192 protein-coding genes, 1 tRNA gene and 2 pseudogenes (1 of these 195 running past the window's edge) are annotated in these 229,488 nt (G+C 72.7%); 102 read left to right on the top strand and 93 right to left on the bottom strand.

The window, feature by feature from the left end; translation table 11 throughout:
* Together mycP and K7472_RS05960 are read right to left on the bottom strand one after the other, a co-directional pair.
* A protein-coding gene (gene mycP / locus K7472_RS05955; protein WP_222974742.1) for a type VII secretion-associated serine protease mycosin crosses the window boundary here: on the bottom strand, positions 1-1,007 show its 5' portion. 184 nt of this gene lie to the left of the window's left edge; only the first 1,007 of its 1,191 coding nucleotides appear in the window; it begins with the start codon at positions 1,005-1,007; its stop codon lies off the left edge, out of view.
* Positions 1,004-1,966 carry a hypothetical protein gene (locus K7472_RS05960; protein WP_222974744.1) on the bottom strand — a complete coding sequence of 321 codons (963 nt, stop codon included), beginning with the start codon at positions 1,964-1,966 and terminating at the stop codon, positions 1,004-1,006. The genes mycP and K7472_RS05960 overlap by 4 nt, the downstream gene beginning before the upstream one ends.
* Positions 1,967-2,227: 261 nt before the next feature.
* Here K7472_RS05960 and K7472_RS05965 point away from each other — a divergent pair, with 261 nt between their 5' ends.
* Complete coding sequence (locus K7472_RS05965) at positions 2,228-3,430, top strand: amino acid deaminase/aldolase (protein WP_222974746.1); 1,203 nt, start codon at positions 2,228-2,230, stop codon at positions 3,428-3,430.
* 68 nt (positions 3,431-3,498) lie between these two features.
* On the opposite strand, the gene K7472_RS05970 is transcribed toward K7472_RS05965, so the two are convergent.
* The 3 genes from K7472_RS05970 to K7472_RS05980 form a co-directional block, all read right to left on the bottom strand.
* Complete coding sequence (locus K7472_RS05970; RefSeq protein WP_222974747.1) at positions 3,499-4,290, bottom strand: 3-oxoacyl-ACP reductase; 792 nt, start codon at positions 4,288-4,290, stop codon at positions 3,499-3,501.
* Complete coding sequence (locus K7472_RS05975; RefSeq protein ID WP_222974749.1) at positions 4,287-5,675, bottom strand: aldehyde dehydrogenase family protein; 1,389 nt, start codon at positions 5,673-5,675, stop codon at positions 4,287-4,289. Before K7472_RS05975 ends, K7472_RS05970 begins: the two co-directional genes overlap by 4 nt.
* Positions 5,676-5,770: 95 nt before the next feature.
* Positions 5,771-7,138, bottom strand: a complete 1,368-nt coding sequence (locus tag K7472_RS05980) for a glutamine synthetase family protein (RefSeq protein WP_222974751.1) — start codon at positions 7,136-7,138, stop codon at positions 5,771-5,773.
* A gap of 85 nt (positions 7,139-7,223) precedes the next feature.
* Between K7472_RS05980 and K7472_RS05985 the strand changes: the two genes are divergently transcribed.
* The 4 genes from K7472_RS05985 (at position 7,224) to K7472_RS06000 (ending at position 12,047) form a co-directional block, all read left to right on the top strand.
* Positions 7,224-8,000 (top strand): FadR/GntR family transcriptional regulator, encoded by a 777-nt coding sequence (locus K7472_RS05985; RefSeq protein WP_222974753.1) that lies wholly within the window; start codon positions 7,224-7,226, stop codon positions 7,998-8,000.
* Positions 8,001-8,182: 182 nt separating this feature from the next.
* Complete coding sequence (locus K7472_RS05990) at positions 8,183-8,926, top strand: gamma-glutamyl-gamma-aminobutyrate hydrolase family protein (protein WP_222974754.1); 744 nt, start codon at positions 8,183-8,185, stop codon at positions 8,924-8,926.
* A gap of 60 nt (positions 8,927-8,986) precedes the next feature.
* On the top strand, positions 8,987-9,778 hold the full coding sequence (locus K7472_RS05995) for an HNH endonuclease family protein (protein WP_222974756.1): 792 nt from the start codon (positions 8,987-8,989) through the stop codon (positions 9,776-9,778).
* Between the two features lie 61 nt (positions 9,779-9,839).
* The gene (locus tag K7472_RS06000) at positions 9,840-12,047 is read left to right on the top strand and encodes an FUSC family protein (protein ID WP_222974758.1); all 2,208 of its coding nucleotides are present in this window, start codon (positions 9,840-9,842) and stop codon (positions 12,045-12,047) included.
* Positions 12,048-12,088: 41 nt separating this feature from the next.
* Here K7472_RS06000 and K7472_RS06005 read toward each other — a convergent pair whose 3' ends face one another.
* The 3 genes from K7472_RS06005 to K7472_RS06015 form a co-directional block, all read right to left on the bottom strand.
* Complete coding sequence (locus tag K7472_RS06005; RefSeq protein WP_222974760.1) at positions 12,089-12,799, bottom strand: helical backbone metal receptor; 711 nt, start codon at positions 12,797-12,799, stop codon at positions 12,089-12,091.
* A gap of 182 nt (positions 12,800-12,981) precedes the next feature.
* Positions 12,982-14,817, bottom strand: a complete 1,836-nt coding sequence (locus K7472_RS06010; protein ID WP_222974761.1) for an ABC transporter permease/substrate binding protein — start codon at positions 14,815-14,817, stop codon at positions 12,982-12,984.
* Positions 14,810-15,886, bottom strand: coding sequence for a quaternary amine ABC transporter ATP-binding protein (locus K7472_RS06015; RefSeq protein WP_222974764.1), 1,077 nt, complete (start codon positions 15,884-15,886; stop codon positions 14,810-14,812). Before K7472_RS06015 ends, K7472_RS06010 begins: the two co-directional genes overlap by 8 nt.
* 268 nt (positions 15,887-16,154) lie before the next feature.
* Here K7472_RS06015 and K7472_RS06020 point away from each other — a divergent pair, with 268 nt between their 5' ends.
* The 3 genes from K7472_RS06020 to K7472_RS06030 all read left to right on the top strand — a co-directional run bounded on the left by K7472_RS06020 (position 16,155) and on the right by K7472_RS06030 (position 19,163).
* The gene (locus K7472_RS06020; RefSeq protein ID WP_252395147.1) at positions 16,155-17,084 is read left to right on the top strand and encodes a 5'-3' exonuclease; all 930 of its coding nucleotides are present in this window, start codon (positions 16,155-16,157) and stop codon (positions 17,082-17,084) included.
* A gap of 114 nt (positions 17,085-17,198) precedes the next feature.
* Positions 17,199-18,044, top strand: coding sequence for a siderophore-interacting protein (locus K7472_RS06025; RefSeq protein WP_222974766.1), 846 nt, complete (start codon positions 17,199-17,201; stop codon positions 18,042-18,044).
* 171 nt (positions 18,045-18,215) lie between these two features.
* Positions 18,216-19,163 carry an ADP-ribosylglycohydrolase family protein gene (locus K7472_RS06030; RefSeq protein WP_222974769.1) on the top strand — a complete coding sequence of 316 codons (948 nt, stop codon included), beginning with the start codon at positions 18,216-18,218 and terminating at the stop codon, positions 19,161-19,163.
* A 24-nt stretch (positions 19,164-19,187) separates the two neighbouring features.
* Here K7472_RS06030 and K7472_RS06035 read toward each other — a convergent pair whose 3' ends face one another.
* The 10 genes from K7472_RS06035 to K7472_RS06080 form a co-directional block, all read right to left on the bottom strand.
* Positions 19,188-22,022, bottom strand: coding sequence for a DEAD/DEAH box helicase (locus tag K7472_RS06035; protein WP_222974771.1), 2,835 nt, complete (start codon positions 22,020-22,022; stop codon positions 19,188-19,190).
* Between the two features lie 143 nt (positions 22,023-22,165).
* A complete protein-coding gene (gene tatC / locus K7472_RS06040; protein WP_222974773.1) occupies positions 22,166-23,095 on the bottom strand; it encodes a twin-arginine translocase subunit TatC in 930 nt (309 codons plus the stop codon).
* Positions 23,096-23,286: 191 nt separating this feature from the next.
* A complete protein-coding gene (locus tag K7472_RS06045) occupies positions 23,287-23,490 on the bottom strand; it encodes a hypothetical protein (protein WP_109454055.1) in 204 nt (67 codons plus the stop codon).
* A gap of 91 nt (positions 23,491-23,581) precedes the next feature.
* Positions 23,582-23,815 carry a hypothetical protein gene (locus K7472_RS06050; RefSeq protein ID WP_252395148.1) on the bottom strand — a complete coding sequence of 78 codons (234 nt, stop codon included), beginning with the start codon at positions 23,813-23,815 and terminating at the stop codon, positions 23,582-23,584.
* A 13-nt stretch (positions 23,816-23,828) separates the two neighbouring features.
* Positions 23,829-24,788: a helix-turn-helix transcriptional regulator gene (locus K7472_RS06055; protein WP_222974775.1), complete on the bottom strand. Its 960-nt coding sequence runs from the start codon at positions 24,786-24,788 to the stop codon at positions 23,829-23,831.
* A 12-nt stretch (positions 24,789-24,800) separates the two neighbouring features.
* Entirely contained in the window at positions 24,801-25,769 is a 969-nt protein-coding gene (locus K7472_RS06060; protein WP_222974777.1) for a helix-turn-helix transcriptional regulator, read from the bottom strand.
* 128 nt (positions 25,770-25,897) lie between these two features.
* Positions 25,898-26,269: an FKBP-type peptidyl-prolyl cis-trans isomerase gene (locus K7472_RS06065; RefSeq protein ID WP_222974779.1), complete on the bottom strand. Its 372-nt coding sequence runs from the start codon at positions 26,267-26,269 to the stop codon at positions 25,898-25,900.
* 66 nt (positions 26,270-26,335) lie between these two features.
* Positions 26,336-27,322, bottom strand: coding sequence for an FKBP-type peptidyl-prolyl cis-trans isomerase (locus K7472_RS06070; protein WP_222974781.1), 987 nt, complete (start codon positions 27,320-27,322; stop codon positions 26,336-26,338).
* 163 nt (positions 27,323-27,485) lie between these two features.
* The gene (gene pafA / locus K7472_RS06075) at positions 27,486-28,847 is read right to left on the bottom strand and encodes a Pup--protein ligase (protein WP_222974783.1); all 1,362 of its coding nucleotides are present in this window, start codon (positions 28,845-28,847) and stop codon (positions 27,486-27,488) included.
* Positions 28,848-28,856: 9 nt separating this feature from the next.
* Entirely contained in the window at positions 28,857-30,107 is a 1,251-nt protein-coding gene (locus K7472_RS06080; RefSeq protein WP_222974786.1) for an MFS transporter, read from the bottom strand.
* Between the two features lie 154 nt (positions 30,108-30,261).
* On the opposite strand from K7472_RS06080, the gene K7472_RS06085 reads away from it, so the two are divergent.
* Positions 30,262-31,317 (top strand): LacI family DNA-binding transcriptional regulator, encoded by a 1,056-nt coding sequence (locus tag K7472_RS06085; protein ID WP_308013787.1) that lies wholly within the window; start codon positions 30,262-30,264, stop codon positions 31,315-31,317.
* 17 nt (positions 31,318-31,334) lie between these two features.
* On the opposite strand, the gene prcA is transcribed toward K7472_RS06085, so the two are convergent.
* The 5 genes from prcA to arc all read right to left on the bottom strand — a co-directional run bounded on the left by prcA (position 31,335) and on the right by arc (position 37,112).
* Positions 31,335-32,096 carry a proteasome subunit alpha gene (gene prcA, locus K7472_RS06090; protein WP_222974791.1) on the bottom strand — a complete coding sequence of 254 codons (762 nt, stop codon included), beginning with the start codon at positions 32,094-32,096 and terminating at the stop codon, positions 31,335-31,337.
* Positions 32,097-32,155: 59 nt separating this feature from the next.
* Positions 32,156-33,001: a proteasome subunit beta gene (gene prcB, locus K7472_RS06095; RefSeq protein WP_222974793.1), complete on the bottom strand. Its 846-nt coding sequence runs from the start codon at positions 32,999-33,001 to the stop codon at positions 32,156-32,158.
* 279 nt (positions 33,002-33,280) lie between these two features.
* The gene (locus K7472_RS06100; protein ID WP_222974795.1) at positions 33,281-33,496 is read right to left on the bottom strand and encodes a ubiquitin-like protein Pup; all 216 of its coding nucleotides are present in this window, start codon (positions 33,494-33,496) and stop codon (positions 33,281-33,283) included.
* Positions 33,497-33,672: 176 nt separating this feature from the next.
* A complete protein-coding gene (dop, locus tag K7472_RS06105) occupies positions 33,673-35,184 on the bottom strand; it encodes a depupylase/deamidase Dop (protein WP_372457925.1) in 1,512 nt (503 codons plus the stop codon).
* A 161-nt stretch (positions 35,185-35,345) separates the two neighbouring features.
* Entirely contained in the window at positions 35,346-37,112 is a 1,767-nt protein-coding gene (gene arc, locus K7472_RS06110) for a proteasome ATPase (RefSeq protein WP_222974797.1), read from the bottom strand.
* A gap of 310 nt (positions 37,113-37,422) precedes the next feature.
* On the opposite strand from arc, the gene K7472_RS06115 reads away from it, so the two are divergent.
* Positions 37,423-37,722 carry a ferredoxin gene (locus tag K7472_RS06115; protein WP_372457926.1) on the top strand — a complete coding sequence of 100 codons (300 nt, stop codon included), beginning with the start codon at positions 37,423-37,425 and terminating at the stop codon, positions 37,720-37,722.
* A gap of 149 nt (positions 37,723-37,871) precedes the next feature.
* Here K7472_RS06115 and K7472_RS06120 read toward each other — a convergent pair whose 3' ends face one another.
* The 3 genes from K7472_RS06120 to K7472_RS06130 all read right to left on the bottom strand — a co-directional run bounded on the left by K7472_RS06120 (position 37,872) and on the right by K7472_RS06130 (position 41,035).
* Positions 37,872-38,432, bottom strand: coding sequence for a hypothetical protein (locus tag K7472_RS06120; protein WP_222974799.1), 561 nt, complete (start codon positions 38,430-38,432; stop codon positions 37,872-37,874).
* A 317-nt stretch (positions 38,433-38,749) separates the two neighbouring features.
* Entirely contained in the window at positions 38,750-39,697 is a 948-nt protein-coding gene (locus K7472_RS06125) for a tRNA (adenine-N1)-methyltransferase (protein WP_222974804.1), read from the bottom strand.
* A gap of 93 nt (positions 39,698-39,790) precedes the next feature.
* Positions 39,791-41,035, bottom strand: coding sequence for a site-2 protease family protein (locus tag K7472_RS06130; RefSeq protein WP_222974806.1), 1,245 nt, complete (start codon positions 41,033-41,035; stop codon positions 39,791-39,793).
* A 115-nt stretch (positions 41,036-41,150) separates the two neighbouring features.
* Between K7472_RS06130 and K7472_RS06135 the strand changes: the two genes are divergently transcribed.
* The gene (locus K7472_RS06135) at positions 41,151-42,110 is read left to right on the top strand and encodes a RecB family exonuclease (protein ID WP_252395149.1); all 960 of its coding nucleotides are present in this window, start codon (positions 41,151-41,153) and stop codon (positions 42,108-42,110) included.
* Between the two features lie 41 nt (positions 42,111-42,151).
* Positions 42,152-42,823, top strand: coding sequence for a response regulator (locus K7472_RS06140; RefSeq protein ID WP_109454040.1), 672 nt, complete (start codon positions 42,152-42,154; stop codon positions 42,821-42,823).
* 126 nt (positions 42,824-42,949) lie between these two features.
* Here K7472_RS06140 and K7472_RS06145 read toward each other — a convergent pair whose 3' ends face one another.
* The 3 genes from K7472_RS06145 to metH all read right to left on the bottom strand — a co-directional run bounded on the left by K7472_RS06145 (position 42,950) and on the right by metH (position 49,829).
* Positions 42,950-44,548, bottom strand: coding sequence for an ABC transporter substrate-binding protein (locus tag K7472_RS06145; protein ID WP_222974810.1), 1,599 nt, complete (start codon positions 44,546-44,548; stop codon positions 42,950-42,952).
* Positions 44,549-45,400: 852 nt separating this feature from the next.
* The gene (locus K7472_RS06150) at positions 45,401-46,102 is read right to left on the bottom strand and encodes an HAD family hydrolase (protein ID WP_222974812.1); all 702 of its coding nucleotides are present in this window, start codon (positions 46,100-46,102) and stop codon (positions 45,401-45,403) included.
* Positions 46,103-46,325: 223 nt separating this feature from the next.
* Positions 46,326-49,829 carry a methionine synthase gene (metH, locus tag K7472_RS06155; protein ID WP_222974815.1) on the bottom strand — a complete coding sequence of 1,168 codons (3,504 nt, stop codon included), beginning with the start codon at positions 49,827-49,829 and terminating at the stop codon, positions 46,326-46,328.
* A 309-nt stretch (positions 49,830-50,138) separates the two neighbouring features.
* Here metH and K7472_RS06160 point away from each other — a divergent pair, with 309 nt between their 5' ends.
* From K7472_RS06160 to K7472_RS06180, 5 genes are all read left to right on the top strand, one after another.
* Positions 50,139-50,906, top strand: a complete 768-nt coding sequence (locus K7472_RS06160; RefSeq protein WP_222974817.1) for an IclR family transcriptional regulator — start codon at positions 50,139-50,141, stop codon at positions 50,904-50,906.
* Positions 50,907-51,115: 209 nt separating this feature from the next.
* Positions 51,116-51,913: an MIP/aquaporin family protein gene (locus K7472_RS06165; RefSeq protein WP_222974819.1), complete on the top strand. Its 798-nt coding sequence runs from the start codon at positions 51,116-51,118 to the stop codon at positions 51,911-51,913.
* Between the two features lie 55 nt (positions 51,914-51,968).
* Positions 51,969-53,513 (top strand): glycerol kinase GlpK, encoded by a 1,545-nt coding sequence (glpK, locus tag K7472_RS06170; protein ID WP_222974821.1) that lies wholly within the window; start codon positions 51,969-51,971, stop codon positions 53,511-53,513.
* 8 nt (positions 53,514-53,521) lie between these two features.
* On the top strand, positions 53,522-55,129 hold the full coding sequence (locus K7472_RS06175) for a glycerol-3-phosphate dehydrogenase/oxidase (RefSeq protein WP_222974823.1): 1,608 nt from the start codon (positions 53,522-53,524) through the stop codon (positions 55,127-55,129).
* Positions 55,130-55,345: 216 nt separating this feature from the next.
* Positions 55,346-56,497, top strand: coding sequence for a PAC2 family protein (locus K7472_RS06180; RefSeq protein ID WP_222974825.1), 1,152 nt, complete (start codon positions 55,346-55,348; stop codon positions 56,495-56,497).
* An 80-nt stretch (positions 56,498-56,577) separates the two neighbouring features.
* Here the strand turns inward: K7472_RS06180 and mshC are convergent, their stop codons facing one another.
* From mshC to K7472_RS06200, 4 genes are all read right to left on the bottom strand, one after another.
* Positions 56,578-57,807 carry a cysteine--1-D-myo-inosityl 2-amino-2-deoxy-alpha-D-glucopyranoside ligase gene (gene mshC / locus K7472_RS06185; protein WP_222974827.1) on the bottom strand — a complete coding sequence of 410 codons (1,230 nt, stop codon included), beginning with the start codon at positions 57,805-57,807 and terminating at the stop codon, positions 56,578-56,580.
* Positions 57,808-57,926: 119 nt separating this feature from the next.
* Positions 57,927-58,793, bottom strand: coding sequence for an SCO1664 family protein (locus K7472_RS06190; RefSeq protein WP_222974829.1), 867 nt, complete (start codon positions 58,791-58,793; stop codon positions 57,927-57,929).
* Entirely contained in the window at positions 58,757-59,353 is a 597-nt protein-coding gene (locus K7472_RS06195) for a DUF3090 domain-containing protein (RefSeq protein ID WP_222974831.1), read from the bottom strand. The genes K7472_RS06190 and K7472_RS06195 overlap by 37 nt, the downstream gene beginning before the upstream one ends.
* A gap of 99 nt (positions 59,354-59,452) precedes the next feature.
* Positions 59,453-60,148 carry a histidine phosphatase family protein gene (locus tag K7472_RS06200; RefSeq protein WP_222974833.1) on the bottom strand — a complete coding sequence of 232 codons (696 nt, stop codon included), beginning with the start codon at positions 60,146-60,148 and terminating at the stop codon, positions 59,453-59,455.
* Between the two features lie 50 nt (positions 60,149-60,198).
* Here K7472_RS06200 and corA point away from each other — a divergent pair, with 50 nt between their 5' ends.
* Positions 60,199-61,191: a magnesium/cobalt transporter CorA gene (gene corA, locus K7472_RS06205; protein ID WP_222974835.1), complete on the top strand. Its 993-nt coding sequence runs from the start codon at positions 60,199-60,201 to the stop codon at positions 61,189-61,191.
* 335 nt (positions 61,192-61,526) lie between these two features.
* Positions 61,527-62,132, top strand: a complete 606-nt coding sequence (locus K7472_RS33165) for a hypothetical protein (protein WP_222974837.1) — start codon at positions 61,527-61,529, stop codon at positions 62,130-62,132.
* A 166-nt stretch (positions 62,133-62,298) separates the two neighbouring features.
* Here the strand turns inward: K7472_RS33165 and K7472_RS06215 are convergent, their stop codons facing one another.
* Positions 62,299-63,348 (bottom strand): LLM class F420-dependent oxidoreductase, encoded by a 1,050-nt coding sequence (locus tag K7472_RS06215; protein WP_222974839.1) that lies wholly within the window; start codon positions 63,346-63,348, stop codon positions 62,299-62,301.
* Positions 63,349-63,475: 127 nt separating this feature from the next.
* Here K7472_RS06215 and K7472_RS06220 point away from each other — a divergent pair, with 127 nt between their 5' ends.
* Together K7472_RS06220 and K7472_RS06225 are read left to right on the top strand one after the other, a co-directional pair.
* A complete protein-coding gene (locus tag K7472_RS06220; protein WP_222974840.1) occupies positions 63,476-64,456 on the top strand; it encodes an aldo/keto reductase in 981 nt (326 codons plus the stop codon).
* 22 nt (positions 64,457-64,478) lie between these two features.
* Positions 64,479-66,617: an ATP-binding domain-containing protein gene (locus K7472_RS06225; RefSeq protein ID WP_222974842.1), complete on the top strand. Its 2,139-nt coding sequence runs from the start codon at positions 64,479-64,481 to the stop codon at positions 66,615-66,617.
* A gap of 55 nt (positions 66,618-66,672) precedes the next feature.
* On the opposite strand, the gene K7472_RS06230 is transcribed toward K7472_RS06225, so the two are convergent.
* Positions 66,673-67,332, bottom strand: coding sequence for a hypothetical protein (locus K7472_RS06230; protein WP_252395150.1), 660 nt, complete (start codon positions 67,330-67,332; stop codon positions 66,673-66,675).
* Between the two features lie 47 nt (positions 67,333-67,379).
* On the opposite strand from K7472_RS06230, the gene K7472_RS06235 reads away from it, so the two are divergent.
* Complete coding sequence (locus tag K7472_RS06235; protein WP_109454407.1) at positions 67,380-67,568, top strand: DUF5703 family protein; 189 nt, start codon at positions 67,380-67,382, stop codon at positions 67,566-67,568.
* A gap of 125 nt (positions 67,569-67,693) precedes the next feature.
* On the opposite strand, the gene K7472_RS06240 is transcribed toward K7472_RS06235, so the two are convergent.
* The 3 genes from K7472_RS06240 to K7472_RS06250 all read right to left on the bottom strand — a co-directional run bounded on the left by K7472_RS06240 (position 67,694) and on the right by K7472_RS06250 (position 70,454).
* Complete coding sequence (locus tag K7472_RS06240; protein ID WP_222974844.1) at positions 67,694-68,494, bottom strand: chaplin; 801 nt, start codon at positions 68,492-68,494, stop codon at positions 67,694-67,696.
* A 186-nt stretch (positions 68,495-68,680) separates the two neighbouring features.
* Positions 68,681-68,914: a chaplin gene (locus tag K7472_RS06245; protein ID WP_222974847.1), complete on the bottom strand. Its 234-nt coding sequence runs from the start codon at positions 68,912-68,914 to the stop codon at positions 68,681-68,683.
* A 214-nt stretch (positions 68,915-69,128) separates the two neighbouring features.
* Positions 69,129-70,454, bottom strand: coding sequence for a M20/M25/M40 family metallo-hydrolase (locus K7472_RS06250; protein WP_222974849.1), 1,326 nt, complete (start codon positions 70,452-70,454; stop codon positions 69,129-69,131).
* Positions 70,455-70,665: 211 nt separating this feature from the next.
* Here K7472_RS06250 and K7472_RS06255 point away from each other — a divergent pair.
* From K7472_RS06255 to K7472_RS06265, 3 genes are all read left to right on the top strand, one after another.
* Positions 70,666-70,753: transfer RNA gene (locus tag K7472_RS06255), tRNA-Leu, on the top strand.
* Positions 70,754-71,316: 563 nt separating this feature from the next.
* Positions 71,317-72,573, top strand: a complete 1,257-nt coding sequence (locus tag K7472_RS06260) for an MFS transporter (RefSeq protein ID WP_222974851.1) — start codon at positions 71,317-71,319, stop codon at positions 72,571-72,573.
* 157 nt (positions 72,574-72,730) lie between these two features.
* Positions 72,731-73,519: an alpha/beta fold hydrolase gene (locus tag K7472_RS06265; protein ID WP_222974853.1), complete on the top strand. Its 789-nt coding sequence runs from the start codon at positions 72,731-72,733 to the stop codon at positions 73,517-73,519.
* 19 nt (positions 73,520-73,538) lie between these two features.
* Here the strand turns inward: K7472_RS06265 and K7472_RS06270 are convergent, their stop codons facing one another.
* The gene (locus K7472_RS06270; RefSeq protein WP_289678941.1) at positions 73,539-74,732 is read right to left on the bottom strand and encodes a thiolase family protein; all 1,194 of its coding nucleotides are present in this window, start codon (positions 74,730-74,732) and stop codon (positions 73,539-73,541) included.
* A 320-nt stretch (positions 74,733-75,052) separates the two neighbouring features.
* On the opposite strand from K7472_RS06270, the gene K7472_RS06275 reads away from it, so the two are divergent.
* From K7472_RS06275 to K7472_RS06285, 3 genes are all read left to right on the top strand, one after another.
* Positions 75,053-76,495: a family 2B encapsulin nanocompartment shell protein gene (locus K7472_RS06275; RefSeq protein WP_222974856.1), complete on the top strand. Its 1,443-nt coding sequence runs from the start codon at positions 75,053-75,055 to the stop codon at positions 76,493-76,495.
* Between the two features lie 212 nt (positions 76,496-76,707).
* Entirely contained in the window at positions 76,708-77,769 is a 1,062-nt protein-coding gene (locus tag K7472_RS06280; RefSeq protein ID WP_222974858.1) for a family 2 encapsulin nanocompartment cargo protein polyprenyl transferase, read from the top strand.
* A gap of 300 nt (positions 77,770-78,069) precedes the next feature.
* Positions 78,070-79,242 (top strand): phosphodiester glycosidase family protein, encoded by a 1,173-nt coding sequence (locus K7472_RS06285; RefSeq protein WP_252395223.1) that lies wholly within the window; start codon positions 78,070-78,072, stop codon positions 79,240-79,242.
* A gap of 81 nt (positions 79,243-79,323) precedes the next feature.
* On the opposite strand, the gene K7472_RS06290 is transcribed toward K7472_RS06285, so the two are convergent.
* Positions 79,324-79,794, bottom strand: coding sequence for a MarR family winged helix-turn-helix transcriptional regulator (locus tag K7472_RS06290; RefSeq protein WP_222974862.1), 471 nt, complete (start codon positions 79,792-79,794; stop codon positions 79,324-79,326).
* Between the two features lie 114 nt (positions 79,795-79,908).
* Here K7472_RS06290 and K7472_RS06295 point away from each other — a divergent pair, with 114 nt between their 5' ends.
* Positions 79,909-80,304, top strand: a complete 396-nt coding sequence (locus K7472_RS06295; protein ID WP_222974864.1) for a nuclear transport factor 2 family protein — start codon at positions 79,909-79,911, stop codon at positions 80,302-80,304.
* 157 nt (positions 80,305-80,461) lie between these two features.
* On the opposite strand, the gene K7472_RS06300 is transcribed toward K7472_RS06295, so the two are convergent.
* On the bottom strand, positions 80,462-82,072 hold the full coding sequence (locus tag K7472_RS06300) for an ABC-F family ATP-binding cassette domain-containing protein (RefSeq protein ID WP_222974866.1): 1,611 nt from the start codon (positions 82,070-82,072) through the stop codon (positions 80,462-80,464).
* A gap of 427 nt (positions 82,073-82,499) precedes the next feature.
* On the opposite strand from K7472_RS06300, the gene K7472_RS06305 reads away from it, so the two are divergent.
* The 6 genes from K7472_RS06305 to K7472_RS06330 all read left to right on the top strand — a co-directional run bounded on the left by K7472_RS06305 (position 82,500) and on the right by K7472_RS06330 (position 88,234).
* Positions 82,500-83,186 carry a nitroreductase family protein gene (locus tag K7472_RS06305; RefSeq protein ID WP_252395152.1) on the top strand — a complete coding sequence of 229 codons (687 nt, stop codon included), beginning with the start codon at positions 82,500-82,502 and terminating at the stop codon, positions 83,184-83,186.
* 97 nt (positions 83,187-83,283) lie between these two features.
* A complete protein-coding gene (locus K7472_RS06310) occupies positions 83,284-84,012 on the top strand; it encodes a class I SAM-dependent methyltransferase (RefSeq protein ID WP_372457934.1) in 729 nt (242 codons plus the stop codon).
* A 160-nt stretch (positions 84,013-84,172) separates the two neighbouring features.
* Positions 84,173-84,364, top strand: a complete 192-nt coding sequence (locus K7472_RS06315; protein ID WP_222974870.1) for an antitoxin — start codon at positions 84,173-84,175, stop codon at positions 84,362-84,364.
* Positions 84,365-84,694: 330 nt separating this feature from the next.
* Positions 84,695-85,732 carry a fatty acid desaturase family protein gene (locus K7472_RS06320; protein ID WP_222974872.1) on the top strand — a complete coding sequence of 346 codons (1,038 nt, stop codon included), beginning with the start codon at positions 84,695-84,697 and terminating at the stop codon, positions 85,730-85,732.
* A 43-nt stretch (positions 85,733-85,775) separates the two neighbouring features.
* Positions 85,776-87,344: an acetolactate synthase large subunit gene (locus K7472_RS06325; RefSeq protein ID WP_222974874.1), complete on the top strand. Its 1,569-nt coding sequence runs from the start codon at positions 85,776-85,778 to the stop codon at positions 87,342-87,344.
* Between the two features lie 131 nt (positions 87,345-87,475).
* Positions 87,476-88,234, top strand: a complete 759-nt coding sequence (locus K7472_RS06330) for a MerR family transcriptional regulator (protein ID WP_222974876.1) — start codon at positions 87,476-87,478, stop codon at positions 88,232-88,234.
* A gap of 67 nt (positions 88,235-88,301) precedes the next feature.
* On the opposite strand, the gene K7472_RS06335 is transcribed toward K7472_RS06330, so the two are convergent.
* The 6 genes from K7472_RS06335 to K7472_RS06360 all read right to left on the bottom strand — a co-directional run bounded on the left by K7472_RS06335 (position 88,302) and on the right by K7472_RS06360 (position 98,237).
* Entirely contained in the window at positions 88,302-89,327 is a 1,026-nt protein-coding gene (locus K7472_RS06335; protein WP_222974878.1) for a serine hydrolase domain-containing protein, read from the bottom strand.
* A gap of 231 nt (positions 89,328-89,558) precedes the next feature.
* Entirely contained in the window at positions 89,559-91,739 is a 2,181-nt protein-coding gene (locus K7472_RS06340) for a 3-hydroxyacyl-CoA dehydrogenase NAD-binding domain-containing protein (RefSeq protein ID WP_222974880.1), read from the bottom strand.
* 102 nt (positions 91,740-91,841) lie between these two features.
* On the bottom strand, positions 91,842-93,056 hold the full coding sequence (locus K7472_RS06345) for an acetyl-CoA C-acetyltransferase (RefSeq protein WP_222974882.1): 1,215 nt from the start codon (positions 93,054-93,056) through the stop codon (positions 91,842-91,844).
* A 96-nt stretch (positions 93,057-93,152) separates the two neighbouring features.
* Positions 93,153-94,295, bottom strand: a complete 1,143-nt coding sequence (locus K7472_RS06350; protein WP_222974883.1) for an acyl-CoA dehydrogenase family protein — start codon at positions 94,293-94,295, stop codon at positions 93,153-93,155.
* Between the two features lie 10 nt (positions 94,296-94,305).
* Entirely contained in the window at positions 94,306-95,544 is a 1,239-nt protein-coding gene (locus tag K7472_RS06355) for a CaiB/BaiF CoA transferase family protein (RefSeq protein WP_222974885.1), read from the bottom strand.
* 242 nt (positions 95,545-95,786) lie between these two features.
* Positions 95,787-98,237, bottom strand: coding sequence for a Tex family protein (locus tag K7472_RS06360; RefSeq protein WP_222974887.1), 2,451 nt, complete (start codon positions 98,235-98,237; stop codon positions 95,787-95,789).
* Between the two features lie 251 nt (positions 98,238-98,488).
* Here K7472_RS06360 and K7472_RS06365 point away from each other — a divergent pair, with 251 nt between their 5' ends.
* The gene (locus tag K7472_RS06365) at positions 98,489-98,986 is read left to right on the top strand and encodes a VOC family protein (RefSeq protein WP_222974889.1); all 498 of its coding nucleotides are present in this window, start codon (positions 98,489-98,491) and stop codon (positions 98,984-98,986) included.
* A gap of 104 nt (positions 98,987-99,090) precedes the next feature.
* Here the strand turns inward: K7472_RS06365 and K7472_RS06370 are convergent, their stop codons facing one another.
* The 3 genes from K7472_RS06370 to K7472_RS06380 form a co-directional block, all read right to left on the bottom strand.
* The gene (locus K7472_RS06370) at positions 99,091-100,332 is read right to left on the bottom strand and encodes an amidohydrolase (protein WP_222974891.1); all 1,242 of its coding nucleotides are present in this window, start codon (positions 100,330-100,332) and stop codon (positions 99,091-99,093) included.
* A 132-nt stretch (positions 100,333-100,464) separates the two neighbouring features.
* On the bottom strand, positions 100,465-101,481 hold the full coding sequence (locus K7472_RS06375) for an isopenicillin N synthase family dioxygenase (protein ID WP_222974893.1): 1,017 nt from the start codon (positions 101,479-101,481) through the stop codon (positions 100,465-100,467).
* 379 nt (positions 101,482-101,860) lie between these two features.
* The gene (locus tag K7472_RS06380; RefSeq protein WP_252395225.1) at positions 101,861-103,756 is read right to left on the bottom strand and encodes a Xaa-Pro dipeptidyl-peptidase; all 1,896 of its coding nucleotides are present in this window, start codon (positions 103,754-103,756) and stop codon (positions 101,861-101,863) included.
* Between the two features lie 343 nt (positions 103,757-104,099).
* Between K7472_RS06380 and K7472_RS06385 the strand changes: the two genes are divergently transcribed.
* Complete coding sequence (locus K7472_RS06385) at positions 104,100-104,918, top strand: polysaccharide deacetylase family protein (RefSeq protein ID WP_222974895.1); 819 nt, start codon at positions 104,100-104,102, stop codon at positions 104,916-104,918.
* Positions 104,919-105,029: 111 nt separating this feature from the next.
* On the opposite strand, the gene K7472_RS06390 is transcribed toward K7472_RS06385, so the two are convergent.
* Complete coding sequence (locus K7472_RS06390) at positions 105,030-105,281, bottom strand: hypothetical protein (RefSeq protein ID WP_222974897.1); 252 nt, start codon at positions 105,279-105,281, stop codon at positions 105,030-105,032.
* Between the two features lie 353 nt (positions 105,282-105,634).
* Between K7472_RS06390 and K7472_RS06395 the strand changes: the two genes are divergently transcribed.
* Together K7472_RS06395 and K7472_RS06400 are read left to right on the top strand one after the other, a co-directional pair.
* On the top strand, positions 105,635-106,987 hold the full coding sequence (locus K7472_RS06395) for an ABC transporter substrate-binding protein (protein WP_222974899.1): 1,353 nt from the start codon (positions 105,635-105,637) through the stop codon (positions 106,985-106,987).
* 136 nt (positions 106,988-107,123) lie between these two features.
* Positions 107,124-108,164: an enoyl-CoA hydratase/isomerase family protein gene (locus K7472_RS06400; RefSeq protein WP_222974901.1), complete on the top strand. Its 1,041-nt coding sequence runs from the start codon at positions 107,124-107,126 to the stop codon at positions 108,162-108,164.
* Between the two features lie 30 nt (positions 108,165-108,194).
* Here the strand turns inward: K7472_RS06400 and K7472_RS06405 are convergent, their stop codons facing one another.
* The gene (locus tag K7472_RS06405) at positions 108,195-109,076 is read right to left on the bottom strand and encodes a trypsin-like serine peptidase (RefSeq protein WP_252395153.1); all 882 of its coding nucleotides are present in this window, start codon (positions 109,074-109,076) and stop codon (positions 108,195-108,197) included.
* 177 nt (positions 109,077-109,253) lie between these two features.
* Here K7472_RS06405 and K7472_RS06410 point away from each other — a divergent pair, with 177 nt between their 5' ends.
* The 4 genes from K7472_RS06410 (at position 109,254) to K7472_RS06425 (ending at position 112,285) form a co-directional block, all read left to right on the top strand.
* Positions 109,254-109,946, top strand: a complete 693-nt coding sequence (locus tag K7472_RS06410; RefSeq protein ID WP_222974903.1) for a response regulator transcription factor — start codon at positions 109,254-109,256, stop codon at positions 109,944-109,946.
* Complete coding sequence (locus K7472_RS06415) at positions 109,943-111,424, top strand: sensor histidine kinase (RefSeq protein WP_222974905.1); 1,482 nt, start codon at positions 109,943-109,945, stop codon at positions 111,422-111,424. Before K7472_RS06410 ends, K7472_RS06415 begins: the two co-directional genes overlap by 4 nt.
* Positions 111,425-111,605: 181 nt before the next feature.
* A complete protein-coding gene (locus K7472_RS06420) occupies positions 111,606-112,040 on the top strand; it encodes a hypothetical protein (RefSeq protein WP_252395154.1) in 435 nt (144 codons plus the stop codon).
* Positions 112,037-112,285 carry a hypothetical protein gene (locus K7472_RS06425; protein ID WP_222974907.1) on the top strand — a complete coding sequence of 83 codons (249 nt, stop codon included), beginning with the start codon at positions 112,037-112,039 and terminating at the stop codon, positions 112,283-112,285. The genes K7472_RS06420 and K7472_RS06425 overlap by 4 nt, the downstream gene beginning before the upstream one ends.
* A 577-nt stretch (positions 112,286-112,862) precedes the next feature.
* Here the strand turns inward: K7472_RS06425 and K7472_RS06430 are convergent.
* Positions 112,863-113,630 carry a putative protein N(5)-glutamine methyltransferase gene (locus K7472_RS06430; protein WP_222974909.1) on the bottom strand — a complete coding sequence of 256 codons (768 nt, stop codon included), beginning with the start codon at positions 113,628-113,630 and terminating at the stop codon, positions 112,863-112,865.
* 306 nt (positions 113,631-113,936) lie between these two features.
* On the bottom strand, positions 113,937-114,866 hold the full coding sequence (locus K7472_RS06435; protein WP_222974911.1) for a LysR family transcriptional regulator: 930 nt from the start codon (positions 114,864-114,866) through the stop codon (positions 113,937-113,939).
* A 94-nt stretch (positions 114,867-114,960) separates the two neighbouring features.
* Between K7472_RS06435 and K7472_RS06440 the strand changes: the two genes are divergently transcribed.
* The 5 genes from K7472_RS06440 to K7472_RS06460 all read left to right on the top strand — a co-directional run bounded on the left by K7472_RS06440 (position 114,961) and on the right by K7472_RS06460 (position 122,142).
* Positions 114,961-115,665, top strand: a complete 705-nt coding sequence (locus K7472_RS06440; protein ID WP_222974913.1) for a succinate dehydrogenase cytochrome b subunit — start codon at positions 114,961-114,963, stop codon at positions 115,663-115,665.
* A 1-nt stretch (position 115,666) separates the two neighbouring features.
* Positions 115,667-117,613, top strand: coding sequence for a fumarate reductase/succinate dehydrogenase flavoprotein subunit (locus K7472_RS06445; RefSeq protein ID WP_222974915.1), 1,947 nt, complete (start codon positions 115,667-115,669; stop codon positions 117,611-117,613).
* The gene (locus K7472_RS06450) at positions 117,610-118,356 is read left to right on the top strand and encodes a succinate dehydrogenase/fumarate reductase iron-sulfur subunit (protein WP_222974917.1); all 747 of its coding nucleotides are present in this window, start codon (positions 117,610-117,612) and stop codon (positions 118,354-118,356) included. The genes K7472_RS06445 and K7472_RS06450 overlap by 4 nt, the downstream gene beginning before the upstream one ends.
* Before the next feature lie 88 nt (positions 118,357-118,444).
* The gene (locus K7472_RS06455; RefSeq protein WP_222974919.1) at positions 118,445-120,298 is read left to right on the top strand and encodes an ATP-binding cassette domain-containing protein; all 1,854 of its coding nucleotides are present in this window, start codon (positions 118,445-118,447) and stop codon (positions 120,296-120,298) included.
* Positions 120,298-122,142 (top strand): ABC transporter ATP-binding protein, encoded by a 1,845-nt coding sequence (locus tag K7472_RS06460; RefSeq protein WP_222974921.1) that lies wholly within the window; start codon positions 120,298-120,300, stop codon positions 122,140-122,142. The genes K7472_RS06455 and K7472_RS06460 overlap by 1 nt, the downstream gene beginning before the upstream one ends.
* A 52-nt stretch (positions 122,143-122,194) precedes the next feature.
* Here K7472_RS06460 and K7472_RS06465 read toward each other — a convergent pair whose 3' ends face one another.
* Entirely contained in the window at positions 122,195-123,364 is a 1,170-nt protein-coding gene (locus K7472_RS06465) for an ROK family transcriptional regulator (protein ID WP_252395228.1), read from the bottom strand.
* Between the two features lie 345 nt (positions 123,365-123,709).
* On the opposite strand from K7472_RS06465, the gene K7472_RS06470 reads away from it, so the two are divergent.
* From K7472_RS06470 to K7472_RS06485, 4 genes are all read left to right on the top strand, one after another.
* The gene (locus K7472_RS06470) at positions 123,710-125,254 is read left to right on the top strand and encodes an APC family permease (protein ID WP_222974923.1); all 1,545 of its coding nucleotides are present in this window, start codon (positions 123,710-123,712) and stop codon (positions 125,252-125,254) included.
* Positions 125,251-126,213, top strand: coding sequence for an ROK family protein (locus tag K7472_RS06475; protein ID WP_222974925.1), 963 nt, complete (start codon positions 125,251-125,253; stop codon positions 126,211-126,213). Before K7472_RS06470 ends, K7472_RS06475 begins: the two co-directional genes overlap by 4 nt.
* Before the next feature lie 312 nt (positions 126,214-126,525).
* Positions 126,526-128,475, top strand: a complete 1,950-nt coding sequence (locus K7472_RS06480) for a ricin-type beta-trefoil lectin domain protein (RefSeq protein WP_222974927.1) — start codon at positions 126,526-126,528, stop codon at positions 128,473-128,475.
* 117 nt (positions 128,476-128,592) lie between these two features.
* Positions 128,593-129,672: a chitinase gene (locus tag K7472_RS06485; protein WP_252395156.1), complete on the top strand. Its 1,080-nt coding sequence runs from the start codon at positions 128,593-128,595 to the stop codon at positions 129,670-129,672.
* A 21-nt stretch (positions 129,673-129,693) separates the two neighbouring features.
* Here the strand turns inward: K7472_RS06485 and K7472_RS06490 are convergent, their stop codons facing one another.
* Both K7472_RS06490 and K7472_RS06495 read right to left on the bottom strand, forming a co-directional pair.
* Entirely contained in the window at positions 129,694-131,238 is a 1,545-nt protein-coding gene (locus tag K7472_RS06490) for an MFS transporter (RefSeq protein ID WP_222974929.1), read from the bottom strand.
* Positions 131,239-131,436: 198 nt separating this feature from the next.
* Positions 131,437-132,096, bottom strand: coding sequence for a TetR family transcriptional regulator (locus tag K7472_RS06495; protein ID WP_222974931.1), 660 nt, complete (start codon positions 132,094-132,096; stop codon positions 131,437-131,439).
* Positions 132,097-132,246: 150 nt separating this feature from the next.
* Between K7472_RS06495 and K7472_RS06500 the strand changes: the two genes are divergently transcribed.
* From K7472_RS06500 to K7472_RS06510, 3 genes and pseudogenes are all read left to right on the top strand, one after another.
* Entirely contained in the window at positions 132,247-132,408 is a 162-nt protein-coding gene (locus K7472_RS06500; protein WP_199239493.1) for a hypothetical protein, read from the top strand.
* Between the two features lie 44 nt (positions 132,409-132,452).
* Complete coding sequence (locus K7472_RS06505) at positions 132,453-132,728, top strand: DUF4190 domain-containing protein (protein ID WP_222974934.1); 276 nt, start codon at positions 132,453-132,455, stop codon at positions 132,726-132,728.
* Between the two features lie 100 nt (positions 132,729-132,828).
* Positions 132,829-134,546 (top strand): annotated as a pseudogene (locus tag K7472_RS06510) (bifunctional 3'-5' exonuclease/DNA polymerase).
* Positions 134,547-134,659: 113 nt separating this feature from the next.
* Here K7472_RS06510 and K7472_RS06515 read toward each other — a convergent pair.
* The 4 genes from K7472_RS06515 to K7472_RS06530 form a co-directional block, all read right to left on the bottom strand.
* Positions 134,660-135,049, bottom strand: a complete 390-nt coding sequence (locus K7472_RS06515; protein WP_222974936.1) for a DUF427 domain-containing protein — start codon at positions 135,047-135,049, stop codon at positions 134,660-134,662.
* Positions 135,050-135,185: 136 nt separating this feature from the next.
* Positions 135,186-136,214, bottom strand: a complete 1,029-nt coding sequence (locus K7472_RS06520) for an NADPH:quinone reductase (RefSeq protein ID WP_222974938.1) — start codon at positions 136,212-136,214, stop codon at positions 135,186-135,188.
* A gap of 116 nt (positions 136,215-136,330) precedes the next feature.
* Positions 136,331-138,946: an excinuclease ABC subunit UvrA gene (locus K7472_RS06525; protein ID WP_252395157.1), complete on the bottom strand. Its 2,616-nt coding sequence runs from the start codon at positions 138,944-138,946 to the stop codon at positions 136,331-136,333.
* Between the two features lie 70 nt (positions 138,947-139,016).
* Positions 139,017-139,928: a glutaminase gene (locus K7472_RS06530; protein ID WP_222974940.1), complete on the bottom strand. Its 912-nt coding sequence runs from the start codon at positions 139,926-139,928 to the stop codon at positions 139,017-139,019.
* A 99-nt stretch (positions 139,929-140,027) separates the two neighbouring features.
* Here K7472_RS06530 and K7472_RS06535 point away from each other — a divergent pair, with 99 nt between their 5' ends.
* Complete coding sequence (locus K7472_RS06535) at positions 140,028-140,612, top strand: TetR/AcrR family transcriptional regulator (protein ID WP_222974943.1); 585 nt, start codon at positions 140,028-140,030, stop codon at positions 140,610-140,612.
* Between the two features lie 99 nt (positions 140,613-140,711).
* On the opposite strand, the gene K7472_RS06540 is transcribed toward K7472_RS06535, so the two are convergent.
* Together K7472_RS06540 and K7472_RS06545 are read right to left on the bottom strand one after the other, a co-directional pair.
* Complete coding sequence (locus tag K7472_RS06540; protein WP_222974945.1) at positions 140,712-143,354, bottom strand: MFS transporter; 2,643 nt, start codon at positions 143,352-143,354, stop codon at positions 140,712-140,714.
* Positions 143,351-143,929 (bottom strand): MarR family winged helix-turn-helix transcriptional regulator, encoded by a 579-nt coding sequence (locus K7472_RS06545; RefSeq protein WP_222974947.1) that lies wholly within the window; start codon positions 143,927-143,929, stop codon positions 143,351-143,353. Before K7472_RS06545 ends, K7472_RS06540 begins: the two co-directional genes overlap by 4 nt.
* Positions 143,930-144,383: 454 nt before the next feature.
* On the opposite strand from K7472_RS06545, the gene K7472_RS06550 reads away from it, so the two are divergent.
* Entirely contained in the window at positions 144,384-145,010 is a 627-nt protein-coding gene (locus K7472_RS06550) for an LAETG motif-containing sortase-dependent surface protein (RefSeq protein ID WP_222974949.1), read from the top strand.
* A gap of 60 nt (positions 145,011-145,070) precedes the next feature.
* Here the strand turns inward: K7472_RS06550 and K7472_RS06555 are convergent, their stop codons facing one another.
* Positions 145,071-145,559, bottom strand: coding sequence for a GNAT family N-acetyltransferase (locus K7472_RS06555; RefSeq protein WP_222975259.1), 489 nt, complete (start codon positions 145,557-145,559; stop codon positions 145,071-145,073).
* Positions 145,560-145,789: 230 nt separating this feature from the next.
* Between K7472_RS06555 and K7472_RS06560 the strand changes: the two genes are divergently transcribed.
* The 11 genes from K7472_RS06560 (at position 145,790) to K7472_RS06610 (ending at position 158,135) form a co-directional block, all read left to right on the top strand.
* Positions 145,790-146,809: a heavy metal-binding domain-containing protein gene (locus tag K7472_RS06560; RefSeq protein WP_222974951.1), complete on the top strand. Its 1,020-nt coding sequence runs from the start codon at positions 145,790-145,792 to the stop codon at positions 146,807-146,809.
* A 124-nt stretch (positions 146,810-146,933) separates the two neighbouring features.
* Entirely contained in the window at positions 146,934-147,767 is an 834-nt protein-coding gene (locus K7472_RS06565) for a heavy metal-binding domain-containing protein (RefSeq protein ID WP_222974953.1), read from the top strand.
* Between the two features lie 106 nt (positions 147,768-147,873).
* A complete protein-coding gene (locus tag K7472_RS06570) occupies positions 147,874-148,314 on the top strand; it encodes a hypothetical protein (RefSeq protein WP_222974955.1) in 441 nt (146 codons plus the stop codon).
* A 134-nt stretch (positions 148,315-148,448) separates the two neighbouring features.
* On the top strand, positions 148,449-150,236 hold the full coding sequence (locus K7472_RS06575; RefSeq protein WP_222974958.1) for a phosphatidylglycerol lysyltransferase domain-containing protein: 1,788 nt from the start codon (positions 148,449-148,451) through the stop codon (positions 150,234-150,236).
* A gap of 427 nt (positions 150,237-150,663) precedes the next feature.
* A complete protein-coding gene (locus K7472_RS06580) occupies positions 150,664-151,098 on the top strand; it encodes a subtilase-type protease inhibitor (RefSeq protein ID WP_222974960.1) in 435 nt (144 codons plus the stop codon).
* Between the two features lie 259 nt (positions 151,099-151,357).
* Positions 151,358-152,602, top strand: coding sequence for a precorrin-6y C5,15-methyltransferase (decarboxylating) subunit CbiE (gene cbiE / locus K7472_RS06585; protein WP_222974962.1), 1,245 nt, complete (start codon positions 151,358-151,360; stop codon positions 152,600-152,602).
* 207 nt (positions 152,603-152,809) lie between these two features.
* Positions 152,810-153,907 (top strand): cation diffusion facilitator family transporter, encoded by a 1,098-nt coding sequence (locus tag K7472_RS06590; protein ID WP_222974964.1) that lies wholly within the window; start codon positions 152,810-152,812, stop codon positions 153,905-153,907.
* Between the two features lie 263 nt (positions 153,908-154,170).
* Entirely contained in the window at positions 154,171-154,683 is a 513-nt protein-coding gene (locus K7472_RS06595; protein WP_222974966.1) for a helix-turn-helix domain-containing protein, read from the top strand.
* On the top strand, positions 154,680-155,348 hold the full coding sequence (locus K7472_RS06600) for a hypothetical protein (protein ID WP_222974969.1): 669 nt from the start codon (positions 154,680-154,682) through the stop codon (positions 155,346-155,348). Before K7472_RS06595 ends, K7472_RS06600 begins: the two co-directional genes overlap by 4 nt.
* A complete protein-coding gene (locus K7472_RS06605; protein ID WP_222975261.1) occupies positions 155,341-156,552 on the top strand; it encodes an MAB_1171c family putative transporter in 1,212 nt (403 codons plus the stop codon). Before K7472_RS06600 ends, K7472_RS06605 begins: the two co-directional genes overlap by 8 nt.
* Before the next feature lie 347 nt (positions 156,553-156,899).
* Entirely contained in the window at positions 156,900-158,135 is a 1,236-nt protein-coding gene (locus tag K7472_RS06610) for a cytochrome P450 family protein (RefSeq protein ID WP_222974971.1), read from the top strand.
* A 127-nt stretch (positions 158,136-158,262) separates the two neighbouring features.
* On the opposite strand, the gene K7472_RS32480 is transcribed toward K7472_RS06610, so the two are convergent.
* From K7472_RS32480 to K7472_RS06625, 3 genes are all read right to left on the bottom strand, one after another.
* Positions 158,263-160,158, bottom strand: a complete 1,896-nt coding sequence (locus K7472_RS32480; RefSeq protein WP_308013789.1) for a DUF6114 domain-containing protein — start codon at positions 160,156-160,158, stop codon at positions 158,263-158,265.
* Positions 160,149-160,826, bottom strand: coding sequence for a DUF6230 family protein (locus K7472_RS06620; protein WP_308013790.1), 678 nt, complete (start codon positions 160,824-160,826; stop codon positions 160,149-160,151). The genes K7472_RS32480 and K7472_RS06620 overlap by 10 nt, the downstream gene beginning before the upstream one ends.
* A 106-nt stretch (positions 160,827-160,932) precedes the next feature.
* Positions 160,933-161,550 carry a DUF6230 family protein gene (locus K7472_RS06625; protein WP_222974973.1) on the bottom strand — a complete coding sequence of 206 codons (618 nt, stop codon included), beginning with the start codon at positions 161,548-161,550 and terminating at the stop codon, positions 160,933-160,935.
* 204 nt (positions 161,551-161,754) lie between these two features.
* Between K7472_RS06625 and K7472_RS06630 the strand changes: the two genes are divergently transcribed.
* From K7472_RS06630 to K7472_RS06645, 4 genes are all read left to right on the top strand, one after another.
* Positions 161,755-162,891: a CaiB/BaiF CoA transferase family protein gene (locus K7472_RS06630; protein ID WP_372457935.1), complete on the top strand. Its 1,137-nt coding sequence runs from the start codon at positions 161,755-161,757 to the stop codon at positions 162,889-162,891.
* A 110-nt stretch (positions 162,892-163,001) separates the two neighbouring features.
* Positions 163,002-163,853, top strand: coding sequence for a peptidoglycan recognition protein family protein (locus tag K7472_RS06635; RefSeq protein ID WP_252395158.1), 852 nt, complete (start codon positions 163,002-163,004; stop codon positions 163,851-163,853).
* A gap of 37 nt (positions 163,854-163,890) precedes the next feature.
* A complete protein-coding gene (locus tag K7472_RS06640; RefSeq protein WP_222974977.1) occupies positions 163,891-164,643 on the top strand; it encodes a DUF72 domain-containing protein in 753 nt (250 codons plus the stop codon).
* Between the two features lie 123 nt (positions 164,644-164,766).
* Positions 164,767-165,000 carry a DUF6296 family protein gene (locus tag K7472_RS06645; RefSeq protein ID WP_222974979.1) on the top strand — a complete coding sequence of 78 codons (234 nt, stop codon included), beginning with the start codon at positions 164,767-164,769 and terminating at the stop codon, positions 164,998-165,000.
* A 147-nt stretch (positions 165,001-165,147) separates the two neighbouring features.
* Here K7472_RS06645 and K7472_RS06650 read toward each other — a convergent pair whose 3' ends face one another.
* A complete protein-coding gene (locus tag K7472_RS06650; RefSeq protein WP_222974980.1) occupies positions 165,148-165,447 on the bottom strand; it encodes an antibiotic biosynthesis monooxygenase family protein in 300 nt (99 codons plus the stop codon).
* Between the two features lie 661 nt (positions 165,448-166,108).
* Between K7472_RS06650 and K7472_RS06655 the strand changes: the two genes are divergently transcribed.
* The 3 genes from K7472_RS06655 (at position 166,109) to K7472_RS06665 (ending at position 169,214) form a co-directional block, all read left to right on the top strand.
* The gene (locus K7472_RS06655) at positions 166,109-167,056 is read left to right on the top strand and encodes a quinone oxidoreductase family protein (protein ID WP_222974982.1); all 948 of its coding nucleotides are present in this window, start codon (positions 166,109-166,111) and stop codon (positions 167,054-167,056) included.
* Positions 167,057-167,256: 200 nt separating this feature from the next.
* Complete coding sequence (locus tag K7472_RS06660) at positions 167,257-168,120, top strand: IclR family transcriptional regulator (RefSeq protein ID WP_222974984.1); 864 nt, start codon at positions 167,257-167,259, stop codon at positions 168,118-168,120.
* A gap of 368 nt (positions 168,121-168,488) precedes the next feature.
* A complete protein-coding gene (locus K7472_RS06665) occupies positions 168,489-169,214 on the top strand; it encodes a hypothetical protein (RefSeq protein ID WP_222974986.1) in 726 nt (241 codons plus the stop codon).
* A 39-nt stretch (positions 169,215-169,253) separates the two neighbouring features.
* Here the strand turns inward: K7472_RS06665 and K7472_RS06670 are convergent, their stop codons facing one another.
* Complete coding sequence (locus tag K7472_RS06670) at positions 169,254-169,469, bottom strand: dodecin (RefSeq protein ID WP_222974988.1); 216 nt, start codon at positions 169,467-169,469, stop codon at positions 169,254-169,256.
* A 360-nt stretch (positions 169,470-169,829) separates the two neighbouring features.
* Between K7472_RS06670 and K7472_RS06675 the strand changes: the two genes are divergently transcribed.
* The gene (locus K7472_RS06675; protein ID WP_222974990.1) at positions 169,830-171,998 is read left to right on the top strand and encodes a tetratricopeptide repeat protein; all 2,169 of its coding nucleotides are present in this window, start codon (positions 169,830-169,832) and stop codon (positions 171,996-171,998) included.
* Positions 171,999-172,524: 526 nt separating this feature from the next.
* On the opposite strand, the gene K7472_RS06680 is transcribed toward K7472_RS06675, so the two are convergent.
* The gene (locus tag K7472_RS06680) at positions 172,525-173,781 is read right to left on the bottom strand and encodes a hypothetical protein (protein ID WP_222974992.1); all 1,257 of its coding nucleotides are present in this window, start codon (positions 173,779-173,781) and stop codon (positions 172,525-172,527) included.
* A gap of 288 nt (positions 173,782-174,069) precedes the next feature.
* Between K7472_RS06680 and K7472_RS06685 the strand changes: the two genes are divergently transcribed.
* From K7472_RS06685 to K7472_RS06700, 4 genes are all read left to right on the top strand, one after another.
* On the top strand, positions 174,070-177,168 hold the full coding sequence (locus tag K7472_RS06685; protein ID WP_308013800.1) for an AfsR/SARP family transcriptional regulator: 3,099 nt from the start codon (positions 174,070-174,072) through the stop codon (positions 177,166-177,168).
* Between the two features lie 902 nt (positions 177,169-178,070).
* On the top strand, positions 178,071-178,889 hold the full coding sequence (locus K7472_RS06690) for a helix-turn-helix domain-containing protein (RefSeq protein ID WP_222974996.1): 819 nt from the start codon (positions 178,071-178,073) through the stop codon (positions 178,887-178,889).
* 175 nt (positions 178,890-179,064) lie between these two features.
* Positions 179,065-179,589, top strand: a complete 525-nt coding sequence (locus K7472_RS06695) for a hypothetical protein (RefSeq protein WP_222974998.1) — start codon at positions 179,065-179,067, stop codon at positions 179,587-179,589.
* A complete protein-coding gene (locus K7472_RS06700) occupies positions 179,582-180,781 on the top strand; it encodes an MAB_1171c family putative transporter (protein WP_222975000.1) in 1,200 nt (399 codons plus the stop codon). Before K7472_RS06695 ends, K7472_RS06700 begins: the two co-directional genes overlap by 8 nt.
* A gap of 13 nt (positions 180,782-180,794) precedes the next feature.
* On the opposite strand, the gene K7472_RS06705 is transcribed toward K7472_RS06700, so the two are convergent.
* A complete protein-coding gene (locus K7472_RS06705; RefSeq protein WP_222975002.1) occupies positions 180,795-182,228 on the bottom strand; it encodes a hypothetical protein in 1,434 nt (477 codons plus the stop codon).
* A 177-nt stretch (positions 182,229-182,405) separates the two neighbouring features.
* Here K7472_RS06705 and K7472_RS06710 point away from each other — a divergent pair, with 177 nt between their 5' ends.
* Positions 182,406-183,317 (top strand): phytoene/squalene synthase family protein, encoded by a 912-nt coding sequence (locus tag K7472_RS06710; RefSeq protein ID WP_222975004.1) that lies wholly within the window; start codon positions 182,406-182,408, stop codon positions 183,315-183,317.
* Here the strand turns inward: K7472_RS06710 and K7472_RS06715 are convergent.
* Entirely contained in the window at positions 183,295-184,461 is a 1,167-nt protein-coding gene (locus K7472_RS06715) for a hypothetical protein (protein WP_222975007.1), read from the bottom strand. The genes K7472_RS06710 and K7472_RS06715 overlap by 23 nt on opposite strands.
* A gap of 292 nt (positions 184,462-184,753) precedes the next feature.
* On the opposite strand from K7472_RS06715, the gene K7472_RS06720 reads away from it, so the two are divergent.
* The 6 genes from K7472_RS06720 (at position 184,754) to K7472_RS06745 (ending at position 190,666) form a co-directional block, all read left to right on the top strand.
* The gene (locus tag K7472_RS06720; protein WP_222975009.1) at positions 184,754-185,566 is read left to right on the top strand and encodes a G1 family glutamic endopeptidase; all 813 of its coding nucleotides are present in this window, start codon (positions 184,754-184,756) and stop codon (positions 185,564-185,566) included.
* Positions 185,567-185,938: 372 nt separating this feature from the next.
* Positions 185,939-187,573, top strand: coding sequence for an ATP-binding protein (locus K7472_RS06725; RefSeq protein ID WP_372457936.1), 1,635 nt, complete (start codon positions 185,939-185,941; stop codon positions 187,571-187,573).
* A gap of 2 nt (positions 187,574-187,575) precedes the next feature.
* Positions 187,576-187,983 carry a roadblock/LC7 domain-containing protein gene (locus tag K7472_RS06730; RefSeq protein WP_109453942.1) on the top strand — a complete coding sequence of 136 codons (408 nt, stop codon included), beginning with the start codon at positions 187,576-187,578 and terminating at the stop codon, positions 187,981-187,983.
* Complete coding sequence (locus K7472_RS06735; RefSeq protein WP_222975013.1) at positions 187,980-188,339, top strand: DUF742 domain-containing protein; 360 nt, start codon at positions 187,980-187,982, stop codon at positions 188,337-188,339. The genes K7472_RS06730 and K7472_RS06735 overlap by 4 nt, the downstream gene beginning before the upstream one ends.
* Positions 188,320-188,958, top strand: coding sequence for a GTP-binding protein (locus K7472_RS06740; RefSeq protein WP_109453940.1), 639 nt, complete (start codon positions 188,320-188,322; stop codon positions 188,956-188,958). Before K7472_RS06735 ends, K7472_RS06740 begins: the two co-directional genes overlap by 20 nt.
* Positions 188,959-189,058: 100 nt before the next feature.
* On the top strand, positions 189,059-190,666 hold the full coding sequence (locus K7472_RS06745; RefSeq protein WP_308013792.1) for a cytochrome P450: 1,608 nt from the start codon (positions 189,059-189,061) through the stop codon (positions 190,664-190,666).
* 137 nt (positions 190,667-190,803) lie between these two features.
* Here the strand turns inward: K7472_RS06745 and K7472_RS06750 are convergent, their stop codons facing one another.
* Positions 190,804-191,913: a terpene synthase family protein gene (locus K7472_RS06750; protein WP_222975015.1), complete on the bottom strand. Its 1,110-nt coding sequence runs from the start codon at positions 191,911-191,913 to the stop codon at positions 190,804-190,806.
* Between the two features lie 320 nt (positions 191,914-192,233).
* Here K7472_RS06750 and K7472_RS06755 point away from each other — a divergent pair, with 320 nt between their 5' ends.
* Positions 192,234-192,599, top strand: a complete 366-nt coding sequence (locus tag K7472_RS06755; protein WP_222975017.1) for a nuclear transport factor 2 family protein — start codon at positions 192,234-192,236, stop codon at positions 192,597-192,599.
* A 73-nt stretch (positions 192,600-192,672) separates the two neighbouring features.
* On the opposite strand, the gene K7472_RS06760 is transcribed toward K7472_RS06755, so the two are convergent.
* The gene (locus K7472_RS06760) at positions 192,673-194,526 is read right to left on the bottom strand and encodes an ABC transporter ATP-binding protein (RefSeq protein WP_222975019.1); all 1,854 of its coding nucleotides are present in this window, start codon (positions 194,524-194,526) and stop codon (positions 192,673-192,675) included.
* A gap of 122 nt (positions 194,527-194,648) precedes the next feature.
* On the opposite strand from K7472_RS06760, the gene K7472_RS06765 reads away from it, so the two are divergent.
* Entirely contained in the window at positions 194,649-195,125 is a 477-nt protein-coding gene (locus K7472_RS06765) for a MarR family winged helix-turn-helix transcriptional regulator (RefSeq protein WP_222975022.1), read from the top strand.
* Positions 195,126-195,237: 112 nt separating this feature from the next.
* Here the strand turns inward: K7472_RS06765 and K7472_RS06770 are convergent, their stop codons facing one another.
* Positions 195,238-196,038, bottom strand: coding sequence for a metal-dependent hydrolase (locus K7472_RS06770; protein WP_222975024.1), 801 nt, complete (start codon positions 196,036-196,038; stop codon positions 195,238-195,240).
* A gap of 135 nt (positions 196,039-196,173) precedes the next feature.
* Between K7472_RS06770 and K7472_RS06775 the strand changes: the two genes are divergently transcribed.
* The 3 genes from K7472_RS06775 to K7472_RS06785 all read left to right on the top strand — a co-directional run bounded on the left by K7472_RS06775 (position 196,174) and on the right by K7472_RS06785 (position 200,141).
* Positions 196,174-198,690, top strand: a complete 2,517-nt coding sequence (locus K7472_RS06775) for a DEAD/DEAH box helicase (protein WP_222975026.1) — start codon at positions 196,174-196,176, stop codon at positions 198,688-198,690.
* 55 nt (positions 198,691-198,745) lie between these two features.
* Positions 198,746-199,627: an acyl-CoA thioesterase gene (locus K7472_RS06780; protein WP_222975028.1), complete on the top strand. Its 882-nt coding sequence runs from the start codon at positions 198,746-198,748 to the stop codon at positions 199,625-199,627.
* 91 nt (positions 199,628-199,718) lie between these two features.
* Entirely contained in the window at positions 199,719-200,141 is a 423-nt protein-coding gene (locus tag K7472_RS06785; RefSeq protein ID WP_222975030.1) for an HIT family protein, read from the top strand.
* A gap of 19 nt (positions 200,142-200,160) precedes the next feature.
* Here K7472_RS06785 and K7472_RS06790 read toward each other — a convergent pair whose 3' ends face one another.
* From K7472_RS06790 to K7472_RS06805, 4 genes are all read right to left on the bottom strand, one after another.
* On the bottom strand, positions 200,161-200,571 hold the full coding sequence (locus tag K7472_RS06790; RefSeq protein WP_222975032.1) for a hypothetical protein: 411 nt from the start codon (positions 200,569-200,571) through the stop codon (positions 200,161-200,163).
* Positions 200,568-201,848: a DUF6397 family protein gene (locus tag K7472_RS06795; RefSeq protein WP_222975034.1), complete on the bottom strand. Its 1,281-nt coding sequence runs from the start codon at positions 201,846-201,848 to the stop codon at positions 200,568-200,570. Before K7472_RS06795 ends, K7472_RS06790 begins: the two co-directional genes overlap by 4 nt.
* A 311-nt stretch (positions 201,849-202,159) precedes the next feature.
* Positions 202,160-202,672: a roadblock/LC7 domain-containing protein gene (locus tag K7472_RS06800; RefSeq protein ID WP_222975269.1), complete on the bottom strand. Its 513-nt coding sequence runs from the start codon at positions 202,670-202,672 to the stop codon at positions 202,160-202,162.
* 32 nt (positions 202,673-202,704) lie between these two features.
* Positions 202,705-205,524 carry a sensor histidine kinase gene (locus tag K7472_RS06805; protein WP_222975036.1) on the bottom strand — a complete coding sequence of 940 codons (2,820 nt, stop codon included), beginning with the start codon at positions 205,522-205,524 and terminating at the stop codon, positions 202,705-202,707.
* A gap of 588 nt (positions 205,525-206,112) precedes the next feature.
* Here K7472_RS06805 and K7472_RS06810 point away from each other — a divergent pair.
* Complete coding sequence (locus K7472_RS06810; protein WP_222975038.1) at positions 206,113-206,541, top strand: PPOX class F420-dependent oxidoreductase; 429 nt, start codon at positions 206,113-206,115, stop codon at positions 206,539-206,541.
* Positions 206,542-206,581: 40 nt separating this feature from the next.
* Here the strand turns inward: K7472_RS06810 and K7472_RS06815 are convergent, their stop codons facing one another.
* Positions 206,582-206,920 carry a YnfA family protein gene (locus K7472_RS06815; RefSeq protein ID WP_222975040.1) on the bottom strand — a complete coding sequence of 113 codons (339 nt, stop codon included), beginning with the start codon at positions 206,918-206,920 and terminating at the stop codon, positions 206,582-206,584.
* Positions 206,921-206,935: 15 nt separating this feature from the next.
* On the opposite strand from K7472_RS06815, the gene K7472_RS06820 reads away from it, so the two are divergent.
* Both K7472_RS06820 and K7472_RS06825 read left to right on the top strand, forming a co-directional pair.
* Positions 206,936-207,601: a class I SAM-dependent methyltransferase gene (locus K7472_RS06820; protein WP_252395160.1), complete on the top strand. Its 666-nt coding sequence runs from the start codon at positions 206,936-206,938 to the stop codon at positions 207,599-207,601.
* 330 nt (positions 207,602-207,931) lie between these two features.
* Positions 207,932-208,717 carry a hypothetical protein gene (locus K7472_RS06825; RefSeq protein ID WP_222975271.1) on the top strand — a complete coding sequence of 262 codons (786 nt, stop codon included), beginning with the start codon at positions 207,932-207,934 and terminating at the stop codon, positions 208,715-208,717.
* Between the two features lie 33 nt (positions 208,718-208,750).
* Here K7472_RS06825 and K7472_RS06830 read toward each other — a convergent pair whose 3' ends face one another.
* Positions 208,751-210,121, bottom strand: a complete 1,371-nt coding sequence (locus K7472_RS06830; RefSeq protein ID WP_222975044.1) for an FAD-dependent oxidoreductase — start codon at positions 210,119-210,121, stop codon at positions 208,751-208,753.
* Between the two features lie 214 nt (positions 210,122-210,335).
* On the opposite strand from K7472_RS06830, the gene K7472_RS06835 reads away from it, so the two are divergent.
* The gene (locus K7472_RS06835) at positions 210,336-210,779 is read left to right on the top strand and encodes a guanyl-specific ribonuclease (protein ID WP_222975046.1); all 444 of its coding nucleotides are present in this window, start codon (positions 210,336-210,338) and stop codon (positions 210,777-210,779) included.
* A gap of 136 nt (positions 210,780-210,915) precedes the next feature.
* Here K7472_RS06835 and dmpI read toward each other — a convergent pair.
* Positions 210,916-211,101: pseudogene (dmpI, locus tag K7472_RS06840) on the bottom strand (4-oxalocrotonate tautomerase DmpI); the annotation flags it as partial.
* A gap of 113 nt (positions 211,102-211,214) precedes the next feature.
* Positions 211,215-212,129 (bottom strand): LysR family transcriptional regulator, encoded by a 915-nt coding sequence (locus K7472_RS06845; protein ID WP_222975048.1) that lies wholly within the window; start codon positions 212,127-212,129, stop codon positions 211,215-211,217.
* Between the two features lie 51 nt (positions 212,130-212,180).
* Between K7472_RS06845 and K7472_RS06850 the strand changes: the two genes are divergently transcribed.
* Complete coding sequence (locus K7472_RS06850) at positions 212,181-212,726, top strand: NUDIX domain-containing protein (protein ID WP_222975050.1); 546 nt, start codon at positions 212,181-212,183, stop codon at positions 212,724-212,726.
* 109 nt (positions 212,727-212,835) lie between these two features.
* Here K7472_RS06850 and nicT read toward each other — a convergent pair whose 3' ends face one another.
* Positions 212,836-213,960 carry a Nickel transporter NicT gene (nicT, locus tag K7472_RS06855; protein WP_308013793.1) on the bottom strand — a complete coding sequence of 375 codons (1,125 nt, stop codon included), beginning with the start codon at positions 213,958-213,960 and terminating at the stop codon, positions 212,836-212,838.
* A gap of 106 nt (positions 213,961-214,066) precedes the next feature.
* On the bottom strand, positions 214,067-214,792 hold the full coding sequence (locus tag K7472_RS06860; protein WP_222975054.1) for a FadR/GntR family transcriptional regulator: 726 nt from the start codon (positions 214,790-214,792) through the stop codon (positions 214,067-214,069).
* Between the two features lie 168 nt (positions 214,793-214,960).
* Between K7472_RS06860 and K7472_RS06865 the strand changes: the two genes are divergently transcribed.
* Together K7472_RS06865 and K7472_RS06870 are read left to right on the top strand one after the other, a co-directional pair.
* A complete protein-coding gene (locus K7472_RS06865) occupies positions 214,961-215,437 on the top strand; it encodes a gluconokinase (protein WP_222975273.1) in 477 nt (158 codons plus the stop codon).
* Positions 215,438-215,579: 142 nt separating this feature from the next.
* Positions 215,580-216,980: a GntP family permease gene (locus K7472_RS06870; protein WP_222975056.1), complete on the top strand. Its 1,401-nt coding sequence runs from the start codon at positions 215,580-215,582 to the stop codon at positions 216,978-216,980.
* 49 nt (positions 216,981-217,029) lie between these two features.
* Here the strand turns inward: K7472_RS06870 and K7472_RS06875 are convergent, their stop codons facing one another.
* On the bottom strand, positions 217,030-218,310 hold the full coding sequence (locus tag K7472_RS06875) for a glucarate dehydratase family protein (RefSeq protein WP_252395245.1): 1,281 nt from the start codon (positions 218,308-218,310) through the stop codon (positions 217,030-217,032).
* Positions 218,311-218,524: 214 nt separating this feature from the next.
* Positions 218,525-219,280 carry an SDR family NAD(P)-dependent oxidoreductase gene (locus tag K7472_RS06880; protein ID WP_222975061.1) on the bottom strand — a complete coding sequence of 252 codons (756 nt, stop codon included), beginning with the start codon at positions 219,278-219,280 and terminating at the stop codon, positions 218,525-218,527.
* A gap of 302 nt (positions 219,281-219,582) precedes the next feature.
* Between K7472_RS06880 and K7472_RS06885 the strand changes: the two genes are divergently transcribed.
* Together K7472_RS06885 and K7472_RS06890 are read left to right on the top strand one after the other, a co-directional pair.
* Positions 219,583-220,563, top strand: coding sequence for a phosphotransferase family protein (locus K7472_RS06885; RefSeq protein ID WP_252395246.1), 981 nt, complete (start codon positions 219,583-219,585; stop codon positions 220,561-220,563).
* A 6-nt stretch (positions 220,564-220,569) separates the two neighbouring features.
* Positions 220,570-221,778: an acyl-CoA dehydrogenase family protein gene (locus K7472_RS06890; protein WP_222975065.1), complete on the top strand. Its 1,209-nt coding sequence runs from the start codon at positions 220,570-220,572 to the stop codon at positions 221,776-221,778.
* A gap of 70 nt (positions 221,779-221,848) precedes the next feature.
* On the opposite strand, the gene K7472_RS06895 is transcribed toward K7472_RS06890, so the two are convergent.
* From K7472_RS06895 to K7472_RS06920, 6 genes are all read right to left on the bottom strand, one after another.
* Entirely contained in the window at positions 221,849-223,165 is a 1,317-nt protein-coding gene (locus K7472_RS06895) for an MFS transporter (RefSeq protein ID WP_222975067.1), read from the bottom strand.
* Complete coding sequence (locus tag K7472_RS06900; protein ID WP_222975069.1) at positions 223,162-223,782, bottom strand: ArsR/SmtB family transcription factor; 621 nt, start codon at positions 223,780-223,782, stop codon at positions 223,162-223,164. The genes K7472_RS06895 and K7472_RS06900 overlap by 4 nt, the downstream gene beginning before the upstream one ends.
* Positions 223,783-223,904: 122 nt before the next feature.
* Complete coding sequence (locus K7472_RS06905) at positions 223,905-224,888, bottom strand: NADPH:quinone oxidoreductase family protein (protein ID WP_222975071.1); 984 nt, start codon at positions 224,886-224,888, stop codon at positions 223,905-223,907.
* An 18-nt stretch (positions 224,889-224,906) separates the two neighbouring features.
* Positions 224,907-225,506, bottom strand: a complete 600-nt coding sequence (locus K7472_RS06910) for a TetR/AcrR family transcriptional regulator (protein ID WP_222975073.1) — start codon at positions 225,504-225,506, stop codon at positions 224,907-224,909.
* A gap of 72 nt (positions 225,507-225,578) precedes the next feature.
* Complete coding sequence (locus K7472_RS06915; protein ID WP_222975075.1) at positions 225,579-227,324, bottom strand: AMP-binding protein; 1,746 nt, start codon at positions 227,322-227,324, stop codon at positions 225,579-225,581.
* Positions 227,321-228,100 carry an SDR family oxidoreductase gene (locus K7472_RS06920; protein ID WP_308013794.1) on the bottom strand — a complete coding sequence of 260 codons (780 nt, stop codon included), beginning with the start codon at positions 228,098-228,100 and terminating at the stop codon, positions 227,321-227,323. Before K7472_RS06920 ends, K7472_RS06915 begins: the two co-directional genes overlap by 4 nt.
* 142 nt (positions 228,101-228,242) lie before the next feature.
* Between K7472_RS06920 and K7472_RS06925 the strand changes: the two genes are divergently transcribed.
* Positions 228,243-229,427 carry a hypothetical protein gene (locus K7472_RS06925; RefSeq protein ID WP_222975079.1) on the top strand — a complete coding sequence of 395 codons (1,185 nt, stop codon included), beginning with the start codon at positions 228,243-228,245 and terminating at the stop codon, positions 229,425-229,427.
* Positions 229,428-229,488 lie beyond the last annotated feature (61 nt).

The following is a 229,488-nucleotide window of genomic DNA, read 5'->3' on the forward strand; positions in this document are numbered from 1 at the left end:
GTGGGCCGCAGCCGGGCCGCGGCGGCCAGTGCGGCCACCGGGTCGACCACCCCCGCGCCGACCGCGTCGTCGCGCCCGCCGGAGGGAGCGTCGGTGGCCGTCGTCTCCAGCAGGGTGCGGATCTGGCCGGGGCTCAGCCGGGGGTACGCGGAGCGGATCAGCGCGACCACGCCGGAGACGTAGGCCGACGCCGCCGAGGTGCCCCAGCCCTCGTAGTAGTCGCGGTCCGGGTCGGCGATCACCACGTCGACGCCGGGCGCCCCCACGGTCGCGTACCAGCGTTCGGTGGAGAAGGCGGCGCGGTGCCCGTAGCGGTCGACGGCGGTCGCCGCGATCACGCCGGGGTAGGCCGCCGGGTACGAGGCGGGGTCGCCGCTCTGGCCGCTGTTGCCCGCGGAGGCGACGACCACGATGCCCTTGTCCAGCGCGTACTGGATGGCGTCGTCCTCCGCCGCGTCGGGGTGGGCGGTCTTGCTGTCGTCGCCGAGCGAGAGGTTGATGACGTCGGCGCCGTGGTCGGCGGCCCAGCGGATGCCCTGGGCCAGGGCGCCGCCGCGCGTCTCGCGGGCCTGCTGCCGCTTGGGGTCGGTGTCCTCCAGGATCACCCGCACCGGGAGGATCTTCGCCCGCGGCGCGATCCCCATCACGCCCTCGCTGTCGCCGGGCCCGTGTCCGTGGCCCGCGATGATCCCGGCCATCGCGGTGCCGTGCCGGGCCCAGGAGGAGTCGCCGCGCTTCGCGCCGAAGCCGACCAGGTCGGTGCCGGGCAGCACCTGGCCGGTGAGGTCGGGGTGGGTGCCGTCCACGCCGGTGTCGAGCACCGCGACGGTGACACCCTCGCCCTCGCTGGTGCGCCACGCCTGCGCCGCGCGCAGCGTGGTCAGCGGCCACTGCTGGTCGCGTATCGAGTCGGCCCGGGCGGCGGGCGCGCCGGGCAGCAGGGCCGTCGCCAGGCACGCCAGCAGCACGGCGACGACCGCGTGGGCCCGTCGCGTTCCGCGCCTCACGGTGCCCCCTGTCCGGCCGGGGTCGGGCCCGGGTCGAGCGCGTCGGGGACGGCGGCGGCGTAGCGGCCCGCGATCGCCTGCGCGAGGCCGGCCGCGTCGTCGCCCAGGCCGGACTGCGCGGGGACGGTGGTGGCGCCGCGCACGGTGGCCGCGGCGGCGGGCTGGGGCGCGTCGACGCTGCGGCCGTCGGCGAAGCCGCTGACCGCGTAGACGACGAGCGGGAGCGTGGCGGAGACGTTGACCGTCCAGCTGGCGCGCTGGGCGGCGCCGAAGCCCGCCGCGTCCGTGCCGGGGAAGGCGACCGGCCTGGGCAGGGCGTCGGTGCGGTCGCCGAGGTGCGAGGCGGTCCAGTGGGTGCTGAACGCGGCGGTGGCGGCGGGGTCCGCGGTGGTGACCAGGATGCCGACGGTGGTGACGTCGCTGGAGGTCGCGTCGGTGTACGTGGCCCGCAGCAGCCGCGCGCAGCCCAGCGGCGCGAGCGCAGTGGCGAGCGGCGGGTCGAAGGCACCAGCGCAGCCGCCGTCGGGGGCAACGCCGACCCGGGTCCAGGTGCGGTCGGCGCCGCCCGGACCCGCGTCGGTGCCCTTCACGGTGGGCGGGAAGAGAGAGTCGACCGGGGCGCTGTGCCAGGCGGAGCGTGCCTCGGTGAAGGCTCGGGCGGCGACGTCGGATCCGGTCTGCGCCTCGGCCGGGTTGTCGACCCAGTGGCCGATGAGGGCTCCGGTCAGCAGGCCCACGCCCAGGACCAGGCAGATCCCGGCGGCGACGGCGGCCCTGGCCGCCTTCCCGGCGTTCGCGGCCCGGCGGGCGATGCCCTGAGCCGAGGGCGCGGGCGGCGCGAACGGCTGCCCGGGGTGGGGGCCGTAGGCGGGTGGCGCGCCGTGCGGGATGCCGGGCGGGTGGGGCGGGCGTGGTGGCGGAGCGGGGCGCGGCGCGCCATTGTCGACTCCGGCTCCCACCCGGTGCCCCCTCCTGGCCGGTGCGTGCAGGCCACGCGTACGTGACGCCGGACCTGCGGCGGGACCGGCTGGCGGTAACTCTACGGGTTGCGCCTGTGGGTCGGCGCCCGGTCCGGCCGCCTCGCGCCGCCCGTGACACCGGTTCGGCCGTCCTCCCGCGCCGCGCGGGACGCCGGTCCGGCCGCCCCCGCGCCGCCGTGACCCGTGTGCCGGGTCGCCGTGGGGCTTGTCCGGCGGGCGGGCACGGTGCAAGCTGCCCGCATGTCTGATCGCGCCGCCGACCGGGCCCGCTACGACCGGGCCACCGCCCATCTGGACGCGCCGCTCGCGGTCGTGGACCTGGACGCCTTCGACGCCAACGCGGCGGATCTGGTGCGCCGGGCGCACGGCAAGCCGATCCGGGTGGCGAGCAAGTCCGTGCGCTGCCGTGCCCTGCTGGAACGGGTGCTGGCGCACGACGGGTTCGCCGGGATCATGTCGTTCACCTTGGCCGAATCCCTGTGGCTCGCGCGGGCCGGGTTCGAGGACGTGCTGTTGGCGTACCCCTCGGTGGACCGCGCGGCCTACACGGAGTTGACAGGCGATCAGAAGCTCGCGGACGTGGTGACCGTGATGGTCGACGACGTCGCGCAGCTGGACCTGATCGACGCCGCGCGCGACGGGGTCGGCCAACAGGTGCGTGTCTGCCTGGAGTTGGACACCTCGTTGCGGCTGCTGGGCGGGCGGGTACGCATCGGGGCGCGCCGCTCCCCGTTGCGCGAACCGGCCCAACTCGCGGCGCTGGCACGGGAGGTGACACGCCGTCCGGGGTTCCGGCTGGTGGGGCTGATGGCGTACGAGGGCCACGTCGCCGGGGTGGGGGACGACGTCGTCGGGCAGCCGCTGCGGTCCCGGGCGGTGCGCCTGATGCAGTCGGTCTCCCGCCGGGAGCTGGCCGCCCGGCGGGCCGAGGTGGTGCGGGCGGTGCGCGCGGTGGCGCCGGAGCTGGAGTTCGTCAACGGCGGCGGCACCGGCAGTGTGCAGCACACGGCGGCGGAGGACGCGGTCACCGAGATCGCGGCCGGGTCCGGGCTGTACGTGCCGAGGCTGTTCGACAACTACACCTCGTTCCGCGGGCGTCCGGCGGCGTTGTTCGCCCAGCCGGTGGTGCGGCGGCCCGGGGTGGGCGTGGTGACCGTGCTGGGCGGCGGCTACCCGGCCTCCGGTGCGGCGGGCCCCGACCGGCTGCCGGAGCCGTACCTGCCGCGGGGGCTGGCCTACGACCCGCAGGAGGGCGCGGGCGAGGTGCAGACGCCGCTGCTGGGGTCGGCCGCCGACGACCTGCTGATCGGCGACAAGGTGTGGTTCCGGCACGCCAAGGCGGGCGAACTGTGCGAGAGGTTCGCGCAGTTGCACCTGATCGAGGGCGACCGGGTGACCGCGACGGTGCCCACGTACCGGGGCGAGGGCCTGACGTTCCTGTGATGTGACGTGACGTCAGGTCATCGGCCCCGGCTCGCGGGCGGCCGGCGCGGATCACACCGGGGTGCGGATCACACCGGGGTGACGTAGGCGCCCGCGATGCCGCCGTCGACCAGGAACTCCGAGCCGGTGATGAACGACGAGTCGTCGCTGGCCAGGAAGGCGACCGCGGCGGCGATCTCCTCGGCCTCGGCGAACCGGCCCAGCGGGATGTGCACCAGGCGGCGCGCCGCGCGCTCCGGGTCCTTGGCGAACAGCTCCCGCAGCAACGGGGTGTTGACCGGCCCCGGGCACAGCGCGTTGACCCGGATGCCCTCGCGGGCGAACTGCACGCCCAGCTCCCGCGACATCGCCAGCACGCCGCCCTTGGACGCGGTGTAGGAGATCTGCGAGGTGGCGGCGCCCATCACCGCGACGAACGAGGCGGTGTTGATGATGGAACCCTTGCCCTGCCGTTGCATGTAGGGCAGCGCGGCCTTGCAGCACAGGTAGACGGAGGTGAGGTTGACCTCCTGGACGCGGCGCCAGGCGTCGAGGCCGGTGGTGAGGATGGAGTCGTCGTCGGGCGGCGAGATGCCCGCGTTGTTGAAGGCGACGTCCACCGAGCCGTAGGTGTCGTACGCGGTCTTGAACAGCGCCTCGACCTGTTCGGCGTCGGTGACGTCGACCCGGACGAACAGGCCGCCGACCTCGTCGGCCACCGCCTTGCCCGCGGTCTCGTCGATGTCCGCGCACACCACGTGGGCGCCCTCGGAGGCGAGGCGGCGCGCGGTGGCCAGCCCGATGCCGCTGCCCGCGCCGGTGACGACGGCGGTACGGCCGGGCAGGCGGCGGCAGACGGGGGTGGGGTGCTGGTCGGTCACGGTCGGCTCTCCTCGGTGCTGATGAAGACGTTCTTGGTCTCGGTGAAGGCGGTCAGCGCGTCGGGGCCCAGTTCGCGGCCGAGGCCCGATCCCTTGAAGCCGCCGAAGGGGGTCCAGTAGCGCACGCTGCTGTGCGAGTTGACCGACAGGTTGCCCGCGGCGACGGCGCGGGAGACCCGGATCGCGCGGCCGACGTCGCGGGTCCACAGCGATCCGGCGAGCCCGTAGGAGGTGGCGTTGGCCAGCCGTACGGCGTCCGCCTCGTCCTCGAAGGGCAGCACCACGGCCACCGGCCCGAAGATCTCCTCGGTGACCGCGGGCGCGTCCGGCGCGAGGCCGGTGAGCACGGTCGCCGGGTACCAGAAGCCCTTGCCGGACGGGACCTCGCCGCGGATGGCGGCCGGGGCGTCCTCGGGGACGTGGGAGCGCACGCGTTCGCGCTGGGCGGCGGAGATCAGCGGGCCCACCGCGGTCGCCGGGTCGGCCGGGTCCCCCACGGTCACGCCCAGCACGGCGGGCACCAGCAGCTCCATGAACCGCTCGTACACGGAGCGCTGCACCAGGATGCGGGTGCGGGCGCAGCAGTCCTGGCCGGTGTTGTCGAGGAACGCCATCGGCGCGGCCAGCGCGGCGGCCTCGATGTCGGCGTCGGCGAAGACGATGTTGGGGCTCTTGCCGCCGAGTTCCAGCGTGACCCGCTTGACCTGCGCGGCGCAGCGGGCCATGACCTGCTTGCCGACGGTCGTGGACCCGGTGAAGACGATCTTGGCGACGTCCGGGTGGTCGACCAGCGCCGCACCCGCGACCGGGCCCGCGCCGGGCAGCACCTGGAAGAGGTGCTCGGGCAGGCCGGATTCCAGGGCGAGTTCGGCCAGCCGCAGGGCGGTGAGCGGGGTGGTCTCGGCGGGCTTGAGCACGACGGCGTTGCCTGCGGCGAGCGCGGGGGCGGTGGCCCAGCCCGCGATGGGCAGGGGGAAGTTCCACGGCACGATGACGCCGACGACGCCCAGCGGTTCGTGGAAGGTGACGTTCAGGCCGCCGGGCACCGGGATCTGCGCGCCGTTGAGGCGCTCCACTCCCCCGGCCGCGTACTCCAGCAGGTCGCGGACGTTGCCCGCCTCCCAGCGCGCGTTGCCGATCGGGTGGCCCGCCTCGCGGACCTCCAACGCGGCCAGTTCCTCGCGGTGTTGGTCCACGACCGCGGCGAACCGGCGCAGCAGCCGGGCCCGGTCGGCGGGGGCGGTGGCGGCCCAGGCGGCTTGCGCGCGGACGGCGCGGGCGACGGCGGCGTCCACCTCCTGCGGCGAGGTGGCGGGGACGGTGGCGATCAACTCCTCGGTCGCCGGGTTGAGTACGAGGTGTTCCGTGGGGTGCTGGTCGGGCACGGGGGTTTCCTTTGGCTGCGGGGCTCCGGGGACGGCGGGCGGCGGACTGCCCGGCTCCGGGGGCGGGCTCGTCGCGTCGCCTGCGGTCGGTCGCGTCACATGCGTTCGAAGGAGCGGAAGCGTTCCCAGTCGGTGACGGCGCTGTCGTACGCGTCCTGCTCGACGCGGGCCATGTTGGCGTAGTGGTCGACCACCTCGTCGCCGAAGGCGGCCCGGGCGAGCGGTCCGCCGCTCCACAGCTCGGCGGCCTCGCGCAGGGTGGCGGGCACGTGGGCGGCGTCGGCGCGGTAGGCGTTGCCGGTGCAGGCCGCCTCCAGGTCCAGCCGCTCGTCGACGCCGTGCAGCCCTGCCGCGATCAGTCCGGCGACGGCGAGGTAGGGGTTGACGTCGCCGCCGGGGACGCGGTTCTCGAAGCGCAGCGAGTGGCCGTGGCCGACGACGCGCAGGGCGCAGGTGCGGTTGTCGGGCCCCCAGGCGACGGCGGTGGGCGCGAAGGAGCCGGGGCGGTAGCGCTTGTAGGAGTTGATGTTCGGCGCGTACAGCAGGGTGAACTCGCGCAGCGCGGCGAGCTGTCCGGCGAGGAAGTGCCGCATGGTCTTCGACATGCCCGCCTCGCCGCTGGGGTCGGCGAAGACCGGGTGTCCGGCCTCGTCGCGCAACGACAGGTGGATGTGGCAGGAGTTGCCCTCGCGCTCGTCGTACTTGGCCATGAAGGTGAGCGACTTGCCGGACTGGGCGGCGATCTCCTTGGCCCCGGTCTTGTAGATGACGTGCTGGTCGCAGGTGGTGAGCGCCTCGTCGTAGCGGAAGGCGATCTCGTGCTGGCCGAGGTTGCACTCGCCCTTGGCGGACTCCACCGTCATGCCCGCCGCGGCCATCTCGTTGCGGATGCGGCGCAGCAGCGGCTCGACGCGGCCGGTGCCGAGGACGGAGTAGTCGACGTTGTACTGGTTGGCGGGGTTCATGGCCCGGTAGCCGCGGCTCCAGGCGTCCTCGTAGGAGTCGTTGAAGACCATGAACTCCAGCTCGGTGCCGACGTGCGCGCTCCAGCCGCGTTCGGCGAGCCGGTCGAGCTGGCGGCGCAGGATCTGCCGCGGGGAGGCGACGACCGGGGTGCCGTCGTGCCAGGCGAGGTCGGCGGTGACCAGGGCGGTGCCGGGGTTCCACGGGGTGCGGCGCAGGGTGGAGAGGTCCGGGTGCATGGCGAAGTCGCCGTAGCCGCGTTCCCAGGAGGACATCGCGTAGCCGTCGACGGTGTTCATCTCGGCGTCGACGGCGAGCAGGTAGTTGCAGCCCTCGGTGCCGTGGTCGAGGACGTCGTCGAGGAAGAAGCGCGCGGCGAAGCGCTTGCCCTGGAGGCGGCCCTGCATGTCGGTGAAGGCCAGCACGACGGTGTCGATCTCGCCGGAGTCGACCAGGCGGCGCAGTTCATCTGCGGACAGCGGCGGCGTACGGTCTGCCACGGGGTGAGCCTCCTGTCGGTGGACCGGGAGCTATAAGGTATGCACAGAGACCTTTGGTTGGGAAGAGGGCGCGGGAGGAAGATCGATGAGCGAGCCGCGGGACGCCGGGGGCGACCGCCTCCCGGGCGGCGACGAGGGGCTGTCCACCGTGCTGCGGCCGGTGCGCGCGGGCAGCGGTTTCGAGGAGGCGCTGGAGCAGATCCTCCAGGTGCTGCGGCTCGGCCTGGTCTCCTACGGCGAACGCCTGCCGTCCGAGCGGGAGTTGGCGGAACGGCTGCGGATCAGCCGGGTCACGCTGCGGGACGTGCTGAAGGTGCTCCAGGACCAGGGCCTGGTGGAGAGCAGGCGCGGACGGTACGGCGGCACCTTCGTGCGCTACCGGGCCGGCGCGCTGGCCGACGCGGACCCGGGCGCGGCGGGCCGCGACGAGCTGCGCCGGGCGGTCGCCCGGATCGACGTGGCCGACGTGCTGCGGTTCCGCGAGGTGCTGGAGGTGGGCGCCGCGGAGCTGTGCGCGTCACGGGAGCTGACCGCCGAGGAGGAGGACCGCCTCCAGATATGCCTGGCGGCGACCAACGACGCGCCGCTGGGCGAGTACCGCAGGCTGGACACCCGGTTGCACCTGACGCTGGCCGAGCTGTCCGGGTCGCCGTCGCTGGCCGCCGCGTACGCGGGCGTGCGGGCGACCGTCAACGACCTGCTGGACCGCATCCCGCTGCTGGTGCGCAACCTGGAGCACTCGCAGAACCAGCACGCGGCGCTGCTCGACGCGATCCTGGAGGGCGACACCGACGGGGCCCGCGAGATGATGCGCGAGCACTGCGCGGGCACGGCGTCACTGCTGCGCGGCTTCCTCACCTGACCGGCGGCTCCCGGCCCGCGCGCCCGCGCCGCGCACCCGCGCCGCGCACCCGCGCCGCGCACCCGCGCCGCGCAGACGCCCCGCCCGGCCGCCGCGCCCGCGAACGGGCCAAAGGTATGGTTGCGTACCATTGACCTGCGGCAGGGCCGGATGCCGTGGCAGGGAAGCCGTGGTGGGGCCGGATGTCGCGTGGCACCGCCGGATGGGGAGGCGACGCGTTGGACAGCAAGCCGCTGATCGGGATCAGCACCTACTTCACCGAGGCGCACTGGGGCGCGTGGTCGATGCGCGCCGCGCTGCTGCCGGCCTTCTACCCCTCGTACGTGCGCGCCGCCGGAGGGCTCGCGGTGATGCTGCCGCCGGACGAGACGCCGGAGGCGGCCGCCCTGCTGGTGGAACGGCTGGACGGCCTGGTGCTGGCGGGCGGCGAGGACCTCGACCCCGAGCTGTACGGCGCCGCGCCGCATCCGCGCACCGGCACGCCCTGCCCGGAACGCGACGCGTGGGAACTCGCCCTGCTGCGGGCGGCGTTGGAGCGCGGACTGCCGGTGCTCGGCATCTGCCGGGGCATGCAGCTGATGAACGTCGCCGCGGGCGGCACGCTCGCCCAGCACCTGCCCGAGACGGTCGGCCACGACGGCCACAACCCCCGCCCCGGCGTCTTCACCGACCACGCGGTCGAGACCGTCCCCGGCACCCGGATCGGTGAACTGCTGCCCCATGCGCTGGACGTGGCGAGCCATCACCACCAGGCCGTGGACCGGCTGGGCGCGGGCCTGGTGGCGTCGGCGACGGCCAAGGACGGCACCGTGGAGGCGCTGGAGTCGACCGGGCCGGGCTTCGCGCTGGGCGTGCAGTGGCATCCGGAGGTGGGCGACGACACCCGGGTGGTGCGGGCGTTGGTGGAAGCGGCGGCGCGCGGGTAGGAGTCCGTCACGGGGACGGAGGGGCCGCGGTCACGACCGCGGCGGGGAGGGGAAACGATCATGCGCGGGCGGTCGTCGTCAGGCGGTGTGCGTCGGTGGGCCGGAATACCGGTGGCGGTGGTGGCGGCGCTGGCCCTGGTCCCGGGGTGCCGGGCGGTCGGCGGTGACGCGGCGGACGGCCCGGCGGGGTCCGGGCCCGCGACGTCGGCCGCCACCGGTCACGCCACCAGCCCGCTGGCCGACCCGGACGGCACCGAGCCGGGGCTCGCGCCCCTCACGTCGAGCGCCGACCGGGCGGCCGCGCGGGCGCTGATCGCGAAGGTGACGACGAAGGGCCGCGGCCCGAAGACCGGCTACTCGCGCGAGCAGTTCGGCTACGCCTGGATGGACTCCGCCAATGGTGTCCCCTATGCCCACAACGGCTGCGACACCCGCGACGACGTGCTGAAGCGGGACGGCCAGGACGTGGCGTTCCGGGCCGGGTCGAACTGCGTGGTGACGTCGATGACGCTGGACGACCCGTACACGGGAAAGGTCATCGACTGGACCAAACAACACGCCACCACCGTCCAGATCGACCACGTGATGCCGCTGTCCTACGACTGGCAGATGGGCGCCGCCCATTGGACCAAGGCGAAGCGGGAGCAGATCGCCAACGACCCCCTCAACCTCCTGCCGGTCGACGGCCCCGCCAACTCCGCCAAGGGCGACTCGGGTCCCGCGTCCTGGCTGCCGCCGAGCAAGGCGATCCGCTGCGCGTACGTGGTGCGGTTCGCCCAGGTGGCGCTCAAGTACCAGTTGCCGGTGACCGCCCCGGACAAGAGCGTCATGCTCGGCCTCTGCGGCGGCTGACCGGACCGGCCGCGCGGACCGCGCGGTCGCGGCGCCCACCGGGGCGGCCTACGCTCGGGGCGTGCGCGGGCTGCCTCATGGTGTCGTCGCGCGGCTGCGCGAACGGGACCCAGGACTGGTCACCGTGCGGCACGCGGTCCGCACCACCACGGCCGCGGTCGGCGGCTTCTACGCCTGCCGTTACGGGCTGTCCGACCCGGTCATGGCCGTCTACGCGCTCTTCGGCGCGGTCGCCTTCGGCGCGCTGTCGCAGCTCGGCGGAGGCCCGGGACGCCGGGCGGCGACCCTGGTGTGCGTGCTGCCCGTCGCCTACGCCCTCATCGCGGCGGGGACGGCGCTCGCGGTGCGCACCTGGGCGGCGGCCTGCGGGATGCTGCTGGTGGGGTTCGTGGTCTCGTACGCGGGCGTGGGCGGCCCGCGCGTGGTGGGGCTGAGCAGCGGGCTCCAGCTCTTCTACATCCTGCCGTGCTTCCCGCCGTACGATCCCGGCTCGCTGTCCTCGCGGCTGGCCGGCGTCACCATCGGCGTCGGCCTGCTGGCCGTGGGCGAACTCCTCCTGTGGCCCGATCCACCGCCCTCCCCCTACACCGACCGCCTCGCCCGGGCGGCGGGTGACCTGGCGGACGCGGTGGACGCGGTGGCGGCGGGTTCCCCGGCGGCGGGCCCCGGCAGCGGCGAGCGGGCACTGCGCCGCACCCGGGAGGCGATGGAACGGCTGCGGTTCAGCACCGTGCCGCCCATGCTGCGTCCCGCGTCGCCCGGGGTGCGCGACCGGGCGCGCAGCCAGGCGGCCGCCGCCCTGCGGTACGCCGCCGTGCGCTGCGAGCGGCTGCCGGGGCTGGTGGAGTGCGCGAACGGGGCCGATCCGCGCGTCACCGGGCTCCAGGACGCGACGGCCCGCGCGCTGCGGCAGGCGGCCCACGCCTTCGCCGGTTCGGGGCCCGCGCCCCCGGCCGAGCCGCTGGACGAGGCGATCGCCGCGTTCACCGCGGAACGCGAACGTGCCGCCGCCCGCCGCACCGGGCTGCCGGACACCACACGGCTGCGGATCAACTGCGTCGCGCTGGACATGGCGATCGTCGTGCGTTTCGTGGTGCTGACCACCCGGGTGTGCCGGGGCGCGCCGGTGCCGCCGGACGACACGCCGCCCGCCGAGCGGCCGGGCCCGCTGTGGTACGCCGACCGGGGTCCGGTGGAGCTGTGGTGGCACCGGGCACGGCTGCACCTGACGCCGCGCTCGGTGCCGTTCCAGAGCGCGGTGCGTACCGCGCTCGCGCTGGCGGCGGCGCGCGTGGTGGCCGGGACGCTGGACCTGTCGCACGGCTTCTGGGTGATGCTGGCGACGCTCACGCTGATGCGCGGATCGGCGTCCGACACCCGTACCGCGCTGCGTCCGGCGCTGACCGGCACGCTGGTGGGCGCCGCGGTCGCCGCCGCGCTGCTGCTGGGCTTCGGCCACCGTCCGGTCTTCTACGTGGCCGCGCTGCCGGTGGTGATGCTGATCGCGTTCGTGCTGGGTCCGCTGCTGGGGGTGGGCTGGGGGCAGGGGCTGTTCACCGTGGTGGTGGCGATGGCGTTCGGTCAACTGGCGCCTGCGAACTGGCGGTTGGCGGAGGCGCGGGCGGAGGACGTGCTGGCCGGGGCGCTGGTGGGCGCGATGGCCGGGCTGTGCGCGTGGCCGCGCGGCGGCAGTGGCGAACTGTGCCGTACGGCGGCCGGGTTGCTGACCGCGACGGCCCGGGTGGTCGAGGACACCGCAGCGCTGCTGACCGGGCGCCCGCTGCCCCGGCCGGGTCCCGGTGAGGGCGACCGCGCGGCGCTGCCCGGGGCGCGGCACCGGATGCTGCTGGCGGAGGCGGCGTTCGCCCAGTACCAGAGCGAGCGCCGCGATCCGCGGATGACCCGCGTGGACTGGCAGGCGACGCTGCTGGCGGGCCAGTTCCTGGTGCGCGGCACGGAGGCGCTGCTGCGCCGCTGCCCGCCGGACGCCCTGGCGGCGTCACCGCGCGCGGCGGACCATCTGCTGCGGTCGGCCGCGGCGACCGCCGACGCCTACCGCGAGGAGGCGGCACACGTGCGGGCCGCCCGGGCGGAGCGGCGGTCCGGGCCGTCCGCCGAGGCGCTGCCGGTCGCGCTGCACGCGGCGGCGGCCGACCACGCGGACGGCCCGACGATGCTGCACGTGGGCGACGCCGAGGTCTGGCTGAGCGCGGCGATCGAGAACCTGGCCCGGATCTCCCCCGGGGAGCGTCCCCCGGCGAGTCCATGACCCCTCGCGCACAAGGCGGTTGAGGGGTGGCGCAAGGCCGTTCAGCCCCGCAGCGCCTCCCCCAGCACGGCGGGCGCCCGCGTCAACGACGGCCCGTACCAGGTGAGATGACGGCCACTCACCAGCGCGGCGGGTATCCCGGGGAACGCCTCGGGCCCGTCGTCGGCCGCGAAGCGGTACGGCTCGTCCGGCAGGACCACCAACTGCGCCCCGCAGTCGTTCAGTTCATCGATGGGGATGCGCGGATACCTTTCGGGGTGCGCGGCGTACACGGTGTCCACGCCGAGCCGCGCCAGCAGGTCGCCCGCGAAGGTGTCGCGGCCCAGCACCATCCACGGGCGCCGCCACACGGGAACGACCGCGCGCAGCCGGCGGGTCGGCGGCTCCACCGCACGCCAAGCGCGTTCGGCGTCGTCGAGCCAGCCCGGTCGGGGCAGGCGGCAGCCGTCGACCAGGACCCGGTGCAGTTCGCTGAACGCCTGGTCGAGATCGCGGACCTCGGTGACCATCACCCGCAGGCCCGCGTCCCGCAGCGCCGCGAGGTCGGGGGCGCGGTTCTCCTCCTCGTTGGCGATCACGAGATCGGGTCCGAGGCCGGCGATGCGGGCGGTGTCGGGGTTCTTGGTGCCACCGACGCGTACGACGTCGAGGTCTGCCGGGTGGGTGCACCAGTCGGTGGCGCCGACCAGCAGTCCCGGCGCGGTGACGGCGACCGCCTCGGTGAGCGACGGGACCAGCGAGACCACGCGCACGTCGGGCTCCTTCGGCTCGGCGGACCGCGATGCGGCTGCCCGGTCCACGATGCGGTTGCCGCCTCGATCGTACGGCGCCGGTCGTCGCCGACGGGAACGCCGAGGGGCGCGGCGCGGGTCGTCCCGCGCCGCGCCCCTCGCGGCGGGACCGGTGTCCACAGGACAGCCGGCCGTTCACACCGTCAGGCCGAAGCGGCCTTCGCCGCCGCGCCCTTGACCGGGGCGAGCTGGTCGACCAGGCCGGGGTGCTTCTTCAGCCAATCGCGCACGCCCTGCTGCTCGTTGCCCTGGCCCGCGTCCTGGATGGACGCCTCCAGGCTGGTCAGGTCCTTCTCGCTCATGTGGAAGTTCTTCAGCCATCCGGCGACCGCGGGGAACTTCGACGGGAAGTCCTTGGCCCCCAGCGTGTGGATGTGGTCGCCGGTGCCGAACGCGCCCATCGGGTCCTTCAGCTTGGTCAGGCTGTACTTGTCGTACGCCCAGTGCGGCGACCACAGCACGACGGCCACCGGCTTCTTCTGCGCGTAGTCCCGCTGGAGTTCGGCCAGCATGCCCGGCGTGGAGCCGGTGGTGAGGGTGTACTCCTTGTCGAGGCCGTAGGCGGGCAGCACCTTGTTCTTGATGATGCTCATCTCGCCCGCGCCCGGCTCGATGCCGATGATCTGGCCGTTGAACTCCGACGCCTTGCCCTTGAGGTCGGCCAGCGAGTGGACGTCCTTGACGTAGGACGGCACCGAGATCTCCTCGGAGGTCGGGCCGTACCAGGAGCCGAGGTCGGTGAGGTCCTTGCCGTACTTCTTCCAGTACTGGGCGTGCGTGGTGGGCAGCCAGGAGTCGGTCTGGAAGTCGACGTTGCCGTCGGCCATGCCGGTGTACAGGGCGCCGACGTCGTAGGTCTTGGCGTTCACCTTGTAGCCGCGTTCCTCCAGGATCTCCTTCCACAGGAAGCTGGAGGCGATGCCCTCGTCCCAGGAGATGTAGCCCAGGTTGATCGTCTTGCCCTTGCCGATGTTGTCGGCTGCGGAGACCTTGGGGGCGCCGTCGCCGTTGCCGCCCCAGATCCCGACGCCGCCGGCGACCAGCGCGAGGACGACGACGCCCACGGTGGCGACGGCGGTGCTGGGCCGGTAGCGCAGCACCTGCGAGGTGCGCGGCGACGCGGAGGCGGCCTTGGCCAGGGCGCGGCGGCCGACCGGCGAGACCCGGCTGCCGAGGGCGCCGGTCATCCGGTCCAGGTACATCGCCAGGATGACGACGCAGATGCCGCCTTCGAAGCCCAGGCCGACGTTGACCTGGCTGATGGCGGTGAAGACCTGGGCGCCGAGGCCCCCGGCGCCGACCATGCCCGCGATGACGACCATGGACAGGGCAAGCATGATGACCTGGTTGACGCCCGCCATGATGGTCGGCAGGGCCAGCGGGAGCTGGACGCGCAGCAGGGTGTCGCGCGGGGTGGTGCCGAACGCCTCGGCGGCTTCGACGAGTTCGCCGTCGACCTGGCGGATGCCCAGCTCGGTCATGCGCACGCCGGGCGGCATGGCGAAGACGATGGTGGCGATGACGCCGGGGACGGTGCCCAGGCCGAAGAAGATGATGCCGGGGATGAGGTAGACGAACGCGGGCATCGTCTGCATGAAGTCCAGCACCGGGCGCACCGCGGCGGAAACGCCCTTGCGGCGGGCGGCGGCGATGCCCACGGGGACGGCGATCACGATGGTGATCACGGTCGCGACCAGCACCAGGGACAGCGACTGCATCGCCGCACCCCACTGCTGCACGGAGTCCACCAGCGCGAACCCGAGGAACGCCAGCACCGCGGCGGTCAGTCCGCGCAGCCAGAACGCCAGCACGGCCAGGATCCCGGCCATCAGCAGCGGCGAGGGCGCCGACAGCACCGCGTTGACGCCGTCGTACATGCCGGACACGACGCTGCTGATGGCGTCGAAGAGCCAGGCGAAGTGGTGGGTGAGGAAGATGACGGCGTTGTTCACCCAGTCACCGAGACGCAGCCTAGGCACCGGCCACCTCCTTGTCCGTGGAAGCGGCGTCGCAGGGCAGCGGACCGCCCTCGTGGTCGCCGAGCAGGGTCAGCAGCCGCTGCCGGGGCACGACGCCGAGCAGCGCCCCGGCCTCGTCGCGTACGGCGACCGGGTGCGGCACCCGGGCGCTCACCGCGAGCAGGTCGGCCAGCGGGGTGCCCGCGGTGACGGCCTCGCAGCCGCACGCGCCCGCGTCCGGGCGCTCCGGCTCCACCATGGCGGAGGCGGCGGTCAGCACGCGGGAGCGGTCGACGTCCTTGACGAACGAGGCCACGTAGTCGTTGGCGGGCTCGGTGACGATCTGCTCGGCGGTGCCGATCTGGGTGATCCGGCCGTCGCGCATCACGGCGATGCGGTCGCCGAGCCGCATGGCCTCGTTGAGGTCGTGGGTGATGAAGACGATGGTCTTGCGCAGGGTCCGCTGGAGTTCCAGCAGCTGGTCCTGCATGTCGCGGCGGATCAGCGGGTCCAGCGCGCTGAACGACTCGTCCATCAGCAGCAGCTTGGCGTCGGTGGCCAGCGCCCTGGCCAGGCCGACGCGCTGCTGCATGCCGCCGGACAGCTCGTCGGGCCAGGACTTCTCCCAGCCGTCGAGCCCGACCAGCCGCAGCGCCTCGGTGGCGCGGCGCAGCCGCTCGGCGCGCTCGACGCCCTGGACCTGGAGCCCGTACGCGGCGTTCTCCAGCACGCTGCGGTGCGGGAAGAGGGCGAAGTGCTGGAAGACCATGCTGATCTCGCGGGAGCGGACCCGGCGCAGTTCGCGCGGGTCGAGCGCGGTCAGGTCCTGGCCGTCGAAGAGCACACGCCCGGTGGTCGGCTCCAGCAGTCCGTTGAGCATGCGCAGCAACGTGGACTTGCCGGAACCGGAGAGACCCATGACCACGAAGATCTCGCCGGGCTCGACGGTGAACGACGCGTCGATCACGGCGGCGGTCGTCCCGCCGTCGCGCAGCGCGTCACGCTCCGCTCCGCTCTGGAGCTCGCGTACCGCGTCCTCGGGATGTCTCCCGAAGACCTTGAACAAGTGGTCGGCTTGAAGGGTGGACACACGTACCTCTCGGATCGAACGAAGGCGGCCCGACAGATCCGGGCCGCTCCAGCACGAGCCGCTGCCCGGGGTTGTACGGGACAAACAAAGAGTGGGCCGGGTCACAGCGATCGAGGGCAGTACAGGGTGATTTGATCGTTTTTATGAACGGAGGGCTGCGGGACGAACGGCAGGGGCCCGCGGGACGGCTCCACACCCGGCGAGCCGCCCGCGCGGCGCACCCTGCGGCACCTCCGGGTCACGCCCCCGGTAGGGCATCATCGCCCGCATGACCTCACGTCTGATGCTGCTCGACACCGCCAGCCTCTACTTCCGGGCCTACTTCGGGGTCCCCGAGTCCGTGAAGGCGCCGGACGGGACGCCGGTGAACGCCGTGCGCGGGCTGCTGGACTTCATCACCCGGCTCGTCGACGACCACGCTCCCGGCGAGCTGGTGGCATGCATGGACGCGGACTGGCGGCCGCAGTGGCGGGTCGACCTGATCCCCTCGTACAAGGCGCACCGGGTGGCCGAGGAGGTCCCGGCGGGGTCCGACGTGGAGGAGGTGCCGGACACGTTGTCACCGCAGGTGCCGGTGATCGAGGCGGTGCTCGACGCGCTGGGCGTCGCCCGCGTCGGCGTCGCGGGCTACGAGGCGGACGACGTCATCGGCACCCTCACCGAGCGCGCCCAGGGGCCGGTGGACATCGTCACCGGCGATCGCGACCTCTACCAGCTGGTGGACGACGCGCGCGGGGTGCGGGTGCTGTACCCGGTCAAGGGCGTCGGCACGCTGAACGTCACCGACGAGGCGGCGCTGCGCGAGAAGTACGGCGTGGACGGCGCGGGCTACGCCGACCTGGCGCTACTGCGCGGCGACCCCAGCGACGGGCTGCCCGGGGTCCCGGGGATCGGCGAGAAGACGGCGTCGAAGCTGCTGGCGCAGTACGGCGACCTGGCCGGGATCCAGGCCGCGGCAGCCGATCCGGCCTCCGGGCTGACCCCGGCGCAGCGCAAGCGCCTGCTGGAGGCGACCGCCTATCTGGCCGTGGCGCCGAAGGTGGTCAGGGTGGCCCGGGACGTGCCGCTGCCGCGGTTCGACCCGGCGCTGCCGGGTGAGCCGGCCGACCCGGCGGCGTTGGAGGAGCTGTCGAGCCGGTGGGGTCTGGGCAGTTCGCTTCGCCGGACCGTCGAAGCTTTGGCCAACGCACACGTATGATAGACATCTGATACGTCGCCGATATATCGATGACGACCGGAAAACCCTTCCACAGAGCGGGATATGAGGTTAGGCTTACCTAACTCATAGACTTCGTGTGATCAGGGAGCGTGTATGGCTGAGGCCCCGCAGCGCAGGTCGCGTCCGGTCTTCCGGGCGAGCGTCCTGCGCACCGAGCGGTTGACCCCGCACATGATCAGGGTGGTGCTCGGAGGCGGCCTCGACGGCTTCACCGCGGGCACGTACACCGACCACTACGTGAAGCTGATCTTCCCGCAGGACGGCACCACCCTCCCGGAGCCGTTCGACCTGCGGCGCGTCCGCGAGGAACTGCCGCGCGAGCAGTGGCCCCGCACCCGCACCTACACCGTGCGGCACTGGGACCCGGACGCCGGCGAGCTGACCGTCGACTTCGTGCACCACGGCGACGAGGGCATCGCGGGCCCGTGGGCGGCGAACGCGCGGCCCGGCGACGAGCTGCTGTTCAGCGGCCCGGGAGGCGCCTACGCCCCGGACCCGACGGCCGCCTGGCACCTGCTCGCGGGCGACGAGAGCGCGCTGCCCGCGATCGCCGCGGCGGTCGAGCGGCTGCCCGAGGACGCGGTGGCGCACGTGTTCGTCGAGGTCGCCGACGAGCGGGAGGAACAGAAGCTCCAGGCCCCGTCCGGCGTCCGCATCACCTGGCTGCACCGCGACGCCCGTCCCATCGGCGAGGCGCTGGTGGGGGCCGTGCGGGCGCTGCCGTTCCCGGCCGGGACCCCGCAGGTCTTCGTGCACGGCGAGGCGAACTTCGTCAAGGAGCTGCGCCGCTACCTGCGCGTGGAGCGGCAGATCGAGCGCGAACTGCTGTCGGTCTCGGGCTACTGGCGCACCGGCGCCGACGAGGACGGCTGGCAGGCGTCGAAGTCCGACTGGAACCGCCAGGTGGAGTCCGAGCAGGAGAGCGGCACCGCTTCCTGACCCGGCCGCACGAGACGCCATCCGACGCCGCCCCCTGACACTCCGTCATACCGGCTGCCCACGGCCGGGGTTCACCGTGAACCCCGGCCGTTCGTGGTTTTGCCAGACGCTCACTCACGGATGCGGCGCGTGGCGGCGGCGCCGGACGGAGGGACCGATAGCGTCGCCGGCATGCGACGTGAGGATCGGGTGGCCGGGGCGGTCGTGGGATCCGCGACCGGCGACGCGCTGGGCGCACCGTTCGAGTTCGGCCCGCCGGGGGCGTACCGGGCACGGTTTCCCGACGGCGTGGGGATGATGTGCGCGGGCGGCGGCTGGGAGGCGGGCGAGGCGACGGACGACACGCAGATGGCCGTGCTGGTCGCCGAATCCCTGCTGGAGCGCGGCGGCTTCGACCCGGCCGACGTCTTCGCCCGCTTCCAGCGCTGGGCCGCGGCCGAGCCCAAGGACGTCGGGCTCCAGACGGAGGCCGTGCTGACCTCCGGCGAGCCGTGGGACCTGGCGGCGGCCCGGTACTACGGCACCCACCGCCGCGCCGCGGGCAACGGCGCCCTGATGCGGGCCACCACCTCGGCGGTCTACTACGCGGCGCTGGGCCGGCAGGACACCATGGAGGCGGCCCGCGCGCTCGCCGCCCTCACCCACGGCGACCCGTCCGCGTGGGAAGGCTCGGCGCTCTACCACGAGTTGCTGCGGATCGCGCTGGACGGCGGGGACCCGTGCGCCGCGCTGCCCGACGCGCTCGACGCCGTCGATCCGGCGCACCGCGACCGCTGGGCCGGGGTGCTCGGCCCCGACTGGCATCCGTCGCGGGCCACCGAGTTCAACGGCGCCGTGTGGCCCTGCCTGGGCTCGGCCGTCTGGGCGCTGCGCAGCACCGCCTCCTTTGAGGCGGCGCTCGGCGCGGCGGTCGACCTGGGCGGCGACACCGACACCGTGGCGGCGGTCACCGGCGGGCTGGCCGGCGCGGTGTACGGCCTCGCCGCGATCCCGGCACGCTGGACGCACCACCTGCACGTACTGCTGCCCGGCAGCCCTGGGCGCGTCCTGCGCACCCCCGAGCTGACCGCGCTGGCCCTGCGGCTGGACGGCGCGGCCGTCCCGGCGGACCGGGGCTGAGGCGCCCGCCCGCGCCCGCTCCCCTCAGCCCAGCGAGGAGTACGCGACCACCCCGCGCAGCAGCCCGTCCACCGCCTTGCGGGCCGTGCGCCGCACGGTGCTGTCCTGCGGCGGCGCCTCGGCGATCTGGCCCAGCACGTCGATCAGTTGCTTGGTCCAGCGCACGAAGTCACCGGCCGGCATGTCCGCCTCGCGCAGCACCGCGTCCAGCCCCTTGCCGGAGGCCCACTGATGGGCGATCCAGGCGAAGCCGAGGTCGGGCTCGCGCTGGCCGACGCCCTCGGTCTGGTTGATCTTGTGCCGTTCCTCCAGGTCGTCCAGGCGCGACCAGATGCGGACCATCTCGGCCAGCGCCTCCCGCGCCGCGCCGCCGGGCACCTTCGGCGGCAGCGCGTCGTCGGCCGCGCGGGCCTCGTAGACCAACGCCGAGGCGCAGGCGGCCAGTTCGGCCGGGCCCAGGTCCTCCCAGACACGATCGCGCAGGCACTCGCTGGCCAGCAGGTCCAGCTCGCCGTACAGCCGTGACAGCCGTCGCCCGTCGCCGGTGACGGTGTCGCCCTCCAGATAGCCGAGTTCGGTCAGCAGCGCGCAGATGCGGTCGAAGGTGCGGGCGATGGTGTTGGTGCGTCCCTCGATGCGGTGCTCCAACTGCCGGGTGTCGCGCTGGAGTCGGTGGTAGCGCTCGGCCCAGCGGGCGTGGTCCTCGCGCTCGTCGCAGCCGTGGCACGGGTGCGCCCGGATCTCGGTGCGCAGCCGTGCGATCTCGGTGTCGTCGGCCGCCGCGGAGCGGTCCTTGCGGCGCCGGGGCGCGTGGATGCCCGCCGAACCGGCCTTGGAGCGCATCGCGGACGCCAGGTCGCGCCGGGACTGCGGGCTGCGCGCGTTGAACGACTTGGGGATGCGCATCCGGTCCAGCGCCTCCACCGGCACCGGGAAGTCCGTCGACGCCAGCCGCTTGACCTGGCGTTCGGCGGTGAGCACCAGCGGGCGGGGACTGTCGTCGAAGTCGTGGTAGCCGGGGCGCTGCCGGGAGCGGCCCGGGCTGCGTCCGGCGGGCACGCCCGGATCCAGCACCAGCGCCAGCCCCGCGAAGCGTCCGGCGGGCACGTGGATGATGTCGCCGGGACGCAGCTTCTCCAGCGCCTCGGCGGCGGCCGCCCTGCGGTGCGCGGCGCCCTGCCGCGACAGCTCCGCCTCGCGGTCCTTCAGCTCCCTGCGCAGCCGGGCGTACTCATCGAAGTCGCCCAGGTGGCAGGTCATGCCCTCGCGGTAGCCCGCCAGGCCCTCCTCGTTGCGCTGCACCTGGCGGGAGATGCCCACCACCGAGCGGTCCGCCTGGAACTGCGCGAAGGAGGTCTCCAGCAGCTCCCGCGAGCGGTGCCGACCGAACTGGCCGACGAGGTTGACCGCCATGTTGTACGAGGGCCTGAAGGAGGAGCGCAGCGGATAGGTGCGCGTCCCGGCGAGGCCCGCCAAAGCCCCCGGGTCCATGCCGCGCTGCCACAGCACGACGGCGTGGCCCTCGACGTCGATGCCGCGGCGACCCGCCCGGCCGGTCAACTGGGTGTACTCGCCGGGGGTGATGTCGGCGTGCGTCTCGCCGTTCCACTTGACGAGCTTCTCCAGCACCACCGAACGCGCGGGCATGTTGATGCCCAGCGCCAGGGTCTCGGTGGCGAACACCGCCTTGACCAGGCCCCGCACGAAGAGTTCCTCCACGACCTCCTTGAAGGTCGGCAGCATGCCCGCGTGGTGGGCGGCGATGCCGCGCTCCAGGCCCTCCAGCCACTCGAAGTAGCCCAGGACGTTGAGGTCCTCGTCGGGGATGGCGGCGGTGCGCTCCTCCACGATGGCGCGGACCTTCGCCCGCGCCTCCTCGTCGTTGAGGCGCAGTCCCGCGTACAGGCACTGCTGGACCGCCGCCTCGCAGGCCGCGCGGCTGAAGATGAACGTGATGGCGGGCAACAGGCCCTCGGCGTCCAGCCGTTCGATGACCTCGGGGCGGCCGGGCGTCCAGATGCGGCTGCGCTGGCGGCGGTCGCGCTCGCGGTCCGCCTCGTAGCCCCGGCGGCGGCGGTCGCGCGGGTTGAAGGTGCGGGTGTTCTCCATCCGCGCGAGCCGCACCAGGTCGGGGTTGACCTCCAGGCGTCCGCCGGGGCCCGCGCCGTCCTTCTCCTCGAACAGGTCGTACATCCGCCGTCCCGCCAGCACGTGCTGCCACAGCGGGACCGGGCGGTGCTCGGAGACGATCACGGCGGTGTCGCCGCGCACGGTGTCCAGCCAGTCGCCGAACTCCTCGGCGTTGGAGACCGTGGCCGACAGCGACACCAGGGTGACGGACTCCGGCAGGTGGATGATGACCTCCTCCCAGACCGCGCCGCGGAAGCGGTCGGAGAGGTAGTGCACCTCGTCCATGACGACGTAGCCGAGGCCGTCGAGGGTCTGCGAGCCCGCGTAGAGCATGTTGCGCAGCACCTCGGTGGTCATCACCACCACGGGCGCCTCGGAGTTGACGCTGTTGTCGCCGGTGAGCAGGCCGACCCGCTCGGGGCCGTAGCGGCGGGCCAGGTCCGCGTACTTCTGGTTGGACAGGGCCTTGATGGGCGTGGTGTAGAAGCACTTGCGGCCCTCGCGCAGCGCGAGGTGGACCGCGAACTCGCCCACGATGGTCTTGCCGGAGCCGGTGGGCGCCGCGACCAGCACGCCCTTGCCCGCCTCCATCTCCTGGCAGGCCTCGATCTGGAACGGGTCCAGGCCGAAGTCGTACATCTCGCGGAAGGAGCCGAAGGCGGTGGCCTGCTCGGCCGCGCGGCGCCGGGCGGCGGCGTAGCGCTCGGCTGGTGAGATCTCGTCGGTCATCGTGTCTACGAGCCTACCGGCCGGGTCCGACAGCCCGCGTGATCTTTTCCGGGCCCCGGCTCCGCGCTGTCCCCACGACCGGGTGACGCTGTTCCCGCGACCGGGGTGGCGCTGTTCCCGCGATCGGGTGGCGGTTCCCGCGATCAGGTGGCGTCGTCGAAGCCGTCCGTGCGGTCGGCCTCCGGCAGCGCGGAGGGCGTCGCGACCGGCTCGACGGCGGGCAGGCCCTCGGGGGTGAGGTCCAGGTCGGAGGCCTCGTCCGGCGACAGCCCGTCGTCGGCCCGCTTCTCCTTGCGGCGGTCGTGGACGAGCGAGATCGCGACGGCGACGAAGTAGAGCACGACGATCGGCACGGCCAGCGCGAGCATGCCGACCGGGTCGGTGGTGGGCGTGGCGATGGCGGTGAAGATGGTGATGCCCATGACCATCCAGCGCCACCAGCGCAGCATCCTGCGCCCGCTGAGGATGCCGCCGAAGTTCAGCAGGACCAGCAGCAGCGGCAGCTCGAAGGCGAGCCCGAAGACGACCACCATCCGGGTCACCAGGTCGATGTAGTCGTCGACCGGGACGAGGTTGGTCACGTGGGCCGGGGTCAGGTGCAGCAGCACCGAGGCCGAGGTCGGCAGGATCGTGTACGCGAAGTAGCCGCCGAGGGCGAACAACGGCACGCCCGCGCCGACGAACGAGACCGCGTACCGCTTCTCGTGGGCGTGCAGGCCGGGGGCGATGAAGGCCCACAACTGGTAGAGCCAGACCGGCGCCGCGCAGACCACACCGGCCATCAGCGCCACCTTGAAGGCGATGCTGAACGGGCCGAGGATGCCGCTCACCGTCAGGTTGGCGCACGGGTGGGCGCCGCTGAGGAGTTCGGAGGCGGGGCCGTGACAGCCCACCGCCTTCAGCAGCGGGTGGGCGAGGAACTCGATCAGCCGCTTCTGGAAGTAGGCCGCTACCGCGGTGACCACGCCCACCGCCAGCAACGACTTCACGAGGCGATTGCGCAGCTCACGCAGGTGGTCCACGAGCGGCATCCGCCCCTCGGGGTCCTTCGTCTTGCGGGCGGACTTGAGCAACCCACGTCCTCATCTCGTGCGGCAGCCGTCGTCGTCGGCTTGGGTCTCGGTGGAGCGATGGTAACGCGCTGTGGTGAACCCCTGGCAATCCCCGGGGAACCGTCACGTCACCGCCCCCGGACGGCCGGGACGACCCGCGGCCGAGGCGGCGCCGTCAGCCTACCCCTCCGGCCGGTACCGTCCGTAGGCGGTCACCGGCGCGCGATCTCGCCCGCCCGGACCGCCAGCGGCTCCGCGGTGCGCTGGAACTCCTCCGCCGCGCCCGCGATCGCCCGCGAACCGGCGGCGATGCTCGCGGAGAGCCTGCGGACCTCCAGGTGGACCCGGATCGCGAGGACACCGAGGACCGCGATCCCGCAGAACGCCAGACCGGTCCAGACGAAGAGCCAGAGCATGCGGCGAGCCTAGTGCCTCTCCCTGGGCGACCGGTGACGCGGGCCACCGGGACGCGAGCCGGCTGATCCCGGGCGGGCGGGCCGCCCGGGATCAGCCGATGTGCAGCCGCATCGTGCGGACCCCGCCGCCGGTGAGCAGTTCCACGATGCGCTCCCCGGCCGGCTTGCGGACCGCGGCACCGCAGTCGGGGCAGGTGAAGGAGTAGAACGTGGTCCTGGCGGTGCGCCCGATGGCCAGGCGCAGGGCGGCGGCGCCGAGTTCGAAGCAGCCCCGGCAGTCGGGGCAGGCCGCGCGGAAGACCACGTCGTGCACGGTGGGCGTCATGGCGCGCCGCCCCTCACCGCTCGCCGTAGGCCGCGAGCGCCCGCTGCGCGGCGTCCCGGGCGCTGTCAGCCAGCGCCGACGGCGAGACGATGCGGCCGTCGCGGCCCAGGCGCAGCGCCAGCCTGCGCAGCGAGCCGGGGTCGGGGGTGCGCAGGGTGACGCGCAGCCCGCCGTCCGGCAGTTCCTCGGCGCTGTCGTACGGGTAGTACTCGGCGACCCAGCGCCCGCCGGGGCCCACCTCCACGACCACCTCGGGGTCGTCGCCCGCGGGCTGCACCAGTCCGGCCGACAGGTCGCGCGGCTCGATGGGCGGCGGGTCGGACGGCTCGTCCAGCAGCTTGATCTCCGCGACCCGGTCCAGCCGGAAGGTGCGGCGGTCCTCCGAGAGCCTGCACCAGCCCTCGAAGTAGGTGTGGCCGACCGCGAACAGCCGGATCGGGTCCACCTCGCGCTCGGTCAGCTCGTCGCGGGCGGGCGAGTAGTAGCGGATCCACAGCCTGCGCCGCTCGGCGATGGCCCGGTCCACGTCGGCGAAGACACCGCCCTCGGACTCGAAGGTCACCGACAGCCGCGAGCTCGCCCCGGCCGCCTCGCCGGCCGCCGTCTCCAGCTTGGCGCAGGCCCGCAGCAGAGCCTGCCGGTCGCTCTCGCGCAGCCCCGGCAGGGTGGCGACGGCGCGGGCGGCCACCAGCAGGGCGGTCGCCTCGTCGGCGGCGAGCCGCAGCGGCTGGGCGACCTCGTCGGCGGTGGCGGCGTTGTGCCACCAGATGTGCTCGCCGTCGGTGTCGATGTCCAGCAGGTCGCCGCCGCGGAAGCTGGTGCCGCACATCGGCAGCACGTTGAGGTCGCCGATGAGTTCGGCCTCGCTGACCCCGAAGGCGCGGGCCACCTCGCCGACCCGGGCGCCCGGCCGCTCGCGCAGGTAGGTCACCAGGGACAGCATGCGGCGGGTCTGGTCGATCGCGTTGGACATCTCGTGGCCCCCTCAGCCCTTCGCCACGGCACGCAGCCGGTCGATGACGTCCGCCCGCAGCTCCTCGGGGGCGAGCACCACCGCGTCCGCCCCGAACTCCACCAGCCAGGCGTCGAGCCCGTGCCCGTACGGGATCTCCAGCTCGTCCCAGTCCGCCGCCCACTCACCGCTCGCGGGGACGGTCTCGACCGCCTTCGCGCGCAGCGGGTACCCGGCGCCGCGGCGCAGCCGGATGCGCGCGGTGGAGGTGGCGCCCTCCCCGGCCCAGCTGGCCACCGTCTGCCGCACGTCGACGTGGTCGGGCACCTCGGCGGTGAACCGGCCGCCGCGCGGGCGGACCCGGCCGGTGATGCGGCTGAGCCGGAAGACCCGGCGGGCGGACCGCTCGCGGTCCCATCCGGCCAGGTACCAGTGGCCGCGCCAGCACTCCAGGGCCCACGGCTCGACCTCACGGGTCTCCGGGCGCACCGCGCTGGCCTTGCGGTACTCGAAGACGACGGGGCGGCGGTCGCGGGCGGCGAGCATCAGCGGCTCGAACGCGGGCTCGTGGGCCGGGATGTGCGGCTCGATGACGCTGTGCCCCTCGCCGTACCCCTCCTCGGTGAACGGCACCCCGGCGGCCCGCAGCTTCTGGAGGGCGCCGCTGGCGGCACCGGCGAGGCGGGCCTGCTGCCACACCCGGGCGGCCAGGCTCAGCGCGGCGGCCTCCTCGGCGTCCAGGGCGATCTCGGGGAGGCGGTTGCGGTCGCGGCGGGCCACGTAGCCGGTCTCGCCGTCGAGCGCCTCGACGGTCTCGATGACCATGCCCAGCTCCCGCAGGTCGTCCTTGTCGCGCTCGAACATCCGGTTGAACGCGTCCTCGGTGCCGATCTCGCGGTAGGCCTCGATGGACAGGCGCAACTCGCGCTTGGCGAGCGGGCGACGGGTGTTCATCAGGCACAGTGCCAGGTTCATCAGTCGCTCGGCCTTGGCGATGGCCACGACGCACCCCTCCTGTTCAGCTGTTCCGCCGTCGAACCTACCGCTCCGCGCGCCCGCCGCAAAAGCCGACGGCCCCCGCCCGGAGGGGCGGGGGCCGTCGTCGGAACGGATGTCCGAACCGGGCTCGCTCAGACCTTGAGCAGGTCGACGACGAAGATCAGCGTCTCGCCGGGCTGGATCGCCGGGGTCGGGCTCTGGTTGCCGTAGGCGAGGTGCGCCGGGATGGTCAGCCGGCGGCGCCCGCCGACCTTCATGCCCTGCACGCCCTGGTCCCAGCCCTTGATGACCCGGCCGCCGCCGAGCGGGAAGGTGAACGCCTGGCCGCGGTTCCAGCTCGCGTCGAACTCCTCACCGGTGCTGAAGGCGACGCCCACGTAGTGGACGGTGACGTTCTGGCCGGCCTTGGCCTCCGCGCCCTCGCCCACCCAGATGTCCTCGATCTCCAGGTCCGCGGGCGCCTGGCCCTCCGGGAAGTCGATCTCGGGCTTTTCGATGTTCACGTCGGTGCTCCTCAGTGCGATGTCCTGCGACCGGGACAGTCTCCCATCCCGGCCCACGGGAGATGATCAGACCGTGCCCAGGATGTCGACCGAGAAGACCAGCGTCTCGGTGCCGGAGATGCCCGCCTGGGGGTTGCCCTGGGAGCCGTAGCCGTCCGCGGGCGGGATCACGACCAGCACCCGGTCACCGACGTGCTTGCCGACCAGGGCCTTGTCCCAGCCGGGGACGACCGAGCCGGTGCCGATCTGGAAGCCGGTGGCGCCACCGTGGTCCCAGGACGAGTCGAACTTCTTGCCGTTGGACCACATGACGCCGGTGTACTGGGCGATCAGGCCCTGGCCCTTCTTGACGACCGGGCCGGTGCCCTGGATCAGCACCTGCTGCTTGAGCTGCGACGGGGCCTTCTCACCCTTGGGGATGGTGATGACGGCCGGCTTCTGCGACGGCGACTGCACCGTCGGCAGGCCCGACTGGCTCGGCGCCTGGGTGCCCTTGGCCTCGGCCTTGGCGTCGAAGGAGCCCGCGGCGGCGACGTCGACCACCCACACCAGGGTGTCGGAGGCGGAGATGCCGGACTGCGGGTTGAGGCCGGAGCCGACGAGGTCGCCCGCGGTGCCCTGCACCAGGACCCGGCTGCCGGTCTTCTGGCCGACGACCGCGTCGAGGACCTTCTCGGGCAGCTGCTGGCTGGCCTGCCCGGTCTGGAGCACCAGCTGCTGGTGCGGGCTGTTCGCCGAGGAGGTGGTGGTCCAGGAGCTGACGATGGGCTGGCCGTTCTTCCAGTTCTCCGCCTGGACGTCGGCCCGGACCCAGTCGCCCTTCTTGATGGTCGTGCCGGAGCCCGCGTCGAGCGTCTTGACGACGGTGCTCTTCGACGGGTCCCCCTTCTTGGGGATGGTGATGGCGGGCTTGCTGCCCTCCTTGCCGGTGACCTGGGCCACCGCGCCGGAGGAACCGCTCGATGAGTTGGATCCACAGGCCGCCGCGGTGAGCAGGAGGGCCGGTGCCACCAGCATCGCGGCGGCGCGTCGTACGAACGTAGTGCGAGTCATCAGTCCAACCGGGGTCGCGAGCGGGCAATGCGTGCCACTGTACGACGAAGGAAGGGCCCCGTACGAGAAACGTACGGGGCCCCGGCACTCGCTTGACGCCTCATGTGACTCATGTGATGAACCTATGGAGATCGCGAGGGGCGCCGATCACCTCACGACCGGGTCACATTCCGGCGATCAGCTTCTCCACCCGGTCGTCCACCGAACGGAACGGGTCCTTGCACAGCACCGTGCGCTGCGCCTGGTCGTTCAGCTTCAGGTGCACCCAGTCGACGGTGAAGTCGCGGCGCTGCTCCTGGGCGCGCCGGATGAAGTCCCCGCGCAGCCGCGCCCGGGTGGTCTGCGGGGGCACCGACTTGGCCTCGAAGATCCGCAGGTCGTCGCAGATCCGCTTGGCCTGGCCCTTGCGCTCCAGCAGGTAGTACAGCCCGCGGCGGCGGTGGATGTCGTGGTACGCGAGGTCTATCTGCGCGATCCTCGGGTGCGACATGGTGATGTTGTCGCGCTTGCGGTACCGCTCGATGAGCTGGTACTTCATCACCCAGTCGATCTCGGTGCCGATCGACGACAGGTCGCCGGAGCCGATCGCCTCCAGCGCGCGGCCCCACAGGTCGAGGACCTGCGCGGTGACCCCGTTGCGGATGCCGCGGCGCTCGCAGAAGTCGACCGCCTTGGAGTAGTACTCCTCCTGGATGTCCAGCGCGGAGGCCTCTCGGCCGCTGGCCAGCCGCACCTTGCGGCGTCCCGTTATGTCGTGGCTGACCTCGCGGATCGCCCGGATCGGGTTCTCCAGGGTCAGGTCGCGCATCACGGTACCGGCCTCGATCATGCGCAGCACCAGATCGGTGGCGCCGACCTTGAGCAGCATGGTCGTCTCGGACATGTTGGAGTCGCCGACGATGACGTGCAGCCTGCGGTAGCGCTCGGCGTCGGCGTGCGGCTCGTCCCGGGTGTTGATGATGGGGCGCGAGCGCGTGGTGGCCGAGCTGACGCCCTCCCAGATGTGCTCGGCGCGCTGGCTGACGCAGTAGACCGCGCCGCGTGGCGTCTGGAGCACCTTGCCCGCACCGCACAGCAGCTGACGCGTGACCAGGAACGGAATCAGGATGTCGGCGAGGCGGGAGAATTCACCGTGCCGGGCGACCAGATAGTTCTCGTGGCAGCCGTACGAATTGCCCGCGGAATCGGTGTTGTTCTTGAACAGATAGACGTCGCCGGCGATCCCCTCCTCGTGGAGCCTGCGCTCGGCGTCCACCAGCAGGCCTTCCAGGATGCGCTCTCCGGCCTTGTCGTGGGTGACCAGTTCGGTCACGTTGTCGCACTCGGGAGTGGCGTACTCCGGGTGCGAGCCCACGTCGAGGTAGAGGCGGGCGCCGTTCTTCAGGAAGACGTTGCTGCTGCGACCCCATGACACGACACGGCGGAAGAGGTACCGCGCCACTTCGTCCGGCGACAGGCGTCGCTGTCCCCGGAACGTGCACGTGACGCCGTACTCGTTCTCCAGCCCGAAAATGCGGCGGTCCATGACTGAACATTACGCCTGATGACTACTGCTGAAACCGGGTTCGGCGGGCACGATTCGATCATTTTCCTTCCGCTGCCGCAGGTTTGGCGTGGCGAGAAAGCGGCTACCGGCCAACAGGACCAGCAACGCGACCGTGCCGCCCGCCCCCGCGACGGCGAACGCCGCCCGCGCGGCGCCGTACTGGGCGGCGGGACCGGCCACCGCCGTGCCCAGCGACGCACCGACGCCGAACGCGGTCACCACCCAGGAGAACGCCTCCGTGACGGTGCCCGCCGGGGCGTGCCGGTCGACCACGACGAACGCGCAGGCGAGCACCGGCGCGAGGAACAGTCCGGCGAGCGCGGACAGCGCCGTCATCACGGCGACCGGCGCGTCGGCCACCAACGGCAGGTAGGAGACGGCGAGGGCGAGCATCAGCAGCCGCAGCCGCCGCTCCGGCACGCCGGCCCAGGTGCGCGCCCCGTACGTCACCCCGCCGACGAGCGCGCCGAAGCCCAGCGCGGACAGCAGCCAGCTGGAGACCATGCCGCCGCCGTGCGCGTCGGCGTACGCCACGGCCGCCACCGCGATCGAGCCCAGCGCCAGTCCGACGAAGAACAGCGAGCCCAGCAGCGTCAGCAGACCGCGCGAGCGCAGCGGCCCGAGCCAGTGCGTGTCGCGCTCCCCCGCCCGCCAGCGGCGCGAGGGCCCGGAGGTGACCACGCACAGCGTCCCGGCGACCCCGACCAGGGCCAGTGTCACCAGCGCGGCGGCGGTGGACGCGGCGGCCACGATCAGGGTGACCAGCAGCGGGCCGACCGCGAACATCACCTCCTGGGCGGCGGCGTCCAGCGCGTAGGCGGCGTGCACCTGCTCCTGGCGTCCGCCCAGCACGCTCGGCCACAGCGCCCGCAACGCGCCCTCCAGCGGCGGCGTGGCCAGGCCCGCGACCGCCATCGCCGCGCAGGACAGCGGCAGCGGGCGGGGGCCGGTCAGGGCGAACAGCGTGGTCGCGGCGGCGGCCACCACGGCGCCGCCGAGCAGCACGCCCGGCTGGCCGCGCTTGTCGACCAGCCGTCCCAGCACCGGCTGGCCGATGGCGTTGCCGAGGCCGTAGACCGCGGAGAGCGCCCCGGCGAGGGTGAAGTCGCCGCCGTGGGCCCGGGTGAACAGCACGATCGCCAGCGCGGCGGTCGCGTTGGGCAGCCGCCCGACCAGAGTGCCGGTCAGCAGCCGCAGCGCGTGCCGGGTACGCAGCAGCGGCAGATAGCCGGTCGCCATGTCCTCCCCGTTCCCGCGGGCGGTGCCCACGGTGTCGTGCGCGGCTCACCCGCGCGAGGTTTTACGTATAACGTCGATCGCGTCATACGTAGCATGGGCGCACCCCGCGCGTCCAACCACGGACCGCGGGGACCGACCGGAAGGAGCGCGGCAGGTGCCGCCCACCACCCGTCCCACCTCACGGGACGTCGCCCGCGAAGCGGGCGTCTCGCAGGCCACGGTCTCGCTCGTGCTGGGCGGCAAGTGGCGCGGGCGGGTCTCCCCCGCGACGGCGGACGCGGTACGCGAGACCGCCCTGCGGCTGGGCTACCGGCCCAACCTCGCGGCCCGCAGCCTGCGGCTCGGCCGCACCAGGACCGCGCTGCTGGTGGTGCCCGCGCTCACCAACGAGTACTTCGCCCGGGTCCACACCGGCGCCGCCCGGGTCGCCGCCGCACACGACTTCGGGGTGGTGCTCTACCCCTCGCCGGAGGGCGTGGGTCCGGCCCGCGACCCGTTCGGCTCGGCGCGGGCGGCGCTGGACGGGGTGATCGCCTCCTCGATGGCGGCCGACGCGCTGGCCGCGATCAGCGGGGAGACGGCCGCGGCTCCGCGGACGGCGGGCGGACCGGGCGGGCTGCCGCTGGTCATGCTGGACAGCGACCCGGCGCAGAGCGGGGCGGCGGCCACCGTCAACCTGGACCTCGCCTCCGGCATGCGGCAGGTGACGGGCCATCTGGCGGCGCTGGGCCACCGCAGGATCGCGCACATCGCCTCGGCGGTCGACTCCTGGACCTTCCGGGTGCGCCGCGCCGCGTTCGACGCCGCGACGCGGGACCTGCCCGGCGCGGTCGTCACCCGGCGGACGGCGGCGCTCAGCGTCGAGGGCGGTCTGCGGGCCACGCACGACGCGCTGACCGCGCCGGGAGCCCGGCCGACCGCGCTGGTCTGCGACGACGACGTGCTCGCCGCGGGCGCCTGCAAGGCGGCACGGCGGCTGGGGCTGCGGGTGCCGCTGGACGTGTCGGTCACCGGGTTCGACGACCTGGCGCTGGCGACCGCGGTGGAACCCGAACTGACCACCGTGCGGCTCCCGGCCGACGAGGCCGGGGCCCGGGGCATGGCCGCGCTGCTCGCGGTGATCGACGGGCTGAGCCCGCAACAGGCCGACCTGCCGGTCGAGTTGATGATCCGTGGCTCCACCGGGCCGTGCCCGGTGGAGCCACGGTGAACGCCGCTCCGGAGCGGCTACTCCTGCTCGGTGGAGTCCTCGTCCGCCCCGGCGTCCTGCGACGCCGGGGCCTCGGCGGCCCCGGACTCCAGCAGCCGGGTGAGCGCACCGCCCAGCACCCGGCGGAACTTGCGCTGCTGCGGCCGGGTGCGGTCCAGCACCGCGACCTCCAACTGCTCGGCGGTCAGCCGCCGTTCGCCGCCGTTGTTGTCCCTGCCGAGGGAGTCCACGGCGAGCTTGAGCGCCTGGGCGAGCGTCATGTCGTCGCGGTGGCGCTGGTCGAGGTAGGTGCCGATCTGGTCGGAGTTGCCGCCGACCGCCACCGCGCCGTGCTCGTCGACGATGGAACCGTCGTGCGGCAGCCGGTAGATCTGGTCGTCCTCGGGGGCCGCGCCGACCTCCGCCACGATCAGCTCCACCTCGTACGGCTTCTCGCCGACGCTGGAGAAGATGGTGCCCAGCGTCTGCGCGTAGACGTTCGCCAGGCCCCTGGCCGTGACGTCGTCCCGGTCGTAGGTGTAACCGCGCAGGTCGGCGTAGCGCACGCCGCCGATCCGCAGGTTCTCGAACTCGTTGTACTTGCCGACCGCGGCGAACGCGATGCGGTCGTAGATCTCACTGACCTTGTGGAGCGCCCGGGACGGGTTCTCGGCGACGAAGAGGATGCCGTCGGTGTACTGGAGCACGACGACGCTGCGTCCGCGCGCGATGCCCTTGCGGGCGTACTCGGCGCGATCCGCCATGGCCTGCTGTGGTGAGACATAGAACGGCGTCGACACCGGCTATCCGTCCCTTTCTGTCAGTGCGGAGTGCTGTCCGGTCACGTGGGTCGCGCCGCCTACAGGACGGAGGCCCGCGGGCCGTCCGGTTCCTGGAGCCGCCGCTCGTGGATGGCGCGCACGATGTCCGCCCCTTCCTCGTCACCGAGCCTGCGGAAGCCGTCCTCGGTGATGACGGTGACGATCGGATAGATCCGCCGGGCGAGGTCGGGGCCGCCGGTCGCCGAGTCGTCGTCGGCGGCGTCGTAGAGCGCCTGGACGACGGCGGTGACCGCCTGCTGCTCCGTCAGGTCCTTGCGGTAGAGCTTCTTCAGGGCGCCGCGCGCGAAGACCGAGCCGGAGCCGGTGGCCGCGAAGCCGTGCTCCTCGGAGCGGCCGCCGGTCACGTCGTACGAGAAGATCCGGCCTCGCTCGCGGTCGGTGTCGTACCCCGCGAAGAGCGGGACCACCGCCAGGCCCTGCAGGGCCATGCCGAGGTTGCCGCGGATCATCGTGGACAGCCGGTTGGCCTTGCCCTCCAGGGAGAGCGTGGCCCCCTCGATCTTCTCGTAGTGCTCCAGCTCCAGCTGGAAGAGCTTGACCATCTCCACCGCGAGGCCCGCCGTGCCGGCGATGCCGACCGCGGAGAACTCGTCGGCGGGGAAGACCTTCTCGATGTCGCGCTGCGCGATGACGTTGCCCATCGTCGCGCGGCGGTCACCGGCGAGCACGACGCCGCCGGGGAAGGTGGCGGCGACGATGGTGGTGCCGTGCGGGATCTCCACGGCGCCCTGCACCGGGGGCAACGAGCGCCCGCCCGGCAGGAGTTCGGGCGCGTGCGACCCCAGGAAGTCGAGGAACGACGACGATCCGGGCGTCAGGAAGGCAGCTGGTAGACGCCCGGTGCTACGAGTGTTGGCTTCCACACGTTTCCTTCCGGGTATGCGGCGGCCCGACGTGGGGACGTCCGGGTCGTCCTTGAGCTCTGTGATGCGTCAGTTGCGGTTGATGCACGGTACGCCAGGACCCTACCCGCCGGGCGGCGGTGATCCACATCCGGAACCGAAGCCGAACGGCCCCCGCGACGGCGTGCCACCGGACGCCTCCGGCCACGGGTCGGGCAGGGGACGACGAGGCCCGCCGACGACGGGGGCGCTCCGCAGCGGAAGCGCTCCCTCCCGTCGCGCGGGCCGGGTCCTCGCCGCCTACTGTCCGCCCTTTTGGACAAAGCTCCGGACGAAGTCCTCCGCGTTCTCCTCCAGGACGTCGTCGATCTCGTCCAGGACGGAGTCGACGTCGTCCGAGAGCTTCTCCTGGCGCTCCTTGAGGTCCGTGGTGGACTGCTCGTCCTCGGTGGTCTCCTCGACCTCCTCGGTGGAACGCGTCGCTCGCTGCTGCCCGCCGGTGTCCTTGGTAGCCATGTGCCCCTCACCCCGCTCGGTTGCATGTCCTGCAAGATCAGACCCTACAAGCCGGGTCCGACATCGGCTCTGTTCTCCGGTGACCAGGTGCTGCGGCGGTCCGGGCCGGCCGGTGAGCCGGTTCACCCCCTTCAACGCTCGGGGGTCACCTGGATGATTCCCTCCCGGACCGCCTTTCAGCCGCCCGAGAGGATCCGGACCAGGTCCTCCGCCGTGTGGCAGCGGTCCAGCAGCTCCTTGACGTGGTTGCGGGTGCCGCGCAGTGGCTCCAGCGTGGGCACCCGTTGCAGGGAGTCACGGCCGGGCAGGTCGAAGATGACCGAATCCCACGAGGCCGCCGCCACGTCGTCCGCGTACTGCTCCAGACAGCGGCCCCGGAAGTAGGCCCTGGTGTCCTCAGGAGGCTTGATACGGGCCTGGGAGACCGCGTCCTCGTCCAGGAGCCGTTTCATCCGGCCCCGGGCCACCAGACGGTTGTACAGGCCCTTGTCGGGGCGTACGTCCGCGTACTGCAGGTCGACGAGGTGCAGCCGGGCGGCGTCCCAGTCGATGCCGTCCCGCCTGCGGTAGCCCTCCAGCAGCTCCCGCTTGGCCACCCAGTCCAGCTCGCCCGCCAGGCTCATGGGATCGCTCTCCAGGCGCCCCAGGACGTCCTCCCAGCGGGTCAGCACGTCCCTGGTCTGCTCGTCGGCGTCGGTGCCGTAGCGGTCCTCGACGTACTTGCGGGCCAGCTCGTAGTACTCCATCTGGAGCTGCACCGCGGTGAGGGTGCGGCCGCTGCGCAGCGTGATCAGGTGTCGCAGACCGGGGTCGTGGGAGACCTGGTGCAGGGTGCGCACCGGCTGGTCCACGGCCAGGTCGACGGCGATGAACCCGTCCTCGATCATGGACAGGACCAGGGAGGTGGTGCCCAGTTTGAGGTAGGTGGAGATCTCCGAGAGGTTGGCGTCGCCGATGATGACGTGCAGCCTGCGGTACTTCTCGGCGTCCGCGTGCGGTTCGTCGCGGGTGTTGATGATGGGCCGCTTGAGGGTGGTCTCCAGACCCACCTCGACCTCGAAGTAGTCCGCCCGCTGGCTGATCTGGAAGCCGTGCTCCCCGCCGTCCTGCCCGATGCCGACCCGGCCGGCGCCGGTGAAGACCTGACGGGAAACGAAGAACGGGGTCAGATGGCGGACGATGTCCGAGAAGGCGGTCTCCCGCTTCATCAGGTAGTTCTCGTGGGTGCCGTAGGAGGCGCCCTTGTTGTCGGTGTTGTTCTTGTACAGGTGGATGGGCTGCGCGCCGGGCAGCTGGGCGGCCCGTTCGGCCGCCTCGGCCATGATGCGTTCGCCCGCCTTGTCCCACAGCACCGCGTCCCGGGGGTTGGTGACCTCGGGGGCGCTGTACTCCGGGTGGGCGTGGTCGACGTAGAGCCGGGCACCGTTGGTGAGGATCACGTTGGCCAGCCCGATGTCCTCGTCGGTGAGCTGGCTGGAGTCCGCGGAGTCCCGGGCGAGGTCGAAGCCGCGGGCGTCCCGCAGCGGGTTCTCCTCCTCGAAGTCCCAGCGGGCCCGGCGCGCCCGGTGCATCGCCGCCGCGTAGGCGTTGACGATCTGGGACGAGGTGAGCATGGCATTGGCGTTCGGGTGGCCCGGGACGGAGATCCCGTACTCCGTCTCGATCCCCATTACTCGCCGTACGGTCATGCGGCCCTCCTTGCGCGTGGCGCGGTACCGAAGAGCGTAGAGCGCGAGGAGGGCGGCGGGGAGATCATTTGGCGCTTTCCTCGGCTTCGGCCCCGGACCAGGAAAAACGTGTCCGGCCGCGGGTACCGGTGGGGACCGGTACCCGGCAGCCGGACGGCGTCCTACAGGTACTGCCCGGTGTTGGCCACGGTGTCGATCGAGCGACCGGTGTCGGCGCCCTGCTTGCCGGTGACGAGGGTGCGGATGAAGACGATCCGCTCGCCCTTCTTTCCGGAGATGCGGGCCCAGTCGTCCGGGTTGGTGGTGTTCGGCAGGTCCTCGTTCTCCTTGAACTCGTCCACGCAGGCGGAGAGCAGGTGGGAGACGCGCAGGCCCTTCTGGTTGTGGTCGAGGAAGTCCTTGATCGCCATCTTCTTGGCCCGGTCCACGATGTTCTGGATCATGGCGCCGGAGTTGAAGTCCTTGAAGTACAGGACCTCCTTGTCACCGTTGGCGTAGGTGACCTCCAGGAAGCGGTTCTCCTCGGTCTCCGCGTACATCCGCTCGACCACCGACTGGATCATGGCGCCGACGGTGGCGTCGGGCGACGCGCCGTGCTCCGACAGGTCGTCGGTGTGCAGCGGGAGCTTCGCGGTGAGGTACTTCGAGAAGATGTCCTTGGCGGCCTCGGCGTCCGGACGCTCGATCTTGATCTTCACGTCCAGCCGGCCGGGGCGCAGGATGGCCGGGTCGATCATGTCCTCGCGGTTGGAGGCGCCGATGACGATGACGTTCTCCAGGCCCTCGACGCCGTCGATCTCGGCGAGCAGCTGCGGGACGATGGTGTTCTCCACGTCCGAGCTGACGCCGGAGCCGCGGGTGCGGAAGAGCGACTCCATCTCGTCGAAGAAGACGATGACGGGGGTGCCCTCGCTCGCCTTCTCCCGGGCCCGCTGGAAGACCAGGCGGATGTGCCGCTCGGTCTCGCCGACGTACTTGTTGAGCAGCTCGGGGCCCTTGATGTTCAGGAAGTAGCTCTTGCCCTGGGGCTGCCCGGTGACCTCGGCGACCTTCTTGGCAAGGGAGTTGGCGACCGCCTTGGCGATGAGCGTCTTGCCGCATCCGGGCGGGCCGTAGAGCAGAACGCCCTTGGGCGGGCGCAGTTCGTGCTCCCGGAACAGGTCCGGGTAGAGGTAGGGGAGTTCGACCGCGTCGCGGATCAGCTCGATCTGGTTGCCCAGGCCGCCGATCTTGTCGTAGTCGATGTCCGGGACTTCCTCCAGGACGAGTTCCTCGACCTCGCTCTTGGGGACGACCTCGTAGACGTAGCCGGAGCGCGGCTCCAGCAGCAGGGCGTCGCCGGCGCGGATGGTGACGTCCAGCAGCGGTTCGGCGAGCCGGACCACCCGCTCCTCGTCGGTGTGCCCTATCACCAGCGCCCGTTCGCCGTCCTCGAGGATCTCCTTGAGGGTGACGATGTCGCCGACGCTCTCGAACTCCATCGCGTCGACCACGTTGAGCGCTTCGTTGAGCATGACCTCCTGGCCACGCCGGAGTTCGTCCACCTCGACGGACGGGCTGACGTTCACCCGCAGCTTCCGGCCGCCGGTGAAGATGTCGGCCGTACCGTCGTCGTTCGCTTGCAGGAAGACGCCGAATCCGGCAGGCGGCTGGGCGAGCCGGTCCACTTCCTCCTTGAGGGCCACGATCTGGTCGCGCGCCTCACGCAGGGTGTTGGCCAGTCGTTCGTTCTGCGCGGAAACGCCTGCCAGGTTGGTCTGGAGCTCGACGATCCGCTCTTCGAGAATCCTCGTGTGCCGCGGAGAGTCGGCGAGCTTACGTCGCAGGACGGCGATTTCCTGCTCGAGAAAGGCCACCTGGCTCGCGGGGTCCTCCGAACCCCGTGCGGGCCGGTTGCCACGGTTCATGTCGTCGTCGTGGGCTGCCACGGTCCTCACCTCCTCCAGGGGGAGCTGGACGCTTTCAGACCCTACCTGGGCCGGTGCGGGTTGAAACCCCTAGATCACAAACCCGGTCGGGGTGTGTCCGATCTTCACCCTTGCGCGCGCCCCCACGTCAGGGAGATACCCACCCAACAACATCGGAAAGCGACCGGTTGTATCGTCAGTTTGGTCAACACCCGCCAGGATCCGTTATTCCCGGCGGTTCCGGGACCGTCCCGGGCGGGTACGCACGGCCTGCGCAACGGCGCGGACCGGACGACCGGGCGAGACGACGAACGGCAGGCGAGGGATTTTCGTGAGCGAGGCTGTGGACGCGACGGGTGAGGCGCTGGAGGTCTGGATCGACCAGGACCTGTGCACCGGCGACGGGATCTGCGCCCAGTACGCGCCGGAGGTCTTCGAGCTGGACATCGACGGGCTGGCCTACGTCAAGGGTGAGGACGAGGAGTTGCGCGCGGAGCCGGGGGCGACCGTTCCCGTGCCGCTGCCGCTGCTGACCGACGTGGTGGACTCCGCGAAGGAGTGCCCCGGCGATTGCATCCATGTGCGCAGGGTGTCCGACCGCGTAGAGGTGTACGGGCCGGACGCGGAGTGACGCGTCGCCCCGGCGGTTCCTGGAAGCGCCGGGGCGTTCACCCGCGATGACCGGGCGGGCACGGGTCGCGTACGGGCGGCGCGGCAGGTCTTCGCACGGCTTCGGGCCGCGGTCCGCCCTGGCCGGATCCCGTCGGGTACGGGGTCGGCTCAGACGCTGTTGGCGTGCGGGCCGGGGATCGCGACGTAGCGGCCGTCGTTCCAGACCCAGCTGAACTTCCGCGCCAGGTCCGGGCAGCAGCGCGGCACCTGGTTCGAGGAGTAGCCGAGCAGGGTGGCCGAGACGGTGCGTCCGGTGACGGTGAAGTCCCGCAGGCTCAGCTTGTTCGCGGGGTCGACGAGGGTGCCGACGACGCGCGGCGTCCCGCCCGGTGCGGCGGGCTGGTCGAGCACGTAGACGCCGCTGGGCGGGGTGCCGGTCGGGGCGTCGCAGCGGACCACGGCGACCGTCTCCGGGCGCCCGTCGCCGTCGAGGTCGGCGGCGGCCTTCGTGACCACGTCGACCGGCAGGCCGTGGCAGGCGATCGGGTAGTGGGCGGCCGAGGCGTTCGGGGCGCCGGGCGCGGTGGCGGGGGCGAGGGTGGGGGCGGCGCCCGCGGGCTGCGCGAGCACGCAGATCGCGACGGCGGCGGCGAGGCCCAGGCCGGTCGCGAGCCAGTGCGCCGCGGTGGCGCGGGTGTGGGGAAGGTCCGGTCCGGCGGAAGGCTGCACGCGCGAACGTCTCCTGGAACTCGGGCCGTAAGGCGTGTCCGAAGGGGTGGCCAGCATGGTGCCACAGGTCACACGGCGTGGGACCACCGGGGCGGCCGTCGGCACGGTGTGCGCACGCGGGCTCGGGGCGGCGCGCAAGCGCCCCCTGGTCATCCAACGACTCGGCGCCGCCGCCGGGTTCCCGGAACGGGGAACTCGGCGACGGCGCCGGGAGGTTGAGGCGCGCGGGCGCTTCGTCGAGGCACGCGGGCGCTTCGGGACGGGCGGGCGCTTCGAGGGCGGGCGGCGGGTGTGGACCCGCCCCCTTGGGGTGACGGCTACGCGGTCGGGGGCTCGTCCTGCGGGGCGGCGGCGCCTTCGCGGGCGGCCGGGGTCGCGTCCTTCCCTCCCCAGCCCGCGTAGTCCTCGCCGTAGGCGCCCTTGGCGGGCCTGCGGCGGCGCAGCGGGGGCTCGACACCGTCCGCGAGGCGGCGGGCGGTCAGCAGGAAGCCGGTGTGGCCGATCATGCGGTGGTCGGGCCGCACCGCGAGACCCTCGACGTGCCAGGTGCGCACCATGGTCTCCCACGCGGTCGGCTCGTTGAACGTGCCGTGTTCGCGGATCGCCTCGACGGTGCGGGCCAGCTGCGTGGTGGTGGCAACGTAGGCGCACAGCATGCCGCCGGGCACCAGGGCCTTGGAGACCGGCTCCAGGCACTCCCAGGGGGCGAGCATGTCGAGGATGACGCGGTCGACGTCGGTGTCGGACAGGTTGTCCTGGAGGTCGCCGACGGTCAGCTGCCAGGCCGGGTGCTCGCCGCCGAAGTAGCGGCGCACGTTGTCCGCGGCGATCTCGGCGAAGTCGGGGCGGCGCTCGTAGCTGTGCAGCATGCCCTGGTCGCCGACCGCGCGCAGCAGGAAGCAGCTGAGCGAGCCGGAGCCGACTCCCGCCTCGACCACCCGCGCGCCGGGGAAGATGTCGGCCATCGACAGGATCTGCCCCGCGTCCTTGGGGTAGACCACGGCGGCACCGCGGGGCATGGACAGGACGTAGTCGGGGAGCAGGGGCCGCAACGCGAGGTACGCGATGTTCCCCGTGGTACGCACGACACTGCCTTCGGGGGCGCCGATCAGCTCGTCGTGCGGGAAAGAGCCCTTGTGGGTGTGGAAGCTCTTGCCCGCTTCGAGCGTGAAGGTGTGGTGGCGTCCCTTGGGGTCGGTGAGCTGGACCTGGTCCCCGACCTGGAAGGGCCCGCGACGGCGGGCGGCACCGGTCGGTTCGGACATGTGAACAGCCTATCCGAGGTCAGCGGGTGCCCCGGCCGCCGCGGGCCCGTCCTCCCCGACCAACCCGCCCTTCGCGACCAGGTCGGCGCGGGGCTACGGGCGGGCCGGCTGGGCCATCGCCTGGACGAAGGCCCGCTCGACGTCCGCGGTGGACAGGACGCCGTAGATCTCGCCGGTGGGCTCCAGGACCAGGTACTCGCTGGCCGGGGTCTCGCGCAGGGTGTCGAGCAGCTCCTCGCCCGACAGCTCGGCCGACACCCGCATCCCGGGCCGCAGGTCCTGGGTGAGGCCGCTGACGGCGACCCAGGGGCGGCGGTGCTCGGGGATGCTCATGATCGCGCTCTCCCGGACCAGGCCGGTGGCGTCGCCGTGCGGGTCGACGACGACCAGGGCGCGGGCACCGGCCTCGTTGGCCCGGCGCAGCGCCTCGGACAGCGGGGTGCCCGGTTCGACCGGGACCGCCCGGCGGGTCAGGGTGCGGGCGCGCAGGCCGGGGAGCCGCTCGCGCAGCCGGGCCATGCGCAGGCTGTTGCCCGCGCCGGTCCAGATGATGGCGGCCAGGATGGCGGCGAGCAGCGCGTCGGTGAGCGAGTCGGCGCCGGTGACGGTCGTCTGGTCGCCGCGCCCGCCCGCGTAGCTGAGCAGGGGCAGCCCGATCAGCACGGCGACGGCGAGCGCGCGGCCGGTCCAGGCGGCGGCGACGGTGCCGGTCATCGGCCTGCCGCTGAGCTTCCAGACCACGGCGCGCAGCATCCGGCCGCCGTCCAGCGGCAGCCCGGGCAGCAGGTTGAAGGCGGCAACGATGAGGTTGGAGACCATCAGTCCGGCGAGCAGCACGCCGGGCACCGTGCCGGGGGTGACGCCGCGCATGCCGAGGTAGAAGACCCCGGCCAGCACCAGGGACAGCAGCGGCCCGACGAAGGCCAGCACGAACTCCCGGCCGGGACTGTCGGACTCCTTCTCGATCTCCGAGACACCGCCGAAGAACTGGAGCTGGATGCGGCGCACCGGCAGGTCGAAGCGGAGCGCGGCGACGGTGTGGGCGAGCTCGTGGACCAGCACGGAGGCGTAGAAGGCGACCGCGAAGAACAGCGACACCAGGTAGCGGGCGGCGCCCAGCTCCGGCAGGACCCGGTCGAGCTGGCCGCCGAAGACCCAGGTGATGAGCGCGGCGACCAGGAACCAGCTGGGCGCCACGTAGACCGGCACGCCGAAGGGGCGGCCCATGAGGATGCCGCCTCCCGCCTCGCGCGGGCGCTTGCCTCCTCCGCCGCCCTTGGGCCCCGGCCCGGGGGCCGCTCCCCCGCTGCCGGACTGCGGATGCCCGCTGTTGTCCACTGTGTCCCCTCGTCAAGGTGAACCCCGTACTCGATCATGCGGTACGGGGCGTCTGCCGTCGATGGTAACGACGCGGTGCGCGGGGATGTCAGTGGCGCCCCTTAGGGTCGGTGCCATGAACGCCAGGCCCGAACTCGCCGCTCCCAGGCCCCCGTCGTCGCTGTCGCCGTCCCGGGCCGGGGACTTCATACGGTGCCCGCTGCTGTACCGCTTCCGGGTCATCGACCGGCTCCCGGAGAAGCCCAGCGAGGCGGCGACCCGCGGGACCGTGGTCCACGCGGTGCTTGAGCGCCTGTTCGACGTCCCCGCGATCGAGCGTACGCCGCTGCTGGCCCGTTCGATGGTGGCGCCGCAGTGGCAGCGGCTGCTGGCCGAGCGCCCCGAGCTGGCCGAGCTGTTCGCGCCGGAGTCGCCCGGCGGGGCGACGGACCCGGCGGACGACGCAGGGGTGGCCGACGTGGGACCGGAGGCCGCGGAGAGTGCGGCCGGGCCGTCCGCGGCGGAGCGGCTGGCGCGGTGGCTGGAGAGCGCCGAGCGGCTGGTGGAGCGCTGGTTCTCGCTGGAGGACCCGACGCGCCTGGAGCCGGCCGAGCGCGAGCTGTACGTCGAGACGGCGCTGGAGTCGGGCCTCGTGCTGCGCGGCTACGTGGACCGGCTGGACGTGGCGCCCACCGGCGACCTGCGGGTCGTCGACTACAAGACGGGCAAGGCACCGCGCCCGGAGTACGCGGCCGAGGCGCTGTTCCAGATGAAGTTCTACGCGCTGGTGCTGTGGCGGCTGCGCGGGGTGGTGCCGCGCCGCCTCCAGCTGGTCTACCTCGGCAGCGGCGACGTGCTGACGTACGACCCGACCGAGCAGGACCTGCGCGGGGTGGAGCGCAAGCTGCTGGCGCTGTGGGAGGCCATCCGGCGGGCCACCGAGACCGGCGACTGGCGCCCGCGGCCCGGCAGGCTGTGCGACTGGTGCGACCACCGTGCGCTGTGCCCTTCGTTCGGCGGCACGCCCCCGGTCTATCCACTGCCCACGACGCGGACGGCTCCGGACGATCTGGTGCCGTCCGATCCGGCCGGTTAGGCCAGAATGGGGCCGACCGCCCCCTGCCCGAAGGAGATCCCGTGGCGATCCGCGTCCTGCTCGTGGACGACCAGCCGCTGTTGCGCACCGGTTTCCGGATGATCCTGGAGGCGGAGGCGGACCTCGCGGTGGTCGGCGAGGCCGGGGACGGCCTGCAGGCGCTGGAGCAGGTGCGCGCGCTACAGCCCGACGTGGTGCTGATGGACATCCGGATGCCCCGGATGGACGGTGTCGAGGCGACCCGGCAGATCACCGGCCCGGGGCGGGACGGCCCGGCGAAGGTCCTGGTGCTCACCACGTTCGACCTGGACGAGTACGTGGTGGAGGCGCTGCGCGCGGGCGCCAGCGGCTTCCTGCTCAAGGACGCGCCGGCGGTCGAGCTGGTGCAGGCGATCCGGGTGGTGGCCGCGGGCGAGGCGATGCTCGCGCCGAGCATCACGCGAAGGCTGCTGGACAAGTACGCGGGACGGCTGCCGTCCGGCGAGGAGCCGCTGCCGCAGGCGCTGGGCACGCTGACCGAGCGCGAGGTGGAGGTGCTCAAGCTGGTGGCCAGGGGGCTGTCCAACGCCGAGATCGCCGCCGAGCTGTTCGTCAGCGAGACCACCGTCAAGACGCACGTCGGCCATGTGCTGACCAAGCTGGGCCTGCGGGACCGGGTGCAGGCCGCGGTGTACGCGTACGAGAGCGGCCTGGTGCGGCCCGGGGCGTCCTGATCCGCTCCCGGTGAGGACGGTCCGGAGACTCCCGTTGCGGAAGATCCGGAAAGGGGTGGGCCCCGGTGCTTCGTACGCACCGGGGCCCACCCCTTCGTCACCGGCCCTGACGGGCCGCCGTCCGGATCACTCCGAGACGCCGCGGCCCAGCTCCCAGAACTGGAGCTCCGAGGAGGAGTTGAGCGCCCACTCGGTGCCCGTGATGTCGTTCTTGGCGGCCAGGTACTGCTTGCCCTGCCACAGCGGGATGAACGGCACGTCCTGCGCGAGGTCCTGCTGCGCGGTCTCGAAGCTGTTCACGGTCGCGCTGCGCTCGGTCTGCTTGCGCTCGGCCGGGATGATCTGGTCCTCGATCTGGCTGTTGCGGTACGGCGTCCCGAGGATGTTGTCCTTGCCCATGAACGGCGCCAGGTAGTTGTCCGGGTCCGGGAAGTCGGGGAACCAGCCCATGCCCCAGACCTGGTACTTGTCGTTGAGCGAGGCGTTGCGGAAGGTGTCCCACGGCACGCCCTGGAGCGTGATCTTGAACAGACCGCTGGCTTCCAGCTGCTTCTTCAGCTCGGCGAACTCGTTGGCCGTCACCGAGCCGTAGTGGTCGGTGGTGTAGGTCAGCGTCAGCGGGACCGGCGTGGTGATCCCGGCCTTCTGCAGTGTCTGCTTGGCCTTGGAGACGCTGGGCTCACCGTAGGTGTTGAAGAACGAGTTGCTGTGGCCGGTGATGCCCTGCGGGATCATCGAGTACAGCGCCTCGGAGGTGCGCGCGTAGACGTCGCGGACCAGCGCCTCGCGGTCGACGACCTCGGCGACGGCCTTGCGGACGGCGACGCTCTTGACGGTCGGGTCGTTGGTGTTGAAGACCAGGTAGCGGATCTCCGAGCCGGGCGCCTCGACCAGGTTGATCTTGCTGGACGTGGTGTCCTGGAACTTGGCTATCTCGTCCGGCGTCATGGTGCGGTTGACGACGTCGACCTGGCCGTTCTGCAGCGCCTGGACCATCGCGGCCGAGGTCTTGTAGAACTTCAGGGTGATCTTGTCGTTGTTGAGCTTGAAGGCACCCTTGTAGTTGGGGTTCTTGTCGAAGACCGCCTCGTCGCCCTGCTTGAAGGAGTCCAGCTTGTACGGGCCGGAGCCGACGAGCTTCGTACCGGCGAGGATCTTGTTCGCCGGGTAGACCTTGCTGTCGACGATCGCCGCCGCCGGGGTCGCCAGCTTGTAGGGGAAGGTGGCGTCCGGGGTCTTGAGGTGGAAGACGATGGTGTCGTCCGTCGGGGCCTCGACCTTGTCGACGTTGTCGAGCAGCGAGGACGGACCGTTGGGGTCGTGGATGCCCAGCTGACGGTCGATGGAGAACTTGACGTCCTTCGAGGTCAGCGGGTCACCATTGGAGAACTTCAGGCCGCCGTGCAGGGTGCAGCGGTAGGTCTCGCCCAGCTGGTCGGTGAAGCCGCACTTGCTCGCGGCGTCCGGGATCGGGTCGGTGCCGGTGGGCGGGAAGCTCAGCAGGGTCTGCAGGGTGTTGCCGAGGATGTTCCACTCGCCGATGTCGTAGGAGTCGGCCGGATCCAGCGGTGCCGGGCTGTCCTTGGTCACCTCGATCTGGTCGGTGGTGCCCACGACGATGGCGTCGCCGCCGCCCCCACTGCCGCCGCTCGAACCACCGCACGCGGCAAGGGCGGGCGCGATCAGGCCCACCACGGCCGGCAGCACCAGTAGCTTGCGATTCATCCTCGTTGGTCTCCCTTGTCGGCGTTGGCTGTTCGCACTGCGGAGGGCGCTACGCCGGCGCCGCCCGCTCCCCCGTACATCATCGGTGTCGTACCTGTGTCCCTGCCGGGACGGCGGAGTGGAGCGGCTCCTTGGCGGGCGGGTGCGGCGGGCCGGCCAACACCGTGTGCGGGACGCCCCGTTCGGCGAGGGGTCCGTGCACACCACCGCGGTCCGTGTCGCACGCTGCCGCGACGATACCGAGGTTGCGGTGGTTCCGTACCAAGGAGACGCCAAAGTTCTCGCTCCGTGCGGCAGGGCCGCCACCGCACCGGCCGGGGACGGCCACGCGGGAGCGGTGCGCGGCGGGGTGCGTCCCGCGCCGCGTGCCCGGGTAGGCGGTCATCGGCCCTCCTTCATGGTCTCGGTGCGGCGGCAGCGGTCACGGCGGCTTGGTGAGCGGCATCTCGTGAATCCGTTGCCCAATGCCGATCTGGTGTTTCGGCATTGACCAGCGAAGACCCTAGTAGGAGCACCTGACTGCACCAGAACACGGACCAGTTGAGGCGGAATCACACCGAGATAACGACGCGTCGCACTCCGATATCCGGACACCGGCGCGTTCTTCCCTTGCGGCCACCAAACGGGACACAAGGGCGCCCGGAAGGCCTTCAGGGGCCGCCGTCTATCACATGCCACGACGCACGTCAACGGACGCGCCAGTGACAAGAATCACGGAACCCGCCGTGCGGGGCCCTCCGGGAATTCGATCAGCGTATTCGTCACGGAAAATGAGCAGGCGGGAGCCGAGAGTTCTCGCGGGGAATTGCGCGGCACGCTCAGTGCACGGGTTGTTCCTTCACCGTCATCGTTTCAGGTGGCGGGTGCCATCACCGAGCGGAGAAAAGTCAGATCGACCTGTTCCAGGGACGTCACGACGGTGCGTCCGGGAGCCGCCGAGATGGGCACCAGCGAGGGCACCGCGACCACCCGGCAGCCGGCCGCCTCGGCGGAGGCGACCCCCGTCAGGGTGTCCTCCACGACCACGCAGTCGGCCGGATCGGCGCCGAGCCCGGCGGCGGCCGTCAGGTACGGCTCGGGGTGCGGTTTGGTGTGGGTGACCTCGTCGCCGGCGACCGACAGCGCGAAGTTCTCCGGGCCGAGGGAGCGCAGCACGATGTCGATGATGTGCCGGTGGGAGGCGGAGACCAGTGCGGTGGGCACCTGGTGGGCGGCGAGTTCGGTCAGCAGGCGCCGGGCGCCCGGCATCAACGGGACACCGCGGCCGATGAGTTCCGTGAACCGGCCGTTGATCAGGACGGACAGCTCGTCGAAGGTCTGCCGGACGCCGGTGACGGCGATCAGGTGCGCCACGCTGCGCGTCATCGGGCCGCCGATGACGACCTGGCGGTGCTCCTCGCCCAGGACGTGGCCCAGCTCGGCGAAGACCTCGCTCTCGGCGGACCACCAGAACCCCTCGGTGTCCACCAGGGTGCCGTCCATGTCGAGCAGCACGGCCCGCGGGGACGGGCCGTCGGTGCGCTGGACCTGGACGGCGGGGACGCTGCTGGTCATCCGGATACCTCCGTAGGGGACGAAGAGGCCGGCCGTCCACCACTGACGCGGTGAGCGACCGGCCTCCACCGGACCGTCCAGTGTACGTCCGGGGTGGATCATCCGCCCGGCGAGCGCGTGGCCGTACGGGCTCGCCGGGGGAAACACCGGGTGACGCGCCCGTCCGTGCCACCGGAGTGCGGCGCCGCGCGGCACGCCCGCCTTGGCGCAGGCCCGCGGGGCGTCACCTGGCGTTGAAGTACTTCGCCTCCGGGTGGTGGATCACGATGGCGTCCGTGGACTGCTCGGGGTGGAGCTGGAACTCCTCCGACAGCTCGACGCCGATCCGGCCCGGCTCCAGCAGTTCGGCGATCTTCGCCCGGTCCTCCAGGTCGGGGCAGGCGCCGTAGCCCAGCGAGAAGCGGGCACCGCGGTACTTCAGGGCGAACATGTCCTCGACGTCCGCCGGGTCCTCCCCGCCGAAGCCCAGCTCGGCGCGGACCCGGGCGTGCCAGTACTCGGCGAGCGCCTCGGCGAGCTGGACGGACAGGCCGTGCAGCTCCAGGTAGTCGCGGTAGGAGTCGGCGGCGAACAGTTCGTTGGCCGCCTCGGAGACCTTGCTGCCCACGGTGACGACCTGGAAGCCGACCACGTCGGTCTCGCCGGTCTCCTGCGGCCGGAAGAAGTCGGCCAGGCAGAGCCTGCGGCCGCGGCGCTGGCGGGGGAAGGTGAAGCGGACCCGCTCCGAGCCGTCCTCGTGCAGCACGATCAGGTCGTCGCCCTTGGAGACGCAGGGGAAGTAGCCGTAGGTGACGGCGGCCTCCAGCAGGCCTTCCGTCTGGAGCTTGTCGAGCAGTCCGCGCAGCCGGGGGCGGCCCTCGTCCTCCACCAGCTCCTCGTAGGTGGGCCCGCCCGCGCGGGCCTGCTTCAGGCCCCACTGCCCCTTGAACAGGGCGCCCTCGTCCAGCCAGGAGGCGTAGTCCTTGAGCGGGATGCCCTTGACGACCCGGCTGCCCCAGAACGGCGGGGCGGGCACCGGGTTGTCGACGGAGACGTCGGAGCGGACCTGGCCGAGGTTCTCCTGCGGCTCGGTCTCGGGCAGGTCGCGCTTGGGCACCCGGCGGGCCTTGAGCTCGGGCAGGGTGGCGCCGGGCACGCCGCGCTTGACGGCGATGAGCGCGTCCATCAGGCGCAGGCCCTCGAAGGCGTCGCGGGCGTAGCGGACCTCGCCCTCGTAGATCTCGTGCAGGTCCTGCTCGACGTAGGCGCGGGTGAGGGCGGCGCCGCCGAGGATCACGGGGAAGTCGGCGGACAGCCCGCGCTGGTTGAGCTCCTCCAGGTTCTCCTTCATGATCACCGTGGACTTCACCAGCAGCCCGGACATGCCGATCACGTCGGCCCGGTGCTCCTGGGCGGCGTCCAGGATCGCCGAGACGGGCTGCTTGATGCCGAGGTTGACCACGTTGTAGCCGTTGTTGGACAGGATGATGTCGACGAGGTTCTTGCCGATGTCGTGGACGTCGCCGCGGACGGTGGCGAGCACGATGGTGCCCTTGCCGGCCTCGTCGCTCTTCTCCATGTGCGGTTCGAGGTGGGCCACCGCGCTCTTCATCACCTCGGCGGACTGCAGGACGAACGGCAGCTGCATCTGGCCGGAGCCGAACAGCTCGCCGACCACCTTCATGCCTTCCAGCAGCGTGTCGTTGACGATCTCCAGGGCGGGCCGCCCGGCCAGCGCCTCGTCGAGGTCGGCCTCCAGGCCGTTGCGTTCGCCGTCGATGATGCGGCGCTGGAGCCGTTCGTCCAGCGGCAGGGCGGCGAGTTCCTCGGCGCGGCCGGCCTTGACGGACTTGGTGTCGACGCCTTCGAACAGCTCCAGGAACCGCTGCAACGGGTCGTAGCCCTCGCGCCTGCGGTCGTGGATCAGGTCGAGGGCGACCTCGCGCTGCTCCTCGGGGATGCGGGCGACGGGAAGGATCTTGGCGGCGTGCACGATCGCCGAGTCGAGGCCCGCCTCGACGCACTCGTTGAGGAAGACGGAGTTGAGGACCATCCGGGCGGGCGGGTTGAGCCCGAAGGAGACGTTGGACAGGCCCAGGGTGGTCTGCACGTCGGGGTGGCGGCGCTTGAGTTCGCGGATCGCCTCGATGGTGGCGACGGCGTCCTTGCGGGACTCCTCCTGGCCGGTGGCGATGGTGAAGGTCAGGCAGTCGACGATGATGTCGCTCTCGTGCACGCCCCAGTTGCCGGTCAGGTCGGCGATCAGCCGCTCGGCGACGGCGACCTTGTGCTCGGGGGTGCGGGCCTGGCCCTCCTCGTCGATGGTGAGGGCGATCAGGGCGGCGCCGTGCTCGACGGCGAGCGCGGTGACCTTCTGGAAGCGGGATTCGGGGCCGTCGCCGTCCTCGTAGTTGACGGAGTTGATGACGGCGCGCCCGCCCAGCAGCTCCAGCCCGGCCTGCAGGACGGCCGGTTCGGTGGAGTCCAGCACGATCGGCAGGGTGGAGGCGGTCGCCAGGCGCCCGGCGATCTCGCGCATGTCCACGGCGCCGTCGCGGCCCACGTAGTCGACGCACAGGTCGAGCAGGTGGGCGCCTTCGCGGATCTGTTCGCGGGCCATCTCCACGCAGTCGTCCCAGCGGCCCTCCAGCATGGCTTCGCGGAACTTCTTGGAGCCGTTGGCGTTGGTGCGCTCACCGATGGCCAGGTACGAGGTGTCCTGGCGGAACGGCACGGCCTGGTAGAGGGAGGCGGCGCCGGGCTCCGGGCGCGGGGTGCGGGGGGCGACCTCGTGGCCGCGGACCCGCTCGACGACCTGGCGCAGGTGCTCCGGCGTGGTGCCGCAACAGCCGCCGACCAGCGACAGGCCGTACTCGCGCACGAACACCTCCTGGGCGTCGGCGAGTTCGGACGGGGTGAGCGGGTAGTGGGCGCCGTCCTTGCCGAGGACCGGCAGGCCCGCGTTGGGCATGGCGGAGACGCCGATGCGGGCGTGCCGGGCGAGGTGGCGCAGGTGCTCGCTCATCTCGGCGGGGCCGGTGGCGCAGTTGAGGCCGATCAGGTCGATGCCGAGCGGTTCCAGCGCGGTCAGGGCGGCGCCGATCTCGGAGCCGAGCAGCATGGTGCCGGTGGTCTCCACCGTGACCTGGCACAGCAGCGGCAGGTCGACCCCGGCGGCCTTCAGGGCGCGGCGGGCGCCGATGAGGGACGCCTTGGTCTGGAGCAGGTCCTGGGTGGTCTCCACCAGGACGGCGTCCGCGCCGCCGGCGACCAGGCCCTCGACCTCGGTCTGGTAGGCGTCGCGCAGCGCGGTGTACGGGGCGTGGCCGAGGGTGGGCAGCTTGGTGCCGGGGCCGACCGAGCCGAGCACCCAGCGCGGGCGGTCGGGGGTGGCGTGGCGGTCGGCGACCTCGCGGGCGATGCGGGCACCGGCCTCGGACAGCTCGAAGACGCGGTCCGCGATGTCGTACTCGCCGAGGGCGGCGAGGTTGGCGCCGAAGGTGTTGGTCTCGACGCAGTCCACTCCGACGGCGAAGTACTCCTCGTGCACGGCGGCGACGATGTCGGGCCGGGTGATGTTGAGGACCTCGTTGCAGCCTTCGAGGCCCTGGAAGTCGTCGAGGGACGGGTCCTGGGCCTGGAGCATGGTCCCCATCGCGCCGTCGGCCACCACCACGCGGGTGGCGAGCGCCTCACGGAGGGCGGCTGCGCGGGACTGCTGGGCGGTCTGCTGGGACGGCGAGGCCATAGGAACTGCTCCCTGGGATGCGACGGCTGTCGGCTTTGCGCACCCCGCTCGCGGGGTGCGCACCCGGCCAGCCTAGCGGCGTCGGCCCGGGACCACGCAGCGCGTTCCGAGGGATGGGACGCGCCGAGTGGCTGACGCGGTGGCCGGATCCGGAGGGTGGCGGGTGCGGTCCGGGACACGGTTGGCAGACTTTTGCCTACGATGGTGTTCGGCATCGCCCGATGCTGTTCAGCATTGCCGACCGCAAGTGGCTCTGCCCGGACACTGCGGGCGGGTCGAGGACGACGGCGGCACACGGAGGTTGGCCCCATGGCAGGAAGCATCCAGTCGGTCGAGCGCGCGGCCGCGATCCTGCGGCTGCTCGCCGGGGGCGAACGACGGCTGGGGCTGACCGACATCGCGTCCACGCTCGGCCTGGCCAAGGGGACCGCCCACGGCATCCTGCGCACCCTCCAGCAGGAGGGCTTCGTGGAGCAGGACACCGCCTCCGGCCGCTACCAGCTGGGCGCCGAACTGCTGCGCCTGGGCAACAGCTACCTGGACGTCCACGAGCTGCGCGCCCGCGCCCTGGTGTGGACCGACGACCTGGCCCGCTCCAGCGGGGAGAGCGTCTACCTGGGGGTGCTGCACCAGCAGGGGGTGCTGATCGTGCACCACGTCTTCCGGCCCGACGACAGCCGCCAGGTGCTGGAGATCGGCGCGATGCAGCCGCTGCACTGCACGGCGCTGGGCAAGGTGCTGGCCGCGTACGACCCGGTCGCGCACTCCGAGGCGCTGGAGGGCGCGCGGGAGGAGTTCACCCCGCGCACGCTGACGGCCGTGCCGGACTTCGAAGCAGTGCTCGACCTGACCCGCGCCCGGGGCTGGGCGGTGGACCTGGAGGAGACCTGGGACGGGGTGGCCTCGGTCGCGGCGCCCATCCACGACCGGCGGCGGATGCCGGTGGGCGCGGTGGGGATCACCGGCGCGGTGGAGCGGATGTGCGAGAACGGCGAGGTGCGGGCGCGGCTGGTGGCCGCGGTGCGCGACTGCGCCCGGTCGGTCTCCCGCGACCTGGGCGGGGGGCGCTTCCAGTGAGGCACGGTCTGCGCAGGTCGTACGGGATGTCCGTGAGGACCGTTGATAACTGTTTGGGCTCTTCGCCGGGAGCGGTCTCCGCGCCCCTTGACGCCATCCATACCGAGAGTAAAACTTCCGTTCGGCGGTCGACATTGTCGAACACCGGACGGGACCCGGGGTCCGCCACCTTGCTCATCGGATGGGCATGAGAACGTAAGGAGCCCGCTTTGTCCAACGGTCACGTCTTCGTCGGCGAACTCATCGGTACCGCCGTTCTGATTCTTCTCGGTGGTGGCGTGTGCGCCGCCGTCACGCTCAAGCATTCCAAGGCCAAGGACGCCGGATGGGTGGCGATCACCTTCGGGTGGGGCTTCGCCGTCCTGGCCGGCGCCTACATCTCCAACGGCCTGTCCGGCGGACAGCTGAACCCGGCGGTGACCATCGGCGTGGCCATCAAGACCGGCCAGTGGAACCAGGTGCCGGTCTACCTCGGCGGGCAGATCCTGGGCGCGATCATCGGCGCCACCCTGGTGTGGCTCGCCTACTACGGGCAGTTCGCCGCGCACATGACCGACCCGGAGATCGTCGGCGGCACCCAGGCCGACCCGGCGGGCCCGGTCACCCAGGAGGAGGACCGCTCCGGCCAGCCCGGCGGCCCGGTGCTGGGGATCTTCTCCACCGGTCCGGAGATCCGCAACGTCGTCCAGAACCTGGCCACCGAGATCATCGGGACCACCGTGCTGGTGCTCTTCATCCTGACGATGGGCATGACGAAGGGCCTGGCCCTCAACGGCCTCGGCATCCTGCTGGTGGCACTGCTGGTGGTCGGCATCGGCCTGTCGCTGGGCGGCCCGACCGGCTACGCCATCAACCCCGCGCGCGACCTCGGCCCGCGCATCGTCCACGCCCTGCTGCCGCTGCCCAACAAGGGCGGCTCCGACTGGGGCTACGCGTGGATACCGGTGGTGGGTCCGCTGATCGGCGGCGCCGTCGCGGGCGGTATCTACCAGCTCGCGTTCGCCTGATGCCGCATCCGTACGAGACCGACCGCCGCACCCTCACCAGACTTCAGGAGCACCAGTGACCGACACCACCGAAGCCGCCGCCTCCTCGCACGGCACGGGTCCGTTCATCGCGGCCATCGACCAGGGCACCACGTCCTCGCGCTGCATCGTCTTCGACCGCGACGGCCGCATCGTCGCCGTCGACCAGAAGGAGCACGAGCAGATCTTCCCCAAGCCCGGCTGGGTCGAGCACGACGCCGCCGAGATCTGGACCAACGTCCAGGAGGTCGTGGCCGGCGCGCTGGACAAGGCCGGGATCACCACCGCCGACGTCAAGGCACTGGGCATCACCAACCAGCGCGAGACCACCGTGCTGTGGGACAAGGCGACCGGTGAGCCGGTGCACAACGCCATCGTCTGGCAGGACACCCGCACCGACGGCCTGTGCAAGGAGCTGGGCCGCAACGTCGGCCAGGACCGCTTCCGCCGTGAGACCGGCCTGCCGCTGGCGTCGTACTTCGCGGGCCCGAAGATCCGCTGGATGCTCGACAACGTCGAGGGCCTGCGCGAACGCGCCGAGGCCGGCGAGATCCTCTTCGGCACCATGGACAGCTGGGTCATCTGGAACCTGACCGGCGGCGCCCAGGGCGGTGTGCACGTCACCGACGTCACCAACGCCTCGCGCACCCTGCTGATGAACCTGCGCACCCTGGACTGGGACGACAAGATCCTGTCCTCCATGGAGATCCCGGCGGCCGTGCTGCCCGAGATCCGCTCGTCCGCCGAGGTGTACGGCACCGCCAAGGGCGCGCTGGAGGGCGTGCCGGTGGCGTCCGCGCTGGGCGACCAGCAGGCCGCGCTGTTCGGGCAGACCTGCTTCAGCAAGGGCGAGGCCAAGTCGACGTACGGCACCGGCACGTTCCTGCTGCTCAACACCGGTGACGAGCCGGTCAACAGCTACAACGGCCTGCTGACCACGGTCGGTTACCGCATCGGCGACCAGAAGCCGGTCTACGCGCTGGAGGGCTCCATCGCGGTCACCGGTTCGCTGGTGCAGTGGATGCGCGACCAGATGGGCCTGATCAAGTCGGCCGCCGAGATCGAGACGCTGGCGATGTCGGTCGAGGACAACGGCGGCGCCTACTTCGTGCCGGCCTTCTCCGGGCTGTTCGCGCCCTACTGGCGTTCCGACGCGCGCGGTGTCATCGCGGGCCTGACCCGTTACGTCACCAAGGCGCACATCGCCCGCGCCGTGCTGGAGGCGACCGCCTGGCAGACCCGGGAGATCGTCGACGCGATGAACAAGGACTCCGGTGTGGAGCTGACCTCCCTCAAGGTCGACGGCGGCATGACCAGCAACAACCTGCTGATGCAGACCATCGCCGACGCGCTGGACGCGCCGGTGGTGCGGCCGATGGTGGCCGAGACGACCTGTCTGGGCGCCGCCTACGCGGCCGGGCTCGCGGTCGGCTTCTGGCAGGACACCGACGAGCTGCGCGCCAACTGGCGCCGCGCGGCCGAATGGACCCCCCGTATGGACGCGGCCGACCGTGACCGCGAGTACAAGAACTGGCTCAAGGCCGTCGAGCGGACCATGGGCTGGATCGAAGAGGAGCACTGAGTAGAGATATGACCACCCTGCAGAGCGTCCCGGCCCTCGGGACGCATCCGGCCGCCGGTCGCAACGCAAGCCGCAGCGAGACCCGGGATCTCCTGAGCCACGCCACGTACGACCTGCTCGTGATCGGCGGAGGCATCCTGGGCACCTCGGTGGCCTGGCACGCGGCCCAGGCCGGGCTGCGGGTCGCGATGGTGGACGCCGGCGACTTCGCCGGCGCCACCTCGTCCGCGTCCTCCAAGCTGGTCCACGGCGGTCTGCGCTACCTGCAGACCGGCGCGGTCAAGCTGGTCGCGGAGAACCACCACGAGCGGCGGGTGCTGGCCAAGGACGTGGCCCCGCACCTGGTCAACCCGCTCACGTTCTACCTGCCGGTCTACAAGGGCGGCCCGGTCGGCGCCGCCAAGCTGGGCGCCGGTGTCTTCGCCTACTCGGCGCTGTCCGCCTTCGGCGACGGCGTCGGCAAGGTGATATCCCCGGCGAAGGCGCAGGCCGCCAACCCTGGTCTGCGCACCGACAACCTCAAGGCCGTCGCGGTCTACTACGACCACCAGATGAACGACTCGCGGGTGGCCGTCATGACGGTCCGCGCGGCCGTGGAGTCCGGTGCCGTGGTGCTCAACCACGCCGAGGTGACCGGGCTGCGCTTCACCCGCGGCCGGGTCAGCGGCGCGGAGCTGAAGGACCGCGTCGACGGCACCGAGTTCGGCGTCAACGCGCGCGTGGTGCTCAACGCCACCGGCCCCTGGGTCGACCACCTGCGCAAGCTGGAGGACAGCGGCGCCGACCCGTCGATCCGCCTGTCCAAGGGCGCGCACATCGTGATGAAGCGCAAGTCGCCATGGAAGGCCGCCATGGCCACCCCGATCGACAAGTACCGCATCACCTTCGCCCTGCCGTGGGAGGACCAGCTGCTGCTGGGCACCACCGACGAGATGTACGAGGGCGACCCGGCGGACGTGCGGGCCACCGAGTCCGACATCCAGCAGATCCTGGACGAGGCGGCGTTCTCCATCCGGGACGCCGACCTGGACCGGTCCTTGATGACCTACGCCTTCGCGGGCCTGCGGGTGTTGCCCGGCGGCCCCGGTGACGTGGCGCAGGCCAAGCGCGAGACGGTGGTGACCGAGGGCCGCGGCGGGATGCTGTCGGTGGCCGGCGGCAAGTGGACCACCTACCGGCACATCGGCCGCACGGTGATGCGCAAGCTCGCCGAGCTGCCCGGTCATCCGCTGGGCGAGGACATGCAGCCGATCGGCGACCTGGTGCGCCGGGTGCCGCTGCCGGGCGTCGCCAACCCCAACGCGGTCGCCCACCGGCTGCTGGTGGACCGCGACCCGGGCACCCGCATCGACCCGCTGACGGCCCGTCATCTCGCCACGCACTACGGCGCGTTGTCGTTCGACATCGCCCGGCTGGTGAACGAGGACCCGGCCCTGGGCGAGCGCGTCCACCCGGACGGCCCGGAGATCTGGGCGCAGGTCGTCTACGCCCGCGACCACGAGTGGGCCGAGACGGTCGACGACGTGCTGCGCCGCCGCACCACGCTGACCGTCCGCGGTCTGGACACCGACGAGGTGCGCGACCGGGTGGGCAAGCTGCTGGCCGAGCGCGACTGACGGACAGGCCGCGTTCCGCGCGGGACGGCCGGGCACGGGGACCTCCCGCCGCCCGGTCGTTCGCGTCCGCGGGGACGACCGGGTCCCGCCCCGGGTCTGCGGACTCGCGCGGCGAAAGCCGTAGGCTGGTGGCGCACTGAAGTCGTCGCCGCCCGTGCCGTGGGCGGCGCAGCGGTTCGCGGCGGACGCTCCGCCGAGGACGGAAGGAGGCACTGGGTGATCGAGCTCTCGGGGGTACCCGAGCTGATCGACCCGGTCATGGTGGCCGCGTTCGAAGGCTGGAACGACGCCGGGGACGCCGCGTCCAGCGCGGTCGCCCACCTGGACCGGGAGTGGAAGGGAGAGGTCTTCGCGGCGCTCGACGCCGAGGACTACTACGACTTCCAGGTCAACCGGCCCACGGTATGGCTGGACAACGGGACCCGGAAGATCACCTGGCCCACCACCCGGCTGTCCGTGGTCCGTGTCCCCGGCCCCTCCCCGCGCGACCTGGTCCTGGTCCGGGGCATAGAGCCCAGCATGCGCTGGCGGTCGTTCTGCAACGAACTGCTGGGCTTCGCCCACGAGTTGGGCGTCGAGATGGTGGTGGTCCTGGGCGCGCTGCTCGGCGACACCCCGCACACCCGGCCGGTCCCGGTCACCGGCGTCACCTCCGACCCGGACCTCGCCCGCACCCTCAGCCTGGAGGAGTCGCGCTACGAGGGCCCCACCGGCATCGTCGGCATCCTCCAGGAGGCCTGCACGCACGCGGGCATCCCCACCGTCAGCCTGTGGGCCGCGGTGCCGCACTACGTGTCGCAGCCGCCCAACCCCAAGGCGACGCTGGCACTGCTCAACCGGCTGGAGGACCTGATCGACCTGCGGGTGCCCACCGGTGAACTCCCCGAGGACGCCCGCGCCTGGCAGCTGGGCGTGGACCAACTCGCCGCCGAGGACAGCGAGGTGGCGGAGTACGTGCAGACGCTGGAGGAGGCACGGGACACCGCGGAGCTCCCGGAGGCGTCGGGCGAGGCCATCGCCCGGGAGTTCGAGCGCTATCTGCGCCGCCGCGACGGCCAGCCCGGCGGCCAGGGCACCTCGCACGCCACCGAGACCGGCGACCTGGGCGGCCCCGGCCCGTTCCGGCGCGGCACCACCGGCCAGGGCGGCCCGCTCCCCCGGGACCGGGAGGACCGCGAGGACCGCGACGAGGGCGAGCGCGACGACCGGGCCGAGGGCGACCGCGAAGGGGACGGGCGCGAGGGAGGCGGGCGTGAGGGCGGCGGCCAGGACGAATCCGCCCCCGGCGGCTCCTCCGGCTCTGGCTCCGACGCCGACGACTCCGGCTCCGGCTCCGGTGACGCGGCGGACGGTCCCGGCGAGGACTGACGCACCGACGCATGAACGAGGGCGGTCCCGGCCATCACCGGCCGGGACCGCCCTCGTGCGTGTACGCGGAGCGCGTAGTGCTACAGCGCGACGCCCAGCAGCGCGTCCACCGCCCGCGAGACCAGACCGGGCGCGCCCGTGTCCGTGCCGCCCTCGGCGTCCTGCCGCGCCACCCACGCGTCGACAGCGGCGAGCGCGGCCGGCGCGTTCAGGTCGTCGGCGAGCGCCGCGCGGACCTGCTCCACCAGCGCCTCGGCCGCCGGGCCGTCCGGCCGGGAGACGGCGGCGCGCCAGCGGCCGAGCCGGGCGACCGCCTCGTCCAGCACCGCGTCGGTCCAGTCCCAGTCGGTGCGGTAGTGACGGGACAGCAGGGCGAGGCGTATGGCTGCCGGGTCGACGCCGTCCTGCCGCAGGCGTGAGACGAAGACCAGGTTGCCCTTGGACTTCGACATCTTCTCGCCGTCGAGACCGACCATGCCGGCGTGCACGTACGCCTTGGCCATCGGGAACTCGCCGGTGAGCACCTGCGCGTGCGAGGCGCCCATCTCGTGGTGCGGGAAGGCCAGGTCGGAGCCGCCGCCCTGGACGTCGAAGCCCATCCCGAGGTGGTCCAGCGCGATGGCGACGCACTCGATGTGCCAGCCGGGCCTGCCGGGGCCCAGCGAGCCGCCGTCCCAGCTGGGCTCGCCGTCGCGGGCGGCCATCCACAGCATGGGGTCCAGCGGGTTCTTCTTGCCCGGGCGGTCCGGGTCGCCGCCGCGCTCGGCGGACAGGTGGCGCATGGTCGCGGCGTCGAGCCCCGAGACACCGCCGAAATGCGGGTCGGAATCGACGGAGAAGTAGATGTCGCCGTCGAGTTCGTAGGCGGCGCCCTGCTCGCGCAGCCGCTCCACCAGGGGGACGATCCCGGGTATCGCCTCGACCGCGCCGATGTAGTGACGCGGCGGCAGCAACCGCAGGGCCGTCATGTCCTCGCGGAACAGGGCGGTTTCACGTTCCGCCAGCTCGGTCCAGTCGACACCGGTGGCGACGGCGCGCTCCAGCAGCGGGTCGTCCACGTCGGTGACGTTCTGTACGTAGTGGACCTGCCGCTTCGTGTCGAGCCACACGCGCTGCACCAGGTCGAACGCGGTGTAGGTGGCCGCGTGCCCCATGTGGGTGGCGTCGTAGGGGGTGATGCCGCATACGTAGATGCGGGCGACGGGACCGGGGTCCAGGGTGACCGTACCGCCGGTCGCGGTGTCGTGGAGGCGGAGTTCGTGTCCCCTGCCCGGCAGGGCGGGGACCTCCGAAGCGGGCCAGGCATGCATGCCCCGAGCCTAACCGGACGAACGTTCCCGCTACGACCCGGGACGGCTCGGGTTGGCCGGTTGGGCGCTCTTGCCGGAACCCGTCCCGACGTGCATACGGGCGCGGGGCACGGCCCGGGTCACACCGGGGGCCACGGGATGGCGGGCCAGCCGCCACCGGGCTCGGGATGGCGTCCGGAGGCCAGCAGGGCGGCCATCCTGGCCCGCAGGGCGTCGGTCTCGGCGGGGGTGAGCAGTCCGGCCAGCCGGGCGCCCAGATCGCCGTCCAGCGCGGCGCTCAGGTCCCGCAGCGCGGTCCGCGCCTCCTCGGTCAGCGGATCGCCCGCCCAGCCCCACAGCAGCGTGCGCAGCTTGTCCTCGGTGTGGAAGGTCACCCCGTGGTCGATGCCGTAGAGCCTGCCGTCGGCGGTCGGCAGCAGGTGGCCGCCCTTGCGGTCGGCGTTGTTGATCACGGCGTCCAGCACCGCCAGCCGCCGCAGCCGCTCGTCGTCGGCGTGCACCAGCAGCGCGGTGTGGCCCTCGGCGACCTCCGCCTCGACCACGGCCTTCCAGCCCGCGCCCGGCTCGTCGTCCTCCACGAGGGCCAGCAGGGCGGTGTCGGGGTCGGCCTCGATCCACAGCTGGCACATGCCCTCGCCGTACGGCCCGTCGCGCAGCACGGTCGGCGGCACCAGGTCCCATCCGGTGGCCTCGGAGACCAGGTAGGCGGCGACCTCGCGGGCGGCCAGGGTGCCGTCGGGGAAGTCCCACAGCGGCCGCTCGCCGGCGACCGGCTTGTAGACGCAGGTGGCCTCACGGCCGTCGAGGGCGACCACGCAGTACAGGACGGCGTTGGACGCCTCGCGCAGCCTGCCGCGCACCGTCAGCTCGCCGCGGGTGAGCAGATCGACGTCGGCGGCGCCGTCCGGGGACGCCACGGGGGCCGCGTGCGACGGCGTCGCGGTGGGCGTCAGCCCGCCCTGCGGTACCCGTTCTGACGCGGGCATACGTGTCCTTCCGGGTCCAGGGGCAGGCTGCACAGCGGGCAGGGCGGACGGCCTGCCGAGACCACCTCCAGCGCCCGCTTGGCGAACGACCTGGCCTGCGGGCCGGTGAGCCGCACGCGCAGCATCGGGGGGCCGTTCTCCTCGTCCTGGAGCAGCATCTCCTCGGCCGCCTCCAGATCGTCGGACGACATCTCGTCGGTGTCCAGTTCGACCAGGGCCTGTGCCTCGAGGATCATCCGCTCGGCCGTGGTGTCCCAGGCCAGCGCCATGGTGCCGACCCGGAACTCCTCCTCGACGGGGGTGTCGAGCGGCGCGGCGTCGGCGAGCTCCGAGGGGGCCACCGCGGGCACCGAGGTGCTGCCGCCGCTGCGGCGCACCACCTCGTCGAGGAGTTCGTCGACCCGTTCGGCGAGCGCCTCCACCTGGCTCTTCTCCAGCGCCACGCTGGTGGTGCGACCGGCGGCGGTGGCCTGCAGGAAGAAGGTGCGCTGACCGGGCTGCCCGACCGTGCCGGCCACGAACCGGTCCGGCTGCTCGTAGAAGAACACCTGACGGGGCACGTTCGCTCCGTTTGCTCGACTGGACGGTTTGTACTCAGTGCGTACGGCCGCGCATGGGGTCGCGTGGAATCCGTTGCACCACCCTACTGCGCTCGGGGATCACGGTGCGCCCGTGGCTCCGCCGACCACCGCGTCGTGGTCCGCGCCCTGCGCCGGGCGGGGCACCAGGCCGCCGAACTCGCCGGTGTCGCCCAGCCGCACCAGGTACGGGCGCATCGGGGTGTAGCGGATGGCGGTCACCGAGCAGGGCTCGACGGACAGCCGCTGGAAGAGGTCCAGGTGCATCCCGAGCGCGTCGGCGGCGACCGACTTGATGATGTCGCCGTGCGAGCAGGCCAGGTAGACCGCGTCGGGCCCGTGCTCACGCTCGATCCGCTCGTTCCAGTCGCGTATCGCCTCCACCGCGCGGTGCTGCATGGCGCGCACCGACTCGCCGTCCTCGCCGGGGAAGACGGCCGCGGAGGGGTGGCGCTGGACGGTCTGCCACAGCGGCTCGTCCGCCAGCTCGGCGAGCTTGCGGCCGGTCCAGTCGCCGTAGCGGCACTCCCCCAGCCGGTCGTCGGTGTACGAGGGCAGCTCGGGGCGGGCGGCCAGCAGCGGGGCCAGGGTCTCCCGGCAGCGCTGCAGCGGGCTGCTGACGACGGCGGAGACCGGCAGCCCGGCGAGGCGTCCGGCCAGGGCGGCGGCCTGGGCGGCGCCGTGCTCGTCCAGGGCGACACCCGGGCTCCAGCCGGCGAGCACCCCGTCCGCGTTGGCGGTGGACCGGCCGTGCCGGACCAGGATGACAGTGGGCATGGTCACGAGCGTACGGCGCGGCTAGGACTTCCCCGAAGGCGGCGGGCACAATGTCCGGCGTGATCGTGGACTGCGCCATCTACAAGGGCGGGCACCGTACCCCGGGTCCCGCCGACTTCTCCGACGCCCTCGCCGAGGCCCGCAGGGACGGCGACGCGTTCCTGTGGATCGGACTGCACGAGCCCACACCGGAGGAGTTCTCCCTGGTGTCCGGGGAGTTCGGGCTGCACCCGCTGGCGGTGGAGGACGCCCTCAGCGCGCACCAGCGGCCCAAGCTGGAGGTCTACGACGACTCGCTGTTCCTGGTGCTCAAGCCGTGCACGTACGACGACGCGACCTCCAGCGTCTCCACGGAGGAGCTGATGGTCTTCGTCGGCGACTCGTTCGTGGTGACGGTGCGGCACGGCGAGGGGCAGGCGCTGGCGGAGGTGCGCAGGCGCCTGGAGGAGGCCCCGAAGGTGCTGGCGCACGGCCCCTGCGCGGTGCTGTACGCGGTCAGCGACGCCACCGTGGACCACTACATCGACGTGGCCGCCGAGTTGCAGGTGGACCTCGACCAGCTGGAGGAGGAGGTCTTCGCGCCGGACGGCGCCGACGCGAAGAACACCGCGGGCCGGGTCTACGGCTTCAAGCGGCAGGTGCTGGAGTTCCGCCGGGCGACGCAGCCGCTGGTCGAGCCCATGCGGCGGCTCGCGGAGGCGGGCGTGCCGTACGTCAGCCCGCGCAGCAGGCCGTTCTTCCGCGACGTCAGCGACCACCTCACCCGCGTCACCGAGCAGGTGGAGGGCCTCGACCGGCTGCTGACCGACATACTCGGCGCCCATCTGACGCAGGTGGGCGTGCGGCAGAACGACGACATGCGCAAGATCTCCGCGTGGGCGGCGATCGCGGCGGTGCCGACGCTCATCGCCGGCGTGTACGGCATGAACTTCGACCACATGCCGGAGCTGCACACCCGCTACGGCTATCCGGCGGTGCTGGTCGCCATGCTCGCGGTGTGCGCGGTGCTCTACCGGTTCTTCCGCAAGCGCGACTGGCTGTAGCGGCCGTCCGCCGCCGTTCGCGGCCCGTCGCCCACGAGCCCGTATCGAACGCGTAACCCTTCGGCCGCCGCGGCGTTGAAGGGGTGTCGGCCGTGGCGGGGAAGACCCCCCGAGCCCCCACCACGGCCGCAGAAACGTCACGACGTGGTGCGACGCGCGCCCGCCCCGGTGCCGCCCGCCGTCGTGTCCGGGCCGTCCCGATGTGCCCGTCGCTGCCGTCCGTCGCCGGTTCCCGCCCTTTCACCGCAGTTCTCCCCCCGTGCCGGTCGGTATGGCTGGGTAAGGTGCCAAAGGGCAGTGGGACACCAGGGGACGGGATCGCGAAGCAGGTGGACATGTTCAGCAAGGCGGCCAGGAGTCGTCCGGGGACGGGACGTCTGGGACCTGCCGGGTCCGACTGGTCGTCGTACCCCCGTCTCGAGGACGCCGCCCGGGCCTACTTCCTGCACGCGGACGTCGCGTTGGAGGCGGTCGGCGGGGTGCTGGGCCGCCGCAAGGTGCGCGGCTTCACCCTGGAGCGGGTGGTGGACCTGACGGAGGCGGGCGCGTCGGTGTGGCAGGAGGCGGCGGTGTGCGACGGCCGCCGGCTCATCCTGTGGCACAGCGAGGAGCTGGCCGACGAGGCGGCACCCGGGGGCACGGTGCTGGACTCCTCGATCCAGGTGCTGCCGCTGGGCGCGATCGGCCACGTGGGGATGCGCACGCTGGTGGGGCGCGACGAGCGCGGCGCCCGGGTGGACCGCGGGGTCTACCTGGTCCTCGCGACCGCCACGCCGCACGAGTTGAGCGCCGTGCAGACCGATCCGGACTCCCCGGTCGCCTCGGCCCGGCTGCGCCCCGAGGCGTTCCGCTTCAGCAAGTCGCTGGAGGACGGCGGCCCGGGGCAGATAGCCCGTCTGATCGACTTCGGCCGCCTGCTGGGACGGCTCGTACCGCACTGACAGCTGTGACGCCCGGGCCGCACTGACGGGCGTACGCCCCGGGCCGCACTGACAGGCGTGACGCCGGGCCCGCACTGACGTGCCGTCAATCGCGGGCCCGGCGGCGGACGTCGGACGTCGGCCGCCGGGCGGGGCGTTCAGCGGGGGCCGGCCCCCGGCGCGCGGGTCACGCCAGGCCGGCGTGCTCCGCGGCCTCGACGCCGGCGCGCAGGGCGGCCAGCCGCTCGTCCAGGGTGAAGCCCGCCGGGGTCAGGGTCAGCGTGGTGACGCCCGCCTCGGCGTAGGCGCGCATGCGGTCGGCGATGCGCTCCACGCCGCCGAGCAGGCAGGTGGAGTCGATCAGGTCGCGCGGCACGGCCGCGGCGGCGCCGTCCTTGTCGCCCGCCAGGTACTTGTCCTGGATCTCGGCGGCCTCCTTCTCGTATCCCATGCGCTGGGCGAGCCGGTTGTAGAAGTTCTGCTTGCGGCTGCCCATGCCGCCGACGTACAGCGCGGTGTACGGGCGGAAGAGGTCGGCCAGCGCGTCCACGTCGTCGCCGAGCGCGATCGGCAGCGTCGGGCAGACGTCGAAGCCGTCCATGGTCTTGCCCGCCTTCTCGCGGCCCGCGCGGACCGGGGCGATGGCGGTCTCCTCCAGGTGCTCGGCGGAGGGGAAGATCAGCAGCGCGCCGTCGGCGATCTCGCCGGTCTGCTCCAGGTTCTTCGGACCGATGGCGGCGATGTACAGCGGGATGTACTCGCGCACCGGGTGCACCGTCAGCTTCAGCGGCTTGCCAGGGCCGCCGGGCAGCGGCAGCGTCCAGTGCTCGCCCTCGTGCGACAGGCGCTCGCGGGACATCGCCTTGCGGACGATCTCCACGTACTCGCGGGTGCGCGCCAGCGGCTTGTCGAACTTCACGCCGTACCAGCCCTCGGACACCTGCGGGCCGGAGACGCCGAGGCCCAGCCGGAACCGGCCGCCGGAGAGGGTGTCCAGCGTGGCCGCGGTCATCGCGGTCATCGCCGGGGTGCGCGCCGGGATCTGGAAGATCGCCGAGCCGACGTCGATGCGCTCGGTCTGGGCCGCGACCCACGACAGCACGGTCGCCGCGTCGGAGCCGTAGGCCTCGGCGGCCCAGCAGACCGCGTAGCCGAGCCGGTCCGCCTCGCGCGCGACCGCGAGGTTGTCCGCGTCCATTCCGGCACCCCAGTAGCCGAGGTTGATGCCGAGCCGCATAACGGTCTCCCTACTGAACAGTAACGTCGTCGTCCTTCCGGACTGTAGCGCGGTCCGGCGTCTTCCACGCCTGTCAGGTGTGCCACACCGCGCCACGGCGGGCCGTTGGCCAGTAATGTCACCGGGCATGGAGCAAAGGCATCTCGGCCGTACGGGGTTGCGCGTCTCGCGACTGGGGTTGGGCACTTTGACGTGGGGCCGGGACACCGGCGAACGCGACGCCGCGGACCAGCTGAAGACCTTCTGGGAAGCGGGCGGCAGCCTGGTCGACACCGCTGATGTGTACGCGGACGGCGGCGCCGAGTACCTGCTGGGGCGGCTCCTGGAGAACCTCGTGCCGCGCTCCGACCTGGTGATCGCCACCAAGGCGGGCAGCGTCCCGCACCCCGACCGGCGCTTCGACTGCTCGCGCGGCCATCTGCTGTCCGCGCTGGACGCCTCGTTGCGGCGGCTGGGCACCGACCACGTGGACCTGTGGCAGGTGCACGCCTTCGACGCCGGGACGCCGCTGGACGAGACGCTCCAGGCGCTGGACATCGCGGTCTCCACCGGACGCGCCCGCTACGCCGGGGTGTCGAACTTCTCCGGCTGGCAGCTGGCCAAGGCCGCCACCTGGCAGCTCGCCGGGATCGGCCGGACCCCGCTGGCCTCGATACAGATGGAGTACTCCCTGCTGCAACGCGGCGTGGAACGCGAGGTGCTGCCCGCCGCGCGCGACCTGGGGGTGGGCCTGCTGCCCTCCTCGCCGCTGGGGCGCGGGGTGCTGACGGCCAAGTACCGCGACGGCATCCCGCAGGACTCCCGGGGCGCCTCGGAACACCTCGCGCCGTTCGTCGCGCCCTACCTGGACGACGCCGCCGGGCACATCGTCGACGCGGTGGTGACGGCCGCCGACGGGCTCGCGGTCTCCCCGCTCCAGGTGGCGCTGGCGTGGGTGCGCGACCGGCCCGGCGTGACCGCGCCGGTGCTCGGCGCGCGCGACGCGCGGCAGCTCGGCGAGGCGTTGTCAGTGGAGGCCCTTACGCTTCCGGAAGAGATCAACCAGGCGCTGGACGACGTGTCGGCGCCCGTGCACCGGTATCCGGACGACGGCTGGAGCACGCTGTGAGTGAGGCAGGCGAGGAAGCGCGATGAGCACGGACGGGACGGACGGGACACCGGCGGAGCGGCCGCCCGAGCGGGCGGAGCCGACCGGGCGGGAGTCCGCCGGGGCCGGCGCGGGGGCGTCGGGCGCCTCGCCCGAGCTCGCGCGGCTCGCGGCGGCCGTGAAGGCCATCGAGCGACGCGAACCGGCCGACGGGCCCCCCGCCGCGTCGGCGCCGCCCCGGCCGCGTGCCGAGGCACCCGCGCCCGCCCCGGCGACGCCGCCGCCCGCCGCGGCCCCCGCCGCCGTGCCCGCGCCCTCCACTCCGCTGCCGCAGGAGCCGTCGGCCGCCGCGCGGGCGGTGCTGGCGCGGGGCGGTGCGCCGGAGACACTGGCCGAACCCGCCGTGGAGGCCCTCGGCGAGCGCGCCGGGGAGCTGCTCGCCGAGGACCCCTGGCTGGTGCTCTCCCTCGCGGGGGTGCGCCCCGACCAGGCGGACGGCTTCGCCCGCGCGCTGCTCGGCGACGCCTGCGGCCCCGGCGACGAGCGGCGCGGCCGGGCCGTCACCGGCTGGCTGATGCACCGCGCCGCGGACGCCGGGCACACCGCGCTGGAGTGGTCCGTGCTGCTGGAGGCGCTGCGCGGGCAGTCGGTGCCGGACGCGGAGGACGCGTTGCGCAGGGCGGTCGAGGAGGGCCAGGTGATGGTCTTCCAGGACGAGCCGGAGGGCGAGGGACGTGGCCCCGCGTCCGACGACGAGGACGCACCGGTCACCGTGCTGCTGGCGCTCGACCGGTACGCGCTGGCCGAGGAGAGCCTCGCGGACGGCCTCGTACGACTGCTGAACACGTTCGAGACCGAATCGGACGAACAGGCCGACGCGGAAAGGCCGTTGGGCACCGAGGACGGGACGGACGCGGCCGAGGATGACGCCGCGGCGGACGACGACGGCGCCGAAGCAGACCCCGTCGCCGTGCGCGTACGGGCGGACTGGGCCGCGATCGAGGCCGCCGCGCCCTCGCCGTCGGCCGCCGCGCTGGTCCGGGCCGTCGCCGGGAGCGGCCTGGTGACCCACAGCGGGGGCGAAGCGGCCCGCGCCGAGCCTGCCGCCCTCGTCGCGGCGGCCCGGGCGGCCGGGCTGCGGGCCTTCGCGGCGGCGCACACCGAGGACGGCAGGCGGCGACTGGCCGAACTGCTCGGCGCCGGGGCCGAGGGCGCCGCGGTCACCGTCGACGGCCTGCTCTCCGGCGCCGAGGGCCCCGGACGCGGCCACGACGGCGCGCTCGAACTCGACCTGCTCGCCGTGCTCGACGCCCCGCAGCTGGACGTCGAACGCGCGGCGACGCTGGTCGAGGCGGTGCCGGACGGCGCGCGGCTGGTCCTCGGCGGCGATCCCGCGGTGCTGTGGTCGGCGGGCCCAGGACGCGCGTTCGCCGACCTGCTGGCGGCGAAGGTGTGCCCGCAGGTCGTCTCCCGCACCCCGGACCCGGGCCCGGTCGGTGATCTGGTGTCCGGCATCGCGATCGGCGAGCTGGAACCGGTGGAGGCGCCTGGCAAGGAGGTCGTGATCGTACCGGTGCGCGAACCGGCCGAGGCGGTGCACCGCACCGTGCAGTTGATGGCCGATTCCGTGCCCCGGGCCATCGGCGTCCCGGTGGAGCGGACCCAGGTCGTCACCCCCGGCCACGGCGGTCCCGCGGGCACGCGGGCACTCAACGCGGCGCTCAAGGAACGGCTGAATCCCGGCCCCGGCCGGTTCGCCGGGTTCGACCCCGGGGACCGGGTGGTGTACGCGCCGGGGCCCGGCCGGGCGGTGTCGGGCACCGTGGTCTCCGGTGACGCCGAGGGCCTGCGCCTGGACTGCGGGGGCACGGCGGTCGTGGTGCCGCCGGAGCGGGTGCGCGCCGCGCTGCGGCACGGCTGGGCGATCACCGCCCATCAGGCGGTCGGTACGTGCTGGCCCGCGGTGGTCGTGGTGCTGCCGGGCGACGCCGCGTCGTCGCTGACCCGGGGCTGGGTCTACACGGCGTTCAGCCGCGCCCAGCGTCATCTGTCCGTCGTCCAGGGCGTCGACCAGGCCCTGGCGCGGGCGGTACGGGAGGTTCCGGCGAAGGAGCGCACGACCCGGCTGCGGGCCGTCCTGCGCGAGCAGACGGCGGACGCCGAGCCGGTCCCGCAGGCCTGACGCTCCGCGCCGCGGGGGCCCGCCGGTGTGGCGGGCCTCCGCGGGCGGTCCGGTCTCAGCCGTCCGTCGTGGCGCCGGCGGTCCCGCCGCCGCTTCCGGCTCCGGTGGCGCCGTCCGCTGCGTAGTCCTCCTCGCCCTCGTCGTCGAAGACCGCGCTGACGTCGAAGCGGCAGATGACCATGGCCGGGTCGGCCTGGTCGAAGGGCGCGGACAGCCACTCCCCCGGCTCCGCGGGTTCCACGGCCGACACCCACAGCGTGGAGTCGCCCTCCTCCAGACCGAACTCCTTGTGGCGCGCGGCGATCTCGTCCGGCTCGTACTCGCCGAACAGCACGCCGATCCCGGCGCCCACCCCGCCGCCACCCGCGCCGGCCGGACCGCTGACGCGTTCCGCCTGGGCGAGCAGCCGCTGCGGGTCGGTCACGGCGTAGTCGCGCCGGATCAGCAGACTGATCGCGTTCGGCTCCCTGGGCCCGGAGTAGGCGGGCAGCGTGTCCGTCGGGATCTCGAAGGGGGTGACCTCGTCGTAGGTGTCGTAGAGCAGCTCGTCGTAGGCCTCGGCCGCGGTGGCGAGGTCGTCGAACGCGGCGAAGACGGCCGGGTCGTCGTCGCCGGTGCGGTTCTCGATGGCGGCCAGATGACGGTCGATGGCTGCTTTGACCGCCTCGGCGGCGGCACGTACCTCGGCAACGGTTGGCTGCGCGGCATCAGACATGAGGCAGACGCTATCCGCACAGGGCGGTTGGCCGCACAATGGATCCGATGCCGGAATACGAGTTTCAAGACGTGTACGTCCCAAGGGGCGTCTCCCGTAACGCCACGCGGCGCCTGCTGACCGACCACGCCGAGTACGGGCACTGGGAGCTGGAGCGCCTGCGGCTCTACCCGGACGGGAGCCGCAAGGTGCGGCTGCGGCGCCGGATCATCCGTCAGGTCCGCGCCACCTGGTGACCGTGGCGCACAGGGTCAGGGCCGGGGCCGCCGCGCTCGTCGCGACTGCCCCGGCCCTGCTCCTGAACGCCACGGCCTCCGAATTCCGCCCGCCCACGGGCGGGGTACGGCCGGCTACGCGCGGCTCAGCGACCGGCGACGCTGCGGCCCTTGCGGTACAGCGCGGCACCGGCGAGCAGGAACGCGGCACCGGCGACGCCAGCGGTCCCGGCCTGGTCGGCACCCGTGTGCGCGAGCACCGGCGGGGTCGTCACGTGCTGCGGCGGGGTGTAGTGCACCGGCTGCGACGGGACGGGCGCGTGGTGCGCCGGCGGGGTGTGGTGCTGGGGTGCCGGCGGCGTGTGGTGCTGCGGCGGCGTCACGTGGTGCGGCGGCGGGCAGTGGTGGGCCGGCGGCTGGTGGCCGTGGTGGTGCTGCGGCGGCGTGACGTGACGCGGCGGCGGGCAGTGGTGCGGCGGAGTGGGCTTGTGCTCGTGGGTGACCGAGACGTTGCCGCAACTGTTGCCGAACGTGGGGTTCAGCGCGCCGACCACGTCGACGGAGTTGCCGCACGCGTTCACCGGCACGTGGACCGGCACCTGCGCGGTGTTGCCCGAGCCGACGCCCGGGGAGCCGACGCTGTGGCCGACCGCACCGGAGCCCGCCGTGGCGTGTCCGGCACCGTGGCCGTGGCCGTGGTGGACCGAGACGTTGGCGCACTTGTTGCCGAACGCCGGGTTGAGCGCGCCGACCACGTTGACGGTGTTGCCGCAGACGTTGACCGGCACGTGGACCGGCACCTGGACGGTGTTGCCGGACAGGACCCCGGGGGATCCGACCGCGGCTCCGGTCGCGCCCGCGTCCGCGTAGGCGCAGCCGCCGGTGACGGCGAGCACGCCTCCCGTGGCGACAGCGGTGATCAGGCCCTTCTTCGCGACCTGCCTCATGTGTTCCCTGCCTTCTGGTGTATCCGGGTACACGCGGGCGACCGCCCGCGCTGAGGGAGTCCGATCGTGGACTCGTCGTGACCTGGCCCCCGAAGACCACTCATGTCCCTGGAGACCACTGACGGCCCCGGAGCGCGGCAGCGCTCCAGGGCCGGACAGGTCAGACCACTGGGGTCCGACGCGACGTCACTTGTTGACGCAGGTGTTGCCGAAGGCGGGGTTGAGCAGCCCGATGATGTCCACGGTGTTGCCGCAGATGTTGACCGGAATGTGAACCGGGACCTGGATCACGTTGCCGGAGATGACACCGGGCGACTGCACAGCGGCACCCTGGGCACCGGAGTCGGCGACGGCCATGCCCGCACCCGCGAGCACCAGACCGGTGGTGGCAGCCGCAGCGGCGACGACCTTCTTGATCATTGTTCCTCCTCGTTGGCAGTGCGGTCCCAGCCGCGGACCGCACTGACCTAACGAAGTCGCCGGGGGCGGGCAACGAGCGATCGAATCCATTCACCCGTTCCGGCTAAGGCCGTACACGTAACCGAATGATCGGACGCGGTCGGAACCCGGCGCGCGAGCTGTCGACCTGAGCTGACGTTGCGTCAACTTCGGTCGGCACCAGTGCGGCAGGGGTTCAGCACTGGTCCAGGAACCGGTCGAGCACGCGCACGCCGAACTTGAGTCCGTCGACCGGCACCCGCTCGTCCACGCCGTGGAACATCCCGGCGAAGTCCAGCTCCGGGGGCAGCCGCAGCGGCGCGAAGCCGAAGCAGCGGATGCCCAGGTCGTCGAAGGACTTGGCGTCGGTGCCGCCGGACAGGCAGTACGGCACGGCCCGCGCGATCGGGTCCTCGGCCCGCAGCGCCGACTGCATGGCGTCCACCAGGGAGCCGTCGAAGCTGGTCTCCAGCGCCTTGTCGGCGTGCACGTCCTCCCGCTTGACCCGCGGCCCGAGCACCCGGTCGAGGTCGGCGAGGAACTCGTCCTCGAAGCCGGGCAGGAACCGCCCGTCCACGTGGGCGACGGCCTGCCCGGGGATGACGTTGACCTTGTACCCGGCGCCCAGCATGGTCGGCTGCGCGGTGTTGCGCAGCGTGGCGCCGATCAGCTTGGCGATGCCACCGAGCTTGGCGAGCGTGGCGTCCATGTCCTCCGGGTCGAGCGGGGTGCCCAGCGCGTCGGACAGCTCGTCCAGGAACGACCGCACGGTCTTGGTGACGCGCACCGGGAACTTGTGGCGGCCCAGCCGGGCGACCGCCTCGCACAGCTCGGTGATGGCGTTGTCGTCGTTGGTCATCGAGCCGTGGCCCGCGGTGCCGTCCACGGTGAGCCGCATCCAGTGCATGCCCTTCTCCGCGGTCTCCACCAGGTAGAGCCGCAGCTGCTCGTTGACCGTGAAGGAGAAGCCGCCGACCTCGCCGATCGCCTCGGTGACGCCCTCGAACAGGTCGGGGTGCTCGCGCACCAGGTGCTTGGCGCCCCAGACGCCGCCCGCCTCCTCGTCGGCGAGGAACGCCAGCACGATGTCGCGCGGCGGCCTGCGACCGCTGCGCAGCCGGTCACGGACGACGGCCAGCGTCATCGCGTCCATGTCCTTCATGTCGACCGCGCCGCGCCCCCACACGCAGTCGTCCGCGATCTCGCCGGCGAAGGGGTGGTGGGTCCAGTCGTCCGCGTTGGCGGGGACCACGTCCAGGTGACCGTGGATCAGCAGGGCGGGGCGCGAGGAGTCCTCGCCCGCGATGCGCGCGACGGTGGAGGCGCGGCCCTTGTGCGATTCGAAGACCTGCGGTTCGAGCCCGACCTCGGCGAGCTTCTCGGCGACGTACTCGGCCGCCACCCGCTCCCCGGGCCCCGAGTGGTCGCCGTAGTTGCTGGTGTCGATGCGGATCAGGTCGCGGCACAGGTCCACCACCTCGTCCTGTCCGCTGACCGTCGGTACCGGCTTCGACTCGCTCACGTTGCCTCCTCATGACGATCGCCGCGCCCGCGCGGCTCCCCCGCCATCCTCTCGCGCGGCCCGCGCCGCGCCCAAGGCGGACGCGGGTCGTCACACGCTCGTCACAACCCCGCGGGCCGTGGGCGGACCTGGGGCTTCGTGGTGATCGGGGCCCCGCAATCTTTGCTATGGTTTACCGCGTCGCGCCGGGAGACCCGGTGGCGGCGACCCGGTCCGGGTGGCGGAATGGCAGACGCGCTAGCTTGAGGTGCTAGTGCCCTTTATCGGGCGTGGGGGTTCAAGTCCCCCCTCGGACACCATGACAGAAGGACCCCTGCTGAGCAGGGGTCCTTCTCGTTTCCCGGACCGCCGCTCCCGCCGGCCCCACCCACTGACCGCGCGGGGCCGACGCGGCACCGACCGAGGGCGGCCCCACGCTCCCGGCCCCGTCGCCGGGACCCGTCCACAGAGGCGCCCCAATCCGTGACCGGGGGCCCATGGCGACCCCCGCATCCGGCAGACCAGCCGCCCGCGCCGGGAGAGTATCGAACACTCCCGCATTCCCCGGTCCACGAGAATGCGTCACACATCCTTCGCCCGCCTAACTACCTTATTCTGGGGCCGAGTTGAGGATTTCCTGGCGCGCCGCACAGCGGCAAATCCGCCCGATCACCAAGATCCCCACGAGTCGGCGACGGCGAACGAGCGACCATTCAAACAGGGATGATTCGGACAGCCCACTCGACCTGACGTTCGGCGATTCCATACCGAACGCCACAATAAGGGGCAATTCAGGCACAGTAAATATGGCAATTGTAGCTGGAAAGTGTCGCAATTCCAGCTCGACGGAAATTCGGCGCGTTTCCGGATCTACTCTGCCGATATGGGAACACTGAAATCTCTGCGTAGCTTTCCCATGTCCGTACGACTGCTGCTGATCAACCAGTTCACCGTTGATTTCGGCTTCTACCTGTTGATCCCCTACCTCGCGACGCACCTCGGCAGAGACCTCGGGATGTCCACCGCTCTGGTCGGGGTGGTGCTGGGAGTGCGCAACCTGTGCTCGCAGTCCCTGTTCGTGCTCGGCGGCAGCGCCGCGGACCGGCTGGGGGCACACCGCGTGATCCCGTGCGGCTGCGTGCTGCGCACCGTGGGCTTCGGGCTCTTCGCCTTCGGCGAGGGAACGTGGGTGGTGCTCGTCGCCTCCGCGCTGAGCGGCCTGTCCGCCGCGCTGTTCTACCCGTCGGCGCGTGCCTACCTGGCCGTCGAGGCACGGGAGCGCAGCGCGGAGGCGTTCGGGCTGCTGAACATCTTCGAGACCGCGGGCGGCCTGCTCGGACTGGTCCTGGGCAGCCTGCTGTTCCTGGTGAACTTCAAGGTCTGCGCGCTCGCCGCCACCTCGCTGTTCGCGGTGCTGACGGTGGCCCAGATGTTCGCGCTGCCCGCCCACAAGGTGTCCCCGTCACGCGCCGGGGTGCTGGCCGACTGGCGCGAGGCGTTCGGCAACCGGAGCTTCATGGCCTTCGCGGCCACCATGGTGGGCATGGCGACCCTCCAGAACCAGATGTACCTGCTGATGCCGGAGGGGGCCCGCCGGGCGTCCGGCTGGGACGGGGCGAGCGGGCTGCCGCCCACCCTCGGCACCGTCGCCAACCTGGTCTTCCAACTGCGCATCACCCGTTTCGTCCAGACCCGCGGCGGCCCCTCGCGCTGGGTCGGCCCCGGACTCGCCCTGATGGGGCTCGGGTTCGTGCCGCCCGCGCTGGTGGCGGACCTCAGGGATCCGCCGGACGCGTCCGCCGCCGTGCTGCGCACGCTGCCGCTGGCCGCCGGGGTCTGCCTGATGTACCTGGGCCTGATGGTGGCGCAGCCGGCCGTGATGGAGCTGATCCCCCGGTTCGGCCGCGAGGAGCTGACGGGGACGTACTTCGGCCTCTTCTACGTCTTCTCCGGCGCCGCGTGCGCGGGCGGGAACTTCGTGATCGGCTGGGCGATGGACATAGGCCGGCACAGCGGGCACGAGTGGTTGCCCTGGGCGTGCTGCGTGGCGTTCGGGCTGATGTCGGCCGTGGGCACCCTCTGCCTGCGGTCGCTACGGGCCCTCCCGAGCGAACCGGAGGGCGCGCTGTCGGCGGCGTGACAGCTTCGGTCCCCACGGGTCAACCCGCTTGCCCGCGGCCGGGGTCGACCGGCGGTAGGTGACGAGCGGGCGTCTGCCCGGGGATGGCTGAACGGCTTCCGGCATACTGCGCTCGACGCGGGAGCGGCCCGCGCGAGGCGACGAGGTGGGGTCCGGGATGCGTCAGGTGGCCGAGTCGGCGGGCGGCGTGCGTATCGCGTACGAGAGGGACGGGCGCGGCGACCCCGCGCTGGTCCTCGTGCACGGCTGGTGCTGCGACCGGTCGTACTTCGCCCCGCAGCACGCGCACTTCACCGGGGAGCGCGCCGTCGTCTCGCTCGACCTGCGCGGGCACGGCGACAGCGACCGGCCCGACCCCGGCGACCCGGGGTGCTACACCGTTGCCGCCTTCGCCGACGACGTGCGCGCGGTGATCCGGCACGCGGGACTGCGTCGCCCGGTCGTCGTCGGCCACAGCCTGGGCGGACTGGTCGCGCTGGCCTGCGCGGCGTTCCCCGACGAGGTGGGGGCCGCGGTCCTGGTCGATCCGGCGCCGCTGGCGAAGGAGGCGGCCAAGGCCCGGTTCGCGCGGTCGGTGGCCGAGGTCGCCGCCGACCACGACGGCTCCTGGCGCCGGGGGTTCGCCGCCCGGCGGATGCTGGCCACCGACACCGCGCGCCGCGAGGAGACGATCGCGGGCGCGGCCGTGGTGCCGGCGGCGGTCGCGGCGGAGGGGATGCGGGCGATGGCGGAGTTCGACGGCGCGGGAGCACTGGCCCGTGCGGCGGTGCCGCTGCTGGCGATCACCGCGGACGAGCCGGAGCCGGCGCTCCGCGAGCACCCGGGTGTCGCGCTGGGCCGCACGGTCGGGGCCGGTCACTTCGTGCAGTTGGAGGTGCCCGACCAGGTCGACGCGATGCTGGAACGATTCCTGCGGGTCGTGCTGCCGGGCGCGGCGACGGCTTGACCGCGGCGCGTGTCCCGAGTCACCGCTCCAGGACCAGCGCCAGCCCCTGCCCCACGCCGATGCACAGCGCGGCCAGCCCGGTGCCCGAGCCTCCCGCCGCCGCGAGCTGGTGGGCGACCGCGCCCGCGAGCCGGGCACCGGAGGCGCCCAGCGGATGGCCGATGGCGATGGCTCCGCCGCGCGGGTTGACGACCGCGGGGTCGAGGTCGGGCCACTCGGCGAGGCACCCCAACGCCTGGGCGGCGAAAGCCTCGTTGAGCTCGAACGTGCGCAGGTCGCCGAAGCCCCGGCCCGCCTTGGCCAGTGCCTTGCGCACCGCCTCGGCCGGGCCCAGGCCGAAGAACTGCGGCTCGATGCCGGTCACCGCGCACGCGCCGATCCGGGCCAGCGGTTCGCGACCGGTCGCGCGCAGCCCTTCCTCGTCGCAGAGCAGCAGCGCGGCGGCGCCGTCGTTGAGCGGGGAGGAGTTGCCCGCGGTGACCGTGCCGCCGTCGCGGAACGCGGGCTTGAGACGCCCGAGCGCCTCCATCGAGGTGTTGTCCCGCACGGTCTCGTCACGGGTCAGGTCCACGCCCTCGTACGGCACCACCTCGGCGTCGTACGCGCCGTCCTTCCAGGCCCGGGCGGCCTTCTCGTGGCTGGCGAGGGCGAAGGCGTCCTGCGCCTCGCGGGTGATGCCGTGCCGGTCGGCGACGAGCTCCGCGCCCTCGCCGAGAGCGACCGTCCACTCCGTCGGCATCAGCGGGTTGGTCATGCGCCAGCCGAGCGTGGTGGAGAACATCTGCTGGTGGCCCGCGGGGAAGGCGCGCTCGGGCTTCGGCAGCACCCAGGGGGCGCGCGACATCGACTCGACACCGCCCGCCACCACGACCGAGGCGTCGCCGACCGCCACCGCGCGGGCGGCCTGGATGACCGCTTCGAGACCGGATCCGCACAGCCGGTTGACGGTCACGCCGGGCACGGTGACCGGCAGTCCCGCGAGCAGGGCGGCCATCCGGGCCACGTCGCGGTTCTCCTCGCCCGCGCCGTTGGCGTTGCCCATGACCACGTCGTCGACGCGCGCCGGGTCCAGGTCGGGCGAGCGGCCGACGAGGGCCCTCACGACGTGCGCGGCGAGGTCGTCCGGCCGCACCGACGACAGCGCGCCGCCGTACTTCCCCACGGGGGTCCGGACGGCGTCCACGACGTAGACGTCACGCATCGGGTCGTTCATCAGCGTCCTCGGTGATGGATTCCTCGGTGGCCCGACCGGACGTTCGTGCGGTGAACCAGCGTTCACCCTCCCGGTCGCCCCGAGTCTCCTGCCGCCTCGCTCCGCCTGTCAACGCCCGCCCGGCGCACGCCACCCGGCACTTCGCGAATCGCGCGCCGTCGCGCACGCTCTCCGTACGCGCCGTTCGCGCGTACGAGACCCAGTAATTCGTTCCATCCCGCTGTCCGATGCGTCGATTCACCTGTCCGTGTGATGACAGTGCCCGGTGATCAACGCCACCATTGATCCGCAGGCCACACGAATTAGGGGAGGGACCTTCGATGTCGGTCGATGCAGGCCTTGGCGTGGAATCAAACGGGGATTCCGGGGATTCGCGTGCGCAGAACGGCCAGGCGCAATTGAGCCTGAGCACCGCCGCCGCGCGGAACCTGGCGACCACGACCAAGTCCGCACCGCAGATGCAGGGCATTACCTCGCGCTGGTTGCTGCGCATTCTGCCATGGGTCCAAGTAGCGGGTGGCACGTACCGGGTCAACCGGCGGCTGACCTACACGGTCGGCGACGGCCGGGTCGACTTCGTCCAGACCGGGTCCGAGGTCCGGGTCATTCCCGAAGAGCTGGGCGAGCTGGCGCTGTTGCGCGACTTCGGCGACGTCGAGGTGCTGCGCGCGCTGGCCGGCCGTTTCACCCAGCGGGAGTTCGAGCCGGGCCAGGTCATCGTGGAGGCGGGCGCCCCCGCCAACCACGTCTTCCTGATCGTCCACGGCAAGATCGACAAACTCGGCGAGGGCAAGTACGGCGAGCCGGCCGTGCTCGGCGTGCTGGCGGACGGCGACCACTTCGGCGACCGTTCCCTGGGCGACGAGGACGGCGCCTGGGAGTTCACCGCCAAGGCGAAGACGGCGGTGACGGTGATGTCGCTGTCCAGGGAGGAGTTCGCCGCGGTCGCCGCGCAGTCCGAGTCGCTGCGCGAGCGGGTCGCCGAGTACCTGGCGGGCTCGGGCCCGGCGCGCAACAAGCACGGTGAGGCGGAGATCGCCCTGTCCTCGGGCCACGAGGGCGAGGCCCTGCTGCCCGGTACGTTCGTGGACTACGAACTCTCGCCGCGCGAGTACGAGTTGAGCGTCGCCCAGACCGTCCTGCGGGTACACAGCAGGGTCGCCGACCTCTACAACCAGCCGATGAACCAGGTCGAGCACCAGTTGCGGCTCACCGTCGAGGCGCTGCGCGAGCGCCAGGAACACGACCTGATCAACCACCGCGAGTTCGGGCTGCTGCACAACGCGGAGTACAGCCAGCGCCTTCACGCCCGGTCCGGCCCGCCGACCCCGGACGACCTGGACGAGTTGATCAGCCGCCGCCGCAACACCCAGTACCTGCTGGCCCACCCGCGCACCATCGCCGCCTTCGGCCGGGAATGCAACAAGCGCGGGCTCTACCCGGGCAATGTGGAGTTCCACGGAAACGCCGTGCCGTCCTGGCGAGGAGTTCCCCTCCTCCCCTGCAACAAGATCCCGGTCAACGGCGGCAACACCAGTTCCATCATCGCGCTGCGAGTCGGCGAGGACAACCAGGGCGTCATCGGGCTCCACCAGGCCGGAATCCCGGACGAGTTCGAGCCCAGTCTCTCGGTGCGATTCATGGGAATCAACGAGAAGGCGATCATCTCCTATCTGGTGACCGCCTACTACTCGGCGGCCATTCTGGTTCCCGACGCGATCGGCGTCCTGGAGAATGTCGAAGTCTCCCTCTCCCATGACTGACATTCCCTGAAAGGGCGTTGGGCGTAAGGCAGGGCGCGCGTCACAGGATGGACGCGACAAGCGGCATCCCGATGACCGCGCGCCCTGCCGAACGCTTGTCCTCGCACGCCGGTTGCCGTCACCGTAAGTGGTGGTGATCTCACCCGTTTCCCCCCTCGTTCAGTTCGCGCAGCCCTGACCCAAGTCCTCACTGAAGCCGAGGTGCGTCAACCATGGGAATCTCCACGCTCGACCGCGAAGGCATCGATCGCGACGGCCACGAGGCGGCGGCCGTGCTCGCCCGTGCCAGGCAGTCGGTGAACCCGGTGCTGAGGTCGGCGGTGGCTTCACTGCCCGGCTCCATGCGGCGGATCGCCGGCTACCACTTCGGCTGGCTCGACAGCGACGGCGCACCGGCGAGCGGCGATTCCGGCAAGGCGATACGTCCCGCGCTGGTGCTCGCCTCCGCTCAGGCCCTCGGGGGCCCGCACGCAGCGCAGGGTGCCGTACGGGCGGCGGCGGCCGTGGAGTTGGTGCACAACTTCACCCTGCTCCACGACGACGTCATCGACCGCGACCCGACCCGTCGGCACCGTCCCACCGCGTGGTCGGTCTTCGGCAGTGCCGACGCCATCCTCGCCGGTGACGCCATGCAGGCCCTCGCGCTGCGCGTGCTGGCGGAGGACGACCACCCGGCGTCGGCGCGGGCGGCGGCCCGGCTGGCGTCCTGCGTCATCGAACTGTGCGACGGGCAGCACGCGGACTGCGACTTCGAGCACCGCGACGACGTCTCGCTGCGCGAGTGCCTGGCGATGGCGGAGGCGAAGACGGGCGCGCTGCTGGGGTGCGCGTGCGCCCTGGGCGCCCTCTACGCGCAGGCGCCGCCGGAGGCGGTGGAGGCGATGGACGCCTTCGGCCGCCAGGTCGGGCTGGCGTTCCAGCTCATCGACGACCTGATCGGCATCTGGGGCGACCCGCAGGTGACGGGCAAGCCGGTGGGCGCGGACCTGGCGGCCCGCAAGAAGTCCCTGCCGGTGGTCGCCGCCCTGCGTTCCGGCACCCCCGCCGGGGCGGAGCTCGCCCGGATCTACGGAACTGACGAGCCCCTGACCGCCGCCGAGCTGCACGGCGCGGCGGAGTCGATCGATCGCGCGGGCGGCCGGGACTGGGCCCAGATGCAGGCCTGCGACCGCATGGCGGGCGCGATCGGCCACCTGTCCGGCGCGATCCCGGACGGCGCACAGGCCGGTGAGCTGCTGGCCCTGGCGGAACTGGTGACCCGCCGCAGCCACTGACCGCGATCCGGCCGGGCCCAGGCGCCGACCTGGGCCCGGCCATCGCGCTGCCCGCCACCGGCTGCCCGCCACCGTGGGGAATTCCCCTGATCGACCGCGTCGGTCCCCCCTTCGTTTGCCACTGCCGTGATGGCATGCACATGCGCACCGGGTGAACGGGGGCATGGCGGAGCGGGGTGCCATCACACAGCGGGACGACATCAACTGGAGACCCCAGGAGGGCTCGTGACGAAACGTTCGTTCCTCGGCCGCCGGTCGCGGTCACGCATCGCGGTGACCGTACTGGGCGCCTGCGCCGTGCTGCTGGCAGGGAGTGCGGCCGGGGGCGCGTCCGCCGCCGACCGGGTCCGGGTGACCCGGCACACCACCCTCGCCCCGGGGGTCACGTACGAGGAGTTCTCGGTCCAGGAGACCGGTGGCACGGCCCACGGGTACGTCCTCGTGGCCGATCTGACCAACCGCCACGTCTCCGCCGATCTGCTGACGCCCGGCACGGTGGCGAGACCCGGGACCGTCTCCGACCTGGCCGACTCACAGGGCGCGGTCGGCGGGGTCAACGCGGACTTCTTCGACAACAGCGAGACCCAGCACCCCGGCGTCGAGCCCACCAGCGCGGCCGTGGGTCCGGCCGTCGGGCGCGGGATCACGTACAAGGCGGCGGTGCCGGACGGTCAGCGCTTCGGTCCGGCGATGCCGCCGGGCGACTCGACCCGCGATGTGATCGGGGTCGGCGCGGACCGGGTGGCCCGGCTGGACCGGCTCACCCTCTCCGGTGCGGTGTCCGCCGCCGGCCGCACGATCGCGTTGCGCGGCCTCAACCAGTACGCGCTGCCGGTCGGCGGGGTCGGCGCGTACACCTCGCTGTGGGGGTCGGCCTCCCGCGAGCGGGCGGTCTGCGGCACCGACACCGACCGCGCCGCGGGGTGCACGACCGAGACCTACGAGGTGACGGTACGTCAGGGCAAGGTGGTGTCGGTCTCCGACTCCCCCGGTTCCGGGACCATCGCGCGGGGCACGGTGGTGCTGGTGGGGCGCGAGGGCGGTGCGACGGCGCTGCGTGCGCTGCGGGTCGGGGAGCGGGTGACGGTCAGCGACCGTCTGACCGGGTCCGGTGGGTCGCCGCTGCGGTTCGCGGTCGGCGGGTTCCCGTTGCTGCGTGGCGGCGCGCCGCTGTCCGGTCTGGACGACACGACGACCGCGATCCGCACCAGCGCGGGATTCGCCACGGGCGGCCACCGCTTCTACCTGATGGCCCTGGACGGCGGTTCGGGGCACGGTGTGGGGCTGACGGTCGCCGAACTCGCCTCGCTCATGCGGGACTTGGGGGCGTCGTCGGCGGTGGACCTGGACGGCGGCGGCTCGTCGACACTGGTGGCCAGGCAGCCGCACGCGGCGGAGGTCACCGTGGTCAACCATCCGTCGGACGGGGCGGAGCGCCCGGTGCCCGAGGGGATCGGGATCTTCTCCCGCTAGCGGAGACGTGGGCGTCCGGCCTTCCGCCGGACGCCCAACTCATCTGTTACAGGCCGCCGTTACCGCTGCCACGGGCCGCCGTCATCGCGTTCCGTCGTCCTCGTCCGCCGCGCGGAACGGTCCGCGCATCACGAACTCGCGCAACTGCCGGGCGAAGACCGCCACCTCCTGCGGTTCCCAGTCGCTGAGGGCCGCGTTGATGTGGCCGGCCAGGCGTTCCCGTAGTACGTCCACTGTCTCCTCCCCGCGCGAGGTGAGCACCAGCAGTGACGCGCGCGCGTCATCGGGGTCGGGCTCCCGGCGCACCAGGCCGGCTTCCTCCAGCCGGGTCGCGCGCCGGGTCACGCCCGAGCGGTCGAGGCCGATCTCCGGTGCCAGTTCCGCCGCGCTGCGCGGGCCGGACCTGGCCAGGCCGCTGAGCACCGGATACGTCAGTTCATCCACTCCCTCCCCCAGTCCGTCGGTCAGGCCCTGATAGAGGCGTGCCCGGGTGGTGCGCTTGAGCAGTACGCCCAGCGCTTCGGCGATCTCGTGTCCCGCGTCGTTCTCCACCCCTCCAGATTAGCGTGCGCGACGCACGCAGCATGGTGTACGGTGTGACCACAGCGTGCGCCGCGCACGCAAATCTGAAAGTGCGGCGCCTTGAAGAACACGAGAGGTTTCGCCATGTCCCGTCACACCGCCATCGTTCCCGCCCTCACCGACCTGCTCTTCAACCGGGAGCTGACCCTCGACGAGGCCGTCGACCGCCACTTCTCCCCCGAGTACCGCCAGCGCACCGACGGCGCCTGGGCGAACCGCGCCGAGTTCACCGCGCACATCGCCCACCTGCGGGAGCTGGTCGCCGAGGGCGAGGTCGTGGTGCACGACGAGCTCGCCGACGGCGACCGTTACGCCGACCGCCACACGGTCCGGGTGGTCAAGAAGGACGGTTCCGTCGTCCGCACCGAGGTGTACGTCTTCGCCCGCTTCGCCGAGGACGGCCGCTTCCTCACCATCGAGGAGACCACCCTGATGCTGGAGGGCTCGGAGGCCGACCGCGACCTGGGCAGCGCCCGCTGAGTGCTGCGCGCGCCGCGCGTCCCCGCCCGGGCGGGCGGTCACGCGCAGGACGGACGGCCGGGGCCCGGCGCTCCCTCGACGGAGCACCGGGCCGGGCGCCGGGCCAGGGAGCGGGGCCAGGGGTCGGGGCCAGGGGTCGGGGCCGGCACGCGGGGGCTCACATGGGGTCCCCCTCGGTCAGTTCGCCGTCCATCCGCACCCAGCGGGTGATGCCCAGGCCCCGCAGGAACGGCAGGTCGTGGCTGGCCACGATCAGCGCGCCGGGGTACGACGCCAGCGCCTCGGTGAGCTTGCGGACGCCGGCGAGGTCGAGGTTGTTCGTCGGCTCGTCCAGCAGCAGCAGTTGAGGCGCGGGGTCGGCGAGCATCAGCGCGGCGAGCGTGGCCCGGAAGCGTTCGCCACCGGAGAGGGTGCCGACCAGCTGGTTGGCCCGGGCGCCCCGGAACAGGAATCGCGCCAGCCGGGCCCGGATCTCGTTGTCACCGGCGTCCGGGGCGAACCGCGCCACGTTCTCCGCGATGGTCAGCGCGTCGTCGAGCACGTCCAGCCGTTGCGGCAGGTAGCGCACGGGGACGTGGACGACCGCCTCGCCCGCCGACGGCGCCAGTTCGCCGACGAGGGTACGCAGCAGTGTGGTCTTGCCCGCGCCGTTGCGGCCGGTCAGCGCGATCTGCTCGGGGCCGTGGACCTGGAACCGCTCGGCCCGGCCGCCGTGGGCGAGGCGCAGCTCGCGCAGGGTGAGCACGGTGCGGCCCTGCGGCACTTCGGCCTGGGGCAGGTCCACGCGGATCTCGGCGTCGTCGCGTACCGCGGCGGCTGCCTCGTCGACGCGTTCCCTGGCCTCCTGCACCTTCTCCTGGTGCAGGAGGCGGTGCTTGCCCGCGGAGACCTGAGCCTGGCGCTTGCGTTCCCCCATCACCACCTTGGGTTCGCGTTTGGTGTCGTACATCTTCTGTCCGTAGCGCACGCGCCTGGCCAACTTCACGTGTGCGTCGGCCAGTTCGCGCCGCTGGCGTTGCAGATCGCTCTCGGCGGACCGCAGCGTGCGTTCCGCCGCCTCCTGTTCGACGGCGAGGGCGTGTTCGTACGCGGTGAAGTTGCCCCCGTACCAGTGGACGCGTCCCTCCCTCAAGTCGGCGATCTGGTCGACGTGTTCGAGCAGTTCGCGGTCGTGGCTGACCACCACCAGCACCCCGCGCCAGGAGGCGACCGCGTCGTGCAGGCGGGCGCGGGCGCGCAGGTCGAGGTTGTTGGTGGGCTCGTCCAGCAGCAGCACGTCCGGGCGGGCCAGCAGCAGCGCGGCGAGCCGCAGCAGCACCGACTCGCCGCCGGAGACCTCGCCGACCGTGCGGTCGAGGTCGAGGTGGCCGAGGCCCAGCTGGTCGAGGGTGGCGCGGGCGCGCTCCTCGACGTCCCAGTCGTCGCCGACGACCGCGAAGTGCCCTTCGTCCGGGTCTCCGTTCTCGATGGCGTGCAGGGCGGCGCGGACGCGGTCGATGCCGAGGGCTTCGTCGACGCGTGCGGTGGTCTCCAGGGTGAGGTCCTGCGGCAGGTAGCCCACCTCGCCGCGTACGCGCACGGTGCCGCGGGACGGCGTGAGCTCACCGGCGATGAGCCTCAACAGGGTTGACTTTCCGGATCCGTTGAGGCCGACCAGGCCGGTGCGGCCCGGGCCGACGGCGAGTTGGAAGCCGTCGAACACGGTGGTGCCGTCGGGCCAGGCGAACGACAGGTCGGCGGTGGCGATGGACGCGGAGGGTTGTGACATGCGGGGCTCCCGGTCGGTTGACGTCGATGGGTGACGCGTGCCGACACCGTGGGAGGCGGGTACGAGCGGCGGGGACGGAGCGTCCCGGACCGGAGTCTCAGCAGGCCCGTGAGGGGCGTCCCGGGCGGGCCGGGAGGGCTGAGCGCGCCGAGCGGGCCGGGAACGCGGTCGCGGAAGGGCGGTTCGTCGCCGAGGTCGTACACGCGGCGGATCGCGTGGCAGGGCACGCGTTCACTGCACGGTGTCGTGGGGCCTCAGACGAGCAACGGCCTTCTCCGATCGGGCGACATCAGGACCACGTACGACGGTACGGGTGGCGGTGCGCCGCCGCAACGGGATATCGCCGTGCGCCACCCGACGGGATCGTCGCGCACCTGGCCGGTCGCGCGGTCTTTTGGGGGCGGGCGGGGTGTGCTGTCCTGACGGCATGGCCGATGACACGATGCCCGCGGTCCCGAGCGGGCGCCCGTACCCGACCGTGCCGCTCCGCCCGATGGTGGTGACCGCGGACGAGGCCGTCGCCCGGGGCAGGGCCTTCCACGAGGTGATGGAGCGGCGCCGTACCGTGCGGGACTTCTCCCCGGAACCGGTGCCGGACGGCGTGGTGGAGTGGGCGGTGCGCACCGCGGCGACCGCGCCGAGCGGCGCCAACGTCCAGCCGTGGCGTTTCGTCGCGGTCACCGATCCGGAGCGCAAACGGCGGCTGCGGGAGGCGGCCGAGACGGAGGAGCGCGAGTTCTACGGCCGCCGGGCGTCCGCGGAGTGGCTCCGGGCGCTGGAGCCGCTGGGGACGGACTGGCACAAGCCGTTCCTGGAACGGGCGCCGGTGGTGATCGTGGTCTTCGAGGTCCACAAGGGCCCTGATTCGCCGCGCCCGTACTACACGAAGGAGTCGGTGGGCATCGCGGTCGGCCTGCTGCTGGCGTCACTGCACCAGGCGGGCCTGGCGACCCTCACCCACACCCCCAGCCCCATGCGCTTCCTCAACGACATCTGCGAACGCCCGCCCGAGGAGCGCGCGTCGTACGTGATCCCGGTGGGCTACCCGGCGCCGGACGCCCGGGTGCCGGACATCCGGCGCAAGGAACTCACCGAGATCCTGGTCAGGTTGTGAGCCGCCGCACCGGCGGCGGCCAGGAACCGGAGGTGACACGGCGTACGTCTCCCGCACCATGACGTCAGACGAGCAGCAAGTGAACGCGCCCTCCGTCATGACCACCGGTTCGCCGAGGGGCAACCCCTACGACGTCTTCGCCGAGGGGTACACGACCGAGAACGAAGCCAACCTCGTCAACGGCTACTACCAGCGGCCCGCGATGCTGGCCCTCGCCGGGGACGTGTCCGGGCGGCGGATCCTCGATGCGGGCTGTGGCTCAGGGCCGCTGTTCGCCGCGTTGCGCGACCGCGGTGCCGTCATGAGCGGGTTCGACGCGAGCGCCGGGATGGTTCAGCTGGCCCGGCGGCGCCTCGGCGACGACGCGGACCTGCGGCTGGCCGAGCTGGGCGGCCCGCTTCCGTACGCGGACGACACGTTCGACGACGTCGTGGCGGCCCTGGTGCTGCACTACCTGGAGGACTGGGGTCCGGCGCTGGCCGAACTGCGGCGCGTACTCAAGCCCGGCGGTCGGCTGATCGTGGCCGTGGAGCACCCGTTCGCGGTCCACCTGATGCACCGCGAGGCCGGGCGTGAGGCCGAGTACGGCTATTTCGCCACCACGAACTGGGTCGAGGAGTGGGCCTTCGGCGACCAGCGGGCCCCGGTGAGCATGTGGCACCGGCCGCTGCACGCGATGTCGGACGCGTTCACGGCGGCGGGCTTCCGCATCACGACCATCAGCGAGCCGGAGCCGGACCCAGCGGCACGGGAGGCGTTCCCCGATGACATCGCCGCCAGGTCGCGCTTCTTGTGCTTCTTGTTCTTCGTCCTGCAGGCCGACTAGCGCGCTGCGCGACGTGGCGGCCCGGGGCGGCGTCGGACACCGCCCCGGCGAGGGACAGCAGTTCGACCCCTCACTCTCTCGGGCGGTCCGGGTTTCAGGCGTGGCGCATCGGCAAGGCGCACCAGCGCAAGACCGAACGCACCACCGCGAGGAGGCTGCAATGGGCAAGCTCGGAGATCTGGCGAACAAGGCCAAGGAGATGGCCTCGAGCCACCCCGACCAGGCGGACAAGGGCGTGGAGCGAGCTGAGCAGTTCGCCGACGAGCGCACCGACGACCGCTTCGACTCCCAGACCGACAAGGCCGCTGACGCGATCCGCCACACCTACGGCGGCGGCGGTGACGAGAAGTAGCGCCCCGTCCGCGTGACCCCTCCCCGGGTCGGGCCGCCGACGCACCGCGTCGGCGGCCTTCGCACGTCCGCCTCGCATGTGGATGCTCTCCGGGGCGCCGGACGACCGGTTCCGAGAACGGCCGGATGCGGCGCAGGCCGCCCGGGCCGCGAGAGTCTCCCGGTCCGGCACAGACGCACCCGCCCACGGGGGTTGTCCCCACTCGTGGTCGGGTGGCCGCCCCCGTCGTGGTCGGGGGCGGCCCGCATGGCCTGGAGCCTCGGCCGTCCATAGGTTCGATGAGCCGGCTCCCGCCACTAGATGGGAGCGTCCTCATCGCCTGGAGCTCTCATGCCTGTGGCCAGTCCGTCCGTCCTGGAAGCCGAAGCGGCTACGGGGAGCGAGTTCGCGCCACTGCTGCGGCAGGTCAGGGAACGCGGTCTGCTGCGGCGGCGGCACGGGTACTACGCCTGGACGATCGGCGCCAACTTCCTTGCTCTCGCCGCCCTATGGACCGGCGTGCTGATATCCCGAGGGACGTGGTGGGTGCTGCTGCTCGCCGTGCCGATGGCGGTCATCAGCGGGCGGACCGCGTTCGTCGGGCACGATGCGGGCCACCAGCAGATCAGCGGCAACCGCAAGGTCAACCGCGCCCTCGGGCTGATCCACGGCGATCTACTGCTCGGCATGGGATACGGGTGGTGGAACGACAAGCACAACCGGCACCACGCCCACCCCAACCACGTGGGCAAGGACCCCGACGTCGAGGTGGGCGCGCTGGTGTGGACGCGGGCCCAGGCGGTCGAACGGGAGGGATTCGCACGCTTCCTGACGAAGTATCAGGCCTGGCTGTTCTTTCCCATGCTGCTGCTCGAAGGCGTCGCGCTCAAGGTCGCGAGCGTGCGGGACCTGCGCCGGCTGCCGCTGCCGGAACGCCGTGTGGAAGGCGCGTTGATGGCGGCGCACCTGGTGCTGTACGTGTCGCTGCTGCTGTCGGCGATGCCGGTCGGAACGGCGGTGGCGTTCGCGGCGCTGCACCACGCGTTGTTCGGGCTCCACCTGGGCTGCGCGTTCGCACCCAACCACAAGGGCATGGAGATGCCACGGGACGACGAGCGGTGGGGGCACCTGCGGCGCCAGGTGCTCACCTCACGGGACGTGCGCGGCGGACGGGTCACCGACTGGCTGCTGGGCGGCCTCAACTACCAGGTGGAACACCACCTGTTCCCCAGCATGCCGCGCCCCCACCTGCGGATCGTCCAGCCGCTGGTACGGGAGCACTGCGCGCGCCTCGGGGTGCCCTACACCGAGGCCGGGCCGCTGGAGTCGTACGCGCAGGCGCTCGGTCACATGCACGCCGTCGGTGCCCCGCTGCGCCGCGCCAGGTAGCGTCGGGCGCGGCAGCCGGCCGACCGCAGCAGTAGGAGCCCACATGAACGGTGCGCAGACCCTGATCCGCAGCCTCGCCCACGCCGGTGTGGAGGTGTGCTTCGGCAATCCGGGGACCTCGGAGATGCACTTCGTGGCCGCGCTGGACGAGGTGCCGGGGATGCGGGCGGCGTTGTGCCTGTTCGAGGGTGTGGCGACGGGTGCGGCCGACGGCTACGGGCGGATGGCGGGCCGTCCGGCGGCGACCCTGCTGCACCTCGGCCCCGGCCTCGGCAACGGCCTGGCCAACCTGCACAACGCGCGCCGCGCCCACACTCCGCTGGTGAACGTGGTCGGCGACCACGCCACGTACCACAAGCGGCTGGACGCTCCGCTGGAGTCCGACATCGACGCGGTCGCCGGATCGGTCTCCGGCTGGCTGCGGCGTGCGACCGACCCGGGCACACTCGCGCGGGACGCCGTGGAGGCGGTCCGGGCCGCGACGCGCGCGCCGGGGCAGGTCGCCACCCTCGTCCTGCCCGCGGACGTCTCGTGGTCCGAGGCGCCCACCGGGCCGCCGCCCGCGCTGCCGCCGGTCGAGGTCACGACGGCGCCGGATGCCACGGTGGAACGCGCGGCGGCGGCGCTCACCGGCGGCGAACCGGCCGCTCTGCTGGTCGGCGGCGCCGCGACGCGCGGTGAAGGCCTGCGCGCGGCGGGGCGGATCGCGGCGGCGAGCGGGGCGCGGCTGCTGTGCGAGACGTTCCCCGCACGGCTGGAGCGGGGCGCGGGCGTGCCGGTGGTGGAACGGCTGGCGTATCTCGCGGAGATGGCGACCGGCCAGTTGGAGGGCCTGCGTCATCTGGTGCTCGCGGGCGCCGCGTCCCCCGTGTCGTTCTTCGCCTACCCGGGGCTGCCCGGGGACCTGGTGCCGGACGGGTGCGAGGTGCACGTACTGACGCGGGGCGACGAGGACGTGATCTCCGCGCTGGGCCACCTGTCCGAACGCGTGGCCGACACAAGGGAGTTGAAGGCGGCCACGCCGACTGCCGCACGGCCCGCGGCCCCGGAGGGCGACGCGCCGCTGACCTCCGAGGCGGTGGCGTACGCGGTGGGCGCGCTGCTGCCGGCGGACACGGTGGTGGTGGACGAGGCGAACACCTCCGGCCTGTGGCTGCCCGGCGCCACCGAGGGCGCGCCGCCGCACGACTGGCTGACGCTGACCGGCGGTGCGATCGGCCAGGGGCTGCCGGTGGCGACCGGCGCGGCCGTGGCCTGCCCGGGGCGGCGGGTGCTCTGTCTGGAGGCGGACGGCAGCGCGATGTACACGCTCCAAGCGTTGTGGACGCAGGCACGCGAGGGGCTGGACGTGACGACGGTGGTGTTCTCCAACCGTTCGTACGCGATCCTGGAGATGGAACTGCGCCGGGTGGGAGCCGCGGCGGCCGGACCGCGCGCCCGCGATCTGCTGGACCTGTCCCGGCCCGACCTGGACTTCGTCTCGCTCGCCCGTGGCATGGGCGTACCGGCGGAACGTGCCCGTACGGCGGGCGAGTTCACCGCGGCGGGGCGGCGCGCGCTGGCCGAGCCCGGGCCCGGTCTGATCGAGGCGGTCGTGCCACCGATCGGGTAGGGGGTCGGGGGCACCGGCCACGGATTCCCCGTGGTCGTCGAGGTTTCGCATGGCCGCTGAGACAGCAATACTGTTGCACCACAGGGGCCGTATCCGCCCGGACCGCGACAGCAGGGAGCGAGGGCCGATCCATGACTCCGCCGCCGGGGCTCACCGTGGACGAGCTGGCAGCGCGCGCCGGGGTGACCGTGCGCACGGTGCGCTTCTACGGCACCAAGGGACTGCTTCCGCCGCCGGTGCTGGGCCCGCGCCGGGTCGGGTGGTACGGGCCGGAGCACCTGGCGCGGCTGGCGCTGATCGAGGAGTTGCAGCACCAGGGGCTCACCCTGGCCGCGATCGAACGCTACCTGGAGCAGCTCCCCGATGGCATCACGGCGCACGACCTGGCGATCCACCGCGCGCTCGTCGCCTCCTGGCTGCCGGAGGACGTACGGGAGACGACTCGCGAGGAGTTGGAGCATCGGGCCGGGCGGCCCCTCACGGAGCAGGACGTGGAGCGGCTCGCCGCGATGACGGTGCTGCGCCGGACCGGCGATCCCGACCTCTTCGAGGTCGATCCGGCGATCCTGCACCTGGGGGTGCGGCTGCTGGACGTGCCGATCGCGCTGGAGACCATCCTGGCCGCGCGGGAGGTCATGTTGGAACATTCCCGGGCAGCGGCACGGGAGTTGAGCAGGATGTTCCGCGACGAGGTGTGGGAGCCGGGGCGTGAGGCGGCGATGAAGTCGCTGTCGGCACACATGCAGCCGCTCGTGGTGCAGGCGCTGGTGACGGCGTTCCAGCGGTCGCTGCGCGAGGAGGTCCAGGCGTGTTACGGGCCCCTGCGGGAAGCTGACGACGGCACGTCGGATCCCGGGGCGACGGCCTCCGATTCCGGGGCGACGACCTAGCGGAGCCAAGAGAATGCTCTCGTGCCGCCGTCGCTGTCTGCGCCCGCTGATCGACTCGATACTCGCATCAGGGCTCGCTCAGACGGTCCCCCCCGAACGGCCATGGCGAACTACGGCAGGGCTGCTTTGCCATGGCGACCCTTGGGTGAGAGAGCACGTGTCGCAGGACGTCAGCGATGTCCGTGGTCTCCTGGTTGGAGAGGATCGCGATGGTCAGGTCGGACTGCGGGAGCCATCCGAGGAAGGCTTGATATCCGGGATTGTCGCCAGGATGAAAGCGCATCGGCTGACCGGCCAGAGTGCCCAGGAGATATCCGTAGCCACAACCCTCCGCGGCGACGAGGCTGTCCGTGCCCCATCCTCCGAGGGCGGACGCGTGGATGGTGGTCATCATGTCTCGGGAGGAGGCGGCGACGACTCTGCCGGCGTTGAAGGCAGTGGTGTATCGGACCAGGTCTGCGGCTGTGGCCCAGATGTCGCCCGCCCCGGGCAGGGCGGCGAACGACGGGACATCCACCCGGCGACGGCCGCGGTAACCACGCGCCACTGGATCCCGAGGGATGGTCGAGCCATGGGTGGCATCCATACCCAGAGGGCGCAGCAGACGCGAGGTGAGGAAGTCCGCGTAGCGCAGACCACTTGCCTGCTCGAGGATCCATGCCGTCAGCAGGTAGCCTGGCGAGCTGTATTCCCATTGCGTGCCGGGGGTACTGCGCAGAGGCAGTATCGAGAATCGCTCGAGTAGGTCCTGTGCTCCGTCCGGGTCGCTGATGTCATAGTCCGGCAGAACCCACCAGTGGCCCAGGCCCGAGGTGTGCGACAGAAGCTGATGCAGTGTCAGTTCACTCCAGCGTGGCCAGCGGCCGTCCAGCCATGACGCGATCGGCGCGTGAAGGTCGAGCTTCTCCTCCTCGACAAGGAGCATCGCCGCTGCGGCCGTGAACTGCTTGCTGACAGAGGCGATTTGAAACCGTGTTCCTGAGGAGCACGCAGCGCCCGTCCCCAAATCCGCCGTACCCGCGGCCGTTTCCATGACGATCTCCGTGCCGTGCGCCACGCAAATGGAGCCGCTGAACTCGACGAAGCTCTGCATGCCGCCACGCTAATGCCTCGACCCTGCTCTTCCTGCCCGGAGGGGCGTCGAGGCGTCTCCGCCGTTCGGCGGCATGCCTGCACGCGTTCGCCGACCGCGCCGAGTCAGGGTTTCCAGGTTCGCTCAGGCTGAAGCGCAAGGGCCGCGCCGTGGCTCGGGGCTGTCGCGGAGTGTGCTCCCCGAGCCGCCAGGGGCGGGGCCCCCGGCCCCGCCCCTTCATCCCCGGCCGCCTCACGCACCGTCGCGGAAGGGCTCCCCCCGTTCCGCCTTCTCCAGCAACAACCCCGGCGGGGTGAAGCGGTCGCCGTACGTTGCCTGCAACTCTCGGGCCCGGGCCACGAAGCCCTGCGGGCCGCCCTCGTAGCCGTTGATGTACTGGAGGACGCCGCCGGTCCACGCGGGGAAGCCGATGCCCAGGATGGAGCCGATGTTGGCGTCGGCCACCGAGGTCAGGACCCCTTCCTCCAGGCAGCGGACGCTGTCCAGCGCCTCCGCGAAGAGCATGCGTTCCTGCATGTCCTCGAACGGGATGCTCACCTCGCCGTCCGGCTTGGCGAAGTGCTCGCGCAGGCCCGGCCACAGCCGCGTACGCCTGCCGTCCTCGTAGTCGTAGAAGCCCGCGCCGCCGCTGCGCCCGGGGCGGTCGAACTCGTCGACCATGCGGTCGATGACCGCCTCCGCCGGGTGGGAGGTCCACGTGCCGCCCGCCTCCTCGACGGCGCGCCGCGTCTCGTTGCGGATCTTGCGCGGCAGCGTCAGCGTCAGCTCGTCCATCAGGGAGAGGACCTTGGCCGGGTATCCGGCCTGCGCCGCGGCCTGTTCGACGGAGACGGGGTCGGCGCCCTCGCCGACCATCGCGACGCCCTCGTTGATGAACTGGCCGATGACGCGGGAGGTGAAGAAGCCGCGGTTGTCGTTGACGACGACGGGCGTCTTGCGGATCTGGCGGACCAGGTCGAAGGCGCGGGCCAGCGCCACGTCGCCGGTGCGCTCGCCCTTGATGATCTCGACCAGCGGCATCTTGTCCACCGGCGAGAAGAAGTGCAGGCCGATGAAGTCCTCGGGGCGTGCGACGCCTTCGGCGAGCAGGGTGATGGGGAGGGTGGAGGTGTTGGAGCACAGCAGGGCGTCGGGGCCGACGACGTCCTGGATCTCCTGGAAGACCTTGTGCTTGAGTTCCGGGTTCTCGAAGACCGCCTCGATCACCGCGTCACAGCCCGCGAGGTCGCCCGCCTCCGCGGTCGGGGTGATGCGGGCCAGTGTCTCGTCGCGCTGGGCGGGCGTGGTGCGGCCCTTGGCGACCGCCTTGTCCAGCAGCCCCGCCGAGTACGCCTTGCCGCGCTCGGCCGCCTCCGCGGTGACGTCCTTGAGCACGACCTCGATGCCCGCGCGGGCGCAGGAGTACGCGATGCCCGCGCCCATCATCCCCGCACCGAGGACGGCCACCTTGCGCACGGTGTGCGGTTCGACGCCATTGGGGCGGCTGGCGCCGGAGTTGACGGCCTGGAGGTCGAAGAAGAACGCCTGGATCATGTTCTTCGAGGTGCGTCCGCAGGCCAGTTCGGTGAAGTAACGGGCCTCGATCACCTGGGCGTTGTCGAAGTCGACCTGCGAGCCCTCGACGGCGGCGGCCAGGATGTTGCGCGGCGCCGGGTAGGGGGCGCCGTTCAGCTGCTTCTTGAGGTTGGCGGGGAACGCGGGCAGGTTCGCGGCGAACTTGGGGTGGGCCGGGGTGCCGCCGGGGATGCGGTAGCCGTCCTCGTCCCAGGGCTGGCGGGCCTCGGGGTGGGCGTCGACGAAGGCACGGGCGGCGGCGAGCATCTCCTCGCGGGTGGCGGCGACCTCGTGGACGAGACCGGCTTCCAAGGCGCGCTTCGGGTTGTACTGGGTGCCCTGGAGCAGCACCTTCAGCAGGGCGTCGGTGATGCCGAGCAGCCGCACGGTGCGCACCACGCCTCCGCCGCCGGGCAGCAGGCCGAGGGTGACCTCGGGCAGGCCGATCCTGGAGCCGGGGGCGTCGAGGGCCACGCGGTGGTGGCAGGCGAGGGCGATCTCGTAACCGCCGCCCAGCGCCGCGCCGTTGATGGCCGCGACGACCGGCTTGCCCAGGGTCTCCAGGCGCCGCAGCGAGCGCTTCATGCGCAGGCTGCCCGCGTACACGTCACCGGCGGTCTCGGGGGTGGCGCGGATGAGGTCGCGCAGGTCGCCGCCGGCGAAGAACGTCTTCTTGGCGGAGGTGACGATGACACCGCGCACGCTGTCGCGTTCGGCCTCCAGCCGGTCCACGATCGCGTCGAGCGAGTCGCGGAAGGCGGCGTTCATGGTGTTGGCGGACTGGCCGGGGTCGTCGAGGGTGAGGGTGACGACGCCGTCGGCGTCCTGTTCCCAGCGGATGGTGGTGGACTCGGTCATGGTGTTCGCGGCTCCGTGAGGACTGGGCGGTCGGGGCGGGTTCGTGCGGTCGCGTCCGGGCGACCGGCGGTGACGGGCGTACTCGCTCGGAGGCGTGGTCGCTCAGAGGCGTTCGACGACCGTGGCGATGCCCATGCCGCCGCCGACGCAGAGCGTGGCGAGGCCGTAGCGCTTCTCGCGCCGCTCCAGTTCGTCGATGAGGGTGCCGAGGATCATCGCGCCGGTGGCGCCCAGCGGGTGGCCCAGCGCGATGGCGCCGCCGTTGACGTTGACCTTGTCCAGGCTCAGGCCGAGGTCGCGGGCGAAGCGCAGGACGACCGCGGCGAACGCCTCGTTGATCTCGACCAGGTCGATGTCGTCGGGGGTCAGTCCGGCCTTGGCGAGCGCCTTGCGGGAGGCGGGGGCCGGGCCGGTGAGCATGATGGTGGGCTCGGAGCCGGAGACGGCGGCGGAGACGACGCGGGCGCGGGGGGTGAGGCCGTAGCGCTCGCCGACCTCGCGGGAGCCGATGGCGACCAGCGCGGCGCCGTCCACGATGCCGGAGGAGTTGCCCGCGTGGTGGACGTGGTCGATCCGCTCCACCCAGTGGTACCTCTGGAGTGCCACGGCGTCGAAGCCGCCGAGGTCGCCGATGCCCGCGAAGGACGGCTTGAGTGCGGCGAGCGAGTCGGCGGTGGTGCCGGGGCGCAGGTGCTCGTCGTGGTCGAGGACGACGAGGCCGTTGCGGTCGGTGACGGGGACCACGGAGCGCTCGAACCGGCCGTCCTTCCAGGCCGCGGCGGCCCGTTCCTGGGACAGCGCGGCGTACTCGTCGACGTCGCGGCGGGTGAAGCCCTCGATGGTGGCGATCAGGTCGGCGCCGATGCCCTGGGGCACGAAGCCCACGTCGAAGTTGGTCATGGGATCGGCGAACCAGGCGCCGCCGTCGGAGGCCATCGGCACCCGCGACATCGACTCCACGCCACCGGCGAGCACCAGGTCCTCCCAGCCCGAACGCACCTTGGCGGCGGCCAGGTTGACCGCTTCGAGGCCGGAGGCGCAGAAGCGGTTCTCCTGTACACCCGCGACGCTGTCGGGCAGGCCGGCGGCGATCGCGGCGATGCGGGCGATGTCGGAGCCCTGGTCGCCGACCGGGCCGACGACACCCAGCACGATGTCGTCGATGGCGGCCGGGTCCAGGTCGGGGAAGCGGCGGCGCACCTCGTGGATGAGGCCGACGACCAGGTCGATGGGCTTGGTGGCGTGCAGCGCACCGTTCGCCTTGCCGCGCCCGCGCGGGGTGCGGACCGCGTCGTACACATACGCTTCGGTGGTCACTTCGGTTGCCTTTCAAGGAAGGTGACGGCACGTCAGGTGACATGCGGGTGACGTACCGTCAGCACTGCTCTGTGGTGGTGTTGTGTCGACGGCCCGTCAGTTCAGCAGCGAACGGCCGATGATCTCCTTCATGATCTCGGTGGTGCCTCCGTAGATCGTCTGGATGCGGCCGTCGAGGAACGCCTTGGCGACCGGGAACTCGGCCATGTAGCCGTATCCACCGTGCAGTTGCAGGCAGCGGTCCGCCACCCGCTTCTGCAGTTCCGTCGCCCACCACTTGGCCATCGACGCGTCGACCGGGGTGAGCGCCCAGCGGTTGTGCTCGGTGACGCAGCGGTCGACGAACGTGCGGGTGACCGCGCACTCGGTGGCCATCTCGGCGATCTCGAACCGCACGTGCTGGAGCCTGCCGAGCGGCTTGCCGAACGCCTCGCGCTCCCTGACGTACGCGGTGGTCAGCTCCAGCAGGTGTTCGGCGGCGGCGATGGCGGAGACGGCGATGGTCAGCCGTTCCTGCGCGAGGTTGGTCATCAGGTGGACGAACGCGCCGTCGAGCTCGCCCAGCAGGTTCTCCTTGGGGACCACCACCTCGTCGAAGAACAACTCGGCGGTGTCCTGCGCCTTCTGGCCGATCTTGTCGAGGTTGCGGCCCCGCTCGAATCCGGGCGTGCCGCGTTCGACGACCAGCAGGCTCAGGCCCTTGGCGCCGCCCTCGGGGGTCGTCCTGGCGACCACGACCACGAGGTCGGCGAGGATGCCGTTGGAGATGAAGGTCTTGGAACCGTTGAGCACCCAGTGGTCGCCGCGGTCGGTGGCGGTGGTGCGGATGCCCTGGAGGTCGGAGCCCGCGCCGGGTTCGGTCATGGCGATGGCGGTGACGGTCTCGCCGGAGCAGAAGCCGGGCAGCCAGCGGCGCGTCTGCTCCTCGGTGGCGAGGTTGGCCAGGTACGGGCCGACGATGTCGTTGTGCAGGCCGATCGCGAGTCCCGAGGCGCCCGCCTTCGTGAACTCCTCGGCCAGCACGACCGGATAGCGGAAGTCGGCGGTGCCCCCGCCGCCGTACTCCTCGGGCACCGCGAGGCCCAGCAGCCCCTGGCGTCCGGCGGCGAGCCACGCGGAGCGGTCCACCACGCCCGCCCTCTCCCAGCGTTCGTGGTGCGGGACGACCTCCTTGGCCAGGAAGGTCCGCACGGTCTCGCGGAACGCCTCGTGCTCGTCGGTGAACAGGTCTCGCTGCATACCGGTGTCCTCAGGTGTCGGAGTCGGCGGGGCGCGGGGCGCCGGGGTCGGCGGGGCCGTTCGGGCTCGCCGGAGCCAGTCCCGGCAGGTCCCAGTCGCGGGCGACCTCGGCGGTGTGAAGGCCGGGCGACGCGGGCGGCCTGCGCAGGGTTCCGGGGGTGGCGCTCAGCCGGGGCGCGGGCGCGGGCTGGGTCTCCCCCGCGACCTCGGTGAACGTCCCGCGGGCGGCCAGATGCGGGTGGCGGGCGGCCTCGCGCAGCGACAGCACCGGCGCCACGCACGCGTCACCGCCCTCGAAGACGGCCGTCCACGCGTCACGGGTGCGGGTCCTGAAGCGGGCGGCGACGCGGTCGCGCAACTCCCCCCAGCGCGTGATGTCGTCGCGGTCGGGCACGTCGGCGCCGGAGTCGGTCCCGGCCCCGGAGTCGGAACCCGCACCGGAGTCCGCGTCAGATCCCGCGTCCAGCCCCAGCAGGCGGGTGAACTCCTCGTAGAAGCGCGGCTCCAGCGCGCCGACCGCCATGTACCCGCCGTCCGCCGTCTCGTAGACGCCGTAGAAGGGCGCGCCGCCGTCCAGCAGGTTGACGCCGCGCCGGTCCTGCCAGACGCCCGCGCCGAGCATGCCCCAGATCATGGCGCCGAGGTGGGCCACGCCGTCCACGATCGCGGCGTCCACGACCTGGCCCTGGCCGCTGCTGCGGGCGTGGTGCAGCGCGGCCAGCACGCCCACGACGAGATAGAGCGCTCCGCCCGCGTAGTCGCCGAGCAGGTTGGCGGGGATCGCGGGCGGGCCGTCGGGCGGGCCGATCATGCCGAGGGTGCCGGCGGTGGCGAGGTAGCCGATGTCGTGCCCGGCGGCGGAGGCGAGCGGGCCGTCCTGGCCCCAGCCGGTCATCCGGCCGTAGACCAGCGCGGGGTTGCGCGCCAGGCAGGCGTCGGGGCCGACGCCGAGGCGTTCGGCGACGCCGGGGCGCCAGCCTTCCAGCAGCACGTCGGCGCGGGCGGCGAGGTCCAGCACGAGCGCGGGGCCGTCCGCGGCCTTGAGGTCCACCACGACGGAGCGCTTGTTGCGGTTGGTCACGTCGTGCGCGGGATCGATGCCGAGCGCGGGACCGCCGGGCCGGTCCACCCGCACCACGTCCGCGCCGAGGTCGCCGAGGAGCATGGCGGCGAACGGGCCGGGGCCGATCCCGGCCAGTTCCACGACGCGCACTCCCGCGAGCGGACCGGGCGGACGCTGCTGCTCCATGGGCGGACTCCCTCGTCGCCTCGCGGTCCACGGGCCGAAGTCACTGTGACAGTAACGATGTAACAGCGACGATGCTAGGAAGTGCCGGGGCCGCGCGCAAGGCTTTCGTACTCACCAGTACACCGCGGAACGGGCGGTGGCGCCGCGATCCGGACACCGGAGGAACGAGACGGCGAACGCACACGTGGGGGCCGGAGCGTTCGCTCCGGCCCCCACGTGCGGTTCGACGCCGCGCGCGTGTCTCAGCGGCGGCCGCGTCCCGGGCCTCCGTCGCCGCCGGCCAGGCCCGCGCGGCGCAGGGCGTCGGCCAGCGCGCCGTTGCCGCCGCCGTCACTACCGCCCGGCCGGGCCGGGCGCCCGCCGCGGTTCTGGCGCGGCGGGGTGTCGCGACGACGGCCGCCGCCACCCTGTCCGCCGCCCTGGCGGTCGTCAGCCCCGCCCTTGCCACCGCCCTGACGGTCGCCCCGACCACCCCGGCGATCCTGCGCCTCGTCCTCCAGCCGCAGGGTGAGGGCGATGCGCTTGCGCGGGATGTCGACGTCCAGCACCTTCACGCGCACCACGTCACCGGGCTTGACGACGTCGCGCGGGTCCTTCACGAAGGTCTTCGACATCGCGGAGACGTGCACCAGGCCGTCCTGGTGGACGCCGATGTCCACGAACGCGCCGAACGCGGCGACGTTGGTGACGGTGCCCTCCAGCAGCATGCCGGGCGCGAGGTCCTTGAGCTCCTCGACGCCCTCCTTGAACGTGGCCGTCCTGAACGCGGGGCGCGGGTCGCGTCCCGGCTTCTCCAGCTCGCCCAGGATGTCGGTGACGGTCGGCACGCCGAAGGTGTCGTCGGCGAACTCCTGCGGCTTCAGGCCGCGCAACGTCGCGCTGTCGCCGATCAGTTGCCTGATGTCGCCGCCGGTCGCCTTCACGATACGGCGCACCACCGGGTACGCCTCGGGGTGCACGCTGGAGGCGTCGAGCGGGTCGTCGCCGCCGGTGATGCGCAGGAAGCCCGCACACTGCTCGAACGCCTTGGGCCCGAGCCGCGCGACGTCCTTGAGCCCCTTGCGGCTGTGGAACGGGCCGTTGTCGTCGCGGTGGCGGACGATGTTGTCGGCCAGGGTGGCGGTGATCCCCGAGACCCTGCGCAGCAGCGGCGCGGACGCGGTGTTGAGGTCCACGCCGACGCCGTTGACGCAGTCCTCGACGACCGCGTCCAGCGAGCGCGACAGCTTGGACTCGGACAGGTCGTGCTGGTACTGGCCGACGCCGATGGACTTCGGGTCGATCTTGACGAGTTCGGCCAGCGGGTCCTGGAGGCGGCGGGCGATGGAGACCGCACCGCGCAACGACACGTCCAGCTCGGGGAGTTCCTGCGAGGCGAAGGCGGAGGCCGAGTAGACGGAGGCGCCGGCCTCGGAGACCACGACCTTGGTGAGGTTCAGCTCCGGGTGCGCCTTGATCAGGTCGGCGGCGAGCTTGTCGGTCTCGCGGGAGGCGGTGCCGTTGCCGATGGCCACGAGTTCGACGGCGTGCTCGCGGCACAGCCCGGCGAGCGTGGCCAGCGACTCGTCCCAGCGCCGTTGCGGCACGTGCGGGTAGATGGTCGAGGTGGCGACGACCTTGCCGGTGCGGTCGGTCACGGCGACCTTGACGCCGGTGCGGAAGCCCGGGTCGAGGCCGAGGGTGGCGCGGGCGCCCGCGGGGGCGGCGAGCAGCAGGTCGCGCAGGTTGGCGGCGAAGACGCGCACCGCCTCGTCCTCCGCGGTGGTGCGCAGCCGGGTGCGCAGGTCGATGCCGAGGTGGACGAGGATGCGGGTGCGCCAGGCCCAGCGCACGGTCTCGCGCAGCCAGCCGTCGGCGGGCCTGCCCCGGTCGGCGATGCCGAAGCGGGCGGTGATCGCCCGTTCGTAGCGCGTGGGGCCCTCCTGCGTGGGCTCGGCCTCCGGCTCCAGGGTGAGGTCGAGGACCTCCTCCTTCTCGCCGCGGAACATCGCCAGGATGCGGTGCGAGGGCAGCTTGGTGAACGGCTCGGCGAAGTCGAAGTAGTCGGAGAACTTCGCGCCCGCCTCCTCCTTGCCGTCGCGGACCCTGGCGGCCAGGCGGCCGTCGGACCACATGCGCTCGCGCAGTTCGCCGATGAGGTCGGCGTCCTCGCCGAAGCGCTCGACCAGGATCGCCCGGGCGCCCTCCAGCGCGGCGGCGGCGTCGGCGACCTCACCGGTGACGAACCCGGCCGCGGTCGCCGCCGGGTCGAGGCCCGGGTCGGCCAGCAGCCGGTCGGCGAGCGGTTCGAGCCCGGCCTCGCGGGCGATCTGCGCCTTGGTGCGCCGCTTGGGCTTGTAGGGCAGGTAGATGTCCTCCAGGCGGGCCTTGGAGTCGGCGGCGAGGATACGGACGCGCAACTCGTCGTCCAGCTTGCCCTGCGCCTCGACGGACTCCAGCACGGCCGCCCGGCGCTCCTCCAGCTCCCGCAGGTAGCGCAGCCGCTCCTCCAGGGCGCGCAGCTGCGCGTCGTCCAGGGTGCCGGTGGCCTCCTTGCGGTAGCGGGCGATGAACGGGACGGTCGCACCGCCGTCCAGCAGGTCGACGGCCGCCTTCACCTGCCCTTCGCGTACGCCGAGTTCGTCGGCGATCCGCCGCCCGATCGCCTCGTTGGATCCGGCGGCCCCGGTGGCGCTGTTCACAGCTGTCGTCACTGTCTCGATCCGCTTCGTCGCTGAGCTGGTCCTGGCATTCTGCCGCTGCGGCCCGGCGCTTGTCGCGCAGGCCCCCCGGGGGTGGCGCGCGGCGGGCCGGGAGCGGCACGGGCCGGATGGCGTGGAACCGCCCCCTCATAGATCTTGAACTTTCAAGCTTCAGGTGTACGGTGGAGTGGCGGGACCACCGCACACGGGGGACGGAGGGGATCAGGCCGGACCGGCCCGCCCCCAGCCAGGAGGAGGACGCCATGCCCGTACGCAGGCTCAACCACGCGGTGCTCTACATCCGCGACGTCCGGCGCGCCGTCGGGTTCTACACCGAGGTGCTCGGCTTCGAGGTCGCCCAGGAGATGCCGGGCCGCGCCGCCTTCCTCAGGGCGCCCGGGACCCTCAACGACCACGACCTCGGCCTCTTCGCGGTGGGGGACGACGCACCCGGCCCGCGGCAGGGCGCGGTCGGCCTGTACCACCTCGCCTGGGAGGTCGGCACTCTCGGCGAACTCACCGCGATCGGGCGGGAGTTGAGCGAGCGCGGGGCGCTGGTCGGCGCCACCGACCACGCGGTCTCCAAGTCGTTCTACGCCAAGGACCCCGACGGCAACGAGTTCGAGGTGATGTGGCGGGTGCCGCGCGAGGACTGGCCGACGTCCGAGGGCGGCGGGATGCGGCAGCTCGACCTGGCGGAGTCCGTGGAGCGCTGGGGCGCCGACCTGGTGACGGGAGCGGCGGCGGGTTCCGCGACCTGATCCGGCCCGGTCCGGCGGGTACGTGAACGGGCCGGCGGGAGCTCCCCGGAGACGGAGGCTCCCGCCGGCCCGTGATCGCTGTCGTTGCCGCTGTCGCCGGCGGCTCAGGCCAGCCAGGTGCGGGCCGCGGTGACCAGCGCTCGTACGCCCGTCGTCAGCGTCGGCTCGATGACGGGGGCGAACTTCGGGGAGTGGTTGGAGGGCACCTCGCTGTCGGCGGTGCCACCGTTCGCCGCGGCGGCGAAGGCGGCCGGGTCGGCGCCGCCCAGCAGCCAGTAGCACAGCGGTGCGCCCGCCGCCGTGGCCAGCACGCCGACGTCCTCGCTGCCGCTGACCGGGCCGGGGGCTACCACCTGCGCGTCGCCGAACTCCGTGCGGAAGGCGTTCATCGTGCGATCGGTCGTCTCCGGGTCGTTGACCAGTACGGGGAAGGAGTCGACGACGGTGATCTCCGGGTCCTTCACCGCGCCGGACGCGGCGGCCTCGGCGTGCACGATCCGGCGGACGCCCTCCAGCACCCGCTCGCGCACCGGCTCCGTGTAGGAGCGGATGCTCAGGCCGAGTTCGGCGTCGTCCGGGATGACGTTCTCCTTGGTCCCGGCGCGCAGCGAACCGACCGTGAGCACCGCGGTGTCGGCCCCGGCGACCTCGCGGGCGACCACGGTCTGCAACCGCAGCACGGTCGCCGCGGCCATCACCACCGGGTCGATGGTGGTCTCCGGACGCGAGCCGTGCCCGCCGCGGCCGAACAACCGCACCCGCAGCGCGTCCGCCGCCGCGAACGCCGGGCCCGGGTGGGCGCCGACCCAGCCCGCGGGCATCGGCGCGACGTGCTGGCCGAGGACCACGTCCGGCTTGCCGACCCGCTCGAACAGGCCGTCGTCCACCATCGCCCGCGCGCCGCCGCCGATCTCCTCGGCGGGCTGGAAGAGCGCGATCAGCGTGCCGGACCACTCGGCGCGGTCCGCCGCGAGCCGCTCCAGGGCGCCGACGAGACAGGTGACGTGCACGTCGTGGCCGCAGGCGTGCATCACCGGGACCTCGTGGCCGTCCTCGTCGGTGTCGGTGACCTGGCTGGCGTACGGCAGGCCGGTGTCCTCGCGCACCGGCAGCGCGTCCATGTCGGCGCGCAGCAGCACCGTCGGGCCTTCGCCGTTGCGCAGGACGGCGACGACGCCGGTGCGGCCGACGCCCCGGATCACCTCGAACCCCGCGGCCTCGGCCCGGTCGGCGGCGATGCCGGCCGTGCGGTTCTCGCGGAAGGACAGCTCCGGGTGGGCGTGCAGATCCCGGTACAGCTCCTCAAGGGTCGTCGCGCCCGCCGTGGCGTCCTGCTCGCTGCTCATCGCTACCTCACCTGTGCTCGGCCTGTTCGCTCCGGCGGCCCGAGGGTCCGCCCGGGATGGTGATCTCCAACATCCCCCATTCCGCGCTCCGGCGCGAGTGCCGGTCGGCGGGCGCCGGGTGGAGCGCGGCGACTACGCGGCGGCGGGTTCCAGCAGGGCCGCGTGGTGGCGGCGGGCGACCTGCGGGTGGGCGCGCAGCCAGCCCTTCAGCTCGTTGCGGCCGTACTCGGCGAACAACGGGTTGGCCGGGTCCCGCGTCGCGCCGGGCGCGCGATCCGCGTACGGGAACGGCACCCGCTCGATGCGGGCGTCGAGGCGGGGGTTGTAGAAGAACGGCACGGAGAAGCGCTCCCGGGCGCCGGGCGGGCTGACGACGCGGTGGTTGGTCGCCTTCAGGTAGCCGTCCGTGGCGACTTCGAGGAGTTCGCCGAGGTTGACCACGAACGCGCCCGGCAGCGGCGGCACGTCGTGGAACCGCCCGTCGCCGCGCTCCACTTGGAGGCCGCCGACCTCGTCCTGGAGCAGCAGGGTCAGGAATCCGTAGTCCTTGTGGGCGCCGACTCCCTGGTCGGCGCCGTCCGGTGCGCTGCCGGGGTAGCGCACCAGCTTCAGGTGCAGATGGGGATCGGCGGCGAAGGCGTCCGCGTAGAAGTCGGCGGGCGCGCCGATGGCGGTGAGCAGTTCGCGCAGCAGCCGGTCGGCGACCGCGCTCAGCTCGTCGATCCAGCCGAGCGCGGCGGTGCGCAGCTCCGGCAGGGCGGCGGGCCACTGGTTGGGCCCCTCCAGCCACCAGTACGCGGGCTCGTCCGGACCGGGGACGCGGGCGGGGCGTTCGGCGCCTATGTCGATCTGGTCGCGCCAGTCGCGGCTGCCGCCGGTGCGCTCGTCACCGATCCGGGTGTAGCCGCGGAAGTGCGGTGAGTCGAGGGTGGAGATGGCCAGGCGGTCGGCTTCCGGCAGGGCGAAGAACGCGCGCATGGTCCGGGTCAGGGCGGCGGTGCGCTCCGCGCTCACGCCGTGGCCGGTGAGCTGGAAGAAGCCCACTTCGTGGGCGGCGGTGTGCAGTTGGGCGTGGAGCCGTGCCCGGTCCTCGGGTCCGCGGTCGGCGGCGGACAGGTCGATGACGGGGAGCTGGTGGTCGTGCGTCATGGGTGGTGTCCCGCAGGGTGAGGTCCCGGCCGGGCCCGGCGGTGACCGGGCACGCCACGCGCGGGCGCCGGGTGGGGCGCGGACGCGGTGCCGGAGGGTGAGTGGGAGGTCTCGGGGTCAGCCGCTGCGGCGACAGGACATGCTCGTGACGCGGACGAAGTCCACGTGTCGACGGCGCACGAGCAGGAGCATGCGTGAAGGGTACTCGCGCCCCCGGACGGCCGCGACGGTGACGAACGTCACGGCGGCGGGAGACGGCCCGCGGGAACACGGCGGGCCCTCACGGCGGCACGGAAGCGGGCCTCGCGCGGACGGCCCGCGCCCCGCCCGGCGTCTGCCGTGGCGTGCGGCGCGGGCCGTCGGGCCGTGCCGGGGACGGTCAGCGCAGGCGCGCCGCCTGGCCGGCCGGGAGCGTGCCCGGGACCGAGCCGTTCAGGCCGGTGAGCGGGACGCCCGCCGGGGGCTTGGCGTGGCCGGTGCCCAGGGCGCGGCGCAGCTGGGAGACGCCGCCGACCAGCGGCAGGTTCGCGTGCGATCCCGACAGGTCGAGCTTGATGGTCGGGGTCGACGGCGGGGCGACGATCAGCCCGTTGTCGGTGCCCGCGACGATCAGGGCGAGCCGGTGCCCGGCCGGGACGACGTGGTCGCTGGCGGCCAGCTGGAGGGTGATGGTGTAGGGCTTGCCCGGGGTGAGCGACACGCCCTTGTCCAGCGAGGCGTAGTGCCCGAGGTCGGCCCAGCCGCGGCTGAACACGGTGTAGCCGACGTTCTCGGTGTCGGCCGCGGTGTCCAGGAAGCAGGCGCTGTCGCCCGGTGTGCTGTCACCCCAGCAGGAGCGGGTGGTCAGCGTGGTGATGCCCTCGCCGTCGTCCTCGTAGTTGCGGATGGTGGCCGGGCCGAGGTCCACCAGGACGGCCGACAGGTGGGCGCTGGTGGTGGAGGAGGTCGCGGTGAGCGTCACCGTCCCGCTGCCGGACAGCCGCAGGTCCTGCTTGAGCGGCCCGGTGGTGAAGGCGACCTTGTCCGAGGTGGCCTGGTCGACCTGCGCCGACCAGTCGTCCTCGCTCTGCTTGGGGTTGTCGGTGTAGGTCTCGGCGCTGCCGGAGGCGGGCGGCGTGGTGCTCAGCGCGCCCAGCCCGTTGGTCGTCCCCGGGTCGAGGCTGAGCGGGGTCGTCGTGGTGCCGGACGGGGGCCACACCGCGTCGGTGGTCCAGTGGTCGGGGGTGCGCTCGATGTCGGCCATCGGCTGGTTCTGGATGCCGTTGTCGACGCCCATCAGGTAGTGGTCGAACCACTGGTGCAGGGTGTCGACCCAGGCGCTGCGGCGGTAGTCGAACGGGTCGACGTGGCCGGTCTGCGACAGCCAGATCTTGCGCTGCACGCCGTGCGCCGCGAGCGCGTCCCACCACTGGCCGAAGTTCTTGGTGCGGACGTTGAGGTCTTCGAGGCCCTGTGCGACGAAGACGCTGGCCTTGACCTTGGCGGCGTCGGCCACGTAGTCGCGCTGCTGCCAGGCCGACGTCCAGTCGCCGTCGCGTGGCGCCCCGTCGCGCAACGCCTGTTCCTCGGCGGAGCACTTGGACTGCGCCGCGGAGCTCTCCACCTCGGAGGCGAGTTCGTCGGGGCCGCCGTCGTAGAGGGCGGCGCCCTGCGCGAAGTAGTAGTCGTACCAGGAGCTGATGCCGCTGATGTCGACGATGGTCTTCAGGCCGTCGACGCCGGTGGCCGCGACCCCGTTGGCGATCGTGCCGTCCCAGCTCTTGCCGATCATGCCGACCGACCCGTTGGACCAACTCGCTTGCGCGGCGGTCGTTCCGGTTCTCGTCGTGTAGCCCTTGGCTCTGCCGTTGAGCCAGTCGATGACCGCCTTGGCGGAGGTGACGTCGGAGGGGCCGCCGACGTCGACGCAGCCGTCCGAACGGTTGGTTCCGGCCAGGTCGACCAGGACGACGGCGTAGCCGCGCGGGACGAAGTAGTTGTCGTAGTAGAGCGGGAACTGCACCGGGTTCCCGTTCTTGTCGTACGTCTTGAGCTGGTTCTCGTTGCCCCGGCCGCAGCACGAGTAGTACGGGCTGGCGTCCATGATGACCGGGACCTTCTGGCCCTTGGCCGCCGGTTCGCTGGGCCGGATGATGTCGGCGGCCACCCGGTCGGTCTTGCCGTCGTGGTCACCGTCGATGCCGGTGTCGACCCAGACGGACTGCCGGATGGCGTTGGAGTAGGAGTAGACGGGCTGCGTGCCCGTGTCCTTCGGTGCGGGGCGGCCGTGGGCCATGGCCGGAGCGGTGAAGACGGCCAGGAGGGCGGCTACGACGACCGCCACGACCGACAGGGAGTGTAGGGGGATGCGGGCTCTCCGCGCGTGTGACAGCACGGGCGGACGGTACCGCCTGACACTGCCATGACAGAAGCGTTCTTCCGGACAATGATCGCGACGGCGTGCCCCGGAAAGCGGACGAGGGCTCGCGTCGGATGGCGGGCGACCCGCCCGGGAGCGCGGACGGCGGTCCGACGACCGCAGGCGAGGCAGCCGTCCGCGCCGCGGACCCGGCCCACCCGGCTCGCCCGCAACACCCCAAATACCACTGATAATCACATTCGCCCTCTACGGTGGCCCGGTGACGTCCATCGATCGCCGAAGTGTTCTGCGGGCCGCGGCAGGGACCGCCGCGGGTGGTGCGCTGGCCGCCGGTTGCGGTGACGGCCACACCGTGCGGGCCGCCGCGCACCCGACCTCCCCGACCGACCCGACGGCCTCACCCGCGTCGCGCACCCCCGCGGGCTCCCGCACGGGACCCGGCGCGCTGCCCGCGCTCCCGCCGGACCTGCCGGACCAGATCGCCCACGGGCCGTCCGGACACCCGATGGTGGCGCTGACCTTCCACGGGCAGGGCGACCCGAAGGAGGCCGAGGCGCTGCTCTCCGAGGCGGAGCGGGCGGGCGCCGGGCTGACCGTGCTCGCCGTGGGCAGCTGGCTGGAGGCGTATCCGGCGATGGCCCGGCGCGTCCTGGACGGCGGTCACGAGCTGGGCAACCACACCGAGAACCACCGCGACATCAACGCCATGCCGGCCTCGCAGGCGGCCGCGGAGATCGGTCAGTGCGCGGACCGGCTGCGGCGGCTGACCGGCGGCGTGGGCCGCTGGTTCCGGCCTTCGCAGGCCCAGTACGCGTCGCCGTCGGTGCTGCGGCTGGCCCACCGGGCGGGCTACCCGCACGTGTTGTCGTACGACCTGGACTCGCTCGACTACACCGACCCCGGGGCGGACGCCGTGCGCGAGACCGTGCTCGGCCACGTGCACGGCGGTTCCGTCGTCAGTCTGCACTTCGGCCACCCCGGCACGGTCACCGCGATGCCCGCGATCCTCGACGGGCTGCGGCAACGGGGACTGCGCGCGGTGACCGTCTCGCACCTGCTGGCCGGCAAGGGCGATTGACGTCACGTCAGTCCGATGGCCGCCGGGAAGCGGTCCCCCCGAACAGCGGCGAGGCCGCGCGGCGCCCGAAGGCGACCGCGCGGCCTCGCCCGGCCCTGCGCCGACGGATCGTCAGCGCACGTGGTGCCAGAAGCCGATGTGGTGGGTGTGGTGGTGACGGTGGTGGTGGAAGCGGTGCGGGTAGCCGTGGTGCAGGCGGCCGTGGCCCCAGTCGCTGCGGCCGTGACCCCAGTCGCCACGACCGTGGAAGGGCGCGTGGTGGTCGGTCGCGGCCTGGGCACCGCCGGCCGCGAGGACGACGGCGGCGGCGCCACCGGCCAGCACGCCCAGGGCGCGGCTCAGTGACGAGGTGAGGGACTTCATTGCTGATGCCTCCAAGGTCATTCGATGGGGACTTGGGTTCTGCCCAACGAACCAGGCAGCATCAGGTATTTGACCAAGGCGGGATCTTTACCGACAACAGCGACACACCACTTTTTCATGACGCAACCCATACAGACCTCACTCCTGGGCGGGAAATCCCGCACTGCTGTCCCGACTCCAGGACACTCGCGACGTCGATGATCGGACTAATGCGCTTGAGCGGTAAAACTACTAAAGCGCATTAGTTGTCCGCGATCCATTGACGCCCCATGGGCCCGGGGTGCATTTTCTTGACCGTCCGCCGACGCGCGTCGGCCGCTCGTCCGCCGACCCGAACCGAGGAGCCCGCGGTCATGCGCCTTCCCCTGCCCCTGTGCCACGAGAACCCCCGTGGGCCAAGTGGAACGTTCCGCCGAACGACCCGTGGAAAAGCCGTCGCCGTCGTACCGCTGCTCGCCACCGCACTCGTGCTGACCGGGTGCGGATCGGGCGGGAACGGCTCCGGTTCGAGCGCGAACGGAAAGCCCGAAGGCACCATCACGTTCCAGACCTGGAATCTGCGCACGAACTACAAGGACTACTTCGACGGGCTGATCGCCGACTTCGAGAAGCAGTACCCGGACGTCCACGTCAAGTGGGTCGACCAGCCCGCCGACAACTACGCGGAGAAGCTCAGCGCCGACGCCGCCGCCGGAACGCTTCCGGACGTCGTCAACGTCTCCCCCGACCTGTCCTACCCGCTGGCCAAGGCCGGCCTGCTGCTCAACCTGGACAAGGAGCCGGCCGCCGCGAAGTACAAGGCCGAGTACACGCCGCAGGCGTGGCAGGGCGACCAACTGCCCGGGCTGGGCGGCAGTTACTCCTTCCCCTGGTACCTCAACACCGGTCCGCTCTTCTACAACAAGGCGCTCTTCCGGCAGGCGGGGCTGAACCCGGACGACCCGCCGAAGACCTACGACCAGTTGTTCGCCGACGCCGACGCGATGGCGAGGCACTCGCACGGCACGATCGCCGCCTTCGCCCAGTCACCGTCCATCGAGGACTTCGGGCGCTACGGCGTGCAGTTGATGAACTCCGACGAGACGGCGTTCACCTACAACAGCGCCAAGGGCGTCCAACTCCTCACCGCCTACAAGACGTTGTACGACGAGGGCGGCCTCGGCTCGCAGGCGCTGTCCACCACACCGGACGCGGCGGGGCAGGCGTTCCTCCAGCAGAAGGTCGCGATGAACCCGGGCAGCGCCCACGACCTGGACAACTTCAAGGTCAACGCGCCCGACCTGTACAAGAACATCGGCATCACCGACGCGCCCGACAACACCGGGCACCCGAACATGTACCTGATGGGCCTCGCCGTCAACAACACCAGCGAGCACAAGGCCGCCGCCATCGCCTTCGCCCACTTCGTCACCGACAAGCCGAACCAGGAGTCGTTCGCCCACAAGGTGGCGATCTTCCCCTCGACCGTGGGATCGCTCGACGAGCCGTACTGGACCAAGGACGACGGCACCAGCGAGGGCGCGGTGCGGGTCGCCTCCGCCGAAGCGCTCAAGGGCGCGGTCAACTACACGCCGGTGGTGATGACCGACCAGATGAAGATCGTGCTCCAGAACGAGGTGGCGAAGGCGCTCCAGGGCAAGGAGAGCCCGAAGCAGGCGCTCGACAACGCCGTCGCCCAGAGCGACCGGTTGCTGCGCCAGAGCTGACGCCCATGGCCCCGGCGGGCCCGCCGAACGGGAGGTCCGGCCCGGCGCCTAGGCTGGCGGCAGGAGTCCGGTTCCGCGGCGCTCCGGCCCACCGGCGCCGGACCCGCGTCGTCCAGGCAGGACAGTCAGGAGCAGCATGAGCGTCCCCGTGAAGACGTCCGTACACGACGGCGTCGCGACCGTCCTGCTGGACCGCCCCGCCGCCCTCAACGCGCTCGACCTGCGGATGGTCCAGCGGATGCGGGCCGCGCTGGAGGCCTGGCGGGACGACGAGTCGGTGCGGGCCGTGGTGGTGCGCAGCACCTCCCCGAAGGCGTTCTGCTCCGGCGGCGACATCAGAGCCGTGCGGGAGGCCGCGGTGCGCGGCGACGCCGACGCGGTCCGCGGCTACTTCGCCGCCGAGTACGGGCTGGACGCCGCGGTCGCCGGATACCCCAAGCCGTACGTGGCGCTGATCGACGGCTACGCGCTCGGCGGCGGCCTGGGCATCTCGGTGCACGGCTCGGTGCGCGTGGTGACCGAACGCGCCGGGCTGGCGATGCCGGAGACGGCGATCGGCTTCTTTCCCGACATCGGCGCGGGGTACTTCCTGCCCCGGCTGCGCGGCGCGGTCGGCACGTACCTCGGTCTGACCGGGGCACGGGTCTCGGGCGCCGCCGCCGTCGAGTGCGGGCTGGCCACGCACTACGTGGATTCGGGTGAACTCCCGGCGCTGGAACGTGAGTTGAACGCGTCCGGCGGTCACGACCCGGACGCGGTCCTCACCCGGTACAGCACGACGCCGCCGCCCTCGGAGCTGCACGGCCGCTACGAGGCGATCGAGCGCTGCTTCGGCGTGGAGACGCTGGAGGAGGTCTTCGAGCGCCTCGACGCCGAGAGCCGCGGCGACGAGGAGGGCGACTGGGCCCGGGAGACGCTGGCCGCGCTGCGTCGGGGAGCGCCCTCCAGCCTCGTGCTCACTTTCGAGCTGCTGCGGCGGGGCGCGCGGTCGTCCCTCGCGGAGTGTCTGGACCGGGATCTGCGGCTGGCGCTGCGGGTCGCCCCGACCCACGACTTCACCGAGGGCGTGCGGGCCGCGCTCGTGGACAAGGACCGCGAGCCCCGGTGGTCACCGGAGACGTTCGGCGAGCTGACGCGGGAGCGGCGGGACCACCTGGTCGGGTTGCTCGACGGATGACGCGGCGCGAGACCGACTGACCGCCGTCGCCTACCGCTTCTTCCCGCCGCCGTCCAGCGCCACCGCCCGTTCGTACAACTTCCGTACGTCCGCGCCGAAGTACGGGCTGTACGACACGTCCGCCGTGTCGCCGCCCTCCTGGAAGCCGCCGATGACGCCGATCACCGTGCCGGTGCCCGCCGCCGGGTCGTAGCCGGTGAGCCACGGGCTTCCGCTGGTCCCGCCGGGGAACCCCACGCAGTTGACGCGCAGTTGGCGGGCGCTCTGCCGGATGGTGGTGTTGACGCAGGAGATCGGCTCCTGGCCGCTGGACGGGTAGCCGGTGAGCCGTACCGGGCGGCCGAACGGTGTGTTCACGCCCAGGTTGTCGGCGCCGAGGACGTCCTCGACGTGCCTGCCGTGCAGCGGACGCAGGATGACGAAGCCGACGTCCAGGTCGGGGTCGGAGGTCTTCGTCCAGCGCGGGTCGACGACCAGGGCGCTCACCCGCCAGGTGCCGTTGGGCGCGGCGCCGTCGCGGTAGCTGGGGACGAAGACGATGTCCTTGCGGTAGCCGCTGCCCTGGCCTCCGTGGATGCAGTGCGCCGCGGTGAGCACGAGGTCCTTGCCGGGGCTGTGCACGACGCTGGCGCTGCAGAAGTGGTCACCGCTCGCGTCGTGGTCGAACAGCGCGCCGATCCGGGCGTTGCCCACCCTGGGCACCGGTGTGTACGACATGCCGTGCGGGGTGTGGATGTCGGCGGTCGCGCGGCGCAGGCGCTGCGCCGACCAGGTGCCGAAGGCGTCGCTGGTGTCCGCCGGGCCTCCGAGGGCGCAGGAGGACAGCAGCGCGGCCCCGGCCAGCAGCGCGCCCGCCGCGACCACCCGGAGCCGCCGGGCCCTCGGACCGGTCCCGGTAGCGTGCACGCCCATGCGCCCGATACTGGGCGCGCTCGTCGCCGTCCGCTACCGCAGTGGTCCGGACGGGGCCGGTACCGCGTTCGCAGGAAAGCCCGGTACGGTGCGGCCTCTGCGCCCGGTCCCCCGCGGCCGGCGCGCCCGCACCGCGACGCGTGTACGACGGCACGCGCAGGCAGGAGAGGCGTTCCCATGACCGAACGATCGGGCCGGGTCCTCGTCGTCGACGACGACGCCGCGATCCTGCGCTCCCTGGGGCGGGGGCTGCGGCTCGCCGGGTACGCGGTCGGCCTGGCCCAGGACGGCGCGAGCGCGCTGCGGGAGCTGGCGGACCAGCCCGTCGACGTCGTGGTGCTGGATGTGTCCATGCCGGGCATCAGCGGCATCGAGGTCTGCGAGCGGCTGCGGGCGACCGGGAACGACGTGCCGGTGCTGATGCTCTCGGCGCTGGACGAGGTGGCCGACCGGGTGGCGGGATTGCAGGCGGGGGCGGACGACTACCTGGTCAAGCCGTTCGCGTTGCAGGAGCTCGAACTGCGGCTCCAGGCGCTGCTGCGGCGCAGGCCCGCGAGCCCCGGCGACACGGTGCGCGCCGGTGAGCTGGTGCTCGACCCGGGCTCACGAGAGGTGATCTACGCGGGCGCGCCGGTGCGACTGACCCGCCGGGAGTTCGAGCTCCTGGAGGTGCTGGCGCGCAACGCGGGCATGGTGCTCAGCCGCGACCAGCTGCTGGACCGGGTGTGGGGGTACGACTTCGAGGTGCGCACCGACGCCGTGGACACGTTCGTGAGCTACCTGCGGCGCAAGCTGGAGGCGGACGGGCGGCCGCGGCTGATACAGACCGTGCGCGGGGTCGGTTTCGTGCTGCGCGAGGAGGCGCGGTGAAGCTGTCGACCAGGATCGCGATCGCGGTGGGCGTCACCGTGCCGCTGATGGTGCTGGCGTCCGGGCTGCTGCTGACGCGGCTGATCAGCCGGGACATCCACGCCGGTCAGGACGCGCGGCTGCGGGACCGGGCCGCCGTGGTGCTGCCGGTGGCGCGCGAGCTGCTGCGGGTGGACCGGGCGGGGCGGCCCGCGCAGCAGCAGTCACGGGAGCGCAAGCTGTTCTCCGCCGCGCTGGACGTGGGCGTCCGCGTGGTGTCAGGGACGGACGGCTCGGTCGCCGCCGAGGGCGGACCGCAGCCGACGGACAGCGTGCCCCTGCCCGCCGCGGCCGGCCGCAACCCGGTGACGGTCTCCGCGGACGGCAGGAGCTGGCGGGCGCTGAGCCTGCCGGTCACCGGCGGCCAGGCGGGCGACACCCTGTGGGTCTTCTCCCCCGCGTCGCAGGCGGACGCGGGCGTGAAGGCGGTACGGCGGCGGGTGCTGCTGGTCGCGCTGATCGCCGCGCCGGTCTCGGCGCTGGTGGGGCTGGGGATCGCCGAGCGGGCCACGTTGCCGCTGCGGCGCCTGCGGCGGCGGGCCGGTGGCCTGGACCCGGGGGTGAGCGCGGCCCGGCTCGATCACCGGCTGTCGCGCGTCACCGAGGTCGACGAACTGGCCGGGACGCTCCAGACGCTGCTGGCCCGCTACGACGAGCAGGCGGCCCGCACGGGTGAGGCGCTGGAGACCGCGCGGTCGTTCTCCGCCGCCGCCTCGCACGAGTTGCGCACGCCGCTGATGAGCATGCAGACCAACCTGGAGATCCTCGCCGCCCACCCGGACCTGGATCCGTCCGAGCGCGCCGAGGTGGTGTCCGACCTGCGCGGCGAGCACGAACGGCTGCTGGGGCTGCTGGTGACGCTGCGGGCGCTGGCGCAGGGCGACCTGGTCGAGGCGGACTCCTTCACGCCCGTCGACCTCGGCCGGCTGGTGACCGCGTCCGCCGCCGACGCGGCGCGCAGGCATCCCGCGGCGCGCGTGACGGCCGCCGTCGGCCCGGACCCGCGCACCCGGGGCTGGGAGCCGGGACTGCGGATGGTCGTCGACAACCTGCTGACGAACGCGCTGGTGCACGGGCGTGCCCCGGGTGCGCCGGGCGCCGTCGTCGAGGTGGCGCTGCGCGCCCGGCCGGGAGCCGCGGTGCTCACCGTGGACGACCACGGCCCGGGCATCCCGCTGTCGGCCCGCGAGCGGGTCTTCCGGCGCTTCGAACGCGGCGGGGACAGCCCCGGCACCGGGCTCGGCCTGACCCTCGTCGCCCAGCAGGTCGACCTGCACGGCGGCGCGGTGCGGATCACCGACCGGCCGGACGGCACGCCGGGCACCCGGTTCGAGGTGACGCTGCCGCTCAGCGACACGCCGACGGTGGTCCTGCCGGTCCACCGCGACTGGCTGACCGGCTCCCTCCCGCGCATCCCGAGCGGATCGCGGGAGGCCTGACGGGCCGTACGGGCCGGGGCGGGCCGAACCGGGGCCCGGGAGGCGGCCACAAAGAAACCACAAGAAGCGCTCCTACGGTCGTGTCCACGCGGCCCGCCGAGCCCTCCCAGCGGCGTGGCGGGCCGCTCCCTTCCGTATCGCAAGCCCCCACCCGGGGGCCGCACGAAGTGGAGTGAAGACCATGCAGCGTCGCAAGGCGGCGATGGCCGCGACCGTGGCGGGCATCGCCCTGACGGGTTCCCTGGTGGCCGGAGCGGCGCCGTCCTACGCCGACAGCGCCTCCTCGACGGTCACCACAGCCGCGAAGGCACCGAAGGGCGACGGCGCTAAGGTGCTGTGCCGCCGGGTGCCCGCGCTGGAGCGCCGGGTGAACCGGGCGGTCAAGCGCCTGGAGGCCGGTGTGAACACGCCCGGCTCGATCGCGCGGCTCCAGCAGCGCATCGACAACGCCAACGCCAAGGGCGACACGGCCGTCGCCAAGCTGTTGGGCGACCGGATGTCCACCCGCAAGGCGCTGCTGCCGAACCTGGAGCAGCGGCAGACCGACCTGAAGTCGGTGGGGTCCTGGTGCCAGACGCAGGGCGACGCCAGCGGCTCGGCGGGCGTCGGCTCGTGACGCGGCGTCGTCGGCTGTCCCTGGGCGTGGCGGCGGCCCTGGCCGTCCCGGTGCTGTTCACGACGGCCTGCTCCGGCCACGACAGCGGCGCCGCGGCAGGCGGCTCGCAGCCCGCGGCCACCTCGTCGCCGGGCACCGCGGCGCCCTCCGGGTCGTCCGCGGACCAGCTCCAGCAGATGCAGCAGAAGGTGAACGCGGCGCAGAGCGCGGCGGACGCCGCGGACCAGGACGCGAAGAGCAACTAGCGCGCGGCGACACCCGCGAGGTACCGGAAAAGGTCCCTCGAACGCAGTGCCCTCACCCGCCCGGGTGAGGGCACTGCGCACATTGACCGCTATGCGCTGACCAACTCCGACCTGCGGAAACGGCTTTCGCGCCGCATCACCCCGTACGGCGTCCGGGTGAGTCCCGGCGTGTCGCCCGCGTCGCCAGGTGGCCGCCGGGCGGATTGGATCAGGGGGAGCCGTCCGGTCAACCCGGGAGTCCGCCATGAACGGTGTGGGTCACATAGCCGGTCGTACGGGAAGCGCCCTCCGTACGCCCTCGGTCGTCACGACCGCCGTCACCGCGCCGCGCATCGGCACGCCCGGCTCTCGGGTGCGCACCACGTCCGGTGCACCGCTTCCGGCCGCGTTCGTCCACGACCATCATCCCGCCGCCGTCCGCGGCAGCGGCGCGTGCCCTTCCTCGCGCCGCCCTCCGGACCGGAAGGCCTGAGCCGTACCGGCCTACCTCCCCGTCGCGGTGAGGGCCTTCCACCCCTGTCGTGCCCCGGTGCCGCCTCGCGCGCGCCGGGGCACGATGCCGTCCGGGCGCCGCGGATCAGGGCGCGGTCGCGATGACGACGGTTGCGCCGAGGTCCTCGTCGCGCTCGATCCGGGGTACCAGACCACCCGCGGCGACCGTCCGCACCGCACGTTCCGCCTGACGTGCGCTCGTCTCGACCAGCAGGCTGCCGCCAGGGGCCAGCCAGCGCGGCGCCTGTGCGGCGACCCTGCGCAGCACGTCGAGGCCGTCCGCGCCGCCGTCGAGCGCGACCCGGGGTTCGTGGTCGCGGGCCTCCGGGGGCAGCAGCTCGATGTCGTCGGTGGGCACGTAGGGCACGTTGGCGGTGAGGACGTCGACCCGGCCGCGCAGCGCCGTGGGCAGCGGGGCGAACAGGTCGCCGCGGTACACCCGGCCGCCCACGCGCTCCAGGTTGCGCCGGGCGCAGCGCACCGCCGCCGGATCGACGTCCGCCGCGTACAGCTCGGCACCGGGGACGGCGGCGGCGAGCGCGAGGCCGAGCGCGCCGGAACCGCAGCACAGGTCGAGCAGGACCGCGCCGGTCCTGGCCAGCGCGACGGCGTGGCCGAGCAGGAACTCGGTGCGGCGGCGGGGCACGAAGACGCCGGGGTCCACGGCGACGCGCAGCGAGGCGAACCCGGCCCACCCCACGACGTGCTCGACGGGCAGTCCGGCGGCGCGCAGGCCCGCCATCGTGGCGAGTTCGTCCGCGTCACGGGCGGTGGAGATCAGCAGGTCCGCCTCGTCCTCGGCGAAGACGCAGCCAGCGGCGCGCAGCGCGGCGACGACCTCGGCGCGCGTCATGGGCGCCGAGGGCGAAGGACGGGACGGGACGGGTGAGCGGGACGGGACGGGTGGGACGACGGGTACGACATGGGAGCCTTTCGGGATGCCCGCGGGCACTCCTCGACGGGCTACGCCGTACGGACCGTACGCGCCGGGGCGACGGAACGGGCGGAACGGCGGCGAGACGGGAGCACCCGGTCTGACACAGCGGGAATCGGTCTCACCTCCTCGGCTCGGTCCGGTGGCGGTCGTCGGTGACCGGTCCCGGATCCTGCGGCTGTCCTGGTACGGGGACGCACTGATGCCGCGTCCCGGTGCGCCACCCTACCCCAGCAGCCGGGTCCTGGGCGGCAGTTCCCCGGCCCGGCTCGCGGCGGCCAGGTGTTCGCCCAGCACCGTGTGCAACTCCCGTGCCGCGCGCGGCGGTTCGACGTCCTTGCGGTGCGCCAGCGAGATGGTGCGGTGCAGACCGGGCCCCTCGAAGGGGGTGACGCGCAGTCCGGAGCGCACGGCGGCCATGCCCGGCAGCACGGCGAGGCCGAGTCCGGCGCGCACGAAGCCCACGACCGCGTCCATCTCGCCGCCCTCCACGGTGAAGACCGGGTCGAAGCCCGCGGCGCGGCACACCGCGGTGGTCAGTTCCCGCAGGTCGTAGCCGCGCCGGAACATCACCAGGGGCTGGTCGCGCAGGTCGGCCACCTTCAGCCGCCCCCGGCTGCCCGGGGCCGGCGCGTCCGGGGAGGTGACCGCCACCAGTTCCTCGCGCAGCAGTTCGGTGGTGGCGAGCGCGGGGCCCTGGCCGGGCAGCGGGGTGATGACCAGGGCGAGGTCGAGTTCGCCGGCGGCCAGCACGCGGACCAGGTCGCGCGAGCCGCCCTCGTGGACGACCAGCTCGACGCCCGGGTAGCGGTCGTGGAAGGCGCGCAGCACGTCGGGGACGAGGCCGACGCACAGGCTCGGGGTGGCGCCCAGCCGGACCCGGCCGCGCCGCAGCTGCACGACCTCCTGCACCTCGCGGCGGGCGGTCTCGGTGTCGGCGAGGATGCGCCGGGCGAGCGGCAGCAGCGCCTCGCCCGCGTCGGTGAGCGCGATGTGGCCCCGGGCGCGGTGGAACAGTTCGGCGCCCAGTTCCCGTTCGAGGGCGCGGATCTGCTGGGACAGCGAGGGCTGGGCGACGTGTGCCTGGGCGGCGGCCCGGGTGAAGTGGCGGGTCTCGGCGACGGTGACGAAGTAGTGGAGTTGATGCAGCTGCACACCGCCATCGTACGGCGACGATAGCCTGAGCCTATTGAAACCAGCCATATCATGTCTTGGACCGATGCGGTGGTGCCGTCCTACCGTCGCCGACATGGCACTGGCGACTCGGGCGGTACCGCGACCGTCCACCCTGGCGACCCTGTGGCGGTCCACGATCGGCAAGAAGACGGTGATGGCCGTCACCGGCGTGGTCATGCTGCTCTTCCTCGTCGCGCACATGCTGGGCAACCTGAAGATCTTCTTCGGCGCGGGCGACTACAACGCCTACGCGAGCTGGCTGCGCACCATCGGCGAACCGGCGCTGCACCACGGCTGGTTCCTGTGGATCATGCGGGTGGGGCTCGTGGCATCGGTGGCCGGGCACGTGGTCTCGGCGTGGCAGCTCAGCCGCCGCGACCTGGCCGCCCGCCCCACCGCCTACGTCCACCGGCGCCCGCGCGCGAGCTACGCGACGCGCACCATGCGCTGGGGCGGCGTCATCCTGGCGCTGTTCATCGTCTGGCACATCCTGGACCTGACGACGCTGACGGTGAACCCGCGCGCCGAGCCGGGCCACCCGTACGAGAACGTGGTAGCCGACTTCCACAACTGGTACGCCGACGTCATCTACCTCGTGGCGATGCTCGCCCTCGGCCTGCACATCCGCCACGGCTTCCGGAGCGCGGCGCAGACCCTGGGCGCCGTCACCCGGCGCGGCGACCGGGCCTTCCGGATCGCCGGGAACGTGCTCGCCCTCGTCCTGACCGCGGGGTTCGTCGCGGTGCCCGTCTCGGTGATGACCGGAGTGCTGAACTGACATGACGTCATATCTGGACTACTCGGTCGGCGAGCCCATCGCCGACACCCGCGCGCCCGAGGGCCCGGTCGGGGACCGCTGGGACCGCCGCCGCTTCACCGCGAAGCTGGTCAACCCGGCCAACCGCCGCGCCCACACGGTCATCGTCGTCGGCACGGGCCTCGCGGGCGGCGCAGCGGGCGCCACGTTGGCCGAACAGGGCTACCGCGTCACGCAGTTCTGCTACCAGGACTCCCCGCGCCGGGCGCACTCGATCGCCGCGCAGGGCGGCATCAACGCGGCGAAGAACTACCGCAACGACGGCGACTCGGTGCACCGCCTGTTCTACGACACCGTCAAGGGCGGCGACTTCAGGGCCCGCGAGTCCAACGTGCACCGGCTGGCCGAGGTCTCGGTGCAGATCATCGACCAGTGCGTCGCGCAGGGCGTGCCGTTCGCCCGCGAGTACGGCGGACTGCTGGACACCCGTTCGTTCGGCGGGGTGCAGGTGTCGCGCACGTTCTACGCGCGCGGCCAGACCGGGCAGCAACTGCTGCTCGGCGCCTACCAGGCGCTGTCCCGGCAGATCGCGGCAGGCGCGGTCGAGATGCACCCGCGCACCGAGATGCTCGACCTGATCGTGATCGACGGGCGGGCCCGTGGCATCGTCGCCCGCGACCTGGTCACCGGCCGGATCAGCACCCACTTCGCCGACGCGGTGGTGCTGGCGACCGGCGGCTACGGCAACGTCTTCCACCTGTCGACCAACGCCAAGAACTCCAACGCCACCGCGATCTGGCGGGCGCACCGGCGCGGCGCGTACTTCGCCAACCCCTGCTTCACCCAGATCCATCCCACGTGCATCCCGCGCTCCGGCGACCACCAGTCGAAGCTGACGCTGATGAGCGAGTCGCTGCGCAACGACGGCCGCATCTGGGTGCCGAAGGCCAAGGGCGACCGGCGTCCGCCCGGCGAGATCCCGCAGGCCGAACGCGATTACTACCTGGAGCGGATCTACCCGGCGTTCGGCAACCTCGTGCCGCGCGACATCGCGTCGCGCGCGGCGAAGAACGTCTGCGACGAGGGACGCGGCGTGGGCCCCGGCGGGCAGGGCGTCTACCTGGACTTCGCCGACGCCATCGCGCGCATGGGCCGGGAGAAGGTGGCGGAGAAGTACGGCAACCTCTTCGAGATGTACGAGCGGATCACGGCCGAGGACCCGTACCGGGTGCCGATGCGCATCTATCCGGCGATCCACTACACGATGGGCGGGCTGTGGGTGGACTACGACCTGCGCACCACGATCCCGGGGCTGTTCGCCATCGGGGAGGCCAACTTCTCCGACCACGGCGCCAACCGGCTGGGCGCCTCCGCCCTCATGCAGGGTCTGGCCGACGGCTACTTCGTGCTGCCGTGCACCATCAACGACTACCTGGCCCGGCAGCCGCGCGACGAGGTGGACCCGGCGCACCCGGCGGTCACCGAGGCGGTCACCCGGACGACCGGCCGGCTGGACCGGCTGCTCGCGGTCGACGGCGACCGCACCCCCGAGTCGTTCCACCGGGAGCTGGGCCAACTGCTGTGGGAACACTGCGGGATGGCGCGTGACGACGCCGGACTGCGCAAGGCGCTGGAGCGGATCCCGGCGCTGCGCGAGGAGTTCTGGCAGCGGGTCAAGGTCCCCGGCACCGGCGAGCGGCTCAACCAGCAGCTGGAGAAGGCCAACCGGATCGTCGACCACCTGGAGCTGGCCGAGCTGATGTGCCTCGACGCGCTGCACCGCACCGAGTCGTGCGGCGGCCACTTCCGCGAGGAGAGCCGCACGCCCGAGGGCGAAGCCGCCCGCAAGGACGAGGAGTTCGGCTACGTCGCCGCGTGGGAGTTCACCGGCGACGGCGCCGCGCCCGTCCTGCACAAGGAGGACCTGGTCTTCGAGTACGTCCACCCCACCCAGCGGAGTTACGCATGAGGCTCACCCTGCGCATCTGGCGCCAGCCCGGCCCCGACGCCGACGGCGCCATGACCACGTACGAGGTCGACGGCATCGCACCCGAGATGTCGTTCCTGGAGATGCTCGACACCCTCAACGAGAGGCTGATCACGGAAGGCGAGGACCCGGTCGCCTTCGACCACGACTGCCGGGAGGGCATCTGCGGCGCGTGCGGCATGGTGATCAACGGGCGGGCGCACGGGCCGGAGCGGACCACCACCTGCCAGTTGCACATGCGGCACTTCGCGGACGGCGACACCGTCGACGTCGAGCCGTGGCGCGCGGCGGCCTTCCCGGTCGTACGGGACCTGGTCGTCGACCGCTCGGCGTTCGACCGGATCATCGGCGCCGGCGGCTACGTCACCGTGCCCACCGGGAGCGCCCCGGAGGCGCACGCCACCCCGGTGCCCAAGCCCGCCGCCGACACCGCGTTCGAGCACGCCGAGTGCATCGGCTGCGGGGCGTGCGTGGCGGCCTGCCCGAACGGGTCGGCGATGCTGTTCACCTCGGCGAAGGTCGTCCATCTGAACGTGCTGCCGCAGGGCGCACCCGAGCGGGAGAGCCGGGTGCTGGACATGGTCGGGCAGATGGACGCGGAGGGCTTCGGCGGCTGCACCAACACCGGTGAGTGCGCGGTGGCCTGCCCGAAGGGGATCCCGTTGCCGTCGATCGCCGCGATGAACCGCGAGTTCCTGCGCGCGGCCCGCAAGGCACCCAGGTAGCCCCCGCCGCGGGGAAAGAGGTTTGCGCCGACCCGTCGGCGCGGCGCACACTCGGCGGGCACCGATCGCACCTTCCCGGGGGAGAGCCATGCCCGATCAGGCCGCGTACCGCACCCGATGGGCGGCCTGGCGGATGCTGTGGTCGGCCTCCCGCACGCTGTCACTGACCGCCCTCGCGCTGCTGGCCGCCGACGCGGTGCTGCCCAGCCTCACGCTGGTGGCGATGGGCTGGGCGACCGGCCGCATCCCGGCCGCAGTGACACACGGCGTGGACTCCCCCGCCGGGCACGCGCTGCTGTGGTCGCTGACGCTGGCGGCCTGCTGCTTCGCGCTGTCCATGCTGCGCGGCCCGGCGCAGGACGTGGTGAGCGCCGCCGCCCGGGCCCGGCTCACCGCCACGTTGCAGGAACGCCTGGTGCGGGCGGTCTCCGCCCCGGCCGGGATCGCGCACCTGGAGGACCCCGAGGTGCTGGACCGGCTCGCGTCGGCGCAGGGCGAGGTGGTGGGCCAGCAGCCCGCGGACGCGCCGATCACGCTGCTCCAGCAAATGGGCAGCAGGCTGGGCGGGCTGGTCGCCTGCGGGGTGCTGAGCACGTACCGCTGGTGGCTGGGCCTGGCGCTGCTGACCGCGTGGCTCGTCGTGCGGCAGCCGTTGCGCGCCCTGGTGCGTTCACGGGTCGGCACCTACCGGCGGGCGAGCCGGCCGCTGCGCCGCTGCTGGTACTTCCTGGGCCTGGCCTGGCGGCCGCAGTGGGCCAAGGAGGTGCGGGTCTTCGGGCTCGGCGAGTGGGTGGTGTCCGAGGCGTCCCGGCTGTACACCGAGGCGATGCGGCCCTCGTGGCGTTCGGTGGCCCGGCTCAACCTGCGGGTGGCGCTGTGCGCGCTGCTGGTGCTGGCCGCCTACGGGCTGGGCGCGGGCACCCTCGCCTGGGACGCGTCCCACCACGACGTCCCGTTGCGCACGCTGGCGACGATGCTGCCGATGCTGCTGGCCACCATGCCGGTCGGCAGTGTGACGGCGACCGACTTCAGCCTGGAGGGGATGCTGTCGGCGCTGCCCGACCTGGACCGGCTGGAGGCCGATCTGGGTTCTGTAGAAGGTGACTTGACGGTGGATCAGGTCACGGGTGACGCCGCGGGGCTGCCCCGGGAGGCGATCCGCCTGGAGGGGCTGGCGTTCCGGTACCCCGGTGCCGAGCACGACGTCCTGCACGACCTCGATCTGGAACTGCCCGCCGGGCGCTCCCTCGCCCTGGTCGGCGTGAACGGCGCGGGCAAGACCACCCTGGTCACCCTGCTGGCCCGGCTGCGCGAGCCGACCGGCGGCCGGATCACCGTCGACGGCACCGACCTGGCCGCCCTCGACGCGAGATCCTGGCAACGCCAACTGGCCGTCGTCTTCCAGGACTTCACCCGCTACCCGCTCACCGTCGCGGAGAACGTCTCCCTGTCGCTGCGCGGTGATCCACCCGACCCCGCGGCACTGGCCCGCGCCGCCGACCGGGCCGGGGCCGCCGAGCTGATCGCCGGACTCCCGCACGGCTGGGACACCGTGCTGTCCCCGCACTACACCGGCGGCACCGACCTGTCCGGCGGCCAGTGGCAACGCCTCGCGCTCACCCGGGCGTTGTACGCCGTGGAACGCGGCGCCCGGGTGCTGATCCTCGACGAGCCGACCGCGCAACTGGACGTGCGCGCGGAGGCCGCGTTCTACGACCGCTTCCTCGCCATCACCGAGGGCACCACCAGCGTGATCATCTCGCACCGCTTCTCCACCGTCCGCCGCGCCGACCGCATCGCGGTCCTGGACGGCGGCCGGATCACCGAGACCGGCGGCCACGACGAACTGCTCGCGGCGGACGGCCAGTACGCGGAGTTGTTCCACGCCCAGGCCGCCCGCTTCACCGGCGCCACGGCCAGGACCGGCGGGAGGACGAACTGATGCGACGTCACTTGTCTCGCCTGCGTGGCCTGTTGCCGGACCTGCGGGTGCTCGCCCTGCTGGGCACGTCCGGCTTCCGTGCCGCGCCCCTGCTGATGACGGCCTCCGCGCTGCTGTACGTCGTCGGCTCGGTCGCCTCCGTCACCGGCACCCTCGGCTACCGCGTCGTCATCGACGCCGCCGCCCGGCACGACGCGCACCACGCGGCGGTCGGCGCGGCGCTGGTGGCCGCACTGTTCACCGTCTCGTGGGTGTGCGGGATCGTCGGCGCGATGCAGAACTCCGTGCTCACCGACAAGGTCGCGCTGCTGATCAACACCCGGCTCAGCCGCCTGACCGCCACCGTCGCCGGGCTCGAACTGCTGGAGCGCCCGGACCGGCTCGCCGACCTCGACCAGGTCCGCGACAACCGGCGCAGCGTCGCGGGCGCGCCCCGGCAGTTCCTCAAGGGCCTCCAGACGCTGGTGCGCGGCGGCGGCATCCTGGTGCTGCTCATCACCGTCTACCCGCCGATCGTCATCGTGCCGCTGCTGGGCGCGGTGCCCGCGCTGGCCGACCGGCGCGCGTCCCGGCTGCTGAAGCAGGCCGACGACGACCTGGCGCAGGACCGGCGACTGCTGGCCGACCTGTTCCGGATCACCACCACCGCGGAGACCGCCAAGGAACTGCGCATCTCCGGCGTGACCCGTGACCTGGCGGCGCGGCACATGGCGCTCGGCGAGCGGGTGCGCTCCCGGTCGGTGAGCGCGGCCCGGCGCAGCGCCGCGTGGGAGGCGGGCGGCTGGCTGGTGTACGCGGCCGGGTTCTGCGGCGCGATCGTGCTGCTGGTGCTGCGCGCGGCGCACGGCCACACCAGTCCCGGCCAGGTCGTGATGGCGGTGAGCCTGCTGCGGCGGGCGCAGGGGCAGGTGTCCGGGGCGACCGACACCGCCGGGGCGATGGGCAGCGCGTTCCGCACGGCCGGGCGGCTGCTGACGCTGGAGGACGAGGTGGCCGCCGAGCACATCGCCACGCCGCGGACCGCCCCGGTGCCGGCGCGGCTGGTGGACGGCATCCGTCTGCAGGACGTGACGTTCGGCTACCACGGCTCGCGCGAACCGGTGTTGCGCGGCGTCGACCTGACGCTGCCCGCCGGTGCCACGGTCGCGGTGGTCGGCGAGAACGGCGCGGGCAAGACGACTCTGGTCAAGCTGCTCACCGGGATGTACCGGCCGACGGCGGGGCGGATCACGGTGGACGGCACCGACCTCGCCGACATCGAACCTGCCCGCTGGCGCGAGCGCACCACGGCCGCGTTCCAGGACTTCTCCCGTTACCAGTTGACGGCACGTCAGGCGGTGGGCGTCGGCGATCTGCCGCGCGCGGACGACGACGCGGCGGTGCGGTCCGCCGTGCGGCGGGCGGACGCGGACGCGACGGTGGAGCGGCTGCCGAACGGGCTCGACACCCAGCTGGGCCGGTACTTCTCCGACGGCACGGAGCTGTCCGGTGGGCAGTGGCAACGGCTGGCACTGGCGCGGGCGTTGATGCGCGAGGAGCCGTTGCTGACGGTGCTGGACGAGCCGACGGCGGCTCTGGACGCGGCCACCGAGAGCGCGCTGTACGCCCGTTGGGCGCAGGCGGCGCGCGAGGGGGCGGGGCGGGGGGCGGTGACCGTGCTGGTCTCGCACCGGTTCTCCACGGTGCGCACGGCTGACGTGATCGTGGTGCTGGAGGGGGGACGCGTGACGGAGGTCGGCGGGCACGAGGAACTGATGACCGCGGGCGGACCGTACAGCCAGCTGTTCACCCTCCAGGCGCGGGGCTATCTCGACAGCGGGAGGCCTGCGGCCCCTGCGGGGTGAGCCCGCCGGGCGCGGCGGCCCTTCCGTGGGTCAGGGGCGGGGCGGAGCCCCGTCACCCCTGCCGTGTGTCGAAGACGTGGTCGCGGGCCGTCTCCGCCGCCGTGGCGATCGCGCCGAGCAGGACCGCGTCGTCCCCCAGCGCGGACGCCACGACCCGGGGCCGCAAGGGCGTCAGGTCGCGCAGGTGGGTCCGGATCGGCGCCAGCAACAGGTCCCCGTTGCGCCCCACCGCGCCGCCGATGACCACGAGTTCGGGGTCGATCACCGCGGCGAGGGCGGCGACCGCGTGCGCCAGCCGGGCCGCCTCGTGGTCGACGACCCGCACCGCGACGGCGTCCCCCGCGCGGGCCGCCGCGAAGACGTCCTTCGCCGTCGCCACCAGATCCGCGCGCATGCCCATCGCATGGGCCAGCCGCACGACCGCGTCGGCCGACACCGCCCCCTCCAGCGGTCCGCCCCGCGCGGACCCCGGCGCGGGCGGCTCCCCGTCGACCGGCAGCGGGAACATCGGCAGGTAGCCGATCTCGCCGGCCGCGCCGTGCCCGCCCCGGAAGACCTTGCCGTCCGCGACGAGTCCGGCGCCGAGGCCGGTGCCGATCCACAGGTACGCGAAGAGCCGCGAGCCCTGCCCCGCGCCGACCGCGTACTCGCCGAGCGCCGCGAGGTTGGCGTCGTTGACGACGTCCAGGCCGGTGCCGAGTTCGGCGCGCAGCCGGTCGAACAGGTCGCTGCGGCCCCACCCGGGCAGGTTGACCGCGTACCGGACCCGGTGGGTGCCGGGGTCGGTGACACCGGGGCTGCCGACGACGGTGTGCACGACCCGGGACCAGTCGAGCCCCGCCTCGGCGGCGACGGCGCGGGCGAGTTCCGCGGCGGCGTGGACCATGGCGCCCGCGGTGCGGGCGGTGTTCGCCGCGTCGCGGCGGCCGACGACGCGGCCGTCGAGGTCGGCGGCGGCGGCCCGCAGCCAGCCGCGGCCGACGTCGATCCCGATGACGTGGCCCGCGGTGGGATCGGCCTCGTACAGGACGGCGGCCCGGCCGCGCCCGAGGCCCCTGGACATCTCGCCGGTCTGCCTGACCAGGCCCGCGCGCTCCAGGTTGGCCAGCGCCGCGGAGACGGTGGGCTTCGACAGGCCGGTGGTGCGCGCCAGCTCGGCGCGGGAGGTGGTGCCCGCCGCGCGCAGCGCGTCCAGCAGGACGCGTTCGTTGAAGCTGCGCAGGACGCCACGGTTCCAGGGCCGTGCGCCCTGCCCGGCCCGCGCACCCGGCTCCGCCCTCGTCCCTGGCGACTCGACCCGCTCCTCCGGGTCGCGATCCGGCGCGCCCGCGCCGGTGGTGTCCGCGTTCAGGATCGTTCCCCCTGCTCAGGCCTGCCGGAGGCCGGTCACGGCTGGCTCACCGTTGTCGGTGGTCAGCCTACGAGACGGGTGGCGCGGGACGCGGTCCGGCCGGTGCGGTCCCGGCCACCGCGGGTGGTTTCCCACCACCCCTTGACCTGTATTTGTAAAGGAGACTAACTTGACGATTCCTTGACGGGCTACTTTCAGTCGGAGGAGGTGGGCTCGATGGCGGCCACCGATCACCACGCACCCGCGACGACGGACGGCGGCTTCGTCCGGCGGATCGGCCAGTTCCAGGCGAGTGCGATCAACATGAGCCAGATGGTCGGCATCGGGCCGTTCATCACCATCCCCGCGATGGTGCTGGCCTTCGGCGGTCCGCAGGCCGTCATCGGCTGGGTCGCGGGGGCCGTGCTCGCCCTGGCGGACGGCCTGATCTGGGCGGAGCTCGGCGCCTCGCTGCCGGGTGCCGGAGGCTCGTACATCTATCTGCGCGAGGCGTTCCAGTACCGGACCGGGCGGCTGATGCCGTTCCTGTTCACCTGGACCGCGATGCTCTTCATCCCGTTGATCATGTCGACCGGCGTGGCCGGATTCGTGCAGTACCTGACGTATCTGTGGCCGTCGATGACCAAGGGCCAGGGCGACCTGGTGGGACTCGTGATGTGTGTCGCGGTGGTGCTGCTGCTGTGGCGGCGCATCGAGTCGATCGGGAAGCTCGCGTCGGTGCTGTGGGTCGTGATGATCGTGAGCGTGGCGTCGGTGATCGTCGCGGCGTTCACCCACTTCCACGCGAGCGACGCGTTCAGCTACCCGCCGCACGCCTTCGCGCTGGGCACCACCAAGTTCTGGCTGGGCTTCGCCAGCGGGCTGACCATCGGCATCTACGACTACCTCGGGTACAACACCACCGCGTACATGGGCGCCGAGATCAAGAACCCCGGCCGGGTGCTGCCGCGTTCCATCATCTACGCGATCTTCGGTGTGATGGGGATCTACCTGCTGATGCAGATCGGCGTGCTGGGCGTCGTCAACTGGAAGGACATGATCGACCCGAACAACCCGGCCTCGCAGTCGGTGGCGGCGGTCGTCCTGCAGAGGGCGTGGGGCAAGGGCACCGCCGACGTCATCACCGTGCTCATCCTCGTCACCGCCTTCACCTCGGTGTTCGCCGGACTGCTCGGCGGCTCGCGGGTGCCGTACGACGCGGCGCGCGACAAGGTCTTCTTCCGGCAGTTCGGCAGGCTGCACCCCAAGCACCGCTTCCCCACGCTGAGCCTGCTGGCGATGGGGGCGATCACGGCCGGGGCGTTCTGGTTCAGCCGCCACGTGGGCACGTCGGCGAAGACCCCGCCGCTGACCGTGCTGATCACCCTGCTGACGACGGTGATGGTGATCGTGCAGGCCTTCGCGCAGATCGCGGCCGTGACGGTGCTGCGGCGCAGGCAGCCCGGCCTGGCGCGGCCGTACAAGATGTGGCTGTATCCGCTGCCCAGCGTCGTCGCGCTGGTGGGGTGGCTGACGGTCTATGTCTTCGCCGACAAGAACAACCCCGGTCTGCATCCCATCGAGTGGTCGCTGGGGTGGGTGGCGCTCGGTGTGATCGCCTTCCTGGTGTGGGCACGGCGGGAACACACGTGGCCGTTCGGCCCGAAGGACATCCGTGAGGACTTCCTGACGGTGGCCGAGGGTCGCGACGGCGATCCCACGGGCGACGGAGATCCCACGGGTGACGGTGATCCCACAGGCGACGGCGAGTCCGCGGCATGAGCGACGGAACGCGGCAGGACGGGGAGCGCGATTTCGTCCTGGGGATCGATTTCGGCGGCACGAAGGTCGCGGTCGCGGCGGCGGATCGCACGGGCCGGGTGCTGCGGTCGCTGCGGCTCGACACCCGCGCCGCCGACGGCGCCGCCCAGGCCGTGGAACGCGCCCTGCGCGCCGCCCGCGAGATGCGCGAGGCGCTGGAGACGGAGGGCGGCCGGTGCGTGGCGGCGGGCGCGGTGAGTCCGGGGGTGGTGCACGAGGACCGCATCCCGTTCGCCCCCAACGTCCCGGGCTGGGAAGACCTGAGGCTACGTCACCTCACGTCCGAGGCACTGGAGTTGGAGGTGGTCGCCTGCGCCAACGACGTGAAGGCGGGCGGCCTCGCGGAGGCACGGTGGGGTGCGTTGCGGGACGCCGATCCCGGGATCTTCCTCAGCCTGGGCACCGGTATCGGCGCGGCCGTCGTGGTGGGCGGGCGCGTGCTGGGCGGGGCGCACGGCGCGGCCGGCGAGATCGGCTACCTGCTGCGCGACGCCTCCGACACGGCCGGCGTGGCGTCCGGGCGCGCGCCGCTGGAGGAGTACGCCTCCGGCATCGGCCTGGCCCGCAGGGGATCGTCGACGCTGGGCGAACCGGCCACGGCCGCAGGCCTGTTCGCGTCGGCCGACGCACGGGCGCGAGCCCTCGTGGCCGACGCCCTCGACCAACTCGCCGTCCACGTGGCCAACTTGGCGATCACCGTCGATCCCGCCCGGATCGCGGTGGGCGGCGGCATGATGGCATCCGCGGAACGCGTGCTGCCCGCGCTGGAGCGCCGCCTGAAGGAGTTCGTTCCCTTCCCGCCGGATCTGGTCCCCGCCCGCTACGTCCAGGACTCGGCGCTGCGCGGGGCGTTGGCGCTGGCACTCGACGCCACGGGCGGGTCCCGTACGCCGTCGACCGGGGCCGAGCCACCGGCGTAGAGCAGACTGCCCCCTTCACTGACGGCGGCCCCGGCCCTCACGATTCCCCGTCGCGGGATGTCGCGGGATGTCGCGGCCGACGTCCCGCGGCCGGTCAACGGGTGAACACGGGCCGCACCTCTTGACGGCCCCTGAATTCACGAGTTAAATCACGCCGCGAAATAAGTCCGGACCTTCCCGGGCAGCCGCCCTCGCACCCCCGCCCTCCACCCGCGCAGCCCCGCAGTACGGCCCGGGGACGGGCCCGCCCAGGGACGGCGGACGCACGGCACCTTGCGAAACGGCGCCCCTCCCCCGCCCCGAAGGACCCCCATGTCCTCAACTCCCCTTCTTCCCCACGACACTTCCCCCCGCCGCCTGCTCGCCGCGCTGGTGGCCGCCGTGCTCGCCGCCGCCTGCCTCCTGATCGCCGGACCCCAGGCGCCCACCACACCGACCGAGTCGCTCGCCGACGTGACCCCGGCCGCCGCGTCCGCCACCGGCCCGGTCGACATCTACCTCACCAGCACCGACGACTCGGCCGGCCGCCACGTCACCCGGGGCCTCCAGGCGCAGACCCCCATCGCCTTCACCCCCGGCACCGGCACGAGCGGCAACGTCGTCACCGTCAACCAGAACACCACGTACCAGCAGTTCACCGGCGGCGGCGCCTCGTTCACCGACACCGCCGCGTGGCTGATGAACTCCAGTGGCGCGCTGAGCAGTTCCACGCGGGACGACGTCATGCACAAGCTCTTCGACCCCACGACCGGCATCGGGCTGGACTTCCTGCGCAATCCCATGGGCGCCTCCGACCTCGCCCGCGCCGACTACACCTTCGACGACATGCCGTCGGGCCAGACGGACCCGTCGCTCGCGCACTTCTCCATCGCGCACGACCTCGCCGACGTGCTGCCGCTCACCAAGGAGGCCGAGCAGCTCAATCCCGGCCTGAAGGTGATGGCGACGCCGTGGACCGCGCCCGCGTGGATGAAGGACAACGACTCCGACGACCAGGGCTGGCTCCAGTCCCAGTACTACGCGGCGTACGCGCAGTACTTCGTGAAGTACCTCCAGGCCTACCAGGCGCAGGGCGTGCACGTGGACTACGTGTCGGCGCAGAACGAACCGACGTGCTGCTCCGGTTACCCCTCCACGCAGTGGAACGGTTCGGGTCTCGACTACTTCATCGGCAAGGACCTGCTGCCCGCGCTGCACGCCGCCGGCCTGCCCACGAAGGTGCTGGCGCTCGACTGGAACTGGAGCGACTACGCGTCGTACGGGGCGCCGGTGGTCGACGACACGGCGATCCGCGACGACCCGCTGTTCGGCGGCGTCGCGTGGCACGGCTACGACGAGGGCAGCGCGTCGGAGCAGACCACGGTGCACGACCAGTACCCGGACGTGCCCGCCTTCGACACCGAGCACTCCGGCGGCACCTGGATCTCCGACCAGCAGAGCGAGGACATGGGCAACATCATCGACTACACCCGCAACTGGGGTACGTCGGTGGTCAAGTGGTCGCTGGCGGTGGACCAGAACATGGGCCCGCACAACGGTGGTTGCGGCACCTGCACCGGCCTGATCACCGTGCACAACGGTGACAGCCGCAGCGGGCAGGTGGACTACACCGTCGAGTACTACGACATGGGCCAGCTCACGAAGTTCGTCACACCCGGTGCCCACCGCATCGATTCGACGGCGAACAGCACGCTGCCCAACGTGGCGTGGCTCAACCCGGACGGGTCGAAGGCGCTGATCACCTACAACGCGAGCGGTTCCGCGCAGCCGCTGACCGTCGACTGGGGCGGGCAGACGTTCACTTACCCGGTGCCCGCGCGGACCGCGGCCACCTTCACCTGGAGCGGCGCGCAGACCGCGGGCGGTGCCGCGACCGGGCGGATCACCGGATACGGCGGCACGTGCGTGGACGTGGCGGGTGCGAGCCCGGCCGACGGCACGGCGGTCCAGCTCTACGACTGCAACGGCACCGACGCGCAGGAGTGGGCGGTCCTGCCCGATCGCACAGTGCGCGCGCTGGGCAAGTGCCTGGACGTGACCTCGGCCGGCACGGCCAACGGGACGCAGACGCAGCTGTACGACTGCAACGGCACGGGCGCGCAGCAGTGGGATCCGGGCGCGAACGGGTCGCTGGTCAACCCGGCGTCGGGCCGTTGTCTGGACGCCACGGGGCCGAGTTCGGCGGACGGCACCCGTCTGCAGATCTGGGACTGCACCGGCGCCGCCAACCAGCGGTGGACCCTGCCGTCCACCAGCGGCTGACATCCCCCGGCCGCCGGACAGGACGACACACGGACGACATCTCCGGCATATGCGTTAAAGAGCCGCCGATCGACCGCATTCTGATCACGTCATCTCCGCCTCGCCGAGGAGTACGTGATGCCCCGTCAGGACCGACCGGTCGGCCACCCCCGCCCCCTGCACCACCACAGCGGAAGCCCCTTCCGCCCCCGCGCCGCCGCGCTCGCCCTGTGCTCCGCACTCGTCTGCGCCGCGCTCGTCGCCACGGCTGTGCCGCCCGCGTCGGCGACCGCACCCGGCGCGGGGGCGGTGCCGGGGGCGGCGGCAGGGGCGCTCGGCTCACCCGGGATGGCGGTCGCCCCGTACTTCTACAACGGCTGGGGCGATCCGCCCGACCCCGTCGCCGTGATGCGGGCGACCGGGGTGCGGTGGTTCAGCATGGCGTTCGTGCTGGACGGCGGCGGGTGCGATCCCCAGTGGGACGGCACGCGTCCGCTGACCGGCGGCGTCGACCAGGCCACGGTGGACGCGGTACGGGCGGCGGGCGGTGACGTCATCCCGTCGTTCGGCGGCGGGCGCGGGCCGTACCTGGAGACCGGATGTCCGGACGCCGCGGCGCTGGCCGCCGCGTACCTCCGGGTCATCGACGCCTACGGACTGCGCGCGATCGACGTGGACATCGAGGGCGCCCCCTACGCGGACGCCGGGGTGCGGCGCAAGGTGGTGGACGCCCTCAAGACGGTCAAGGCGGACGACCCGGGGATCGTGGAGTACGTGACCTTCCCCAGCGGCGGCGACGGCCCCGACGCGCCCCTGGTCGAGCAGGCCGCGGCCGCGGGGCTGCGGCCGGACGGCTGGTCGATCATGCCGTTCGACTTCGGCGGCACGGAGCACGACATGGGTGCCGCGACGATCCGGGCGGCCGAAGGCCTGGCCCGCGTCCTGCGTTCCGCGTACGGCTACGACGCGGACGACGCGTACCACCACATGGGCATCTCCTCGGAGAACGGTGTCACCGGCGACGGCGAGGCGATCACGCAAGTCGACTTCCGCACGGTCGCAGCGTACGCGGCACGCCACCGCATCGCCCGGCTGACGTTCTGGTCGGTCAACCGCGACCGCCCGTGCCACGGCGCCTACCGGACGGACGACACCTGCTCCGGCGTCGCTCAGCGGGACTGGGACTTCACCAAGGTGCTGGTCGACTCCGGACTGTGACGTATCGTCAGAATGCTTCCTTCAGGCCCGGGTTGTCGCGTGGCTCACGGCCGACAGCGGGGTCGCGATGTCCTCCAGGGAGCGGCGTTCCGCCTTCACCGCCAGGAACGCCGCGACGACCCCGGCCAGCGTCATCAGCGCCGCGCCGATGCGGAACGCGTTCACCGTGTCGGAGACCACGCCGGTGCTGGTCAGGTCGGAGAAGAGCAGGGGGCCGCTGATGCCGCCCGCCGCGGTGCCGATGGCGTAGAAGAAGGCGATCGCCATGGCCCGGGTCTCCATGGGGAAGATCTCGCTCACCGTCAGGTAGGCGCTGCTCGCGCCGGCCGAGGCGAAGAACAGCACGGCGCACCAACAGGCCGTCAGCGTCACGGCGTCGAGGTGACCGCCGCCGAAGAGCCAGGCGGTGACGAAGAGCAGCACACCGCTACCGATGTAGGTGCCCGCGATCATCGGCCGACGCCCCACAGTGTCGAAGAGGCCGCCGAGCAGCAGCGGCCCCATGAAGTTGCCGACCGCGATCACGGCGAAGTAGTAGCCGGTGTGGTCCGAGGGCGTGCCGTAGAACTTGTTGAGGATCGAGCCGAAGCCGAAGGTGATCGCGTTGTAGAGGAACGCCTGGCCGATGAAGAGGGCGAGGCCGAGGACCGCGCGGCGCGGGTAGTCGCGGAAGACGGTGCGCGCGATCTCACCGAAGCCGACGCTCTCGCGCTGGTGGATGGTGATCTCGCGGTCCACCGGCTCCAGTGGGCGGCCGGTCTCCTCGCTGACCCGTTCCTCGATGGAGGTCACCAGTTCCTCGGCCTCGTCGCCGCGGCCGTGGATGAACATCCAGCGCGGCGACTCCGGCACGTTGCGCCGCACCAGCAGGATGACCAGGCCGAGGACCACGCCGAGGGCGAAGGTGAGCCGCCAGCCGACGTTCGCGGGGAAGTAGTGCGTGTTGAGCATGAAGATCGACAGCAGTGAGCCGCCGACGGCGCCCACCCAGAAGCTGCCGTTGATGATGAGGTCGACCCGGCCGCGGTGCTTGGAGGGGATCAGCTCGTCGATGGCGGAGTTGATGGCCGCGTACTCGCCGCCGATGCCGAAGCCGGTGAGGAAGCGGAAGGTGAAGAACCACCACGGCTGGGTCGACAGCGCGGTGAGCGCGGTCGCGGCGAGGTAGACGACGAGGGTGATCAGGAAGAGCTTCTTGCGGCCGTTCCGGTCGGTGAGCCACCCGAAGAAGAGCGCCCCCACGCACGCCCCGGCCACGTAGAGCGCGGCGGCGAGGCCGGTGACCTGGGCGCTGGAGATGTCCAGACCGCTGCCGGGCTGGGACAGGCGGGAGGCGATGTTGCCGACGACGGTGACTTCCAGGCCGTCGAGGATCCAGACCGTGCCGAGGCCGATGACGATCATCCAGTGCCAGCGCGACCACGGGAGCCGGTCGAGCCGGGCCGGGACCGAGGTCCTGACGGCCGGTCCGCTCGCGGTGCCGCCACCTCCCGCGCCCGCCCGGCCCGTTGCCCTGCCCCGCCGGTCGTCGTCGTGTCCGCCGCGCACGTCGCCTGGCGTCGCCATCGCCCACCTCCCGCGCTCCCGGGCCGGCGGGTCCTCCTCCGGCCTCGGTACCTTTCTTCCTTGGCTGGTGCCCGGGCGCGGGCGGGACACGCGTGGCGCGGGCCGATATGCGCCCGATATGGGGCGCGGGCTGCGCCGGATGCTACGGACGCCGGAGGCCGGGCCCCCGAACCGGACGTCACGGACGCCGGAAGGCGCTCAAGCCGCCCCGCCCCGGCCGTCGTCGAGCCAGTGGCTGCGGCCCAGGTGGATCAGGCGCATCTGGCGGCGCGCGGTGCGCGCGATGGCCCGCTCCGCGGCGGCCGCTTCCGGCGAGGGCGCGGCCGGTACGTCGAGGAACGCGGTCGCCGTCATCACCATGTGGTCGACGTACAGGTCGGCCAGCATCCTGACGTCCTCGGCGTTCCAGCCCTCCGACTCCGGCTGCCCGGCCAGGTCGATCGCCAACTCCTCGGCGAACAGCGTGAGTTCACCGGCGATGGCCTCGCGCACCTCGCGCACTCCCCCGTTGCGCTCGCGGGCGATGAAGCGGAAGTGGGCACGGTGGTCGCGCACGTAGGCGGCGATGACGTCGACCGTGCCGTCTATGACCTCGTCGGACCTGGCGCGGCCGTCGCGGATGACGCGGACCATGGCGCGCAGCGAGCCGAACGACTCCTCGACCAGAGCGACGCCCAGGTCGCTCATGTCGCGGAAGTGCCGGTAGAAGCCCGCGGGGGCGACGCCGACCTCGCGGGTGATCTCGCGCAGGCCGAGGCTGCTGAGGCTCTGGTGTTCGAGCAGCCGCAGTCCCGCGTCGAGCAGCGCCTGACGCGTGCGGAGCTTCTGGGCCTGGCGGGCCCCAAGGGTGTGACTCACATCATCCAGTAAACAGTCGTTCGCCGACTTTGGCGAGGGGTCGGGCGGGGTAAGGTAGGAGTGTCAGTGAACAAGTGTCATCCCAACTGTTCACCGACTTTACCGCGACGACACATCGTGGACCCACACCGTCCACAGGAAAGGCCGATCATGGCTCTCGCCCTCATCGTCATCGTCCTGGGAACGCTGTTCGGTGCCGCGGCGTACGCGCCCGCACCGGTGTTCGTCATCGCCGGCGCGCTCATCGGCGGCTGGCTGCTGGCGTTCTGCCTGCGCGAGTACGTCTCCCGGACCCGCACCCGCGACCAGTGACGCGTCCGGACCCCTCATCCACTCCGACTTAGGAAGCTGATCCCATGAACACCGTCGCCTCTGCCCACACCCCGGCCGCGACGCGTTCGGACGCCGACGGCACCGCCGTGGCGTCGTTCATCATCGGCCTGCTCGGCACCTTCGTGCTCAACGCGGTCTTCGGACCGCTCGCCATCATCCTCGGCTGCGTCTCGCTGGCCCGCGCCACCCGGCGCCGCGGCCGCGCGCTGCTCGGCATCGCGCTCGGCGTCGCGGACGTCGCCATCCTCGCCACGCTGATCGCCACGCACCACAGCATCAGCTGGACGCCCGGCTTCTGACGCGTCCGGTCCTCTCGCCTCTTCACTCCCCTCGCCTCTTCACCCTGACGCGCCCGCCGCACTCCCGGCATTCGTACGGCCGTTCGGATAAGCTCGGCCGGTGACCGCAGCCGCCGACCGCTTCGCCGTGGCCCCCGACGAGGTGGGCCCGGGCGGCCGGTTGCGGGCGGTCGCCGACGACGGGACGCCCGCCGGGCCGGTGGAAACGGTCACCGACCTCGCCCGCGCGATCGCCGATCTCGAAGCGCGCCGCCGCCCCCGCTGGATCTGGGCGGCCACCGACGACCTCTACCCGCGCCTGCTGGACCGCGTGCCGGTGCGGCTCGGCCGCTGCCACGACCTGAAGCTCACCGAGGCGCTGCTGCTCGGCCACGAAGGCCGCCACCGTCATCCCCGGTCGCTGGGCGCCGCCTGGGCCAGGCTGCGCGGCCTGCCCGTCCCCGACGACGCGCGCGAGGGCGCCGCGGACGGCCAGCCCTCGCTGTTCGCCGCCGACCGGCACCGCCTGCCGCCCGGGGCGGACCATCTGGCGGCCGTCGTCGAGGTGCACGCGGACCAACTGCGCCGGACCGCCGGGGTCGAGAGCCCGGAGGCGATGCGGCTGCTGTGCGCGGCGGAGTCGGCGGGTGCGCTGGCCGCCGTGGAGATGCGCCTCGACGGGCTGCCGTGGAGCGCGGGCGTCCACGACGAGTTGCTGTCGTCGCTGCTGGGCCCGCGCCCCGCGGCGGGCGCCAGGCCCGAGGTGCTGGGGCGGCTCGCGGCCGATTTCTCCGACGCGCTCGGCCGCCCGGTCAACCCGGACTCGCCCGCGCAGGTGATGTCGGCGTTCGCCAGGATCGGCGTGCCGCTGGCCTCCACCCGGTCGTACGTACTGCGCGAGGTGACGCATCCGGCCGCCGCGCTGCTGCTGCGCTACAAGGAACTCTCCCGCATCCACTCGGCGCACGGCTGGGCCTGGCGCGAGAGTTGGGTGCGCGACGGCAGGTTCCGTCCGGAGTACGTGGCCGGCGGGTGGTCTCCGGTCGCTGGGCGACCCGGGGCGGCGGCGCGTTGCAGATCCCCCGCCCGCTGCGCTCGGCCGTCGTGGCCGACCCCGGCCATCTGCTGGTCGTCGCCGACGCCGGGCAGCTGGAGCCTCGGGTGCTGGCGGCGATGTCGCGGGACCGGGCGATGGCGGACGCCGCGGCGGGCGGTGACCTGTACGCGGGTCTCGCTGCGGCCGCGTTCGACGGCGACCGGGCCCGCGCCAAGATCGGCCTGCTGGCGGCGATGTACGGCCAGACCAGCGGGGAGGCCGGGCAGTTGGTGGCGGTCCTGCGCAGGCGGTTCCCGGACGCCATGGAACTGCTGGAGGAGGCCGCGCGCACCGGCGAGGCGGGCGGCATGGTCCGCTCCCGCCTCGGCCGCACCTCGCCCCGGCCCTCGGCGGGTGACCCCGAGGACGAGGCGGGCCCGTTCGGCGACGAGTCGGGCGACGCGTCGCCCGCGCTGCGGGCCGCCCGGGCCTGGGGCCGGTTCACCCGCAACTTCCGCGTACAGGCCAGCGCGTCGGACTGGGCGCTCGCCCTGCTCGCGACGCTGCGGCTGTCTCTGGCCGGGCTGGGCGAGGACGGCGGCGCGGCCCCGGCCCGGCTGGTGTTCTTCCAGCACGACGAGGTCGTGGTGCACTGCCCCGCCGGTCTCGCCGACACCGTGGCCGAGGCGGTCCGGGACGCAGGTGTACGCGCCGGGCGCCTCGTCTTCGGGCCGACCCCGGTGCGCTTCCCGCTCGACACCCGGGCGGTCGCCTGTTACGCGGACGCGAAGGACAGCGCCTAGCGCGCCGCGCAGCGGGCGACCGGACAGGCGCACGCGCGCACCGGGCGACCGGGCAGCAGCCGCAGGCCGTCAGCCTTGAGGCCGCGGGCCGTCAGCCCCGTAGCCGCAGGCCGTCAGCCCTGGGGTGCCTCGGGCTCCGGGCCCTCCACGGTGATGTCGGCGACCGTGTCGTAGAACGACAGATGTCCCTTGATCGCCGCCACCGAGGCCAGCGGCTCCTCGTACGCCCACACCACGTCCTGCTTGCGGGTGGCCTCCCCGTCGCCCAGGTAGGTCCAGTACGACGCGATGCCCTTGAACGGGCAGGTGGTGTGGGTGTCGGTGGGCTCGAAGAGGGTGAGGTCCACGTCCTGCGGCGGCAGGTAGTAGCGCACCGGCAGGCCGGTCTCGTGGACCACCACGGGACGGTGGCTGTCGGCGACCACGCGGCCCGCTATCTCCACCCTGACGTGCTGCGAGCCGGGCACGGCCGTGACGCGGTGCCCTCGCTGACTGTCCGGCATGACCGTCCTCCCTCTCCCCCGCGATGCGTTCCGTCACCCAGGACAACGACCGCCCGCCTCCGTCTGTTCCCCCCCCCCCCCGGGCCGTTTGTGCCCGGGGGGCGGGATCGGGGAGCCGGGCGGTCGTCGCGACCCGTCAGGCGTCGGCGACGTCGATGAGCACCTTGCCGACCGCGCCCTCCTCGACGGCCGTGTGGGCGTCGCCGGTGCGGTCCAACGCGTAACGGTGCAGCGGAAGTCCGGCCTCCTCGCCCACCCGCAACGCACCGTCGGCGACCGCGGCCGAGACCGCCTCGACGGCCGCCGCCAGCGCCTCGTCGGGCACGGTGTAGAGCAGCACGCCCTGCCAGCGCAGGTTGCGGCTGAACGACTCGCGCAGCGGGATGGTGATCTCGTCGCCGCCGTTGTTGGCGTAGTAGGCGATCGCCGCGTTGTTGGCGGTCACCGCGACGTCCAGTCCGGCGTTGGTCGCCGGGGAGACCTCCACCACGATGTCCACGCCGTTCGGCGCGGCCTCACGGATCGCCGCGTCCGCTTTCCCGGTGCGGTAGTTGACGGTGTGCTGCGCCCCGGCCGCGCGGGCGAGCTCCGCCTTGCGGTCGCCGCTGATGGTCGTCACGACGGTGGCGCCGGCCCAACGCGCCAGCTGGATCGCGGAGTTGCCGACCGCGCCCGCCCCGCCCGCGACCAGCACGGTGCGCCCCGCCAGGGCGCCGGGGGCGAGTTGCCGGGGGCCGTCCTCCGCGACGGTCAGGCAGCGGTGGGCGGTCAGCGCGGGCACGCCGAGCGACGCGCCCACGTCGAACGAGGCCCCCTCGGGCAGCGGGACCGCCCGGTGCTGCGGGATCACGGTGTACTCCTGCGCACTGCCGTGCCCGCTCCCGTACGCGGCGAGGTACAGCCAGACGCGCTCGCCGACCCGGGAGGCGGGAACGCCCTCGCCGACCGCGTCGACGACGCCCGCGCCGTCCTGGTTGGGCACCTGACCGCCGCCGTCGTCGGGCAGCGGACGCATGGGCGTGGACCGCGACTTCCAGTCGGTCGGGTTGACGCCGGAGACGTGCACCTTGACGCGCACCTCGCCGGGGCCGGGTTCGGGAAGCGGCCGCTCGACGAGCGAGAGGACCTCGGGGCCGCCGTGCTGGGTGTAGACGATCGACTTCATGCCTGGATACAAGTCGAGCGCGGCGCGGGTTCTTCCCGGCCCGGCGAGCCGATCGCGGTCGTTCGCCCGGATGGCCCCAGGGCCCGGCGAGGCGGCGGGCCCACGGACCCGCCGGTTCATCCCGTCGCGCCACCACCCGTCGCGCCACCGCGCAGACACTCCCGCAGGTACGGCGCCGTGCGGCTGTCCGGCGACTGCGCGACCTCGCGCGGCGTCCCCTGGGCCACCACCCGGCCTCCCTCGTCGCCGCCGCCGGGGCCGAGGTCGACGACCCAGTCGGCGTCCGCGACCACGGCCATGTCGTGTTCGACGACGATCACCGAGTCGCCCGCGTCGACCAGGCCGTGCAACTGCCGCATGAGCACCTCGGTGTCCGCCGGGTGCAGGCCGGTCGTCGGCTCGTCCAGCAGGTAGACGGTGTGGCCGCGCCGGATGCGCTGGAGTTCCGTGGCCAGTTTGATGCGCTGCGCCTCACCGCCCGACAACTCGGTCGCGGGCTGCCCGAGCCGCAGGTAGCCGAGGCCGACGTCGCGCAGGGTGCGCAGGCCGCGCGAGGCCGCGGGCACGTCCGCCAGGAAGTCCGCCGCCGTGTCCACCGTCATCCCCAGCACGTCGGCGATGGTCGCGCCGCGGTGCGTGACGGCCAGCGTGTCGGGGTTGTAGCGGGCGCCGCCGCAGGTCGGGCAGGGCGCGTACGTCCCGGGCAGGAAGAGCAGTTCGACGGCGATGAACCCCTCGCCCTGGCAGGTCCCGCAGCGTCCGCCGGGCACGTTGAACGAGAAGCGGCTCGCGGTGTAGCCCCGGGCCTTCGCCTCGTCGGTGGAGGCGTAGAGCTTGCGCACGGCGTCGAACAACCCGGTGTACGTGGCCAGGTTGGACCTCGGGGTGCGGCCGATGGGCTTCTGGTCGACCCGGACCAGACGTCCCACCGCTTCGATCCCCTCGACCGTGCCGACGTGACGGTACGTCAACTCTGCCTCTTCGCCGTCCTCTTCGGCTTCGGCGGCGGCGGGTGCCGGGGCGCCGCGATCGCCGAGGTGTTCCGCGATGACGTCGGCGAGTACCCGGCTGACGAGGGTGGACTTGCCGGATCCCGAGACGCCGGTGACGGCGGTGAAGACGCCCAGGGGGAAGCGGGCGTCGAGGTCGCGGAGGTTGTGCAGGGTGATGCCACCGAGCGCCAGCCAACCGGTCGGCCGGCGCGGCTCGCGGCGCCCGTCCGGCTCCCCCGGCCCCGCGTCCCGCTCGCCGAGGGGCCCCGCGTCCCCTTCTCCGAACAGGAACCGCCGCGTGCGCGACTCCCGTACGTGGGCCAGTTCGGCGACCGACCCGCTGTGCAGCACGTGGCCGCCCTGCTCCCCCGCGCCGGGGCCGACGTCGACGATCCAGTCCGCGCGGCGCATCACGTCGAGGTCGTGCTCCACGACCAGCAGCGAGTTGCCCGCCTGGATGAGGCGTTCCAGCACGCCGAGCAGGGGCGCGGTGTCCGCCGGGTGCAGTCCCGCCGACGGCTCGTCCAGCACGTAGACGACACCGAACAGGCCCGACCGCAACTGCGTTGCCAGGCGCAGCCGTTGGAGTTCCCCGGCGGACAGGGTGGGGGTCGGCCGGTCCATGCCCAGGTAGCCGAGGCCGAGTTCGGCGAGCACCTCGATGCGGGCGAGCAGGTCGCGGGTGATGGTCTCGGCGACCCCGTCGCCCGGCCCTTCCGCGGTCGGCCGCAGCAGGGCGGCGAGCCGGTCGAGCGGCAGGGCGGTCAGGTCCGCGATGTCGTGACCGGCGAAGGTGACCGCCAGCGCCCCGGGGCCCAGCCTGCGTCCGCCGCACGCCGGGCAGGGGCCGCTGGTCATGAAGCGGGCGGCCCGCTCGCGCAGCGCGGTGCTCTTGGAGTCGGCGAACGTCTTCAGCACGTAGCGCTTCGCGCTGGTGTAAGTGCCTTGGTAGGGGCGGGTGATGCGGTGGGCCTCGCGCACCGGGTGGACGGTGACCACGGGTTGCTCGTCGGTGAACAGGATCCATTCGCGGTCGCGGCGCGGCAGTTCGCGCCAGGGCCGGTCGACGTCGTGGCCGAGGGCGTCCAGGATGTCGCGCAGGTTCTTGCCCTGCCACGCGCCCGGCCAGGAGGCGATCGCGCCTTGACGGATCGTCAAGTCCTGATCGGGGACGAGGGATTCCTCGGTGACGTCGTGCACGACTCCCAGGCCGTGGCACCGCGGGCACGCGCCGACGGCGGTGTTGGGCGAGAAGGAGTCGGAGTCCAGGCGGGTGGCGCCCGGCGGGTAGGTCCCGGCGCGGGAGAAGAGCATGCGCAGCGAGTTGGACAGCGTGGTGACGGTGCCGACCGAGGAGCGCGAGGTGGGCGCGGAGCGCCGTTGCTCCAGGGCCACGGCGGGTGGCAGGCCGGTGATCTCCTCGACCTTGGGCGCCCCGACCTGGTGGATCAGCCGGCGGGCGTACGGAGCGACCGACTCGAAGTAGCGCCGCTGCGCCTCCGCGTAGATCGTGCCGAACGCCAGCGACGACTTGCCGGAGCCGGAGACGCCGGTGACGACGACCAGCGCGTCGCGCGGCACGTCGACGTCGACGCCGCGCAGGTTGTTCTCCCGCGCGCCGCGCACGCGCAGGAACGGGTCGTGCGCCCCGAAGCCCCGGCTGCCCTCCGCCGACCCGGTCTCCGTGCCGCCCCGCCCGTCCGCACCGTTGGTCATCTGCTGGTCGTCTCCGCTCGGCATCGGTGGCTTTCGCCGCGATTGTACGGTTATGCGCTCGCCGCGGGCCGGGAACGTCCCCGGCCCGCCGCCCTCAGAACACCGACAGCCCGGTCGCCGTGGTGAAGGCGTCGAGCGCGGCGACCGCGGCCACCGAGTTGCCGGCCGCGTCCAGCTCCGGCCCCCAGGCGCACAGCGAGGCCCGTCCGGGCAGCACGGCGAGCACCCCACCGCCCACGCCGCTCTTGCCCGGAAGTCCCACCCGGAATGCGAACTCGCCCGCCGCGTCGTAGCTGCCGCAGGTCAGCAGCACCGCGTTGATCCGCTTGGCCTCGCTGCGGCTCAGCAGCCGGATGCCGTCGGCCCGGGTGCCGTGCCGGGCCAGGAAGCCGCCCGCCAGCGCCAGGTCCCGGCAGCTCGCCGCGATCGCGCAGTGGCCGTAGTAGTGCTCCAGCACGGTGTCGACGTCGTTGTCCAGGTTGCCGTGGCTGGCGATGAAGTGGGCGAGGGCCGCGTTGCGGTGGCCGTGCTCGGCCTCGGAGGCGGCCACCACGGGATCGGTGCCGAGGTCCGGGTTGCCGGACTCGGCGCGCAGGAACTCCCGTACCGACTCGGCCGCGTCACCGGTGAGGGTGAGAAGGCGGTCGGTGACGACGAGGGCACCCGCGTTGATGAACGGGTTGCGCGGGATGCCGCGTTCACTCTCCAGCTGGACCAGCGAGTTGAAGGGGTTGCCGGACGGCTCGCGGCCCACCCGGTGCCAGATGCCGTCGCCGCCGTGCGCGAGCACCAGCGCGAGCGAGAAGAGCTTGGAGACGCTCTGCACGGAGAATGGTTTCTCCCAGTCCCCGACACCGTGGACCTCGCCGTCGACGGTCGCCAGCGCCATGCCGAAGCCGCCCGGATCGACCCCGGCGAGCGCCGGGATGTAGTCGGCGACCCTCCCCCGGCCCTTCGTGGCGCGGGCGGCGTCCATCGCGTCGTGCAGCAGCTCCTGGTAGTCCATGGGCGCTATTGTCCACAGGCCCTAAGCTGCCTTGGGACGGCACCTCCTGCCTGGTGGGAGCCGGTGCCGTCCGCGTCACGTACCGATTGGAGCCGCATCATGACCGCCCCGGCCCGCCGTTCCCGGCTCACCCCCGAGCGCGAGGGCGAGCTGTACGAGGCCGTCATCGAACTGGTGCGGGAGGTGGGCTACGAGGCCATGACCATGGACGCGGTGGCCGCGCGCAGCCGGTCGAGCAAGGCGACGCTCTACCGGCAGTGGAAGGGCAAGCCGCAACTGGTCGCGGCGGCCATGCGGCACACCAAGCCGGTGCGGACCTCGTCGGTGGACACCGGGAGCCTCCGCGGCGACCTGCACGAGCTGGCCCGGCAGATCGGCGACGCGGCCGGCCGGGACACCGCGTTCATGAACGCGGTCGGCCACGCGGTGCACCAGAACCCGGAGCTGGCGGTGGCGCTGCGGGAGATGCTGATCGAGCCGGAGCGCGCGCTGCTGGACCAGCTGGTGCGGCGCGCGGTGGACCGCGGGGAGATCCGCGCGGACGCGGCGGCGGTGGAGTTCTTCGTCCACATGCTGCTGGGCGCGCTGCCCGCGCGCAAGATCGTGGAGGACCGCTTCGCGGACGCGGACTACCTGTCGCGTTACGTGGACGCGGTGATCCTGCCCGCGCTGCTCGGTTCCTGACCGGGCGGCGATCGGGCACGAGCGGTACGCACGCGGGGCCCGGACCGCCGAACGGTCCGGGCCCCGCGTCCGGTCGAGTCGACCGGTTCGTGCCTCGCGTCAGTTGACCGGCTCGTGGCCGAGGTCGACGTCGAAGTCGTCCCGGCCCGCGCCGTCGACCCGCACCGGCGTGGCGACCGGTGCGTATCCGCTGGCGATCACGGTGTACTCGCCGCCGTCGAGGTCGGTGAACCCGTAGGCGCCGTCCGCGCCGGTGGTGGCGGTGCCGATGACGTTGCCCGCGGGGTCGAGCAGGGTGACCCGGGCGTCGTCCAGCGGGCTGCCCTCGGCGGTGCGCACGGTGCCGGTGATGCTGGCGCCTGGCGCGAGCCGGACCTCGTAGCGGTTGGCGCCGCCGGGGGCGACCTCGACCTGGAGCGCGGTCGGGCGGTGGCCCTCGGCGCTCACCGCCAGCGTGTAGCCGCCGGGGACCAGCTCGCCGAAGGTGAAGCCACCGTCGGAGTCGGCCGCGCCGGAGGCCACGACCTCGCCGCGGAAGTCGGTGGCGACCACCAGCGCACCGGGCAGCACCTCGCCGTCCGCGTCGCGTACCGCACCGCTCAGCCCGGCCGCGCCGGACAGGGTGAGGTCGAAGTCGACCGGCGTCTCACCGACCACCACGGTGGCGGCCTGCGGCGAGCGGGCACCGGCGGAGCCGATCAGCACGTACGTGCCGCCGCCCGGGGTGCCGACCTGGTAGCGGCCGTCCGCACCGGTGACGGTGCGGTCCAGCTGGCGGCCGCTGACGTCGATCAGGGTGACCACGGCCTGCGCCACCGGGGTGCCGTCGCCGTCGCGCACCAGGCCCTGGACGGGGGCGCCCGTGGCCGGGGACTTCTCCAGCACGGCGGTCTGCACCGGCGCGGAGGCGCCCAGGGCGGCCGCCACGGGGCTCACCGCGTCGGGCGCGCCGGAGACACCGGCACCCTGCCCGTCGCCCTCGCCGGGACCGGCGACCGGGCCCGCGGCACCCGCCGCGCCGCCCTCGTCGTCGGCCGGGGCGACCGCGCCCGCGGCCTCGGCGGCCTCGGCTGCGGCGGCCTGCAGGCCGGAGACCTGCCGCAGCGGGACCTCCTTGATGAACCACATCAGCAGGAACGCGGCCACCATGACGGCGGCGCCCAGCAGGAAGACGACGTGCATCGAGTCGGCGAAGCCCTGCTTGAAGGGCTCGGCCAGCCGCGGGTCCAGCTTCTGGATGAACGAGGAGTCACTCAGCACGCTGGACGAACCGCCGCTTCCGGTGGGGTTCTTGAGCATGTCGAGCACCGGCTTGTTGGCCGGGTTGGAGACCACCGACGGGTCGTGCAGAGCGCCCTGGAACCAGCTGGTGGGCACGTCGCTCCTGAACGCCGAGGAGATCTTGTCGCCGACCGTGCTGAACAGCACGGACAGGAAGATCGCGGTACCGGCGGTGGCACCCATCTGGCGGAAGAAGGTCGACGACGCGGTGGCGACGCCCATGTCGCGCGGCGGCACGGCGTTCTGCACGGCGAGCACGAGGGTCTGCATGCACAGACCGAGGCCGGCGCCGAAGACCAGCATGTAGAGCATGGTCTGCCACAGCGGCGTGTTCCACTGCACCTCGCGGGAGAACAGCAGCATCGCGACGACCATCAGGGCGGTGCCGATGACCGGGAAGATCTTGTAGCGGCCGGTCTTGGAGGTGATCTGGCCGGAGACGATCGAGGCGATCATCATGCCCGCCATCAGCGGCAGCATCTCCAGGCCGGACTTGGTCGGGCTGGAGCCCTTGACGATCTGCAGGTACTGCGGGATGAGCAGCAGGCCGCCGAACATGCCCATGCCGACGAGAACGGACAGCAGGCTGGTCTTGCTGAAGGTGCCGTTGCGGAACAGCCGCATCGGGATCAGCGCGTCGTCGCCGATCCAGCGCTCCACGAAGATCCACGCGATGATGCCGACGCCGCCGATCACGTAGCAGGCGAGGGACTTGGTCGAACCCCAGCCCCAGTCCTGGCCCTGCTCGGAGACGAGCAGCAGCGGGACGACGCCGATGGCGATGGTGATCGCGCCCCACCAGTCGATGCGGTGGTCGCGGCGGGTGTGCGGCAGGTTGAGCACCCTCGCGACGACGAACAGCGCGACGATGCCGATCGGCACGTTGACCAGGAAGACCCAGCGCCAGCCGGTGATGCCCAGCAGGTGCTGCTGGCCGGCCAGGGCGCCGCCGATGAGGGGGCCGGCGACGCTGGAGGTGGCGAAGGTGGCGAGCATGTAGCCCTGGTAGCGGGCGCGCTCACGGGGCGGCACGATGTCGCCGATGATCGCCAGCGCGAGCGACATCAGGCCACCGGCGCCCAGGCCCTGGAAGGCACGGAACGCGGCCAGCTCGGTCATCGACGTCGAGAACGTGCACATCGCCGAGCCGACGATGAAGATCGTGATCGCGGTCAGGAAGTACGGCTTGCGTCCGTGCAGGTCGGACAGCTTGCCGTAGAGCGGCGTCGCGATCGTCGAGGTGATGAGGTACGCGGTGGTGGCCCACGCCTGCTGGCTGAGGCCGTGGAGGTCGTCGGCGATGGTCCGGATGGACGTCGAGACGATGGTCTGGTCGAGCGCGGCCAGGAACATGCCGAGCATCAGGCCGCTGAGGATGGTCAGGATCTGCCGGTGCGTAAGGCCGCCCGGCGAGGCTATCGCCTTCGCTCCCGCGGTCGGCGGGGACGCGGAGTCGCTCATCGTTGTGTTTCTCCCTGCTTCGCCGCGGTGCCCGTGTGTCCCCCGGGACAGTGCCGCGCGTGTTGTTGTTCCACCAAGTCGTCGTTGAGGCGCGCCAGCAGCCTGATCAGCTGGTAGCGGTCCTCGGCCGGCCACGGTTCCAGCAGCGCGGCGAGTTCCGCGTCGCGCTGCCGCCGGTAGTGCTCGAACGCCTCGCGGCCGGCCTCCGTCGCGGTCAGCAGCGACCCCCTGCGGTCCTCCGGATCCGGGTGCCGCTCCACCAGGCCGCGTTCCACCAGGGACCGCACCTGCCGGCTGACGGTCGACAGGTCGAGGAAGGCGTCCGCGGCCAGATCGGTCGCCCTCCGCTCGCCGCCCAGGACCAGTCGGGCCAGCAGGACGCGGTCGGCCGCGCCCGGCTCGTTCTTCGCCTTGTGCTTCCAGGCCGCGATGAGCCGGGTGAAGCGTACGATCTCCGAGCCCAGCCCGGACGCCGCTTCGGCGGCGGTCGCCACCGGTGGCCCCTGCTCCGCGGTGATCGTGGCCGTACCGGGCGCTCTCGCCTGGTCCTCGCCATGGACCGTCCCCTTGCCCATCGCTCACCGCCTCCGCTACCACTGTGCCGGTATTGCTTGTATCCAGCAAGTTAGTGTAGCGCGGTTCCGGCGTGTTTCGCGCCACGTATTCGCGGTATTCGCGCCGCGGGCGGTGACCGGGGGCGCGGACGGCGCCCTCCGGCCGGCCGCGCGCCGCCGCGCCCGCGACTCCGACGGCTCCCCCGCGACTCCTGCGACTCCCACGACTCCGGCGGAAGCGATCCGTGGTCGCCTCCCGGAACGATCCCGACGTCGCCGTTCCCGGCGCCACAACTGCCCCTCTTACAACGGGAGTTGACCACCGCACCACACGGCTCACCCCCGTCCGACCCCCTGCCGAAGGGGCACCCGAGGCGGGTGTAAGGTCCTCCCCCTCTCGCGCATTCGTGATGCGGCTCACACGTCACGCGCGCCTCAACGGGGGTGCCGTAAGGGGTAGTCGATGGGAGAAATCATGAACAGCACACGTCGCAGCAGGAAGAGAGCGGCAGCCATAGCCGGCAGTGGTCTCGCCGCTCTCGTGGGGACCGCCGTGATGGCGTCGCCCGCGTCGGCGCACGTACCGCAGTGGACGTACACGTGCGACTCCGTCCACGTCCACCTTCAGTCGTACGACGCACACGCCCACAACACCGTCGAGGTGACCGCGGACGGCAAGGATCTGCTGCCGGCCACCGCCTTCAAGAGCGACTTCGCCGACACGCTCACCCTCGCCGCGCACAGCAGCCCGGTCGCCCTGAAGCTCATCGTGCGCGCGAGCGACGACCCGACCGGGGCCAAGGGCTGGAGCGTCGAGAAGACCGCCACCGCGCCGGTCTGCCAGAGCGGCTCGCCGACACCGCCGCCGCCCTCGTCCTCCCCCACACCGCCGCCGAGCGCGAGCAGCACGCCCACGCCCACGCCCAGCGCCAGCACGAGCGCCCCGGTCGCCGTGCCGTCGCCGTCCAGCACCTCGCCCGGGCTGGCCGAGACCGGTGCGTCGAGCACCACGCCCGTCGTCGCGGGCATCGGCGCCGCCGTCGTGCTCGCGGGCGGCGCGCTGCTCGTCGTCGGCCGCAGGCGCCGCGCGGGGTCCCGCTGACCCCGGCGGATGACGCCACCGTGACGGGGTGGAGGTGGAGGCCGACGCGCCCCCACCTCGTCACAGCGGGCGCACGTACACCGTGACGGGGGCGCCGAACAGGACGTCCTCGCGGTGCGGTGCGAAGCCCAGCCGTTCCGCGACCCGCGCGGACGCCGTGTTGCCGGGGTGGATCATCGCGGTGAGGTACGGGACGTCGAGCGCGGCGGCGGCCCACTCCACGCAGGCCCGGGCCGCCTCCGTCGCGTACCCGTGGCCCCAGGCGGCGGCCCGCAGCGCCCAGCCCGCCTCCACCTCGTCGAACTGCTCCCAGTAATTGAGGCCGCAGCGGCCCAGGAACTCGCCGGTGGCCTTCAACTCCACGGCGCACAGCCCGTATCCGCGGTCGCGCCACTGCTCCTCGACGGCGGCGAGCCGCACCAGCGCGCGTTCGTGGGAGTAGGCGCCGGTGTAGCGGCTGACCCGCTCGTCGGCGTGCAGGTCCACGAGGGCCGTCGCGTCCTCGACGGTCAGCGGCCTCAGCGTCAGGCGGGGCGTGACGATCCGCATCACCTTCACCTTTCCGACTGTACCGGCGCGGCGGCGGGCGAAGCCCCTTGAGCGCGCGTCCGGCGTCGACCGGCTCCTCCGGTGAGCCGGGGCGTGGGGGTGAGGCGCCGCGCCCGGCCGTCCCGGAGCGCGGCACGCGGTGTCGCACCCGCGTGCGGGGTGTCGGCGGCAGGTCCTAGACTCGTCCTCCCATGCCCCCGGTGGGGGTCGTGAAGCGGGAGTTGGTGTCCATGAGCGGGGAATGGACCTCGGCGGGGCTGCCGCCGGTGGCGGCGGCGCGCACCGCGGAAGCGCGGCGCAGCGGCACGTGGTCCTCCGCGCTGTCCACCGGCGAGTTCGCCGCGATCCGGTCCGTCGGCTTCGAGCCGGTGGGCCAGGTGATGGGATCGGCCGTCTACCACGTCTCCCGCAGCGGGACGTACTGGGGCTACTACGACTGCGGCCACGGCTACGCGGGGCTGATGGGCCGCTTCGACCGGGTGGCGAACGTCGCGTTGTCCGGGCAGGGCGCGGCCTCGCGGGCGCTGGTCCAGGTGCTGATGGACGCCCGCCACAAGGCGCTGGAGCGCATGGTGGCCGAGTGCGCGGCGCTGGGCGGCGACGGCGTGGTGGCGGCGAACCTGACGATGGCGCCGTTCCCCGCGCAGCCCAACTGCCTGGAGTTCCAGGTCATCGGCACGGCGGTGCGCGCGCAGGGCCCGGTGCGGCCGCGGCGGCCGTTCACCACGCACCTGGACGGCCAGGGCTTCGCCAAGCTGCTCACCTCGGGCTGGGTCCCGGTGGAGCTGCTGGTCGGCATCTCGATCGGCGTGCGCCACGACGACTGGGGCGTCTACCAGCAGCGCCGCCTGAGCGCCGGGAACCAGGAGGTCGTCGGCTGGAGCGAGCTGGTGAACGCCACCCGCCACGACGCCCGCGCCCAGCTGACCCGGCAGGCCCGGGACGCGGGCGCGCAGGGCGTGGTGCTGGGCAGCAGCGACCTGCGGGTGTGGGGCGAGCCGTGCATCCGCGCCAAGAACAACAACTCCGAGCAGGAGGACCACGTCGCCGAGGCGACGCTGGTCGGCTCGGCGATCGCCTCGTTCACCGTGACCGAGCGCCCGGCGCGCACGCTGAGCGTCATGCCGCTGGACTCCCGCCGCAAGCGGCTGCGGCAACGGATCCAACGCGAGCTGGGCTCGTACGGCACGGATCCGTACGAGGTCCGCAGGATGATGACCGAGCTGTCCGAGCTGGACGGCACCGAGTGAACCGCCGAGCCGCCGCACGCCGCCCGGCCGCCGCCGACCGCGCCGGCCACGTGAAACACACGGTCCACGTAAGCCGCACCACCGCCGCGGGGCGCGCCCGCGCCGCAACGAGGGGAACCCGATCATGAGCGCCACCGACCCCACCCCGCAGGGCGTGCCCGCCGACGCGATGCGCCGGCTGGCGGAGCTGCGCCCGGGCCAGCCCGGCGGGCTGTTCACCAGTGACCTGTCGGTCAACGAGTTCCTGCTGGTGCGCGAGGCCGGGTTCCGTCCGATCGGCCTGGTGCTGGGCAGCTCGATCTACCACGTCGGCATCCAGCTGGGCCGCTGGGGCAAGAACCAGGAGCTGACCACGCTCAGCCAGGCGATGTACCACGCCCGGGAGCTGGCGATGACCCGCATGGAGGCGGAGGCCGCCCAGCTGGGCGCCGACGGCATCGTGGGCGTGCGGCTGTCGGTCGAGGCGCGGGAGTTCGGCAACGACATCGCCGAGTTCATCGCCATCGGCACCGCGGTCAAGGCGGACTCCCCCGCGCCCGGCGGCAACGGCAGCTGGCGCAACGCCAAGGGCCAGCCGTTCACCTCGGACCTGAGCGGCCAGGACTTCTGGACGCTGATCCGCGCGGGCTACGCGCCGCTGGGCATGGTGATGGGCACCTGCGTCTACCACATCGCCCACCAGAAGCTCGGCTCGGTCTTCTCCAACATCGGCAAGAACGTGGAGATCGAACCGTTCACCCAGGCCCTGTACGACGCCCGCGAACTGGCGATGGAGCGGATGCAGAACGAGGCGGAGGAGTTGCACGCGGAGGGCATCGTCGGCGTGCAGCTCAACGCGCACAACCACCGGTGGGGCGGTCACACCACGGAGTTCTTCGCGATCGGCACGGCCGTGCGCCCGCTGCGCGACGACCACGTCATCGAGCGTCCGACCATGACGTTGAGCCTCGACGGCTGACCGCGCGACCCTGTAATCGGTGCACGCGGCGCGCCGACGTGTGCCTGACGCACCCGACGTACCGCGTGGAATCCCCCGTGACCGCACGACCGCGAGAGGCCCGGCGATGAGCGCCAACGACCCGATGCCCTACGAACCGGCCGGTGACCCGGCCTCGGTGGACCTGCTGACCGCCGCGCTCCGCCAGGACGCCGCCGACCTGGAGGTCTACGCCCAGGTGCTCACCGGGAGCCTGGCCGACGCGCTGCCGCCGGACGCGGTGACGATCGAGCGCAAGCGCGGGATGGCGGACCGGCTGGCGGGCCGCGAGGGCAGGGTGGAGCGCCTTCAGGTGGCGCTGGGCGAACAGCGGCTGGTGCTGGACCTGGCCGGTGGCCGCCCCAAGGGGGAGGTCTGCAAGGAGGTGCGCGGGGTGGTGCTCTCCCGGCGGCCGGTGGGCCTGGACGAGTGGGCGCGGGAGCTGGCCGGTGCCATCGCGGCCCGCGCCGCGTCCGACGCGCGGGCCCGGCAGGCGATGGAACGGCTGCTGGGCCTCGGCGGAGCCTGACCCCGAGGCCGTCCTCGACGTGATGTCGCCCACGTGGACCGTGGTCCACGGCCCACGCGCGGTATCACCCTTTCGTGTCATTGATATCGTCGGGCGCCCTGGCAATTATGAGAAGAAGCTGAGAGGCGCCGTAGATGAGCAATGCTGTCAATGTCTCGCCACGTGCCGATGCAGGCACCGGGCAGGGCGCCGGGGGGCAGCAACCACGTCGGCCGGGTGACCGGTCGACCGCTCTCACCCGCCGCACGGCCCTGGTGCCGGAGTGGTATCTGCGGGTGGTGGGTCTGCTCAATCTGCTGACCGCCGTCTCCTTCACGCTGCGCGAGCAGGTGCACTCGCACAACACCGGCGACCTCTACACGCCCTTCATGCTCTTCGCCGGGTTCACCTCGGCGGCCGCCGCGCTGTTCATGGCGATGATGCTGGGCCGGCGCAAGCGGGTCGCGTGGATCGTGGTCACGCTGCTGTGCGGGCTGTACGCGGTGCTGTCGGTGTGGGCGCTGACCTTCGACGACCTGCGCCGCCATCCGTTCAACTGGATCTCCACGGCCGTGACCTGCCTGGTGCTGGTCTGCACGCTGATCGGGCGCCGCGAGTTCTACGCCAAGGGCGACCGCACCAACCCGCAGCTGGCGCTGGCGGTGCTCGGCGTCGGGGCGCTGATCTCGGTGGGCGCGGGGGCGACCCTGGTGACGGCCGCCGGGCCGGACCACGCCAGCATCGGTGACCGCGTCTGGTACGTGGCGCTGCGGCTGACCGCGCTCACCAACGACCAGGACTTCCAGGCGCTGCACGTCAACCACTGGGTGGGCGCGGGCATCAACCTCACCGGTCTGCTGCTCTTCCTCGCCGTGCTGTACGCGCTCTTCCGCTCGCCGCGCGGCCGGGAGCAGCTGGGCCGGGACGACGAGGAACAACTGCGGACGCTGCTGGCCAAGCACGGCGCCCGGGACTCGCTGGGTTACTTCGCGCTGCGCCGGGACAAGGCGGTGATCTTCTCGCCGACCGGCAAGGCGGCGGTCACCTACCGGGTGGTCGGTGGCGTGACGCTGGCCTCCGGTGACCCGATCGGCGACGTCGAGGCGTGGCCGGGCGCGATCGACGCGTGGCTGGCCGAGGCGCGCGAACACGCGTGGATCCCGGCCGTGATGGGCGCCAGCGAGGAGGGCGGCACGGTCTACGCCAGGCACGGCCTGGACGCGCTGGAGCTGGGCGACGAGGCGATCGTGGAGACCGGCGAGTTCACCTTGGACGGCCGGGCGATGCGCGGCGTGCGCCAGGCGTACAACCGCGTCAAGCGCGCCGGTTACACCACGCGCATCCGGCGTCACCACGACATCCCGGCCGACGAGATGGCCGAGCTGCTCGCGGCGGCCGACCGCTGGCGTGACGGCCAGACCGAGCGCGGGTTCTCGATGGCGCTGGGGCGGCTGGGCGACCCGGCCGACGGGGACTGCGTGATGATCGAGTGCCATGACGGCGAGGGCGAGTTGCGGGCCCTGCTGAGCTTCGTGCCGTGGGGACCGAAGGGGCTGTCGCTGGACCTGATGCGCCGTGACCGCTCCTCGGAGAACGGTCTGGTCGAGTTCATGGTGCTGGAGCTGATCCAGCAGGCGGACTCGGTGGACGTGCAGCGGATCTCGCTGAACTTCGCGATGTTCCGTTCGGTCTTCGAGGAGGGCGCGCGGCTGGGCGCCGGGCCGGTGCTGCGGCTGTGGCGGTCCGCGCTGATGTTCTTCTCCCGCTGGTGGCAGCTGGAGTCGCTGTACCGGGCCAACGCCAAGTACCGCCCGATCTGGGAGCCGCGCTTCCTGCTGTTCGAGAAGAGCTCGCAGCTTCCGCGCATCGGGCTGGCGAGCGCCCGCGCGGAGGGCTTCATCGTGGCCCCGGCCCCGCTGTCCCGGCTGCGCCGCGACGCGTGAACGGCCCTGTGCCGCGACGTGTGAACGGCCCTGCGCCGCACGCGCGTTGACGCCCCGGGGCCGTCGTCCCGGTGACGCTCCCGGCCTCCGCACGGCCCATGACCCCCGTCGCCCGATCGCGGGCGGCGGGGGTTTCGTGTGCCGCAAACCGGTGGTTTCCGGTCGAGTCGCCACGACTTGAGGGCATCGCTCGCACTCCGCCCGCATGAGCCGATACGGCGTCAATCACCGTGCCGCGAGCCCTTTTCCAGCAACGACCGGCCCAGCCCACGGGCGTCGTACCGTGCCCGTGAGGCACGGTCGCCACAATGCGCCATCGACGCGTCGCCGAGCGCGACCGGAAGTGTGCGTTCGATGTGCGTCCCGTGAACGGTTCGGCAAGACTCGCGTCCGTTATCCGCACAACCCCGACCAAGGAGTATCCGGAATGCGGAACATCAAGGGAACGCTGGGCTCGCTGGGCGCCGTCGCCGCCATCGCGGCAAGCTGCCTCATGGGCGTGGGCACCACCGCCGCGCACGCCGAAGCGAACTCGGCCGACCCGACCGACCTGGTGCTGACCATCGCCCAGGGTGACAACGCCACCTCCGCGGCCGTGCAGCGCGCCGTGACCCTCACCTGTGACCCCGAGGTCGGCGGCGACCACCCGGACCCGCAGGGCGCCTGTAGCGAACTCGACGGCGTGCACGGCGACTTCACCGCGCTCACCGGCACCAGCCCGCAGCCCATCTGCATGATGCTGTGGAGGCCCGTGGTGGTGACCGCGGAAGGGGTCTGGCAGGGCCGCCAGGTGTCGTACGCGCACACCTACCCCAACGCCTGCATGATGCAGGGCGCCAGCAAGCACGTGTTCCACTTCTGAGCGACCGGGTCCTTCGCCCACGACCCGATCCGGTCGTGAGCGGGCGGTCCGTCGTCGGACGCCGGGAGCCGCGGGAGATCCCCGTGGCTCCCGGCGTCGTCGCGTTCGGCCGCCTGCCGCGCCGACCAGCGGCTTCAGTAGAGTGCGAGGACTCCGCGCGGCCCGTGCCGGGCCCGTTCCCGAGGACGCGGGCCGTTCCGGGTCCGTTCCGCAAGACGCGGCCTGTGCCCGGCCCGTTCCCGAAGACCGAGGTGTTCCGTTGAGTACGCTCCCCCCGGCCCCCGTTCCCGACGCGGGCGAACCGCTCACCGTGGTCGGCATCGGCGCCGACGGCTGGGCGGGGCTCGCCGAGCGGGCGCGCGAGGAGCTGCGGCGGGCCCAGGTGCTGATCGGCGCGGTGCGTCAACTCGGCCTGCTGCCGCCCGAGTGCGCGGGCGAGCGGGTCGCCTGGCCCTCGCCGCTGCGGCCCGCCGTGCCGAAGCTGCTGGCGGAGCACGCCGGGCGGCGGGTGGCGGTGCTGGCGAGCGGTGACCCGATGTTCCACGGGATCGGCCGCACCCTGGCCGAGGTGGCGGGCGCCGGGCGGCTGCGGGTCCTGCCGCACCCCTCGTCGGTCTCGTACGCCTGCGCGCGGCTGGGCTGGCCGGTGGAGCGCACCGAGGTGGTCTCGTTGGTCGGCCGCCCGACGGCGGGGCTGAACGCGGCGCTGTACGACCGGCGCCGGCTCCTGGTGCTGAGCGCGGACGCGGCCACCCCCGCCGAGGTGGCGCGGCTGCTGCGCGAGCGGGGCTTCGGGGCGAGCCGGATGCGGGTGCTGGAGCAGCTCGGCGGCGCGCGTGAACGTGTCCTGGACGGCACGGCGGCCGCCTGGCCGCACCCGCCGGGCGATCCGCTGAACGTCGTCGCGGTGGAGTGCGCGGCCGGTGCCGACGCCCGGCGGCTGTCGCTGGTGCCGGGGCTGCCGGACGAGGCGTACGAGCACGACGGGCAGCTCACCAAGCGCCACGTGCGGGCGGCCACTCTCGCCGCGCTCGCCCCGGCCCCCGGTGAACTGCTCTGGGACGTCGGCGCGGGCTCCGGCAGCATCGGCGTCGAGTGGATGCGGGCGCACGGCTCGTGCCGTGCGATCGCCGTGGAACGCGACCCGGTCAGGGCCGAACGCGTGACCCGCAACGCCGACGCGCTGGGCGTGCCGGGACTGCGGCTGGTCACCGGTCCCGCGCCCGAGGCGCTGGCCGGGCTGCCCACGCCGGACGCGGTGTTCATCGGCGGCGGGCTGACCGCGCCGGGGCTGCTCGCGGCGTGCTGGGAGGCGTTGCCGCCGGGCGGGCGGCTGGTCGCCAACACCGTCACGCTGGAGTCGGAGGCGGTGCTCGGGCAGTGGTACGCGCGGCACGGCGGGGACCTGGTCAGGATCGCGGTGGCGCAGGCCGTCCCGGTCGGCGGGTTCACCGGCTGGCGGCAGGCGATGCCGGTCACCCAGTGGGCGGCGCGTAAGCCCTGAGCCGGGAGTACAGGCCGTACATCCGATGATCTCACCGACGCGTTGGCCGAAAAGAAACCGCAGGTCAGAGCCGCCTTACCGGCGTCGATAACCGTTCCCAGTGCAGTCTTTGGATCTTTCGTCATTTCGCGGTTCACTGCTGAGGGCCGGACGTGACGACACGCGTCGCGGCCGGTCAACGGACGACGACGGGGCGAAGGGCTGGCGATGAGCAGCGGACCGCGGCAGGACCGGAGCCACGACCACGACCACGGGGCGCTCCCGGCCTCAGGAACGGGCGACGGACACGACCACGGCGGGCACGATCACAGCGGGCACGACCACGGCGGGCACGGGCACTCGCACGGGGTCGCCGCCGACGCCGACCGCCGCTGGCTGACCATGGCGCTGGGGCTGATCGTGGCGTTCATGGCGGTCGAGGTGGTCGTCGGCGTGATCGCCCACTCGCTGGCCCTGGTCTCGGACGCGGCGCACATGCTGACCGACGCGGCCTCCATCGTGCTGGCGCTGATCGCGATGCGCCTCGCCGCGCGGCCCGCCCGGGGCACCTTCACCTACGGGCTCAAGCGGGCCGAGATCCTCTCCGCGCAGGCCAACGGCATCACGTTGCTGCTGCTGTCGGTGTGGCTGGCGTACGAGGCGGTGCGCAGGCTGATCGCGCCGCCCGCGGTCACCGGTGGCCTGGTCCTGGTCACCGCGCTGGTCGGGGTGGTGATCAACGTGCTGGCCGCGTGGTGCATCTCGCGGGCCAACCGCACCTCGCTCAACGTCGAGGGCGCCTTCCAGCACATCCTGACCGACCTGTTCGGCTTCATCGCCACCGCGATCGCCGGGCTCGTGGTGCTGACCACCGGCTTCTCCCGAGCGGACGCGATCGCCTCGCTGGTCGTGGTGGCGCTGATGCTGCGGGCGGGCACCGGGCTGGTGCGCGAGTCGGGCCGGATCTTCCTGGAGGCCGCGCCCGCCGGGGTCGACCCGGACGCGCTCGGTGACCTGCTGGTGTCCCGTCCAGAGGTGGTGGAGGTGCACGATCTGCACGTCTGGCAGATCACTTCCGGCCAGCCGGCTCTTTCCGCGCACATCCTGGTGGAGCCGGCCGGTGACTGCCACGCGGTGCAGCGGGAGATGGTGGAGATGCTGCGCGAGGACCACGGCATCACCCACACCACCCTCCAGGTCGACCACGCGCCCGAGCAGTTGCTCGCGGTCGCGCCGAATCCGCAGACCGCGGCGGACGCCGAGCACTCCGGGCACTGCGCCGACGCCCATGGCCCGGTGCACCGCGAGGGCCCGCACCCGCACTGACGGGCGCGACGAGCGCCCTCCCCCGCCCGCGCGTCCGGGGCCGCCCGGGCACGTCCCCGCAGGCCGCGAGCGCATCAACCGCCGGTTAAGTGGCGCGGGTCGAGGCGTACCGAAACCGGCCTAGTGCGCCGCCGTGCCTCCGTGGCAGGATGCTCACCAGGGTGTGACGCGTCTTAACTGACCGTGAGACCACGCCCGTTGGAGCGCGGGGCGACGGTGCCACGGCGCGCGGGACGGCCGGGACCAGCGAGGGGTGGTGCGGCATGGCGGCGGCAGACGACAGAACATCTCGGGGCGCGGACGGCGGCGCGCTCGCCACCCGTCTCAACTACCTGTTCACGCACATGCATCCGCCCGGCGCGCCGTACACCAACGCGCACGTGGCGGCCGAGATCAGCCAGGGCGCCGAGGAGTACGGCGGGGTCCGGCTCACCGAGCAGTATCTGTCGATGCTGCGCAACGGGCGGCGCGCCAACCCCAGTCCCGACGTGCTGCGCGCGCTGGCCAAGTTCTTCGCCGTGCCGGTCGGTTACCTGCTGGGCGACCTGTCGCCGTCGCAGGCGGAGCGGGTGGAGGAGGAGGTCCGGTTCCTGGTGGCCATGCGCGACCAGCGGGTCCGGGCGATCGCGTTGCGCTCGGTGGGGCTGCCGCCGGAGGTGCAGGACAGCCTGGGCACGATCATCGCCCAGTTCCGCGCCCAGATGAACCTGCCGGCCGACCCGCGCGACGGCACCCCCGGAGTCCCCGGCGAAGGCACCGGCGAGGGCCCCCGATGAGCGCCGGGGCGGACGTCGACGAGCGCGAACAGCTCTTCCACACCTGGCAACGGACGTCGGACGAGGACGGTACGGTCATGCGCGTCGGTGTGATGCGTCGTCGCTGCAAGCGGCTCATCGACGAGCTGGGGGTCCCGGCCGCGACCGGGCTGCGCGAGTTGTGCGACGTGGTGGCCCGCCGCGTCGGCCGCCCGATCCACCTGGTGCCGATGGGCCTGGACGGGGTGGTCTCCGGCATGACGGCGACCACCGAGGACGCGTTCTGGGTGTTCTACGAACGCGGCACCTCGCCCTGGCACCAGACGCACATCGTGCTGCACGAGATCGGTCACCTGCTGCTCGGCCACGACCAGGAGCCCAGCGTCACCGAGGAGGCGCTGAAGGTCTGGACGCCGTCCGTGGACGTGGCCACCGCGATCAAGCGGATGGGCCTGGCCATGGGCTTCGCCCGGCACAACTGCTACGACAACCTCGCCGAGCGCGAGACCGAGGTGCTGGGCACGTTGCTGATGGAACGCGTCGTGCCCTCCGCCGCCGACCGCGGTCTGCCGCTGGACGGCCCGGCCGCGCAACTCGCCGACTCCCTCGGGCCCGCCCTGCGCCACGTGCAGCGCGAGCGGGAGCGGCGCGAGGAGTCGGGCCCGGGCGGTGAGCCGGGTGTTTGACGTCGTCTACCTGTGCTTCGCCCTGGCCGCTTGGACGATCACCGGCTACAAGTGCCGTGCCTGGCTGCGTGACCGGGGCAACGCCGACCTGGGTCTGACCTGCGTGATGACGGCGGCCATCGCGACCGTCTTCCTGTTCTCCGCGCCCAGCATCTACCGCTGGTTCGACCGGCTGGCAGGTGTGGCGAACCTCGCCATGGTCTTCCTGTACTCCTCCGTCGTGCTGTTCGCGACCGGGGCGCTGGTGCTGCTGCTGCGGTGGCACGGCCGCCACAGCGAGCGGGCGCGGATCCGCGCGGCCCGCCGGGCTCGCGTCGCGGTGGCGGTGATCGCCGTCGTGTGGGCGGTCGCGATCGTGTGCTTCGCGGTCGGCCGCCCCGACGCGGTCGAGCATCCCCGGGACTTCAGCACCGCGTACGCCCACGCGCCGGGCGTGGTCGCGTTCCTGGTGCTCTACCTGGCCGTCTTCGGTTCGGCCGCGGGCGCGTTGGGTGTGCTGTGCCCGCGCTACGCGGCCCGGCTGGGGCGCACCTGGCTGGCGCGCGGGCTGCGGGTGCTGGCGGTGGGCTGCTGGGGCGGGATGTTCTACTGCCTGTGCAAGGTCGTCGGCTTCTTCTGTTCCTGGGCCGGGGCCGACCAGCGGTGGCTGTCCAACGGCGTGGCCCCGCTGAGCGCTTCGGTGGCGGCGCTGCTGGTCCTGGTCGGCTTCGCGATGCCTGCTGCCGGTCCCCGGGCGTCCGCGTGGCGCAGGCTGCGGCGGCTGCGGCCGTTGTGGCGCGCGGTGGCCGAGGAGGCGCCGGAGGTCACGATGGACGAGCCGGGCTGGTCGCGGTGGTGGCCGCTGGCCGACCTGGAGTGGCGCGCCAACCGGCAGATGGCGGAGATCCGCGACGTGCAGCGGGCGATACGCCGCTACGTGGAGGCCGACGCGCTCGACACCGCGCGGGAGCTGGGCGCGGCGGGGGGCCTGGCGGACCGGAGGCTGGACGCCTTCGCCGAGGCCGTCGCGCTGCGCCGGGGTCTGTGCAACCAGGCGGCGGGCCAGCTGCCGGACCCGTCCGCGGACACCCTCGTGGTCACCGTGAGCGGCGAACTGGCCGAGGAACACGAGCACTTGGCGCGGGTCGCCGACGTCTACCGGCTCCCACTGGTGGACGACGCGCTCGCGGCCCTGAGGGACCGCAGTGCCGCCAGAGGGGGCTGACGGCGCGCGGCCGAGATCCGGGTGGCCCCGGACGGGGGTCAGGGCCACCTGCACCACAGGGGCGGCCCCGGGGAGCACCCGGCCCCGGGGACCGCGCCCTGTGCGCTCGATTTGCCGCGGGACCACGCCGCACGCGATCGGTGTGGCGCGGGACCGCGTCGTACGCGGCCGTCGGACCTGCGTCGTACGCGGCCGTCGCGTGCGGGATCGTTCGCCGGAGGCCGTTTCGCGCGGCCACGCCACGTAACGTCCGTTTCAAGCCAGTTGTGGCGGCGAAGGTGTCGCCTCCGGCCGTGTGCCGTTCGCGCGGCCGTGGGCGAGGTCGGCCGCGTCTAGAGTCGGGAGCCATGCGGAACTCCACCCCGTCCGGATGCCCGGTCACCACCGTGGACACCGAGGCGCTGATCGCCGACCCCCACTCCGTCTACGCCGGGCTGCGCGAGGCCGGGCCCGTGCATCGGGTCACCGGGCCGGACGGCAGGCCGGCCTGGCTGGTCGTCAGGTACGAGGACGTGCGGCGGGCGCTGGCCGATCCCCGGTTCTCGCTGGACAAGCGGAACGCGCTGCCGGGGAACTACGACGGCCTGCGGCTGCCGTCCGCGCTGGACGCCAACCTGCTCAACATGGACCCGCCGGACCACACCCGGGTGCGCCGCCTGGTGGCGAAGGCGTTCACGCCCGGCCGGGTGGAGCGGCTGCGCGAGCCGGTGACCCGGCTCGCCCGTGAACTGCTGGACGCCGTCGCACCGGACGGCGGAGCCGACCTGCTGGCCGCGTACGCGGGGCCGCTGCCGATCGCGGTCATCTGCGACCTGCTGGGCGTCCCGCCGCAGGCACGGGTGGACTTCAGGGCCTGGACCGACCACCTGATCACGCCCGACCCGGCGCATCCGGAGGCGACCCGGGACGCGGTCGTCAGCATGATGCGCTTCTACGCCGAGCTCATCGCGAGCAAGCGGGAGCGGCCCGGCGACGACCTGCTCTCCGACCTGATCGCGGTGCGCGACGACGCGTCCGAAGGGGGTGAGGACCGCTTGTCGGAGGACGAGTTGACGTCGCTGGCCTTCCTCGTCCTCTTCGCGGGCTACGAGAACACCGTGCACCTGATCGCCAACGCGGTGCTGGCCCTGCTGGACGATCCGGAACGCCTGCGCGAACTGAGCGAGCACCCGGAGCGGCTGGCCGGCGCGGCGGACGAGTTCGCGCGCTTCGACGGGCCGGGCCCGCTGGCGATCCGCCGGTTCCCGGTGACCGACGTCGAGGTGGGCGGCGTGACCGTTCCGGCGGGTGAGACCGTGCTGCTCGCGGTGGGGTCCGCCAACCGCGATCCGGAACGCTTCGCCGCGCCGGACCGCCTGGACTTCGGGCGCGACCGGGGCGGCCACCTGGGCCTCGGGCACGGCATCCACTACTGCCTGGGGGCGGCGCTGGCCAGGATGGAGACCGAGGTGGCGCTGCGCGAACTGCTGGCCAGGTTCCCGGCGATGGAGCTGTCGGTGCCGCGTTCGGAGTTGCGTTGGCGGCCGACGATCCGAGCCCGTGGCCTGATCTCGCTGCCCGTTCGCTGGGAAGGCCGGAACTGAGCGGTTTTTGATGCGTAACCCGTGCCCGATGCGGTAAAAAGATCCTTGAGCCTGCCCGGTGTGCATCCCCCGTCGCACCGGGCAGGTTCTTCGTTTTCCCAGACCCTTGGGCCGTTCCAGCGGCGCGCTACCCGGTGGCGGTCTGGTGCAGGCCCGGGACCGTCAGGTCGTCGGCGCTCAGGTACTGGTCGTACGTGGTGACGTCGGTGAAGAACAGCGGGATCGGCACGGTGAGCCCGGGCGGCAGCGGCGGCGGCATGTCGGGGGTGAACGTGACCGGCAGCAGCCCGAGCAGGTCGCCGCTGAGCACCCGGGTCAGCAGCACCACCGGTTCGCCGGTCGCGGTCGTGGTGCCGTCCGGGTCGCCGTCGGTCTCCGACTCCCCCTGGCAGGCCGCCCACGGCGGCGGCGCGTCCGGATCGGTCAGCCCGATGCCCGGGATCCCCATGTCCAGCAGCGGCAGCCGCAGCCCGGGCAGTCCATGGAAGTACGGGAACCCGCCCGGCCCCGGGCCGCACTCCGGCGCGAGCAGGGCGGCGGTCTGCCGCAGGCTCGCGATGTCGACCCGGTAGGCGGTGAACGCCAGCACGCGCTGCGGGCCGGAGGCGGTCTGCACCTCGGTGATGCCGTGATACGTGAGCCCGGTCAGCGCCAGCAGCGGCGTGCGGACCCGGAACGGCTGGGCGGCGGCGTGCACGTCGTCGTAGCGCGCGGCGCCGAGCGACAACGCGAGGGAGACCGAGTCCAGGCACCACGGGGAGTGCGGATCGGCCTCACCCAGCCGCAGTTGGAGCGGCAGCCCGGACAGCACGCCGTCCATCCCGTGGTCGGCGGGCAGCCGGGGCAGCACCAGCCGCAGCAGCGACGGCGAGACCGAGTCCCCGGTGCCCACGCCCGGCTTGCCGGAGGTCACGGGGAGCGGCACGGAGGCGGAGGTCGAAGTGTCGTATGCCGGGCGGGACTTCGACTCGGGCGCTGCGGAGTCGGGCCTGCCCGGCGCGGGGCCGGTTCCGCCGGGCTCGGGCCGGGAGGCCGAACCGCCCTCGTGCTCCGGCGGGTTGAGCCCCAGCAGCCCGGTGACGGCACCCAGCAGGCCGCCGGCGCGGGGCGGCTCAGGCGCGGCCGGGCCGGGCGTGCGCTGGCCCGGCAGGGTAGCGTGGACGGAGGCGTGCAGGCCGAGGGGTCCGTCGACGCCGAGGTGGATGCCGTGCGAGTCGCGGGAGCCGGACGGGTCGCCGGCGTGCGTGACGGACGTGACGGGGCCGCCGTCGCCCGCGATGTGCACGGTGGGGCCGGCGGCGGCCAGGAGGGCGTCGAGCAGCGAGCAGACGGTGAGCCCCCCGCCCGTTTCGTGGGAACCGCCGCCGTCCGGGGGCGCGGCCGGGGTGGCGGCGTGTTGCGCGGGATGCAGCGGGTGGACTCCACCGGCGAGCAATGCTCCCCCGGCGGGCAGCACGCCGATCGCCCTGAGGAGCTTGCCCGTTGAGCCGTGACCATAGCCAGGCCCTGAGGTGGGGCCCGAGGCGGGACCGGAACCGCCGCTCCCTGGGCCGGGGTTCGGCCCGGGGCCCGGTCCGCCGCCGTTCGCGTCGTCTCCGTCGTCCCCGTCGTGCGGCCAGTTGAGCCCGGGTTGGCGTACCGGTCGCGAGCGTGGCCGCGGCGCGTCCGGGGTCCAGCTGACCGCCATCGCGCCGCCCAGCGCGCCCAGCAGGAAGCCGATGAGGAAGCCCCCGAAGTTGGACAGGACGAGGGAGGCGACCGCGAAGACCAGGGTGGCGATGCCCGCGAAGACCCGGTGGTGCGGGGCGAGCCAGAGGGTGAGGGCGAGCACCACCAGGAAGACGCCCATCAGCATGCCGGAGACCCCGGCGACGCCTTCGTGGATCATCAACGCCAGCGGTGCCAGCGGGATGGAAAGGATCTCGATCCCGGCCAGCAGCGTCCACACCCCGGCCCAGAACGGCCTGCCGCGCCGCCAGTCGCGGAACCCGGCCCGCCTCCCGGCGGTCGCGCTCAGAAGCACGAACGGTCGCCCGAGGTCACGGACAGGTGCAGCCCCGGCAGCCGGAAGGTGGCGGCGCTCACCGAACGGGTCTGCTGGCGCAGGTGGTCGATGCGGATGGTGTCGGCCTGCTCGCCGAACCCGCCGGGCGGCCCCTGCACTCCGGGCACACCGGAGACCGTCGAGGCGTCCTGGCCGATGTTGATGTGGTGGAAGACCGCGTCGCCGCGCAGGTCGTGGGCGTCGACCACCAGCCGGTCGGCGTGCGCGGGCGGCCCGTCGGTCCCCGAGGTCAGCCGCAACGTGACCGGGCCGACGAACGGCAGGTCCTGCACGACGGACTGGCACAGGTCGTACAGGTCGGCGGAGTTGATGCCGGACAGCGCCTCCGGGTAGGAGGCGGCGCGGCCCTGGTCGACCACGCCGTACTGCACGAAGTCGGTGCCGGCGAGGGTGTCGGCGCTGATCTGGAAGCTGCGGCCGGAGACGGTGAAGGAGTTGGCGGAGACGCCGAAGGACGCGGCGAGCGCCCCTTCGGCAGTGGCGGCGAGCAGGGCCGCGGAGACCGCCAGCACCGGCACCATCACCAGCGCCAGCCGCCCCCACCGGGTCCGGCCCGTCGCCGCGGCGGCCGGGACGGCGCGGGGCGCGGGGCGCGCGGCCGGGGGCAGGGTGTCGTCGGGGTGCACGTCTTCTCAAACGCGGTACGGCCCGCCCGGTGTCGGGCCCGGCGGGCGACCACCCGATCGGCGTACGCCCGGCGCGCCCGCACGTCGTGGCGGCGGGGCGCGTCGGTTAGAAGCAGGGGGCGGCGTGCGGCCGTACGCTCAGGCGCAGCCCGTTGAGCCGGAAGGTGGCCGCGCTCACCGCCCGGGTGGTCTGCCGCAGGTGGTCGATGGTCACCGCCGTGGCCTGCTGGCCGACGCCGCCGGGCGGGCCGCCGATGGTGCCCGCGTCCACGCCCATGGTGACGTTGCGGAAGGTGGCGTCGCCGGACAGGTCGGCGCTGCGCACCACCAGGTCGCTGGCGTGCGCGGGGTGGCCGCCGCCGCCCGCGGTGATGCGTACGGTGACCGCGCCGAGACCGGGCACCTTGCTGACGACGGACTGGCACAGGTCGTACAGGTCCGCCGACCTGATGCCGGAGACGGCGTCGGGGAAGCGACCGCGGGCGGTGGAGTCGACCCCGGTGTACTGGGTGAAGCCGGTGCCCTGGAGGCGGTCGGCGGCGACCTGGAAGGTCTGCCCCGACAGCACCGGCGAGCGCGCGGAGATCGCCAGCGAGACCGGCACCGCTCCGGCGCCCACCCCCGCCATCAGCACGGCGGCGGCCAGCAGCGCCAGCAGCATGACCAGGGCCAGCCGCTTCCTGCGGGTGTGGCCGTGGTGCGTCACGGGTACGGGGCTGCTCACCCGACCATTGCAACCGCGCCGCCGCACCCCGGCAACCGGAACCGGCTCCCCACCGCGGGGCTCTGCGGGGTGGTTGACGGAGCGTGGTGTGGCGGCAGAATGGGCGGCCTCGCCGATCTGGAGGTGTCCGTGACGGTCCGTGCCGCGCTGTCCGGGGTGCTGGTGGCCGACTTCAGCCGGGTGCTGGCCGCGCCGTACGCGACCATGCTGCTGGCCGACCTCGGGGCGGACGTCGTCAAGGTCGAGCGTCCCGGGACCGGTGACGACACCCGCGCCTGGGGGCCGCCGCACGCGCACGGCGAGGCCACCTACTTCCTGTCGGTCAACCGCAACAAGCGTTCCCTCGCCGCCGATCTGGCCGATGAACGCGACCGGGCGCGCTGCGAGGAGCTGGTGCGCCGCGCCGACGTGCTGTTCGAGAACTTCCGGCCGGGCACGATGGACAAGTACGGCCTCGGGTGGGAGCGGGCGCGGGAGCTGAACCCGGGTCTGGTGTACTGCTCGGTCACCGGTTTCGGCAGCGGCGCGGGGGCGGCGCTGCCCGGCTACGACCTGCTGCTCCAGGCGCTCGGCGGGCTGATGAGCGTCACCGGGCCTGCGCCGGGCGAGCCGGTGAAGACCGGCGCCGCGCTGGTCGACGTGCTGACCGGGCTGCACGCGGCGGTCGGGGTGCTGGCGGCGCTGCGGCACCGGGACGCCACCGGGGAGGGGCAGCTGGTGGAGGTGAACCTGCTGTCCACGCTGCTGTCCAGCCTGGTCAACCAGTCCGCGGGCTACACCCTGGCCGGGGCGGTCCCGGGCATCATGGGCAACCGGCACCCGTCCATCGCGCCGTACGAGGTGTTCGAGGCGGCGGACCGGCCGATCGTGATCGCGGTGGGCAACGACCGTCAGTTCGCCGCGTTGTGCCGGGGTCTCGGCACGCCGGAGCTGGCCGCCGACCCGCGGTTCGCGACCAATCCCGACCGCGTGGCGCACGTCGGGGAGCTGGCGGCGGTGCTCGGCGCGGCATTGGGCCGCCGCACGGCGGCGGCGTGGTTCGAGTCGCTGACCCCGCTGGGCGTGCCGTGCGGTCCGGTCAACGACCTGGCCGCGGCGGTGGATCTGGCGGAACGGCTGGGGCTGCGGCCGGTGGTGCCGGTGCCCGAGGCGGACGGCGGGACGGTACCGGTGCCCGAGGCGGACGGCGAGGCGGCGCCGGGGGCGGGGGACGCCGGGGGCGGCGCGATGGATCTCGTACGCGACCCGATCGGGCTGTCCGCCACTCCGCCGCGCTACGACCGGCGTCCGCCCCGGCTGGGCGAACACACCGAGGAGATCGCCGCCTGGCTCGACTCCTGAGGCGGCCCGCGTCACGCCTGGGCGACCGCCGCCGACCGCCCGCGGCACCACGCGGCGACGGCGGCGGACAGCGGATGCGGCCCCGGCGGGTGCCGCTTACGCTCACGATCATGACCATAGACCGGCGCATGGTGCTGCGCGGCCTGAGCCGGGCCGCCGCCGCGGGCCTGCTCGGCGCGGCCCTGGCGGCGGCCGAGGCGGGCCGGTCGTCCCGGAACACGTCGGCCCGGCCCGCGGGACCGTCACGTCCCGCGCGCGGCCGGGACGTGGCCGTCGCCGCCGTCCGCTGGTCCGCGGCGCGCCCCGACGTCGTGCCGCGCTCGGCCTGGCACCCCGATCCGGCGCACCGCGAGAAGCCCAGCCCCTCGGCGCCCTCGGTGAAGGCCGTCTTCGTCCACCACACCGACAGCGGCAACGACTACTCCCCCGGCGACGTACCGGAGATGATCCAGTCGTTCTACAACGACCACATAGAAAGCCGTGATTGGGGCGACATCGGCTACAACTTCCTGGTCGACCGCACCGGTGTCATCTACGAGGGCCGGGCCGGCGGCGTGGACAACGCGGTGATCGGCGCGCACACCCTGGGCTTCAACGTGGGCACGGTCGGCATAGCGGCGATAGGCAGTTACGGCGGCGGAGAGCGGGTGCCCGACGCGATGCTGGACTCGATAGCCCGGCTGTGCGCGTGGAAGCTCGGGATGTACGGGGTGGACGCGCGCGGCAGCACCGTCCTGGTCTCCACCAACAGCGGCAGCCGTTTCGCCCGCGGCACCCGCCACGTCTTCCGCGTCATATCCGGCCACCGTGACGGCTACTGCACCGACTGCCCCGGCAACTCGCTCTACGCCCGCCTCCCCGACCTGCGCGCCCGGGCGTACGACCTCCAGGACCACAGCGCCCCCTCCGGCACCGTGCCCTCCGTGGTGCCGCCCTCCTTCGTCCGCAGGACGCTGTCGTGACACTGCCGGGGTCCGCCGTGACGCTCCTGGGGTCCGCGTGCCGGTGCTGGTAGGGACGTCGGGGTGGCAGTACAAGGACTGGCGCGAGGTGCTCTACCCACAGGACCGGCCGCAGCGCGAGTGGCTCACCGAGTACGCGGCCCACTTCGCGACCGTGGAGAACAACAACGCCTTCTACCGGCTGCCGTCCGAGGCGACCTTCGCGGACTGGCGGCGCGCCACACCGGACGACTTCGTGATCGCGGTCAAGGCGAGCCGCTACCTCACCCACATGAAGCGGCTCCACGACCCCGAGGAGCCGGTGCGCCGACTGCTCGCGCACGCGGCGGGACTCGGCGCCCGGCTCGGTCCGGTGCTGCTCCAGCTGCCGCCCAACCTGCGGTCCGACACCGGGCTGCTCGACGCCTGCCTCGGCTGCTTCCCCGAACGCGTCCGGGTCGCGGTCGAGATGCGGCACGAGTCGTGGTGGACGGACGAGGTCCGCGGTGTGCTGGAGCGGCACGGCGCCGCGCTGTGCTGGGCGGATCGCGGCTCGCGCCCGGTGACCCCGTTGTGGCGCACCGCCGAGTGGGGCTACGTGAGGTTCCACGCGGGCCTGGCCGAGCCCTGGCCGCGGTACGGGCGTCAGGCACTGGAGAGCTGGGCGGGACGGATCGCGGACGCCTGGCCGCCTCAGGCCGAGGTGTACGCGTACTTCAACAACGACCCCGGGGGCGCGGCGGTCCACGACGCGTCGGCCTTCGCCCGGGCCCTGGCCGCCTTGGGCCGGGAGCCCACCCGCACCCCGTAGCGCCGGGAGGAACACGCGTACGACCCGGGTCGCGGAAAGGTGCGAAAATGTACTGATGCGCATCAACGTGCACTGACGGAACAAAACCCACATACCTCGCACGGACCAGCACCGGGAGGTGCCATGGACACACGGACGACGGCGTACGAACTGGCCTTCCCGCACCCCGGACAGGAAGAGCCCGACCGCGTGGTGGTGCGCCGCACGGACGCGTCAGGACCCGGCGGCAGTGCGGTGTACGCGGACGACAGCGGCATCGTCAGGGCCGAGATCAGTGACGAGGGCGAGGTACGGATGCTGCCTTCCGGAGGCCGTCAGGCGCTCACCCGGCCCACGGACGTCAAACCGCTGCCGTGACCCCGGTGCGCGGGCGCAGACTGTGACCCCGGTGCGCGGGCGCAGACTGTGACCCCGGTGCGCGGGCGCAGACTGTGAGCCCAGTGCGCGGGCGCGTGTCGTGACCCCGGTGCGCGCCCGCGCGCTGTCGGCCTCGCGGGGTGCAGGTCAGCCCTGCGGGGTGAAGTGCGCGACCCTCGGCGCCCGCAGCAGATAGCGCAGCTCCTGCTCGGCCCAGACCGGCCTGACCCGCCACATCGGGCCCGCGTAGCCGCGCAGCGCCGCCTCGTCACGCCAGCGGCTCACCAGCAGCACCCGGGGCTCCTGCGGATCGGTGGAGCACAGCAGCTCGGCGCCCAGGCACCCGTCCACCTGCCGGATCGGCGGCACGACGTCCGCGGCCATCATCGCGCAGAACTCCCCCATCAGGCCGGGGACGACCGGCGCCTCCCACACGCGGACGATCACTTGGGGCCTCCTGCGGTCACCGGACCGAGCGGACACGGCCCATTATCCGCTCACACCCGCCGCGCCGCCCGGCTCGATCACCCACCCGGGAATGCGCCGGTCCGACGGCACGCGAACGGATTTACCGCACAAGAAAAGGGGATAGCGGAAAGGATTCCCGGAGCATCGGGAGAGAAAAGGCGACCGGGCGGCGTTCGCGAGGGCCGGCGCTTTCCTGAAAAAGTGAATGAGTCGCGCTCGGGTGCGGGATAAATCCCACCCAGAACCCGCAGGAACAAAATCCCCCGCGGACCTTGCGGGTTCAAGACCCGAGCGCGACTCGCGAGTTCACTATGTCAAAGCTCCCCCGCCACCGCAAGGCCCGAACCGCTTTCTCGCCCTGCGAGAAAGCGGCGCTCCGTTATGTCCGAATGCGGCGACTTCCCGCTCGACGCGCTTTCTCGCAGGGCGAGAAACGGTAATGCGGAACGAGGTTCCGTGGCACTCGGCGCGGCTGCGCCAGGATCGCGTACCCGGGAACGGCGAATGTCATACGCTGTCGTCGGCAGGACTCCGGCGGGTGTCCGCGGCGCCTCTCGCGGCGGGCGGACGATCCTCACGGGGACGCAGGGAATTCGGCCGGCCAGGACGGTCGAGGCAGTCAAGGCAGTCGAGGAGAAGAATGCGCGCGATCACCATGCGTGAGTTCGGCGGGCCCGAGGTGCTCGAACTCGCGGAGGTCCCCGACCCCGAGCCCCGGGGAGGCCACCTCCTGGTGAACGTGACCCGCGCCGGGGTCAACTACGCCGACGTCCACGTGCGCGGCAACACCTATCTGGCCCCGGTCGAGCTGCCGTACATCCCCGGCAACGAGATCGTCGGCACCACCGAGGACGGCCGCCGGGTCGTCGCCCTCACCCGGGGCGGCGGCTACGCGGAGAAGACCCTCGTCCACCGCAGGGTGGCGTTCGACGTGCCGGACGACATCACCGACGAGCAGGCGGTCGCGCTCGCCCTCCAGGGCAACAGCGCCTGGCACCTGCTGTTCGGCGCGGCCCAGGTGACCGCGGGGCAGACCGTGCTGATCCCGGCGGCGGGCGGGGGGCTCGGGTCGCTCGCGGTGCAGCTGGCCAAGCAGGCGGGCGCCCGGGTGGTCGCGATGGCGGGCACCGAGGCCAAGCGGCGGCTGGCGGCCGACCTCGGCGCCGACGCGGTCGTCGACTCCTCCACGGCCGAAGGCCTGACCGAGCGCGTCCTCGACGCGGCCGGCGGTCCGGTGCCCGCGGCGCTGGAGATGACCGGCGGCGCCACGTTCCACGCGACCCTGGCCGCGGTCGCGCCGCGCGGGCGGCTCGCGGTGTACGGCTACGCGTCCGGCGAGGCGGTGGACGTGCCCGTGCGGCTGCTGATGGAGAAGTCGGTCACCGTCAGCGGCTTCTGGCTGCCGCAGCTGTACACCGACCGCAACGCGCTGCCCACGAGCATGCGGGCGCTCATCGCGGCGGTGCGCTCCGGCGCGCTGCGCCCGGTGATCGGCGCGACCTACCCGCTGGCCGAGGCCGCGCGGGCGCACCGCGACCTGGCGGACCGCACGGGCACGGGGAAGCTGGTGCTCACCACGGCTTCCTGAGAGCGCGAACGCGCGGGGTGCCGGGCGCCGGGAGACGAGGTACCGGGCGGTCGGTCGCGAGGTACCGGGCGGCCGGAATCGACCGCCCGGTGTCCGGGACGCCCCGCGCCGGGCAGCCCGAGCTTGCGTGCCGCGGTTTCCATGGAAAGCTGTCCCCCTGACCATGTCACGTCACCCGAACGAGGGGCGGGCTCACCGCGATGAGCAGGCACAGCAACTCCGGGCACTCCGTGGACACACGGCGCGACGGCCAGGCCTCGCCGGGCGGCACCAGCCACGCCGAGCGGGTCTTCCGGGTGCAGACCGCCTTCGCCGAACTCGGCGGCCTCTCACACGGCCCCGGTGAGCTGGCCAAAGTGACCGGGCTCGACGACTCGGCGGTGCACCGCATCCTCCAGTCCGGCGTCTACCAGGGCACGTTCGTGCGGGTGGGCCGGGGTCAGTACCAACTCGGGCTGGCGGCCGCCCAGTTGGGGCTGCACGCGCTGGCGCGGGGTCCGGAGGGCGACGCGGGCCACGCCGCGTTGCAGGAGCTGCGCACCGCGACCGACGGCGGACTGGCGTTCCTCTACATGCTCGCGCCCTTCGGCGGCGCGCAGCGGCAGTGCATCGACATGGCGGTCGGCGACTCCGACCTGGTGGAGCTCGGGATGACCCCGCGTGACGTGCTGTCGGTGACCCGTTCTCTTCGTACCGGTGCCTCCGGGCGAACGATTCTGGCCTATCTTCCGCGCTCCCTCCAGGACCGCGTCATCGCGGAACGCGTCCCCGAGGAGGCGGGCCCCGGCGTCTACGTGGACGACGACGCGCTGATCGCCTCGCTCGCCGACGTGCGCGACCGCGGCTACGCGCTCGGCCAGCAGGAGTGCATGGCCGGATGGAACTCCTGCGCCGCGCCCATCATGTGGGACGACTCGATCATGGGAGCCGTCCTGCTGCTCAAGCCGATGCAGGAGATGCCGGTCGCGCCGCCCGAGGTCGTCGACGCCACGAAGACGGCGGCGGCCCGGCTGAGCCGCCTGGCCAGCGGCCCGTGGCCGTCCTCCGCCGTGCAGTACGCGTAGCGGGGCACCGCGCGCGCCCGGCCCGTCCGCCGCGCGGTCCTGTCCGGGCGTGATACGTCCCGTACCGGGCCCGTGGTCCCTTACGCACGCCCTTCACGCCATCCCCACCACCCCCGCGCCCCCTTTCACCCAGGCATCACAAAGGCGCCCCCTGCCGTGGTTCCCCCGCCGTTACATTGATCGCCACCTCGCCCGGACCGGGTGAGGGGAGAAGGACGAGGGAGTACCGGCGGGCCATGGACCATTGCCCTGTCTGCGGCGCTTTCCCAGGTCAGGGACCGGGCTGCCCCGCCTGCGCGACCCAGGCGTTCCACCCGCGCCCGCAGCCCCCTCAGGCGCCGCTTCCGCGTCCGTACGCGCCGGAGCCGGTGGCCGTCGCCGCGCACGACAGCCGACTGCCCGCCGACTACACGCGGTTCGAGGCGTACGAGCCGTACGGGGCGGGTCAGGAACCCGCGGGGCCGGGCGCCGGGACGTGGGCGGGCGACGGGGACCCCGCCGTCACGACGCTGACCGATGCGCCGAGCCCGCCCGAGCCGCTGCCCGGCGCGACGCCGGTCGATGCCGACAACGACGTGGTCGTGGAATCCGACGCCGGCACGGACGCGCCCGGGCCGGGGCACGGGCGGACCGGCCGGGGCGGCCGCCGGGCGCGGCCCAGGCGGCGCGGCCTGAAGGTGGCGCTGGGCATGGCCACCGGATGCGTGCTCGCCGGGGCGGTGGTGACCGCGCTGCCGGGCGAGTTCGTGCCCACCGGGCAGCGGGCACCGTCCGGCACGCCCGACGCCACCGCGAGCACCGACGACGACGGCGGCGCGAGCAGCCTGCCGGGGGCGAACGCCGCTCCGGCGGCCGCCGTCCACCTGCCCTCGACGTCGCCGTCCGGCAGCGCGTCGCCCTCCGCGAAGACGTCCGCGCCGCCGAGCGCACCGGTGAGCCGGGCGCCCGTCACCACGCCCACCGTGAGGGCGCCGGCTCCGCCGCCGGTCACCAGCGCGCCCGCGCAGAGCCCGACCGCGCCCGCGAGCACGGCTCCCGCGCCGAGTCCCTCGCAGTCCACGCCGGGTTCGTGCTTCCTGTTCTGGTGCGACTGACGGCTTCCGGTGCGGCTGGCGGCCCGGAGCCGACCGGGTTCAGTCGGTGTCCTCCAGGCGGAAGCCGACCTTCAGCCCGACCTGGAAGTGCTCCACCTCGTTGTCCACGATCTGCCCGCGTACCTGGGTGATCTCGAACCAGTCGAGGTTGCGCAGCTTGCGGCCCGCGCGCTTGATGCCGTTGCGGATCGCCGCCTCGATGCTGTCGGGCGAGGTGCCGACGATCTCGGTCACCCGGTAGGTGCGATTGGTCATGGTGGTCCCTTCGAGGTCGTCGGAGCGGACGACGTCGCGTGACGGGCCGTGTCCCACGCGGCAGGGACGCCCGGCGTGATGACCTGCGAGTCGCCTTCCTTCTCGAGGACGTACTCGGAAAGGGCGGAAGCGGCGCGAACGGCCGCCCGCCCATGCGACGGATCCTACCGCCGCCCCTGCCCACTCGCCTGTGCGCGGACAGGGGTGCGCGAGGGCCGGGAGTGCGGCGCGTGGTGTGCGCTGCCCTTTGGCCGATACGGGCTGGGCCGGAGGCGACCTGCCGTCATCACTCCCGTGGAAGGGAAGGACATGATGACTGGTGACGCGCGGCGCCGTCGCGACGCGCGAAGGGGGGCAGGCATGCACGACTCAGGCCATGACGAGGGCATGAACGGCCGGGGCGAGAGCGCGGGGGGTGTCCACAACGACCTGGGCGGCACAGTGGAGGGGACCAGCGTCCAGGTGGGCGTCGTCCACGGCGGCATTCACCTGGCCGCTTCGACGTCGCGCGCACAACAACCGTGGCAACTTCCGCCCGTGGGCGCTCTGGTGGACCGGGTGGCGGATCTGGAGGCCCTGCAGCTGTTCCTGCGCCAGGCAGAAGACGTCGGGGGCCCGGCCTGGGTGGTGATCACCGGGCTGGGAGGTGTGGGCAAGACGGTGCTCGCCCTGTCATGGCTTCACCGTCTGCGTGGCGACTTTCCCGACGGCCAGTTGTACGTCGACCTCGGCTCGCAGAGCCCGGGCGGCCCGGTCGCGCCGGCGCAGGCCCTCGGAAGCCTGTTGCGCGGTCTCGGCGTCCCTGCCGCGTCCGTGCCGGGCAACGATGAGGAGCGGATGGCTCTGTACCGGTCGCTCACGACGCACCGGAAGTTGGTCGTGATGCTCGACGACGCGTTCAGCGCTGCTCAGGTCCGTCCGCTGCTGGCCGGAGGGCGCACGGTGACGGTCGTCACCAGCCGCTGGCAGTTACCCGGCTTGGCACTCGACGGATGCTCGGCTCTGCGGCTGGAACCCCTCGAGGTGGGCGCGGCGGTCGCACTGCTGGCAGCCACCGTCGGCGAGGACCGCGTCGGCGCGGAACCCGAACAGGCGCGGTGCCTGGTCGGGTTGTGTGCCCAGCTTCCGCTGGCGGTGCGGCTCGTGGGCGCCCGGCTGGCGAGTCGGCCGGACCGTTCGATCACCGCGATGGTGCGCGTACTGGGTGAGGAGCGAGGCCGTCTGGACGCCCTGGGCCTGCAAGGCGACCACACCGTCCGGGCGACACTCGATGTCTCCTACGGGGGCCTGCCCCCGCACGCCGGCCGGCTCTACCGTTTGCTCGCCCTGCAGCCCGGAACGGAGTTCGGCCTCTCCGCGATCCTGTCCGCCACAGGTGACATCGTCCGCCACGACGGACGGACGATGGAGTCGCTGGAAACCCTGCTCGACGCGAACCTGCTTTCCGAGGGAGGCGACCAGCGCTACCGGTTCCACGACCTCGTGAGGCTGCACGCCACTGTGCGGTCCCGCGAGGAGCCCGCCGGGTCGCGGAGTGCGGCCATTCGGCGGATCTTCGACTACTACCTGGCGAGTGCCACTCGTGCGGAAGAGGTTCTCGATCCGCATCACCGCTCGCTTCCTCGCGACTTCGGTCCCGGACCCACCGCTTGCGAGGAGTTCGCCGACGACAGCGCCGCACTGGACTGGCTCGAGCGCGAGTTGCCCAACATGATGGCAGTGGTCGCTCAGGCACATGGACTCGGTCTGCCAAGGGTGAGCTGGCAACTCGCTGACGCCATGTGGCCACTGTTCACTCGGCGGAAGCACTACGAGCAGTGGCGCGTCGCGCACCGCGAGGGGCTCACAGCGGCCCGGGAGAGCGGCGATCCGGCAGCCGAGTGCCGCATGCTCACCTCCGGCGGGCTGGGCGAACTCGACACGGGCGGCCATGGACAGGCCCTGGAGATGTTCTCCGACGCGGCGGAGTTGTTCCGGCGAACCGGTGATCGACTCGGCGTGGCCAGAGCGACGAACTACCGTGGGCTGGCGCTGCTCGGTCTCGGCCGACTCGACGAGGCGGCGACAGCCTTCCGGCAGGCGGCAGCGGACTGTCCACGGTACGGCGACGCACGGGCGGGTGGGCTGGCCAGGCTCAACCTGGCCGAGGTGGCCCTCGCGACCGACGCACACACCGAGGCCGTCGCGCAGGCTTCCACGGCGTATCGGATCCTCGTGGACGAGGGCGACCCGTACAACGCCGCCCGCGCCACCACCGTACTCGGACACGCCGCACTGGCACTGGGCCGACTGGACCAGGCCGCGCGGCATTTCACGCAAGGACTCGCCACGCTGCGCCGTGTCGGCGCCCGCTTCGAAGTGGGCCGCGTGCTCGAAGCCCTCGCGCAACTGGCCGAAGCATGCCATGAGTTGTCGCTGGCCCGGACCCGGTACGAGGAGGCCCTCGCCTGTTACGAGGAGCTCCGTGTGCCGGCCGCGGAACGGGTCCGTGCCCATCTGGTCCGGCTCGCACAGGCCGGGGACGGGTGAGGAGGTCCGGGCGGCCGAATTCGTACTCCGGTCAGGTGGCCGGGCGGCAGGCCGGCGACGAGCCACGCGTGCAGCAGAGAGGCCCACACGTCGGCCTGCACCGGGCGAAGTCCGGGAACCGTGAACCTGAAGGGGGCGCTCCCTCCCGCTGCCGACCCGACACGCCAACGCAGAGCCCCGGGCGTCACCGTGGCCACGACCAGGGCACCCGGCGGAGTGGCGGCGCCGGGCACCGCCACGACGACGTCGGCGACCGCCGACCACGGGGAAGCCGCAGGCAGCCGTGCCCGGACGAGTTCGTCGGTCACCGGGTGCAGCGTGTCGCAGGGCATCACGACCACAACGGTGCGAGCGACGGACGTCAGCCCGGGAGCGGCTGGGGTGGACCCGACCACCACCCCCAAGGCTGCGGGTACCCGCCGGTCCTCAGCGATCAGCCAGGCCGCCAACGGCGGCATGCCGACCGCAGGATCGTGTGAACGCCTCATACGCACCAGGTGCCGCCCCCTTCGCAACGATGGGGAATTCACTGCGGTCCCGCCGACTCCGACCGGCATTCGCTCACCAGGACCGGCAGCCGGGCCGGGAGTGCGACCGGCCGGCACCCTTTGGCCGGCCGCAGACGCAGCTTGCGGTATAGGAGTGCGCGCATATTGCGGGCGAAGCGGCCCGGGTGGGACGTGATGCGGGCGGCCACTCGCGTGTAGGCGGCGCGCCGTTGGGCTGAACCGCTCCTGGCGAGCTGCCCGGCGACCGGACGGTCTGCACGCAACCGCGGTGCGACGGCGCCCAGTTCCGCCATGGGCGAGTCGGGGTCCAGATCGATGTCGGGGAAGTTGGCCATCAGTACCGGGGCCCCGGCGGCGGTCCCGTACAACGCCGCGGAACCGTGGTCGCTGATCACGTGGTCGGCTGCCACCAGCACGCCACACCAGTCGGCGTCCTGGCTGACCAGCGCGACCCCGGCACGGCAGAGCGTGGCGAACCAGGCCCGTATCTGCCATTCACCGTGCGCGTTCCACACGTTGGGGTGCAGCAGCACCGCGATCCGGTACTGCTCGGCGGGCAGCTCCTCGACGAGCCTGTCCAGCAGATCCGGTGACTGCGCGAGCAGGGACCGTGGCCCCCAGGTGGAGGAGACGACGACCAGCCGCTGGTGGGAGTCGGTGCGCAGAGCCCGGCGGTAGAGCGCCCGCAGGGGCAGGGTGACGCTGATCGAGTCGTAGCAGGGATCGCCTACGACCGCGGCGGCGGGAAGCGCCTCGGGGCAGCCCCGGGCGAGACGTGCGGCCTCCTCCCGGTGGGCGAGCACGATGGTGTCGGGGACCACGGCTCCGTCCCGGACGAGCCACTGACGGCTGAGGCCGTACACACCGCGGTCGGCCGTGGTCCTGGCCCTGCGGCCGTCCGCCACCAGCTTGTTGTGGCCCGCTCCGTGCGGTAGGACGACCACCGGCGCGTGCAGTTCGTGGATTCCCTCGTGTCCCGAGGCGAGCGCCAGGTCGAAGCGCGTCTCGACCGCTTGGCGCCACGGCACGACGACCGCCCTGAGCCGCGCCAGGAAGTCCGGGACTCCGTTGCTGAAGACGTCCGGGACCATGGTGAAGACCACCTGGACGCGCAGGTCCCCCTCCAGCAGACGGACCACGTCGAGCAGTCGCTGTCCGGTCGTGACGGTGTGCACGACCACGAGCACCTTGCGGCAGACGAGCCTGGTGGCCCACCGTGCGGCATCGAGTCGGACCGGCACCTGTCGCCAGTCTCCGTCGGGTACGAGATTCATACGGATCCCCCCAGATCGTATGTGCCTTCAACCTTCTGAGGTGAGAGATGCCCCGGCCGTTGGACGTTCGGCTTGCAGCGTCCTTGCACGGATCCTGCGAACACGCAGCTCTCCGTCGGGCGCAGGCCTCCCGGTCGATCCGGCTGATCCCCTGCCTTGCCTTCGTGACACGTGTCACACTGAGCGGGGGCTGGTGAGTTCGTACGAGCGTTGCGGCACCTGGGAAGCTGCCGGCGCAGGGGGGAACCGCTGGTGGAATTAAGGGTGCTGGGCCCACTTGAGCTGTGGGTGAAAGGCCACAACGTTCGACTGGGTTCGGCCAAAGAGCGGTGTGTGCTGGCCGTTCTCGCGCTGGCCGCGGGTACGGCCGTTCCGGCCGACACCCTCATCGACCGTGTCTGGGACGCCGAGCCTCCGCCCACTGCGACCGACACCCTGCACAGCTACATCTCCAGGTTGCGGTCACGCCTGCGGGCCGCCACGGGCAGAGAAGCCCAGATCGTGTTCTCGTCGGGCACGTACACCCTGCGCGTGGATCCTGAAGCAGTCGACCTGCTGCGGTTTCGCCGTCTGCGCCACCAGGGGCAAGCCGTGGCCGAGAGCGGCGAACCCGAGCGCGCGGTGACGCTGCTGCGCGAGGCGGAGGCACTGTGGAGGCAGGAGCCTCTCGCAGGGCTGGGCGGGGAGTGGGTCTCGAGCGTCCGCAGGCGCCTGCGCGAGGAACGGCGGACGGTCCGGGACGCCCGGGTGCGACTGGAGCTGGACCTCGGGCGCCACGCGCAACTCATCGCGGAACTCAGCGAATCCGTGATGGAGCGTCCCATAGTGGAACCGGTCGTGGCCGATCTGATGATCGCCTACTACCGCAGCGGGCGGACGGCGGAGGCACTGGACGCCTACCGGACCGCTCGCACCCGATTACGTGATGAACTGGGACTGAGCCCGAGCCCGGCCCTCGACGGCCTGCACCAGCGCCTTCTGCGCCGGGACCCGGCCCTGCTGCTGCCCGAACCAGCTCCTGCCGACTGCGAGTCGGCCCCCGACAACCTGCTGCGCGATCTGCACGACTTCACGGGCCGCACGGCGGAACTGCGCCAACTGGCCGATGTGCCTGATCGCACTGCGGACACCGCGCTGCCGGTCATGGTCGTGCACGGCATGCCCGGCATAGGCAAGACGAGTCTGGCGATTCACGCCGCCCACCGGCTGCGTGATCACTATCCCGGCGGACGTCTGTACCTCAACTTGCGTGCGCACAGCCACGAACCAGCGCTCGATCCGGCCGACGCGTTGACCATGCTGCTGGCCACCATCGGTGTTTCAGGATCTGGGCTGCCCGGCTCCCTCGACGAGCGTGCGGCGCTGTGGCGCGACCGCACCGCACACCGCAAGCTGCTGCTGGTGCTCGATGACGCGCGGGACGCGGCCCAGGTGCGTCCACTGCTGCCGGGCGCGGCCACCTGCCGGGTGTTCGTCACCAGTAGACGTCGTCTGACCGACCTGGAAGGCGCGAGGTCCGTCCCGCTGGAAGCGCTGGCCGTCACGGAGGCGGCTGCCCAGTTCACCCGGGTCGCCGGCACAGCACGCACGTCCGACAGATCCGAGGTCGCCCGTGTCGTCGAACTGTGCGGGAGACATCCGCTGGCCATCTCGCTCACCGCAAGCCGGCTGCGCCACCACGACACGTGGGGGGTGAGCGATCTCGCGGACCGCCTCGCGCAAGCACCGGCCCCCCTGGACGAGATCGACGCGCCGGCCGGAATCACCTCTGCCTTCGAGTTGTCCTACGCCGAACTCACCTCGGAGCAAAGGGACTTGTTCCGGACTCTCGCGCTCCACCCCGGGCCCGACCTGACGTGGACCGCGGCCACCGCGCTGGCCGGACGTGCCTCCGCAACCGTACGGGACGGGCTGGAGGCGCTCTTGGAGCGACACCTCATCGAGGAGACAACGCGGGAGCGCTACCGCTTCCACGACCTGGTACGCGACTTCGCGAGGCGCGTGGGGACGCGCGAGGACTGCTCGGCCGTCCGGGACCAGGCGATCGGCCGGATCCTCGACTACTACCTCGTCGTGGCGGACAACGCGGATCGCCTGGCGTACCCACGGCGGCGCAGACTCGCGATCTCCGCACGCACTTCGGTGCGCTTCCGCCCCGTTCTTCACGACTCCGACGACGGGCAGGCATGGCTCGACGTGGAGCGTGCCAATCTCCTGGCCGCCGCCAATGCCGCCGCCACGCATGCGACACCGCACGCCCGGCTCTTCCCCCACGTACTGGCGCAGTCGTTCCTCGCCTGGGGGACCTGGACGACGGCGGACGACCTCTACCTCTCCGCCCTGACCTCCGCCCGCGCGGCCGACGACCCGGCCACCGCGGCGCAGTTGCTGGTGGAGCAGTCGGGCGTGCTGTGGAACCGCGGCGCCCACGACGACGCGTTACGACGGGCCGAGGAGGCCTTCGACCTCACCGAACGGCTCGGTGACCGCTGGGGGCAGGCGGAGGCACTCGGCCACATGGGGCGCGCGCACCTGGTCTGCGGACGTCGCGATCAGGCATTGCGCTGCTTCCGCGACGCTCTCTCGTCGCACGAGGCGGTGGGCAACCGCGACGGCACGGCCGAGACGCTCAATCTCGAAGGGATCGCACTGGCGCAAGCGGGTCGCTTCGACGAGTCGTCCGAACGCTTCCGGGCCGCGCTGGCCATCCGGGAGGAGACGGGAGACCGCCTGGGGCAGGCCAAGGCGCTCAACAACATCGGCGAAGTCCACACCATGCTCAACCAGCATCAAGAGGCCTTGAGGTACTACGAGCGGTCCCTGGTGCTCCTGCGGAGCGCCGGTGGACGGCGCGAACTGGCCAATCTCTTCTCGAACTTCGGGAACGTCTACCGCGCCACCGGGGAGACCGAGCGCGCCCTCGACTACTACCGCAGGGCCCTCGGCAGCTATCGCGCCACCAGCGACCCGCGCTGCGAGGCGGACGCTCTCACCAACATCGGGACCACGTATCTGGCATCCCGGCGCCACCACGAGGCGCTGATCCACTTCACGATGGCCGAGCGCATCACGAACCGTATCGGGGACCAGTACGCCCGCCAGCAGGCCCTGATCGGGATGGGCGGAGCGCAGTACGGATCGCAGCGGTTCGGCACGGCGCTGGAGACGTATCGGGAGGCGTTGCGCGTCGCGGAGGAGATCGACGCCCCTGTGGGTGTCGGCAAGGCGCTCGAGGGCATGGCGTCGGCGCTGAACGCCACTCAGGGCGTGGTCGCTGCACGGCCTTTGTGGGAGCGGGCCAAGCGTCTGTACGAGGAACTGGGAATGCAGGACGAGGCGAACGCGATCTCGCGCTGCCTCCACACGTTGAAGGCCACGGGCAGCTGAAGTCAACCGCCCATGGCCCACCCCTGACGGGGCAATCACCACATGAAAATCCAACCCTCGCAGCCAGCCGACTCGTGATCAAGCTGTCTCGTCTGTGCGTACAACGGTGTATTTGCCTTTCGAAGTCGAAGACATCAGGACCCTGTAGTGGCCACCGCAGGTGAACTCTCGAACGTTCAGGCTGCGAGGCTACTCATGATCGAGCCGGTTCGCACGCGAAACATTGCAATTGCAGAAACGTCCTGAGCACGCGTTTTGCACAGACTTTCGATAGTGAACGCTCCGTGTCAACAAGATCGCCATGCGTGCATGCGACTGCCCCTCCTGGACCGCTCAACTCTCGGCAGCGGGGGCAGCCTTCTCCAGATGGAAGGCCTCGTCACCCAAGCTGATGCAGGCGTGGACCTCGGGGCGTTCAGCCGCCAGGACCGGGGAAGCGAGCGGAGGCCACATCGGTGTCGTCGGCACCGAGTCCGGGGCAACATCGTCGCGGACGCGGCGGGGTCCCCAGGGCGGCAGGTACGGGGCGCCGCGCGGAGGTGCGGCTAGGACAAAGGGGCGAAGTGGCCGGTGACTGAGCCGCGTTGACGAAGCGTCAGGCCTGAGCCCCGGGACTTGAGTCGCAGTTCAGGGCGTGGCCCGAAATGCCGCGCCCTGAGCTGCGACTACCCCCGTGTGGCGCCGGGCGCTCCGCCCTGGGGCGGTGGGCCGGTTCGGCGCTGTGCTCGATCCTGCGCCAGGGCGCGAGGCATTGTCAACTATACTTTCACCACCCCCCGGATCGCCGCGCCCTCGCGGGCTGCCCGTACGACCGCCGCTCTTGCAGGGCCCGGATCCGCGCTGCCACAGTAGGAGCGGTGACCGAGAGGAGTGCCTCCTTACGGAAGTGAGCGACCGCGCAGATGAGCAACGGCAGCAGCGCCGACCGGCCCGCACTACGGGTGGCCCGCCGACTGCGCTCGCTCTTCCGGGCCGTCCACCCGGCGGGCCGCGGCCCGTGGACGCAACGAGAGGTCGCCGAGTCCACCGGCGTCCCGGTGGAGACCATCCGGCGGTTGTGCGACGCGGAGGCGAGCGGCGCGCCCGACCCGACTGACGATCAACTCCAGGCCGTGGCACGGCACTTCAGGGTCCCGGTGACCTTCCTGACGTTGCCCGACGACGCACCGGAGGTCCGCGCCTGGACGTGCGTGTCCCGGCGGATGAACCTGCTGTTCGCCGACATCTACCCGGCCGGGCGCGGCCCGTGGACGCACCAGGAGGTCGCCGAGTCCAGCGGTGTCCCGGTGGAGACGATCCGGCGGCTGTGCGTGGGCGCCCCGCTGAACGGCGACACCTTCGCGGTCCGGCTGGACCAGCTGTGCCAGCGCATCTCCCCGGCCACCGGCAAGCCGTACTCCAACCGCGAAGTGGGCGCCGCGGTCGGCAAGTCCGGCCAGTACATCGGCAACCTGCGCGCCGGGACCAACGAACCGGGCCTGCCGGTGGCCGCGGAACTCGCCCGCCTCTTCGGCGTCTCGCTGTCGTACTTCGTCCACGGCCCGAAGGAACTGGTCGCCCGGCACTTCCGGGTCTCCGAGGTCTACCTGACCGCGGACGACGACTCGCCGGCCGTCCGTGAGATCGAGCAGAGCCTGCGCACGCTGATCGCCCTGCGGGACGAACGGGTCCAGCGGGTCGTCGGCCGCGTCCTCAACCACACCTGGCCCGAGCGGCCCTAGACCCCGGGCCGTCCGCGAGCCGCCGCCTCCCCGGGCCGTCCCGGCGGCATTTACCCGGCGGGCCCGGACCCGGTCCGGCCGCCGTGGTCGGAGCCGTCCCCGTCCGCGACTACGATCTGTGCTCCAGCGATCAGCCGTTCGACGCCGGCCGCACGCGCCTCCAGGAGGAAGGCAGATGGGCATCAGCAGCGACAGGCGCCGCGCGCGCAGGCTCATCCGCCGGCGGCTCGCCCTCCCCCAGGGCCGCCCGCTCACCCTCCAGCACCTCGTCGACGCGGTGGCCGTGGCCCGAGGCAAGCCCGTGGAGGTGGTGCACCGGGTGCTGGCGCCGCGGGTGACCGGCTTCTGCGCGGTGCGCCCGGACCGGGACGTCGTCGTGGTCGACGCCACCGCCCCGCGGTTCCTCCAGATGGTCATCACCTGCCACGAGTTGTTCCATCTGCTGCACGACGACGCGCCCGCGCAGGACGGCCCGATCGACCCGGAGACCGCCCGCGCGCTGATGCCCGGTCTCGGTCAGGACATGGTGGAGATGGTGTTGCTCGGCCGCTGCCTCGACGGCGCGCACGACCGGGACGAGGTGGAGCACCTGGCGGAGGTCGGCGGCACCGAGCTGATGCAGATGCTCGACCTGACCCCGGGCGCCGCGGCCACCGGCTCGTACACCTCGGCCCTGGAGAACAGGAGGCCCGGTGTCTGAGAGTTCGGCCAACGTCGTCTACCTGGTCGTCGTGCTCATCGGCTGCTCCAGCGCGGCGGTGAAGGTGGCGGCGCTGCGGCGCGGCTTCACGGTGTCGCTGGTGGTGATGATCTCCTGCCACGTCGCGGGGATCGGGGCCTTCGTGGGGGCGACGCCGTTCGTCTACCGGGCGATCGACTCCGCCACCGGGCGGCCCGGGTTCGCGACGCTGGTGGTGTACTCCTGCATCATCCTGTTCAGCGCGCACGCCCATCTGCTCGCCGTGCTGTGGGCCGCCGAGGTCAGGGGCGGCCCCCCACCCCGGCTGCGGGTGACGGTGCACGCCGTCTGCTACGCGGCGATCCTCGCGGCGATGGCCGTCACGTTCCTGCGCGCCCACGTCACGGGCCCGGAGCATCCGCTGACGTTCAACGTCTCGTACGCCGGCGACACGGAAGTGGTCGCGTTCCTCACGGTGTTCATGGTGGGCCTGTCGTACTCGATGCTGTCGGCGGCCTGGGAGTGCCGGCAGGGCTCGCGCACCGAGAACGAGCGGTTGCGCAAGGGCCTGCGCGACATCGGCACGGCGTCCCTGTTCATCTTCGGCTACGTGGTCTTCTCCGGGCCCTCGCTGGCGCTGGCCGCCACCGGGAACCACGCGCTCGACCAGCTGACCCAACTCGGGGCGCTGTCCGGGACGGTGGGCGCCTTCGTTCTCAACTGGGGCTTTTCCGGGCCGGTGTTGCAGACCTGGTGGCGCGACCGGCGCGACTACCGGCGGCTGCGGCCGCTGTGGGACACCGCGGTGGAGGGCGCGGGGCGGACCGTGGCGCTGGCGCCGCCCGGGCGGATGGTGGAGCGCTGGTCGCTGCTGAGCGCGGGCGCCTGGCTGCTGGTGCGGCGGCTCGCCGACATCTGCGACGCGGAGCGGGCGTTGTCGCCGTGGATGGACCCCGGGCTCGCCGGTGAGGTCGAACGCGCGGCGGACGCGGCGCGGGCCGCACCGGAGGAGGTGCGCGCGCTGACCGCCGCCGCGATGCTGCTGGACGCGGTGGACCGCAGGGAACGCGGCGAGCCACCGGCGTACAGCGTGCTGCCCCGGCACACCGACGTGGCGCCGCACAGCGAGCGCGCCCACCTGGTGCGGGTGGCGCGCTCGCTGGACCATCCGCTGGTGCGCGACCTCGTGGGACGGCGCACCGCGACCGCGTGACGGCCTGAAGCGCTCAGCCTCGGTCGGCGGCCAGCAGCGCGCGGGCGACGCGCAGCGCGGTACCGGGCCGGGTCAGCAGCTCCGGGCGCTCGCGCATGTTCACCACGTCGAGGAACCGGCGGTAGACCTCCGGGTCGAGGGCGCAGGCCCGGCCGAGGCGGGCGCTGTACCACTGGGCGGCCCGGAATCCGGCCGGGTAGGGGCCGTCGACGTGCGGCTGGGCCAGGTCGCCGATGGCCGACAGCTGCCAGGCCGCGTCGACCACGACACGTTGCCGGACGAAGAAGTCCCGGGCGGGCTCGTCGACCCGGCCGCCCGAGCGCAGGTACGCCGACAGGCAGGACGCGTGCAGGGCGGCCGACGTCATGCCCTGGCCGTAGACCGGGTTGAAGGAGGCGGCGGCGTCGCCGACCACGACCAGCCCGGCCGGGAAGCGGCTCAGCCGGGTGAACTCCCGCCGCCTGCTATCCGGCACCCGGTGGCACACGACGTCGCCGAGGATCTCGCACCCGGTCGCGATCTCGCGCACCGGCCCGGCCGGGATCGCGGCGCAGCGCTCCACGAACTCGCGCGGGTCGCGGGTCGGACGGCGTGCGGCGTACCCGGCCAGGACCATCATCCACCGGCCGCCCTCCACCTCGGCCACGGCGGCCGAATCGGGCTGCGGTGACCCGGCGGGGGCCGGGGTGGCCATCGCGGTGGTGACGGCGACGTCGGGGAGTTCGGGGCCGCGCCGCAGCAGGGCGGTGGCGTAGCCGAGGTCGATGGCGATGCGTTCGACCGGGGGCGGCTGCCAGCCCGCCTTCTCCAGCCAGGTCCCGATCCGGGTGCCGCGGCCGGTCGCGTCCACCACGAGGTCGGCGGCGAGGCAGACCCGGCGGGTGCGCGCGGACCCGGCCGCGAAACCGTCGTCGTCGGTCGCCGGTGTGTCGGTGGGCAGGTAGAAGGCGCCGCACACCCGCTGGTCGACGGTGTTGGCGGTGAAGCGCAGGCCGTCCGCCCGGCCGCGCGCCACCTCGACGTTGGGCAGGCCGAGCACCCGGCGCCGCACCCGCTCCTCCAGGAACGGGCGGGTGGAGCTGATCAGGTCGTGCCCCGGGATGAGCGGCCGCCGGACCCCGTCGGTGTACTGGTGGACCCGCTCGCCCGCGCAGAACACCGCGCCGTCGCCGAGGAGTTCGTCCGACATGCCGGGCAGCCAGCGGTCCAGCTGGGTGCGGCCCATGGCCATCAGCACGTGCAACTGCACCCCTTGCGGCACGCCCAGGCGGGGGCCGCTCGCGACTCCCCCGCCGCCCGGCCCCTCCGTCGTACCACCCGGTCCGGCGTGGCCGACGGCCGTGAGGTCGTCCGGTTCGACGATCACGACCCGCTCGGCGTGGTCACTCAGTACCCTGGCCGCCAGCAGCCCGGCGACGCTGGCCCCCAGCACGACAGCCGTACGCACAACTCCCCCTCGCAATCTGCGGTGTTCCCCCACCGCACCTTAAGGGGCACGCACGGGCCGTGGGTCCCGGTCACGGCGTGCGGCGCGGCGTGATCCACTGTCCCGGAGCGGTTCGCCGGGGTCCTGTCCCGGGCGCGGGACCGCCACCGCAACGTGGGACGAGGAAGGGCAGCCGGGATGGGCGCATGGGAGAAGTCACTCGACGCGGCCGGGGTCCGCGACGCGGCACTGCGCGCCGACTACACCCGGCAGCGCGAGGTGGTCGTGCGCTTCAAGCGCGACGCCTATCTCGCGGCGCTCCTGCTGCTGCCGCGTGAGCTGTTGCCGCACGTGGTGGCGGCGACCGCGTTCATGCACACCTGCGACAACCTGCTCGACAGCGGCCCGAAGGAGGGCCGGGCGCAGGTGTGGGAGGCGTGGGAGCGCGAGGTGCGCGCCGGGCTGGCGGACGGCAGCGCCCATCCCGATCTGCGGGCCCTGCTGCACAGCGCGGCGCTGCGGCCCCGGCTGGGCGAACAGGTGGACGCCTACCTGGGCACGGCACGGGCGGACCTGGACTTCACCGGGTTCGCCACGGAAGCGGACCACCGGCGTTATGTGGAGCGCTACTCGCTGCCCGCGTTCCTGCTCGTCGCCTGCCTGCTGGAGCCGGAAGGGGACGCCGCCCGGGCCGCCTTCCGCACCGCCTGCCGGACCTACATCGACGCGGCGCAGCGGCTCGACTTCGTCAACGACCTCGCCGAGGACCTGGCGACCGGACGGCTCACGCTGCCGCTGGAGACGCTGGAGCGCTTCGGCGTCACCCGCGACGACCTGGAGGCCGCCCGGGACACCCCGGCGACGCGCGAGCTGGTCGCGTACGTGCAGCAGCAGGTACGCGACGGGCTCGCCGCCTCCCGGCGGCTGATCGCCGACGTGCCGCCGGTGGGCCGGCCGCTGCTGCGCGCCCTGACCGGCCTGGACGCGCTCACGCTGACGGCGGCGCGGGCCGAGGGCGCGGGGCTGCTGCGTGGCCCGGCGAAGGCGTCGAAGCCGGGGACGGCGGCGGTGCTGCTGCGCGAGTGGGTCAACGCCCGTCGCGGGCGCTGAGTCCGGCCGGCGGCCCGGGGTCACCCGTGCCGTCCGCGTGATCGGCGTCGTCGGCGTCGTCGGCGTCGTCCCAGTTCCAGCGGATGCCGAAGCGGCACGGCCCGGCGGCCAGTGCGACGGCGTGCACGGCGCCTGCCGCGTCCAGCCTGAGCAGCCTCTCCTGCGGGCGGGAGTCGAGCCCGGCAGTGCGGAACGAGTGGCAGGTGGCGGGCAACGCGGCCGGGTCGAACCGCACCTCCAGCACGTATTCGCGCACCGGCACGTGCAGCGTGGACTCGATGCGGGTGGAGAACGGGCGCGGCGCGCGGTGTTCGAGGGTGGACTCCACGATGATCGTCTCGCCGCGGGCGAGCGGCCGGTCGAAGAGCAACTCGGCCACCAGCAGGCCGCTTTCCGGCACCTCGACCACCCGGCCGGTGCGGCAGGGCGGGGCGGCGCGCACCAGCGGCGGCGGTCCCGGGCGCTCCAGCCGGTAGACGGTGACCCAGCGGTCGGGGCCGTCGCGGTCGGCGAGCAGCAGCTGACGGGCCCACTTGGAGCGCTCGCGGCCCCGCTCGTCGAGTTCGATCCTGACGGTGCTGCTGAGCCGGGTCAGGCTGCTGTCCCAGCGGGTGTCCACCCGGCGCAGCGCCTGGGCCACGTCGTCGAGGCCGGACCACACGTCGGCCAGCGCGGAGCGGCGGACGGCGCCCGGCACCCGTCTGCCACGCGGCCGGGGCGGTCCGAGCAGCGCGGCCAACGCACCCTGCGGCAGCCCGAGTACGTCTTCGAGGGCGGTCAACGCCAGGAGTGAGCTGGGGCGTTCGGGGCGGTTGCGGCCGGACTGCCAGGAACTGAGAGTGGCGGCGGAGACGGTGGTGCCGCGGCGGCGCAGCCGGTCCTGCACGCGCTCCAGACTCAGGCCGCTGGCGGCGATCGCGGCACGCAGCGCCTCGGCGAACGGACCGGTCCGCAACAGCCGTGCCACCTGCGGGTGCCGGGCGCCGCACTCGGTGGCGTGCGGGGCGGGGCCCGCGCCGGGGGACAACGACGTCCGCCGTCTCGCGGCGCGGGCCTGCGCTCTGGACTCGACCTGCGTTCTGCACTCGTCCTGCGGTCTCGGCTCGACCTGCGTTCTGGATTCGACCTGCGGTCTGGGCTCCATGCGGACGTCCTGGCCTTTCCGGCTCCCGCGTGCTGTTGCGTACTTCCGCGTACTCCTGCGTGATGCTGCGTGCTTCCGCGTGCCGCCGCGCCAATTCGCTCAATTCTGAACGACTTCCAGCATCTTGCCATGCACATGACGCGACGTGCAGTCTTTCGTGCGGCGCCCCCCACGACCCCCTGGTCCTCGCCCCAACGGGGACCAGGGCCGTACCGCGCACCACACGCAAGCAGCCCGCACAGCCCTGCGCAAGCACCCCCCACAAACCCCCCACGATTCGAGGGAGTTCCCCATGCCCCACAAGGGTTCCGCACGCCTCCTCACGGTCGCTGCGGGAGCCGCGGGCCTCGCGCTCGCCGTCACCCCCGCCGCGCACGCCGCCGCACCGGCCGCCCACCACGCCCACCCGGCGCAGGTCAGCCCGTCCGTCGCCCGCCACGAGAGCCACGACCTGCGCAACGTCCGCGAGGCCGGCAAGCACGCCGGAGTGACCTCGGGCAACTGGTCCGGCTACGCCGCCACCGGCTCCAGCGGCAGCGACACCTCCGTCTCCTCCTCCTGGGTCCAGCCGTCGATCACCTGCGGCGACCAGGACACCTACTCCTCGTACTGGGTGGGCCTCGACGGCTACAACAACTCGGCGCTGGAGCAGACCGGCACGGAGGCCGACTGCATCGGCGGCCAGGCGGAGTACGGCGCGTGGTGGGAGGTGCTGCCCGCGTCCGAGAGCCCGTACTCGGTCACCGTCGCCCCCGGCGACCAGCTCACCGCGACCGTCACCGACAACGGGGACGGCACCTTCACCATGACGCTCGCCGACTCCACCCAGGGCTGGACCAAGACCACCAAGCACGCGGGCTCCTCCGGCTACCAGGACAGCTCCGCCGAGGTCGTCGCCGAGGCGACCAGCGTCGGCGGCCAGATAGCCCAGCTGTCGAACTTCGGCGAAGTCGACTTCACCGGCTCCACCGCCAACGGCCAGTCCCTGGACAGCACTTCGCCCACCGAGATCACCATGCAGAACCAGGACAGCGGCGACGTGATGGCGCAGCCCGGCTCGCTGTCCGGCGGCGACTTCTCCGACACCTGGGAGAACTACAGCTGACGCCCCCTCCCCCGCCGCTCCCACCGGGCGGCACCGCACACCCTTCGCCCCGCCGGGCCGACCCACCCCCCGGCGGGGCGAAGTCATGTTCGGGGCAAGCCAGTTCGGGTCCGACTCCGTCGGGTGAACGAGGGCCGGGACGCGGCCTGAAGGGGGGCACCGTACCGCAAAATCGGGACCGCCATGGGCTGCTGTCACAAGCGAGGTGATTATGCGTCAGCCACAACCGGAGGACGGCTATGCTACTTGCGGCTCAGCGTGTTGTCGCAATTACGCCTGGTCAACGCATGCCTTCTGACCTGCGAAGACCTTCCCCCTGATGCCGAATTTCGCTGGTCCGATTCCCTGTCTGTCGACGGTTTGAGGATGCTGATGGTTCGTAGAGGATCGTCAACCGGAGTCTCCCGGCCCGCCTCGGGTCTCGCCTGGTTACTGCCGGCTCTCGCGGTCGCCGTGTGCACCGCGGTCGTGGCCGCGGCGACCACTTCGGCAGCCCGCGCGCCGGTGATCTGGTGCGGTGCGGCCGCGCTGGTCGTGGTGGCCGCGGTCTCCGTCGTGGGATCGCGCCGCGGCCGGGCGCTGGCCGACCTGCGGCGCCGGTACGACCGCCAGGAGCAGTCGATCGCCCGCCGCCTCGCCCGGCACGACGAGGAGACCGCCCGCATCGCCGAGGTGCTGCTGCCCATCGGCCTGACCCGGTTGCGCAAGGGCGAGAGTCCGCTGGACGTGCTGGAGTCGATGGCCACCCAGGAGGTGGCGAGCGGCACCCCGTTCAACGCGTCGCACCGCAGGGTGCTGCGCGAGGTGCTGGAGATCGTCTCCACCGAGGAGGACCAGCGCGACTCCGCGCAGCGGGCATTCGTCAACATCGCCCGCCGCGTCCAGGCCATCACCCACCAACAGGCGCAGGACCTGCGGGAGATGGAGGACCGGCACGGCGCCGACCCCGAGGTCTTCGGCGACCTGCTGCGCATCGACCACGGCACCGCGCTCATCGGGCGGCTCGCCGACAGCATCGCCGTCCTCGGCGGCGCCCGGCCGGGCAGGCAGTGGAGCAGGCCGGTCCCGCTGTTCAGCGTGCTGCGCGGCGCGATGTCCCGCATCCTCGACTACACCCGGGTCGAACTGCACTCGGTCACCGAGATCGCGATCGTCGGCCCCGCCGTCGAGCCGCTCATCCACGGGCTGGCCGAGCTGCTCGACAACGCCACCCGTTACTCGCCGCCGCAGACCATGGTCCATCTGACCGCGGTCGAGGTGCAGTCGGGCATCGCCGTCGAGATCGAGGACGGCGGCGTGAGCCTCAGCGAGGAGGCACGCCTGCGGGCCGAACGCCTGCTGCTCCAGGCCCAGGCGGGCATCGACCTCAACGACCTCGGCGAGACCCCGCGGCTCGGTCTCGCGGTCGTCGGCCGGCTCTGCCAGCTGTACGGGTTCCAGGTCGCCCTGCGCCCGTCGGCGTACGGCGGGGTGCGCGCGGTGCTCATCGTGCCGTCCGAGTACCTCACCACCGCCCCCGCGCCCGGCCGGGCGCACGGCATCGGCGCCGTCTCCGCGGGCACCCGCACCGAGAAGGCCCCGCCGCGCACCACCCTGCCGCGCATCAGCACCCCGCAGCGCCCGGTGCAGCACCCCGGTGTACGGTCCGGCTCGCGGGCGGCGCGCACCTCGGTGCCCAAGCCGCCTCCCCCGCCGTCGTTCGAGGACGACATCCCGATCGTCACCGAGCGCACCGCCAACGGGCTGCCGCAGCGCCGGCGCCGCCTGCCGGGTGTCATGACGCGCGGCCACGCGCGGCCCGCGACCGGCTCCGCCCCGAGCGCCCCGGCCGCCCCGCCCTCGGTGCGACCGGCCGACCCGGCGGCAGCGAAGCCGTCCGAGGATCCCGTACAGCCCGGTATGTGGCTGGCCGCCTTCACCAGTGCCGTGGCCGGCGAGAGCCCGGCTCCGGGTGAGGCGTGCGACAAGAGCGACGAGTCGTCGGACGAGCCGGACAAGGGTGAATAGCCATGATGCAGTTGCGAGCCAACATGGACTGGATGCTCAAGGACCTCGCGCAGAGTGTCCCGCAGACCCGCCAGGTGGTGGTGCTGTCCTCAGACGGCTTGCGGATCGCCCAGTTCGGCGGCGAGCCCGACGCGGCGGACCGGCTGGCCGCGGCCTGCGCGGGGCTCCAGAGCCTGGCCGCCGCGGTGGGCGCGGAGTTCCCGCACAGCGACGGCCGGATGCGGCTGGTCGTGATCGAGATCAACGGCGGCTACTTCTACCTGATGGCGGCGGGCGTGGGCGCGTACCTCGCGGTGCTGGCCGACGAGGGCGTGGACGCCGGGCTGATGGGCCACCGGATGCGCGACCTGGTGGCCCGGATCGGCGAGCACCTGAGCAGTCCGCCGCGCCATGACGGGCAGGTCACATGAGCGAATCCGATCAGGCGTGGGAGAGCGGCGAGCCCGAACGGCCGTACGTGGTCACCCGGGGGCGCAGCGGTGCGGACGACAAGGCGCCGCTGGACCTGGTGACGCTGATCGTCTCCCGGTCGGTGCCCGCTCCGGGCATGGAGCCGGAGCAGTCCAACGTGCTGCGGCTGTGCCGCTCGCCGCTCTCCGTGGCCGAGATCTCCGCGTACTTACATCTTCCGGTCAGCATGGTCAGCGTGCTCGTCCATGACCTGCTGGCCGAAGACCGGGTGGAGGCACGCTCGCTGGTCCCGCCGGCGCAGCTCCCCGATCCGGCGATCATCGAGGCGGTGATGTATGGACTTCAAAAGCTCTGACCCGGTCGACGGAGTCGGCACGATCGTAGGGCCGCGCAGTGAGGACCTGCTGCCGTCGTCCGCCGCCGCGGCGGTGAAGATCGTGATCGTGGGCGGCTTCGGCGTGGGCAAGACCACCCTGGTCGGTTCGGTCAGCGAGATCAGGCCGCTGACCACCGAGGAGACGATGACCCAGGCGGGTGTCGGCGTGGACGACACCGCCGGGGTCGAGCGCAAGACCGCGACCACCGTGGCGATGGACTTCGGGCGTATCAGCATCAACCGCGAGCTGGTGCTGTATCTGTTCGGCACCCCGGGCCAGCAGCGTTTCTGGTTCCTGTGGAACGGGCTGTTCGAAGGCGCGCTGGGGGCGGTGGTGCTGGTCGACACCCGTCGCATCGAGGTCAGCTTCGACGTGATCGGGCGCCTGGAGGAACGCGGGGTGCCGTTCGTGGTCGCCATGAACACCTTCCCCGACGCCCCGTCCTATCCCATCGACGAGCTGCGGGCGGCGCTGGACCTGCCGGAGCAGGTGCCGATCGTGGACTGCGACGCGCGCAAGCGGGCCTCCAGCCGCGACGTGCTGATGACGCTGATGCGGTATCTGCACGCGATGACGCTCAACCCGGCGGGAGCGTGAGGGCGGCGGGGACCGTGGCGTGGTCCCCGCCGCCCCTTGCCTCTCCGTCCCCCGAACACCCCGCTGTCCATCCCGTGAACCCCGTCGTACCGGAGCCGTCGTGACCGCTTCCCATCCGGACAACTCCCGCCTCGATTCACTGCTCGGACCGCCGCCCGGCTGTCCGGCCCACGGGCTCGGCCCCGACGGGCTGCGCAGGCTCTACGGACCGGAGGCCGACGCCGACCCGCGCGGCCTGTACGCGAAACTGCGCGCCGAGTACGGCGCGGTGGCCCCCGTGCTGGTGCCGGGCGACTTCCCGGCCTGGATCGTGCTGGGCCACAGCGAGAACCTGGAGGCGATGCGCAACCCGTCCCGTTTCTCGCACGACTCGCGCCGCTGGCGGGAGATGCGCGAGGGGCGGGTGCCGCCGGACTCCCCGCTGCTGGCGGTCGTCACCTGGCAGCCGATGTGCTCCTTCCTCGACGGCGAGGAGCACGAGCGGCTGCGCGCGGCGGTGACCGACAGCATGGACCGCTTCGACAGCCGTGGCATGCGCCGCCATGTGACGCGTTTCGCCAACCAGTTGATCGACGATTTCGCCGGCGAGGGCCTGGTGGACATCGTGGACCGCTTCGCCCAGCACCTTCCGATGCTGACGATGACCCAACTGCTGGGGATGCCGGAGGAATACGGGCCGCGGCTGGTGGACGCCACCCGGGACATGATGCAGGCGTCCCCGACGGCGCTCGCTTCCAACGAGTACCTGGTCAAGACGCTGCGTCAGCTGGTGGACCGCAAACGGGCCGAGCCCGCCAACGACTTCGCCTCCTGGCTGCTGACCCACCCGGCAGAACTCGACGACGACGAGGCGGTCGAGCAGCTGCGGATGGTGCTGATCGCCTCATACGAGACGACGGCGAACCTGATCGCGACCACCCTGCTGATGGTGGTGACCGATCCGCGCTTCCGTTCGTCGCTGGCGGGCGGTTCCATGACGCTGCCCAACGCGGTGGAGCAAGTGCTCTGGGACACCCCACCGTTCGCGCGGGTCTACGGCCGCTGGGCCACCGGCGACACCGTCTTCGCCGGACAGCACATCAAGGCGGGCGACATGCTGGTGCTGGGGCTCGCGGCGGCCAACTGCGACCCGGTGGTGCGCCCCGACCTGAACGTGCCGATGCACGGCAACCGTTCCCATCTGGCATTCAGCGGCGGCCCGCACGAGTGCCCGGGGCAGGACATCGGCCGGGCGATCACCGAGGTCGGTATCGACGCGCTGCTGATGCGGCTGCCGGACGCCCGGCTCGCAGTGCCGGAGGAGGAACTGCGCTGGGAGTACAACGTGCTGTCGCGGCGCCTGATGTCGCTGCCGCTGGAGTTCACGCCGCCCAGGTCGCCGTCGCATCCCGAGTCGGTGTGGCGCAACGCGACGGCCGCGCAGTCGGCGCCGGCCGACGGCGCGCTGGCCGGCGGTGTGGTGGCAGGCTTCGGCGACCCGGTGGCCTCGACGTCGATGGGCGTGGTGACGGCTGCCGTGTCCGTCCCGGCGGCGCGCGAGGAGGCCCCGGCTTCCGCGGCCGAACGGCAGGCGCCGGAACGGCTGCCCGAGGTGGCACCGGAACCGGTGCGCGGCGGATCGGACCCGGTCGAGGGTGCCCGGGGCCGTGGCGGTCCGGTGGCCCGGTGGTGGCGGGCCGTGGAGCGGTGGTGGCGCGGGGAGGTGTGAGGCGGAGGAAGGTGTGAGGCGCGGCGGACGGGTGTCCGGGGCGGCCGCGGGTCCCGCCCCTGGAAAGGGCGGGACATCCCGTACGGCCGGTGGCGCCTTCCGCGTCGGGGCGGCGCCTCGACGGGAAGCAGTGCTGGTCAGTACAGGTGCTGTTCCACGTAGACGGGTGCCTGGCCTGCCGGGCCGAAGCCGCCGTCCTGGTAACGCGGGCTGGTGCGGTGCCAGTTGAGGCTGCCGGAGATCCAGGCGCCCAGGTCGGTGAGCGAGTCCTCGACCCGGCCCCACGCCTCGTCGTCCAGCCCGTACAGGAACCGCATGCCACGCAGGTCCTTGCAGGCCTGGAGGAAGTCGCGGGTGGACTCGGCGATCATCCCGGCGACCCGGTCGAGGGTCTCCTGCCAGCTGTCGCCGGTGATGTCCTTCAGGACCGCGACGATGTTGTGGTCGTGATCGCCGCGGGCGAGTTCCTTGCGCACCGAGTAGATGTCGTTGGTCCAGGTGATGATGTCGTTGGCGGCCAGGCGGATCGCCCGGTAGGGGTCGCTGTCCGCCACGACGGCCGGGACCTCGGCGGCGTTGGCGACCTCGCTCAGGTCGAAGAACATCTCGCAGCCGGAGAACAGCCGCCGCCTGCGCACGAATCCGGTCAGTTCCGGTGCGGTCCCGTACGCCCCTGGCTGACGGGGTAACGGCAGCACGCTGAAGACGAGGTAGTCGCGGTAGTGCGCGGCGAACCGCTCACGCCAGGCGCGGGACATGGGCCCGGCGGTGCGCCGCCACAGGTCGGCGATGGCGGCGACCGCGGGTCCGCCCGCCGGGACCGCCGGTCCCGTCACGGCCACCGGCCGCACCGCGGTGGCCGGTTCCGGTGTCATGAGGGGTAGCGGGGTCATGGCCGGTTCCGGGGTGGCGGCCGGTTCCGGGGTGAGCTGGGCGATCAATTCCTCGATGAACAAGGCCTGCTGGGAGGACGGGTCAGTGGCGCGGTTGTCCTCGTGACCCTCGTCGAGCTGGTCGTCGAGTATCCAGCTGTAGACCGTCCATTCGGCGACCAGCCGCAGTCGCTCGGCCCTGGGGTAGACGTCGGCGGCGAACTTTCCGAACCCGCAGTCCTTCAGGTGGCGTTCCGCCTCCGGGCTGCGGACGAGGTCGAATCTCCTTGCCCAGTCGATCAGGTGTTCCTCGATCCCGGCGGCGCGGGGATTAACCCGGGCGGGGAACGGGCACCAGAGTGTTGGGATCCCCACGGCAGGCGGTTGGGAAGGCGCCCTGCTGGCAATCATCACGACTCCTTGACCGGTTGTCACTGCGCTCCTGGACCACAACTGTCCCCTGAGTGCAGTGTGTTAATACGGTCATCCCCCACCATGCCCATGAACATTCAACGTCACGGCATGGATTCGATACGGTCGAGTAGTACGGAGGGACAGGTTCCATTTTAGTCCCGAACCGACGCTGGACGATCAATAATGATCGGCGTGGCGGCGGAGCCGGATTCGGCCGTTCCGGTCCGCCTACCGTGGGCCCGCGCCCTCGACTCCCGTACCGGGCGCGGAAGGTGGTGCGTATGACGCCCCGGGACACACACGGTACGAACCCCGCCGACGTCGACGTGGTGCTGGCCTGTCTTGCCGGCTACCGGGCCCAGGACCGCGCGGCGGTGGAGCGGCTGATCGCCGACGACTTCGTGTTCACCAGCCCGCAGGACGACCACATCGGCAAGGACGCGTTCTTCCGCCGCTGCTTTCCGACCGCCGACCGGTTCGTCGAGCAACGGGTTCTGCACGCGGTGCCCGCCGGGCCCGGCACGGTGTTCCTCGCGTACGAGTACGTGCTGCGCGACGGCGAGCGGTACCGCAACGTCGAGTTGAGCACCGTGCGGGACGGCCGGATCACCGAGACGCAGGTGTACTTCGGCGGCAGGTTCTCCTAGCGGGGCGGCGGGCGCGGGCCGCCGTGCGTCAGGTGGTCGTGCGTCAGGCCGGCATGCGTCAGGTGGTCGTGCGTCAGGCGGTCGCGTCGGCGGTGGCCAGGGCCTCCCCGTCATCGGAGTCCGCGGCCGTCGCGTCGGTCATGCGGGCGTCGCGGCGGACCAGGGCGGCGTAACGGCCGCCGAGGGCGAGGAGTTCGTCGTGGGTGCCGCGCTCCGCGATGCGGCCGCTGTCCAGGACGACGATCTCGTCGGCGTCGCGGACGGTGGACAGGCGGTGGGCGATGGTGACGGTGGTGCGCCCGGCGGCCAGCGCGTCGATGGCGTCCTGCACCGCGAGTTCGGTACGGGTGTCCAGCGCGCTGGTGGCCTCGTCCAGGATGAGCACCGGCGGATCGCGCAGGATGGTGCGGGCGATGGCCAGCCGCTGCTTCTCGCCGCCGGAGAACCGGTAGCCGCGTTCGCCGACCACGGTGTCGTAGCCGTCGGGCAGCCCCGCGATGTGGTCGTGGATCTGGGCGGCGCGGGCGGCCTCGACGAGTTCGGCGTCGGTGGCGTCCGGCTTGGCGAAGCGCAGGTTCTCCGCGACGGAGGCGTGGAAGAGGTAGGTCTCCTGCGAGACCACGCCGACCGCCGAGGAGAGCGTGTCGAACGCCAGGTCCCGCACGTCGACGCCGTCGATGCTGACCCGTCCGCCGGTCACGTCGTAGAGCCGGGGCACCAGATAGCTCAGGGTGCTCTTGCCGGACCCGGTGGCGCCGACGACCGCGAGGCTCCCGCCGGCCGGAACGGTCAGGTCGATGCCGGTGAGCGTCGGCTCGTCGGAGGCGGGGTCGTAGGAGAAGTCGACGCCCTCGAACGCCACGTCGCCGCGGACCTTCTCCAACCGCACCGGCTCGGGGCGTTCGGTGATGTCGACGGGCAGGTCCAGGTACTCGAAGATGCGCTGGAAGAGCGCTATCGAGGTCTGCACCTGCACCCCGGTCTGCAACAGGCTGACGGTGGGCCGGAACAGGCCCTGCTGGAGCGAGACGAACGCGACCAGGGTGCCGATCGATATCGCGGCGCCGCGGACGTGCAGGGCGAGGCCCGCCGCCCAGTAGATCAGGGCGGGCATCGCGGCCATGACGATGCTGATGGTCGACATCCGCCAGCGCCCGGCCATGTTGGAGCGCACCTCCAGGTCGACCAGCCGTTCCGACTCGCCCTCGAACGCGCTGGTGAGGGAGTCGGCGCGGCCCATCGTGCGACCCAGCAGGATGCCGCTGACCGACAGCGACTCGCTGACGATGGCCGACATCGCGGCCATCTGCCGCTGCTGCTGGGTGGTGATGCGACGGCGCTCCTGGCCCACGCGCCGGCTGATCCAGACGAAGACCGGCAGCAGCAGGAGGGAGGCGATGGTCAGCCGCCAGTCCAGGGCGACCATGGCGACGATGGAGGCCACGACGCTGGTGAGGTTGGAGACGATGGAGGTCGCGGTCGTGGTGACGGTGGCCTGCATGCCGCCGATGTCGTTGGCGATGCGCGACTGCACCTCGCCGGTGCGCGTACGGGTGAAGAACGCGAGCGACATCCGCTGCAACCGGGCGTAGACGGCCGTGCGCAGATCGTGCATGACGCGCTGGCCGACGGTGGTCGAGATCAGCGTCTGCAGCACGCCGAACACACTGGTGACGACCGCGGTGGCGATCATGCCCAGGACGAGCACGCTCAGCAGGCCGACCCGCCCCTGCGGGATCGCGGTGTCCAGGATCGCCCGCAGCAGGAACGGCGAGGCGATCGAGACCAGCGACGAGGCGGCGACCAGCAGCAGCACGAAGGCCAGCCGGCCGCGGTACGGGCGGAAGAGACGCAGGATGCGCCGCACGTCGGCGGGCTTGCCGGGATCCTTGGGCGGCGGGGTCCAGTTGATTTCGGGGATCTTCATGAGCTCCTTGGGCGCCCCTCGGGATCCGTCCGTGCGGACCGCGTGGACGAGCGGCGACGAAGCCGAGGATAGGTCATTGTTACCTAGGCTCACAATGAGCGGTGTCCTGATAGCCTCTGACCATGGCTGTCACCGACACCCCGCACGACGTGATCGAGACGACGGACCCGGCCGGGGCCCTCGCCGATCAACTGCTGCGGCTGACCCGGCGGACGCACCGCACCCAGAAGCGGCACCTGGAGCCGCTGGGGATCACCCCCGCCATGTCGCGGCTGCTGCGCGCCGCGAGCCACGGGGAGCAGCCGCAGCGCATGGTCGACCTGGCGCAGCGGCTGGACGTGGTGCCGCGCGCGGTGACCACGCTGGTCGACGGCCTGGAGGCGGCCGGTCTCGTGCGGCGGATCGCCGACCCCGCCAACCGCAGGGTGGTGCGGGTGGAGGTCACGCCGGAGGGCGAGGGCGTGCTGCGCAGGCTGCGCGAGGCGCGCCGGGCCGCCGTCGAGGAGGTACTCGCGCCGCTCGACGCCGGTCAGCGCGCGCAGCTCAGCGCCCTGCTGACCGCGCTGGACGCGGGCGCGGGGTGCCATACGGAGGGCTGAACCCGGCGCCGCGGGCTGATCCCGGCCCCGCGAGCTGATCCCGGCCCGGAGCGCCGAAGCCGAAGCCGGGGCCGGGGCCGGGCCCACCGGGCGGGCCTGCGCGGTGACGCGCTCAGCGCAGCTTGATCAGGCCCAGCGCGTCGACGCAGCTCAGGCCGCCGATCACCATGAACATCGGCATCAGCACCTTCAGCTCCACCGCGCTGCCCGCCCGGAACCGCATGAAGTGCGGGGTGCCCAGCGGGTACCAGCGCTTGCGCCCGATCGGTATCGGCCACAGGAACGGGCAGCCGGAGACGGTGATCGCGTCGCCGATGCAGTGCACGAGCGCGCCCAGCACCACGGGTATCCCGATCCACAGGTACTGCTGGCCCGGCTGGGTGAACAGCCACGCCTTCCCGTTGCCCGGGTCCTTCAGGACGTCGGCGAGTATCCAGGCGCCGGTCGCGGCCAGCAGCCAGACGATCAGCTGGTGACCGCCCTTGACCTGGCGCCACAGCAGCCCGTCGATGGCGAGCACCAGGTGCACGAAGAGCACGCCGAGCACGCCCCAGCGACCGCCGTAGACGCAGATCGCCGAGCTGCCCACGCCGATCAGCACGGCCCAGGGCCAGGTGTGGGTCAGGGTGCGGTGGCCGCCGTTGCGGTGCGGGTCGCCCTTCATCCGGGTGCCGTTGTAGACGGCCTCCGCGATGTGTTCCACGATCACGCACAGGAGGCGTGAGAGCGGTCCGAAGGCCCGGGAGATCGTCGCCGGTTTGTGGTCGAGGTCGGGGGCGAGTGCCGCGCCCGCGCAGATCAGGGCGCCGACCACGAGGGTCGGCCAGGGCATCGGGTGGCCGTATCCGGCCGCCACCGCGCCCGCGGCCAGCCAGGCCGCCGCCCCGGACAAGGAATGCGCAGGTCCCATCATGGTGTGCGCCCCGCCCCCTTCTGCCCGTCCGGGGACGGGAGTTGATGTTCTCGCGACGGCACAGCCTAGCGGTGGGTGATCTTCACATGAACGGCCGGTTCTCCGTGGGGGCGCCGAGCCAGGCAAGATGGGTGCGTGACCCTCATCGATCAGCTCCCCTCGACCCCGGACCCGGACGCCCTCTTCGAGGCCTTCTCCACCTGGGCCACCGAACGCGGCATCACCCTCTACCCGGCTCAGGAGGAGGCACTGATCGAGGTGGTCTCGGGGTCCAACGTGATCCTGTCCACCCCCACCGGTTCCGGGAAGAGCCTGGTGGCGGCGGGCGCCCACTTCGCCGCGCTGGCGAACGACCAGGTCACCTTCTACACCGCGCCGATCAAGGCCCTGGTGTCGGAGAAGTTCTTCGACCTGTGCAAGCTGTTCGGCACGGAGAACGTCGGCATGCTGACCGGTGACGCGTCGGTCAATCCGGACGCCCCGGTCATCTGCTGCACCGCCGAGGTGCTGGCGTCCATCGCGCTGCGGGACGGGCGGGACGCGGACGTCGGCCAGGTGGTGATGGACGAGTTCCACTTCTACGCCGAGCCCGACCGCGGCTGGGCCTGGCAGATCCCGCTGCTGGAGCTGCCGCAGGCGCAGTTCCTGCTGATGTCGGCGACGCTCGGCGACGTGACGCGGTTCGAGGAGGACCTGACCCGGCGCACCGGGCGGCCGACCTCGGTGGTGCGTTCGGCGACGCGTCCGGTGCCGCTCAGCTACGAGTACGTCACCACCCCGATGACCGAGACGCTCACCGAGCTGCTGCAGACCCATCAGGCGCCGGTCTACATCGTGCACTTCACCCAGGCCGCCGCGGTCGAGCGGGCGCAGGCGCTGATGAGCATCAACATGTGCACCCGCGAGGAGAAGGACGCCATCGCGGCGCTCATCGGCAACTTCCGTTTCACCACCGGGTTCGGCCGCAACCTGTCGCGTTTCGTGCGGCACGGCATCGGTGTGCACCACGCCGGCATGCTGCCGAAGTACCGCCGTCTGGTGGAACGGCTCGCGCAGGCCGGTCTGCTCAAGGTCATCTGCGGCACCGACACCCTCGGCGTGGGCGTCAACGTGCCCATCCGCACGGTGCTGTTCACCGCGCTGACGAAGTACGACGGGACCCGGGTACGGGTGCTGCGGGCGCGGGAGTTCCACCAGATCGCGGGCCGCGCCGGGCGCGCCGGGTTCGACACCGCCGGCCTGGTGGTGGCGCAGGCGCCGGAGCACGTCATCGAGAACGAGAAGGCGCTGGCGAAGGCGGGCGACGACCCGAAGAAGCGCCGCAAGGTGGTGCGCAAGAAGGCGCCGGAGGGCTTCGTGAACTGGTCGGATCAGACCTTCACCAAGCTGATCGCCTCCGAGCCCGAGCCGCTGACCTCGCGCTTCCGCGTCACCCACGCCATGCTGCTGGCGGTGATCGCCCGGCCCGGCAACGCGTTCGACGCGATGCGGCGGCTGCTGGAGGACAACCATGAGCCCCGCAAGGCCCAGTTGCGCCACATCCGGCGGGCCATCGCCATCTACCGCTCGCTGCTGGACGGCGGCGTGGTCGAGCGGCTGGAGACCCCGGACGCGGAGGGCCGCATCGTCCGGCTGACCGTCGACCTCCAGTCCGACTTCGCCCTCAACCAGCCGCTGTCCACCTTCGCGCTGGCCTCCTTCGACCTGCTCGACCCGGAGTCGCCGTCGTACGCGCTGGACATGCTGACGGTCGTGGAATCCACGCTGGACGACCCGCGCCAGATCCTGGCCGCGCAGCAGAACAAGGCGCGCGGCGAGGCGGTCGCCGAGATGAAGGCGGACGGTGTGGAGTACGAGGAGCGCATGGAGCGGCTCCAGGACGTGACGTACCCCAAGCCGCTCGAGGAGCTGCTCTTCCACGCCTACGGCGTCTACCGCAAGAGCCACCCGTGGGTCGGCGACCACCCGCTGTCCCCGAAGTCCGTGGTCCGTGACATGTACGAACGGGCCATGACGTTCACGGAGTTCACCACCTTCTACGAACTCGCCCGCGCCGAGGGCATCGTGCTGCGCTACCTGGCGAACGCCTACAAGACGCTCGATCACACGGTTCCGGAGGACCTGAAGTCCGAGGACCTCCAGGACCTGATCGCGTGGCTGGGCGAGATGGTGCGCCAGGTGGACTCCAGCCTGCTGGACGAATGGGAGCAGCTGGCGAACCCGCAGGAGGAGACGGCCGACGAGGCCGCCGACCACGCCGACCAGCAGATCAAGCCGGTCACCGCGAACGCCCGGGCCTTCCGGGTGCTGGTGCGCAACGCGATGTTCCGCCGGGTGGAGCTGGCCGCGCTGGAGAGGTACGACGAACTCGGCGAGTTGGACGGGGAGTCGGGCTGGGACGCCGACGCGTGGGCGGACGCGATGGACGGCTACTGGGACGAGTACGAGGACCTGGGCACCGGCCCCGACGCCCGCGGCCCGAAGCTGCTGCAGATCGAGGAGCAGTCGCAGCACGGGCTGTGGAAGGTCCGTCAGGTCTTCGCCGACCCCGACGGCGACCACGACTGGGGTCTGTCGGCGGAGGTCGACCTGACGGCCTCGGACGAGGAGGGCCGCGCGGTGATCCGGCTCACCGACGTGGGCCACCTGTAGCCCGGACGGCCGCCGGTACGCTGACGCAGCCCGAGGAGCACCGGAGGAACCAGCCATGGCCGACCGCGCAGAACCGAACCCCGCCGAGCGGCTGGTGGACCTGCTCGACCTGGAACGCATCGAGCAGAACATCTTCCGCGGCCGCAGCCCCCAGGAGCGTCTGCAACGGGTCTTCGGCGGGCAGGTCGCCGGGCAGGCGCTGGTGGCGGCGGGCCGCACCACGGACGGCGAACGCCCGGTGCACTCGCTGCACGCGTACTTCCTGCGCCCCGGCCACCCGGGCGTGCCGATCGTGTACCAGGTGGAACGGGTGCGCGACGGGCGCTCGTTCACCACCCGGCGGGTGGTCGCGGTCCAGGAGGGCCGCACGATCTTCAACCTGACCGCCTCCTTCCACCTTCCCGAACCGGGCTCGGAGCAGCAGCTCCCGATGCCCGAGGTGCCCGGGCCCGAGCAACTGCCCAGGCTCGCCGACGAGTTGCGCGGCCATCTCGGCACCCTGCCGGAGGCCCTGGAGCGGATGGCGCGCCGCCAGCCGTTCGACATCCGCTACGTCGAGCGGCTGCGGTGGACCCCCGAGGAGGTCGCCGCCGCGGAGCCGCGCAGCGCCGTGTGGATGCGGGCCGTCGGGCCGCTCGGCGACGATCCTCTGGTGCACACCTGCGCCGTCACCTACGCCAGCGACATGATGCTGCTGGACGCCGTACGGGTGCCGATCGAACCGCTGTGGGGGCCACGCGGGTTCGACATGGCCTCGCTGGATCACGCCATGTGGTTCCACCGTCCCTTCCGCGCCGACGAGTGGTTCCTCTACCAGCAGGAGTCGCCGGTCCTGATCGGGGGTCGCGGCCTGGCCCGGGGCCAGATCTACGACCGCGCCGGCAGGCTGCTGGTCTCCGTCATGCAGGAGGGGCTGTTCCGCCCGCACGCTCGCTGAACGCGGCGGACCGGGCGCGGACCGCCCGGCGCACCGGACCGCGACCGCGCGGTGTCCCGGCACCGGCGGCGGCACGTAGTTGACTGGCCGTATGACGACGTGCGTGTTCTGTTCCATCGTCGCCGGGGAGTCGGCGAGCCACTTGGTCCTCGACGACGACACGGTGGTCGCCTTCCTGGACCGCAGGCCGCTCTTCCCCGGCCACGTGCTGGTCGTGCCGCGCACCCACGTCGAGACACTGACCGACCTGCCCGAGGACGAGGTGGGCCCGTTCTTCGCCCGAGTACGACGGGTGGCGGGGGCCGTGGAACGCGGCATGGAGGCGGCGGGGTCGTTCGTGGCGCTGAACAACCGGGTCAGCCAGTCCGTGCCCCATCTCCACGTCCACGTCGTGCCGCGCAACCGCAAGGACGGACTGCGGGGGTTCTTCTGGCCGCGCGGCCACTACGCCGACGAGGAGCAGGCGCGGGACGTCGCCGCCCGGCTGCGGGCCGAACTGGCCGACCGGTCGTAGCTCGGCCGACCGGGATCCGCTAGCGCACGGCCAGCGCGAAGACCCGCGAGGTCAACCGCACCTTGGGGTGGGCGTCCTTGGGCGACGAGCCCTCCAGCAGCACCCCGCGCAGCGACACCACCCCCCGCCGCTCGGCCCGGGTCGATATGGTGACCGACCCACCGCCGTTGTAGCTGCCCCGCGAGCACCTCAGCGTCTTCCAGCCGGAGCCGCCGGAGCGCTCCTGCACGCAGAACTTGTTGAACGTGGCGTTGTCGTCCTCACCGTGCCCGGTGGCGTGTATGAGGCTCCCCAGCCGCACGTTGTGCGGGCCCGCCGAGAAGTAGATGTTCGACTTGGCCGACGCGGTGCCCGCGGCGAGGCCCAGGGCGCACAGTCCCGAGGCGGCGACTACGGCGAGGCGCAGGGTACGGCGGTTGCGGTGGATCATGGTTTCCCCTTCGGCTGGTCAGGTCGGTCGGTGTCCGGCGCGGAGCGACCGGCTCCCCCCGCGCCACCACTCGCGCCGTGGCCCGTGCCACGGGTGCCACGCGTACGGTGAGACAGACCCCGCAGCCATGACCATCGTTGCGCGCGCTTCGTCACCGTTCGGCAACAGGCCCCGTGGGGTCCCTCACCTGGCGTACTGTGCCCACTCACCGTGGCCGCACCCGTTCCCTGTGTGTGCGTTGTGTGCCCGTTGGGTGGGGCGCACGCGTCACGAGTCGACCATGCGGCAGGAGTGATCAGTGGTGCCGGTGGGGCTGCCGGGGCCGGGCCGTGGGCGCGGGCCCTTTCCAGAGCGTGGGCGAGGCTCAGCCGGGCGAAGGCGATCTCGTCGGGATCGTCCGCGACCAGCGGGGCGGCCGTCTCGACGGCGGGACCGGGTGGGCCGCCCGGCCGGACCGACGACAGCGACGGGACGAGTGCGGCCAGGACCCGATGCTCGTCCGCGTCGGCGATCAGGCCCGCTCGGTCGTCCGCGGTGAGCAGCGCCGCCCACGCGGCGGCCTCGTCCCAGGCGTCGGCGGCCGCGCCCACGAGCTGCTCGACCCGGCGGGCCCGCCAGCCCTGGGCGCGCAGGTCCACGCCGTCCCTGGTCTTCTCCCGCACCGCCTTCGGGAGTCTCCCGGCGAGCCAGTCCTCGTGCTCCCCGGCGAAGCCCAGCACGTCGGAGGCCGGGTAGAGCCATACGGTGGCCCGGTAGCGGTTGACGTACCAGCGGGCCGGGCGGAAGCAGCCGGCCCTGGCCAGACAGGCGAACCGGGTCCGGGTGATGCCGAGCAGCTCCGCACCGGTCACCGCGCCCACCAGGTGCAGCCGCTCACGCAGCGCGTCCGGGAAGCCCCGTTCCGCGATCAGGCGGTCGACCTCATGACGGGGCACCATGCGGCGACGCGGGGCGCTCGCGCCGACGGCCACTGTCCGCACTTCCCCCAGCTCGACGGCGAGGCCGAACTCCTTCGCGTCCAGGCGCAGTTCGGATCTCGCCGCGGGCGGATCCAGCAGCTCGTCCGGGCCGCGCCGTTCGGCCGCACGGGCAATGCCGGGCTCCGGAACGGGACTTCGGCCCCTGAGAGGACCGGTTCGACGCCGGACCGGTCCGCCTCGGTTCTCGGCCGGACTGATGGCGTCGCGGGCCGGGACCGTTGCGTCGCACGTCGGATCGGTGACGTGGTGACGGTCGTCGGAGTCCGCGCGGTTCCGTGCGTCCACTCGCGTGCTCATGATGATTCCCCTTCGCTTTCAGTCGATCACTTTCAGTAACGACTGTAAGCGCGGGGACCGACATCGCGTCAGGCCTGTGGATAACTCCGGGAGCGCGGTCCTGGGCACCCCTCCGGCCCCTCGGTCACCGGGCCCTCAGGCAGCTGATGACGTGCTGGAGCGGCCTGGCGTCGGGGAGGTCCGCGCCCAAGGCGTCGCGGGCGGGTGGACCGCACCGACTGCCTGGCCCGCCGCGTCGTCGTACCACGGCGGGCCCGGACCGTCCGGCGCCCGGCCCACGTCACCGTCGCGGCTCATGTCCCCATCGCGGCTCACGTCCCCGTCGCGGCGCCGTCCTCGGTGCGGGGTGCGACGCCGAGGTGCTCGCCCACGCGGTGGACCAGGAGGGTCATCTCGTACGCGATCTGGCCGACATCCGTACCCTCGCCGGTCAGCACCGACAAGCAGCTTCCGTCGCCCGCCGACGTGACGAAGAGGAATCCGGCGTCGAACTCGACCATCGTCTGGCGGACTTCGCCCGCGCGGAAGTGCCGCCCGGCGCCCTTGGCCAGGCTGTGGAAGCCGGACGATATCGCGGCCAGGTGTTCCGCGTCGGCGCCGCGCAGGTCGCGGCTGGCGCCGGTCACCAGGCCGTCGTTGGACAGGATCAGCGCGTGCTTGACCTGTTCGATGCGGTCCGCCATGTCGTCGAGCAGCCAGTCGAGTCCGCCGTCCTCCCCGTGGGCGCCCGGCGTGCCCGGCGTCTGCGGTCCGCGCGCCGCGCCGGAGGTGTCCGGCCGGCCCGGCTCCTCCGGACGACCGTGACTGGTCGGCCTCGTCGGCATGCCGTGCTCGCCCGGTGTGGTGGCTCCGCTGGTCATCGTGATCCCCCGTCTTCCTTTGCCGCGTTCCGTACCACTGCTGCTTCCGGTTCTTCCGGTCCTACTGGTCCTGACGCTTCTCGCGCCGCTTTCGGCTCCACTGCCACTCGTCGTGTCCGCCGCACCCGTTCGGCCTGGTCGGGGTCCGGGTGCGCCTCCCCTCGGGGGCCGCCGGGGAAACGCGGTACGAGTGTCCTCACGGGCTCCCGCGTCACTCCCGATCGCGCGCGTCCCCTCGCCAACCCCTGTGCGTAGGCTGCCACAGTGGAACGGGCGGACTCGGGCGAACGTTCCCCTTCGCCCTCCGGTACCGCACCATTCGCGCCGCCCGCCGCGCCACCCGACGCCACCCCGGCCGCGCGATCCGTCTGCGCACCGGCCGCGCGATCCCTGTGCGCACCGGCCACGCGATCCGTCTGCGCACCGGCAACGGTTCCCCGGGCCATCCCGCCGCCACCGTCCGGCGCCGCCTCGCGCCTCGGCACCCGCCGGGGTAAGCCCGCCGCCGTCGTGACCACCGCGGGCGCGCTGGGCCGCAACGCGCCGACCGCCCTCCGCGGCACCCCAGCCGCGACTGCCCCAGCCCCGGCCGCCCCAGCCATGACCGCCCCCGCGGGCATCCGCCGCCTGCGCACCGGCGCCCCCACCTCCTCTCCCTCGCCGCCCGCAGGCACGTCCTCCTCCGTACGGAGCAACAGCGCGCCGGGAAGCAGGACTTCCGCGGTCGTGCCACCGCCGCGCGACGAGCGCAACGTCACGCGCACACCGTGCCGCGCCGCCAGCCGCCCCACGATGAACAACCCGAGGCGATCGGACTCGGGCAGGTCGGCCCCTTCGACGACACCGTCACCGGGACGGGCCGCCGCGCCACGCAGGGCGGCGTTCGCCTCCGCGAGGCGTTCCGCGCTCATGCCCAGCCCGCGATCGGCGACGGTGACCAGGAAGGCGGCCCCGCCGCCCGAGCCGTCCCCGCCCGAGCCGTCCCCGCCCGCGTCAACGGCCCCGTCCCCGCCCCGGGCACGACCCCCGCCTCCACCCCCGCCAACCGTCCCGTCCCCGCTCTCCGCCGAGCCGCCGTTCCCGTTCCCGTCCCCGTTCCCGTCCCCGTCCCCGTCCCCGTCCCCGTCCGCCGGGCGAACCTCGACCACGACCTCGCGTTCCGGGGACGAGAAGGCCGTCGCGTTCTCCATCAACTCCGCCAGCAGGTGCAGCACATCGGCCACCGCGCCGCCCGCCAGCGCGACACGGGGCATCCGGCGCACCACGATCCTCTGGTGGCCCTCGACCTCGCCGGCCGCGGACCCCACCACCTCCGCCATCCGCGCCGGACGGTTCCAGGCACGGCCGGGGGTGTTGCCGGAGAGGATGAGCAGGCCCTCGGCCTGGCGGCGCATCCGGTTGGTCATGTGGTCCAGCCGGAAGAGGTCGGCCAGGTCGTCGGCGTCCTGGGTACGGCGTTCCATCGTGTCCAGCAGCGCCAACTGCCGGTGCAGCAGCACCTGTCCGCGGCGGGCGAGCGTGGTGAAGACGGCGGCGACGCCACGCCGTAGCCGGGCCTGTTCGACCGTGGCCCGCACGGCGGCGCGTTCCGCGATCCCGAACGCCCGTGCCACCTGGCCTATTTCGTCGTCCGCGAACCGCAAAACGGCTTCTGGGGAAGGGGCTTCGCCTCCGCCCGACGCGCAGGTGGCCTCCGGCCCGGCCACCCCGACCGGCTCGCCCTCGCGCAGTCTGCGCATCAGGTCCGGAAGGCGTCGCTGGGACAACTCCTCCGCCGCGTCGCGCAGTTCGGTCAGCCGAAGGGCGATCCGGCGGCTGATCCGCAGGGAGACGATCAGTGAGACGACGACCGCGAGCAGTCCCGCGAGGCTCAGTCCGGCCGCCTTGAGCAGGACCCGGGTACCCGTCTCGTGTGCCTGCCCGCCGATGTAGCGGGACGCGGAGACGTCGATGGAGCCCAGCCGGCGCAGGGCCGCGTCCACGGTCGGCCGCCAGCTGCCCTCCGGCAGCCGCCTGTCCACGTCGGCGGCCGCGCTCGCCCGGGCCGCCTCTTCGAGCGAGGCGAGGCCGCGCCCCGTGCCGCCGTTCTCGAAGGCGGTCAGCCGGGTGGCGTCGACGGTGGGGAGTTCGGGCGCGTAGATGTCGTAGAGGAGCTTGCGGCCGTCGATGGTCCCGATGAAGTCCCGGTACTGCGCGTCCGTCATGCCGCCCGCCGCCAGGGCACCGGTCACCATCGCGTCCTCGCGGGACAACAGCTCACGGGCACGGGCGAGTTGCAGGACCACCGTCCCCCTGCGCGCGACCGCGCCGGTCTGGAGGTCGGACAACGCGCCGCGCAGCCTGAACTCCGGATCGATGACGGCCGAGTACCGGCCCAGCACCGCGGACCAGTCGGTGTCGTGATCCCGCACCAGGGCGCGCAAGGACGGGAGTTGGCGCATCGCGGACAACAGGGCGGTCACGCGAACGCGCTGCGCGGCGGTGAGACCGCCCCGGCAGTCGTTGCGGGTGACGTGGTCGCGCAGCGTCGCGAGGCGTGCGTCAGTGGTCCGTTCGGACGCGACGAGCGTGGCGTGGTCCGAGCCACCGGCGCTCGCGTCGTACTGGACGGCGGCCCGACGCTCGTCCTGGAGGGCCAGCGTCAACCGGTCGGTGGGGACGCCGTAGTAGCGGTAGGTGACGCCGACCCGGGTCAGGGCGAGCGCGCCGCGCACGGTGGTGTACGAGCTGTACGCCCACAGGGCGGCCAGCGAGACCATCGGGACGGTCATCAGGACGAGGAGCTGGGTGCGAATGGTGCGGGGGCGCAGTCGCATGGGCGGGCGGGTCCTCGGTCTTCACTCGGGTTGCTCGGCGGTACTGGGCGCTCGGCGGCGCCGGACGTTCCTGGGACGGGGTGGGGGACGGTGACGGGGAGAGGGCTGGAGGTGGGGACGGGGGGCGAAGGCGGTCGAGGCGGCTGTGGAGGGGAGAGGGATTCGGTCGGTTCCGGGGTGGTCCGTGCCGGCCGGGGGGTAAGCGTTCGGCGTTCTTCTGCTGTGTCCGCTGTGGTGTCCGCGGCCTGCCGCTCGCCCCGGACATCCCCCGGACGGGTCAACACGCCGCTTTCACCCTCCGGGACGTCCCGGAACGTCCCGGAGCCCTCACGCGGCGGAGCGCGGCGCGTCGGGCGGGCGGGCGAACAGGCGGTGCCGGATACGAGCCCACGTCCGGCGCAGGCCGTTACGCCTCCGTGCGGCACTGCTGCGGCCCCGGGTTCGGGTCCGGGTGCGGGTCCGCACAGTCTGGCCGTACCGGGCGGCCGGACCGTGATGACTGTGACATGTCACAGCTTCGGCGTGCGGGGGCGGGAGATCTCACAGTGCGGACCGGCGGGAGCCGTCCCGGCCGCGCACCATGGGGGCATGGCAGAGAAGATGACCGACGCGCAGTGGCGCGAGTTCGTGACCGCCGGGACCAGGACCGGGAAGCTGTCGACCGTACGTGCCGACGGCAGCCCGCACCTCGCACCGGTGTGGTTCGTGCTGGACGGCGACGACCTGGTCTTCAACACCGGCAAGGAGACCGTCAAGGGGCGCAACCTCGCGCGCGACGGGCGGGCGGCGCTGTGCGTGGACGACGAGCGCCCGCCGTTCTCCTTCGCGTTGCTGGAGGGCCGGGCGGAGCTGAGCGAGGACCTGGAGCAGGTGCGCGTCTGGGCGACCCGGATCGGCACGCGCTACATGGGCCGGGAACGCGGCGAGGAGTTCGGCCGGCGCAACGGCGTTCCCGGCGAACTGCTGGTGCGGTTGCACGTCGCCAAGGTGACGGCGATCAAGGACCTGGCGGACTGAGACGTCCCGGCCGCGGCCCCGCCCGGCGCGCACTCGGCGCTCAACCGCCGCCCCGCGGCACGTACATGATGATGCCGACGCCCGCCAGGCAGACCAGCGCGCCGATGACGTCGAAGCGGTCGGGGCGGTAGCCGTCCACGACGAGGCCCCACAGCAGGGATCCGGCCACGAACACCCCGCCGTACGCGGCCAGGATGCGGCCGAACGCCGCGTCGGGCTGGAGCGTCGCCACGAATCCGTAGACGCCGAGCGCCATGACGCCCGCCACCGCCCACGCCCAGCCGCGGTGTTCGCGCACGCACTGCCAGACCAGCCACGCGCCGCCGATCTCGAAGAGCGCGGCGACGACGAAAAGGGCGATGGAGCGGAGCGTGAGCATGGGACCATGATGCCCATGAGCGACCGAGCGGATCATGTCGGCCCGGCCGGAGGACACCGCTCGACGGGGCCACGCCACCACGGCGCCGACCCGGCGAGCGTGCGGGCCTTCTTCGCGCCCAAGGCGGCCACCTGGGACACCAAGTTCCCCGACGACACCCCGGCGTACGAGGCCGCCGTCGCGGAACTGCGCCTGCGCCCCGGCGACCGCGTGCTGGACGCCGGTTGCGGTACGGGCCGCGCCCTGGCCGCCTGCCGTGCCGCGGTCGGCGCGGACGGCGTGGTGATCGGTGCCGACCTCACGCCGCAGATGCTCGCCGAGGCCGCGCGCGCCGGACGGGACCGGATCGCGCTGCTGGCGGAGGCGGACGCGAGCCGGCTTCCGCTGCGCGACGGCGTGCTGGACGCGGTGCTGGCCGCCGGGCTCGTGCACCACCTCGGCGATCCGGCGCAGGGACTGCGGGAGTTCGCGCGCGTCTGCCGTCCGGGCGCGCGGCTCGCGCTCTTCCACCCCATCGGCCGCGCCGCCCTCGCGGCCCGGCGCGGCCACACCCTCACGCCCGACGACGTCCGCGCGGAGCCCAACCTGCGCCCGTTGCTGGCGCGTACGGGATGGACACTCGCGGCCTACGACGACAGTGACGAGCGGTATCTGGCGCTCGCGGTGCGCGACCCGGGCTGATCGGGAGCCGTGGAAGTCCTCGCTCCGGACTCTCGACGCGGGTGTTACCCGGTGGTTAAGGTGCGCGAACGCCCCACGCGGGGGCGGGACGGCCCGCGGGCGTACCCGTACGTCGGCGTCCCACGGTGAAGGAGAGGTTCCGTGTCCGTGACGGACGACACCGCGCCGAACGCCGAGGTGGCGGCGGACGCCGAGGCGACAGCGAACGTTGACGCGGCGGCGGACGCCGACGCGGCGGACACGGCCGACGACGCCACGACGGCCGAGGGCTCGACCTCGGTCGACGGCACCGCCGCGGTCGACGACGCCTCCCGCGACGACTCGTTCTACGTGCTGACCGCCGTGCTGCTGACACCCGGGCAGTTCCCCAGCGTGCTCGGTGACGACTATCCGGCGGCCTGCGCGGTGTTGGGGCTGCGGCCGGTGGCAGGCGGTTACGGACTGGTGCTGGGGCAGGACGGCCTGGGGGCGCGGTGGACGGTCGTGACGCTGGACACCGCCCTGGTCGCGGTCGCCGTCGCCACCTGGGACTGCGGCATGGAGTACGACCTGTCGCCCGGTGAGCGCAGCATCGTCGCCTCGCTGCCCGGCTGGCCGCTGGCCGTCGCGGTGGCCGGGCCGGGACTGCCCGCGCCGCACGACCCGTCCGAGCGGGACGGCGGCGGGCCGCCGCTGACGCCGCCGGACACCAGCGTCTGGGGCCCGGCCCAGCGCCGCCTGGGCGCGGACGAGATCGCGTTGCAGTGGAAGAGCTGGCGGTCGCAGGTGGACGACGAGAAGGACTTCGTGAAGGCGACGCGGGACGACACCGGGGCGGAGGGCGTCGAGGGTGTGAGGGGGCCCGGCGCGTCCGCCGTTCGCCGGGTGCTCGACGAGGCGCGCGCGTACGGGGAGCATCCCCCGCCGCCCGGCCGCGTCAGGTCGTCGTTCGCGGAGGGTGGCGCGCGGGCGCTGCGGGCGGACGGTCCGGGCTGGAGCATCGTCGCCCGGACCGACGACATCGCCTTCGTGCTGACCGACGACGAACCGGGCGAGGTGCGGCCGGTCGGCCGTGGCCCGGAACTGCCGGGTCTGCTGGCCGCGTTGGACGCCCTGGCGGTGCGGACCGACGGCTGAGTCGCCGCCCGGACGCTCCGCCCTCTCAGGCCCTCACGGCTGCCCTACCGCTGCCGCCGCCTTGCGGGCCGCGACCAGCACCGGGTCCCAGACGGGTGAGAACGGCGGCGCGTAGCCGAGGTCGAGCGAGGTCATCGCCTCGACCGTCATGCCCGCCGTCAGCGCCACCGCCGCGACGTCCACGCGTTTCGCCGCGCCCTCGCGGCCGACGATCTGGGTGCCGAGCAGCCGCCCGCTGCCGAGTTCGGCGAGCATCTTCACCGTCATCGGGGAGGCGTCGGGGTAGTAGCCCGCGCGGCTGGTCGACTCGATGGTCGCGGTGACGTAGCGCAGTCCGGCGGCGCGGGCCTGGGACTCCTTCAGGCCGGTGCGGGCGATCTCCACGTCGCACACCTTGCTGACCGCGGTGCCCACGACGCCGGGGAACGTGGCGTACCCGCCGCCGATGTTGGTGCCGATGACCAGACCGTGCTTGTTGGCGTGGGTGCCGAGCGCGACGTGCTGGAGGGAGCCGGAGACCACGTTGAGGACCTCGACGCAGTCGCCGCCCGCCCAGATCTCCCCGTGTCCGCGCACTCGTTGGGCGCGGTCGGTCAGCAGGCCGCCCGCCTCGCCCAGCGGCAGCCCCGCGTCGCGGGCGAGTTCGGTGCCGGGCCGCACGCCGATGCCCAGGACGACGATGTCCGCCGGGTACTCGGCGTCCTTCGTGGCCACCGCGCGCGCCCGCCCGTCGCCTCCGGTGAGCACCTCGCGCACCTGCGCGCCGGAGACCACCTCGATGCCCATGCCCTCCATCGCGTCGCGCACCAGCGCGCCCATGTCGGGATCGAGTGTGGACATCGGCTGATCACCGGCGTCGACCACGGTCACGGACAGACCACGGCGCAGCATGGCCTCCGCCATCTCCACACCGATGTAGCCGCCGCCGACGACGACCGCGCTGCGCACGCCGTCCCGCGCGAGCCCGTCGAGGACCGCCTCGCCGTCGTCGAGGGTCTGCACGCCGAAGACGCCGTCCGCGTCGATACCGGGGATGCGGGGCCGCGCGGGGACCGCCCCGGTGGCGATGACGAGGTGGTCGTAGGGGGTCCAGGCGTACGAGCCGTCCGCGTCCCGGGTGCGCACCCGCCCGCGGTCCGGGTCGAGTTCGACCGCCTCGATGCCCAGCCGAAGGTCGATGCCGCGGGAGCGGTGCTCGCTCGCGGTGCGGGCGATCAGGCGGTCGGGGCCGTCGACGTCGCCCCCGATCCAGTACGGGATGCCGCACGCGGAGTACGAGGTGTGGTGGCCGCGTTCGAAGGCGGTGATGGCCAGTTCGTCCGGCCCCTTGCGGCGGCGCGCCTGCGAGGCGGCCGACATGCCCGCCGCGTCCGCCCCGATCACGACCAGGCGTTGTGCCGTCATGGTGTCCGCTCCTCACGCTCGCCGTGCCGACCAGTCTCCCCGCCGGCCGGCTCGGCACGCGTCAATCGACGTGTTGACGGCGCGTCAACACCGGGTGGCGCGAACGCACTGGTTCCGCACAGCTCCGCCACCTGACGTCCCGAGCGGTGAACGTCGGGTGAACCCTCGCGCGAGATGCTTCTGCCGCGGGCGGGACGCTGGTCAAACTAACGGCATGCGAATGCCTCTACGCGCGTTGCGCTCCCCCCACGGTTCCGCGCTGCTCGTCGCCGGAACGCTGCTGCTCGGCCCCGCCTCGCTCCTGGCGACCCCGGCCGACGCCGCGACCGCTCACGTCGCACCCGCCCGTACCGTCGTCGTCGTACGGCCCGCCGACGTCGGCTCCGTCTGCGAGTCCACCCTGCCCAGCCAGGCCGACGACACCCTCCAACTCATCGCGGACGGAGGCCCGTTCCCGTACCCGGAGGACGGCGAGGTCTTCCGCAACGACCAGAGCGTCCTGCCGTCGGAGCCGAGCGGCTACTACCACGAGTACACGGTGACGACGCCCGGCGCGGGCAACCGCGGCACCCGTCGCATCGTGACCGGCGAGGACGGCACCGACTACTACACCTCCGACCACTACGAGTCGTTCGACGCGGTCGACTTCAGCTGCTGAGCGGCTGACCGCGCGAGTCCCCCCACCCCTGTGACCCCGGCGGCGGCGTGCGGGACGGTCTCCCCCGTGGAGCGTCCCGCGCGCCCCGCCCTTCACGCGTGAGGGCTCGGCCACGCGTGAGGGCTCAGCACGCCGTTCACTTGTCGGCGCGCAGCACGCCGCCGACGCCCCAGCTGTCGGCCGGGGTGTCCTGGAACCAGACGAAGACGGTGTCGGCCGGGATCTGGTAGGCGTCCACGAAGGCGTCGGTGATCCTGCGGACCAGGTCGCGCTTGGCCTCGACGTCGCGCGGGCCCTGCTGGATGGTCACGTTCGGCATGGTGTGCTCCCTCGGGTCTCCCGGCGGCGCCCGGTGGTTCCGGGCCGCTCACCGGCACGACCCCAGTCCACCGTGTCGCGTCCCCGCCACCAAGACGCATCCGGCGAACGCAGCGATCAGCGCGTGTGATCGCCGGCCCCGGCCTCGTCCCGCGCCCTCCCGCACGCCTCCAGCAACTGCCGGGTGCGGCGCGGCGGCCGGGTGCGGTGCAGCACCAGCCCGGTCGTGATGGTCGGCCCCGGCGCGGCGAACGGCACGAACGCCACCTTGGGCGCCACCATCCGCTCGGCGTGCGCCGCGTAGACCACCGTCCACATCGCCGTGCCCGACCCGATCGCTGCCAGCGTGTCCTGGAGGCTCGCGGTGGACGGCCCGGGTATGGGCTCGAAGCCGGCGTCCCGGCAGGCGGCGACGACCAGGTCGACCAGCGGCGGGTTGTTGCGGCGGGCGGTCAACCGCAGCGGCAGCGGCGCGAGTTCGGCGATCGGCAGCTCGCCGCGGGCGGCCAGCGGATGACTCGCGGGCACCACGGCGACCAGCGGTTCCTGCCAGACCGGGACCACCCGCACGCCGTCGCTCTCCTCCTGTTCACCGCGGACGAACGCGGCGTCCAACCGCCCGTCGGCGACCTGCGCGAGGCGCTCGGCGGTCGGCACGTAGGCCAACTCGACGGCGGTGTCGGGGGCGAGGGCGGCGAAGGCGTCGAGAACCGCGTCGAGGTGGCCGCCCATGCCGTTGCTGGTGCCGACGCGCAGGGTGGCGGCGCGCTCGGCGAGGTGTTCCGCGACGGCCGCCCGGGCGCGGTCGGCGGCGGCCAGCACGGCCCGCGCCTGCGGCAGCAGACTGGCGCCCGCGGGGGTGAGGCGCACGTGCCGGGGCGAGCGGTCGAACAGCTCGACGCCCAGCTCCCGTTCCAGCCGCCGGATCAGCTGGCTGACGGCGGGCTGCCCGATGTGCAGGCGTTCCGCGGCACGGCCGAAGTGCATCTCCTCGGCGACGGCGGTGAAGTACTCCAACTGGCGCAGTTCCACCCCGGGATCCTATGCGGCGGCGTTGTCGGAACCGTCTGCTTTCATGGCGTCATGGCTGACGAGAGCGGTGCGGCGGAGGAAGGGCGCTCGGCGGACGAGCTGCTGGACATCGTGGACGAGCACGACCGGGTGGTCGGGCAGGCCCGGCGCGGCGAGGCGTACGCCCGGCGGCTGCGGCACCGGTGCGTCTTCGTGCTGGCGCGGGATGCCGAGGGCCGGATCTTCGTGCACCGGCGTACGGCGGAAAAGCTGGTCTTCCCCTCTCGTTACGACATGTTCGTCGGCGGTGTCGTCGGCGCGGGCGAGGGGTACGACGAGGCGGCGCTGCGCGAGGCCCAGGAGGAGCTGGGGGTGGGCGGGCTGCCGCAGCCGGTGCCGGTGCTGTCGTTCCTGTACGAGACGCCGGAGCACACCTGGTGGTCGCGGGTCTACGAGGTCACCTGCGCGCGGCCGGTGGATCCGCAGGCGGAGGAGGTCGCGTGGCACACCTTCCTCACCGACGAGGAGCTGGCGGCGCGGCTGCCCGAGTGGGAGTGGGTGCCGGACGGACTCGCGGCCTACCACCGACTGCGGGAGGCCCGCGGCGGGACCGGCTGAGCGGTCCCGCTCCGGGCCCGCCGCGAACGCCGTCCGCTTCAGGCCCGCGCCGCGAACAGGCCGCCGCGATCACGCGCGGGCAGCGGTCGGGCTCAGGCCGCGGTCGGGCTCAGGCCGCGGGCTCGCGGGCCGCCGGGACGTTCGCGTCCCACTTCTCCTCGATGCGGCCGAACTTCCACACCGCGAGCGCCACGGCCCACGTGGCGACGAACAGCCCGACGATCCAGAAGCCGATGGTGTTGAGGTCGACCGAGGCGATCCAGTCCCAGAACGGGCCGGTGAGCGAGAGCTTGTCGCCGACGATGGACAGCAGCTCGATACCGCCGATGATCAGCGCGACGGCGATCGACAGGCCGGTGATGGTCAGGTTGTAGTAGACCTTGCGGACCGGCTTGGAGAACGCCCAGCCGTAGGCGAAGTTCATGAACGAGCCGTCGATGGTGTCCAGCAGCGACATGCCCGCGGCGAACAGCACCGGCAGGCAGATGATCGCGTACCAGGGCAGCCCGGAGGCGACCGAGCCCGCGGCCATGACCAGCAGGCTGACCTCGGTGACGGTGTCGAAGCCCAGGCCGAACAGCACGCCGACCGGGTACATCTGCCACGGCTTGCGCACCGCGCGGGTGGCACGGCCCAACACGCGGTTCATCAGGCCGCGCTTGTCGAGCTGTTCCTCGAGCGCCGCCTCGTCGTACTCGCCCGCGCGCATGGCACGGAACACCTTCACCAGGCCGAGCAGGACGGCCAGGTTGATGGCGGCGATCAGGACCAGGAACGCGCCGGAGACCAGGGTGCCGATGAGGCCGCCGACCTGGTGCATGCGCGAGTTGTCGTTCGACAGCCCGGTGCCGACCGCGCGGACGCCGAGGGCCAGCAGGAAGGTCAGGCCGAAGACGATCGTGGAGTGGCCCAGGGAGAACCAGAAGCCCACGGACAGCGGCCGCTTGCCGTCGCTCATCAGCTTGCGGGTGGTGTTGTCGATGGCGGCGATGTGGTCGGCGTCGAAGGCGTGCCGCATGCCCAGGGTGTACGCGGTCAGGCCGGTGCCGATGCCGAACGCGCCGGTGCCGAGCCGGTAGTGGTCGGGGACGACCAGCGCGAGGATGCCGAAGCCGACGACGTGCAGCAGCACGATGAAGCCGGCCATGCCGCCGAGCCGGGCCCACTCGGGGCGCGTCAGCGAGTGGCGTATCCGGTGGAGCGACGTCACCGGCGGGGCTTGGGTGGCGGTCACGGTGCGGGGCTCCTCGGGGACGTGCGCGGTCACAGGTGGTTCGCTATTGCACATTACCCGCAACAGCGCCTCACGGGCACCCCCGGGGTACCGCCCATCGGGCCGCTCAGGGCGCCAGGATGTCCAGCTCCCGCAGTGCTCCCACGCAGATCTCCCGCATCAGCCGCTCCGCCTCCCCCGCGTCCCGCGCCCGCACCGCCTCCGCGACCCGCACGTGCAGCGTGACCGCCTCGGGGTCGGGGGTGCTGAACATGACGTGGTGCTCGGTGCGGCCGGTGAGCACCTCGGCGACCACGTCCCCGAGGCGGGCGAACATCTCGTTGCCCGAGCCGTCGAGCACCTCGCGGTGGAAGGCGACGTCGTGCACGAGGTACTCGCGCAGGTCACCGGCGCGCCCCGCCGCCGCCATCTCGCCCGCCAGCACGGTCAGTCTGCGGCACTGCTCCGGGGTGGCGGAGCGCGCGGCCAGGCCCGCGGCGACCGGTTCGACGGCGGTGCGCAGCATGGTCAGCGACCGCAGTTGCCTCGGCCGGTCGGATCCGGCGAGCCGCCAGCGGATCACGGCGGGGTCGAAGACGTTCCACTCCTCGGCGGGGCGGACCGTGATGCCGACCCTGCGCCGGGTCTGCACCAGGTGCATGGCCTCCAGCACGCGCACCGCCTCGCGGGCGACAGTCCGCGAGACGCCGTAGCGCCGTTCCAGTTCGTCCAGTCGCAGCACGGTGCCGGGCGGGTGCGCGCCGGAGGCGATCGCGGGGCCGAGCTTGGCGAGGACCCGGGCGTGCAGGCCGCCGGCGTCGGTTCCCACGCCGGGTTCCGGATGCTGAGACATGGAGGACAGCCTATGCGGCACCCTCACGCACACTCGTATGACTTTTACGTCACAGCCTCTTGAATAAGTAGTACCTATGGCGTTTATTGAACGGCGGCCCTTCCGGACCGTGCGGATCCGGCCACCCGACAGGCCAAGGAGGTACCGGTGTCGCCGGTGATCGTGGTGATGGGAGTCTCGGGCTCCGGCAAGTCGACGGTGGGAGGGCTGCTGGCCGAGCGCCTCGGCGTGCCCTACGCCGAGGCGGACGACTTCCACCCGCCCGCCAACATCGCCAAGATGTCCGCCGGTCACGCCCTGGACGACGCGGACCGGGCGCCCTGGCTGGACGCCATCGCCGCCTGGATCGCCGAACGCGACGGGCTCGGCGGCGGCGTGGTCAGCTGCTCGGCGCTCAGGCGGCGCTACCGCGACCGGCTGCGCGAGGCGGCACCGGGCCTGTTCTTCCTTCACCTCGACGGGCCACGGGCGCTGATCGCCGCCCGGCTCGCGGCCCGGCTCGGGCACTTCATGCCGTCCGGACTGCTGGACTCGCAGTTCGACGCCCTGGAACCGCTGGACGCCGACGAGGCGGGCGCGGTCGTCACCGTCGACGGCGGCCCCGAACGCATCACCGCCCGAGCGCTCGCGGCACTGCCCCACTGACTCGCGGCGGCCGCCCCGCTTTCGCGGGCACCGCCCCACCGAGGAGCCCGCGCCACCGGTCACCCCGCCACGGTCATCCCGAGCGACCTGAACACCCCGCGCCACCTTCCCCGACTTCCTTCGTACGTAACGGAGTTCCGTCATGCCCGCACTCAGCGCCGAGCTGCTGGCCGCGACCGCGGCGCCGCCCCCGATCACCCACGCCGGTGACGCCCGTCTCGCGATCGCCGCGCTGGCCGGCATCGCGGTGATCGTCGCGTTGATCACCCGCTGGAAGGTGCACGCTTTCCTCGCCCTGACCATCGGCTCCGGCGTGCTGGGGCTGGTCGCCGGGGCGCCGCTGGCCGCGACGGTGACCAGCTACAGCACCGGCCTCGGCGCCACGGTGGCGAGCGTCGGCACGCTGGTGGCGCTCGGCGCGATCCTGGGCAAGCTGCTCGCGGACTCGGGCGGCGCCGACGTCATCGTGGACACCATCCTGGAACGCACCGGCGAGCGGCGGCTGCCGTGGGCGATGACGCTGATCGCCGCGCTGGTCGGACTGCCGCTGTTCTTCGAGATCGGCATCGTGCTGCTGGTCCCGGTGGTGCTGCTGGTGGCGCGGCGCGGCAACCAGTCGCTGATGCGGGTCGGCATGCCCGCGCTGGCCGGTCTTTCGGTGATGCACGGCCTGGTGCCGCCGCACCCCGGGCCGCTCGCCGCGGTCTCCGCGATCCACGCCGACCTCGGCACGACGCTCGCGTTCGGCGTGCTGGTGGCGATCCCGTCGGTGATCGTGGCGGGGCCGCTGTTCGGACGAGTCGCGGACCACTGGGTGAAGGCCGAGCCTCCGGAGCGGATGACGCCCGCGCGGGCCTCGGAAGGGCTGGAGCGGCGGCCGGGATTCGTGCCCACGGTGTGCACGATGCTGCTGCCGGTCGTGCTGATGCTGGCCAAGGCGCTGGTGGACGTGCTGGTCAAGGATCAGGCGAGCGTGCTCTACCGGGTCTTCGACGTGCTGGGCACGCCGCTGGTCGCGCTGCTGATCGCCGTCTTCGTCGCGATGTTCACGCTGGGCCGCGCGGCGGGCTTCGGCAAGGAGCGCGTCTCCGGCATCGTGGACGCCTCGCTGGGGCCGATCGCCGGGATCGTGCTGATCGTGGGCGCGGGCGGCGGCTTCAAGCAGGTCCTGGTGGACGCCGGGGTCGGGCAGATGATCCTGGACACCTCGCGGCACTGGCACATACCCGCGCTGCTGCTGGCCTGGCTGATCGCGGTGCTGATCCGGGTGGCGACCGGCTCGGCGACGGTCGCCACGATCTCGGCCGCCGGTCTCGTGGCGCCGCTGGCCGCCCACATGTCGAGCACGCACACGGCGTTGCTGGTGCTGGCGGTCGGCGCGGGCTCGCTGTTCTTCTCGCACGTCAACGACGCGGGCTTCTGGCTGGTCAAGGAGTACTTCGGGATGGACGTGCCGCAGACGCTCAAGTCCTGGTCGGTGATGGAGTCGCTGGTGTCGGTGGTGGCCCTGGCGCTCGTGCTGGCGCTGTCGCTGGTGGTGTAGCGAGGGGGCGGGGGCCGGTCATCGGCCCTCGCCCCCTCGCTGCTCGCCGCTACCAGCGCGGCACGGCGGGCGTGGTCCACGTCGGGTCCGCCACTCGCATCGCCGCCGCGTCGTCGCGGTCGCGCAGCGTGCCGTCGTCGGCGAGCCAGCGTTCGTGCAGCGCGCGCAGCGCCTCGCGGTCCAGCTCGACCCCGAGCCCGGGGGCGTCGGAGACGGTGAGGTGGCCGCCGGTGAAGACCGGGCGTTCGGTGACGACGTCCTCGGTCAGCCACGGGTAGTGGGTGTCGCAGGCGTGGTCGAGGTGCGGCAGGGTCGCCGCGACGTGGGTCATCGCGGCGAGGCTGATGCCCAGGTGGGTGTTGGAGTGCATCGACAGGCCGACACCGAACGCGTCGCAGATCCCCGCGAGGCGGCGGGTGTTGCGCAGGCCGCCCCAGTAGTGGTGGTCGCACAGCACGATCCGCACCGCCCCGGTGGTGAACGCCTCCTCGATCTCCGGGAAGGTCGTCACGCACATGTTGGTGGCCAGCGGCAGCGGGGTGGCGGAGGCGACCCGGGCCATGCCGGGCGTGCCGGTCGTCGGGTCCTCCAGGTACTCCAGCACGCCGTCGAGCGCGCGGGCCACCTCGTGGGAGGTCTCCACCGACCAGGCGCCGTTGGGGTCGAGCCGCAGCGGCCGCCCGGGGAACGCCTCGGCGAGCGCCTGGATCGCGGCGATCTCCTGATCCGGCGGGAAGACGCCGCCCTTGAGCTTGAACGAGGTGAACCCGTGGTCGCGGGCGAACCGCCGGGCCTGCGCGACGACGCCCTCCGGGTCGAGTGCCGCGCCCCAGTCGTCGACCGGCGCGCCGTCCACCGGGTGCTTCGCCCAGCGGTAGAAGAGGTACGCGCTGTACTCCACGCTCTCGCGCACCTTGCCGCCGAGCAGCGCGTGCACGGGCAGGCCGCAGGTCTTGCCGAGCGCGTCCAGGCAGGCCACCTCGAAGGCGGAGACGACCGAGAGCCTGAGCTTGTCGGCGGTGCGCACGCCGCGCAGGCCGGAGGCGTCGACGCGGTCGCTGACGGAGGAGGGGTCGCCGCAGACGGCCTCCGCCAGCGTCTCCAGCGCGTTCAGCTCGTTGATCCGCCGGCCGCGCAGGGCCTCGGCGAGCGGTTCGGCCAGGCGCAGGTAGGCGGTGTCGCCGTAGGTCTCGCCGACGCCGGTCACCCCGGCCTCGGTCACCACTTCGACGACGAGGCGCGGGGTGTACGGCTGGTGGACGCCCTGGGTGTTGAGCAGCGGGGGGTCGGCGATCAGGACCGGGGTGAGCCGCACCGCCTCGACCGTCAGGTTCGCCTGGGGTATCACCCGATCACTCCCGATCACTCCGCTCTCCGCGCCGTCCGCGATGCCGCTGCCCATGCGCCGCGCCGCCCCTCGTGATGTTCACGAACGTTGGCGTTCACAAACCTTGGCGTTCACGAATATGAACCGCGTACGCCTATCAGAACGGGACCCTAGGCGCGATCGCGAAAGGGCGTCAAGGACGGGCCACATGCGCGGGTCACATGTGGGTGCCGCCGTCGACGCGGATCTCGGTGCCGGTGACGAACGCGCCGTCGTCGCTGGCCAGCATCGCGACCACGCCCGCCACCGTCTCCGGCGGCGCGAAGCCCTCGCCGATCGCGGGGGCCAGCTTGGCCAGCAGCGACCAGTCGGTGTCCTGCGGCAGGCCGGGGTCGGAGGTCATGCCCGACTGGATGCTGCCGGGGGCGACGCAGACCGCGCGCAGCCCCTGCTTGCTGTACTCCAGGGCGAGGGCGTGGGTGAAGGACTGGATGCCGCCCTTGCTCGCCGCGTACGCCGCCATGTAGGGGTGGGCGAAACTCGCGGACGTGGAGCTGAAGTTGACGACGACGCCGCGTCCGGTCCCCAGAAGCGCGGGCAGGGCGGAGCGGGTGACCAGGAAGGTGCCGGTGAGGTTGACGCCGATGATCGTGTTCCACAGCTCCAGCGTCGTGGCGTGCGTGTGCGAACTGCGCAGGATTCCGGCCGCGTTGACCAGGACGTCCAGCCCGCCGAGCCCGGAGACCGCCTCTTCGACCACGCGGCCCACCGCCGCCTCGTCAGAGATGTCCAGGACCGCGGTGCTCAGCGAGCCGCCGCCGGACGCACGGGCCACGGTCTCCTTCAGGCCCGCCTCGCTGATGTCGGCGGCGACGACCGCGGCGCCCTCCTGGAGCAGCCGCAGCGCGGTCGCCCGCCCGATGCCGGAGCCGGCCCCCGTGACCAGTGCCCTGCGTCCCTCGAAACGATTCATCGCGTCTTTCCCTCCCTGGGCCCGGCGATCTTGATGACCGCCGGACAGAACGTAGCGGACGGCCCCGGGACGCCGAACCCGCCCGCCGTGACGGATCTCCCACTGGACGGCATACCGACTGGTCGGCATGATGGCTTCCGGGACTCCGGGGACTTCCCCGACGTCCCGCGAGGACTTCCGCGACGACGCGCCCGACGGTTGAGGAGCCGCCCGTGACGACCGACCACCCCGCATCCGCCGACGCCGCCGACGCCGCCGATACCGACGCGGGCACCGGGCCGCCCGGCCTCGATCTCGGCCGGCTGCGGACGCACCTGGACGCGGAGCGCCCCGGCCTCGCCGCCGCGCCGCTGACCGGACGACTGATCGAGGGCGGCAAGTCCAATCTGACGTACGCGGTCACCGACGGCGCCTCGCGCTGGGTGGTGCGGCGCCCGCCGCTGGGCCACGTGCTGGCCACCGCCCACGACATGCGGCGGGAGTTCACCGTCCTGCGCGCGCTGCACCCGACCGCCGTACCGGTGCCGGAGCCGCTGCTGCTGTGCGAGGACGACGCGGTGCTGGGCGCGCCGTTCTACGTGATGGAGCACGTCGACGGCGTGCCGTACCGCACGGCCGCACAGCTGGCCCGGCTCGGCGAGGACCGCACCCGGCGCATCGTCCTCGAACTGGTCGACACGCTGGTGGCGCTGCACTCGGTTGACCCGGAGGCGGCCGGGCTCGGCGACTTCGGACGGCCCGACGGGTTCCTGGAGCGGCAGGTGCGGCGCTGGGGCAAGCAGCTCGCCGCCTCGCGCAGCCGCGACCTGCCCGGCATCGACGAGCTGCACGAACGGCTCGGCGCCGCCCTGCCCGCCTCGGGCCCGGCCGCGGTGGTGCACGGCGACTACAAGCTGGACAACGTGCTCGTCGGCGACGGCGACGCGATCACCGCCGTACTGGACTGGGAGATGTCCACCCTCGGCGATCCGCTGACCGATCTGGGTCTGCTGCTGATGTACTCCGGGCAGCAGGACCCGGACTCGCCGGTGGCCGCGCTCGGCGGCGCGCCCGGATACCCCTCCACCGACGAGCTGACCGCGCGCTACGCGCAGGGCTCGGGGCGGGACGTCTCCTCCATCGCCTGGTACACCGCGTTCGCCGACTTCAAGCTCGCGGTGATCGCCGAGGGCATCCACTACCGCTACACGCTCGGGCAGACCGTGGGCACGGGCTTCGACCGCATCGGCTCGCTCGTCCCGCGTCTGATCGAGCAGGGCCTGACGACCCTTCAGGAAGGCTGATTCCGCATGGAGTTCGGATACGACGCCCGCACCGAGGAGCTGCGCGGCGAACTGCTGGCGTTCATGGACGAGTTCGTCTACCCGGCGGAACCGGTCTTCGCCGAGCAGCGGGCCACCGCGCGGGACCCGTGGTCGCCGCCGCCGGTGGTCGAGGAGCTGAAGGCGCAGGCGAGGAAGCGCGGCCTGTGGAACCTGTTCCTGCCCGGCGGGAACGGCGCGGGCCTGACCAACCTCCAGTACGCGCCGCTCGCCGAGATCACCGGGCGCAGCCCGCACCTCGCCCCGCCCGCGCTCAACTGCGCCGCGCCGGACACCGGCAACATGGAGGTGCTGAACGAGTTCGGCAGCGACGCGCAGCGCGAGCGGTGGCTGCGGCCGCTGCTGGACGGCGAGATCCGCTCGGCGTTCGCGATGACCGAACCGGACGTGGCCTCCTCCGACGCGACCAACATCGAGACCCGCATCCAGCGCGTCGGCGACGAGTACGTCATCAACGGCCGCAAGTGGTACATCTCCGGGGCGATGAACCCCCACTGCGCGATCTTCATCGTGATGGGCAAGACCGACCCCGGGGCCGAGCGGCACCGCCAGCAGAGCATGGTGCTGGTCCCGCGCGACACCCCCGGCCTCGAAGTGCGGCGCGGCATGCGGGTGTTCGGCTACGACGACGGGGACCACGGCGGCCACGCCGAGGTGCTCTTCGACGACGTGCGGGTACCGGTGGACCACCTGATCGGCGAGGAGGGCGGCGGCTTCGCCATCGCGCAGGCCCGCCTCGGGCCGGGCCGCATCCACCACTGCATGCGGCTGATCGGCATGGCGGAACGGGCCGTGGAGCTGATGTGCCGCCGTGCGGTGGCGCGCACCGCGTTCGGCAAGCCGCTGGCGGCGCAGGGCGTGGTGCGCGAGTGGATCGCGGAGGCGCGGGTGGAGATCGAGCAGTTGCGGCTGCTGGTGCTCAAGACCGCGTGGCTGATGGACACCGTGGGCAACCGCGGTGCCCACACCGAGATCCAGGCCATCAAGATCGCCACCCCGGCGGCGGTCCAGCGCATCCTGGACCGCGCCATCCAGGTCCACGGCGCGGCGGGCGTCAGCCAGGACACGCCGCTGGCCGAACTGTGGGCGGGGGTGCGGACGTTGCGTCTCGCGGACGGCCCGGACGAGGTCCACAAGCGCTCGCTGGCGCGGCGGGAGCTGCGCAAGTACAGCTGACCGCGCTCGTTCGGACGCGAGTGGTGCGGGCCCCTCATCATCCGAGGGGCCCGCACCACTCGCCGCTCCCCTACGCGGCCGAGGCCGCCGGAGTCGTCGGGCGGGTGCCATCGGCCGTCGGCAGGGCGATGGGATCCGTCGGCAGGTCGCGGGCCCGGCCCACGGGGGTGAGCAGCAGCGCCAGGCCCGCCAGGGGCAGGATCGCCGCCGCCACCCACATCGTGGCGCGCAGACCGAGGACGGTGGCGAGCGTGCCGCCGAGTACCGCGCCGAGCGGCATCAGGCCGTAGTTGACGAACGAACTGCCCGCGATCAGGCGGCCGTACAGCTCGGGCGGGCAGCGGTGCTGGCGGAACGTCGCCCAGATGACGTTGCCCGCGACCACGCCGGTCTCCAGGCAGAAGGCGCCCACCACGAAGAACGCGGTTCCGGCGCCCCGGGCGGTGAGCGGTATCAGCAGGTCGAAGGCGAGCAGCACGGTGCTCATCAGCGTGAACGCCCGTGCGGTGCCGATGCGTTCACTGATCCGGCGGGCGATCAACGCGCCGGCCACACCCCCGGTGCCGCCTGCGGCGAAGAGCAGTCCGACGGTGCCGGGCGACAATCCCACGACGCGGACCAGGAAGACCACGTCGATGGAGTTGGAGGCGGTGAGCACCAGGTTGGCCACCGCGCCGAACAGTGTGCCGGTGCGCAACCAGGGATCGGCCGCCAGCACCCGCAGCCCCTCGGCGATCTCCTTCGCCATCCCGCCGCGCGCCCGCCGCGCCACCGCGCGGTCGGCGCGCGGCTCGCGGTGCCGGATGGCGGTGAGGCAGACCAGACTCACCGCGAACGTCGCCGAGTTGGCCAGCATGCCGCCCACGGCCCCCGCGACCTGGGCGATCAGACCACCCGCGCCGGTCCCCGCGATCTGCGCGGCCGAGGCGCTGCCGTTCAGCTTGGCGTTGCCCTCGGCCCGGTCCTCGGGCGCCACCAGTCCGGGCAGGTAGGCGGCGTACGCGGTCTGGAAGAAGACCGCGGCCGCCCCGGTCGCCAGCGCCACGCCCAGCAGCACCGGGTAGTCGAGGCATCCGGTCCACCGCGCCACCGGCACGGCGGCGAACAGCGCCGTCGAGACCGCGGCGGCGGCCAGCATCACGGGTCTGCGCCGCCAGCGGTCCACCCACACCCCGACCGGCAGCCCGATCAGCAGCCAGGCCAGCCATATCGCCGCGCTGAGCAGGCTGACCCTGAAGGTGGAGGCGTGCAGGGTGCCGACCGCGATCAGCGGCATCGCCACCGTGGCGACCGCGTCGCCGAACTTCCCCGTCGTCTCGCCGCACCACAGCAGCCTGAAGTCCCGGCTGCGGCGCAGCAGTCCGCCGCCGGGAGGCCGGGCGCTCACTCGGCGGTCCGTTCCGCGCGCGGGAACGCCTGCCACTGCGCGACGACCGGCAGCGCCCCGGGCTCGGGCTCGGCGTCCGGCTCGGGCAGGTGCCGCTCGACCAGCTCGACCAACTCGGCGTTCATCGACGCGAGTTGGTCAGGCGTCATGCGCAGGTCGGTGTAGCGGTTGATCAGGCTGGCGTTGCGCCACTCCTCGTTCCAGTCCTCGGCCACGAAGGCGACGACCTGGTTGTACATGCTCTGGACGATCTCGTGGACGTAGAGGGACAGCTGCCCCTTGGTCTCCGCGTCGCCGTCCGCGAAGTCCGTGGCACGCAGCATGGTCGCCTCGTCCACCGCCTTCCACCACCGCTCGCGCTTGGTGCCGCGGTCGGTGTCCTCCTCGATGAAGCGGTGTTCCGCGAGGTGGCGCAGGTGCCAGCTGACGGTGCCGGTGTTCTCGCCGAGGCGCTTGGCGAGTCCGGTGGCGGTGGCGGGCCCGTCCAGGCCCAGCAGTTCGAGGATGCGCAGCCGCAACGGGTGCGCCAGCGCCCGCAGGCTGCGGGCGTCGAGGCGGCGGGTGGGCTTCCTGGCGGAGGGCGCGGGCTTTCCGGCGCCCGAGGGGGTTTCCGGCATGGCGCCATCGTAGGTTGCAGAGACTCCTCTGCATAGAGTCGTTTGCAGAGGAGTCTCTGCAATTCGGTACGACGAAGGGGCCGCCCGAGAGCGGCCCCTTCGTCGGCTGTCGGCGGTCGGTGTCAGTCGTTAACGACGACCACCCGCCCGGTCGTCGTGCCGTCCGCGACGCGCTGCACGGCGTCGGCCGCGCCCGTCAGCGGGACGCGCTCGCTGACCAGCGGGCGGACCGCGCCCTCGGCCGCGAGGCGGGTCAGCTCCTCGTGGCAGTGGCGGATCGCGGCCGGGTCGTGGGTGTTGTACAGGCCCCAGTGCAGGCCCAGGATCGCGTAGTTCTTCACCAGCGCGTGGTTGAGCCCGGGCGCCGGGATCGTGCCGCTGGTGAAGCCGACCACCACGATGCGGCCTTCGAACGCGACGCACTTGGTGGAGCGGGTGTAGGCCTCGCCGCCGACCGGGTCGTAGACCACGTCGGCGCCGCGTCCGCCGGTGACCTCCTTGACCACCGCCACGAAGTCCTCGGAGCGCCGGTCGACCACCACGTCGCAGCCCAGCTTCCGTGCGGCGTCCGCCTTCTCGGGGCCGCCCGCGACCCCGATGACCGTGGCGCCCGCCGCCTTGCCCAGCTGCACGGCGGCGCTGCCCACCCCACCGGCGGCGGCGTGCACCAGCAGCGTCTCGCCCGCCTTCAGCGCGGCCCTGCGGTGCAGCCCGAACCACCCGGTCTGGTAGCCGATGTGCAGGGCGGCCGCCTCGGCGTCGTCGAGCGCGTCGGGCGCGGGCAGCACGGTGGCGGCGTCCACCACCGCGTACTCGGCGAAGGCGCCGCCGGGCAGTGCGGCCGGGGAGATGACGCGGTCGCCCTCGCGGAACCCGGTGGACGGCTCGGCGGCGAGCACCTCGCCGCACAGCTCCACGCCGGGGGTGAACGGCATGGGCGGCCTGACCTGGTACTGGCCCCGGCACAGCAGCGCGTCGGGGAAGTTGACGTTCGCCGCGCGCACCTTCACCAGCACCTGGCCGGGGCCGGCCGTGGGCCGTTCCACCTCGTCCAGGCGCATCGCCTCACGCGGTTCGCCGTTGCTGTGGACTCGCCATGCCTTCACTGCCGGTTCTCCGTAACGTCAGGGCCGCCGTACCGAGTACAGCAGCATGTCCGCGAAGTCCGAGGCGACCTGCTCGGCGTCGAGCGGGCCGTCCTCGCGGTACCAGGTGCCGAGGTGGTGCACCGAGCCGAAGAAGTAGTCCACGACGAGGTCGGGCCGCAGCTCGGCGCGGAAGACGCTCTCGCGCTGCCCTTCCTCCACCAGGGCGCGGAACCGTTCGTGGTAGCGGCGCCGGTCCGCCCGTACGGCCTTCTGCTTCTCGGGGCTGAGCTGGTGCATCGAGCGGAAGAAGATCTTGGTGTCGTCCAGGTTCTCGATGCTGGTGACCACGACGTCCGCCGCGGCGGCGCGCAGCCGTTGCGCCACGCTCCCGCCGCCCGCCGCGATCTGCTCCAGGCGCTCGGTCTGGAGCCGCAGCACCCGGGCGTAGACCTCGTGCAGCAGGTCGTCCTTGCTGCCGAAGTAGTGGTAGAGCGCGCCCTTGGTCACGCCCGCGGCCTCGACGATCTCCTGGACGGAGGTGCGGTCGAAACCGCGCTCGGCGAAGAGCCGGGTGGCCTCGGCGAGCAGCCGCCGCGGTACCGCCGCGGTCGCCTTCGTTCCCGCGCCGTCTGCCATGGTCCGGTCCCCTCTCGCCCGGCGGTCCGCGTGGTCCCGGACCGCCGGGCCAGCATACCGACCGGTACGGATCTATGCCTCCCGCTGCGTCGGCTGCTGACGGGGCGCTCCCTGCGCCCCGCCGCTCCCCGCGTCGTCGCGCAGTTGCCGGCGCAGGATCTTGCCGGTGGCCGTCTTCGGCAGGTCCGGCAGGAGGGCGACCTCGCGCGGGTACTTGTAGGCGGCGAGCCGCTCCTTGCAGTACGCGGTGATCTCGGCGGGGTCGGCCGTCGCGCCCGGCTTGAGGCTCACGTACGCCTTCACCGTCTCGCCCCGGTACGCGTCGGGCACGCCGACCACCGCGGCCTCGCGCACCGCGGGGTGGGTGTAGAGGACGTCCTCGACCTCGCGCGGCCAGACCTTGAAGCCGGAGGCGTTGATCATGTCCTTCTTGCGGTCGACGACGTAGAGCCAGCCGTCGGTGTCCATGAACCCGATGTCCCCGGTGCGCAGTTCACCGTCCGGCATCGCGGCGGCCGACTCCTCGGGGCGCTCCCAGTAGCCGGGCACGACCATCGGCCCGCGCACCGCGATCTCGCCGCGTTCACCGAACGGCACGTCGTGACCCGCGTCGTCCACGATGCGCACGTCGGTGTCGGGCCCCGGCACGCCGACGGCCAGCGTGCCCGACTCCGGGTCGAGCGGCGCCTCCAGGCCGGGCGGTACGGAGGCGCACGGCGCGGTGCACTCGGTGAGCCCGTAGCCGTTGCGGATGTAGTGGCCGAAGCGGCGGCGGAACTCCGCCACGATCGCCGGGGGCAGCGGCGCCCCGCCGGAGCTGAGCACCTGGAAGCAGGCGAAGTCCTCGGCGGTGGCGTCGGCGCGCGCCATCAGCGCCATGTAGGCGGTGGACGGGCCGACCATGTAGGCGGGCCGGTGTTCGCGCAGGGCGTCGAGCACCACGCCGGGCTCGAAGCGGTACGCGAGCGCCACGGCGTCGCCTGAGGTCAGGGCGGCGGACAGCTGGCAGACCATGCCGGTGATGTGGAACAGCGGCGCGAGGGCGAAGATCACGGCGCCGTCCATCAGCCCGAGCACGTACCCCTGGCGGTGGGCGTTGTACGCGATGTTGCCGTGTGTGTTGAGCGCGCCCTTGGGGGTGCCCGAGGTGCCGGAGGTGTAGCTGATCAACGCGGTGTCGCCGGGCCCGAAGCGGGGATCGGCGGGCGGTTCGGTCTTCGTGGCGCGCGCGACGGTCAGCAGGTCGTCGGCGTCGTCGGCCGGGTGGCGTTCGTGGCCCGCGAAGACGCGCTGGTCGTCGCGGGTCTGGAGGTCGAGCGCGCTGGTGACCAGCGGCACGCGCACGGACGAGCCCTGGGTGGCGGCGCGGATGTGGGAGTGCCAGTCGCGTTCGTGGCAGACGAGGGCGACGACCCCCGCGTCCCGCAGGACGTGGGATATCTCGCGCTCCTTGTACATGGGATTGACGGGCACCACGACGCCGCCCGCCTTCCACGCGCCCAGCAGCGCGACGACGAACTGCGGGGTGTTCTGGAGCACGATCGCCAGGCGGTCGCCGCGCCGGAATCCGCGTTCCGCCAGGTACGCCGCCAACCCGTCGCTCAGCTCGTCCAGTTGACGGTACGTCAGACGGGCGTCGAAGTAGGCGATCGCGAGGCGATCGGGCACGCGTGCGACGGAGACGCGGAAGGCGTCGAGTACGGACGGCGGGGGCTCGGGCAGCGCGAGGAGTCCGGGCGCGAAGTGCTGCCGCCAGGGGCGGTCCGCGTAGGTGAGGCCGTCCGGTGCCGGGCCCGTCGCGGCGGTGGCGTCCGTCATGCCTGCCCCTCCAGCTTCCGCTGCACCTTGTTCATGCCGCCCAGCCAGCGGTCCGGTTCGGCCGCGCGGACCGCGTAGTAGTCGCCGACCTCGGGGTGCGGCAGGATCAGGAAGCGGTCCTCGGCGATCCCCGCGAGCAGCGCGTCGGCGACCTGTTCGGGCTCGATGGCGGTGGGCCGCAGCACGAGGTCGCCCGCCTCGCCGGTGACCGCGAGCATGTCGGTGCGCACGCCCTGCGGGCAGATCGCGTGCACGTGGACGCCGCGGTGCCGGTAGGTGAGCGACAGCCACTCGGCGAAGGCGTGGGCGCCGTGCTTGGTGACCGAGTAGGGCGCGGCGCCGACCATGGTCAGCAGCCCGGCCGCCGAGACGGTCGCCACGAAGCGTCCCTCGCCGCGTTCCAGCCACTCCGGCAGCAGGATCCTGGCGGCGCGCACGTGGGCCATCACGTTGACGTCCCAGGCCAGCGCCCAGTCCTCCTCGGGCGCGTCGGGGCCGCCGCCGGTGGGCACTCCGGCGTTGGCGCAGTAGATCTCGATGCCGCCGCCGAGTGCCGCGGTGGCCTGCTTGATCAGGTCGGCGACGCCCTGCTCGCCCGCCGCGTCGCCGGGGACCGCGACCCCGCCGATCTCCTCGGCGACCGCGCCCGCGGCGTCCGCGTCCAGGTCGTTGACGGCGACCCGGGCGCCCTCGGCCGCGAACCGTCTGGCGAGCGCGGCACCGATGCCGCGGCCCGCGCCGCTGACGAAGACCCGTGTTCCCTGGTGCGCGGCCACGTCTGCCGTCCCTTCGGTTGGTCGGACCACCCCGTCCGCCGGACATACTAAGCGGTCGGTCGGCGCACTCGGAAGGGCCGGGACCGGGCGGAATGCGCCGCGCCCCCTGGCCGGGACCGCCCGCTGCCGCGATGATGCGCTCATGGCGGGCATCGGGGTGGAGCCGTACTGGGAACTGGCCGTGGACGCCTCGGGCGCGCTCGATCCGGTGCGCCGGGACGCCCTCGCCAGAGGGGTGCGCGAGCGCAGGCTCACCGACCTGGTCGTCTTCGCGCACGGCTGGAACAACGACCACACGACGACCACACGACTGCTGCGCCGCTTCTTCACGCCGTTCCCGGCGCTGCTGGTGCGGGACGGCACCACGGCGCGGGTCGGGTACGCCGGGGTGTTCTGGCCCTCGCTGCGGTTCGCCGAGGAGCCCGCGGTGGACCACAAGCCGAACGCCTTCGCCGACCAGGCCGCCAACATGGCGCTGGAGCGCGGCGTGGCGGCCGAGACGCTGGACGGCCTGGTGGCCCTGTTCCCCGAACACGCCGAGGCGTTGCGGCGGATGAACGCGTTGCTGCGCGAACGGCCGCTGTCGCAGGCGCGGTTGGCGGAGTTCCTCGGACTGGTCCGCAAGCTGTCCGGCGAGCCGCCACTGGCGATGCTCAACGACCTGCCCGCCCGGGTCTACGAGGAGTTCGCGGGCGCGCTGGAGCGCACCGGGGCGCGGCTGCCGGGTGATCCGTTCGCGCGGCTGTGGAGCGGCGCGCGCGAGGTGCTGCGGCAGGCGGCGTACGGGCTGATGCTGCGACGCGGCGCCCGCGCGGGCGAGGTGGGGCTCGGGCCCGCGTTGGGACGGCTGGCCAGGGACGCCGCGGGCACCCGGGTCCACCTGCTGGGCCACGGGTTCGGCGCGGCGCTGGCGGCGTCGGCGGCGCGCTCGGCCCTGCGCCCCGCAGCGTCGCTGACGCTCCTTCAGGCGCCGCTGGTGGAGGTGGAGTTGCGCGGAGTGGAGCGGCGGGTCGCCGGGCCGGTGGTGGCCTGCCACTCGCGCCACGACGACTGGCTCGGCGTGCTGTACCCGATCGCGACGCGGGTGACGGGGACGCCGGAGGGTCCGCGGGCGGTGGGGTACGCGGGGCTGGCGGAGGAGGCCGTGCGGCTGCCGCTGGCCGCGACCGCGCCGAGCGTGACGCGGCGGTTCCCGGACAGCGGCCGGGTGAGCGTGGACGCCTCGTCGGTGGTGCGCAACGGCTGCCCGCCGGTCGGCGCCCACCTCGACGTCTGCCACGCCGATCTGGCCCGGGTGGTGCTGCGGGCGGCCCGGATCATGCGATAGGCCCCCGGAAGAGGGCGGCCCGGTGTCGTACGGCGTGAACTGCCGTACGACACCGGGCCGT

This window comes from Streptantibioticus parmotrematis (genome assembly GCF_019890615.1).
Lineage (GTDB): Bacteria > Actinomycetota > Actinomycetes > Streptomycetales > Streptomycetaceae > Streptantibioticus_D > Streptantibioticus_D parmotrematis.

What these genes read in the sequence shown, in the direction of transcription:
- K7472_RS05965 (WP_222974746.1), top strand. Translation starts at nt 2,228, where the DNA reads ATGTCTGATCGCGCCGCCGACCGGGCCCGCTACGACCGGGCCACCGCC.
- K7472_RS05985 (WP_222974753.1), top strand. Translation starts at nt 7,224, where the DNA reads ATGAGCGAGCCGCGGGACGCCGGGGGCGACCGCCTCCCGGGCGGCGAC.
- K7472_RS05990 (WP_222974754.1), top strand. Translation starts at nt 8,183, where the DNA reads ATGTCGCGTGGCACCGCCGGATGGGGAGGCGACGCGTTGGACAGCAAG.
- K7472_RS05995 (WP_222974756.1), top strand. Translation starts at nt 8,987, where the DNA reads ATGCGCGGGCGGTCGTCGTCAGGCGGTGTGCGTCGGTGGGCCGGAATA.
- K7472_RS06020 (WP_252395147.1), top strand. Translation starts at nt 16,155, where the DNA reads ATGACCTCACGTCTGATGCTGCTCGACACCGCCAGCCTCTACTTCCGG.
- K7472_RS06025 (WP_222974766.1), top strand. Translation starts at nt 17,199, where the DNA reads ATGGCTGAGGCCCCGCAGCGCAGGTCGCGTCCGGTCTTCCGGGCGAGC.
- K7472_RS06030 (WP_222974769.1), top strand. Translation starts at nt 18,216, where the DNA reads ATGCGACGTGAGGATCGGGTGGCCGGGGCGGTCGTGGGATCCGCGACC.
- K7472_RS06035 (WP_222974771.1), bottom strand. Translation starts at nt 22,022, where the DNA reads ATGACCGACGAGATCTCACCAGCCGAGCGCTACGCCGCCGCCCGGCGC.
- K7472_RS06045 (WP_109454055.1), bottom strand. Translation starts at nt 23,490, where the DNA reads ATGCTCTGGCTCTTCGTCTGGACCGGTCTGGCGTTCTGCGGGATCGCG.
- K7472_RS06050 (WP_252395148.1), bottom strand. Translation starts at nt 23,815, where the DNA reads ATGACGCCCACCGTGCACGACGTGGTCTTCCGCGCGGCCTGCCCCGAC.
- K7472_RS06055 (WP_222974775.1), bottom strand. Translation starts at nt 24,788, where the DNA reads ATGTCCAACGCGATCGACCAGACCCGCCGCATGCTGTCCCTGGTGACC.
- K7472_RS06070 (WP_222974781.1), bottom strand. Translation starts at nt 27,322, where the DNA reads ATGACTCGCACTACGTTCGTACGACGCGCCGCCGCGATGCTGGTGGCA.
- pafA (WP_222974783.1), bottom strand. Translation starts at nt 28,847, where the DNA reads ATGGACCGCCGCATTTTCGGGCTGGAGAACGAGTACGGCGTCACGTGC.
- K7472_RS06080 (WP_222974786.1), bottom strand. Translation starts at nt 30,107, where the DNA reads ATGGCGACCGGCTATCTGCCGCTGCTGCGTACCCGGCACGCGCTGCGG.
- K7472_RS06100 (WP_222974795.1), bottom strand. Translation starts at nt 33,496, where the DNA reads ATGGCTACCAAGGACACCGGCGGGCAGCAGCGAGCGACGCGTTCCACC.
- dop (WP_372457925.1), bottom strand. Translation starts at nt 35,184, where the DNA reads ATGACCGTACGGCGAGTAATGGGGATCGAGACGGAGTACGGGATCTCC.
- K7472_RS06125 (WP_222974804.1), bottom strand. Translation starts at nt 39,697, where the DNA reads ATGTCCGAACCGACCGGTGCCGCCCGCCGTCGCGGGCCCTTCCAGGTC.
- K7472_RS06135 (WP_252395149.1), top strand. Translation starts at nt 41,151, where the DNA reads ATGAACGCCAGGCCCGAACTCGCCGCTCCCAGGCCCCCGTCGTCGCTG.
- K7472_RS06145 (WP_222974810.1), bottom strand. Translation starts at nt 44,548, where the DNA reads ATGAATCGCAAGCTACTGGTGCTGCCGGCCGTGGTGGGCCTGATCGCG.
- K7472_RS06150 (WP_222974812.1), bottom strand. Translation starts at nt 46,102, where the DNA reads ATGACCAGCAGCGTCCCCGCCGTCCAGGTCCAGCGCACCGACGGCCCG.
- metH (WP_222974815.1), bottom strand. Translation starts at nt 49,829, where the DNA reads ATGGCCTCGCCGTCCCAGCAGACCGCCCAGCAGTCCCGCGCAGCCGCC.
- K7472_RS06160 (WP_222974817.1), top strand. Translation starts at nt 50,139, where the DNA reads ATGGCAGGAAGCATCCAGTCGGTCGAGCGCGCGGCCGCGATCCTGCGG.
- K7472_RS06175 (WP_222974823.1), top strand. Translation starts at nt 53,522, where the DNA reads ATGACCACCCTGCAGAGCGTCCCGGCCCTCGGGACGCATCCGGCCGCC.
- mshC (WP_222974827.1), bottom strand. Translation starts at nt 57,807, where the DNA reads ATGCATGCCTGGCCCGCTTCGGAGGTCCCCGCCCTGCCGGGCAGGGGA.
- K7472_RS06190 (WP_222974829.1), bottom strand. Translation starts at nt 58,793, where the DNA reads ATGCCCGCGTCAGAACGGGTACCGCAGGGCGGGCTGACGCCCACCGCG.
- K7472_RS06200 (WP_222974833.1), bottom strand. Translation starts at nt 60,148, where the DNA reads ATGCCCACTGTCATCCTGGTCCGGCACGGCCGGTCCACCGCCAACGCG.
- corA (WP_222974835.1), top strand. Translation starts at nt 60,199, where the DNA reads ATGTCCGGCGTGATCGTGGACTGCGCCATCTACAAGGGCGGGCACCGT.
- K7472_RS33165 (WP_222974837.1), top strand. Translation starts at nt 61,527, where the DNA reads ATGTTCAGCAAGGCGGCCAGGAGTCGTCCGGGGACGGGACGTCTGGGA.
- K7472_RS06215 (WP_222974839.1), bottom strand. Translation starts at nt 63,348, where the DNA reads ATGCGGCTCGGCATCAACCTCGGCTACTGGGGTGCCGGAATGGACGCG.
- K7472_RS06220 (WP_222974840.1), top strand. Translation starts at nt 63,476, where the DNA reads ATGGAGCAAAGGCATCTCGGCCGTACGGGGTTGCGCGTCTCGCGACTG.
- K7472_RS06225 (WP_222974842.1), top strand. Translation starts at nt 64,479, where the DNA reads ATGAGCACGGACGGGACGGACGGGACACCGGCGGAGCGGCCGCCCGAG.
- K7472_RS06230 (WP_252395150.1), bottom strand. Translation starts at nt 67,332, where the DNA reads ATGTCTGATGCCGCGCAGCCAACCGTTGCCGAGGTACGTGCCGCCGCC.
- K7472_RS06235 (WP_109454407.1), top strand. Translation starts at nt 67,380, where the DNA reads ATGCCGGAATACGAGTTTCAAGACGTGTACGTCCCAAGGGGCGTCTCC.
- K7472_RS06240 (WP_222974844.1), bottom strand. Translation starts at nt 68,494, where the DNA reads ATGAGGCAGGTCGCGAAGAAGGGCCTGATCACCGCTGTCGCCACGGGA.
- K7472_RS06245 (WP_222974847.1), bottom strand. Translation starts at nt 68,914, where the DNA reads ATGATCAAGAAGGTCGTCGCCGCTGCGGCTGCCACCACCGGTCTGGTG.
- K7472_RS06260 (WP_222974851.1), top strand. Translation starts at nt 71,317, where the DNA reads ATGGGAACACTGAAATCTCTGCGTAGCTTTCCCATGTCCGTACGACTG.
- K7472_RS06265 (WP_222974853.1), top strand. Translation starts at nt 72,731, where the DNA reads ATGCGTCAGGTGGCCGAGTCGGCGGGCGGCGTGCGTATCGCGTACGAG.
- K7472_RS06270 (WP_289678941.1), bottom strand. Translation starts at nt 74,732, where the DNA reads ATGAACGACCCGATGCGTGACGTCTACGTCGTGGACGCCGTCCGGACC.
- K7472_RS06275 (WP_222974856.1), top strand. Translation starts at nt 75,053, where the DNA reads ATGTCGGTCGATGCAGGCCTTGGCGTGGAATCAAACGGGGATTCCGGG.
- K7472_RS06280 (WP_222974858.1), top strand. Translation starts at nt 76,708, where the DNA reads ATGGGAATCTCCACGCTCGACCGCGAAGGCATCGATCGCGACGGCCAC.
- K7472_RS06295 (WP_222974864.1), top strand. Translation starts at nt 79,909, where the DNA reads ATGTCCCGTCACACCGCCATCGTTCCCGCCCTCACCGACCTGCTCTTC.
- K7472_RS06300 (WP_222974866.1), bottom strand. Translation starts at nt 82,072, where the DNA reads ATGTCACAACCCTCCGCGTCCATCGCCACCGCCGACCTGTCGTTCGCC.
- K7472_RS06305 (WP_252395152.1), top strand. Translation starts at nt 82,500, where the DNA reads ATGGCCGATGACACGATGCCCGCGGTCCCGAGCGGGCGCCCGTACCCG.
- K7472_RS06310 (WP_372457934.1), top strand. Translation starts at nt 83,284, where the DNA reads ATGACCACCGGTTCGCCGAGGGGCAACCCCTACGACGTCTTCGCCGAG.
- K7472_RS06315 (WP_222974870.1), top strand. Translation starts at nt 84,173, where the DNA reads ATGGGCAAGCTCGGAGATCTGGCGAACAAGGCCAAGGAGATGGCCTCG.
- K7472_RS06320 (WP_222974872.1), top strand. Translation starts at nt 84,695, where the DNA reads ATGCCTGTGGCCAGTCCGTCCGTCCTGGAAGCCGAAGCGGCTACGGGG.
- K7472_RS06325 (WP_222974874.1), top strand. Translation starts at nt 85,776, where the DNA reads ATGAACGGTGCGCAGACCCTGATCCGCAGCCTCGCCCACGCCGGTGTG.
- K7472_RS06330 (WP_222974876.1), top strand. Translation starts at nt 87,476, where the DNA reads ATGACTCCGCCGCCGGGGCTCACCGTGGACGAGCTGGCAGCGCGCGCC.
- K7472_RS06335 (WP_222974878.1), bottom strand. Translation starts at nt 89,327, where the DNA reads ATGCAGAGCTTCGTCGAGTTCAGCGGCTCCATTTGCGTGGCGCACGGC.
- K7472_RS06340 (WP_222974880.1), bottom strand. Translation starts at nt 91,739, where the DNA reads ATGACCGAGTCCACCACCATCCGCTGGGAACAGGACGCCGACGGCGTC.
- K7472_RS06350 (WP_222974883.1), bottom strand. Translation starts at nt 94,295, where the DNA reads ATGCAGCGAGACCTGTTCACCGACGAGCACGAGGCGTTCCGCGAGACC.
- K7472_RS06355 (WP_222974885.1), bottom strand. Translation starts at nt 95,544, where the DNA reads ATGGAGCAGCAGCGTCCGCCCGGTCCGCTCGCGGGAGTGCGCGTCGTG.
- K7472_RS06365 (WP_222974889.1), top strand. Translation starts at nt 98,489, where the DNA reads ATGCCCGTACGCAGGCTCAACCACGCGGTGCTCTACATCCGCGACGTC.
- K7472_RS06370 (WP_222974891.1), bottom strand. Translation starts at nt 100,332, where the DNA reads ATGAGCAGCGAGCAGGACGCCACGGCGGGCGCGACGACCCTTGAGGAG.
- K7472_RS06375 (WP_222974893.1), bottom strand. Translation starts at nt 101,481, where the DNA reads ATGACGCACGACCACCAGCTCCCCGTCATCGACCTGTCCGCCGCCGAC.
- K7472_RS06380 (WP_252395225.1), bottom strand. Translation starts at nt 103,756, where the DNA reads ATGGCCCACGGCCGCCCCGCACCGAAGGACACGGGCACGCAGCCCGTC.
- K7472_RS06390 (WP_222974897.1), bottom strand. Translation starts at nt 105,281, where the DNA reads ATGAAGTCCCTCACCTCGTCACTGAGCCGCGCCCTGGGCGTGCTGGCC.
- K7472_RS06395 (WP_222974899.1), top strand. Translation starts at nt 105,635, where the DNA reads ATGCGCCTTCCCCTGCCCCTGTGCCACGAGAACCCCCGTGGGCCAAGT.
- K7472_RS06400 (WP_222974901.1), top strand. Translation starts at nt 107,124, where the DNA reads ATGAGCGTCCCCGTGAAGACGTCCGTACACGACGGCGTCGCGACCGTC.
- K7472_RS06405 (WP_252395153.1), bottom strand. Translation starts at nt 109,076, where the DNA reads ATGGGCGTGCACGCTACCGGGACCGGTCCGAGGGCCCGGCGGCTCCGG.
- K7472_RS06410 (WP_222974903.1), top strand. Translation starts at nt 109,254, where the DNA reads ATGACCGAACGATCGGGCCGGGTCCTCGTCGTCGACGACGACGCCGCG.
- K7472_RS06420 (WP_252395154.1), top strand. Translation starts at nt 111,606, where the DNA reads ATGCAGCGTCGCAAGGCGGCGATGGCCGCGACCGTGGCGGGCATCGCC.
- K7472_RS06430 (WP_222974909.1), bottom strand. Translation starts at nt 113,630, where the DNA reads ATGACGCGCGCCGAGGTCGTCGCCGCGCTGCGCGCCGCTGGCTGCGTC.
- K7472_RS06440 (WP_222974913.1), top strand. Translation starts at nt 114,961, where the DNA reads ATGGCACTGGCGACTCGGGCGGTACCGCGACCGTCCACCCTGGCGACC.
- K7472_RS06445 (WP_222974915.1), top strand. Translation starts at nt 115,667, where the DNA reads ATGACGTCATATCTGGACTACTCGGTCGGCGAGCCCATCGCCGACACC.
- K7472_RS06450 (WP_222974917.1), top strand. Translation starts at nt 117,610, where the DNA reads ATGAGGCTCACCCTGCGCATCTGGCGCCAGCCCGGCCCCGACGCCGAC.
- K7472_RS06455 (WP_222974919.1), top strand. Translation starts at nt 118,445, where the DNA reads ATGCCCGATCAGGCCGCGTACCGCACCCGATGGGCGGCCTGGCGGATG.
- K7472_RS06460 (WP_222974921.1), top strand. Translation starts at nt 120,298, where the DNA reads ATGCGACGTCACTTGTCTCGCCTGCGTGGCCTGTTGCCGGACCTGCGG.
- K7472_RS06470 (WP_222974923.1), top strand. Translation starts at nt 123,710, where the DNA reads ATGGCGGCCACCGATCACCACGCACCCGCGACGACGGACGGCGGCTTC.
- K7472_RS06475 (WP_222974925.1), top strand. Translation starts at nt 125,251, where the DNA reads ATGAGCGACGGAACGCGGCAGGACGGGGAGCGCGATTTCGTCCTGGGG.
- K7472_RS06480 (WP_222974927.1), top strand. Translation starts at nt 126,526, where the DNA reads ATGTCCTCAACTCCCCTTCTTCCCCACGACACTTCCCCCCGCCGCCTG.
- K7472_RS06485 (WP_252395156.1), top strand. Translation starts at nt 128,593, where the DNA reads ATGCCCCGTCAGGACCGACCGGTCGGCCACCCCCGCCCCCTGCACCAC.
- K7472_RS06490 (WP_222974929.1), bottom strand. Translation starts at nt 131,238, where the DNA reads ATGGCGACGCCAGGCGACGTGCGCGGCGGACACGACGACGACCGGCGG.
- K7472_RS06500 (WP_199239493.1), top strand. Translation starts at nt 132,247, where the DNA reads ATGGCTCTCGCCCTCATCGTCATCGTCCTGGGAACGCTGTTCGGTGCC.
- K7472_RS06505 (WP_222974934.1), top strand. Translation starts at nt 132,453, where the DNA reads ATGAACACCGTCGCCTCTGCCCACACCCCGGCCGCGACGCGTTCGGAC.
- K7472_RS06515 (WP_222974936.1), bottom strand. Translation starts at nt 135,049, where the DNA reads ATGCCGGACAGTCAGCGAGGGCACCGCGTCACGGCCGTGCCCGGCTCG.
- K7472_RS06520 (WP_222974938.1), bottom strand. Translation starts at nt 136,214, where the DNA reads ATGAAGTCGATCGTCTACACCCAGCACGGCGGCCCCGAGGTCCTCTCG.
- K7472_RS06525 (WP_252395157.1), bottom strand. Translation starts at nt 138,946, where the DNA reads ATGCCGAGCGGAGACGACCAGCAGATGACCAACGGTGCGGACGGGCGG.
- K7472_RS06530 (WP_222974940.1), bottom strand. Translation starts at nt 139,928, where the DNA reads ATGGACTACCAGGAGCTGCTGCACGACGCGATGGACGCCGCCCGCGCC.
- K7472_RS06535 (WP_222974943.1), top strand. Translation starts at nt 140,028, where the DNA reads ATGACCGCCCCGGCCCGCCGTTCCCGGCTCACCCCCGAGCGCGAGGGC.
- K7472_RS06540 (WP_222974945.1), bottom strand. Translation starts at nt 143,354, where the DNA reads ATGAGCGACTCCGCGTCCCCGCCGACCGCGGGAGCGAAGGCGATAGCC.
- K7472_RS06545 (WP_222974947.1), bottom strand. Translation starts at nt 143,929, where the DNA reads ATGGGCAAGGGGACGGTCCATGGCGAGGACCAGGCGAGAGCGCCCGGT.
- K7472_RS06550 (WP_222974949.1), top strand. Translation starts at nt 144,384, where the DNA reads ATGAACAGCACACGTCGCAGCAGGAAGAGAGCGGCAGCCATAGCCGGC.
- K7472_RS06555 (WP_222975259.1), bottom strand. Translation starts at nt 145,559, where the DNA reads ATGCGGATCGTCACGCCCCGCCTGACGCTGAGGCCGCTGACCGTCGAG.
- K7472_RS06560 (WP_222974951.1), top strand. Translation starts at nt 145,790, where the DNA reads ATGAGCGGGGAATGGACCTCGGCGGGGCTGCCGCCGGTGGCGGCGGCG.
- K7472_RS06565 (WP_222974953.1), top strand. Translation starts at nt 146,934, where the DNA reads ATGAGCGCCACCGACCCCACCCCGCAGGGCGTGCCCGCCGACGCGATG.
- K7472_RS06570 (WP_222974955.1), top strand. Translation starts at nt 147,874, where the DNA reads ATGAGCGCCAACGACCCGATGCCCTACGAACCGGCCGGTGACCCGGCC.
- K7472_RS06575 (WP_222974958.1), top strand. Translation starts at nt 148,449, where the DNA reads ATGAGCAATGCTGTCAATGTCTCGCCACGTGCCGATGCAGGCACCGGG.
- K7472_RS06580 (WP_222974960.1), top strand. Translation starts at nt 150,664, where the DNA reads ATGCGGAACATCAAGGGAACGCTGGGCTCGCTGGGCGCCGTCGCCGCC.
- K7472_RS06590 (WP_222974964.1), top strand. Translation starts at nt 152,810, where the DNA reads ATGAGCAGCGGACCGCGGCAGGACCGGAGCCACGACCACGACCACGGG.
- K7472_RS06595 (WP_222974966.1), top strand. Translation starts at nt 154,171, where the DNA reads ATGGCGGCGGCAGACGACAGAACATCTCGGGGCGCGGACGGCGGCGCG.
- K7472_RS06600 (WP_222974969.1), top strand. Translation starts at nt 154,680, where the DNA reads ATGAGCGCCGGGGCGGACGTCGACGAGCGCGAACAGCTCTTCCACACC.
- K7472_RS06610 (WP_222974971.1), top strand. Translation starts at nt 156,900, where the DNA reads ATGCGGAACTCCACCCCGTCCGGATGCCCGGTCACCACCGTGGACACC.
- K7472_RS06630 (WP_372457935.1), top strand. Translation starts at nt 161,755, where the DNA reads ATGCTGCTGGCCGACCTCGGGGCGGACGTCGTCAAGGTCGAGCGTCCC.
- K7472_RS06635 (WP_252395158.1), top strand. Translation starts at nt 163,002, where the DNA reads ATGACCATAGACCGGCGCATGGTGCTGCGCGGCCTGAGCCGGGCCGCC.
- K7472_RS06645 (WP_222974979.1), top strand. Translation starts at nt 164,767, where the DNA reads ATGGACACACGGACGACGGCGTACGAACTGGCCTTCCCGCACCCCGGA.
- K7472_RS06655 (WP_222974982.1), top strand. Translation starts at nt 166,109, where the DNA reads ATGCGCGCGATCACCATGCGTGAGTTCGGCGGGCCCGAGGTGCTCGAA.
- K7472_RS06660 (WP_222974984.1), top strand. Translation starts at nt 167,257, where the DNA reads ATGAGCAGGCACAGCAACTCCGGGCACTCCGTGGACACACGGCGCGAC.
- K7472_RS06670 (WP_222974988.1), bottom strand. Translation starts at nt 169,469, where the DNA reads ATGACCAATCGCACCTACCGGGTGACCGAGATCGTCGGCACCTCGCCC.
- K7472_RS06675 (WP_222974990.1), top strand. Translation starts at nt 169,830, where the DNA reads ATGCACGACTCAGGCCATGACGAGGGCATGAACGGCCGGGGCGAGAGC.
- K7472_RS06680 (WP_222974992.1), bottom strand. Translation starts at nt 173,781, where the DNA reads ATGAATCTCGTACCCGACGGAGACTGGCGACAGGTGCCGGTCCGACTC.
- K7472_RS06690 (WP_222974996.1), top strand. Translation starts at nt 178,071, where the DNA reads ATGAGCAACGGCAGCAGCGCCGACCGGCCCGCACTACGGGTGGCCCGC.
- K7472_RS06695 (WP_222974998.1), top strand. Translation starts at nt 179,065, where the DNA reads ATGGGCATCAGCAGCGACAGGCGCCGCGCGCGCAGGCTCATCCGCCGG.
- K7472_RS06710 (WP_222975004.1), top strand. Translation starts at nt 182,406, where the DNA reads ATGGGCGCATGGGAGAAGTCACTCGACGCGGCCGGGGTCCGCGACGCG.
- K7472_RS06715 (WP_222975007.1), bottom strand. Translation starts at nt 184,461, where the DNA reads ATGGAGCCCAGACCGCAGGTCGAATCCAGAACGCAGGTCGAGCCGAGA.
- K7472_RS06720 (WP_222975009.1), top strand. Translation starts at nt 184,754, where the DNA reads ATGCCCCACAAGGGTTCCGCACGCCTCCTCACGGTCGCTGCGGGAGCC.
- K7472_RS06725 (WP_372457936.1), top strand. Translation starts at nt 185,939, where the DNA reads ATGGTTCGTAGAGGATCGTCAACCGGAGTCTCCCGGCCCGCCTCGGGT.
- K7472_RS06730 (WP_109453942.1), top strand. Translation starts at nt 187,576, where the DNA reads ATGATGCAGTTGCGAGCCAACATGGACTGGATGCTCAAGGACCTCGCG.
- K7472_RS06735 (WP_222975013.1), top strand. Translation starts at nt 187,980, where the DNA reads ATGAGCGAATCCGATCAGGCGTGGGAGAGCGGCGAGCCCGAACGGCCG.
- K7472_RS06740 (WP_109453940.1), top strand. Translation starts at nt 188,320, where the DNA reads ATGGACTTCAAAAGCTCTGACCCGGTCGACGGAGTCGGCACGATCGTA.
- K7472_RS06755 (WP_222975017.1), top strand. Translation starts at nt 192,234, where the DNA reads ATGACGCCCCGGGACACACACGGTACGAACCCCGCCGACGTCGACGTG.
- K7472_RS06760 (WP_222975019.1), bottom strand. Translation starts at nt 194,526, where the DNA reads ATGAAGATCCCCGAAATCAACTGGACCCCGCCGCCCAAGGATCCCGGC.
- K7472_RS06765 (WP_222975022.1), top strand. Translation starts at nt 194,649, where the DNA reads ATGGCTGTCACCGACACCCCGCACGACGTGATCGAGACGACGGACCCG.
- K7472_RS06770 (WP_222975024.1), bottom strand. Translation starts at nt 196,038, where the DNA reads ATGATGGGACCTGCGCATTCCTTGTCCGGGGCGGCGGCCTGGCTGGCC.
- K7472_RS06780 (WP_222975028.1), top strand. Translation starts at nt 198,746, where the DNA reads ATGGCCGACCGCGCAGAACCGAACCCCGCCGAGCGGCTGGTGGACCTG.
- K7472_RS06785 (WP_222975030.1), top strand. Translation starts at nt 199,719, where the DNA reads ATGACGACGTGCGTGTTCTGTTCCATCGTCGCCGGGGAGTCGGCGAGC.
- K7472_RS06790 (WP_222975032.1), bottom strand. Translation starts at nt 200,571, where the DNA reads ATGATCCACCGCAACCGCCGTACCCTGCGCCTCGCCGTAGTCGCCGCC.
- K7472_RS06795 (WP_222975034.1), bottom strand. Translation starts at nt 201,848, where the DNA reads ATGAGCACGCGAGTGGACGCACGGAACCGCGCGGACTCCGACGACCGT.
- K7472_RS06800 (WP_222975269.1), bottom strand. Translation starts at nt 202,672, where the DNA reads ATGCCGACGAGGCCGACCAGTCACGGTCGTCCGGAGGAGCCGGGCCGG.
- K7472_RS06805 (WP_222975036.1), bottom strand. Translation starts at nt 205,524, where the DNA reads ATGCGACTGCGCCCCCGCACCATTCGCACCCAGCTCCTCGTCCTGATG.
- K7472_RS06810 (WP_222975038.1), top strand. Translation starts at nt 206,113, where the DNA reads ATGGCAGAGAAGATGACCGACGCGCAGTGGCGCGAGTTCGTGACCGCC.
- K7472_RS06815 (WP_222975040.1), bottom strand. Translation starts at nt 206,920, where the DNA reads ATGCTCACGCTCCGCTCCATCGCCCTTTTCGTCGTCGCCGCGCTCTTC.
- K7472_RS06820 (WP_252395160.1), top strand. Translation starts at nt 206,936, where the DNA reads ATGAGCGACCGAGCGGATCATGTCGGCCCGGCCGGAGGACACCGCTCG.
- K7472_RS06830 (WP_222975044.1), bottom strand. Translation starts at nt 210,121, where the DNA reads ATGACGGCACAACGCCTGGTCGTGATCGGGGCGGACGCGGCGGGCATG.
- K7472_RS06835 (WP_222975046.1), top strand. Translation starts at nt 210,336, where the DNA reads ATGCGAATGCCTCTACGCGCGTTGCGCTCCCCCCACGGTTCCGCGCTG.
- K7472_RS06850 (WP_222975050.1), top strand. Translation starts at nt 212,181, where the DNA reads ATGGCTGACGAGAGCGGTGCGGCGGAGGAAGGGCGCTCGGCGGACGAG.
- K7472_RS06860 (WP_222975054.1), bottom strand. Translation starts at nt 214,792, where the DNA reads ATGTCTCAGCATCCGGAACCCGGCGTGGGAACCGACGCCGGCGGCCTG.
- K7472_RS06865 (WP_222975273.1), top strand. Translation starts at nt 214,961, where the DNA reads ATGGGAGTCTCGGGCTCCGGCAAGTCGACGGTGGGAGGGCTGCTGGCC.
- K7472_RS06870 (WP_222975056.1), top strand. Translation starts at nt 215,580, where the DNA reads ATGCCCGCACTCAGCGCCGAGCTGCTGGCCGCGACCGCGGCGCCGCCC.
- K7472_RS06880 (WP_222975061.1), bottom strand. Translation starts at nt 219,280, where the DNA reads ATGAATCGTTTCGAGGGACGCAGGGCACTGGTCACGGGGGCCGGCTCC.
- K7472_RS06890 (WP_222975065.1), top strand. Translation starts at nt 220,570, where the DNA reads ATGGAGTTCGGATACGACGCCCGCACCGAGGAGCTGCGCGGCGAACTG.
- K7472_RS06900 (WP_222975069.1), bottom strand. Translation starts at nt 223,782, where the DNA reads ATGCCGGAAACCCCCTCGGGCGCCGGAAAGCCCGCGCCCTCCGCCAGG.
- K7472_RS06910 (WP_222975073.1), bottom strand. Translation starts at nt 225,506, where the DNA reads ATGGCAGACGGCGCGGGAACGAAGGCGACCGCGGCGGTACCGCGGCGG.
- K7472_RS06915 (WP_222975075.1), bottom strand. Translation starts at nt 227,324, where the DNA reads ATGACGGACGCCACCGCCGCGACGGGCCCGGCACCGGACGGCCTCACC.
- K7472_RS06925 (WP_222975079.1), top strand. Translation starts at nt 228,243, where the DNA reads ATGGCGGGCATCGGGGTGGAGCCGTACTGGGAACTGGCCGTGGACGCC.